Origin of the sequence: Pseudomonas sp. W2Jun17, assembly GCF_023127795.1 — a bacterium.
Taxonomy (GTDB): Bacteria; Pseudomonadota; Gammaproteobacteria; order Pseudomonadales; family Pseudomonadaceae; genus Aquipseudomonas; species Aquipseudomonas synxantha_A.
In genome coordinates, this window is sequence record NZ_SPKO01000025.1 from 392,853 (window position 1) to 570,094 (window position 177,242).

Sequence of the window (177,242 nt, forward strand, 5' to 3'; positions counted from 1 at the left end):
AGCCCGACAGCGGCGCCGGCGGCGAGCAACCCCATACCAAGCGTGGAGGTAGTACCGCCAGAGAACAGTCCCGCCACCACCAGCACAACACCAAGCAGCGTTTGAAACATACCGGCCTGTTTGCTGCCCTGCACTATCGGCTGAATGCGAATGACGCTGATGCCCTGCCCAACCATATCCAGTTCCTCCTTGCCCAGGTTGCGCTCGTCGACAAACACAGCAAACACCAGGCCGCGCTCTTCGGCAGTGCGCATGAACTTCTCGAATCCGGGCTTCATCGCGCACAGGGCGGTCATGCCGTCTCGAAAGCCGTTCAGGTCAAGTGTGTATTCTTTGCCAAAGCGTTTACCAACGATGCCGCCCAGCTTGATGGTGATCATGGTCATGGCTTGTAGTCCTTGTGTCGCAGAATCAGTTTCACCCGGTTTGCCATCGACCAACCGTAGATCTCGCGGCTGGCTAGGCGCCCAGGCATGTGGTGATAGATAAAAGGACCGGAGCCGCCCAATACAGGCGCCGACTCGCTGAGTAGCGCAGGCTCATCACCCAGATAAATCACGGCGTGGTTCGGGAAGTAACATTCCCGCCCGGGCGTGGGGATCTGCAGCACCAACATATCGCCGCGCCGCGGCTCACTGACCTGGTAGAAACCGGTGGCCTTGAAGTTCTCCTCATAAAGACTCGGGCCGCTCTTCTGCTCCCACCAAAGATCGGCGCGCTCAAAGTTTGGCAGCTGTAACCCAGCCTCGCGACTGTACCAATCCCGGCAGGCCGACCAGCAGTCGAGTAGGCCATGGGAGAAGTCCCGGCCCAGCAATGGCGCGGAGAACCCCGTGGGAGCAAACCACTCAATATCGCCGCCAGGCCAACCCACGATACCCCAGGGCAATTCGTGCAGTTCACAACTGACGCGATCCGCCATGCTCGGCGTCGGCGCCTTGTCCGGATGGCTGTGAATGATCGCCAGCACCTCGCCCCGGTCTTCTGCCTGAGCCAAGTCCCGGTGATCGATCTGGAAGTGCTCCCGGGGCGTGGTGGCCAGGTTGCTGCACGGGACATACTCGCGGCCCTTGGCGGTCTTGATCAGCACCCCGCAAGCTTCTGCGGGATGATCCCGTTCGGCATGGGCGCGAATCTCGTCCTGCAATTTTTGACTGATGCGCATGATTACCTCGAACTGGCGATAAGGCTTGCACCCATGGAGCCGCCGAACCGGCGCGTGTTGCCCCTGAGCTTGCAACTGCTCCACCAACCAGGACAGCGATCCTCTGCTGGGTTGTCGGTGGGTAGATTCTTCCTGTCGAACATCGCCGCCCCGGTATAGGCGCAGGCCTCTTGCCGGTACCCGCCACGGCAGGCCCACCGGCAGAGCTTGGTAATCTGCTGCGCAGGTAGCATCTGGCCCTCCATGTCCGTGGGGCTGGAAAGCTCAAAGGTCACTGAGTCGAAGCTTTCCTCGGTCTTCTGCTCGATGTACCAGAGATTGATTTTGCTCTGGTTACTTGCATCCGGATTGCCTTCGGGGAAGTTCGCCGCGTCCAGGAAGTGCCGGAAGGTCTCGATAACCTTTACCGGGGCGCCGGCCAGGTCGCGGGTTTGCAAGCAGATCGCACTGATTGCCCCACGAATACCGCCAAGCTCGTTGGCCAGTTGGAGTGATGGCGAACCCGGGCGACCATCGCCACGAATGTCGAAACCCTTGGCTTCGATCTGGATAGGCGAATACAACTGGCCCTGCCAGACAATATCGCCTTCATGGGCGTGTCCGTGGAAGCGCCAGAGCGCTCCCCCCAGGCGTGTTGCGTCAACCTCGTACAGCCGGATCTGGTTGCCCGGTTCCAGCTTTTGAATGTCGGTGTTGTAATTCATAGAACCCCAGAAACAGAAAACCCCGCACTCGGCGGGGCTCCGGTAAGTTGATGGTCAGGGGGTGTAGACCTGCTTGAAGGTGAAAGTCAGGGTGAACAGGTTCGCCCCAAGAGGTCTCGGCTTATACCCATTGCACCGGTACCGACCTTGCACACCACCTGGCGGTGTCCAGAAGAACGACTTGTAACCCTCGTGGCGGTCGAGGAAAGCCCACACAAGTGGGAGTTCCTGACCATCAGCCAGGGCGCCGGTATGCGACAGGTTCCAGGTCTGGCTCTTGGTGTTGATACCGATGCCGCCAGCCTGGGTGTACCCGTCGCCAAAGTCGTTCTCCCACGTTCGCTGGCTGATTTCGCCATCTCCGCCGAGCTGAACGCAGTAGCTGAATGTTTCAACCATCAGGTTCGCCTCCACAGCAGGCCGTTTTGTCCCATTTCACGTTGAAGGAACCTCCTGAACTGAGCCTCCTGGCCCGCCTGCATCAACTCACCCTGGCGACGTACATCCTGATCGCTCATGCCTGGCTGCGCCTGAACTGTTATCTGGGGGCTGTAGGTTATTCCACCACCACCGCCACCACCTGAGTTGGCTCGCAACTGATCGAGCGTCCTATCCAACTTGGCGCTGGTCTCGGCAGTGGTGACTCGCTCACCCTTTTGGAGCAGCCAGGTTCCCGTCTCTGGCACTGCGTCGATACCGTCGTGCGCCATACCGGCGAGCGCAGCACTGGCAACGCCAGCCACCATGGGGGCAGTTGCAGCAGCAGCGGCGGCCGCGGCGGCCGGGGCAGCAGCAGGACCAACGATAGGGATAGCCGCAGTAGAAGCGAACGCGGCCAAGCTGGCCTGAAACGCAGTTGCCTGGGCATTGGCCACCAGGGTTGGGACCGCACTTGCCTGCGTGGTCTTGCCCACCAGCATTTGCACAGCCTGATACACCAACCATTGCGCCGCCATGTCGGAAAGCGCCTGCAGCGTGGACTTCGCAAAGTTGGCCACCAGGTCACCAAGCGCATCATCGGCAGATTCAGCACCACTGATCACATCAGACAAGAAATTGCTGAGTCCGCCCTTGGCACTGTCGAGTATTGATGAAGTGGCATCAGCAGCCATCGCTGAGTAATCGGTCGCGGCGTCCACGTAGTTCTGCCAGGCGTCACTGACCCCGGCCATCCAGTTGTTTTGTGCCTCATCGACCTGGTTGTAATAGTCCTGCTGAATGACCATCCGCTCGGCAAGTGCTTCTTCGAGCAACGCGGTCTCCTTGTCGTACAGCTCTTGGCTGATGTCTCCAGCGTTGCGCTGTTCAAAAAGGTCAGCAACTTGCTTGTCATGATCCTGCTGAATTTGTAGGTCGGCCTTGAGGCGCTCTCTCAACTTGTCGCCAGAGCCCGCGCCAGCAAGCTCCACCTCATAACCTCGCTTGATGGTTTGGTTGCTGTCTTTCAGGTTCGCCCCAAACGCCGCGAGCTTTGCCGCATCCTCATTGGCCTTTTTGAGGCCCTTGAGTGCATCGAGCTCCTCAGCGAGGCTTTTGAGTCGTTCTTTCTGTTGGCCGCTGAGACCGGTCAGCTTTCCAGACTCGAACTCAAACTGAAGTTTCGCAGCTTCCGTGGCCTCATTCCGGGCGTCGGTGGATGTATTGATCAGTTCGATTTGACGCTTGAGGCCAGTCTCAGTTGATTCGAATGAGTCACTTATTTTTTTCGCCGCAGCAACTTGATCGGGCGGGATAACTTTCAGCGTGCCCTTCGGGGGATTCCTGAGTTTCTCCAGGAGATCAGCCAGTTCCTTAACTTGGCTGGTAACCCCAACATCTGCAGGCTTGTCAAAGGATGCTAATAGATCACCGTACCCCAAAGCGGTCTGGTCCATTTGAACGCCAGCCTTGGCCAACGTTTCTTTGACCCCGTCGAAGTTTTGTATCATCCGATAGATTCGGGCTGGCGGTACCCACTTCTCCCAATAGGAACCGTCCTTCATCGAGGCGTCATCGAGATCAGAGAGCGTCTTGATGCTTTGACCGAGAATATGAATCCCAGCGACAGCCCCCAAGGCAAATTTGGCCAAACCTTTAAAGGCGCCGGCCAAGTCGTCGGCTACCTGCTTGCCCAGCAGTCCGTTGGCAGACGTGAGGTTTAACTGAGTCGAAAAGTTGGCCAGCGTTGGCAATAGTGCTGCACTTATTTGGTTTTTCAGCCCTGAAGCTGACTGCTCAACCAGCCATGTGGCGGCGCTCATCTCCTTCGCAGCCCTGATTGTCTTGTCGTCAAGGATTGCGCCTGCAGCCTCGGCGGCATTGCCAAATGCCTTAAATCCTTCCGCATTGTTCTTCAGCAGCGGTAGAAGTAGCGTGGCGTCGTTGGCAATAGACTCCAGATAGAAAGTCATATCCGCCTGGCTGGCGCCGGCTTTTTCCAGGCTGGACACAAATAAACCAAGTGCCGCAGGACCTGACAAATTCCTAAATTGATCAGCCGTCACCCCTACAAGCGGGGCTATGTTGGTAAAAAAATCCTTTAACTCACCACCGCCGGTATTTAAAAAGTCGCCGACCTTATCGTTAACATCCTTGAATATGTCCGATAACTTCTCCTGGCTGATCCCGACCAGCTGTGCGCCGGCAGAGAGTTTTTGGAACTCAGCTGTACTTGTGTTTGAGATCGCAGCGAAACGGGAAATTTCCTCTGCTGCTCTCACAGTGCTGACAGCCAGAGCCGCGAGAGCCCCAACACCTGCCGAAACACCTGCGCCGATTGCAGCGCCAACCAACTTCGCGCTCTTCTCCGTTTCTTGCTGCCACTTCTTGGCGTTTCGGCCTGCTTGGTCAAGCGGCCCAGTAAACCCGCCTATTCTCGCGATTAGGTCGAGGGTTAGCGTGCCCAGGGATTTCGAGGACATTCAATTTCTCCAGGCGAAAAAAAACCCGCACTTGGCGGGTCTCATTAAAAAGTACTTCAGGTTGCTTTCACGCAGGCAAGGTACATCTCATTTTGGAATTTAGAGACCGCCTTGGCTTTATTCACATCAGCGGAAAATGCAGGAGACTCGTAGGCGTCAATAACCATGTCTTTCATGATTTTCTTCATTTCATCGGGAGCTTCTCCACCAGATACCACTCCCATGATTTTCGCCATTGGCACTTCGTTCTGCCTGGATTTCATTATGCGTTCCGCAAGATTAGACACCCATAAGCACGGGTCTCGTTTTTCCTCAGCAAGAGCACTTATTGAGATCATTCCCAGCACAACCCCAGCTATGATTTTTTTGCGCATACCTGCTAACCCTCCCTAAATGAAGGCACTGTAGCAGCAGGTTCGATAATCCAAAACCATGACCATGGCAGTAGGCAACGCGACCAATAGCAATTGCAGCGTTTACTCAACCGCTGCAAATCACCTATTTAAGTCCACGACTCGATAGCCTGCTCAAGGCTTGGCGGCTTCTCAGCGTCGTGCTGCATGAAGTCGTAAATTTGGTAGCCACCGTTTTTCGTTTGAAAGTTTGCATACAGAGTGGCCAGCAATGCCGCCGACCTCTCTACCCTCATGCCAACGTTCAACGATCCGCGCAGCTTCCGATACTTAACCCATTGCCGGAACTCCGACATGCTCAGTCTTTCTTGAGCTTCCGCGACCGTGGCGCCGATTGTGATGGCGAGTTCGTGCCAGAGCTCGTCGGTGTCGCTGAGCTCATCGTCTTTCCCATGTTGTTTACCTCGGCGATGACCATCATCAAAGCCACGGTCAAATTGCCATCCAGGGCGCCGCGCTCCGGGTCAGCATCGCCAGTGATGTCCCCCACAGTGAACACAGGCTGGCCCGACTCGTCACAGATGCTGGCCGCGATGCGCCCTGCGTAGCTTTCCACCTTTCCGGTGGCTGAGAGCACGTCGTTGACTGCCGTACGGTAGCCAAGCGGACGAACGAAGACCGTTGCGGACATATCCTTCCCGCTCTGGCTCCATTTGATTTCTCGCTCAACCGGACGCCCGGTGAAGGCGCCCATTTCTTTCAACCCACTAATGCTCAGTTGCATGATTGATCCTTAAGGGGTAGTGACCTTGCGAATCCAGGCGGAACCGCCAGAACGTTGAATGGTGGCGGCAGTGCTCACCACGGCGTTGGCTGCGAAGTCGAACGGGAAGTCGGAGACGTAGCCTTGGAAAGTGAACCAGGTGCGCGTGTCTGGCAGTTCAAAACCGTTGCCCGCAGTGTTGAGCGTCGGCGCTGCTGTACCGTCAGACCAGCCTACCGCCCACTCAATGGTGGTGTCGCCATCGGCCTCGGAGAGCTGATGCAGGCGAATGTGGCTCGCGTTGTTCGGGTCAGCGTTGACGGTCAGCGAGGCTTGGCCCGGGGTGCGCAGGCCTTTCTTGTAGCTGCGAGTGGTGTCCTCCAGACAGGTATCTTCGATCTGGTCCGCCGGTGCACCGCCAGGGCTGAATGCCGTTGCGCACTCAATGGCGAGCACAGTCTTTGGACCAGTGCCGGACACCGGCGGGACGAGGGCGTAAATCTGGGTTCCTTGGGAAAGGATCGACATGGCGTTCTCCAAATGTCGGGCAAAAAAATACCCGCTCATGGCGGGCCTGGGTTTGGGGTTTCGTTATCGGCGGACAATCCAGTCCACGCTGAAGCTGTAGCGGTACCGCCCTGTTTCGGTGTCGCGGTTCTCGCCGTTGTAGCCAACCACTGAGGCGGACAGCTCGACGGCGTACTCCAAAGCCTGCCCAGCGGCCCGTGCCTCAGCAGCTGTGGCGGCGTAGACATCGATCTGCAGGGTATGACTCTCGACGTCTGGCCGGCCTGCCAGGTAGTTATCGGGCGCCCCGTCAATGATCTGCCAGACGCAGTAAGTGCCCACTGGGTTATCCGGGGCTAGGCCGAACAGATAGAGACGGGTTGGGTTGATGCCCAGCAGTGCAGTAACGGCTGGGTCGGCGGCGGCAACCTGAAAAATTGGCGGATACTTCATTGAGCGGCCTTCTTCGCTGCGCGCTTGATAGCGCGGTCGATTGCTTTCTCGTACTCAGTGACGAATGCGTCAGTTGCAGCGCTGATGTTGTCAGCGAGTGCTTTTCGCATGAATGGCGAGGCCTGCATTTTCTCGGTGCCGAACTCCAGAAGCCTCCAGTGGGGGGTTGGCCCATTTGCTGACAAGTTAGGCGTGGCCCCTTTCTTGGGAAGCACAGCGCCATGCAGTACGCCCACTCGAAAGGCCAGGTCGCCGGTCTGCTTGAACAGCCGGCCATTCCACCTGAGCGCGATGTTTTTGGCGATAGACCGGCCTGTAGCCGAGTCGTCCAACTTCTCGGCGCCCTCCTTTGCCTTGTTGGCCACCAGTTGAGCAGCCTTGCGCAACGCTGAGCGCCCACCTTTGCGCTTGAGGTCGTATGTCACCGCCTCCAGCTTGCCGAGCAATGAATCTAAACCAGTAATGCTGAACTCCACGCCGTCAGCCATCATTAACCCCCTCGCTCACCGGCAGCGTCAGATATTCCAAACCGCTGACCTTGTCGGCCAGAACACCCTCAACGTTGTAGATTTTGTCGCGGTGCAGAATGCGCATTGTCGAGTCGATGCCGGCGCGGTACCGGATGACGATGCGGGCCGATACCTTGGACTGGTTTGTAGCGGCTGCAACGAATTGGTTAACCGAAACTGGCTCAACGTCGGCCCAGAGTTTGGCGACATCAACCCAAGACGGAGTCATCTCACCCGTGACAGGGTCCTGCGTGTGCACGGGGCGCTGGATAGTGATGCGGTGACGCAGATCGCCTGCTCTCATCTAAACCCCCAAACTGACGCGGTATGGCATCAATAGCGACTGGGAGCCTGAAGGAAGCTCGGTGACAGATACGCCCGTGACCGCATCCTCTCGCGAGTTGTAAAGCTTGCCAGCGATGAGCAGGCAGGCGGCCCGGATAGACGGATTGATCAGGATCGGATCAGAACCGGCGTCTCCAGCCAGCACACCGGAAGCAAGTGAATCCGCATCGGCGTAGAAGCGGCGGTTCAAAAACTGAGCCGCGCTGTCTTCGGCAGCCTCCAACACCAGCGCGACATAGCTCTGATCCTCGCTTTCGGCCCGCAGGTGCTGCATAGCCACGTCGATCGGGATAACCGTCATATCAGGCGCCTTTCTTCTTGCCGCCTGGCTTGCCAGCTGCCTTCTCGCTGCTCAGCGGATCGGGTGTGTCATCCTCCTCAGTTAGGTCAACCAAGGGCTCGCCATCGTCATCGCACTCCACGGCGTAGTTTTTTTGCAGAAGCTGACGACCGTGCTGTTCGTCTGTGACAAACATCGAGCCTTCAGACAAGGTTTTACCGCCCAGATAAAGCGGCTTGGTCGTTTTCATCTTCATAGCGCGCTCCGTTGGGCCGCCAGCAGGGCGGCCCTATCAGTGGTTTAAGGGGCTTTAGGCGGGGTGAACGAGCCGTAAATGAATGCTTCCGGGCGTTTCACCGCCAGAGCTGCACGCTCCTCGCAACGGATCGAGATCATGTTCTTCTCGAAGTCGTCAGCGTTCTCGGTGGAGATCACCACGTTGGCGTCTTCGCGATCGAACAGCTGCGCACCGGTCTGGAAAGCGCCGGTCAGGAACTTGCCCTGGAAGGCTGCGATCTCGGTTGCCACCACCGGCAGGCCCCACAGCAAGGGACCAGCCAGGCCCAGAGGGTTGGCCAGGATGTAGCGGCCCAGAGAGTCTTTGGTGAGCTCGATCTTCGCCCAGTCGATGAAGTGCAACACGTGACCGGATGCTGGCAGGCGGGCAAGCTGAGCTTGAAGCATGGCCAGGCGCAGATCATCGATGCCGGACTGATTTTCAACGGTAAATGCAGGGTCGAAGGCCGATGCCTGCGGCACGATGCCATGCAGGTGCACGCCGGTGCCGTCACCGAACAGGATTTCCTGCTCTTCGGCATACTTCAGTCCGTAGCGCATTTCGGTATCGATGGTCGATTGCAGTTGTGCAAAGTCATCCAGAATCTGCTTCGACGACTTGAACATATGCGCGATGGTGCTGACCGGGGTGATCTTGGTCGCGAACTGGATGTCGCTGTAAGGCTTCTGAGTGCCCTCAGCCACTACCCTGGCGGCGTTGGTGAAGCCGGTTTGCTGAACCCAGAAGATCGCGGGCGACGTGGTGCGTCCAGGGGCAATGAGGTCGCGGATAAACAGGCGCTGTTTCGGAGCGGCATCAATGCCCGGCAGGCGTTGCGGCTCAACCACACCAGCAGGTACGTTGCCACTCAACAAGGCGGCATGCACCGGGATGCTGATGCGACGATTGCCCTCGATGTGAGCGGAGAATTGCTTCAGCGCTTCGCTTTTGATCACCACCCCTCCCACGGTGTCACGGGAAGCAGCGGCAGTACTGGCAGGGATGCGTGCAAACTCCTGCTCCAGCTCGCCGAGTTGTGCCTTCAGCTGCTTTTCAGCCTCGGTCAAGCTGTTGAACTTGGTGGCCAGTTCGTCGACTGCGTTTTTGGTTTCCGCCGACAAGGAGCCGGCCTTCTTGGCTTCGGTCAGTGCGTTTTCAGCCTGTTTGCTGAATTCGTCGGTTGCCTTCTTGAGCTCGTTGGAGACGTTCTTCAACAGCTCGGCAGTAGTGTCGCTCATGGTTTTTCTCCGGTTTGAATTGCTGCTGCCGAGAACCGCGAAAGCGCAGCTTGTAGTTCGGCAATGGGGTCGGCCAGGTTGGCCGGGGTTGCGGCAGCGTTCTGCTTGCCGGAGGTGGTAGCGCCAGGCGTACCAGCCTTGAGTTCTTGAATGAGGGCGCGGCGCTCGGAGCGCGGCATGCCCTGTTTTGCCAGGATCAGATCCATACGGCGGGCGGCAACCTGGTGCGGCGCCGATGCGCTGGCATCCTCGACGGCGGCGTCAGATGCCAGAAGGCTGTCTGCAAACCCCGCATCGATTGCAGCGGCGCCGCCCATCCAGGTCTCGACGTCCATTAGCTTTTGCATGGCCTCAATGGGGTCACCGGTGCGTACGGCGTAGATATCAGCGAGTGTTCCGTCGATCTGCTCGAGGAAGTCAGCCACCTCTCGAATGTCGTTGCGGTCACCGGCGGCCATGGTCCAGCTGTTGTGAATCATCAGGAAGCCGGCCCGAGCAATCTGGATTTCATCCGCTGCCATGGCGATGAACGATGCGGCCGAGGCTGCCAGGCCGAGGATTTGCACTGTTACCTTGCCTTTGTGTTCACGCAGCAGGTTGTAGATGGCCAGGCCTTCAAACACGTCGCCGCCTGGGCTGTTGATCTTCACCGTTACATCGCTGTCACCGATAGATCGCAGCGCGGCACTGATCCGCTTTGCAGTCACGCCCTCGCCCGTCCACCAATCAAACCCTATTGGGTCGTAAATGGTGATGGAGTTGTCGTCCGTGCTTGCCGCCTTGATCGATGGATTCCACCGCTCCAAGGCCTTCGGCGTCAGGTCGCAGTGAACCTGCGCGCGCGGCCGAGCCTCCGGCGCCGCCGGAATGGTCTTAAGGGTCATTGGTTACTCCAGGATCAGGCGGCGAGGAGCCGCGGTAGTGATATCAGTGCGTGGGCCATCATTGGCCCGTCCGGGTTTCCGGCATCGAGCGCCTTGTTAGCCAAGTCGAAGGCTTCCTTGATGGCTTCCTTGTCCCCGCTCTGATTTGCCGCAGTGATGCGCAACATGAAGGCGGTAGCCGCCGGCGACATTCCGGCTGACTGTTTGCCGAGCTGGTCAAGCGGCACAAGCGCCGACTGAACAGTGAAGGTATCGCCACCTGGGATTGGAGCCATGTTTTCCAGGCGCCGCACTTCGTTGCGGGACATCCAGCCGTTTTGCAGAGCTGTGTTGTACCAGGCGCCGCGCCCGGCGCTGTCAGCGCGCAGTAGGCCTTCTACCGCAAACTCAGCAAAGAACTCGTCAGCATCAGCCTCACCGATCAAGCACCGGGTGATTTCCTGTTCGATGTTCACCAGTAGCGGGCGCAGACTGTTGGTAAGGAAGTGCAGGTTTTGCGCTTCTACCGAACTGGCCCAGCTGGATTGCTTGTCCATGTGCCCGACCATAAAGGGCGGCACCCGGAACCACCGGCACATCTCTTCAATGCTGAACGATCGCGACTCAAGCATTTGCGAGGCTTCGGGGTTCATTGTGATCCCCTGGTACTTGAGCCCAGCCTCGGCCACCATGATCTTGCCGGCGTTCTTGGAGCCCATGAAGGAACCGAGACTGCTTCGCAACTGCTCGCGCTGCGCCGGGGTTAGCGTCTTGTCGCTGGAGAGTATCCCGGAGGCCTGCATACCCTGGGCAAAGACCTTCGCGGCTGCCTCTTCTACCGCCATTGCAGAACCGAATATCTCCTTGCCTGTGGTCACGGGCAGCATCCCGCACACGCCATCCAGGCCAAAGCCGCGGATATGCATCAGGGATTTTTCGGGGATGTCGCGCTCAACTCCGTTCTCGGTGTACGTGTACTTGAGTCGGCCATTTTCCTCGCGCTTGACCCGCATGCACTGCGGCAACAGCGGTACCAGGGCGATGATCCGGCCCGCAAGCATCTTCTTTTCAACGAACGCGTTCCCGCGTAGGCAGATGCTGGCCACCACCAACAGCATGAAGCGTTGAGGGGTCATTTCTGCGTTCGGCACCCGGCATAGCAGCCGATAAAGCGGATGATCAGTAGCTGGCGCCCTTGAGCCATCAGGCAGGCGCCGGTAAAGCTTCAGCGGCAACGTAGATACCGATTCCGAAAGCAAACGCACGCAGGCCCATACCGTGGACAGCTGCATGGCTTTATCAACCGATACGTGCTGTCCACTGACTGAACTTCCGAACCACTCCTGCCAGAACGAACCATCCTTTAAGCCGATGGGCACACCAAGCCAATTTTGAAGAGTGGCCTTGATTCGCCCGGGTTTCTTTTCGCGCGCCATCAAAGCCCCACCATAATTGGATTGTCGAAAAAGCCCTGTAGATCACCGCAACCCACCGGGTTCAGCGCTATGAGCGTTGTTGCGTCGAAGGTAGCCATGAGCGGGTCAATCTTTGCCGACCCGCTCACCTGTTTGTTGATCGCTATCGCGTTGCCAACCGCAACAGTTCTGGCGTTGCCGACGCACCAGGCCATGAGCCGCGTGCCACCGTGCACAAACTCGCCGCCCGCAACCTTGCGCTCTGTGGTTTTGATTGCGCCGTTGAGTCGCCAGCCCTGGGAGATAGAAACAATCTGCTCCATGGTAATGCCGCGATCTTCAGTGGTGAGCTCGTCAACGATATCGCCGATACCAGCCGCATCGACGCCTATTGCCTGCTTGTCAGGCAGTAATCCAGCGTCCCGGACTTCGCAGATGATATCTGCGACCTGCAGGACATCATCACCTGGCCGCTCGACAATGGTCAGATCGCCATCAGCTTCGAAGTCGCGCAGGTTTGAAACGATATCCTTGCGGCGGTCGAGTGCGATCTGGTGGGCCCAGGCGTGCGCCCAGTGCAACCAGCGCCGAGTTTCACGCTCGCGGCCAATCAAACTCAGGCCCAACAAGTCATCAAGGCCGCCGCCATCGATACCTACCACAATCACCTCGGAGCGCCGCAGCAACTCATCAAAGGTGAGCGACTTGTCGCCGGCGGCTTCCCAGTGATCAGCCCCCGCCCACCGGTCGGTCCTTAAGTTCAGACCAATTTCAATATTCAGATGCTTGGCCAGGAACTTCTGCAGGGATCCATCTGAAGTGCCCAGCCTTTTCTTGAGCTGGTCTTCTAGCCACTCCGCACTCACGGAGCGCCCGATGTTCGGGTTGGTGATGTAGAAGTTTTCTGGATTCAGGTATTGCTTGTTAGCGACCATCCGGACCGGGAACTCGTAAAGAACCCCCAGCGTCTTGCAATCCACAACCTTTCCATCACGAACATCGCGCCAGTAACTCAGGCGCTCCTTGAAAACCCCTGCCGGCGGCTCATCACTTTGAGTGGTGAGATAGATGACCCATCCCTCTTCGCGGGAGATCTGTCCGCCTAGGGCCTCCATGAACATCGACTCGGCATTTGCGCGCTTGCCAAACACCCAAAGCTCATCGACCAGCACCTTGCCCGACTTCTTGCCGGAAACGGTGTCAGTGTCGGCCGCAACGACCTTCAATGAGTTCAGGGTGGTTCGGTCCGTGATGGTCCTGGTGTGTTCCTGGATGTGGAACATCGCTGAAAGCTCTTCATCAGCGCGAACCATCCCGGCAGCTGGCTTGAAAGCGTTGTCCGCAACCTCCTTGGTCGGCGCCAGAATCAGATGCTCCTCTTCCTCGCGCCAGCAGAGAATCAAGGCAGTGAGCATGATGCCGGCTGCGATGGTGCTCTTCGTGTTCTTCTTGCTGATCAGTAAGCCGAACTCGCGGATCATTTGCTTGCCGGTCTCAGCATCGTAAGCGCCGAAGATGCAGCGAACGTAGTCGAGTACCCACTCATCGCAACAGTCGGCCATCCTTGGCTTGCCCGGCAGATCTGGAACGCGCAACTCCTTGAATATTTGAAGTGCACGCTCCGCTTCTTCTACGAAAATCGGAGGAGGGATAATCGATTTATGGTCGATCAGGCGCTGCTCCCATTCAGGACATGCGGTCGACCATTCCATAGTTAAACCTGCTTACCGTTAGCTGCTACTAATTTGGGCGGGGCCTGCCGGTTGAATTTTCCAGCAGCCTCTTCAGCCGCCTTCTGCTTCCCGTCCTTCTTGCCGCCCTCCGCTTTTTTGACGTGGGTGTATTGGACTGCTGCGATGGCTGCCCTAACCTGAATGGGGCTCGCGTCGAGTTGACCGAGCGCGATCTTGGTCAGCAGGGCCAGCATATCCATCTCAGGCGCTGGCACCGGCACCGCCCTCTCGCGCTTCAACGCGCCGCCGTGAGGTTGTGCCTCAAACTCCACAGAGACCGCCGAGGAATTTGCTGATTCCGGCTCGACCTTCTTTTTCCTTCCAGCACCAGGCCGCGCGCCGCCAGAGTTGGGGCGAGCGCCCCCGCTCTTGCCTTTAACGCCTGCCATTTGCTGAATTCCTTTTTCAAAAGTGGGAGAAAATCTGCGCGTGAGAGGGGGAGCGGTGTCCGAGACAAAAGGGCGTGAACTCTTACCCCTCCCCCCCATGTGTGGCACGCCCGTGACGTGCAGACCTATCGATGTGCCGACGACTCACGCGCCGTCTTGGCCTTGTGGCATGGGATGCAGATCGCCTGGAGGTTGTCGTCGTCATCGGTGCCACCCTGAGCAACGTTGACGATATGGTCTACCTCAAGGTCTTTGGTAATCAGTCCGCAGACGCGACAGGTGTAGTTGTCACGCACCAGTATCGCGGCGCGTTTTCGGCGCCATGGACGGCCACCGCGACCAGAGCCCCATGAGTCAGTGCTTGCAGCGTCTGCCAGTTTCGAAACCTTGCGACTGTCAACAGGTGTGAACCTGGACTTTAGGCTGGATATCTTCGCCATCAGGTCACCTTGCTGCCATCCATGTAGGTGGAATGCGGTGCGTCAGGGTCTTCACCTTGGTCATCCGCCAATGCCTGGAGCAATGAAGCCAGCATCTCATTGGTCTTCGCCTGCTCCCTCAACTGCTGATTGAATATCTGGAGGAACTGCTCCCAGTTCTCCTGAACCATCTGCATCTGCTCGGGTGTCAGCTTCAGCTGGCCCACGACTAAAGAGCTGTGATGCTCGCTCATATGCCAACTCCTTCATCTTGTTGAACCATTCGCGCCTGGCGGCGCATCCACTGCAGGCCATCAGCTACACCACTTCCAGTACCGCAGCATGTCGCCAAGCTGGAGTAGCTCGCTCATTGCCTTGACCCGCTCCGGGCAGGTTCGGCTTCTGCGCCTGGCGTGGTGGTAGTCAGCCTTGGCCATCGAAGCCTTGGCATACCCAACCAGCCACTCAGGGGCTCCGGCCTTGATGCTGGTATTCAAGTCAGCCACTGTCTTTCTCAACAGATCTCGGTATCGCATCACCAACCTCCTGCCATCTTGGCGCCTACCGCTACACCAGCGAGAAATACCAGCGCCGTAGGTGACGTTCAGCTCTAACAGGCCCAAAGCAAGGCGAGCAACGTCACTATCGGGAAATTGAACTTTTTTTAATATCCAGCGATCAATCAGCTTCAAACCACCATCACGGAGTCAGGAAATGGCACGTAAAGCTGAAATAGAAAAAGTCGCATCAAAAGCAAAAGATATTGGCGACGATGAATTGAAGAAACTTATAAACGAAGCTAGCGATCTGTTGGCGGACGGCGAATCATTTGTAGGCGACAAAGCTGAAGCCGCACGCAAAAAACTTGAAGCTATTCTAAAAAACGCAAACGACTTCTTCCCTAAAGATGCTGAAGAGGCTGTTGATAAAGGCCAAGAGGCCCTGAATAACGCCAAGAAGTATGCGCAAGAGAAACCTTGGCATGTAGCAGCAATTATAGGTGGCGTCGGCCTGGCGGCATGGCTGCTTTCTCGTCGTAGCTGAGAAATGAGTCTCGCGCCACGATTTGCCGCATTCGAAAACGTGGCGCGGATTACTTGCTCTGGCTGCGAACGATCTGGGCATCCACCTGGTCAGCGCAAGTATCCAGCAACTTGATGGCCTTGTCCTTTAACTCCCACACATCACCATTGAAGCGAAGGTCTGCTTCATCGTGGTCTACCCGCTCGCATGGGATCAGCTCAGGGGCTTCGATTCTTAAGGCCTGAGTCTTTGTTACCACCGCCGGCTTTGCCGCGCAGGCCGTCAGGAAGAGGCTGAGCAGCCCAGTCACGAACAGGCTTGCTGTTGCGCTTGAGTTCTTCAAAGTCTTTCCTCGCCTTCTCGGCTTTCTTCTCGCTGGCCTTGATGCGCTGTGCCAGGTCTGCGGTGTACGCCGCGTTGCGAAGTGCTTCGGCGCGCAGCGTGGTGATGGTGGCCTGGCTTTCGTTGTTGGCCTTGACCGCTTCATCCTTGGCCTGAGATTCAATGCGCTTCTCTGCGCGCAGATCCTCGACACGCATCTGCTGGATGCCGACGAGCAGCAGGCCAACCAGGGCGACGATGATTGCCACTGCTATCGCCTTCATGCTGAGTCCGCCTTTCTGCCCAGGAACCGAATGATCAGGTCACGGATCGCCGTCACGCCGATGAAGCCGATGGCACCGCCGGCAGCCACTGACAGGCTCGGCGGCCATTCCATCCACTCAATAATGCTGCTGGCTGACAGGCTCAAGGCCCCACACAACAGCGCTTCAAACAAGGTGCGCCAGTAGTTCGGCTCTTTTGCGTCGTACAGCACGCGCAACAGCGTGATCGTGAAGGCCATGATTGCGCCCTGCCACAGTGGGTTCGAGAGGACCAGCCACACCTGGGCCCAGAAGTCGGGGTTTTTCTCAGGCATCGGGTTCATCTCGGTATCCTCCCAGTGAGGGAGTGAAGGAATGGATTTTATTTAACGGTGAAGCAGGCCGCCCGGTCGAAGCTCTGACCGAATCACTTCTTTGACTTTTTCATTGACCGTCTCATAGATCTTATCAATCCGATCTCTGAGCGCCTCACCGAGATTGTCCACCTCGATCTGACCTTTCAGAAGGTCGAGAATATTGCTGGCATCACCAGCTATGAATGCCCCTCCCAATTCGGGATGCTGGCTGGCAATTTCAAATCGCGAAGGGTCAATAATCGAACCAAGCCCTGTGCCGGCGTAAAGTTTGCCGCCCGGGACGATCTTGGCGTTGGTGATAGAGGCTTCGTGGAGGAAAGTTTCGTTGATGAAGACCTGATCACCATCAACCTTGAATGGCTGAGGTTTCTCAGGCTCCGGCTGATTGAGGTTACCGATCTTGAACCGCACAACGCCGTCTTTCGTGAAGGTCATCAGACCGCTCTTGAAGCTGATGTGCGTACCGGCGAACTTCGCCTTTTCCAGGCGATCAGCCAGCTCTTCCTCGGTTTCGAGGCGGGAGTAGCTCAGGAACAGGCGAGCATTGAAGGATTCATCGCCGTAGCTCGCGTCGAACTCTTCGAACTCGGCGGCGTGGCGATACTGCTCTGGCACCTTTTGCAGCTCGGCCTGCATGAACTGGAGCAGGTTGGCCGCATTCTTGGGTAAGTCGTACTTGCTCCAGCTGGCCACCTCGACTGACACCATCTGGCGCTCAGGCGCTTTGGCAGCGCTACCGAGGGTGCAAGAGTTGATTTCGAACGTACCGTCCTTCTCCAGCTTCCAGCCGGAAACGCCCGGCACGTAGTTTTCGCTCTGGATATCTCCGCCGCGCGCTGCTTCAATTGAGCCGATCCGCGCTGCCAATGCCGCGTACGCCGCCACTCGCGCAACCGATTCGGTCTGGATCTGGACCCTGAGTGAAGACAACTGAGCGCCAACAGCTTGAAATTTAGGATCGGACATTTGCTGTGCTCCAGGAATAAAAAAGGCCCGCCGAAATGGCGAGCCTCCAAATAGGTGCAGGTGGCAGGAGCTGATCTCCTGCTTTCAGTCATGGCCAAAGGCCTGACTACAGCGCTTCATTCGCCGCGCATCCAATGCGCATTCATCTGCATAACGTGCGTGTCTTCCCACGCTGCCCGCTTGAGCCAGCACCAATAGCACACAGGTTTGAGCTGCTCATGCTGCCGGTGTTCTTTCGTAACGCGTGACTACCGGCGATACCGCGTCCCGGCCCTGCCCGAAGGCCCACCCTGGCTATGGCTCACGCAACAAACTTGTGTTTCGTCAACGCCTATATGGCCCCGTGCTATCGTTCAATTTCCACACCGAACAATCCATGGAGCATCAGCGATGAAGGTAAGCGTTAAGTGCAAGAAGTGCGGCAGTGACAAGTTCGAGATTCCGGCCAGGCCGACAAACTCCTCGAAGATCACCTGCGGCAAGTGCGGCGCCGTCGAAACTTACGGCAACGTCATGAAGGCTGTTGGCGACAAGGTCACGGAAGACTTGAAGCGGCAACTCGGGAAAATATTCAAGTGACTGCATAGCCTCGACCAGTGGGCGCACCAGGTCTTCAATACCTTCTACGCTCACTTCCATCTCAAGCTTTCCCATGCAGCCTCCTGAATGATTGGCAGCGGGTGAAGGATTCGAACCCTTACCGTTTCCAGTAGCACGGCTTTCAAGGCCGCTTGCCGTCCTGTTGGCGCCACCCGCTAAAAAACGAAAAAGCCCAACGGGTTAGGCTGGGCTTTTTGTCTGGTGTCGCGTTTGAAAAGCTGAACACGGTGCCATGAAAACAGGGCTATTCCGCGTGTGCAAGTTTTTTTACGCAGCGTCGATGAATCGTTCCAATGAACAGTCTATCCATCCCACACCAGTCTTAATGATCTCCCTGGCCTTGGCCTCGCTAATGTCGTACTTATTGCCAATCCGCTTGGCTGGCCACTTGGCTCCATAGTATAGCCAAATGAAGTCGCCCATCTCTGGCGCACGCTTGCAAAGCCGGGCGACGGCTCCGTCAACGACGCTGGCCAGTTCGTCCGTGATGACGTAGGACTTGCTCGTCGACGGAACCATGTCCCGCATGATCGCCCAGGACGGTGACACATAGCTCGGGACGCCCATGCCATCCATGCGCCAGAAGCCCCATTGCTCAAGCATGTACTCAGTGTCGCCCAGCGGCAAACGTGAAGGTTTTCTTGTATTCATGCCACTTTCCTCGGTGTCGGTTCGTTCAAGCCAAACAGCTCACGGAGCATCTTGTCGGCGATTTTGTTCTTGGCGTGCCCTTCGGTTATCCACCGGCGGGCGTAGTCTTGGAAGGCAAGGCTGCCACGGTGGTTTCCCCAGTCGGCGACAAGGTCCATCAGTGCGGCCGCGGCGATGCGCCCATTGGGTTTGTCGAGCAGCAGTCGGTTGCCCTGCTTCAGAAAATCCCGCTCGTCAGAGGTCAGGACTTTGCGCGGCAATGCCGCCGTTACGTTATTCATTTGCGGCACTCCCGAGGCTTTTACAAACCTCCACAATCACAATTTGTGGATGCAGGGCGCAGGCCCCGCGATCCGTGGGCTGTAGCTGAAAACGTGAATATTGAAATCTAACGCCTGTCTGCTCGGCTTCAGCACCGCTGACGATCCGGTCTAACGTTTTGGAGCGAGTCATAGCTTCACACTCCGCAGTTGAAGGTATTCCCCTGGGCTTATGTCGACGCGCGCTTCCACCGAGATAGCGAACTTCCAGATTCGATAAGCCTCCGCGGGCGAGCTTCCTACGCCAGCCCACGGATGCTCTTGAGCAAAGCACCAGTAAGTCCCGCTGCGCCCGGTGATGGTCGCCTTCGGAAGTCTCCCGGTGAACCCGACCTTTCGGTGTCCAAGCCAGTCGGCTACGGCAGGCCAGATGATTGCCTGCTCAGGCTTCGTGAAGTCCGTCTTCCCGTTATTCGGGTGGACCTCGGCCAAGCCATAGTCTTCATTGGCCACCCACAGCCTGAACCCGCTGGGGATGTGGACCAGGTCGAACCCCTTGCGCTCCCAACCCCAGTCTTCGGGGAAATCCCTGATTGACGCAGCGATTCGCTCGGCTTCGGGGTACTTTGGCTCTGCAGGTGACGGGACAACGACGGCACCCTCCGGGACGATCCAGACCTGGCCTGTCTTCATCGAAGCATTCAGCGCACTCAAGCATTCGCCGGGTACGAATTGTTCGTTTCGCCGGCCTAACAGGCGATCCAGCAGCCTAAAACTTCTCATTGCTCTTCCTCCCCTTGTACTGGCTGGCGAAGGGGCGGCTGATCTCGACCTCTTCCTGGGTGGGCTCCCGCCCAGCGAAGTTCACGAACCTGGCGAACTTGCCCTGCTGCTGAACGATGCATGAGCCCACCGGTGCGTGCCTGCACTTGGGCATAAGCAGCTCTGTCGCTCCGTTCTGGCCCTCCTCGCTGTCCATGTCGCGGTGGACAAGGATGATGCAGTGGGCATCGGCCTCGATTTGGCCTGAGTCACGCAAGTCCGAGGCGATCGGCTTCTTGCCCGGGCGCTTGGTCGAATCACGGTTGAGTTGAGCCAGCAGGATCACCGGTACATCCAATTCCTTGGCGATGTTTACGATGCCGGTGGAAATTTTGCCGAGCTCGGAGGTGCGGTTGAACGCATTGCCGTCAGATCCGATCAGGCCGATGTAGTCAATCATCACCACATCGAGGCCGTGCTTGCGCTTGACTTGCCGACAGATGCTCCGGATGCGCGGCACGGTGAGGCCCGACTTGTCACTGAGGTAAAGAGGCTTGTCCATGATCTTGTTGACCGCGGAAGTCAGCCGAGGCCAGTCGTCGTCCTCCAGCTTCCCGTTGTCGAGCAGCTGTAGATCGATACTGCCGAGTGACGCCAGAGCTCGGTTGGCCAGTTCCTCCTCTGGCATTTCCAGCGAGAACACCATGCCGACGCCTAGACCATTGCAGGCGATGTGCTGGGCGATCTGCAGGCCCAGTGTCGTCTTGCCGCTCCCGGGCAGGCCCGCAACGATAGTCACGGTCTTTTTGCGCAACCCACGGACCAGCTTGTCCAGTTCCACCAGGCCAGTAGATAACCCCGACTGCACACTCCCGTTGTACTTGGCGTCAATGATGTCGATGTTTCTGGCTACCACCTCATCCATGCGCTTGTAGTCCGGCTCGCCGGTGTCGAGGTCGCGCAGGTCGGCCATGGCTTGCTGGGCACTTGCGATGATCTCTGCCACCGGCCGGTTCTCGCTGGCGGAGTCACGCACAGCATCGGCGGCGTCAACCAGGCGCCGGAGTACTGCCCGCTCGTTCACTGTTCGGGCATATGCCTTCCAGTTGGCTGTACTGGGTGTGTTCTTCGCCAATTCCGCAGCGTAAGCGATGGTTGTGCCACCACTCGGCAGTACCGGCTTGAAGTTATGGAGGGTGACGGGGTCTACCGGCTCGCCGGTGGCGTGCAGCTCAGTCATCACCTGGAACAGTGCCGCGTTCTCCGGATCGTGGAAGTCCGCCGCGGTAACGCTGGCAGTGATCGAGTCGAACAGTTCGCCATCCAGCATCAGCGCGCCGAGCAGTGCGTGTTCGGCTTCGTCGCTATACAACTCGCGATAGTCGTTCATGCACGCCCCCTTGCCGATCCCCATGTGAAACCGACCAGAAGCGCTTTGTTCTCGCGCAGACGGTCAAGGGCTCGCTCGCCAATGTACTGGCTCAGACCTTGGGCGTTGAGGTTGGACACCACCACCGTCGGGCGAACCAGGTTGTAACGGCGATCCAGCACCTCATGCAGAACCGACAGTTCGTAGTGAGTGCCGGCCTGGGCGCCAATCTCGTCGATCACCAACAAGTCGAAACTCGCCAACTCATTGATCACGTCGCCCTCGGTGTAGCCGGCGGTTCGATCCATCGAGCGCTTGAACACGCGGATGATCTCGGCGGCGGTGGTGATCACTGCCACGGCCCGGTGCTGACGAATGACGTGCTGGACGATGCCGCTGGCCAGGTGCGTCTTGCCGTTACCGACGTTCCCGCACAGCAGCAGGTTGCGCCCCGCCTGGAAGTGTTCGCCGAAGTTGTCGGCATAGCCCTGGCACGTTTCTAGCGCCAGAGTCATAGCTGGTGTCGCGGCGCGGTAGGTCGCGAGAGTGCTATCGGCAAACCGCGGCGTGATGCCGGAGCCTACAAGCGCGCTGTTGACGCTTTCGGCTTTCAGGTTGGCCAACGCCTGCGAATGTTCGTCACTTCCACGTGGCGCTACGCGCAGGCCGTGGAACTGGCATTGTTTGCATGGGCGGACCGCCATAGAGCCGTCGAACTGCTCAACCTCGGAGCGATCAACCGCTCCGTGGACCCGGCAATCGCCGGCGAAGGTGCGCTGCTCAGGCTGGCGGCGGAAATTAGAACGCTGGGCCATCTTCGCCTCCTTGGTACATATCGGCGGTGTGCTGGGGCAAGTTGTTGAAAGCGTTCGCCTTTGCAACCGATGCCGGTACCAGCTCGTCAGTCCAGCGCTCCCCGTTCAGCCAAGTAGACGCCATCGGCACGTATTGCCCGTCGTCCTTGGCCCAGTCGCGGGAAATGCGGTGATTGCCAAGAGCGGTCATCAGGGTCAGGCGAAGTTCAGCGCTTGGCTTGAGCTTCTCCCATGCCTTGCGTGCGTCCTTCTTCGATTTCTTGTTCGGGTACAGCTTCCAGAACACTTCGAAGGCTTCAACCATGTCCTTGTCAGCCATAGGTTTTTCAATCCTTGCTGCTTTATTCAATCCTTGCTTACCTTCAATACTTACTAGGGGGGGATTTACCGGCGACGGTTCCACCGGGCCCGGATAATCCGTCGCCGGTGATTCCGACACGGTGTAGGAGCGTCCACCGAACTCTCCACCATCCGCTCGTTCAAGCACGATTCGCAGGTATCCAGCCTGCTCCAGCTCACGGATCAGACCCCGAACTGCGTCACGACCAGATGCCTTGCCCAGGCAATCCTTGGTCTGGCCGATCAGATGGTGGGTGGACACTTCCCAGTGGTCAGGCTTGCCCAGCAGGAAAACCAACAGCCCCCTGGAAGCCCAGCTCAGGCGCTGGTCCTCGCTGATCGACTTGTTGAGCAGATAGAAATTTCCCTCAGGCCGAGGGGCGCGAATGATGCTCATACGTTGAGCTCCCACGTCACGCGGCGGATGAAGTCGTCGTAAGGCTCAGACATGGCGAACCCCTGGCTTTCCAAGGCTTCGCGGTATGCCTTCGCAGACCCGTACAGCATCCAGCGCTCGCGCTCGGGTAGATGGGCGAACGAGCCATAGCTTGGCCAAGGACCGACGATTACCGGCGCTGTAGGGGCGTCCTGGGGGGGGGCATGAGGATTGATGATGTTCATTGCAGCGTCTCCCCAGGCTTGCGGCATATCGCGGCTCCCATGGCTTCCACTGAGCCGCCAGACAGGCGTAACACCAGCAGGCGCAGGGCGGTGGTGGAGTCAATGGAGAACGTGCGAGCCTCGTCGAGTGCCAGGCCAGTTGGAGAATGATCGTTGAGTAGTTGCCGGACACGATCGCTGTAGTTGAACGCCGCACAAGCCAGCGCTTGATTGGTTAGCCCGTCGAACGCTTCGTCCGGCAGGCACTCTGCTGGATACACAAGGACGGGGATTTTGTTTTCGGGGCGCGGCTCTCCCGCCAGCAGGTGACGGCCCATTGCCTCGAAGTGATCCTTCGCAACTTGCGCGGCGTCGTGCCCGGTGCGCCGCCGAAATAGGACCTTAAGCGCATAGAAGGCCCGGTAGAGGTCAATGTGGGTGTCATCGCCGTCTTCAATTGAATACTCAGGCTCGGCGATCACGTCCAATACGTCCTTCACTACCTCGAAGCACTTCAACAGCAGTGCGGCGTCGTTGTTTTTTTCATACAGGTTCTCGTCGATGCATTCCATGGGCAGCACCTGCGGAGGAATATCCAATACTTTGCTCATGAATGGGCCTTCTGGACCAGGCGGAACCGGCCCTCAAAATATGGGTGAGTCGCCTGGGTGGCGGTGACCATCGTGGATTCGGAAACAAAGCGGTGGAAGGCAGCCGTGACGTGGTGCTTCGACCAAACGAGATACTGCGAACCGAGCGCTTCTTCGTGGCCGTTGCGGACCATGCCGGCAGGGTTCGGCTGACTTGGCCAGACCCTCAGCACGTAGTCGACTACAGCACCCGAAAGCCCGTGGCGCTTGAGCATCGTTTCCTTCACGCGAGTGAGCGACTGACAGTTCTGTGGGCAGTGATCCCACACAGTGGTCTGACTCAAGTCCTCGACTCGCCGCTCGATCCGCTCCAGCGCCACCCGCTGCTCCCGCTGCTGGCGCTCGACGGCCACCAGATGATTTGCGTTGGCGGCGGTGATCTCGGCCTGGGTCATTGGGCGGGCGGCCTGTTCTTCCAGCTCGCGCCAACGTCTGATTACCACCATCCGCATTGCAGCGCTGTAGCCAGTCAACAAGCAGTCGGTGTGTTCGCGGTCGAGCAGGTACTCGGTTTGCTCGCGGTTCATGCTGTCCAAATAGATGGCACGAAAACCCGTGGCATCTTCTTTGAGCTCGGCCAGCATCTTCTCGATGTCGGTCGTCACATGAAAATGGCGCTTCCCTGTCAGCTCAGCGATTTCGCGGGACGACATGGTGACGGCACCGCCGTCTTGGAATTTGGCGATGGTCATGATCAGTGCACCTTGTTGACTTTGGTGGTGCCGGGCTCGATACCCAACTCTTTGACAGCGCGCTGAGCCTCCTCGGCGCTGACTCCCAGGCGGTTAGCCAACCCTTCCAATGAGTAAACGGGCTCTCCGTCATCGGTATACCCGTCAGGAAGAGAGGGCATCAGCCCCATGTGCACGGCCATGTCGTGCATCTCCTGGCGGAACGACTCGGGGGCAGCGTCGTACATGCGTTGGAACGCTTCTGCGGCTTCGGGTGATTTCTCTAAGCCAGCGGCGTGTAGCTGTGAATAGAGGCGCCCGGCAGACAGGAACTCAGGGGTTACCTGCTCTTTCGCGTTGCGCTTGCTCTTCAGGCTGGTCATTGATCACCCCCAGTTTCCCGCGCCACGTTTTCGGATTGCGAGTTTTGTGGCGCGGATTCGCCGAGAACCCTGAACTCGTCGATAGCGCTATAAACTCCGCCGAATCCGGTGTCGCTGAAGTATTTCGCCACCTGGAACAAGTCACCAATCCCTTTCCCGCCGTCGTGAAGGTGATCCAGGTGCATGGCCTTGATAAGTGCGTGCTGCCACTCGAGAACATCCTTTGCTGCGCACAGCTGAAACTCCGCTTCTTGCGAAGCCTCTTGCATGGTTGGCACTGGCTCGTTCATTTGGCGGCTCCCTGGTGCGGGATGTTTTGCAGCTTGTAAGCCGCCGATGCGCCGGCCTCGGCCATTGTCATCGACAAATAAGCTAACGAATTGATAAGCCAGCCGGCACTCATGGCGAGCTCATCAGAGAGTTCGCCGTGATTTGCTGCATGCGCGATGAGCTCACCGATAGCGGCAACTCCGCTCAGTGTGCTGATCTGGAATTCGTCGTTGGCGTTCTCTACGCACTGAAGCTGTTCGACCTGGGCAGGCGTGAGCTTTGCCCCCTTCGCGAAGTTAGATGGAAACTCGCGTTCAACGTCGACCAGCAACTGGTTCCACATTGGAGGCTTCATTGTGCGTCCTCCGCTTCGTATGCTGCCTTGAGCCCGCGCTCAGCTGAGCGGGTGAGCGCAGATACAACATCACCTATGAAGACCAGGGTGCGAACTTCAGATAGGTACGCGAGCTCACCATCATTGATTGCATAGGCGAGTCGGCCACATAGCTGGCTGATGCCGTCGGCCAGATCCGAAGCCACGGACAAAGCCTCGATAAGGTTGGCATCCGCTTTAACGCTAAAAAGGTCGGTGTATTCCACGCCAAACTCACAGGGTTTAAGTTTCGGCAGTTGCACTGTTTGTTGGGTGGTGCTATTTTTCGTTTGCATGTTTTGTCCCTTCGAAGACAAAGAAGTACCAAAGCCACCAGCTCCACACTGGTAGCGACTAAGAACCCGCCTCCACAGCGGGTTTTTTATTGCCTGGAGTTCGGGCTAGCCAGAAAACAAAAGGCGGATCGATGCTGCCATTGTGAAACTCCAATACTGGATGCCTAAACAGGCCATTTGTAGGCTGTTAGCAAAATGCTTGTTTTCAGGTGATAATCACATCGTGGTTCAGGGTGAGGCGAAGTAGCCGAGGAAAGAAGCTGATAGCAGCAACCTCACCTTTGGTAGCTAGGTGGATTGCTTCCGCCAACGCCTCAGAAGGCCGTCGCGTGCCGCAGGAAATCTGTTTGAGGTAAGCAATGCTGGTGTCGCAGGCCTTGGCCAGTTCAGCTTGCTCGCCTGCGCTACGGCCTTTCATCCAGGCCGCCAATGTGTGGTTGTCCATGGGAAACCTCTTTTGAGCGATGCTGGGAAGATTAGCAAAACGCTTAATTTTGGCAACCATTATTTAAGCAAGCGAGGAACTGATGCTCGATTCAAAGCAGATACGCCGCCAAAATCTTGAGCACATCCAAAAGCATTTCGTGTCCCGAAAGATGCTGGCGGTCGCGCTTGAGGTAAGTCCGGCAATGCTCAGCCAGTTATTGTCGGCGACCCCCAAGCGGGAAATCGGCGACAAATTGGCCCGTAAAATTGAGGAGATGCTCTACCTGCGAAGAGGATGGATGGATACGCCTCATACCGAGGAAGAGGTCCGCAATCTCCGAGAGCTGAGCCCTGGCTTCCCCGCCAAAGGGGAAACACCAGAGCAGTACGCTGAGGGGATGATTTCTACCAAGGCAATGCGGGCGAAACTCGAGAGAATTGGCCGGGTTCTGGGTGAAGCTCTTACTGATACCCAAGAGGCCGATCACGCTGAACTGGTACAGATATCGACGTGGGACGACGAAACCCCGTTGGACTACGACGAGGTATACATCCCCTTCCTGAAGGAAGTAGAGCTTTCTGCAGGGAGCGGTCGCACGGTGATTGAAGAAAGTAGTCATGCAAAGCTGCGGTTTGGAAAACATAGCCTTAAGCGACACAACGTTGACCCAGCAAATGCTGTCTGCGTGCCAATCAAGGGCAACAGCATGGAACCCATCCTAAAAAATGGAGCAACCGTTGGGGTTGACCGTGGAAATCGGACCATCACAGACGGTGATCTCTACGCGATAAGTCATTCCGGACAGCTCAGGGTCAAGCAGCTCTACAGAACCCCTTCCGGCATCAGAGTTCGCAGCTTCAACCGGGATGAGTTCCCGGATGAGGAATACACATGGGAACAGATTGAAACCCAGGAACTGATGATAATCGGCCGAGTTTTCTGGTGGGCGATGTTCGCGTAGAAAAAATTAAGCAAAAAGCTATTTACATAATTAAGCATTATGCTAAAGTCCATTCCACGAACTTTTGGAGATGGACAGCATGAACGCACTCACCTATGGCAACTGGAAGGCCTTTACCGACAAGGGCCTCGCAGTCATGGAGCTTATGTCCTTAATGGGCAAGGCTTCCGGCAAGACTGCCAAACAGGTTGCTCGCGACCTTGATCGCTCCCATCACACTATCGTCCAGCGCATGAAGTCCGTCCGTTTCAAGCTGAAAGCTGTTTCGGAGTCGGCCGCAGTTGCTGAGGCTATGCGATTAGGAATAATCGCGTTCTGCATCACCTCTTCACCTAATCCAGAGCACGCCCCTGAAGATCATCAGGCCGAGCAAGCCGTGTTCGTCGCTTAAAGCAGCGGCGAGCGCCTTCATTGAGGGCGTTGTCCGGTGCGGAAGCATCACGCGGCAGGACTTGGCGGTGCTGGGTAGGGCCAGGCGTGGTCCGGTGAGGCAAGGGCTGTAATCAGCGGCCTGCCCTTCTTCGGGGAGTGTAGGTCGGTGGCGATAGTCATCACGGGGTATGGCATGGCTGGGTTTGGCAAGCCGTGGCGGGGTGAGGCAAGGCAAGGGCTGCAAGCAGCGTTGAGCCGCTTCGATGAGGCGGTTCAGCGGTGACGGTAGTCATCAAGGGCATGGCTTGGCGGGTCGTGGTTAGGCTTGGTATGGCAAGGCGGAGCTCGGCAAGGGCTAATCAGCGTACTGGGTTTTCAACCGAGAACCCAGTGCGGTGCGAAAGCATCGCTTGGTTGGGCTAGGCATGGCTCGGCTGGGTGTGGCTGGATGTGGTGGGGCAGGGTTTGGGCGGTAATCCGCACGGCGTCATCAGCGTTTCTGGTGACAACTTGAAAGCAACTTCCATCGAGGCTGCTTTCAAGTTGAAAACGCAAAGCAACGTGCATCGCATCGGGCGAACAGGCACACGCAGCGAAACTAAGAGGCATCACCATGCAGACTTTGAAAGTTAAGATCATCGGCACCCGTCCGCTTCTGGTTCACGCTGACGTCTTCGCCGACCCGCTGAACAAGTTGACCAAGGCTCATAAAGTATTGACTTCGAAACGTAAAAAGTCCGACGAAGATCATGAGCTTATTGCGCGTAGCGAGTGGCGTGGTGGTCTTTACTTTGCCGATGATATCGGTCCCTTCCTACCTGGTATCAACATCGAGTCTTCACTGGTCGCAGGCGGCAAACTTTCGAAAATGGGCACTCAACTAAAGCGCTCGGTTGAAATCATGGATTCCCGCTGCCCAATTATCTACACAGGCCCGCGCACAGTTGAGGGCCTTTGGGATCAAGCGTTCTACGATGCGCGCTCAGTTAAAGTTGGAACTGCCCGCATCACGCGATATCGCCCACTGTTTCGCGAGTGGTCGACCATCTGCGAGATCGCCTATGACCAAGAGTCGATCGACCGCGCCCAGGTGTTGAAGTGCCTGGAAGACGCCGGGCAATACTGCGGCGTCGGCGACTACCGCCCGAAGTTCGGCCGCTTCACTGTCGAGGTGTTGTGATGAGCATCGTTCCTTTGAAGCCGAACACCTGGAGCCTTGATAAGGCGCTGGAGCTGTTCTTCGCCGACAAGTTCACCGACGGCCAGCTGATAAGCCACGCCTGGCTTGAATGGGCGCTCAACTTACCGAAGCCAAAGACTGCGCAGGAAATTGTTAATTGCCAGTTCGTGATTCTGGATCGTGTCGAACAGTTCAAAGAAGCTCTGCTGACCAAGCATCAAATTTATATTGTCTCTGTCCGGGGCCAAGGCTATCGGATTGTACCGCCATCTGATCAAGCTTTTATCGCCGTTGATAATGCTATGCGTGGCGTGCGGCGCGAGTTCAACAAGTGCCAAGAGGTAATGAAGAACACTCGCTTCGCCGAACTTGATACTGATCAGGCAAAGCGACACACAGACGCGCAAGTAAAAGTCTCGGCGCTTACCGGGATGGTTGGCAAGGCAAAGCGCGAAGTGTTCAGCCTTTTCAAGGCGTAACTTCCGCCAAGTAACAAGGAAACTTTAAGCGAAAGCCATATATCGCGGCGGGCTACCGGCTTGCCAGGAGAAAGTGAAATGAGGCTGTTCAAGTACCTGCTGTCGTTCGTGCTCTACCTGTTCGCAACGCTGATTTGGTTCTCCGAGGCCGTGCCGGTGATTTTTGATAACCCCAGCGACTTCGAGCTGATCGGCGGCGTGTTCGGCATCTGCGTCTGGATGATCGTCACCGCCTCTCTCGTGATTTACGTAATTCAAAACCCGCGCAAAAGCGCACCCACTGAAAGGAAGTAATCATGCTCGGTAAATTGTTCGGCAAGAAATCTGGTCAGGCCCGCGCTGCGGTAGCCAAGCTGGCCAACCGTGACCTGATGGAGGCCGTGGTCTACGGCTCCATTTATGTCGCCGCGGCTGATGGCGAGCTGGAAGAAAGCGAGCTCTCCAAGATCGAGACCATCCTCAGCAACAACCCGGCGCTGCAAGGCTTCGGCGCGGAGCTCTCCAACACCATCGACCGCGCCAAGACCGACTTCAAATCGGGCGCCCGCATCCTTCGCCAGAACGCGGAGAAAGAGCTGGGTGACTTGGCGCACTCGCCAGCCGAGGCGCTGACCGTGCTCAACGTGATGCTGACTGTGGCCGAGGCTGACGGTGAGATCGAACCCCAGGAAATGACCGCTTTGGAGCGTAGCGCCAAGCTGCTGGGCCTCAACCTGAAAGACCACCTGTAACCATGCTGGCCAGGTTCGGCACCCGGGCACGTTCGCTGGCGGCCTACGGGCTCGCCGGTGGCGTTGTCTTCGTCGACTCGGCCAGTCGCATCCTCTCAATGGTGGGCGACCTGGTCTTGGTTGTGCTGCTGTTGGTGGTGCTGATGGCTGGTAAGTCAAAGCCCATTTGATCGGTCCACAGTGCCGATGGAGCAGATTTGCGCCATCGGCCGGGAGAACACCATGAATTCACCGAATTACGATTCCCGCACCGCCGACAAGTTTGTGGTGCGCCTGCCCGACGGCCTGCGCGCCGATATTGAAGCTGCAGCGAATACCGGCGACCGCAGCATGAACAGTGTTTTCATCCAGGCCGTGCGCCAGTACCTGGATGGGCAGAAGCGCCAGCAGATCCTGCTCGACGCGCTGGCCAACACCGTCACCACTCCCATGTCAGTCGACCCGATGCACATTGACGATCGCGTGAGGATGGCCGCTGATGCGCGGCGCTACGTATGGCTTCGCGATACGGCATACAACACGCCGCGCCAGGATCTGGTGCCTCGCGATAAACAAGGAACCATGCTGGTTGGTGACGAGCTCGACGCTGATATTGAGCGGGCTATGACAGCATACCCAGGCTGGGCGGAGGTTGAGCAATGAAGCGCCGCCAGATCTCCCCCGCCGCCTTGCCCACCATCGGTCAACCTTTCGCCGGCGGCTTCTACGCTGGCCGTATCTATTTCGACGGTGCCGAGTACGCGCTGATCGACGCTGGCCGCGACTTCGAAACATACGCCCACTGGTGGGACCACGACGGCCCGCGCCCACGCATCCGTGAGGCAACCCACCGCTTTGACGGTATGGCCAACACCCTGGCCATGAGCGCGGAAGGCTGCACCATTGCCACCAAGGTGCTGGGCATGAACATCCGCGGCACCTGGGGCTGGCATATCCCGAGCATTGAAGAGCTGAACGTGATGCGGGGTAATCTGCTCCAGCTGCCAGATTGGAATCACCGCATGTGTGAGGCTGCGCCACAGGCGTTCCGTGGCTCCCATCAGTATTGGTCCAGCACTCAGAAAGAAAATGCGGCCACGGCCTGGCTGATGGGTATGTATCCGTGGGCGGTGCCGGATACCAACTGGGTCAGCGGCTGCAACGGCATCCGCCCGGTGAAGGTGCTGCAGATCAAGGCCGACGCCTTTGTGCACGACGCGGCGAGTGATGCGCGGACCATCGAGAAGATCGCCGCCCAGGTCGACCTGCAAGGCTTGACCGCCTGCCCGGAGGTGGCCGAGGTCCTAGGCCAGTTCATCAACGAGGACACCGGGCGATTCTACGGGCGCACGGATGACTTGCTCGCGCAACTGGCGATGATCGCCGGGGAGGCTCGACCATGAAAACCATCATCACCATGATCCTGCTGCTGATCGCTGGCCAGGCCGCGGCCGGTGAACAGGTGATCGACGTGCAGCACGACAGCGTGCGTGGCGTCACCTGCTGGATCTTGAACAACACCGGGATCAGTTGCTTGCCTGACAGTTCGCTCCTACAGGTGCCCACCAGCACCACCACGGGCGAAGACCAGGCAGCGCGAACTTCTCTGGCAACTTCAATGTGTCAAACCGAGCAATTGACCACCACCCCGCTCCCTCAGGAAAAGGGGCTCAAGCTATGAGCCGCCTCAACGGAATAAAGGGCCAGCGCCTGATCGAACTGTTCAACGCCCTGCAGCGCCGGGAAACCACGTTCGGCCAGATATACGCCATGTCGACATCTTGCGGTATCGACGCGCGGCGGGTATTGGCTGACCACTTTCAAGGAGGGCTTGGCCGTGGCTAAAACTACATTAAGGCCAAGCCAAAGAGTTGGTGTTCGCCCGACGCGCTTGCACCGGATCTTCCATAAGCCGTTTTTGAGCGACTACGCGTCAGGCGAACATGACGGGCGCCGATCCTTGGCCGAAGCTCACGCCCACGTCAATGGTGAGGCCTCGCTTTCCCTGGGGTTCAAATCTACTAACGAAATTTACGCGACACAATTTAAAGAAATAGGAAGCGTGTTGCGACACGAAGGCGGGCAGGCATGAGCGCAGCTAGGGTTATAGAGTTCGAAGAGTTGCAGCGAATCACCGGCTATACGCGGCGTGCTGACGTTGAGAAGGCGTTACGCGGGGAAGGAATACGGATATTCCTCGGCAGAAAGGGGCCTTGGACCACAGTCGACCTGGTCAACCAGGCGGGCGGCCTCAAGCCAATCGATCAAGAAAAGTATGACGCGGACATTGTATGAAGCGAGGAAGGAAGCGCCAGCACAACCCGAACATCCCTGGCCATATTGACCAGGCCGCCCTGCCACGATCGGTGTATTTTGACCACCGCGGGGCGGGGTGCTGGTACATCCTGTACTTCAACGAGGCCGGCCGTCGCCAGCGGCAGAATCTATGCGCGGGTAACGTGACGCTTTCGGAGCTTCACCGGCTGATCGAGGAGCGCAACGGCGTGGACCGAGACAGCCTGCAGTATCTCTGCGACGAGTTCCACAAAAGCGATCAGTACAAGGCTCTCAGCGAGAAAACCCACGACGACTACGTCTATTCCCGCGACGTGCTTCTGGCATTCCCGACAAAGCTCGGCAAGCCGCTGGGCGAGCTGGCGGTGCTCAAGTTCACGCCGGCGCTGATTCAGCGGATCATCGACAAGATCGCCCAGGAGGGCAAGCCATCGAAGGCCGCTCACGCTCTGCGCTACCTGCGCCGTGTGATGCAGTGGGGCCGCAACCGTGGGTTCGTGAAGGACAACCCGGCAAAGGGCATCGAGTCGCCCAAAGAGCGCAAGCAACGCCGGCTGCCCGACGATACGGTCATGGTCAACTTGATCAGGTTCGCGAAGCAGCAGGGCCAGCTCAAGAGCGGCCAGCCTGGCGCCTGTTCGCCTTATCTGTGGTACGTGATGGAGATCGGCTACCTCTGCCGCCTACGCGGTATCGAGACGATCACACTCACCGACGAGAACGAACTCGCCGAAGGCGTGCTGACCAACCGCCGCAAGGGAAGTCGGGACAATATCGTTCGGTGGACGCCTCGGCTGCGCGCCGCCTGGGATGCAGCCAAAGCCGTCAGGTCTGAGACTTGGGAGCGGAAGCGTGTGCCTGTACCGATCCGTGCAGATCAGCGCTTCCTGATCATCGCCGCCACCGGCAGACAGTTGTCGAAGTCTGGTCTTGATACAGCCTTCCAGAGGCTGATAGTGCAGGCGATCGATAAAGGCGTCCTCACCGAGGAGCAACGCTTCGGGATGCACGACTTCAAGCGCAAGGGCATCACTGACACGGTAGGCACTCGGGCAGACAAGCAACAGGCCTCAGGACACAAGGATGAAGCGATGATGGATGTTTACGATTTCAGCTTGCCATTGGTAGATCCATCCGGAGACTAAACGTCTGCAGGGATCTTTGTGAATGCGTCTGCGAGATCCTTGCGAGCTTGCTTCCTTTCCGCGTTAGAGCGTCCGGCAACCTCGAAAACGTCGACATGAACCACGTTGTCCTCGAGAGCAGTGTCATAAACCGCCAAAAGCCTTTTGTCATGCATCATCAGACTCCGAATCACCATGCAGGTCGCTGTAACCGCTCCGAGATAAGTTCTTTCGGGCTTGTCGTCTGGCTTAGCCTGGTTGTAGGCCTCTGCTTGCTGGCGGCCACGCTCATGACTTCGGGGATCGATCGCTGACGTATCAGCTCTTTCGCAAGACAAACCTTTATCTTTCGCGTCAGAGAACAGCGCCGGAAGCACTTCGCCGTCGTGCAAATGCAGCGGTGAGAAAACGAATCTGTGCAAATGCTCCCCGTCGCCTACTGCGCAGGGAGAGAACTTGCTAACGGTTTCGCACTCGCAGTACGCGTCCGGATAGCTAGCGTCGATCAGCTTGGCGCGGTTAGAGACCTCGCCTCTCCCACTCGGTAGCCCTTCGAATAATGCCCTACACGACATATCTAAGTCAGACCAAACCCAGATGGGTCAAGAAACCGGAATGAAGGACCGCTTCGTTAAGTGCCAAATCAGCACTCGCGAATCTCAGGCCGGCGGCGTTGTAGATATAGTGGAATGTCCCGTCCCCAGGGAAGGATATCTCGATGTAGCTGTCGGCTTCCTTCCAGAATAGGGAAATCTCTCCGTCACCAGCTAGCATGGGGATAGGCGCTCCAAATCTAATCGGAAGGACGTGCAGAAACTCAATGGCATTGCTCCACGAGGCGTAGGTGGCCGGCTCTCCGCCGTATCCATCCCAGTCGTGACCCGCCCTTAGATATGAATGTAGCTTTGCATAAAGCCTGCTCATACCCACATCCCTGCTATTAGCGTGAGTGGGGGGTAGCTGAACGAAAAACCCTGTAAACCCTTGAGGGATCAGGGTCTTCGGCGCATTTTTGGTCGTCGTGACCTGCACCACATACGGCGGAGGCTGATCCACTAACGTGGACTGTGTTTCCATAGAAACTGCCATAGCAACTCTCCTTAGTTGGGATGGACTGTGTTGAATGAGATCATAGCTTTAACCTCATCCGTCAGCATATCCCCCACCACCAATTTATTCTGGTTATGCAGGAATTGGAATACATCATTCATCTGATCGTTCAACAAACCACCAACGACCGGGTTGAACATTTCAAAGAGCTGATACTTGTGGACGGTCGTAATCTGAACGTCGAACACGGAGGCGGTTTCGGTAACATTCACGTTCACGTTGGTCAGCAGTTTTCCACCAAGGCCGAATTCAGGCCGGCTGAAAAATCCATGATGAGAATGAAAAGCATCTGTCAGTGATGTGAAGGTAGGCGGCAAAAACTTGGTCCCCGGTCTAAAAAGCTCTGTGAGGGGCTGCGCCTCACCTCTGGGAAAGGTCACCTTGAAGGCGTCCGTATACTGCAAAGACAGTGCAGAAAACTCAATTTCTCCCATCCAGGGGGTAAGGATTGAAAGATATTTCTCAACCTCTGCCCACAATTCAGCCCATCGTACATATTCGCCGCAAGCGATGATCAATGCATTCGTCTGAATATTGACTGAAAGCGCAGGCTCGCCGTTTGGCTTAACCCTGTCGAAGGCAATCCCTGAGATGGGCCCAGCAGGTCCAAAGGCTCCAGCAAAGGGGTGAGAGAATGGTGTTCCGATAAACTGTTCAATCCCTTGGCCTTGAGGGATGTTCAACATCATCTGCTGCTGCTTAGACACCCGAGGTAGCTTCTCCACCAATTGGTCGTGGAGCTGTGTGCCCTCGAGCAAGCTGGCGAAAGCATGCGGAGGCAATGGCGCTGAAAACTCGAACAGAAACAAGACGTTACTGATCGCGTGCTTTCCGCCGTGCGGCTTGATATTGGCTGCCATGGAACCTCAAAGGATCTTGTAAAGAGCTTTAGCACTATATATAGCAGCTGTAAAAGGCATGTGCATGATTAGGCTGCATCATTCACCCTAGCGCTGCGGCGAGCGATAGTACCACAACGAATTCTTCCGTCTAAATCCAAAAACCGGAGCAGGATGACCGTAGATATGCGCGAATTTCGTGAAGTTATCCACAACCGCGCCTAATTTCACAACGAAAAAGCACGTCATCGGCGCGTACATTGAATCAGTAGACCCAAGCAAAACGTGCGGTGCAGCTCAGGCTTCGCGTACAAAAGAATCTATCCAGCCTAGATCGTTACTGACTAACAGGCCTGACTTGTAATCAGTAGGTCCCGGGTTCGACTCCTGGTGCCGGCACCATACAAGGTTCCAGAGAAGGCTTTCAAAATCTCTGGAACCCCCGAAAAACCCGCCTTCTGGCGGGTTTTTTCGTTCTGGAGATCCCAGATCTCCCTCACATGAAGTTCGCGATTTCTTGAAACGAATCCGCGCTCCAGCCTGCCGCCCATGCCAATCCAGCTACGGTATAGTCCGGCCCCTCCTTGGCGAAAACGCCGAGACCAGTTTTCAGGATTAAGGGAACCTTGGATGGGCGGCAAACCGAGGCCTGATCCTTCTATTGTCAGCGGTTTCAGAGTCGCGTATGGAGAGGGTGGCCGTAAGTATTACTTTGATGCCGTAGAGCAACGATACTACTCATGGGATTCGCTTCATGGCGAGTTTGAAGTCTTCGACCGACGTGGCTTTCACCTGGGTTCGGTCTGCCCTGAAACCGGGCTTGCGTTGAAACCTGCCGTCCGCGGACGAAGGATCAAACCGAACTGAGAGGTTCATATGAATTTTGTAGAGCTTTGCCTTAAAGGCGATGTGCTGGAAGAAGAGATCGACCAGTTCGTCGAGGACTGGCACGAGGGTCGTCAAGGCGCCGACATGCAATTGCATGAATACCTGGGCATGAACTGGGAAGAGTACCAACTGTGGTCAACCACCCCGTCTGTCTTACCTTTTGTATTGACTGCCCACAAGTACGGCACCTCTCTTAAGGACCAACTCGATCAAGACAAATTTGCGATTGCTGCGCGCGCGCGATCGGTCGCTGAAGCGACCAAAGTCGAAGCCTGGCTACGCAGCGTGGGCAAGATCTAGTGACCCCAGAAGAAAAAATGGCCAGTCGCGTCCTGGCCATCCGCAAGCTGACACCGCCTTACGATCTAGAACAGCTAGCCTCTGCCTATGGGGAGCTTGAATACCTTGAACTGCCGTTCGGCGTGGACGGAATCACCATTGGTATTGGTGCTGCTACCAAGCCCCGCATCCTGATCAACTCAAACGCACCTGCAACCCGTCGAAAATTTACGCTGGCCCATGAAATCGGGCACGTAGTTATCCCATGGCACACCGGCACAATCGTCTCCCACCTGGAGAACCGGGAAGTGGATGCTGCCTACAGCCAAATGGAGACCGAAGCCAATCGCTTCGCCGCAGAGCTGTTGATGCCATCTGACTGGTTGCGTGAAGCATTCAAAGCCGCATCCAGTGTGGAGCACTATTTCCGCTCGGTCCTTACCCAGGCTGGGGCATCCAAAGAAGCAACATTCAATAAGATATTACGCCCGCTCCCGCAGCCTGTGATTTGCGTACAAGTGGACAGCGCATCCAGAGTTCTCAACACGCGAAGATCCCAAACGGCGCCGTACCCTCCAGAACCAAACGCCGAAGTCAGCAGCGAAACCTTTCAGACAGACTGTCGTTTCGAGAGCTTTGAAATAGACGGCCAGTTTTACATGAGCTGGACCTTCATCGGCCGCGACATACGCGAAGTAGACAAAAGGCCGTGGCGGGAAGTCTTCAACCAAATCCTGAATGACACTGGCATGCAGGGTTATTTGCAAAACATGAACGGCATTCTTGCTGCTGCTTACGGCAAAAACAAAGCGCTCGATGAGGCAGAAATCTGCGGAGCCGTTATCCGGGCATTCACAAAATATGAAATGTACGATGTGGTGACTGCGCACCCTCTGTTTGAACAGTTTGTGATCAAACGGGTGAGGGAGCTGAAACTGCGGGGTTGAGTGATCAGACAGGCGTAGAAAAGAGAGGGCAAAGCGCTGCCGCTGACGGCACCAGGTAGCCAGAACCTTTAAGGCTACGCCACACCGTGGTGGTTCTCCCAAAGTGCGATTAGCGTCCGGCGGCTAGTACGGTCACAGCGATGTGATGGATGCCTACTTTTACCAGTGTGCCCACTGCGGCAACTTCCCCCTTTCATAGCTGCCTAGCAGCAACCTATCTGCTTAGCCATTTCCTTGCGCCAACCTGCGCCCGTCTCTTTCTCCCGGAAAGAGACGGGCGCTCCTACCGCTGCTGCAGCCCAACTCGTACAAGGCTTTGCGGCATTCCCCCTCGTGACAATCGGCGTGACAAACACCGAAGTCACCAGCAACAGCGATGCAGATGATGGTGCCGCAGCCCAAGGAATGGACTGCACGATTGATGTGGTTGCAGCCTACATCGGGGGGCAGACATGAGTAAGCCCTTCGATATGGAACTGTTCTTGGGTGCCGTGCTGACGGGGTCGTATGCAACACGGCAACGCCATTTGCGTCAAGCGAAGCTTATTCAAATGGAAATTGCAGAGCGTTGGCGGCGAAAGACGCCGTGGGCTTGGCAGAGAAAACATGTCGCATGGTTCTTAGATCATCGCCTGACCCGGAGCAGTAAGGCGACGAAGTATTATTACTTTTTGACAGTACGGCTGCTCATCCGTCGTTTAGAACGATCATGGGTATTCAATCACTTAGCGGGCACCTGAATTGATACCCACACTAACCGCATATTTAGATTACGTGTTTGGATATGTATATCTTTGGCTTCAATCCGAATCCTTTAACAAGCTTGTGCCATGATTCCACAGCCAGAAGGAACTGAATGGAGTTGTAATCTGTAATCTCCCTTATGTCCCCCTCAAACACAAACCACAAGGAAGCTGTTTTGATGGACTTATCGAATTTTATTGTTTTTCTTTTTATCAACTCTACAGAGTCCTTGGATTGCTCAATATTATAAATGAGCTCAGACTTTGTCTCAGAAATTTTCACGGAAATAATCTCACCTGACTTGAATATGTCAGCAATCTCGACCCGGTATTGATTTTTCTTTTTCTTTAGCGACTGAATTAGAGTCAACTGTCGATCAAGCAATACAAATCCACGCTCATTACATATTTTCTGGTTAAAATATGCTTCTCGGTAAGTAAGCTTATCATCGACCGGCTCATTGGCGGCAATTTTTCGCTCTTTCTCGGCTTTCCAAATCTGAAAATCCGCTTCTACTAAATCCTCCTCAATAACTACATCAATACTTTCCAAGGAACGCTTTAGATAATCCATAAAAGTCTGATTGAAAACAAACCACTCCCCACTTTTCAGAAAGTAATCTGCACCATCGAAGGATATCGGGAAATCCAGCAGTTCTTTAAGTGGCTTGGTAAAAGCCCCAGAATCCTCATTCTTAAACTGAACGGAGAGCTCATCAATATTTGTAATCCCTGCATGATCCCGAATGAACTCCGAGACATTAACAATATCAAGCGTATTCCCTAAATCCTTGCGATAAATGTCATCTGTAGTTCTTGCTGAAATTCGATAATCGTAGTCATGAAAACTAAAGCATATTGCAACTCCGTGCACTTGGAATTCTTGAATGGCAACGTCTCCCTCCCCACGCTTCAAGCTCTCAAACGCAACAGCATCCAGTTCAGCGCCCAACTCATCTGTCACAGCCTCTAATTTAGGCAAGTGGATAATTTTGTCGTCCTGGTAGCTTCTTTCGATTTGCTCGAAGATTTCTGACAACTCGAGTGGTGCCTTATCCATGTCCATTTGGATGGAGTCTGCAAATATAATATTACGTTTCCCCCAGACATCTTTGTCTGCTGCTTTTAGCTTGAGATGATCAACTGATTCGCCCGGCTCGTAGCTATCAATCTGAAATTGTTGGTACGACGAAACATCCTGTCTTTTAGTACCCGTAAAATAGCGGCTTTTCTTCAGGAGAATTGAGTTTTCGTCCGCCATGCGGATAGCCAACTCAATGCCAAAATCAAGCTGAATAAACTTAGAGAGATAAAAATGCGACTTCCCCAAACTGACCGCATAGATCGTTTCAGGCTGGGCTGTATGTTGACAAAGCAACATTCCAAAATTGAAAATATTTTTAGGCGCTGGCAAACCATCTTTAAAGAAGGTTCGATACGTATCCCACCACCAAACGTCGTTCCCCGGATTAACTTCAGAATAGTAAAATGTTTTCGAGTAAGCTTGTGCAACATGAGTTTTCTGCTCAGCCAGACCTACTGCCCGGAGCTTTTCTTTGAGTTGTTCCAGCTTATGGGGTTTTACTTTGTAAATATTATAAGTATTAGCCATGCCCGCCTCCGTTGGAGTACCTTCCCTAGCGAGCACCAAAGGTGCCATTTCTGAATTTCCAACGCAATATGTGCGGGAGATATAAGTTGGCCAATTCTCTTGCTTTCTCCGTATAGTTGCGTTTACTTGCGATACAACTCCAGCCGTATACAAGCAACCACTTGCAAAAATGCTCCCGGTTAAGATGCAAATTCGCTTGCCATTTTGGAGGGGGCGCTTTGGGGTAGTTCTAGAGGTAGAAAGCAGAGCGACTATCTGAAATTTTGTTAATAATCATAGAATTAAGATCCAGTACGACTCCTGGTTCCGCACCATACAAAACGAAGCCCTCGCAGAAATGTGAGGGCCTTGTAGTTTCCGCGCGTCCTCTTTTTGTCCACACACTGCAATCCGGGAGCCTCGTGTGCCATCCAATCCACCGACGATCTGCGTGGCATGCTCTCGAGCGCCTTCTCACCTCAGCCAGTGCCTTTCGCTAGCAACCGAGCTTTTATACAAAATTATGGAGAGCCAATAATTATGCCGCTCCCATAAAACCAATAATTGGTCAGTCGATCCCTGCTCTTAACCCAGCAGACGCCTAATCGATCTAGTTTCCCGATTGCTCCCCACGTCCCACCACGCTACCCTCCTCCCCGTCGCTGCCAATTCAGCGACCGGGCCTGAGAACCCGACTTGATGCAGGCGCCTTAGCGCCACGCATTCGTTCAAACGACGAACGTGGTAGCTCTCACTAGATACGGGAGTTATACCAATGACCGCTCCAAATCCATCTGCGTTAACCACCCTCGGCGTCACCCCCTTTTCCTTTCACTCCGACCAACCTCTGTTCCGCGTCAACAGCGGTGTTTCCCTGCATGAAGCCTTGCATCACGTTTCCGACTTGCTCCACCTCGCCAAGCTGCTCGCGGAAGATGCGGCGATGACGCAGGACACGGACCGTTATGCCTGGGCGTCACATTATTTGCAGGAGATGAGCAAGGCGGTGATTGATGATGTGGTGAAGGTGTTGGAGTCGCCAGGGAATGTTGAGCAATAAAGAAGTCGTGTGGTTCGCGGGCTGACGTCATCGCGGGCAAGCCCGGCTCCCACAGAGGAAAGCCCTGGCCTGAATAGGTCGGGGCTTTTTGCGAAAGACGAGCCAAAGGCAATATGGCACTTAGCCACTTATTCGATTGACACCCCCTCACCACTCCTTTAAAAACCCCGCCTTGCTTGCGCTTTTATCGAGACATGGATGTTGTCCAACCCCCCGCTGTTCAAATACCGCCGCTATTGGCTGGCGGTCATCATCGTGTTGCTGGCGATTCTTGATCCTTTCGGCCTGGCCAGTTCCAGCGACAAGGCGTCGGCGCAGTGGCTCAATCGTATGTTCGCCAGCCACTACCCGAGCCTTGGGCAGCAGCGGGTGGCGGTGGTGTTGATTGATGATGCCTACCTGATGCGCAATGACAGCTCATGGCCCATGCCCTATGGCGAGCAGAGCAAATTGTTCAAGCGTTTGCTGGCGTACAAGCCTGGGGCGGTGTTTGTGGATTTGCTCTACAGCCATGACCACTCGTTGGGCGACCCGGCGCGGGGCAGTCAGTTGCTGGCGAATGTGTTTGAGCGTTATCAACGCCAGGGCATCCCGCTGTGGTTGGCCAATACCGGGTTGACGCGTGCGGAGGCGGGCCAGGCCAACACGCTGGCGCCTTTTATGCAGGTCAGCCGCCCAGCCCTGGTGGTGTGGGAAGGGGTGGACGACAAGTACCCGCTGGCCATGCACACACAGGCAGGGCTTTTGGAAACCCCAGCGATGGCGCTGTACCGCGAGTTTTGTGCCACGCAACATTGCAAACAGCCGCCGGTGGATGCGCAAACCGCTGCGCAGCGCCAGCCCATTGCTGTGCAATGGGGGCTGAAGCTGGCGGCGGAACAGGCGCGGATTGCCGATATCAGCCACTGCGCGCCCGCGCGGCATTTTTTGCTGGATGGGGTGGCGCAGTTCTTTCAGGCCGTGTTCTGGAAGCTCGATGACTCGGCCCAGGCACGGTGCCCTTATACGCTGACGTTGTCGGCCAGTGACCTGGAGGTCAGCGACCCCGACGATCAGGCACTGATCGCAGAGTTGCTGCGCGACCGCCTGGTGCTGGTGGGCGCCAATATCGCGTCCACGGGGGATCTGGTTGAGTCGCCGGTACATGGCCAACTCCCCGGCGTGTACTTGCACGCCATGGCCCTGGATAACCTGATCAATTCTGGCATGGACTACGACCATGAACCGGCCGACTTTCCCCGCTTGCCCTTCAATTGGCTGGACCTGCTCGAGCTCGGGCTGCTGGCGTTGATTGCCGTGCTCAAAGCGCTGCACGCACGGCGCCTGGCGGGCCATCGCACCTGGAGCCGCTGGCGGCGCCAGGAAATCTGGTTTTTTACCTCGCCGTGCCCATCGTGGCTGTTGGTGATGTCGATGTTGGCGGCGGTCAGTGTGTTGCTGAGCCTCAATGACATCACTCCGGTCAACGTGCTGGGCATTGTATTGCTGTCGTTGGTGTTGTTCAGCGAGCGGATCGAAGCCTTCTTCGACCGCGACCGCTGAGTGTGCCGTTTTGTCATTTGACTCAAGGAATTCAAGGATGAACAGAAGTCTCATCGTTTTGCTCACCGCCCTCTTCACCCAGGGTGCCTGGGCGGAAACTCACAGTATCAAAGCGTTCCTGGCCGACCCAGTGACCGTACTGGACGAGCAAGGCAAGCAACAACGTGAGTTGGCGAAAAAGGATGCGCCCACCCAGCCCGTACCGGTGTTGCAGTACAACCAGGCGCTGGACCTGGTGCAAGTCGAGCTGGCGGGCCAGAAGGTCTGGCTGGACACCATGGACCTGCGCATCGAGCCGCCGCTGAACGTCGTCGACCTGCCCTGCCAGGGCCTGACCAAAAGCCAGGCCAAAGACAGCCGCAATAACTCCACCATTGGTTTTGGTGCCGGTTGCAATCAATAAAAGGAGCGGTGCGGTGAAGGGATATCTAGTTGCGGCCAGCCTATTGGCCAGTTCGGTGCTCAGCGGTTGCGCCACCTTGAAGGGCGCGGACCAGGCGTTCCAGAACCTGGTGGGGCCTTCGACCCAATCCCGGGTTCAGGGCCACTACGTGGACAACACTGACGTACGCCAGTACTACAAGCTCGACCCACAGCGCCAGAGCCAACAGCGCCTGAGCTACGACGGGCGGGCGGTGCCGGCTGCCGAAGCGCGTCAGCAGAACCTGGTGGATATCCCGATGCTGCAAGCCTACTTGCAGGGCATTGTCACGCGCTTGTCCAAGGGCTGGCCGGGGGAGTTGCCGCCGCTGCAGGTGAAGATCACCGACAGCTATGGGTTCGGGCCGTCGGCAGACCCTTACGGCAACCTGTTCGTGCCGCTGGGTATGCTGGACAACGTCGCCAGCGAAGACGAAATCGCGGCGATGCTTGGCCATGAAATGAGCCACGTGTTGCTGCATCACCATGACCGCATGGCTGCCTTCCAGCAGCAGAAAGACATGTTCACCACCGTCGCCTCCACGGTCGCCTTGGCCACCATGGCTGCCGATACGGGCGTCGACCGCAGCTCCGGGACGATGAAGCTGTTCAGTAAAGACCCGGCCGGCACGCAAAAGACCATCGGTAACACCGTGCTGTACACCGCACTGGCCAATACCTTTTCCGATCAGGTATGGAGCACCGCCTGGGGCCGCAGCCAGGAAGACCAGGCCGACCTGCTGGGCACCGACTTGATGATCCGCGCCGGTTACGCCCCGCGTGCCGCCACCCATAGCCTGGAGCGCCTCAATGACTTTCAAGGCAAGCAGAAACCCTTGCTCACGGGCTTCCTCACGGCGCGCAAGAATGCCATGCAGGATTCGCTGCAGCAGTTCAATCTCAACCAGTTCACCAAAGAGCTGGACGTGCTGGTCAAGGACGGCTTGACCACCGGCATCACCGCAACCACGCAATACTTCAACCGCTCGCACATGTCGGCGATGGACCGTGACACCGAGCTGCGCCAGTACTTGCAACGCGAATATCGCCAGGAACGCCGCGCTCGGGTCAACCCACAAAGCTGGTCGAAGATGAAGACTACGCCGCAAGTGGCGAAGGCCTTACAGGGTTATAAAGACGCGTACTTCGCCATCGATGCCCTGGAGAAAAACAAAGTGCCGGATGCTGAAGGGTTTATCCGCAAGGCCCTGGCATCACCGGTCAAGGACCAGCCGAGCATTCGGCGCACGGCCTATACCGTGCGCCTGGCCCAGGGCAAAAACAGCGAAGCGGTGAAAGAGTTGCAGGCGATCAAGGACTGGTCCCTGGCCGGCCCCTCCACCTATGACTTGATGATCAGCTACCACCTCAAGCGGGGTGATGGGCAATCGGCCCTGGCGATGATCGACAAGGCTGAACGCAATCTGGGCTCGGAGGAGCTGTTCATCACCGAAAAGCTGTTGGCCAACCAGCAACTGCAGAATGTGCAGCAGGTGCAAACGGTGTTGCGCAAGTGCGAGCAGTACCCGACACGCAAGGAAAACTGCAAGAAGCTCGCACCGGCCAAGGCCTAGGCGGCAACATTCGCACCTGGCATAAAAAAACCCCGAACCAGTCGGGGTTTTTTATTGCCTGGCATCAGGCACGACGCTCGATCAATTAGAAAACGTTGATCGGGTAGTCGGCGAACAGACGGATTTCGTTACCGCCTACGTTGTAGTTGCTGGCGTTGTTGGAAACGCGCAGCCACGAGGCGCGAGCACGCAGGCTCAGGTCTTTGGCTGGGCCGCTCTGTACGACGTACTTGAACTGGTTCCAGATTTCACGCTCGGTGCCATCGCCACGGCCTGTGCCGTCGTCGATGTTGGTGCCACGCACGTAGGCAATGTTGTAGGTCAGGCCCGGTACGCCGAAGGTGGCGAAATCGATGCCGTAACCTGCTTGCCAGGAACGCTCGTCCTTGCCGTTGAAGTCAGACCAGTAGGAGTTGGCCAGCAAGATGGTATTGCCGCCGTCGCCGATGCCGCCAGCGTTGCGGTAGCCGCCGTACAGGTAGCCAGTGTCGCCGGTGCTGCGCTGGTGAGCGAGGGTGAAGCTGTGCGCACCAACGGCCCAGGTCGCGCCCAGGCTCCAGATCTTGTTGTCGCGCGCGTCCGCATCACCTTGGTTTTCCAGGGCGAAACTGCGATCAAGCTTGGTTTTGTAGCCGTTGAAGTCAAACGTCAGCGATTGCTTCTCTGGCAGGGCCAGCACGTAGTTGACGTTGACGTATTGCTTTTTCAGCACGTCTTGCATGTCGGAGGCATACAGGGCAGCCGACAGGCTTTCGGTGAATTTGTAGCTACCGCCGATGTAGTTGATGCTCTTCAAGCGGCCGCTGTCGCTGCCCTCGGCGCTCTTGCGAGCTTCCTTGGTGAAGTGACCGGCGTCCAGTTGCAGGCCGGCGATCTCTTTGGAAACAATCGAGGTGCCCTCATAGGTTTCCGAGAGCAAGCGCGAGTTATCGTACTGCAGGACCGGTACGGCCGGCATTTGCTGACCGTATTTGATCACGGTGTTGGAGATACGCGCCTTCACGGCCGCGCCGCCTTTGGCCAGGTCGTTGGCGGCTTCACCGCTGTCACCTTGCTTGAAGAAGTCGATACCGCCAGCGCCGCTGCGGCCTTTACCACCGTCCAGGCGGATAGCGTATTGGCCAATCACGTCCACACCCACACCCACGGTGCCTTGGGTGAAGCCGGACTCGAACTTGCCGATGAAGCCTTGGCCCCATTCAGCTTTGTCCTGCTTGCCGTTTTTGTAGTCACGGCTGATGTAGGCGTTACGTGCGGCGATGTTCAGGTGGCTATCTTCAACAAACCCCTTGGATTGCTCCTGGTCGTTTGCCATTGCTGTCGATGCGCTCAAAATCCCCAGAGCGATCAGACTCATCCGTTGCTTCAACATATTCTTATATTCCTTATTACGGGTTGAGTACGCGCTGTGACACCAGGCTCCATGTTGCTATTTCTGGTGTCGACCTTTGCCGCAAAAAGAAAGCCCGCGGACGACTGAACTGCCGCGGGCCTTTTTTTATTGGAGTAAGTCATGGCGGTGAGCCACAGGCGTTGGGCGCAATCCTATGCGGGCGTTGAACTATGTGTCAATTTCGTGAATCGTCTGTATTTAGGCGATATTCGTCTAAGGGGCGAGCTAAAGCACTACGCTGAAAACGATTGAATGACCTACGGCACCGATAAAAAACACATCAAGTAACAAATCTGCCAGCGACACGACAGGGAATAGATAACACGCGCAAATGCAAAGCATTACCATTCGCGCAAATTTCCTGCCCAACTTGTTGGATACACCCCCATGCCCACCCCTTGCCTGACGCCCATCGCCCTTGGGCTCTCCATGCTGCTGTCTGCCGGTTTTGCCTGCGCGACTACGGTATTGCCCGAGACCTCGATCAATGCCGAAGCGGATGAAGACGACCCACGGGTCAAAGAGACCAACACCGCCACGCGCACCGCGACCTCCGTACGCTATGTGCCCCAGGCGATCGACTCGGTAAAAACCGACAATCTGCGGTCCTACGGCACCAACGACCTGGGCCAGGCGTTAAGCGGTATTCCCAACGTCAGCAGCGGCGCCGACACACGCTTCGACAGCCTGCGCATACGCGGTTTCGACGCCAGCAATGACTTCTATCTGGACGGCATTCGCGACGACAGCCAGTACGTGCGCGACCTGCACAACATCGAGCGTATCGAAGTGCTCAAGGGCCCGGCCGCCGTGCTGTACGGGCGAGGTGGCCAGGGCGGTATCGTCAACCGCGTAAGCAAATTGCCCACGCCGGGCCATAAGTCGAGTATCGAAGCCCAAGGTGGCAGCAACGATTTGCGCAGCCTGTATGCCGACCTGAGCGCTGACCCGAGCGACACCATCAGCCTGCGTCTGAACATGGGCAACCAGGACAACAACAGCTTTCGCGATGGCGTCAGCGGCAACCGCCAGTTGTTTGCGCCGTCGATGAGCTGGCAGCTCACGCCCGACCTGAACTGGCTGGTGCAATACGAATACAGCCGCTACAACCGCACGCCGGACCGTGGCATTCCCGGAGTCAACGGGCGCCCGGCGGATGTGAGCCGCAGCACCACTTATTTCGATCACGGCGACTACATCGACGATAAATCCCAGTCACTGCGCTCCAAGCTCGCCTACGAGCTCAACGCCAACTGGCAACTGCGCCACACCCTCGGTGTGTTCAAGCTCGACAGCGATTTCGACAACACCTACCAGACCGGCTACGACGCGAAAACCAACAGCGTCAGCCGCCAACACTGGCAGCAAGACCTGACCACCCGCAATGTTTTCAACAACCTTGAGCTGGAGGGTGGTTTCGACACATTTGGCCTGGAGCATCGCCTGCTCACCGGTATCGAGCTGGGCAGCCAGCGCCGCGATCCGAAGCTGTACTCGGCTCGGGATGCCAAGACGGTCCCCAGCCTGGACCTCAACCAACCCAATCGCCGCCTGAGCCACACAGGGAGCATGCGACTGTCGAGTTACAACCACACAGAAGTCGAAAGCAGCGCGCTGTACGTGCAGGATCAACTGCGCCTGAACGACCAGTGGCAACTTTTGGGCGGGCTGCGTTACGACCGCTTTGAAGTGGACACCACCAGCAAGGTGCTCAACACCCAGGAGAACGTGAAGAGCCACAGCACCAGCCCGCGCGTCGGCCTGGTGTGGACGCCGCTGGAGCATCATTCGTTCTATGCCTCGTGGAGCAAGACCTTCTCGCCAGCGGGCGGCGGCCTGATCGGTATCACGCCGAACGCCGCCGGGAACGTCAACGACCTTAGCCCGGAGCTGACCAAGCAGAAGGAAATCGGCGTGAAGAGCGACTGGTTCGACGACCGCCTGAGCACCACGCTCGCCGTGTACGAGCTGGAACTCTACAACCGCCGCACCAGCGACCCGCTGGACCGCACCATTACCCTGCTCACCGGCGAGCAACGCTCACGCGGCGTGGAGCTGACGGCTACCGGCAAGATCATCGACAACTGGTACGTACGCGGTGGTGTAGGCCTGCAGGACGCCAAGGTGGAGAAGGACAACAACGGCTTTGAAGGCAAACGTATCAGCGACGTGGCCAAGCGCAATGCCAGCGTGTTCATCACCTGGAAACCGGAAATGGGCTGGTACGCCGAAACCGGTTTGACCCTGGTGGGTGATCGCTACGCCGACAGCCTCAACACCGTGGTACTGCCGGGATACGGGCGCTGGGACGCACTGGCCGGGTTCCGTCAGAAAGAGTGGGACGTGAGAGCGGCGCTGAACAATATTGCCGACAAAAATTACTACGCCTCGGCGACCAGTGCGGCGCAGATTCAACCAGGGGAGCCGCGTAGCCTGGTGGTCACCGGTACCTACAGTTTCTAATATTTCATCTGGCACACTGACTGCAGTGTGCCTTCACTTACTCATCAACTCGCATAACGCCTGCACTTCATCCTCCGTGAACAACCCCACCGGGTAGCGTTCTCTCATCACCCTGCGCAAGTCAGGCACCTGCCTGACCTGGCGCGAGCGGTTTGCCTTCAACCACAGCGCCAACGCATGGATCGCATCGCCGTTGACTCGCAAGGGGTGAAACGTGCGCGTGTTCATCAGGTCGATATCGGCATTCATTTCAGCGCTCTCTCCTGCTGCGTGAGCGGCTAACTTACTCAAGGTTTGTGACAGAACTGCGCAGTCATCGCACAGATTCACTGTGCCGACAGCGATACAAGAGCTATGCCAATGTGCCGTCCGCCTTGGCATTCAGATACAAAAAAGCCCGCGGTTGCGCAGCGCACACGCGCCCTCAAAGCACCGTTACAACTGCACTCAATTTCTGTGCGGTGCGGGCTGCTGTTGGGTCAGGCAATGAATATTGCCTCCCCCCAGTAACAGTTCGCGGCCCGGCACCATCACCACTTCGTGCTGCGGGAACAGGCTCTGCAGGATTTGTTTGGCCTGGTGGTCCAGCGGGTCATCGAAACTCGGCGCGATGATGCCGCCGTTGACGATCAGGAAGTTGACGTAGGACCCGGCCAACCGCACGCTTGGGTTACGTTCCTGGCTGCCGTCCACCGGGTCGACACCGGCGCATTCTTCCTCGGTGGCATACAGCGGTCCCGGGATCGGCATTTTATGCACGATGAACGCACGCCCCTTGGCGTCGGTGCTGTTTTGCAGCACATCCATGGCTGCGTGGCAGCGCGAGTAGTTCGGATCTTGCGGGTCATCGGTCCAGGCCAGCAACACTTCGCCTGGGCGCACATAGCAGCAGAAGTTATCCACATGGCCATCGGTTTCGTCGTTGAACAGGCCATCCGGCAACCAGATGATCTTATCCACCGCGAGGTGATCAGCCAGTACAGCTTCAATGGCCGCACGATCCAGGTGCGGGTTGCGATTACGGTTCAACAGGCACTCTTCGGTGGTGATCAGGGTGCCTTCGCCATCCACATGGATCGAACCCCCTTCAAGCACGAAGCCTTGGGTGCGATAGCGCGGCGCGCGCTCGATCTCGAGGATCTTGCCGCCTACCTGGGAGTCACGGTTCCACGGTGCATACAGGCCGCCGTCAAAACCACCCCAGGCATTGAAATCCCAATTCACGCCCCGCACCTCGCCGTTGTCGTTGATCACGAACGTGGGGCCCGTATCGCGGACCCAGGCATCGTCGGAAGACATTTCCACCAAGCGAATATTGGGTACATCCAGGCGCGCACGGGCGTTCTCGTACTGGCCGGCGGAAACCGCAACGGTCACGGGCTCAAAGCGGGCGATGGCCTTGGCCACAGCCACGTGGGCGGCCTGCGCAGGCTTGCCGCCCAGACGCCAGTTGTCGGGGCGCACGGGCCAGATCATCCAGGTTTGGGTCTGTGGCGCCCATTCGGCAGGCATATGGAAGCCATCGGCGCGAGGTGTACTGTGCAGGGTGGTCATGGCGTTCAAAACTCCGAATGGGGTGACGACCGACTTGATATGGATAAAAATCGGCTTTGGAAGCGCTTAACGATTATAGATCCCGAATATTACACAAAATAGCCGATAACAATCGATCTATCACAGCTGCTCATCCAGTACTTTCGACAACATGTCGACAAAGAAGTCCACGCTTTGCCGGGTGGTCACCATCGGCGGTTTGATCTTGAGAATATTCAGGTAGTCGCCGGTAGGCTGCATGAAAATCCCTAATTCCCGAAGACGATCACATAACAGCGCCGTCTCTTGCGTCGCTGGTTCCAGGGTGTGTCGGTCACGCACCAGTTCCAGGCCCAGATAGAAGCCCGAACCGTGTACCGCTCCGACCAGCGGATGGCGGTCGATCAGCGCTTGCAGCCGAGCCTTGAAATGCCCGCCAACCACCTGGGCGTTTTCCCAGAGTTTCTCTTCTTCCATCACGTCCAGCACCGCCATGCCGATTTGACAACTGACCGGGCTGCCCCCCGATGACGAGAAGAAATACCCTTCGGCCTCCAGCGCCTCGGCAATTTCTCGACGGGTGATCACCGCCCCCAAAGGCTGGCCGTTGCCCATGCCTTTGGCCATGGTGATGATGTCGGGCACCACACCCTGCTCTTCAAAGCCCCAGAAGAAGTGGCCCATGCGGCCGTAACCTACCTGCACCTCATCGGCGATGCACACGCCCCCCTGGGCACGGACCAAGCCATACACCTGCTGTAAATAACCCGGCGGTAGAGAGATGCCCCCGGCATTGCCGTATACCGGCTCACAGATAAATCCGGCCAATTGGCGCTGGCTTGCGGCAATTTTCGCCAGGTTGTGTTCCACGCTTCGCACGTAGTCCGGTGCGCTGTCCGGCCCGCGGAATTCGCCGCGGTAGGTATTGGGTGCTGTCACCGGGTGCACCCAGTCCGGGCGGCTGCTCAATGCCTGGGGGTTATCGGCAATTGATGTGGACACGGCGTCTGCCGCCACTGACCAACCGTGGTACGCCTCCAGCACGCTGAGCATGTCGCGCCCACCGCTGTAGGCCCAGGCCAGGCGAATCGCCAGGTCATTGGCTTCGGTGCCGCTGTTGACCAGGAACACGCGGTCCATGCCCTTGGGCGCCAGCGCCAGCAACCGTTCGGAAAACTCGGCAATCGCAGCATAGTGAAACCGCGAGTTGGTGTTGAGCAGCGACCACTGCCGCGCTGCCACCGCGGCCATGCGCGGGTGACCATGGCCCAGCACGGCTACGTTGTTGAGCATGTCCAGGTAGGATCGGCCCTGCATGTCGATCAGGTGGTTGCGCCAGCCCCGCTCGATACGTGGCGGGTCCACGTAGTAATGCTTCTGGGAGCGGGCGAAGCTGGCATCACGCCGGGCCAGCAGAGCCTGCGGGTCCAGTTCCGGCTCGGCATCGCAGGCCAGCCCCAACAGCGCCGCCGGTGACGGGCACAACGCCTGCCAGGCCGAGGCTCGGGAGGGCGTGCAGAACAGTGGCGGTTCAAGGTCGGCGCTGCATAACTGCACAGTCAACGGCGCGTGAACCTCCCCCATTACTTGCCCTTTCACCACCAACGCTCCAGGCGTGAGTGACGTTTTTAAGCCCCACACACGCAGGCTCAGCCTAGGGTCGTGCAAGCACAGCAAGCCATCGGCGCCTTCACGCAGCGTGCCTGCAAAGGGGGCTTGCAGCACGCTGCCGTGGGGCAGGTGCAGTTCGACATGGAGGGGGAAGGTCTGCGGCTCTACCGCGCTGTCGGCACAGGTACGCGACAAGCGGTATTGCCCATACCGGCTGGCCGCCAGCCCATGTACTGCCGCTGCTTCAGCCAGCAACCGCCGATCTATTCCCGGGGTTTCCCAATTACCGGCCTCCCAATGCGGGCTGAGTACGCCCAGGTCGATCAGCGCGAACTCGCGGCCCACCAGGCCGGGCAACAAGGGTGCAAAGTCATGGCTGGCAACCGGTGGCAACGTCTCGCCAACGCCAGTGAGAATCGCCGCTTGCATCAGCGCAAACGGCACCGCCGTCGCAACATGGAAAATTTCCCACTCGTGCTCAGCGTTTTTCTTTAAATACGTGTTATCCGGGTCCAGGCGTTGCTGCTGTTCACTGCTGAGCACCAGCACCGCCGCGCGTGCGACGATCAGCGGCCACAACACCTCCAACTCTTCGCGCTGTAACGGCATCACCGCGTGACAGGCCTGGATTGCCGGCAGAATCGCAAACGGGTCACCGTGGGCGTGGTGCAACAGGGACGCGCAGGTTACCGACAGGTCAGCAATCCGCCAGGTGTGCACCAGATCGCCGAAATCAATCACGCCGTGGATACGCCAGCGCCGCTGGGCATCACGCTGGCACACCACATTGTCATCGGTGATGTCCAGATGTACCGCTTGCCACGGCAGGCGTGGTGCCAACGGTTGGACATACGCCTCGACCTGCGTGGCTACGTGCTCCAATACGGCGCGTTGCGGCAGGTCAGGCAAGGTTGCCAGCAGATGATTGATCAACGCCTGCGCATGGCGCGGATCCCATTGCAGGGTGCGCGCAAGGCCCGGATGCTCGAAACCTTGCAGCGCGAGGCTCATCTGTGCGCACAGCTCACCGAAGCCTGCGATCACATCGCGGCCCAGGTGCGGTAAATGCGTGAGGGGCTGGCCGTCGATGTACTCCAGTAGCCGCAGGTGCAGGGTGTGCCCGTCCACGTCTACCGTCAGCAGCTCATTACCATCCAACGCTTGAATCACCTTGGGCACGCGCAGATGGTCATGTGCTTGCAGACTATTGAGGGCCGCGTGTTGGGCCTCGAGTTCAACGGCGGCGTAGTCACCGCGGCAGATTTTGAGAACAAAACGGCCCTGGGCGTTGTCAATCTTGTAGTTGAGGTCTTGTTGACTGCCCAACGCTTGCAGCACACCGCTCATCCCATAATGCCGCTCGAGCAGGCTTGCCGCCTGGTCGGGGCTTACTTGTGGGCAAGGTAAACTGGCGCGGTGGGTCAATGTGGCTAACGACATTGTGACGACCTTTGTTTTTTCAGACGTCTATATCGCCATTGTTCCGGGTCACAAGGCAACCCCCAGTAAACGCCGGACTTGCACCACCCGGCCCACACAACTCAAGCTATGCTTCATTCGCTTAATGTCCATCTAAGGAAAGGGCCCTCCGATATGCGCATTCTCGTTACTGGCGGCGCTGGCTTTATCGGCTCAGCCCTGATCCGCTATTTGATTCAAGATACCGAACATGAAGTGCTCAATCTGGACAAGCTCACCTATGCCGGCAACCTTGAATCGCTGACCAGCATCGCGTCCAACAGCCGCTATGAGTTTGTCCAGGCCGATATCATCGACCAGGCCGCCGTCAGCGCCGTACTCGCACGCTTTGAACCTGATGCGATCATGCACTTGGCGGCCGAGTCCCACGTTGACCGCTCCATTGACGGTCCGTCGGATTTTATCCAGACCAACATCGTTGGCACCTACAGCCTGCTGGAAGCCACACGGGCTTACTGGCAGAAGCTGGCAGAACCGGCCAAAAGCGCGTTCCGCTTCCACCACATTTCCACTGACGAAGTGTATGGCGACCTGCACGGCGTAGACGACCTCTTCACCGAAACCACGCCTTACGCGCCCAGCTCTCCCTACTCCGCGAGCAAGGCGGCATCCGACCACCTGGTACGCGCCTGGCAGCGTACATACGGCCTGCCGATACTGCTGACCAATTGCTCGAACAACTACGGGCCATTCCACTTCCCCGAAAAATTGATCCCGCTGGTTATTCTCAACGCCTTGGCGGGCAAGCCACTGCCTGTCTACGGCGACGGTTTGCAGGTACGTGACTGGCTGTTCGTCGAGGATCATGCCCGTGCACTGCTCAAAGTGGTCACCACTGGGGTGGTGGGCGAGACCTACAACATCGGTGGTCATAACGAGCAGAAGAACATCGACGTGGTACGTGGCATTTGCGGCCTGCTGGAAGAGCTGGCGCCGCAGCGCCCTGCCGGCGTGGCAAAATTCACTGACCTGATCACCTTCGTCAAGGATCGCCCTGGCCACGACCAGCGCTACGCCATCGACGCCAGCAAGATCGAACGCGAACTGGGCTGGGTCCCGGAAGAAACCTTTGAGACAGGACTGCGCAAAACCGTGCAGTGGTACCTCGATAACCTGGAATGGTGCCGCAGGGTCCAGGACGGTAGTTATCAGGGCGAACGATTGGGCAACACCGACTTGAAGGATCTAATCGCATGATGAAGGGCATCGTATTGGCTGGCGGCTCCGGCACCCGCTTGCACCCCATTACTCTGGGAGTGTCCAAACAGCTGTTGCCGGTGTACGACAAACCCATGATCTACTACCCGATATCCGTGCTGATGCTTGCCGGGATCAAGGACATCCTGGTGATCTCCACGCCGGTAGACTTGCCACAGTACCGAAACCTGCTGGGAGATGGCAGCCAGTTTGGCGTGCATTTCACCTATGCCGAACAGCCGTCTCCAGACGGGTTGGCTCAAGCATTTATCATTGGCGAAGAGTTCATCGGTGATGACGCCGTGTGCCTGATTCTGGGGGACAACATCTTCCACGGCCAACATTTTAGTGATCAATTACGCACTGCAGCCGAGCGTTCATCGGGCGCTACGGTATTCGGCTACTGGGTAAAAGACCCGGAGCGCTTCGGTGTGATTGATTTCGATAAAGAGGGCCGCGCCCTGTCCATCGAAGAAAAACCGGCGAAGCCCAAGTCACCCTATGCCGTCACCGGCCTGTATTTCTACGATAACGACGTGATCAAGATCGCCAAGGCCGTCAAGCCTTCGCCGCGCGGCGAGTTGGAAATCACCGACGTCAACAACGCCTATCTTCAGCGCGGCGACCTGCATGTAGAACGCTTCGGTCGCGGCTTTGCCTGGCTCGACACCGGCACCCATGACAGCCTGCTGGAGGCCTCGACTTACGTGCAGACCATCGAGCACCGCCAGGGCTTGAAAGTGGCTTGCCTGGAAGAGATCGCCTACGAAAACGGCTGGATCGACCGCGACTATCTGCTGGAACGCGCCAAATACTTCGGCAAGACCGGCTATGGCCAGTACCTGTATTCCCTCGCCGGAGAGACCCAGTGAACGTAGTTGAAACCACACTACCCGGCGTGCTGATCCTTGAGCCAAAGGTATTCGGTGACGAGCGCGGTTTCTTCTACGAAAGCTTCAACGCCCGCGCTTTTGAAGCAGCTACCGGGCTCAAGCGTGATTTTGTGCAGGATAACCACTCGCGCTCGCAAAAAGGCGTACTGCGGGGCTTGCACTATCAGCTTGAGCACACTCAAGGCAAGCTGGTGCGTGTCACTCACGGCGAAGTGCTGGATGTAGCCGTCGACATCCGTCGCAGCTCCCCAAACTTCGGACACTGGGTAGGTGTACGCCTGTCGGCACAGAACCATCGTCAATTGTGGGTGCCGGAAGGTTTTGCGCATGGTTTCGTGGTGTTGAGCGACCACGCAGAGTTCCTGTACAAAACCACCGATTACTACCAGCCAAGCGCCGAGCGCAGCATTCTCTGGAATGACCCAACGCTGGCTATCGACTGGGAGCTGGTCGAGCCGCCGCAATTGTCTGCCAAAGACCAGGTCGGAAAACTGCTGATGGAAGCCGACCTGTTCCCATGAAAATATTAATCACCGGCCAACACGGCCAAGTCTCCTTGGAGCTGCAACAGCGGCTCCAGGGTCTTGGCGAACTCGTCATCCTGGGCCGCGACCAGCTTGACCTGGCCGACGCTGACCTCATCCGCCAACAGGTACGCGCCCACCGCCCTGGCCTGATCATCAACGCGGCAGCTCACACGGCCGTGGATCTGGCCGAGAGCGAACCGGACGCAGCCTTTGCGATCAACGCCATCGCCCCCGGCATCCTCGCCGAGGAAGCCAAGGCACTGGGCATCCCGCTGATTCATTACTCGACCGACTACGTGTTCGATGGCAGCAAACCTGCCCCTTACATCGAAAGCGACACACCCAACCCTTTGGGTGTCTATGGTCAGAGCAAACTGGCGGGTGAACAGGCGATTGCTGCCGTGGGTGGCGAACACCTGATCTTGCGCACCAGTTGGGTGTATTCGAGCCATGGCAAGAATTTCCTGCTGACCATGCAGCGCCTGCTGCAGGAAAAACCGCAGATGCGCATCGTCGCCGACCAGATCGGTGCGCCGACCTGGGCCGGGACCATCGCCAGCAGCACCCGCGCGCTGATTCAGCAGTGGCAGGCTGGCAAGGCCGGGGACTGGGGGGTTTACCACCTCACCGCACAAGGTGAGACCTCGTGGTTCGGCTTTGCCCAAGCCATTGGCGAGCAATTGCGGATCGAAGGCAAAGCCTGCGCCGAACTGGAGCCGATCCCTTCCAGTGCCTACCCCACCCCCGCCAAGCGCCCGCTGAACTCGCGCCTGGATTGCTCGCGTCTGCAACAGCAATGGCACGTCAGCCAGCCCCATTGGCAAGATGCATTGCACGAGTGTCTTGCCAAGCAGCACTAGGCATAATGCGCCTGTACCCACAGGCGCACACTCCCCATGACTCCACCCCTTCCGCGAAGACCCCGCTGGCGCAGCCTCGCCCTGCTGGCATTGTGCTTGGCACCGCTGCTGTGGCCGCTGGAGCATTTGGCCGAGCGCTACTACCGCAGCGAATTGGCCGGGCAAAACCGCCAGACTCTCGACCTGTATGTCGCCAACCTGTTGGGCACCCTGCACCGCTATGAAGTGTTGCCGCAAATCCTCGGCGATTTGCCGGCCCTGCGCATCGCCCTGGACGCACCTCACGTCAGTACCAACCTGGCCAATGCCAACCTGCTGCTCAAGGATGTCGCCGCCCAGGCGGGCGTGGAAGTGATGTACCTGATGGACACCACCGGCAAGACCCTTGCCGCTTCCAACTGGGACAAGCAAGACAGCTTCGTCGGGCGCAATTTCGCCTTTCGCCCCTATTTCAGCGAAGCCATGGCCGGGCGCCTGGGTCGGTTTTTCGGCCTGGGCACCACCTCAGCCAAGCGCGGCTACTTCTTCGCCGCCGCGGTGCGTGACGGCGACACCATCATCGGCGTGCTGGTGGTCAAGGTCGACCTTGATCACACCGAAAGCCTGTGGGGCAATACCCCGGAACAACTGCTGGTCACCGACCATAACGGCGTGGTGATCCTCACCTCGCGCCCGCAATGGCGTTTCCGCGCCACGCGGCCACTGACCGCCGAAGAGCGCCAGGCCATCATCGCCATACAGCCCTACCCCACCCGTGACCCACAGCCGCTGAGCCTGAGCAGCAGCGCCTGGCTGCGCCAATCCACGGCCATCGCCGAAACCGGCTGGAATGTGGAAATCCTGGCGCCACGCTCGCTGATCAACCGTCCGGTGCGCACGGTTGTCGCCGTGGGCGGTGCCACGTTGTTGGTGCTGATGCTGTTGCTGGGATTGTTGATGCAGCGCCGTCGGCACTACCTGGAACGCATCGCCTTCGAAGCCAAGGCCCGCCGTGAGCTGGAAATGCGCGTGGCCGAGCGTACCAGCGACCTGGAGGGCCTGAACCGGCGCCTGAAACAGGAAGTGTTGGAGCGCGAACACGCCCAGCAGGAACTGGTGCGCGCCCAGGACGACCTGGTCCAGGCCGGTAAACTCTCCGCCTTGGGCACCATGTCGGCGAGTATCAGCCATGAGCTGAACCAACCGTTGGCGGCGATTCGCAGCTATGCAGAAAACGCCGAAATCCTCCTCGACCATGAGCGCACCAGCGATGCCCGCGGCAACCTCAAACTGATCAGCGAGCTGACCGGGCGCATGGCCTCGATCATCGCCCATTTGCGTGCATTCGCTCGCCGTGATCGTCACGCACCGGAGAGCGTAGCCTTGCAACCGGCCCTGGATGACGCCCTGGCGTTGCTGGCCAAGCGGCGGCGCTCGATGGAAGTGGAATTGATCCGCGACCTGCCGGAAGCAACCCTATGGGTGCAGGCCGGCGAAACCCGTCTGCGCCAGGTACTGGGTAACTTGCTGGCCAACGCCCTGGACGCCCTCACTGAAAAAGGCCCGCCGCGCAAACTCTGGCTGAGTGCCGAAACCACGCCCCAGGGCGTCAACCTGTACATTCGCGACAACGGCCCAGGCTTTTGCATGGAAGCCCTGGGCCGCGCCAGCGAGCCGTTCTACACCACCAAGACGCGCACCCAGGGCCTGGGCTTGGGCCTGGCAATCTGCGACACCCTGATGCGCGCCTTTGGTGGCGAACTGCTGTTCGCCAACCACAAGGAAGGCGGCGCGCTGTTAACCTTGAAATTGCGTGCCGGCTCGCCGGGCGTCAGTCTGCAACCGTCCGAGGACCGCAGTGTATGAGCATCGACAACCAGATTCAGGTGGTGTTGATCGACGACGATCCACACCTGCGTCAAGCCCTGTGCCAAACCCTGGACCTGGCCGGACTCAAAGTCCTGCCCCTGGGCGAAGCCACCGGCCTCACCGCACGCCTGTCCCGCGACTGGCCTGGCGTGGTGGTCAGCGACATCCGTATGCCCGGGATGGACGGCCTGGAGCTGCTGGCCGAACTGCATGGCCAGGACCCGGACCTGCCGGTGCTGCTGATCACCGGCCACGGCGACGTACCGTTGGCGGTGCAGGCGATGCGTGCCGGCGCGTATGACTTCCTCGAAAAACCCTTCGCCAGCGACGCACTGCTCGACAGCGTGCGCCGCGCCCTGGCCTTGCGTCGCCTGGTGCTGGACAACCGCAGCCTGCGCCTGGCCCTCAGCGATCGTCAGCAACTGAGCACGCGCCTGGTGGGGCACTCCCCGCAAATGTTGCGCCTGCGCGAGCAGATTGGCGCCTTGGCCGCGACCAAGGCCGATGTGCTGATCCTGGGCGAAACCGGTGCTGGCAAAGAAGTCGTCGCCCGCGCCCTGCATGATCTTTCAAGCCGCCGCAGTGGCCCATTTGTGGCGATCAACGCCGGGGCGCTGGCCGAATCGGTGGTAGAAAGCGAACTGTTCGGCCATGAGCCGGGGGCGTTCACCGGCGCGCAGAAACGCCGCATCGGCAAGTTCGAGTTCGCCAATGGCGGCACGCTGTTTCTCGATGAAATCGAAAGCATGAGCCTGGATGTGCAGGTCAAGTTGCTGCGCCTGTTGCAGGAGCGCGTGGTGGAGCGCTTGGGCGGCAATCAGCTGATTCCGCTGGATATCCGCATTATCGCCGCCACCAAGGAAGACCTGCGCCAAGCCGCTGACCAGGGCCGTTTCCGTGCCGACTTGTATTACCGCCTCAACGTCGCACCGCTACGCATCCCGCCTCTGCGCGAGCGCGGTGAAGATGCATTGATGCTGTTCCAGCACTTCGCCGACGAGGCCAGCAGCCGCCACGGCCTGCCCCTGCATGAGCTGCAACCGGGCCAACGCGCGCTGTTATTGCGCCATAGCTGGCCGGGCAATGTGCGGGAACTGCAAAACGCCGCTGAGCGTTTCGCCCTGGGCCTGGAGTTGGCGCTCGATAGCGCCCAGGACAATCCCGCCGCCGGCGTGCTGACGTCCACGCCCGGTGGCTTGAGCGAGCAAGTCGAGCAGTTCGAAAAAAGCTTGATCGCCGCCGAACTCACCCGCCCTCACAGCTCCGTGCGCAGCCTCGCCGAAGCGTTGGGCGTGCCGCGCAAGACCTTGCACGACAAGTTGCGCAAACACGGTCTGAACTTCGCCGACAGCACCAGCCAAAGCGCCGACGACGAATGAATCCGCCTACCACCAAGAGACCGCTATGAGCCGCAACAGCCGTTACCTGGAAGCCGTCCTTCACCACGACATTCCCCTCACCCGGGAGATGGGTCTCAAGGTGCTCGACTGGCGACACGACCAACTGCAGCTGCACCTGCCCTTGCAAGCCAATATCAACCACAAAAGCACCATGTTCGGTGGCAGCCTCTACTGTGGCGCCGTACTGGCAGGCTGGGGTTGGCTGCACCTGAAGCTGCGCGAAGCGGGGATAGAAGACGGTCATATCGTGATTCAGGAAGGGCAGATCAGCTATCCGCTGCCGGTGACGCAGGATGCAACGGCGATTTGCACGGCGCCGGAAGAAAAAGTGTGGAAGCGTTTCCTGGCGACGTACAAGCGTTATGGACGGGCGCGGTTGGCGCTGCAGACATGGATTGTGAATGAAGGCAGTGAGGAGCGTGCAGTGGCCTTTACCGGCCAGTACGTCCTGCACCGCTAGCAGCCATTACATAAAATAAAAGTGGGAGCTGGCTTGCCTGCGATAGCGGTGGATCAGCCAATACCTGTATGACTGACACTCCGTCATCGCGGGCAAGCGATGCTCCCACATTTTGCTCTGCAGTGATCTTAAGATCTGGCCAGGGTCAACAGGCGCTCACGCCATGCGGCCTTGGCTGGCAGCGCCAGAAAGAACGGGTTCAATAGCGATTCCCGCGCCGGGTAGCTGAACGGCTGACCATTCAACTCCAACACTTCACCTCCCGCGCCTTCCAGTACGCCCTGTGCCGCAGCGGTATCCCACTGTGAGGTCGGTGCCAGGCGCGGATAGCAGTCAGCACTGCCTTCGGCCAGCAGGCAAAACTTCAACGAGCTGCCGATATTCGCCAGCTTCAGCGCGCCCAAACCTTCGCTCAAGCCATCCAGCAGGCGTTCCTGCTCAGGGCTGGTATGCCGACGACTAGCGACCACAGTAAAGGCTTCGCCCACGGCCGGGGTCTGGCGTACCTGGATCTGCTTGGGTGCGGCCTTCACATCTGAACGCCATGCCCCAAGGCCCGCGCCTCCGAAGTAGCAACGGCCAGTGGTCGGCATCGACACTACGCCGAACACCACGCGGCCCTGTTCGATCAAGGCAATATTGACAGTGAATTCTTCGCTGCCGGAAATGAATTCCTTGGTGCCATCCAATGGGTCCACCAGCCACCAGCGCTGCCACTGGGCACGCACGCTCAGATCGATATCGGCGTCTTCTTCGGAGAGTACCGGAATACTCGGATCGAGCGCGGTCAGGCCCGCGAGAATCAGATGGTGAGCGGCCAGATCGGCAGCCGTCACCGGCGAATCATCCGCTTTGGAGGTCACGGCTACATTGGCGCGCCAGTAGGGCAGGATAGCTTCGCCGGCCTGGCGGGCCAGCTCAATCACGGGGGCGATAAACGGGTGGCCTAAAAACAGTTCGCTCATGCGTTGAACGCTCCACGCTGGGTCAACAGATCGCGTACCAGGTACAGCGCGGCAAGCGCTCGGCCCTCGCTGAATTGCTCGTTTTGCGCAAGCGCCGAAAGCTCCCGCAGGTTGACCCTGTCCACGCGCATCGGCTCAGGCTCATCGCCCTCCAGGCGCTCTTCGTAAAGGTCGGTGGCCAGTACTACCTGAATTTTCTGGCTCATATAGCCCGGCGATAACGACAGCTCGGTGATGTGCTCCAACTGCCGTGCGCCATAGCCAGCTTCTTCCTTGAGCTCGCGGTCCGCCGCCGCCAGCACGTCCTCGCCGGGCTCGATCAAACCTTTGGGCAAGGACAATTCATATTCGTCAGTGCCACCGCAGTATTCTTCGACCAGCAATGCATGATCCTCGTCGATCATCGCCACAATCATCACCGCGCCGTAGCCCGCGCCGCGCCCCACCAGGCGCTCGTAGGTCCGTTCAACGCCATTGGAAAAGCGCAACTGCACTTCCTCCACGCGGAACAAACGGCTACTGGCGACTATTTCGCGGGCGAGGACGGTGGGTTTCTGGCGCATAAGCGGCTCCTTGGCGTGATCGGGTTACTATACCGTGGCTTTTCCGATTGTCTGTGTCGGATATCTTTACTTACATGAGAACGCACCATGCCCTCTTTGCCCTGGCACGCCATCGACACCGTCCTGCTGGACATGGACGGCACCCTGCTCGACCTGCATTACGACAACCATTTCTGGATGGAACACCTGCCCCACCGCTACGCCGAACTGCACGGCGTGAGCCGGGCCATGGCCGAAATGGAGTTGCAGCCGTTGTTTGAGCGTAACGCCGGACAGTTGCAATGGTATTGCCTGGATTTCTGGAGCACTGAACTGGCGATCCCGGTGCGCGAACTCAAGTTGGAAACCGCCCACCTGATCGCCCTGCGCCCGGATGCCGATACTTTTCTGAAGGCGATCAAACAGGCCGGCAAGCGCGTGATCATGATCACCAACGCTCATCGTGATTCGCTGTCATTGAAGTTGGAACGCATTGAACTGGCGCCGTATTTCGAGCGATTGATCAGCTCCCATGACTACGGTTTTCCCAAGGAAAACCCACAGTTCTGGGAAGCGTTGCAAGCCGATATCCACTTTGACCCGGCCCGTAGTCTGTTTATCGATGACACCTTGCCGATCCTGCGCAGTGCCCGGGATTTCGGCGTGGGGCATTTGCTGGCAGTCAAAGAGCCTGATAGCAAGAAAGGCCCGAAGGACACCGCAGAGTTTGCGGCAGTAGAGGATTACCGCGATCTCATTGTCGGGCTCTGAACCCATGTGGGAGGGGGCTTGCTCCCGATGGCGGTGTATCAGCCAAGTATCAGGTGCTGAACCACCGCCATCGGGAGCAAGCCCCCTCCCACGTTTTGTCCTGCGTATTACTCAGGGATACGCAGTGTCTGGCCTGGATAGATTTTGTCCGGGTGCGACAGCAGCGGCTTGTTAGCCTGGAAAATCTTGTCGTACTTATTCGCGTCGCCATAAACCGTTTTAGAGATTGCGCTGAGAGTGTCACCGCTTTTCACAACAACAAAGCGTGAAGCCACGACTACTGGACCAGTTACAGTGATCTGGTCGTCTACGCTTGCCACGCCAGCAATGTTACCCAGCGCCAAAAGGATCTTTTCTTTCTCTTCCTGGCTCGCCACTTCACCAGTCACAGTGACCTTGTCGCCATCCACCGTGGTCTGCACGTTTGGATTACCCAGGCCCACCTTGCTCACATGCTCCTTCAGCTGCTCACTCGCATTCGCATTACCCGGCGTCAACAGGTCAACAATCTTTTCGCCGGCTTCTTTGATAAAGCTAAAAATACTCATGGTGCGCTCTCCTTGGGATTTAATTTCCAGATGCCCAAGACTAGACCAGTCCAGCAGACTTGGGTTCCAAACCGGCTAAAGACTCAAAAGTATCCAGATCCGCCGTCCCTGGAATAAGCCCCCGGCGAAATGGGCGGGAACCTTGATCGACGCCATCTATCAATACATCAATACTGGCAATTAGACGCGACCCTTTGTCGCGCCTAGTCTGAACACTGATCAATCCGTCGGTGGTACTGCCCCATGAACGCCAAGCGCCCAACCTGCGCGGCGCCCGCCCTTGAAACGCCCGCGCCCGCCGCCAGCCAGAGCTACCAATACTGCAATCTTGAACACACTGAAGTCGGCAGCACTGCGTTGGCCGAAGAGGTGGCGTTGGCCATTGCCTATAACGATATCAGTCAGGCTGTCATGTTGGTCACACCGACTGATCTTGAGGATTTTATCGTCGGCTTCAGCCTCGGCAGCGGCATTATTGCCGACGTTAGCGATATTTATGATCTCAAAATCAGCGGCGCGGGCTCCGCTCAGTATGCTCAGGTACAGATTTCCAGCCGGGCCTTCTGGAACCTCAAGCAGCAGCGCCGCCAATTGGCGGGCACCAGCGGCTGCGGCCTGTGCGGTGTAGAAGCGGTTGAGCAGGCCCTGCCCGACCTTCAAGTGCTGCCCGGCGCGCCCTTGCCGCCAGCGCAATGGCTCGACGGCCTGCGCCAGCGCATCAGTGCGTTCCAACCGTTGGGCCAGTACAGCGGAGCAGTGCACGCGGCGGTGTTTATGAACGATCAAGGCGAATTGCTGTTGGGCCGTGAAGACATCGGCCGGCATAACGCCTTGGATAAATTGATCGGCGCGTTGATCCGCCAAAAGATTCCGACCGACGGAGGCCTGGCGATTGTTACCAGCCGCTGCAGCCTTGAATTGATCCAGAAAGTCTTGCGTGCAGGCATCCAGACCCTGGTCAGCCTGTCGTCGCCCACCGGCCTGGCCTTGCAATGGGCACGCCGGCACAACCTCAATCTCATCCACCTGCCGCAGAAAAGCGCGCCACGGGTCTACAGCCCAGCGATGGAGCACCAGCCATGAGCCTTCACCACCAAGCCGACCAAACCCCAACTCCGCGCTACAAGCCTTATAAAGGCCCGGCCGGCGGCTGGGGCGCCCTGATCAGCGTGGCACAAGCCTGGCTGACCAGCGATAACGCGCTTAAAAACCTGCGCATGATGCTCAAGACCAACCAGAACGGCGGCTTCGACTGCCCGGGCTGCGCCTGGGGCGACTCGCCGGAAAGCGGCATGGTCAAGTTCTGCGAAAACGGCGCCAAGGCGGTCAACTGGGAAGCCACCAAGCGCCGCGTCGATGCAGCCTTCTTCGCCAAGCACAGCGTCACGGCATTGCTGGAGCAAAGCGACTATTGGCTGGAATACCAGGGCCGCCTGACCGAGCCGATGCGCTATGACGCACAAACCGACCGCTACACCCCCATCAGCTGGGATGCGGCATTTGACCTGGTCGGCAAGCACCTCAACGCCTTGCCCAGCCCGAACATGGCAGAGTTCTACACCTCGGGTCGCGCCAGCAACGAAGCCGCCTACCTGTATCAGTTGTTTGTGCGCGCCTACGGCACCAACAATTTCCCGGACTGCTCGAACATGTGCCACGAAGCCAGCGGCGTAGCCCTGGCGCAGAGTGTGGGCGTGGGCAAAGGCACCGTGACCTTTGACGACTTCGAACATGCCGACGCTATTTTCGTCTGGGGCCAGAACCCCGGCACCAACCACCCGCGCATGCTTGAACCGTTGCGCGAAGCGGTGAAACGCGGCGCCCAGGTGGTGTGCATCAACCCCCTGAAAGAGCGCGGCCTGGAGCGCTTCCAGCACCCGCAACATCCGCTCGAAATGCTCACTAACGGCGACAAGCCGACCAACACTGCCTACTTCCGCCCGGCCCTGGGCGGTGACATGGCGATCCTGCGCGGCATGGCCAAGTTCCTGCTGCTGTGGGAACGCCAAGCGCTGGCCGAAGGCAAGGAAGCGGTATTCGACCATGACTTTCTCAATGAACACACCGCCAACGTACTGGAGTATCTGGGCCAGATCGACGACACCTCATGGGAAGAAATCGTCGAGCAATCCGGCCTGACCCTGGTCGAGATCGAGCAAGCGGCGCGCATGTACGCCAAAGGCAAGAACGTGATCATGTGCTGGGCAATGGGGATTACCCAGCACCGTCACTCGGTGCCGACCATCCAGGAAATCGCCAACCTGATGCTACTGCGTGGCAATATCGGCCGCCCTGGTGCCGGCCTGTGCCCCGTGCGCGGTCACAGCAACGTGCAGGGCGATCGAACCATGGGCATCAACGAGCGCCCACCGGTGGCGTTCCTTGACGCGCTGGAGCGTCGTTTCCAGTTTCAGGTGCCGCGAGATAACGGTCACAACGTGGTGGAAGCGATTCACGCCATGCTCGAAGGCCGCTCCAAGGTGTTTATCGGCCTGGGCGGCAACTTCGCCCAAGCCACACCAGACAGCCCGCGTACCTTCGAAGCCCTGCGCAATTGCGACCTCACCGTGCAAATCAGCACCAAGCTCAACCGCAGCCACCTGATGCACGGTAAAGACGCACTGATCCTGCCGTGCCTGGGCCGTACTGATATCGACATCCAGGCCGACGGCCCGCAAGCGGTGACGGTGGAAGACTCGTTCAGCATGGTCCATGGCTCCAATGGCCAGCTGCAGCCGCTGTCGGCGCTGATGAAATCCGAGCCCGCGATCCTGGCCGGAATTGCCGCCGCCACCCTGGGCAGCACACCGGTGGACTGGAACTGGCTGGTAGCCGACTACGGGCGCATCCGCGACCTGATCGCCGACACCATCCCGGGCTTCAAGGATTTCAACGAACGCATCAAGCACCCAGGTGGTTTTTACCTTGGCAACTCGGCCGGTGCACGTCGCTGGAACACGCCGTCGGGCCGCGCCAATTTCCGCCCTAACATCCTGCCCAAAGACCTGATCCACGAACGCACCCACGCCACGGGCCGGGTACCAGACCTGATCATGCAGTCGATGCGCTCCCACGATCAGTACAACACCACTATTTACGGCCTGGACGACCGTTACCGTGGCGTCAAGGGCCAGCGTGACGTGCTGTTCGTCAACGAAGCCGACATCATCCGCCTGGGCTTCAAGCCAGGGCAGAAGGCCGACATTGTGTCGCTGTGGGAGGACGGCCGTGAGCGCCGGGTGAAGGGCTTTACCTTACTGGCGTTTGATATACCGGCCGGACAGGCGGCGGCGTACTACCCGGAAGTGAACCCACTGGTGCCGTTGGAAAGCACTGGCGACGGCAGCCATACGCCAACGTCGAAGTTCGTCGCGATTCGTCTGGAGGCGGCGAGTGATACTGGGTTGATCATGGCGCGCTCGGCCTGACCCGGGATCTTTGTTGTTTGAACGACCGCTTTCGAGGCCCGCACAATCTCTACATATTCTACGGGCACAAAAAAGGCCGCTTTTGCATAAAAGCGGCCGTTCCGAAGTAACTAAAGACCTGTAAAAACAACTTAAGTTCCCCATACAAAACAGCAACTTAGCAAATTGTATACAACCTCTGCCGCCGGTCGGATTTCGATTGTCAGCGGCTCGATACAACCTCAGGATCGCGCCGTCATCCCCTTGAGGTTTCCCTGAATGAAGTTCTCCTCGATTCTCTTGTTGTCCCTTGGCCTGGTCAGTGGCGCAGCCATGGCCGGTGGCACCACCGAAGCCGGTGTAGGCGGCGCATTGGGCGGGGTTCTAGGTTCTGTTGTCGGCCAGCAGCTGGGCGGCAATACCGGTTCGACCATCGGCGCGGCCCTGGGCGGCGCGGGTGGTAGTGCGGTCGGCGCCGACAAGCGCAGCCGTGGCGAAGCCGCCATTGGCGGCGCACTGGGCGCAGCTGGCGGCAACGTCGTGGGCCGCAGTGTCGGCGGCAGTACCGGCGCACTGATCGGCTCGGCGGCCGGCGGTGGCGCGGGCGGTGCACTGGGCAACTACATGGGTAACGAAAGTGACCGCGACGACCGCCGTTATCGCGACCGCGACCGTGACGACCGTCGCTACTACCGCGATGGCCATCCAGGCCGTGGTCATGCCTATGGGCATCGCAAGAACAAGCACCACTACCGTCATCGGTAAGCTCTGAAGAGCACCTCAGTACTAATGTGGGAGGAGCAAGCCCCCTCCCACATGGGGTGCCGCAAGGTCAGACCACCAGTCGCTGCAACGCCTCGCGCAACATCCCCGGTATCGGCACAGGCTGGTTCGAGGCCCGATCCACAAACACATGCACAAAGCGCCCCGCCGCACAGGCTTCTTCTTCGCCTGCCTTGAACACCGCCAGCTCATACTGCACCGAACTGTTGCCCAACTTGCCCACTCGCAGGCCGATTTCAATGCGCTCGGGAAAGGCAATCGACGCAAAATAATCGCACGCCGAACTCACCACGAATCCCACCACCTCACCGTCGTGAATATCCAGCCCGCCCTGTTCGATCAGGTAGGTATTCACCGCCGTATCGAAAAAGCTGTAGTAGGTGACGTTGTTCACATGGCCGTAGGCATCGTTGTCGTGCCAACGCGTGGTGATCGGCTGGAAGTAGCGGTAATCGGCGCGCAGGGGCGTTGAGTCAGGCATCGGCAAGTCTCTTCAGAGTAGGTCTAATTGAGCGCGGGCCCATTCGCGCACTTCGGCGTAGGGGTAGTCCTCCAGCGCGGCGAAACCGGGAATGCCCCGCGCCTTCAACTTGGTAAACAACGGCACGCTGATACCGCCAAGAAACCGCGTCAGCCGCTCGGCACTGGGTAGCTCGCCAGTGTGCTCATGATGCCTGTGGATAAAATCGCCGCACAGCCCCATGAAGCTTTTATCCACAAGCGGCGGCAGGCTTGGCGGAGGCGGCAGATACGCGACATGGCCGTGGCACACCGAACAATGTCCACAACGCTGGGGAGCGTTTTCATCACCAAAGTACTGCGCCAAGCGCTGCCCCAGGCAGTGCTCGGTGGCGAACAGGTCGAGCATGGCGTGAATCCGCGCCACCTCCGTCACCTCGTGTTGCTTGAAGCCTGTGTATAACTCAGCGCTCAAGGTTTGTGGTTCGAAATCGGTGTCGAGCAAACTGTAGACCTCGGTCATCTGTTTGCTTTCCAGCTCGATCAGGCCCTGCTCCTGGAAGTAATCCAGCGCCTTTACCACCCGGCTGCGCTCGGCATTGTGCTGTTGATACAGCGCGTCGAAATCCACCGTTGCCCAGGTTTTCGCACGCTTGCACACCTGGATGATCACCGCGACGAACTGCTGCCGCTCGCCGGAAAAACGTGCGAGCAAAGCGTCGGGCTCGACCAGGTACTTGAAACGGTATTCGGCATAAAACGCGTAGCGCGGCGCGATCACACCCTTGAGTTCCAACTGCACCAGCAGCGTCTTGAGTGGCAGCTCGCGAATATTGCTGTGATCGGACAACGACCTGAGCAGGAACTCCCACTGCCCTTCACTGCGTGCGGCCTGCAACTCCTCGAGGACACGGCCAATGCCCTCTTGCTCCGGCGTGTCGCCGTAGACGAAATTTTCCAGCACATTGAGGCTGTCGCGATTGGCCAACACCAGGCAATCCGACGGCTGCCCGTCACGCCCTGCACGGCCGATTTCCTGGCTGTAGTTCTCGATAGACTTTGGCAGGTCGAAGTGCACCACATTGCGGATATCGCTTTTATCGATGCCCATGCCGAACGCGATCGTCGCGACAATGCAATTGGAGCGCCCACCCATGAACCGCTGCTGGATGCCCTCGCGTTTATCGTGGGGCAGCCCCGCGTGGTAAGCCTCGGCCTGAATGCCGTGGCGGTTCAGATGCTCGGCAATCTGCTCGGCGGTTTTTTGCAAAGTGACATAGACGATGCTCGGTTGGTTGGCCCGCTCCTGCATCCATTCAACCAACCTGCGGCGCTTGTGCTGACCGCAGACCGGTTCCACCAGCAGGTTGAGGTTGGGCCGATAGAAGCCGGTGGTCACCACATCCCCGGGGGCAATCGCGAACTTGGCCTGCATGTCGGCGATTACCTTGGGCGTCGCCGTGGCCGTCAGCAGCAACGCTTGTGGGATATTGAACTGGCGCTGGTAGTCCGGCAGCTTCAAGTAATCCGGGCGGAAGTTATGGCCCCATTCGGAGATACAGTGCGCTTCATCCACCACCAGCAGCGAAATCTGCACGCTGTGCAGGAAGTTACGAAAGCGCTCGTTCTTCAAGCGCTCCACCGAAATCATAAGGATTTTCAACTCGCCCGAACGCGCACGGGCCATCACATCGTTGGCCTCATCACGGCTCTGGGCCGAATCGATACTGCCCGCCGAAATGCCATGGCGCTGCAGGAACCCCAATTGATCCTGCATCAACGCCAACAAGGGTGAGACCACCAACGTCAGGTGCGGCAGCAACACAGCCGACAGCTGGTAGCACAAAGATTTACCCGACCCCGTAGGGAAAATTGCTGCTGCCGAACGCCCGGCCAGGACGGCGCTGACCGTCTCTTCCTGGCCCAGGCGAAACTGTGGATAACCAAAGACCTGCTGGAGGGTGTCGTGCATAAGGCTGTCACTCCATTGACCGCTGAACGTGGCTTAAAAACGTAGCCCAGTAAGTTCGGCGAATCGAGAAAGGTCGCAAGGAAATAAGAGACAGGATGATACACAGGCAGGGGATGGCCCAGGGCCGACGGGGAATATTGCGAAAACTCACATTGAATTAAGATCTTCGGCGGGATTTTGATACAGGTTACGACTTGGTTTTTATACTGCCTTCCCCCTGAAGCATTGCGCTACAATCACAGCCTTGCTACCCAGGAGTACGCTGCAATGAGCGAACTGACGTTTGAGCAAAAGCAGGATCACTATCACAAGATCCGCCGTTCCAATTACCTGGCCAGCCTGCGCCTGGAAGGGTTCGATACCCAACCGACCGATGTCGACAAGCCCCTGCCGACCCGCGAAGCCGTCCTGGCCAAATACCGCAATACCTCACGCTGATGCTCGACAAATACGGGGTGGGCCAGGACCCGTACTGCTACCCCGGTAGCAGCGTCCTGCGCAACCGCCTCGATTTGCTCGATGAACACCGCCTGCACGAGGCAGAGCGGGAGTTATCCGAGATTGCAGTAGGCAACCTTCCGCTCTTTCCGCCGCCCTACGACCTTGATCGTCTGCAACACATCCACCGCGTCCTGTTCGGTGACATCTACGATTGGGCCGGTGAACTGCGCAGCGTCAACATCCAGAAAGGTGAGACGCTATTCTGCACCCCGGAGCGCATCCCGCCGGAAGCGGCGAAGATCAGTCGGCATATGCAGGAAGCCAATTGGTATACCGGCGCGTCCCAGGCCGATCTCGTTCACCACATCGCTGAAGCTTATGGCGATCTGAATGTCATCCATCCCTTCCGTGAAGGCAATGGACGGGCTCAGCGGATCCTGTTTGAACAGATCATCGTGAATGCGGGATTTTCGGTGAATTGGTGGCTGGTGAAACACGCGGCATGGATACCCGCGAATATTGATGCGGTGGCGTGTGACTATCGAGGACTGGAGGCGATTTTTGAGCGGTGTATCAGTAAGCCTCCCAGAGCCTGATCGAACCGCGAACGACTAAACCATATGTTTATTGCTCGAGAACAACCTCACTTCTAAGGTTCAGCTCGTCGCTGCCAATTCAGCGACCGGGTTTGGTCACCCGAAAAACAGCAGAGACAAACGTGCCAGCTCCTCTGGCGTATTTCTTTGAATCTGTATTGGAACACTGTGATGACATCCAATCCGCCGCCCACCAGCGTATCCGCGCCGCCAGCGATTTAGTGGAAACCTTCTCTTGCCTGACCTTCGAACACGCCGACCTCAAAGACATTTCTCACATCATCAATGCGCTGTACCTGCTCGTTCAGGACGGCTGTGATTTGCTCGAAGCTACTCAACACGTGCAAATGCGACCAGCGGCCGACCAACCAACACAAAGCGATCCGCTACACAGCTAAACGTGTGGGAGCTGGCTTGCCTGCGATGGCGGCGTATCGGGCTATATTTTTTAAACCTGACGCACCGCCATCGCGGGCAAGCCCGGCTCCCACTTTTTGCCAGTTCAGCCTGCCAAATCGGTATCAAGCCGTAAACCCAGGAAACCACTGTAAGAAACCACCAAATGGCGCGACGTCCGCTTCCCAAACTGCTTCAAACAATCGCTCGCCCTCTACGGAAATACCTTTCGCCTGAGCGAAACTAGCGCCCTCTCCAAGCTCTGTCGGCATAAATTTGTGAACATCGAAAGGACTCAATATGTCGGTCACTATGGCATCACTTTCACGGTAATTCGACTCACCGTGATGCCAAACAATCGACAAGAGCTAAAAGGCCCCCTCACCCACTCCTACGCACCCCCACCATGAACCTGGCCCCCCACTTCCCCGAAGACCCCGTCATGCAGCAGCTCCTGCAATTGCTGCATGAAGAAATCGGCTTGCCGAAACACAAGACCATTAGCCTGCAAACCTCGCTCAACTTCGACCTTGCTTGCGATGGCGTTGAGGCCAAGCAATTCATGGAGGCGCTGGAACAGGATTTTGGGGTCGACCTAAGCGACTACGACGCTTATCGTTACTTTCAGCCGCCGATGTTCGACGTATTCTTGAAGCGGCGCGCCAAAGGCCGTGGCGACAAAATACCGCTGACCATCGGTATGCTCTACCTGGCGATCAAGACCCAAAGGTGGGACACGCAGACCTTGGAAAACCTGAGCTGATCCCAAGAGCACTGAGATCCAAATGTGGGAGGGGGCTTGCCCCCGATTGCGGTGGGTCAGCTATAGATAAGCTGACTGATTCACCGCCATCGGGAGCAAGCCCCCTCCCACATTGGTTCTGCGTTAATCTGGCGAGCGGTATGCATAACAAGGACCTTACATGGACGTACTAATGGGCCTGCTGGCCGCCCTGCTCTGGGGTGGCACGGACTTTCTCGTGGGCCTCAATGCCCGCGCCGTTGGCGTTAAACGCGCGGTGTATTTTGGCCAAGCCCTTGGCTTTCTGATCATGACTCTGCTGCTGGTCATTTTCCCGGCCTTCCTGTTCAAATCCCTCGATGCGCCGTTGAGCGTCTGGCTCCTGGGCATCGCAGCGGCCCTGCTGACCGTCTCTGGAGCCCTCGCGCTGTCCAAGGCTTTCGCCCTGGGCAAAGCCGCCATCGTCGCGCCATTGGTCACGTCCTATGGCGTGGTGACCACCCTGCTGTCCTGGGCCAGCGGTGAGCACATCAGCCTGATACAACTGGGCTGCATCGCCCTGTGCGTGATCGGCGTGGTCCTGTCCAGCATCCACAAGGACAACGGCACGCCCCACAACAACCCACGCCTGTCCATCGCCTACGCCATGCTCGCAGCAACGCTGTACGGCACCAGTTTCTGGCTGCAAGGTCGCTACACACTACCGGCACTGGGGCCGATCACCATGTTGTGGTTGGGGTACCTGGTGGGCCTGTGCGTGCTGGTGGTGATGGTGCTTAAGATCAAGGACGGTCTGAAGATCCCACCACTGAAAAATTGCGCGACGTTGACCGGTGCGAGCCTGATGAACCTCGGCGGGTTCTCGGCGTTTTCGTGGGGGGCGATGGCCGGCTCGGTTTCGGTGGTGACCGTGATCAGTACGCTGTCAGGCGGTATCGCGGCGATCCTGGGGTTTGTGTTTTTCAAGGAGCGCTTGTCGGCAGTACAGGTGCTCGGGGTTGTGCTGGTGCTGGTCGGCGCGGTGCTGCTGCACATCGCCCACTAACCCTGCGCGCACAAAAAAGCCGCCTGCAAAAGGCGGCTTTTTCACAACAGCTGAGTCTTACAACTTAGGACCCGCAGCCTTGATCGCATCGCTCACTTCAAACTTCTTGAAGTTCTCGATAAACAGACCAGCCAGCGCCTTCGCGGCTTCGTCGTAGGCAGCTTTGTCAGCCCAGGTGTTACGTGGGTTCAACAGGCCGGTTTCAACGCCCGGTACGGCCAATGGCACGTCGAGGTTGATGGTGTCCAGGTGTTCAGTTTGCGCACCGATCAACGCGCCGCTCTGGATCGCTGCAATCACGCCGCGAGTGGTCGGGATGTTGAAGCGTTTGCCGACGCCGTAGCCGCCGCCGGTCCAACCGGTGTTGACCAGGTAGACCTTGGAGCCGAAACCACGGATGCGCTTGATCAGAAGCTCTGCGTATTCGCCAGCCGGGCGTGGGAAGAACGGCGCGCCGAAGCAGGTGGAGAAGGTCGACTTGATACCGCTGCCGGAACCCATTTCAGTCGAGCCCACCAACGCGGTGTAGCCGGACAGGAAGTGGTAGGCCGCTTGTTCTTCGCTGAGGATCGACACTGGCGGCAGTACGCCGGTCAGGTCGCAGGTCAGGAAGATCACTGCGTTTGGCTCGCCGCCCAGGTTCTTCTCGGAACGCTTGGCAACGTGCTCCAGCGGGTAGGCGGCACGGCTGTTCTGGGTCAGGCTGACATCAGCGTAGTCGGCGTGCTTGGCCTCGTCGATCACGACGTTTTCCAGCACGGCGCCGTGCTTGATGGCTTTCCAGATAACCGGCTCGTTCTTCTCGGACAGGTCGATGCACTTGGCATAGCAACCGCCTTCGATGTTGAACACTACGCCTTCGCCCCAGCCGTGTTCGTCGTCACCGATCAGGTAACGGCTTTCGTCGGCGGACAGGGTGGTCTTGCCGGTGCCGGACAGGCCGAAGAACAGGGTCACGTCGCCTGCTTCGCCAATGTTGGCGGCGCAGTGCATCGGCAGTACGTCGGCGGCCGGCAGCAGGAAGTTCTGCACCGAGAACATGGCTTTTTTCATTTCACCGGCGTAACGCATACCGGCGATCAGCACTTTTTTCTGTGCGAAGTTGAGGATCACGCAACCGTCGGAGTTGGTGCCGTCACGCTCTGGCACGCACTCGAAGTTGGCCACGTTGAGCACTTGCCACTCTTCACGACCGGCCGGGTTGTACTGGGCCGGGTTGATGAACAGGCAACGACCGAACAGGTTCTGCCAGGCAGTCTGGGTGGTCATTTTCACGGCCAGGTAGTGGTCTTCTGCGGCCCCTACGTGAACATGGGAAACGAAATGCTCTTGCGCGTTGTTGAACGCCTCGACGCGAGCCCACAGGGCATCGAACTTGTCGGCCGGGAACTTGCGGTTGATCGGGCCCCAGGCAATGGCGTCCTGGGTGGAAGGCTCTTCAACGATAAAACGGTCGACCGGCGAACGACCGGTGCGGTGACCGGTTTCGACAACCAGCGCACCAGTATCGGCAAGCACGCCTTCACCGCGCTGCAGGGCTTCTTTGACCAGATCGTCAACACTCAGATCGGTGTATACGGCGTTATTGGCTTGCGTCATGAGGTTCCCCGTCGGCCTATGGCCGAGTGCTCCAAACGTTTTGTAGTAGAAAGTTGCGCACTACTACCGCGAAAAAAGTGGGCCGGATTATGCCAGAAAAGCCCAAAAAGAGTAGGGCCCTCCCGTCAGAACACCTCTAATCCGGCGTTTGTCAGGTGATTTACCTGTGCTTAAACGTTTTAGTGGCGGGTGTCGGAAGGGGTGTCGATGCCCGCTCCGGCGAACAATTGGGCTACATCAGCGGCATCGAACAGGTAGCGCTGGTTGCAGAACTGGCAATCAATCTCGATATGGCCGCCGTGTTCCACCACCAGATTTTGCGCATCTTCCAGGCCCAGGCTGACCAAGGCGTTGCCTGAACGCTCGCGCGAACAGCTGCAATGAAAGTGCAAGGCTTGCGAGTCAAACAACCGCACAGCCTCTTCATGGTAAAGGCGGTGCAGGATGGTTTCGTTGTCCAGGCCCAGCAGTTCTTCGGCCTTCAACGTATCAGCCAAGGCGATGATATGCCGCCAGCTTTCGGCACGATCATCCTCATCCTTGATGCGGTCGGCCGGCAATTGTTGCACCAGCAAACCACGGGCACGTTTGCCGTCGGCGTTAAGCCAGAACTTGGTGCCCACCTGCTGGGACATTACGAAGTAGTTGGTGAAGCACTCCGACAGGGTTTGGCCATCGAGGTCGACAATGCCCTGGTAGCGTTGGCCTTCGGTCGGGTCGACGGTGAGTGCCAGGACGCCATTGGGCATCAGGTCGGCCAGGGTGGCGTCCGCGGCGATCTGGTCGGCTTCATAACGGGCCAGGCCACGGATTTCGCGCTCGCTGGAGCACTCGATCATCAACATGGGCACCGGCCCTTCGGAACGGGCCTGCAAGATCAGCAACCCGTCGAACTTCATGGTGCCAACCAGCAGCGCCGCGGCGGCCATCAGCTCGCCGAGCAATTGCGCGACCGGCTCCGGATAGGCGTGCTTGGCAAGGACTTCGGCATAGCTGAGCTCCAACGACACCATCTCGCCGCGGGCATCGCTCTCATCGAAGATGAAGCGTTGGGTGAAGTCGGTATCCGGTAGATCAGTCATAGGTCTGGGTATCTGAAGTGATGACAAAATGATTACAAGGTTTATAAAATTAAACGCTTTAGCACCATCTTGGTGCGACTTCTCCTGAATTCAAGGAGCTGAATAGAGCGATGAGGGACAGTTTATGAACAATCCGGGTTTGTTCCAAGCCAACTGGAACCTCCGGCGATGGGCTCTTTGCAATCTACTCGCTATCGGACTGCTGTGTTTTTGGCTGTGGCCCACGGGCCAGATGCTGTGTGTGATTTTCGACGAGTGGCTGTTTCATCTGCTCAATGGCCCGCTAGCCACCAATTCGACCTGGCTGCATGTGTGGGCCGTGGCCAGTCTGCGGCCGTTTGATGCAGTGGTCGGCGTTATTTTGCTGACGCTGCTGATCCGCGGCGACTGGGTGTTCAAGGCCGTGCAGGTGCGCCAGGCGTTTTTTGGTTTTCTCGGCATTCTGCTGCTGTTGCTGTTTATTCGCATGTTGTTCTCCAAACTCGCGGCGCATATGGGCTGGCAGCACAGCAGCCCATCCATGGTGATCAGCGGCGCGATTCAGATGAGTGATTTTTTCCCGGGACTGGAGAAAACCTGGGAGTTGAAGGACCGTTCCAGCCAGAGCTTCCCGGGCGACCATGCCTCGGTGCTGTTGATCTGGGGGATGTTCATGACCGTATTTGCCAAGCGTATCGGCCAGGTGCTGGTGATCTGGGGCCTGGCGCTGCTGTTCATGATGCCGCGCCTGGTTGCGGGCGCGCACTGGGGTCAGGACGATTACATAGGTGGCGTACTGCTGGCGCTGTTGGCGCTGGGGTGGGGGTATTACACGCCGTTTGCGGCGAAGGTGTCGGGGTTCCTGTTGCGGGTAACCGCGCCGGTGTTCGGGTTGCTTGGAAAACTGCCGGTGATCGGGCGATTGAGCGTCATACGCACCGCTCCTTAAATACGCGGGTTAAATGTGGGAGGGGGCTTGCTCCCGATTTGCAGTGGCTCAGTCACAAGTGTATTGGCTGACACTCTGCTATCGAGAGCAAGCCCCCTCCCACATTTTGATCTGCTGCCGGCAGGAGATTCGTAATCAATCGTCGTTGCCGCTGCCGCGGAACTTGAATAGATCGCGGCGCTGCTTCTTGCTTGGCTTGCCATCGGTGGTCATTCCAGTCGCTCCCGCCTTGCGCATGGCCGCTGCGTTTTCGCGCTTGGCGATACTCGCTTCGGTCTCGGTGTACAGCGCCTGCGCTTCGGGTGCCCCACGGCGCACGACAGAAAGCGCCTGCACCACGACGGTCTTTTCATCAAACCCTGTACGAATCTGAAACTCATCGCCGATACGTGGCTCTTTGCCCGGCTTGCAGCGCTCGCCGCGATGATGAACCTTCCCGCTTTCGATTGCGGCCTTGGCCAGGGCACGGGTTTTGTAGAACCGCGCGGCCCACAACCACTTGTCCAGTCGGACCTTTTCTTCCTCTTCCTGTTTTTGACCCACTTGAATTCCTCGCTCTGAAAAATGTCGCAACCTTACCGTTGAAACCCTTCGACGCATAAACCCCAAGGCTCACCTAAGATACGCCAGGTAGCACCCTGTTTTCGCGAGGATACGCTGTGACCGACTTCCCCCTTTCACTCACCTCGCCCAACCAGCGGTGCGTGGGTTGCCAGCAAAGCGAGCCTCTGGGGTTCGACTTTGCGTTCGCCTACCAACCTATCGTAGACCTGCGTGACCACTCGATATTCGCCAACGAAGCCTTGGTGCGCGGTACCCAGGGAGAAGGCGCGCTCTCGGTGCTGGCCCAGGTCAACGAAACCAATCGCTACCGCTTCGACCAGCGCTGCCGAACCAAGGCCATTGCCGGTGCCGCAGCGCTGGGCATGCAGACTCACCTTTCCATCAATTTCATGCCCAATGCCGTATACCGTCCGGAACTGTGTATTCGCAGCACCCTGGAGGCCGCCCGGGCGCACAATTTCCCGCTGGACCGGCTGATTTTCGAGACACTGGAAAGCGAGCATGTAGATAACTATCGCCATTTGACGAATATTCTGCGTGAATATCGCGAATTCGGCTTCAAGACCGCCATCGACGACTTCGGTGCGGGCTATTCGGGGCTGAACCTGCTGGCCGATTTCCAACCCGACCTGATCAAACTCGACATGGCGTTGATTCGCGATGTCGATCAAGACCGTGTCCGTCAGGTGATCGTCCGGGGGATTGTCACAATCTGTGAGCAGTTGGGAGTTACTGTCATCGCCGAAGGCATCGAAAGTGCTGGCGAGCGGGATTTCCTCTCCGACTGTGGAATATTTCTGATGCAGGGTTTTTGGTTCGCCAAACCTGCATTCAATGCCCTGGCCAAGGTTTCTCCTCAAGCCTGGGCAAATTGACCGGTACCCATATTGAAGACATTTGACCATTTGACCGTTGTGGGTCTGCGTGAATGGGTGGCACTTCCCGACCTGGGAGTGGCGGGCCTGCGCGCGAAGATCGACACCGGCGCCAGCACCTCAAGCCTGCATGCCACCGATATCGAGCCGTTTGAGCGCGACGGTGAAAAGTGGGTGCGCTTTACCGCGCACCTGGGCAGCGTGGTGCAACTGCGCCACCGTCGCTGCGAAGCGCCCCTGGTGACGATGAAAACCATCAAGAGCTCCAACGGCCATGCGCAGGTGCGCTACGTGATCAGCACCACCCTGGCGCTGGGTGACCGGGTATGGCGGGTGGAATTCACCCTCGCCTGTCGCAAAGCCATGCGTTATCGCCTGTTACTGGGCTCCAAGGCGTTGATTGACGGCCAGTTGGTCGTCAATCCAGGCGTCAAGTACGTTCAAGACAAGCCGGTGTTCCCGGTCTCCACTATTTCTGCCCCAGGTGCTGCATGAAGATTGCTGTGCTGTCGCGAAACCCGCGTCTGTATTCCACCCGCCGCCTGGTCGAGGCCGGCACTGAACGTGGCCATGAAATGGTGGTGATCGACACGTTGCGTGCCTACATGAACATTGCCAGCCACAAGCCGCAGATCCACTACCGGGGCAAACCCCTGGAAGGCTTTGATGCGGTGATCCCGCGTATCGGCGCTTCGGTGACGTTTTATGGCTGCGCGGTGTTGCGTCAGTTTGAAATGATGGGGGTGTTTCCTCTCAACGAGTCCGTGGCCATTGCCCGCTCGCGGGACAAACTGCGTTCGCTGCAGTTGCTGTCACGCCGGGGTATCGGCTTGCCGGTCACCGGCTTTGCCCACTCCCCGGATGACATCCCTGACCTGATCGAGATGGTCAATGGTGCACCGCTGGTGATCAAGGTACTGGAAGGCACCCAAGGCATCGGTGTGGTGCTGTGTGAAACGGCGACGGCAGCTGAATCGGTGATCGAGGCGTTCATGGGCCTCAAGCAGAACATCATGGTGCAGGAGTACATCAAGGAAGCCGGCGGCGCGGATATTCGCTGCTTCGTGGTGGGCGACAAAGTGATCGCGGCGATGAAGCGCCAGGCCAAGCCCGGTGAGTTCCGCTCCAATCTGCACCGTGGCGGCAGCGCCAGCCTGATCAAGATCACACCGGAAGAACGCATGACCGCACTGCGGGCAGCCAAGGTGATGGGCTTGAGCGTGGCAGGCGTGGATATCCTGCGCTCCAATCATGGGCCGCTGGTGATGGAAGTGAACTCATCGCCGGGCCTGGAAGGGATCGAGACCACCACCGGCAAGGACGTGGCGGGGATCATCATTCAGCACTTGGAGAAGAATGGTGGGCCGAATATGACTCGGACCAAGGGCAAAGGCTAAAAGCCTATTTTAATCCCGACATGAAACCAATGTGGGAGGGGGCTTGCTCCCGATAGCGGTGTCACAGTCACTGAACTTCTTGACTGAAAGACCGCCATCGGGAGCAAACCCCCTCCCACATTTTTGATATTTGTTGTTTGTCAGACCGCATCTCTAGGCAGCATCAGCCCAAGCGGCAAGCGCACCCGCGCCTCCAACCCACCTTCTTCCCGGTTACGCAACTCGACATTGCCGCCATGCATCGAGGCGATTCGTCGCACGATCGCCAACCCCAACCCGGTGCCCTTGCCACCTCGGGCTCGGTCGCCACGGGTGAACGGGTTGAAGATACCCTCAAGCTCGGCAGGGTCGATCCCCGTGCCACGGTCCATCACGCTCAGCACCACGTAAGGCGCGGCACTGTCACCGGAGACATACGCCGCCACCTCCACATCGGAACCGGCATGATGCAAGGCGTTGCCGATCAGGTTGTTCAGCAGGCGCTTCATCGAGACCCGGCGCAATGCAAACGGCTGGATCGGCTCCAGGCGCATGCGCACCTGCTCACCGTTCTGGTTATAGGGCGCAACCACCTCACGCACGAGGTCCGTGAGGTCCACCTCCTCAACCACTTCATCACGCCCGTCGCGGATGAAGGCCAGGAACTGGTCCAGGATAGCGTCCATGTCCTCGATATCGCGCACCATGTCATCGGTGAGGTCGGTATGGTCCCCCATCAGCTCCAGGGACAGGCGCAATCGTGTCAAGGGTGTACGCAAGTCATGGGACACGCCTGCCAGCATCAGCTCGCGCTCGCGCCCGGCCTGCTCGACGTCTTCCGCCATCTGGTTGAACGCGCCGTACACCTCGGTCATCTCACTGGGCGTGTCGCTGACCGGCAGGCGCACACTGCGCCCCTGGCCCAATTGGCGAGCGGCAAATACCAGGCGCTTGAGTGGTTGGTTGAGCTGACGGACGAAGATCCACGCGGAGGCCGTTGAAAGCAAGCCGATGGCCAGGAACCAGCCCAGCACGTTCCAGATTTTCTGCCCGCGCAGCGGGTGCGGATAAAGCGGCACCTTGATCCAGGCATCGCCCAGGCTAGGTGCCCGCACCCATAACGCCGGTGAAACATGCATGCGCAGCCTCACCTCGGTGTCGGCGCCCAGTTCGGCCTGCATCTGGCGCTGATAGATCTCGCTGTAAGGCCAATGCTGCTCGCCTTCAGGCACGCCGGCCCCATCAACCCGAGTCAAGGTCGACGCCTTGGCCACCTTTTCTCGGTTCTCAGGGTCTACGGCCCAATAGCCCCGCAACGTCAGGGCCACACCGTGGCTGTACTGCCGATCCACCAGCACGTCTTCGTTCATCAACAGATAAACCAGCGTGAGCGCCTTGGAAAACAGAACGACAATAAGCACCAGCCAAAGGGTGCGAGAGAAGAAACTTTGTGGGAACCACAGCGGGGTTTTCATAGATGAAAGCTGCACACCTTGCAGGAACGAGCGGTGCTCGCAGAATTGCAGACGCCGGGCATCCCGTCGACTCTTATGGAGTCAAACGCCGGATACCCGCCCCTGCAAATCATCGGTCACTTGGTTGCGGTGCCATCCGGCACAAACACATAACCCACGCCCCACACCGTCTGGATATACCGCGGCTTGGAGGGGTCCGGCTCAATCATCCGGCGCAGTCGGGAAATCTGCACGTCGATGGAGCGCTCCAGGGCGTCCCATTCACGGCCACGGGCCAGGTTCATCAGCTTGTCACGGGTCAGCGGCTGACGGGCGTTCATCACCAGAGCCTTGAGCACCGCAAATTCGCCGGTGGTAAGCATGTGCACTTCTTCGCCACGCTTGAGCTCACGGGTGGCCAACGACAGTTCGTAGTCGCCAAAGGTGACGCTTTCGTCTTCGCTGCCCGGTGCGCCCGGCACGGCCGGTGCCTGGCGACGCAATACGGCCTTGACCCGCGCCATCAGCTCATCAGGGTTGAACGGCTTGGCCAGGTAGTCATCAGCGCCCAGTTCAAGGCCCTTGATGCGGCTCAACTCATCGCCCTTGGCGGTGAGCATGATGATTGGAATCTGGTTGTTGGCACCACGCAGGCGCTTGCAGGCGGTAAGGCCGTCTTCGCCGGGCAGCATCAGATCGAGCACGACCAGGTTGAACACTTCACGCCCCAACAGGCGGTCCATTTGCTCGGTGTTCGGCACCGCGCGGGCACGGTAGCCCTTGGAGTTGAAAAAACGCTCCAGCAGGCTGCTCAGCCCCGGATCGTCATCAACGATGAGAATTTTTTCGCCTTCAGCAGTTTGTGCGGTGCTGCTCATTGGATGCTCCTCTTATCTCGGCGCGCATTATGGCGTAGCTGCCGTTATACGCACCGTGTGCATTGTTAGCAGATTTTTCATCTACTGCCAGCGAACCCACGCCCTACAACCTCCGGCGCAGTACCCCCCAATAGCAGAACGCTGGTTATAATGCGGCGCCTCCGTGCAGGGCAACGTCAGATCGTTACCGTTTGCTGCCGGGCTTTTTTTACCCGCTTGTCGTGAATTTTTCGATTTCGAGGGTCAATAGGCAGCCTCTTGACCCAGGCAGCGGCGCCAGTCGGGCCGCTCAACCAGCCTCGCCGGGCCTTGTTTTTACGGGCCGGCGCGCTGATTTTAAGAATTTCAGGTGGTTTTATGGACAGCATCAACAGCCGCATCGCCGAGGAACTCGGTGTACGCCCACAACAGGTCGAAGCGGCCGTCGCTCTACTGGATGAAGGCTCCACGGTGCCTTTCATCGCCCGTTACCGAAAAGAAGTGACCGGCAGCCTCGACGACACTCAACTGCGTCACCTGGAAGAGCGCCTGCGCTACCTGCGAGAACTCGACGAACGGCGTATCAGCATCCTCGCCAGCATCGAGGAACAGGGCAAGTTGACCCCTCAACTGGAGCGCGACATCAAACTCGCGGACACCAAGACCCGCCTCGAAGACCTTTACCTGCCATACAAACAGAAACGTCGTACAAAGGGCCAGATCGCCCTGGAAGCCGGCCTGGGCGATTTGGCCGATGGCCTGTTCAACGACCCATCGTTGACGCCGGAAACCGAAGCCGCTCGCTTCATCGACGCGGAAAAAGGCGTCGCCGACGTCAAGGCTGCCCTCGAAGGCGCCAAGTACATCCTGATGGAGCGCTTCGCCGAAAACGCCAGCCTCCTGGAAAAACTGCGTACCTACTTGAAGCAGGAAGCCATCCTCAGCGCCCGCGTCATCGCCGGCAAAGAGGAGGAAGGCGCCAAATTCCGCGACTACTTCGAACACGACGAGCCGCTCAAAAGCATGCCGTCCCACCGCGCCCTGGCGATTTTCCGCGGCCGCAACGAAGGCATTCTCAGCTCCGCGCTGAAAGTCGGTGACGAACTGCCAGGCACCATGCACCCGTGCGAAGGCATGATCGGTCAACAATTCGGCATCCAGAACCAGAATCGCCCTGCGGACAAGTGGCTCGGTGAAGTCGTGCGCTGGACCTGGAAGGTCAAGCTCTACACCCACCTGGAAACCGACCTGCTGGGCGAGTTGCGCGACGGCGCCGAAACCGAAGCGATCAACGTGTTCGCCCACAACCTGCACGACCTGCTGCTGGCCGCACCGGCCGGCCCGCGTGCCACCCTGGGCCTCGACCCGGGCCTGCGCACCGGTTGCAAGGTCGCTGTGGTCGATGCCACCGGCAAGCTGCTGGACCACGCCACCGTGTACCCACACGTACCGCACAACAAGTGGGACCAGACCCTGGCGATCCTTGCCGCCCTGTGCGCCAAGCACGCGGTAGACCTGATCGCCATCGGCAACGGCACTGCCAGCCGCGAAACCGATAAGCTGGCCGCCGAGCTGATCAAAAAATACCCGGCCATGAAGATGACCAAGGTCATGGTCTCCGAGGCGGGTGCTTCGGTGTACTCGGCTTCGGAGCTGGCGTCCAAGGAGTTCCCGGACCTCGACGTGTCGATCCGTGGCGCCGTCTCCATCGCCCGTCGCCTGCAAGACCCGCTGGCCGAGTTGGTGAAGATCGACCCCAAATCCATCGGCGTCGGCCAGTACCAGCACGACGTGTCGCAGCTTAAACTGGCACGCGGCCTGGATGCGGTGGTGGAAGACTGCGTAAACGCCGTGGGCGTAGACGTGAACACCGCTTCAGTAGCGCTGCTGGCGCGAATCTCGGGCCTCAACGCGACCCTGGCGCAGAACATCGTCAGCCATCGCGACGAAAATGGTGCGTTCAAAACCCGTGCTGCGCTGAAAAAAGTCGCACGCCTGGGTGAAAAAACCTTTGAACAAGCGGCCGGCTTCCTACGCGTGATGAATGGCGATAACCCGCTCGACGCCTCGGCGGTTCACCCGGAAGCCTACCCGCTGGTGCAACGCATTGCCGCCGAGACCGACCGTGATATCCGCTCGCTGATCGGCGACGCCGCCTTCCTCAAGCGTCTGGATCCAAAGAAGTACACCGACGAAACCTTCGGTGTGCCGACCATCACCGACATCCTGCAAGAGCTGGAAAAACCTGGCCGCGACCCACGTCCCGAGTTCAAGACCGCCGAGTTCCAGGACGGCGTCGAAGACCTCAAGGACCTGCAACCGGGCATGATCCTCGAAGGTGTAGTGACCAACGTGACCAACTTTGGCGCCTTCGTGGATATTGGCGTGCATCAGGACGGTTTGGTGCATATCTCCGCGCTTTCGGAGAAGTTCATCAAGGACCCGCGTGAAGCGGTCAAAGCCGGTGACGTGGTCAAGGTCAAGGTCATGGAAGTCGATATCCCGCGTAAACGCGTGGGCCTGTCGATGCGCATGAGCGATACCCCGGGCGAGAAGATCGACGGTGCTCGTGGCGCTCGCCCAGGTTCGGCACCGCGCCAGTCGCAGAACAACGCGCCGCGCAAGGACGCTACGACTGCCGCGCCGAGCAACAACGCCATGGCATCGCTGTTCGCCAATGCCAAACAGTTGAAGAAGCGTTGATGGAAATCCCGGCGGGTTTGACCCAGAGCGCGTTCAGCGAGCTGATCGGCTGCCGCCTGCAACGCCTGGATGAAGGCGTTGCCGAGGTGGCCCTGACCCTGGAGCCGCACCTGCGCAACCGTGCAGGCAAGCTCCATGGCGGGGCGATTTTCAGCCTGGTGGACATCACGATGGGCCTGGCCTGTTCCAGCGCCCATGGTTTCGACCAGCAGAGCGCCACCATCGAATGCAAGATCAACTATATTCGCGCCGTCGAAGACGGTGACGTGCTGTGCACCAGCCGGGTAGTCCACGCCGGCCGGCGCACGTTGGTGGTCGAAGCCGACGTGTACCAGGGCGAAAGACTTGTCGCAAAAGCGCAGGGCACGTTCGCTGTCCTATAGCTCCCCACCCTCGATTTGAGTTAATTTCGGCGCTGCGATAACAGCGTCGGAATTTTCTCGCTGCGCTGTAGCCCAATTCATGGAGTGAAGTCGGCATTTTCAGAGCGGGTCAAATCGACTCAGAACCAGGCGATCACGCCAGTTTCCACTTCACCCTTGTAGACCGTCCTGCCCACCCCCATATTGGGGCGACTGACGCGTGAAGGAATCCAACTTGAGCGAACTTCTCAACCGCCGCCTGGCCCTGCTCGGCAAGCGCGAACACCTCTCCCTGCTAGAGCAGTGCTTGCACGGCATCGAGCGCGAATGCCTGCGCGTCACCAGCGAGGGTCGCCTGGCGCAAACGCCGCACCCTGAAGCCCTGGGCGCTGCGTTGACCAACGAACAGATCACCACTGACTATTCGGAATCGCTGCTGGAGTTCATCACCCCAGCCCTGCCCAACCCGGCCGAGACCCTGGGCAGCCTGGACAAGATCCATCGCTTTGCCTACTCCAAGCTGGGCAGCGAATACCTGTGGAGCCCCTCGATGCCGTGCCCGTTACCGGCCGAGGAAGATATTCCGATCGCCTACTACGGCACCTCCAATATCGGCCAGCTCAAGTATGTGTACCGCAAGGGCCTGGCCCTGCGCTACGGCAAGACCATGCAGTGCATTGCCGGCATCCACTACAACTTCTCGCTGCCGGAACAGCTGTGGCCGTTGCTCAAGGAAGCCGAAGGCTTTGTCGGTACCGACCGTGACTATCAGTCCACGGCCTATATCGCGCTGATCCGTAATTTCCGTCGCTACAGCTGGCTGTTGATGTACCTCTTTGGTGCCTCGCCAGCCCTGGACGCCGGTTTCCTGCGCGGCCGCTCGCACCAGCTTGAAGTCCTGGATGCCGACACCCTGTACCTGCCCTACGCCACGAGCCTGCGCATGAGCGACCTGGGTTACCAGAGCAACGCCCAGGCTGGCCTGACGCCTTGCTACAACGACCTGGCCAGCTACACCGACAGCCTGCGCGAAGCGGTGGCAACGCCCTACGCGCCGTATGTTGAAGTCGGCACGCACAAGGATGGCGAGTGGGTGCAGCTCAACACCAACATCCTGCAGATCGAAAACGAGTACTACTCCAATATCCGCCCCAAGCGTGTGACCTACACCGGCGAGCGGCCGATCCAGGCGCTGATGGCCCGCGGTATCCAGTACATCGAAGTACGCTGCCTGGATATCAACCCGTTCCTGCCGATGGGGATCGACTTGCCGGAGTCGCGATTCCTCGACGCATTCCTGCTGTATTGCACGCTGAACGACAGCCCGCTGTTCGCCAACAACGAGTGCGGCAACGCCACCTCCAACTTCCTCAGCGTGGTCAAGGAAGGTCGGCGTCCGGGCCTGCAATTGCAACGTGACGGCCAGCCGGTGGACATGAAGGAATGGGCTGCGCAGTTGCTGGAGAAGATTGCACCGTTGGCTGCCTTGCTCGACGAGAGCCAGGGCATGACCGAACACAGCGAAGCGCTGGATGCCCAACTGGCCAAGGTCAAGGACCCGTCCCTGACGCCGTCGGCCCAGGTGTTGGCGGCCATGGCTGAACGCAAGGAGAGCTTTGCGCAGTTCTCTCTGCATCAGAGCGAGGTCCATGCCGAGTACTTCCGCCGTGAGCCGTTGGCTGCCCAAGAGCAGGCGCGCTTCGAAGAGCTGGCCCGCACATCACTGGCACAGCAGGCGGAACTGGAGCAGAACGAAGTGGGCGATTTTGACGTGTTTGTCGGGTCGTACCAGGCCAGCATTCTGGCCATCAGCAACTAGCTGGAGCTGTACTCAGTTCAAATGTGGGAGGGGGCTTGCTCCCGATAGCAGTGGGTCCGTCAACAGATGCAGTGACTGATACTCAGCAATCGGGAGCAAGCCCCCTCCCACATTTGGTCATCACCGGTACAAACATTTGCTTCAACCTTTCTACTCATAAGCTAATTCGAAAAGGTTATTTATTTTCGAGTTCTTAGATCATTTAGTCTCCTCACACGCCGACTCTCGGCCGCCTGATTGAGGAGCTTCCCCTTGAAACTGCTGACCCCTCTGCGCTTGCTGGCCGCGTTGTCCCTGGCCGGTGCCAGTCTGTTTGCCCAGGCGGCGGACGTGACTATCGCTTACCAGACCACCGTCGACCCGGCCAAAGTCGCCCAGGCTGACGGGGCCTATGAAAAAGCTACCAACGCCAAAATCGACTGGCGCAAATTCGACAATGGCGCCGACATCATCGCCGCCATTGCCTCCGGCGACGTGCAGATCGGCTACCTCGGTTCCAGCCCGCTGACTGCCGCGGTAACCCGCAAAGTCCCAGTAGAAACCTTCCTCGTCGCCACCCAGATCGGCGGGGCCGAAGCCCTGGTGGCGCGCAACGGATCGGGGATCAACAGCCCGCAGGACCTGATCGGCAAAAAGATCGCCGTGCCCTTCGTCTCCACCGGCCACTACAGCCTGCTTGCCGCGCTGAAACACTGGAACATCGACCCGGCCAAAGTCACCATTCTCAACCTGGCGCCTCCGGCCATCATCGCCGCGTGGAAGCGCGGTGATATCGATGCCACCTACGTGTGGGACCCGGCTCTGGGCGTAGCCAAGGAAAACGGCAAGGTGCTGATCACCTCCGGCGAACTGGCCAAGTTCGGCGCGCCAACATTCGATGCCTGGATCGTGCGCAAGGATTTTGCCGAGAAGCACCCGGACATCGTCACCGCCTTCGCCAAGGTCACCCTGGATGCCTACGCAGCCTACCGCAAAGACCCACAAGCCTGGCTCGCCGACACCGGCAACGTCGATAAGCTGGTGAAACTCTCCGGCGCCAAGGCCAGCGATATTCCCTTGCTGCTGCAAGGCAACGTCTACCCGCTGGCCGCTGACCAGGTGACCCTGCTGGGCGCGCCGACCACCAAGGCAGTCACCGACACTGCTGTGTTCCTCAAGGAACAAGGCAAGGTCGATGCCGTACTGCCCGACTACGCCCCTTACGTCAGCGCCAAGTTCATTTCTAACTGATCCAAGGAGTTCATCGCGATGGCCTTGCTACAGCTGGAGCGCATCAGCGCACAGTACCCAGGCGCCCCGGAACCGGTACTGTCCGATATTTCCCTGGACCTTGGGCCCCAGCAATTGCTGGTCGCCCTGGGCCCCTCCGGCAGTGGCAAGACATCGCTGTTGAACCTGATTGCCGGTTTCGTCGAGCCTTCTGCCGGGCGGATTACCCTCGACGGTGTGCCGGTCAAAGGGCCCAGCGCCGAACGCGGTGTGGTGTTCCAGGACGACGCCCTGCTGCCCTGGCAGGACGTGCTGGCCAACGTCGCCTTCGGCCTGGAACTGGCCGGCGTGCCCAAGGCGCAGCGTGAAGTACGCGCCCGCGAAATGCTCGCTCTGGTGGACCTGGCCGGTTTCGACAGCCGGCGCATCTGGCAACTCTCCGGCGGCCAGAAGCAACGCGTTGGCCTCGCCCGCGCCCTGGCGGCCGACCCTCGCGTATTACTGATGGACGAGCCCTTCGGTGCGCTGGACGCCTTCACCCGCGAACAAATGCAGGAGTTGCTGCTGCAAGTGTGGCGGCGCACGGCCAAGCCGGTGTTCCTGATTACCCATGACATTGAAGAAGCGGTGTTCCTGGCCACGGACCTGATCCTGCTGGCGCCCAACCCCGGCCAGATCGTCGAACGCCTGCAGCTGGATTTCGGCCAACGTTACGCTGCCGGTGAATCAGCCCGCGCAATCAAGTCCGACCCGCGCTTTATCGAAACCCGCGAGCACGTGCTGGGCAAAGTGTTCTCCCAACGGCAGGTGTACGCATGAGCAGCTACGAACTTCCCGCCACCGCCAGCAAGCCGGTGGCACCCGCCGTTATCCCGTTACGCCGCAGCCTGAGCACACGCTGGATCAGCGCACTGACCCTGGTCGCTTTGCTTGCCCTGTGGTGGGGGGTGACCGCCACCGGTTTGATCGAACCTTTGTTCCTGCCGCCCCCGTCCGCCGTGTTGCAAAAAGGCTGGCTGCTGGCGACCACCGGCTACATGGATTCCACCTTGTGGCAGCACCTGGGCGCGAGCCTGAGCCGCATCGGCCTGGGCCTGGGTTTTGCAGTGCTGACTGCCGTGCCGGTGGGGATTGCCATCGGTGCCAACCGCATTGCCCGAGGCATTTTCGATCCGTTGATCGAGTTCTACCGGCCGATTCCGCCGCTGGCCTACCTGCCGCTGATCGTGATCTGGTGCGGCATTGGCGAGCTGTCCAAGGTGCTGCTGATTTACTTGGCGATTTTCGCCCCGATCGCCATCGCCACCGCAACCGGGGTGCGCACCGTCGACCCGGCCAAGCTGCGGGCCGCGCAGTCGTTGGGCGCCACCCGTGCGCAACTGATTCGCCATGTGATCCTGCCCAGCGCCCTGCCCGATATCCTCACCGGTGTGCGTATCGGCCTGGGCGTGGGCTGGTCGACCCTGGTGGCCGCCGAGTTGATTGCCGCCACCAGCGGCCTGGGTTTCATGGTGCAGTCGGCGGCGCAATTTCTGGTCACCGATGTGGTGGTGCTGGGGATCCTGGTGATCGCCCTGATCGCCTTCGCCATGGAAATGGGCCTGCGCGCCTTGCAGCGTAAATTAGTGCCCTGGCATGGCCAGGCACACTGAGTGAAGAATCTACAATGAGCAGCCTGACCGTTACCCCATTAAGTACCGCCCTGGGCGCCCAGATCAGTGGCGTCGACATCACTCAGCCGCTGGCCCCTGAACAGCGCGACGCCATTGAACAGGCGTTGCTCGACTATTCGGTGCTGTTCTTCCGTGATCAGCCAATCACCCCGCAACAACAGGCACGGTTCGCGGCCAATTTTGGCGACCTGCACATCCACCCGATCTACCCCAACGTGCCGGAACAGCCCGAAGTGCTGATCCTCGACACCGCGGTCACCGACGTGCGTGACAACGCCGTTTGGCACACCGACGTGACCTTTCTGCCCACGCCTGCCCTGGGCGCTGTGCTCAGCGCCAAGCTGCTGCCGGCGTTTGGCGGCGATACCTTGTGGGCCAGTGGGATTGCGGCTTATGAAGCACTGTCTGAACCGCTAAAGCGCTTGCTCGATGGCCTCACCGCCACACACGACTTCACCAAGTCGTTCCCGCTTGAGCGTTTTGGCAACACCGCCGAGGACCTGGTGCGCTGGGAGGCAACTCGCAAGAAAAACCCGCCGCTATCGCACCCAGTCGTGCGCACGCATCCGGTAAGTGGGCGTAAATCGCTGTTCGTCAGCGACGGTTTCACCACCCGAATCAATGAACTGGAAGCGGCCGAAAGCGAGGCCATTCTCAAGCTGCTGTTCGCCCACGCCACCCGCCCGGAATTCACCATCCGCTGGCGCTGGCAAGAGAATGACGTGGCGTTCTGGGATAACCGCGTGACCCAGCATTACGCCGTGGATGACTACCGGCCACAGCGGCGGGTGATGCACCGGGCTACGATTCTTGGGGATGTGCCGTTCTAGTCGCCACACCGAAAACCAAATGTGGGAGGGGCGGTGCGACGATTCGACTTGCTCCCGATGGCGGTGGTTCAGTCAGCTCATCCGTAGCTGACCCACTGCTATCGGGAGCAAGTCGAATCGTCGCACCGCCCCTCCCACATTTTTGACCCAGTTGTGTCAGTTATTCAGCAGTGGATGGCTTTTCCCACAAGTTGATCCCGCCTTCCTGCGCAAACCGATCAATCTGCGCCAGTTCCTCAGCACTGAAGCTCAAGTTCTGCAACGCCCCGACGTTCTCGATGATCTGCTCCGGCCGGCTCGCGCCGATCAGCGCGCTGGTCACCCGTGGATCACGCAGGGTCCAGGCCAGCGCCAATTGCGCGAGGCTCTGGCCGCGACGCTGGGCGATTTCATTCAAGCCGCGCACATGAGCGATGTTGGCTTCGGACAGGTGTTGGGCCTGCAACGAACCACCACCCGGACGATTGACCCGTGCATCGGCCGGTATGCCATTGAGGTACTTGTCGGTGAGCAAACCCTGGGCCAGCGGCGTGAAGGCGATCACCCCAGCGCCAAGTTCTTCGGTGGTGTCGAGCAGGTCCTTTTCCACCCAGCGGTTGAGCAGGTTGTAAGCCGGTTGGTGAATCAACAGCGGCACTTTCCACTCTTTGAGCAAGGCTGCGATTTCGCGGGTTTTCACCCCGGAATAGGACGATATACCGATGTACAACGCCTTGCCTTGTTGCACAGCGGTGGCGAGGGCGCTGGCGGTTTCTTCCAGGGGCGTGTCGGGGTCAAAACGGTGGGAGTAGAAAATATCCACGTAGTCGACGCCCAGGCGTTGCAGGCTCTGGTCCAGGCTCGCCAGGATGTATTTGCGCGAGCCACCGCCCTGGCCGTAGGGGCCGGGCCACATGTCCCAACCGGCTTTGCTGGAGATGATCAATTCGTCGCGGTAGTGCTTGAAGTCTTCACGCAGCAACCGACCGAAGTTGATCTCGGCGCTGCCATAGGGCGGGCCGTAGTTGTTGGCCAGGTCGAAGTGGTTGATACCCAGGTCGAACGCCGTGCGCAGCAAAGCGCGCTGGGTGTCGATCGGGGTGCTGTCGCCAAAGTTGTGCCACAGCCCCAGGGACAGTGCCGGCAGCACCAATCCACTGCGGCCTACGCGGCGATAGGGAATAGATTCATAGCGGTTTTCGGCAGCAATGTACGTCATCGAATCCTCTCTGGACTGAGGGTTGAAAGGCCCGGGAATAAGGTTATTCCCAAGCCTTTTAACCCGCTGAATCGCTTAAGTCTGCCTCTTCCTTTTACAGCAAAGACCTACTTGAGAGGAACGGTATCAGCGCACCAAATGCAGGAACTGCAGATGGCGCTCGTACTGGTCGAGGATGTCGTTGATGATCTGCTCCTTGGTATAGCCCACCAGGTCATAGTCCTGGCTGCCCTCACTCAAGTGCACCTCCGCACGATAGTAACGGCGGTTGTTGATCTCTTTGGAACCCATGCCACCGCGGGCAAACGACGGCGTGAAGTAGCCGCGCATCTGCACCTGGTAGATGAATGGGTGCTCCTCGCCATGGCCGATTTCCAGGCTGACGCTGTCGTTGGACGGGTCCGGCTGAGTGACTACATTCAGGCCCTTCTCGACAAACACCGCCGTCACTTCTTCGATCGCCGGGCGCACCGTCGATTCAAGGAAGCGATACACCTCATCACGTGACGGGAAATGCACGGCCTGGCTCAAGCGCTGGCGCCAGCCGCCACGGCCTTTGCGTGAAGCCGATATTGGCGCCAGGGAATGCAACTGCGCGATCTGCTTTTGCGACTCCAGGTAAAACGCCTTGTGCAGCCCCCACATCATCAGCAGCAGAATCAGCGAGAACGGCAGCGAGGTCAGCACCACCGCCGATTTGAGCGAGTCGATACTGCCGGCGAACAGCAGGGCACTGGTCACCAGCGCTGTCATCGCACCCCAGAACACCCGCAGCCACTTCGGCCCGTCTTCATCAGCGTTGCCGCCTTTGGACGACAGGGTGGACAGCACCACCGTGCCTGAGTCCGCCGAGGTCACAAAGAACACAAAGCTGATAAACACCGTGACCGCAATCACCGTCTTGCTCCACGGGTAGGTTTCCAGCAGCAGGTAGAGGCTCATCGACGGGTCATCGATGGCCGACTGGCCCAGCGCGGCCATACCATGGTTGAGCACTTGGTCGATGGCGCTGTTACCGAAGATCGACATCCACGCCAGGGTAAAGCCCAGCGGAATCAGCAGCACGCCAAACACGAATTCGCGGATGGTGCGGCCACGGGAGATACGCGCAATAAACAGACCTACGAACGGCGACCATGCGATCCACCAGGCCCAGTAGAACACTGTCCAGCCGCCCAGCCAGTCGCTTGGCTTATCGTAGGCGTACACATCGAAACTCTTGGTCGGCAGCGCGCCCAGGTAGTCCCCGATGTTCTGGATCAAGGTGTTGAGCAGGTGCTGGGTAGGCCCGGCGAATAACACAAACAGCAACAGCGCACAGGCCAGCAGCATGTTGATGTCGGACATCACCCGTACGCCCTTGTCGACGCCGGCTACCGCAACAATGATCGCCGCGCCCATCATCAACGTGATCAGGCCCACCTGGATCCACTGGGTGTGAGCAATGCCAAACAGGTAGTCCAGGCCGGAATTGAGGTGCAACACGCCAAAACCCATGTCAGCGCCCAGGCCGAACACCGTCGCGATGATACCGAAGCCATCCACCGCATAACCGATAGGGCCATTGATGCGCTTGCCGATCAGCGGGTACAGCGCCGAACGCAATGCCAGCGGCAGGTTATGCCGGTAGGCGAAATACGCCAGGGCCATGCCCACGAACGCGAACACACCCCAGCCATGCAGGCCCCAGTGCAGGAACAGCACCTGCATGGCCTGGCGCGCTGCATCAGCGTTCATCGCTTCGCCCTGGGGCGGCTGCACCAGGTGTGTCAACGGCTCCGAGACGCAGAAGAAGAACAGCGTGATGCTGATCCCGGCGGCGAACAACATGCCGGCCCAGGACAGGTAACTGAATTCGGGCTCGTCGTGGTCGGCACCGAGTTTTATCTTGCCGTAGCCCGATAGCGCGGTGACCACCACGAAGACCAGATACAGGGTCATCGCCAGCATGTAGTACCAGCCGACCGTATTGGCCGCCCAGTTTTGCGCCGCCAGCAGCCAGGCTCCGGCCTGTTGCGGGATAGCGATAACCGTGATGCCAAACAGCAGGATGAAGGTGGCGGCAAAGTAGAAAACGGGCGCATTCATGCGCACCATGCCGCTGGAAGGGGTGGACGATGCACTCATGAACGATGCACCTCAAGGTTGCGGGATATGGCTGTAAATAACGGACTCAGCAAAGGTAAGCCTCCTGTTGTGAGCGGGCAGCGAACCACCGGGTTTAACTTGAACGAACGTTCAAGTTAAACATGAATAGGCGGTCTGGGACTAATCGCAGGGCTGAGTGGTAGATGATTCCTACACTAGCTCAAGGATTGGTATGACGGATGAAGAAGGCAAATCGTTCAGCGACCCCACGTTGAAATACATACGAAATGTGGGAGCTGGCTTGCCTGCTCCCACACGGGTCGGCGGTTGGCTCAGGTATTACTTCTGCGCCCCATCGTCATGCTGCAAGTTCGCCTGAGTGATATTCGCCCCCGCCGGCACGCTGCGGGTCAGCCACACATTGCCGCCAATGGTCGAGCCCTGGCCGATGGTGATCCGCCCCAAAATCGTCGCCCCGGCGTAGATCACCACATCATTCTCGACAATGGGGTGCCGCGGATGGCCTTTTTGCAGCTGCCCATCCTCATCGGCTGGGAAGCGCTTGGCGCCCAGTGTCACCGCTTGGTAGATACGCACGCGCTCGCCGATGATCGCCGTTTCGCCAATCACTACGCCAGTCCCGTGATCGATGAAGAAACTCGGGCCAATCTGCGCGCCGGGGTGGATATCAATGCCAGTGGCCGAGTGGGCGATTTCTGCACTGATGCGCGCCAGCAGCGGCAAACCTGCGCGGTACAGGTGGTGGGCCAGGCGATGGTGAATCACCGCCAGGATGCCCGGGTAGCACAGCAGCACTTCATCCACACTGCGTGCAGCCGGGTCGCCGTGGTAGGCGGCCAGTACGTCGGTATCCAACAGGCTGCGCAGAGCCGGCAATGCCAGGGCAAAATCCTGGATCAGCCGAATGGCATGGGCATCCACACCGCTGTCGTCTCCGCCGCCCTGGCGTGCGGCGTAGCGCAACTCCAGGCGCGCCTGGGCGAGCAAGGCGTTGAGCGCCACGTCGAGGGTATGCCCCACGTAGAAGTCTTCGCTTTCTTCACGCAGGTCCACCGGGCCCAGGCGCATGGGAAATAGTGCGCCGCACAAGGCTTCGAGGATTTGCGCCACCGCCTCGCGGGACGGCAATTCACGGCCACCGTGCTCGCCGCTCAAGCGACCGTTGCGCGTTCGCCACTGGTCCCGCGCGCCGCGCAGCTGGCTGACGATGGTCTGCAATTGCCAATGACTGGAACGCTCACTCACGGTATTCACTCCTGACGAAATGGCCATCACTTTACGGTATGCACCCTGGCAGCTCTTAAGAACCAATGGTGTGATCGTAAGAACTATTGTTCATAAGCGATTGACGGTTGCCCGATGAAAAGTGCCTGCCTATAGTCCTCCCCATCATTCAGTCACCGTGCGTAGCCATGATCAAACAACAGCTCGAGCGCTTTAACCGTCTGGAACTACTGGGCGGTGCCACCGCTCTGGAAAAACTTGAACGGCTGTCGGCCTGGCTGGGCAGGGACATTTACGTCAAGCGCGATGACACCACGCCCCTGGCCATGGGTGGCAACAAGCTGCGCAAACTCGAATACCTGGCGGCCGACGCCATTGCCCAGGGCGCCGACACCTTGGTCACCGCCGGCGCGATCCAGTCCAACCACGTCCGCCAGACCGCCGCACTGGCCGCCAAACTCGGCCTGGGCTGCGTTGCTCTGCTGGAAAACCCTACTGGCACCGAAGACGCCAACTACCTGGCCAATGGCAACCGCCTGCTGCTGGAGCTGTTTGACGCCAAAGTGGAACTGGTGGAAAACCTCGACAACGCCGACGCCCAACTCGCCGCCCTCGCCGACCGCCTGCGCAGCAATGGCAAGAAGCCCTACCTGGTGCCTATCGGTGGCTCCAATGCACTTGGCGCTTTGGGTTACGTGCGCGCAGGGCTGGAACTGGCCGCGCAGATTGAAGACAGCGGGATTGAGTTCGCCGCCGTGGTGCTCGCCTCAGGCAGTGCCGGCACGCACAGCGGCCTGGCCCTGGCCTTGAGCGAAGCACTACCGCAGTTGCCGGTGATCGGCATCACCGTGTCGCGCACCGAGCAAGCGCAGTTGCCCAAAGTGCAAAGCCTGGCAGAACGCACTGCCGAGTTGCTCGGAGTGGCTATTCCCGACGCCTTCAAAGTGATCCTGTGGGACGAGTATTTCGGCCCCCGTTATGGCGAACCGAATGCCGGCACCCTTTCCGCGATCAAACTTTTGGCCAGCCAGGAAGGTCTGCTGCTGGACCCGGTCTATACCGGCAAGGCCATGGCCGGTTTGCTGGACGGCATCGGGCGCCAGCGGTTTGAAGAGGGGCCGATCATTTTCCTGCATACCGGTGGGGCGCCGGCATTGTTTGCCTATGACTCAGTATTCAATTGATTGAATACGCACATATTCTCAAAAGAAATATGAAATTGTTTTTTTATTATTTTCAAGTCTTAAAAACCCGCTTTATCATCGCGCCGAAGGCGAAGACGCGCTTCGCGCTTTAAGGCAGGATACGACTACTGCGTCACCTGCTTCGCTCACCATAAAAACACAGGGGCTCTTCATGACTATTTCTGTATTGCGTCGCACGCTGCTGGTCAGCACTTTGGGCCTGGCGCTTGGCGCCGGTTGGTTGGGCCAGGCGGTTGCCGGCGAGCAGTTGAACACCATCAAGAAGGCCGGCGAGATCAAGATCGGTCTGGAAGGCACCTACCCACCGTTCAGCTTCGTCGACGAAAGCGGCAAGCTCAGCGGTTTCGAAGTGGAACTGTCCGAAGCACTGGCCAAGGAGCTGGGCGTCAAGGTCAAGCTGCAAGCTACACCGTGGGACGGCATTCTCGCCGCGCTGGAATCCAAGCGCCTGGACGCCGTGGTCAACCAGGTGACCATCTCTGAAGAGCGTAAGAAAAAGTACGATTTCTCCAAGCCATACACCGTGTCCGGCATCCAGGCACTGGTCCTGAAAAAGAACGTCGACTCGATCAAGAAAGCCGACGACCTGGCCGGTAAAAAGGTCGGCGTGGGCCTGGGCACCAACTACGAACAATGGCTCAAGGACAATCAACCCAAAGCCATTATCAAGACCTACAACGACGACCCAACCAAGTTCCAGGACCTGCGCATCGGCCGTATCGACGCGATCCTGATCGACCGCCTGGCCGCCCTCGAATACGCCAAGAAAGCCCCCGACACTGCCGCTGCCGGCGACGCCTTCTCCCGTCAGGAGTCCGGTATCGCCCTGCGCAAAGGCGAGCCTGAATTGCTCGATGCGGTCAACACGGCCCTCGACAAACTGCGCGCCGACGGCACCTTGAAGAAGCTGTCCGAGAAGTACTTCAACGCTGACGTCACTCAATAATGGAAGCAGGTCTTCAACTCGCGCTGGACTCCGCGCCCTTTCTGCTCAAGGGCGCGTACTACACGGTAATCCTCAGCCTGGGCGGGATGTTTTTCGGCTTGCTGCTGGGCTTCGGCCTGGCCTTGATGCGCCTGTCGCGCTTCAAGTTGCTGAGCTGGACGGCCCGAGTCTACGTGTCGTTCTTTCGCGGTACGCCGTTGCTGGTGCAGCTGTTCCTGATCTACTACGGCTTGCCGCAAGTGGGCATCGAGCTGGATCCGATCCCGGCGGCCATGATCGGCTTTTCGCTGAACATGGCCGCTTATGCGTGTGAAATCCTGCGGGCCGCCATCGCCTCCATCGAGCGTGGCCAGTGGGAAGCCGCCGCCAGTATTGGCATGACCCGTGCGCAAACCCTGCGCCGGGCCATTCTGCCGCAAGCGATGCGCACGGCATTGCCGCCCCTGGGCAACAGCTTCATTTCGCTGGTCAAGGACACTGCGCTGGCCGCCACCATCCAGGTACCCGAGCTGTTCCGTCAGGCCCAACTGGTATCGGCGCGGACCTTCGAAATTTTCACCATGTATCTGTCCGCAGCCCTGATCTACTGGATCCTGGCGAGCATCCTGGCGCATCTGCAAAATCGTCTGGAAGACCGGGTCAACCGGCATGACCTGGAGTCCTGAAGCATGATCGTGGTTGAAAAACTGACCAAACAATTCAACGGTCAAGTGGTGCTTGACGGCATCGACCTTGAGGTCAAGGAAGGCGAAGTGGTCGCCATCATCGGCCCCAGCGGTTCCGGCAAGACCACCTTCCTGCGCTGCCTGAATTTCCTCGAAGAACCCACCAGCGGCCGCATCAAGGTGGGGGATATCCAGATCGACGGCAGCAAGCCGCTCAACCAGCAACAGGGGCTGGTGCGTCGTCTGCGCCAGCACGTGGGCTTTGTGTTCCAGAACTTCAACCTGTTCCCCCACCGCACTGCGCTGGAAAACGTCATCGAAGGCCCGATTGTGGTCAAGAAGATGCCACGGGAAGCGGCCACCGAACTGGGGCGCAAGCTGTTGGCCAGGGTCGGCCTGGCGGGCAAGGAGGCGTCCTACCCAAGGCGGCTGTCCGGCGGCCAGCAACAGCGTGTGGCGATTGCCCGTGCGTTGGCCATGGAGCCGGAGGTGATTCTGTTCGACGAACCCACCTCGGCTCTCGACCCGGAACTGGTGGGCGAAGTGCTGGCAACCATTCGCAGCCTGGCCGAAGAAAACCGCACCATGGTCATCGTGACCCACGAAATGAGCTTTGCGCGGGACGTGGCCAACCGCGTGATCTTTTTCGACAAGGGCGTGATCGTTGAACAGGGTGAAGCCAAAGCGTTGTTCGCCAACCCCAGGGAAGAACGCACCCGGCAGTTTCTGAGCAAATTCCTCGCCCACTGACCCACCCTCTGTAGGAGCGAGCTTGCTCGCGAAAAACGCCCAGGCAACTCGGTCGATCTGAATCACCGCGTTACCGTTTACGTTCTTCGCGAGCAAGCTCACTCCTACAACGGGTTACCATTTCAGCGCATAAAATACCCCCGCCGTCCCCCCCTTAAAATCCCCCTCCCCGTCAGACCCTTCTGAATATCCTCAAACCCGCCGTTTAGCCTTTTGCCTCCATTGACGCTCCCCGGCCAACCCTCTTATCTAGCGCCTTGAGGATTGGATCCCATCCCGGCTACTGACTGAATCGTTCCTTTCGAATCGCCCTGTGCCTATGCGCCGAAGGTTCGGAACGATGACTGCTGGCTGCAACAAGGAGATTACTTATGACACATACCCAAACCCTGGCCATGCTGCCTGCCCCGAAGCTGCCCCAGGCGGTAGGAAACGGCATCAGCGCCCTGGCCTCCACCCATCTGCAGGTCGACATATCCCCCTACTCGGGCATGGAGGAAGGCGACCTGATCGAACTGTTCTGGAACAACTGCTTTGCCGCCTCGCGCAAGGTGACGGCGTGCAAGATCGGCACGTTCACTCATCTGTGGGTACCGGAAAGCTTCGTGCAGGACGGGCCGGCACGCGTCCACTACCAGGTCCTGCAAATCGGCCATGGCCCGATGCGCTCGGCCGTCGCCCTGGTGCGGGTCAAGACCAACTACCCCGGAGGCCAGCCTGCGCCATGCCTCAACCACGAAAGTGATGAAAACCAGAATCTCGCCCCCGTGGGTTTGCCCGAGACGATCCGCCGCCATGGCGTCAATCGCAACCAGGTTCGGCGCGGCATTCCGCTGACCATCGAACCTTACTTGAACATGAGTGCCGGCGATGCCATCACACTGCGCTGGGGTGATGTGCGCCTGGACCTGCCGAAAATCCAGGACAAAAACGTTGGCCTGGCAGTGCAGGTGTGGGTACCGTCCCAGATCATTGTCGAAGCGGGCGACGACTGCCGATTGGAAGTCACGTACTGCATTCTCGATCGCGTGGGCAATAATTCACGCTGGGCACCGGCCCGCACGCTACGTATCGCCGCTTGCACGCCAGTCGTGCCAACCCCACCTGCCTCGCCCGCGCCGGGCTATCAACCGCGTCGCTTCGGCTCACCCTGTGAACCGGGGTGACAGCCCTTCTATGCATATTCCTAAAAGTTAGTTTATTTAAAGAATTAACACGCTTAGGGTATATGCACCGGACCACCGGACATTCCTGATTTTTCTGTTTTTATTTCATTGAATGCGAGGTCGGTATGGTCAGAATTACCCCGGTGCATAACGCCAGGGCATTGCGTGCAGCCAAGGAGCGGCGCTGATGTCTAACTTGGCTCTAACACCCCCCCAGAGTGATCTGGACGTAGCCCCCCTGTTGTTGCCCGCCACGGTGCTGCGCAACGACGCCCAGGCACTGAGTGCGGCTCATGAGCTGGCCCAGGCTGCGCGCCTGCAGGCCGCTACGCGCGACCAGCAGCGCAAACTGCCGTGGGCGCAACTCGAACAATTCACCCGCAGCGGCCTGGGCAGTATTTCCATTCCCCGTGAATACGGCGGCCCACAGGTGTCGTTTGTGACCCTGGCCGAAGTCTTTGCGATCATCAGCGCAGCCGACCCGGCCCTCGGGCAGATCCCGCAGAACCATTTCGGCATCCTGCACGTGTTGCAGGGCACCGCGACCGAGCGCCAGAAAAAGCAGCTGTTCCAGAGCGTGCTCGACGGTTGGCGCATCGGCAACGGCGGCCCGGAACGCGGTACCAAAAACACGCTGGAGCTCAAGGCCCGCCTCACGGCCGAAGGCGATGGGTTCGTGGTCAGCGGCCAGAAGTTCTACTCCACCGGCGCACTATTTGCCCACTGGGTCGCGATAAAGGCATTGAACGATGACGGCAAGCAAGTCATGGCCTTCGTGCGGCGCGGCAGCGAGGGGTTGCGCATCGTCGATGACTGGTCGGGCTTTGGCCAACGCACCACCGCCAGCGGCACCGTGCTGCTCGACCGGGTGGCGGTAGACCCGGAGTTGGTCATCGACAACTGGCGCCTGGGCGAAAGCCCGAATATCCAGGGTGCCGTGTCGCAACTGATCCAGGCAGCCATTGACGCCGGCATCGCCCGTGGTGCCCTCGACGACACTATCGCCTTTGTACGCGAGCGTTCACGCCCCTGGATCGACGCCAAGGTCGAGCGGGCCAGCGATGACCTGTATGTGATCGCCGATATCGGCAAGATGAAGATCGAACTGCACGCTGCCGAAGCACTGTTGCGCAAGGCCGGCCAGGTGCTGGACCAGGTCAGCGCGGCGCCGATCACCGCGCAGTCCGCCGCGCGCGCCTCGATTGCCGTAGCCGAGGCCAAGGTGCTCACCACCGAAGTGGCATTGCAGGTTACCGAAAAGCTCTTCGAACTGGCCGGCAGCCGCGCCACCCTCGCCGAATTCAACCTTGACCGTCACTGGCGCAACGCGCGGGTGCATACCCTGCACGATCCGGTGCGCTGGAAGTATCACGCCATCGGCGCGTATCGACTGAACGGCACCTTACCTGCTCGTCATTCCTGGATTTAACCGACCAGAACACTTTTTCCACGAGCTTCTGGAGAAACTCATGACCCTTTCTCACCACGTCGCGGTTATCACCAGCGATGAGCAAGCCCTTATCGTCGCCAGCGACCTCGCTGAAGATTTGCGCCGCGACAGCGCCCAGCGCGACCGCGAACGCCGCCTGCCGTGGCCCGAGCTGGACGTGTTTTCGCGCTCCGGCCTGTGGGGTATCACGGTGCCCAAGGCATTCGGCGGCGCGGGCGTATCCAATGTCACCCTGGCCAAGGTGATTGCACTGATTTCCCAGGCCGATGGTTCCTTGGGCCAGATCCCGCAAAATCATTTTTATGCCCTTGAAGTGCTGCGCGTAAACGGCAACCCCGAGCAGCAAAAGCGCCTGTACGCCGAGGTGCTGGCCGGTCAGCGCTTTGGTAACGCCTTGGCGGAACTGGGCACCAAGACCGCCCATGACCGCGTGACCAGCCTCACCCGCGACGGCGACGGTTTTCGCATCAACGGGCGCAAGTTCTACGCCACCGGCGCGATCTATGCCCAACGCATTCCCACCTCGGTGGTGGATGAAAACGGCATCCAGCAACTGGCGTTCGTACCCCGTGACAGCGAGGGCCTGACGGTCATCGACGACTGGAGCGGCTTCGGCCAGCGCACCACTGGCAGCGGCTCAGTGGTATTCGATAACGTGTGGGTCGCAGCGCAGGACGTGATCCCATTTCAGAGCGCCTTCGAACGCCCGACCACCGTGGGCCCCTTGGCGCAGATCCTTCACGCCGCCATCGACACCGGCATCGCCCGCGCAGCGTTTGAAGATGCGTTGCATTTTGTGCGCACCAAGACCCGCCCGTGGATCGATTCCGGCAACGACAAGGCCACCGAAGACCCGCTGACTCTAAAGAGCTTCGGCCACCTGAGCATTCGCTTGCACGCCGCCGAGGCGTTGCTGGAGCGCTCCGGCGAATTCCTCGACCGCGCCCAGGCCGACAGCAATGCCCAGACCGTCGCCGCCGCGTCCATCGCCGTGGCCGAAGTGCGCGCCCTGAGCACCGAGATTTCCCTCGCAGCGGGCAGCACCTTGTTCGAACTGGCCGGCAGCCAGGCGACTTTGGCCGAGCATGGCCTGGACCGCCATTGGCGCAACGCCCGGGTGCACACCCTGCATGATCCGGTGCGCTGGAAATATCATGCGGTAGGCAACTATTACCTCAACGATGAAAACCCGCCGCTGCGGGGGACCATCTGATGAGCAAGAAAAAGATCCTGCTCAATGCCTTCAACATGAACTGCATCGGGCATATCAACCACGGTTTGTGGACTCACCCACGGGACAACTCGACCGAGTACAAGAGCCTCGAATACTGGACCGAATTGGCGCAGATTCTTGAGCGCGGGTTGTTCGATGGTTTGTTTATCGCCGATATCGTCGGCGTCTATGACGTGTACCAGAACTCGATTGACGTGCCGCTCAAGGAGTCCATCCAACTACCGGTCAACGACCCGTTGCTGCTGGTCTCGGCCATGGCCGCCGTCACCCGGCACCTTGGCTTCGGCCTTACCGCCAACCTGACCTACGAGCCGCCCTATCTGTTCGCCCGGCGCATGTCCACGCTCGATCACCTGAGCCGTGGCCGCGTCGGCTGGAACATCGTCACCGGCTATCTCGATAGCGCCGCCAAAGCCATGGGCCTCACCGAACAGGTCGAACATGACCGGCGCTACGACCAGGCCGATGAATACCTGGAGGTGTTGTACAAACTCTGGGAAGGCAGCTGGGAAGACGACGCGGTCCTCAACGACCCGCAAACGCGGGTGTATGCGCAACCGGGCAAGGTGCACAAGGTGGAGCACCACGGTGAGTTTTATCAGGTAGAGGGTTATCACCTGTGCGAGCCATCGCCGCAGCGTACGCCAGTGTTGTTCCAGGCCGGCAGTTCCGAGCGCGGGCTGCTGTTCGCCGGGCGCCACGCCGAGTGCGTGTTCATCAGCGGGCAGAACAAGGCCGCGACCAGGCTACAGGTGGACAAGGTGCGCGCCAGCGCAGTGGAGGCTGGGCGCAACCCGGATGACATCAAGGTGTTCATGGGCCTCAACGTGATCGTGGGCGCCACCGAGGAGCTTGCATGGGCCAAGCACGCCGAGTACCTGAGCTATGCCAGTGCGGAAGCCGGTGTGGCGCACTTTTCGGCGTCCACGGCGATTGATTTTTCTGCCTACGAACTGGACGAACCCATCCAGTACGTGAAGAGCAACGCGATCCAGTCGGCCACCAAGAACCTGCAAAACAACGACTGGACCCGGCGCAAATTGCTCGAATAGCACGCCCTGGGTGGGCGCTATATCACCTTGGTGGGCTCGCCTGAGCAGGTTGCTGATGAGTTGGAATCCTGGATCAGTGAAACCGGGCTGGATGGTTTCAACCTGACGCGCATTGTGACGCCGGAGAGCTATGTGGATTTCATTGACCTAGTGATACCGGAACTACAACGACGTGGGTCGTACAAGACCGCCTATGAGCAGGGCACCCTGCGGGAAAAAGTTTTCCACGGCACCGCTCGGCTACCCGAACAACACACCGGCGCCACCTACCGTCACTGATCAAAAAATGTGGGAGGGGGCTTGCTCCCTCCCACATTGGATCTCCATTGTTTGTGCCTATACCTTATGACTGGAAATTGATTATGAAAAAAACACTGCTCACCCACCCAGTCAAAGCACTGGCCCTGGCCTTCGGCTTATTCAGCACAGCGGTCTTCGCCGCCGACCCACCACTGAAAATCGGCACCACCGCCGCCTTCGCCATTCCGCTGGAGGCGGCCGTTGAAGAGGCCGGCAAACAGGGCCTGAAAGTCGAACTGGTCGAGTTCAGCGACTGGATCGCCCCCAACGTCAGCCTCGCCGCCGGCGATATCGACGTGAACTACTTCCAGCACATTCCCTTCCTGGAAAACGCCAAGGCCGCCGCCGGGTTTGACCTGGTGTCTTACGCACCGGGCATCATCAACAACGTCGGCCTGTATTCGAAGCAATACAAAAGCTTCAACGACCTGCCCGAAGGCGCCAGCGTGGCCATTGCCAACGACCCGATCAACAGCGGGCGCGGCCTGCAACTGCTGGCCAAGGCCGGGTTGATTACCCTCAAGCCGGGCGTGGGCTACAAGGCCACCGAAGAAGACATCGTCAGCAACCCCAAAAAGCTCAAGATCCTGCAGGTGGAAGCCGTGCAACTGGTACGCGCCTACGACGACGCCGACCTGGTGCAGGGCTACCCGGCGTATATCCGCCTGTCCAAGACCTTCGATGCGCAATCGGCGCTGCTGTTCGATGGCCTCGACCACCCGGAGTACGTGATTCAGTTCGTGATTCAGCCCAAGAGCAAGACCGACCCACGAGTGATCAAGTTCGTCGACATCTACCAGCACTCGCCGGTGGTACGTGCCGCATTGGATAAATCCCTGGGCAAGCTCTACCAAGTCGGCTGGGAAGATAAAAAATGACCGCCGCCAACGCCCAACTGCGCGACCTGGGCCATGCGCCCAGGGACGCCGAGCAGACTGAACTGCACCCGGACCTCAATCGCGCCCACGTGCGTTTTATCAACCTGGGCAAAACCTATGGCGGCACCGTACACGCCCTGCAAGGCATCGACCTGGCGATCCAGCGTGGCGAAGTGTTCGGCATCATCGGCCGCAGCGGTGCCGGCAAGTCATCGCTGATCCGCACCATCAACCGCCTGGAACAACCCAGCAGCGGGCGCGTGCTGATCGATCAGGTGGACATCGGCGGCTTCGATGAAGACCACCTGGTAGCACTGCGCCGGCGCATCGGCATGATCTTCCAGCACTTCAACCTGATGTCGGCCAAGACCGTGTGGCAGAACGTCGAACTGCCTCTCAAGGTCGCCGGCGTGAACCAGGCACAACGCGTGCGTAAGGTGCATGAACTGCTGGAGCTGGTAGGTCTGCAAGACAAGCACAAGGCGTATCCGGCGCAGCTTTCCGGAGGGCAGAAACAGCGCGTCGGCATCGCCCGCGCGCTGGTGCACGACCCCGAGATTCTGCTGTGCGACGAGGCCACCTCGGCCCTCGATCCGGAGACCACCCAGTCGATCCTCGGCCTGCTGCGTGAGATCAACCAACGCCTGGGCCTGACCATCGTATTGATCACCCATGAGATGGCGGTGATCCGCGAAATCTGCGACCGCGTGGTGGTGCTGGAACACGGGCGCATCGTCGAGCAAGGCCCGGTGTGGCAAGTGTTCGGCAACCCGCAGCATGAGGTCAGCAAGACCCTGCTCGCACCGCTGCAACACGGCCTGCCGCCCGAATTGCAAAATCGCCTGCAACCGACACAAACCTCGGCTGATGCGGCGCTGGTGCTGCGCTTGCAGTTCACCGGCAGCGATACCGATGAGCCGGACCTGGCCGCACTGTTCAGCGCCCTCGGCGGCCGCGTGCGCTTGCTGCAAGGCGGTGTGGAGCGGATCCAGGGGCACGCTCTGGGGCAATTACTGCTGGCGGTGAATGGGTCGCCGCACAATGCCGAAGAGCTGCGTAACCGCGCCGGCAATTGGGCACAACGGGTAGAGGTGCTGGGCTATGTGGTTTGATCGTTTAGTACAGGGCGCTATCGACACGTTGTTGATGGTCGGTGTGTCGTCGCTGATTGCCTTGCTGGTCGGTATCCCGCTGGCGGTATTGCTGGTTACCAGCGACAAGGGCGGTATCTACCAGGCGCCGGCGCTTAACCGCGTGCTGGGGGCGTTCGTCAATCTGTTCCGCTCCATTCCGTTCCTGATCCTGATGGTGGCGCTGATCCCGTTCACTCGGCTGATCGTCGGAACCACCTACGGTGTATGGGCCGCCGTGGTACCGCTGACCATCGCCGCCACACCGTTCTTTGCGCGCATTGCCGAAGTCAGCCTGCGCGAGGTCGACCACGGCCTGATCGAAGCGGCTCAGGCCATGGGTTGCCGGCGCTGGCACATCATCTGGCATGTGCTGCTGCCGGAAGCCCTGCCGGGGATCGTCGGCGGGTTCACCATCACGCTGGTCACCATGATCAACTCATCGGCCATGGCCGGCGCGATTGGCGCCGGTGGCTTGGGCGACATTGCCTACCGCTATGGCTACCAGCGGTTTGATTCGCAGATCATGCTCACGGTGATTGTGTTGTTGGTGGTGCTGGTGGCGGTAATTCAACTGAGTGGGGATCGCTTGGCGCGGGTATTGAACAAGCGCTGAACTCACGGGCATTCGTCCAACTGCGCGACGCTGGCATGGGGTACGAAGCTGACGGTTTTTTCCTTGGCCTGCCAGGGGCGCACGATGTAGCTGCCGTCCGAGTCTGCCATTACCCGCAGTTTTACACTGCGCTGCGGGTTGTCGGCGTCTACCAGCACGCGAAGAACCTTGGCGTCGTCCGACCAGGTCATCAGCGTACACACGCGCCCTCCGGAGGCGGAGCCTTGCAATGGCAACCCACCCAGCTTCGACCCGCTTGCCGGGATCAGCCCGAGGAAGACGATGAGTGCAAAGGCTGCCATTGAGGCGAATGCCACCGGGTTTTTATGATCCCTCATGCACACCACAAGGCAAGCGGCACATCCCTGGACCAGGAACAGCACCACCAGTTCGGCAAACATGAACGGCGCAAAAAGCACCGCACTGTCGGAATACTCGCGAAAGGCCCGGGAGACCGGCACCGTCACCATGAGGATTACCAGCATTTGAACGGCACCTGCACCGACACTGGCCAGCCAGAATTCTCCGGACAGGTCACGCAGTGCAATATGGGTGGGACGGGCGCGAAGGATGATGCCAACGTAGACCACAACCGCCAGCACGACCGCCACTATCCAGCTGATGGTCAGTAGAGGCCCGCTCTGGGCATTCACGGACAGGTAAACAGCGGACATCCAAAAGATACCCATGACGACCAGACTGGCGGCCCAGTGCAGCAACAAACGGCGATGTTGCGCCGTCACCTGCGGCGATGCCGGGCTGAGATTGAGCTGATCACTCAGGCGCACACCCGTGCCGTTCAGCCGCGTGAACAAGATGAACGTGGGCACCAGGATCGACGCGCCCATCATGCCGATCACAAACACCAGCATGGCGAACATCGCTGGCAGCGCAGTGAATGCGGCGGCCGACAGAATGCTCAGGGGTACTTTTTCCACCTGGATGTACTGGTACAAATACAAGCCTGCCACCGACAGGATCCCCACCGTCAGCGGCCAGGCGCGTTCATTGAGCCAGAGCAGGCCGCTGCTGAGTTTCGTGGCGTATTGGTCCACCTTGTTTGCAGTGAATTTCTGACCCTCACGTGAACGTTTTTCTTCTTCCATGAATGTACAACCCTCTTTGAATGAGGGCCGAATCTTACCCAGAATCCTGCGGGGCGGTCTGTCGGATTCTCCCAACACGCACACAATGAACCGCCCTACACCAGATACACGTCTTTCAACTCAAGGGTGAGCCTGAGGTATAGTCCAACGACCTCAACCGCAGCGGTGCGCCACACCATGAAACTCGCCCCCGACGACCTCAACCAGATCACCGCCACCACCCTCGGCCATTACAACAAGGTGGCCGAAGACTTCCGTGAAGGCACCCGCGATCACGATGTGAGCCAGAACATCGACGCGCTGTTGCGACATATCCAGGGCTCGGCGCCGTTTACCGTGCTGGATTTCGGCTGCGGGCCGGGGCGGGATTTGCAGACTTTTACGCGCATGGGGCATATCGCCGTGGGGCTGGATGGCTCCGAGCGGTTTGCGCAGATGGCGCGGGACGACAGCGGCTGTGAGGTATTGCAACAGGATTTTCTCAAGCTGGACCTGCCACCCGAGCGCTTCGATGGCGTGTTTGCCAATGCGGTGCTGTTTCATATTCCCAAGCAGGAATTGCCCCGGATTCTCAAGCAGTTGCATGGCACATTGAAGCCTGGGGGCGTGCTGTTCAGCTCCAACCCTCGAGGTGAAAACCAGGAAGGCTGGAATGGGCCGCGGTATGGCTCTTATCACGACCTGGAAGCGTGGCGGGGCTTGCTGACCGAGGCCGGATTTGAAGAGCTGGAGCACTACTACCGGCCGGCCGGGTTGCCGCGGGAACAGCAGCCTTGGTTGGCGAGTGTGTGGCGTAAAATTTAGTGCCGCATCGCCTGTACCGGCCTCATCGCAGGCAAGCCAGCTCCCACATTCGGAATGCATTTCACTGTGGGAGCCGGGCTTGCCCGCGATGGCGCCGTAACGGGCAGCGTTATTTCACCTGATACACCACCGGCTCCTCCCCCTCCACCAGCGCCGTCACACTGCGCCCGGCATACCCATCTTTCTGCGCGTCCGAAAAATTCGCCACCAACCGCGTCCCATCGGCGAAGGTGGTTTGCTGCAACAGTTTGTCCGCTGTCAGCCAGCGAAACTCAGTCATTGCCTGAGTCCCCAACCGTTGATGCAGCGGCCGAAAGAACCGGTCCTGGCGCTGAATCACCGGCAGCCTGTCCTTGAGTGTCGTCGCGCTCAGGTGATACAGCGGCGGTACGTTGTAGAGCAGTTGGGCCAGTTCATTTTCAGCCCGTACATTGCTCAGCTTGAGGTTGTCGAACAGCCAGTGATGAGTGGTGATCACCGAGCCATGGAACACCGCCTGATACAACGGCAGCCGCATCGTCGGGTCGAAATACACCGTGCGCAGCGACGCTTTCAACGGCACAGGCTTGAAGAACACCGCCGGCTGTTCCGCCGGGTACCAGTTGCCGACGTAATAGGGCGACTGCCGGTCGCGGGTCATGTCCCGGTCACCCCAGCCGATCACCGGAGTTTGCATACCATGGGCAAACATAATGCCCTGAGCGGTGACGGCGTTGCCGTCTTCGGAACCTGCGGGCAGTTTTAGCGAAGTGTTGATCCAGCGCGAGGCGTCGATATTGCCCTGGGCATTCTGCACCTGACTCATGGAGGCGCCGTCGCGGTAGCTGTCAAAGATCATGCTGGTGGCGTACGCATCGAGGAACCAGGCATTGAATCCGGCTGCGGCCTGCACCGCCTTTACCCGTGCTTCCAGCAACGGTCGCACACAGCGCGGGTCCGTGTAGTGGCCGGATTGTTGGAAACCGGCTTTCGGCTGGCCGTTCTTCAATATGATTGCGCAGTCACGGTACGCCTTGCCGCCCAGGTGGGCAGTGGCCCAGTCCGGATTTTCGCTGGCCGACAGCGCCGTTTCATACGAATCGTAAGGCGCCATCAGGTACCCGGCATCCACGCCTGCGCGAATCGCTTCGGGATGCCAGAGCCCGCCTTCCCAGCCATCACCCAGGGTCAACAGCAGACGCGAGAGCCCCGCGTCACGCAAGGCTTGGATAGTCGAATGCCCCCAGGTTTCGGGGCGATCACTCAAAGCTGAGACGAAATCCACGGCCAGCTCGCTACGCAACTCGCCGTAGCGAGTGGCAAGGCGACTCATGTCGGGCTCTTCCACTTGCCAGGCTTGCCGGGCCTTCTGGTTGATGGCCGCATTGAGGCCGCGCAGCAACACGGTTTGCTCATAACGATTCAATGCGGTTGTCTGTGCAAGCACCTTCGCAGACTCTTTGTCCAGCAGCCTGCCAAGCTCATGGGTGCGCAGCCGTTTGATCAACGTTGGCCAATCACGGACATCATCCAGCGTCAGCAAGCCGTTGCCCCAGAGGTAAACGTGACTGGCGCCGAGCAATTTCACCGCCTCGGGGGTTTGCCGCAGCTTGTCCGCCAGCGGCTCGTAACGGCCCTGCTCCACCAACCATTGGCGATAATGCTTGGCCCCGGCCAATGGGTCTGCATCGCCCAGGTACAGGCGCAGCGTCATCGGTGCGTCGGGGGCAAGGGTGGTGAATTCATGGGCCGCTGACAACGCCAGGCCCTGGCCGTCCGCTTGCCATTCAAGGCGATTGTTGTAGGGGTTGGTCAGCAGCCAGTTAAGCGTGAAGCGCCCGTGATCCAGGCCCCACAAGGGCAAGCTCAGGTCCTGGGTGGTATTGACTTCGCCGTGCTCAAGCAGGAACGCCTTCCACACGGGGTTATCAAAGGGCACATAATGCCCTTCAGCCAACGGCCAGATCAGCGCCTGGCCCATGGCCGTGGCCGGCTGGCGCAGCAGGGCCAATTCACCCGGCTCGCGAGCACTGATAGACAGGGACAGTTCGCGCTGCTCAAGCCGGGCCGTCAGGCGGTAGGCGCCGCTATCCCATTGCCAGGAGACCTGTGCGGCATCAGCTTGCAACGCACTGACAGCGTGCGCGGCGACACCGCTGGAGGCTTGTACCGGGGCCTCCCCCGCTGGCGTGACACGCAGCGCCAGGGTTGCAGGGTCGAGGTCAACGCGCCACAGGGCGTTTTCCAGCACGGTGGAGGCAAAGACTGAGGGCGCAAGAACAAGCGCACAGAGCACAAAGATGAGGCGCAGGCACTGCATGGGAATCGACCTGGACGGAGAAGTTAGGTCGAGAGGGTAAAACATGCAGACAGTGGCCGGGGCAACAAGTGGATCTTTCGGAAGCTTCCCACAGCCTCAAGCGAGATGAAGATCCAAATGTGGGAGGGGGCTTGCTCCCGATGGCGATGGGCCAGATACAGATGCACTGACTGAACCATCGCCATCGGGAGCAAGCCCCCTCCCACATTTTTAACCGCGCTGTTCCTGATGCTCTTGTTTGGGTTCGCGGATTTTGTACCAGGCCACATACAGCGCCGGCAAAAACAGCAGCGTCAGCAACGTGGCGATGATAATCCCGCCAATCATCGCGTAGGCCATCGGCCCCCAGAACACTTCCCGGGCAATCGGGATCATGCCCAGGCTCGCCGCTGCCGCCGTAAGCAGAATCGGCCGACGCCGGTGTTCGGTCGCTTCCACCACCGCATCCCACGGCGTATAGCCCGCCACTTCATACTCATGAATCTGTGTGACCAGGATCACCGAGTTGCGGATGATGATACCGATCAGCGCCAGGATCCCCAGGATCGCCACAAACCCCATCGGCGTACCGGTGGGGATCAACGCCAGCACCACGCCGATCAGCCCCAGCGGTGCAACGCTGGCCACCAGGAACATTTTCTGCACGCTGTGCAACTGGATCATCAGGAACGTGGCCATCAGGAACAGCATCAACGGCACCACACTGGCAATCGGGCCCTGGGCCTTGCCGCTTTCTTCCACGGTGCCGCCGGTGGCGACTTTGTAGCCCACCGGCAGGCCGTCACTGAATTTCTGGATGGTCGGCGCCAGTTGCTTGACCAGGTCGGTCGGCTGCATCTCATCGCGCACCGCGGCCTTGATGGTAATCGTCGGCTTGCGGTCACGACGCCACACCAGCGGCTGCTCCAACTCGTAACGCACCGTGGCAAACGCGAGCAACGGGATCGAGGTACCGTTGGGCGTAACGATCTGAAGGTTCTGCAAGGTTTCCGGCGTGCCGCGCTCGGCATCTTCGGCGCGACCGACCACGTTGATCAGGTAGATATCGTCGTGCACCTGGGTCACCGCCGCGCCGCTGACCACGCTGTTCATCAACTGCGCCACGTCTTCCGACGACAGCCCCAGTTGCCGCGCCTTGTCCTGGGCGATGTCGACGCGTAGCACTTTGCCCGGCTCGTTCCAGTCGTAGATGATCTCGCCCAAGTGGGTGTTCTGGTCCAGCAAGGTCGCCAGTTCGATGGCGTGCTTGCGCACCTGGTCGGTGTCTTTACCGGAGACGCGGTACTGAATCGGCCGCCCGACCGGCGGGCCCATTTCCAGCGGCTGCACATAGCTGCCGATACCGACAAAATCATCGCGCAGGCGTTTCTGCAATCGCGCAATCAAGGCGCTGCGCTCTTCCAGGCCCTTGCTGACGATCACCAACTGCGCGTAGTACGGGTTCTCCAGTTGTTGGTCCAGCGGCAGGTAAAAACGGATCGCGCCCTGGCCGATGTAGGTGCTCCAGCGAGAAATGTCCGGGTCGTCCTTGATGATCGCTTCGAGGCGGTCAACCGCCTTGCGCGTCTCGTTGATCGAGGCGTTTTGCGGCAGGTTCAGATCAACCAGGATTTCCGGGCGATCCGATGACGGGAAAAACTGGTTCTGCACAAACTGCATGGAAAACACCGAGGCCGCAAACAGCGCCACGGTGATACCGATGGCCCACCAGCGGTTGCGCATGGCCCAGAGCATACCGCCATTGAACGCGCGGCCGATGCGCCCAGGCTCGGCGTTATGCGGCTTCACATTGGCGCTGAGAATATGCACGCCGATCACCGGCGCAAACAGTACCGCCACCACCCACGACACCAACATCGCCACGGCAATCACCGCGAACAGAGTAAAGGTGTACTCGCCCGCCGAACTGGCATTGAGGCCAATCGGCACGAAACCGGCCACGGTCACCAGCGTACCGGTGAGCATCGGGAACGCTGTTGAGGTGTAGGCGTAGGTGGCGGCCTGCTCCTTGGTTTCGCCTTTTTCCAGGCGCGTGATCATCATCTCCACGGTGATCATCGCATCGTCCACCAACAAGCCGAGTGCAATGATCAACGCACCCAACGATACCCGCTGCATGGTGATGCCGCTGTATTCCATAAACACGAACACCAGCGCCAGCACCAACGGAATCGAGCACGCCACCACCAGCCCAGCGCGCATACCGAGGCTGATAAAGCTCACCACCAGCACGATAATCACGGCTTCGAACAACGCGCTGGTAAAGCCGCCGACGGCCTCTTCCACCACTTCGGCCTGGTCAGACACCTTGTGCACACCGACGCCCACCGGCAGGTCGGCAGTCAGCTCATCCATGCGCCCGTGCAGCGCCTTGCCGAACGACTGGATATTGCCGCCCTTTTGCATGGCGATCGCCAAGCCAATCGCCGGCTTGCCATTGAAACGGAACATCGGCCTTGCCGGGTCGACGTAACCGCGACTGATGTCAGCGATATCCGCCAGCCGATAGAAGCGGTCATTGAGGCGCAGGTTGACGTTGGCCAGGTCTTTCTCCGAAGCGAACTGCCCAGAGGTGCGCACCGATATGCGCTCCGGCCCGGCCTCGATCACCCCGGCAGGCGTTACCGCATTCTGCGATTGCAGGCTTTGCACGACCTGGCGTTGATCAATGCCCAATGCCGCCAGTTTGCGCGTGGAGAAGTTCAGGTAGATCACTTCATCCTGCTGGCCGATCATCTCGACCTTGCCCAGCCCCGGCACCGAGCGGATTTCGGCGCGCACCTGCTCCACGTAGTCGCGCAACTGGCGCATCGACAAGCCGTCGCCAGTAAAGGCGTACACCGAGCCGAACACATCACCGAACTCATCGTTGAACGACGGCCCCTGCAGGCCCTGGGGGAAGGTGCCGCGAATATCATCGATCTTCTTGCGAACCTGGTACCAGATCTCCGGAATGGCCTTGGCGCTGGTGGTGTCCTTGAGGAACACGAACACCGTGGACTCACCCGGTCGCGTATAACTTTTCACGTAGTCTAGGGAGTCGAGCTCTTCGAGTTTTTTCTCGATGCGATCGGTGACCTGCTTGAGGGTTTCCTCCTGGGTAGCGCCCGGCCAGCGGGTCTGGATCACCATGGTCTTGATGGTGAATGAGGGGTCTTCCTCGCGGCCCAGGTTCATATACGAGAACACGCCCATCAGCAGCGCGACGAACATCAGGTACCAGACGAAGGACTGATGCTTGAGTGCCCAGTCGGATAAGTTGAAGCTCCCTTTCATCGCGGGCTGTCCTCGTCGATTTTGACTTTTTGCCCGGGTTTCAGGCTGTTCACGCCGGCGGTGACGATGCGTTCACCGGCTTTGATGCCGCCATTGACCAAGGCGCTGTCAGCATCCCGGCTGACCACACTGACGTCGCGTGGCTGCACGGTCTGGCTCTGGGTATCAAGCAGCCAGATGCGCGTCTTGCCGTCGACGTCCTGCAACGCGCTCAAGGGCAATTCGATACGCGGCGTAATGGCGCTGCTCAAGGTCACGCTGATGGCGGTGCCCAGGCGGAACGCGGCGGGAGTGTCGGTCAGGCTCAGACGTGCGCGGCGGGTGCGCGTGGCACTTTGGGCCTGGGGTTCGATCTCGCGCACGATGGCGGTGGTATGCACGCTGGGGTCCAGTTGCCCGGCGACCAGAAACACCACATCCGTCGGCAGGCGCTCGGCCAGGCCGGCAGGCAGGTCGATCACCGCCTCCTTGATGTCCGGGCGAGCCAGGGTCACCACCTGCTGCCCCGCGCTGACTACCTGGCCAGCCTCGGCATTCCAGGCAGTGACGATACCGGCGTGGTCAGTGTGCAGTTCGGCATAATTGAGCTGGTCCTTGGCTTGATTGACCGAGGCGCGGGCCTGATCAAGGGTGGCCTGGGTGGTTTTCAGGTCAGTCTGCGCCACATCCAACTGAGCCTGGGCGCCGACGCCCCGGTTGAACAGCTCCTGCTGGCGACGGGCATTGGCCTGGGCATTGATGAACTGTGCCTGCACGCGGGCGAGGTCGCCCTGGGCGGCACGCAGTTGGTTCTGCTGGTCGGTGGGGTCGAGCACGGCAAGCAAGGCCCCCTTCTCCACCTCGGCGCCCACGTCGACGGCGCGACGGGCGATGCGGCCCGACACCCGGAAACCCAGGTTGCTTTCGTAGCGGGCCTGGATAGTGCCGGCGAAGCGGCCGAGGTTTTCCTGATCTTCAGCCTTCACTTGCATGGACAACACCGGGCGCACAGGTTCAGGCGGCGCCTCTTCCTTGGAGCAAGCCATCAGCAACAGGCTGGCGGCGACGATAACCGTCAGTTGCTTCATGGCTGGGCTCCTTGCTGGGCGATCTCGACCACCATGCCGGGGTGCAGCAATTGCCCACCGGCCACTACGACTTTTTCGCCGCCTTTAAGGCCCTCGCCAATAATCACCTTGCCGGTGAGGTAACGGGCCACCTTGACCTTGTGCAGCTGCGCCTTGCCGTCGGCATCCACCAGCCATACGGCAGGCTCGCTGAGGTCTTTGGTCAAGGCCGCCCAGGGTAATTCGATACTGGCCTTGGCCGGGCCGTTGGCGGTGGCGCTCACCACCGAACCCAGCTCCATGCCTTTAGGCAGGTTTTGCAGGGCGATCTTCACTTGTATGGTGCCGGTATTGGCCGCCACTGCCGGGGTCACTTCCCGCACCTTGCCCACGGCTTTGATGCTCGGGTTGTCCAGCAGGCTGACGGTAATCGGCGCATCCGGCGGCGGCTCCACCAGCAGGGATTCATACACGTTGAACACCGCGTCACGTTCGCCATCACGGGCCAGGCTGAAGATCGGTACGGTGGCTTGTACCACTTGGCCGACTTCGGCCTGGCGCGCCGTGATGATCCCCGGTGCATCGGCGACCAGCGCCGTGTAGCCAAGTTGCTCACGGGCGTTGGCCAATTGCGCCTGCGCGGCGGCCAGGGCACTTTGGCTGCTGCGCAACGCGGCCTGGGCGGCATCGTATTCGCTGCGACTGGTGTAGCCCTTGGGCAAGAGTTTTTCCTGGCGCACGAAGGCGGCGGCGGTCTGCTTGACCCGCGCCTGTTCGGCCACAACCTGGGCCTGGGCGGAATCGACGTTGGTTTGCAGGTCCTTGGGGTCAAGCTTGGCCAGTACTTGCTTGGCCGTTACTCGGTCGCCCACGTCCACCATGCGCTGAATGATCTTGCCACCCACGCGAAAGGACAAATCGGTCTGCACCCGCGCCTGGATATCGCCCGTCAGCGTGACCGCCGCGGCAAAATCCGCCGGCTGCACGGTTTGCACAAATACCCGTGAATGCTGCTTGGGCTCGGCTTTGTCTTGGCCACAGCCGCTCAGCAGCGCCAGGAGGCCAAGGCTGAAAATTAATGTCGAAGCGCGACCGCCCATGCAGGCTCCTTTTGCGTGATGCTCACGTACAAGTGTGTATGCGACTGTGAGCTTAGAACAGGGTTCCTTATCTGCATGGAGGATCCCATACTCCAATGGTTCCCCAGCCGATTAAATGCATATGCTGAAAACCCTCGCGGTGGCCAATTACCGCTCGATCAATAAATTGGTAGTCCCGTTGGACCGCTTGAACCTGATCACCGGGCCCAATGGCAGCGGCAAGTCCAACCTGTACCGGGCCCTGCGCCTGCTGGCAGAAACCGCCCAGGGCGGAGTGATCAATGCCCTGGCCCGTGAAGGCGGGCTGGATTCGACCTTCTGGGCCGGGCCGGAAACCATCAGCCGGCGTATGCGCACTGGTGAAGTACCGATCGAATCCAATGTGCGCCAGGGCGTCAAACGCCTGCGCTTAGGGTTTGCCGCCGAAGATTTCAGCTACGCAATCTCTCTGGGATTGCCGGAAAAAACCTCGTCGTTCTTCAGCCTCGACCCCGAAGTGAAGAAGGAATGCATCTGGGCCGGCCACATCTACCGCCCGGCCAGCCTGTTGGTGCAGCGCTCAGGTGCCATGGTGCGTGCCCGCGAAGGCCGTGCCTGGGATGTACTGGCGCAGCACACACCCAACTACCACAGCCTGTTCGATCAGGTCGGCAGCCTGCGCGGCTCGCCGGAAGTGCTGCTGTTGCGTGAAAGCATTCGTGGCTGGCGCTTTTATGATCACTTTCGCAGCGACGTGGACGCGCCAGTGCGCCAGCCCCAGTTGGGCACGCGTACGCCGGTGTTGCATCACGATGGCCGCGATTTGGCGGCCGCGTTGCAGACTATCCGCGAGATCGGCGACCCCGAGGCGCTGCAACGTGCCGTAAGCGATGCATTCCCGGGGGCGCGCCTGAACATTGAACCGTTGCAAGGCGGACGCTTTGCCATTGAGTTCTATCAGGAAGGCTTGCTGCGGCCGTTGTCGGCGGCGGAGCTGTCGGACGGCACCTTGCGCTACCTGCTGCTGATCGCAGCGCTGCTGACGCCACGCCCACCGACCATGATGGTACTGAACGAACCTGAGACCAGCTTGCATCCGGACCTGCTGCCCGCCTTGGCGCGCCTGATTATCGAAGCGTCGAAGCAGTGCCAGGTGTGGGTGGTGTCCCATGCCAGCCGCTTGATTGCGGCGTTGCAGCAGGATGAGGGGTGCAATTCGATTGTGCTGGAGAAGGTGTTGGGGGAAACGCGGATCGTGGGGCAAGGGATTCTGGATGGGCCGGCCTGGCATTGGCCGGAGTAGGTGGTGACTGTACCGGCCTCATCGGGAGCAAGCCCCCTCCCACATTTTGACCTGTATTCACACATCGGAATGTGTGAACCCGATCCAGTGTGGGAGGGGGCTTGCTCCCGATGAGGCCGGTGCAGCCAACACAAAAAGTCAGGTTTCAGCCCTGCCACTTCCCGCCTTCAACAATCACACTTTCAGGCTTGGTGTCATCGCTCAGTTCTTTGCGCACATATTGGTCATAGAGCTTGAGCAGGAACTTCTCCTCGCCCAGCTTTGCCAGCTCGGCATTCACCCAGTCGCGCAGTTCGGTATTGCCCTTCTTCACCGCCGGAGCAATCGGTGCTTCATCACCCAGCTTTTCTTCCAGCACACGGTAGCCCGGGTTCTGCTTGGCCCAGCTGAACAGCACCAGGTTGTCCTGGGCATAGGCATCGCCACGCCCGGCCGACAGCGCTTGCAGCGACTCGGAGTTTTTCTCGAACTTGAGCAGCTTCCAGTCCGGGTGGTTTTTGGTCAGCCAGATGTCGGCGGTGGTGCCGGTGGTGACAATGGTGGTGCGAGTGGCCAGGTCATCCAGGCTTTTTACCGTGCTGTCATTCGGTACAAGGGCCTGCACCGCGACTTTCAGGTTGGGGTTGGTAAAGTCCACCGCTTCCTTGCGCTCGGGCGTCACCGTCATGTTGGCGAGAATCAGGTCGACCTTGTCGCTTTGCAGGAACGGAATGCGGCTGGCGGGCTCAACGGCGACAAACTCCACCTTGTTTTCGTCGCCCAACAGGTCCTTGGCGAATTGACGGCCAATGTCAGTATCGAAGCCGACGTAGCGGCCAGCCTCGTCGACAAAGCCAAACGGTGGCTTGTCCGTGAAGACGCCAACGATCAGCTTGTCCCGCGCTTTTATTTTGTCGATGTAGCTGACAGCCGCGGGTTTTACCGGCTCTTCGGCCTTTTTATCGCAACCGGCCAGCACGGCGACGGCAAACAGTGGCAGCAGTAACTTTTTCATATCAGCTCCAGTTCCTTGATCTTTTTGGGCAGTGTTGAAACGAAGGAGAACTTCTCCAGGAACTGCTGCGCGCGTGCGGTCTGCGGGTTCGTAAAGAATGCCTCGGGGGTGTTGTGTTCGAGGATGCGACCGGCCTCCATGAACACCACGCGGTCGGCGACGGCGCGGGCGAAGGCCATTTCGTGTGTGACGATCAGCAGGGTCATGCCATCGCGGGCCAGGCCCTGGATCACTTCCAGCACTTCCTTGACCATCTCCGGGTCAAGAGCCGCCGTGACCTCATCAAAGAGCATGACCTGGGGGTTCATGCACAATGAACGCACGATGGCGATGCGTTGCTGCTGGCCGCCGGAGAGCTGGCGCGGGAACGCGTCGCGCTTGTCGGCCAGGCCCACGCGCTCCAGCAGTTTTTGCGCCTGCTCACGGGCCTCGCGGGGGACACGCTTTTGCACTTTCAGCGGGCCGAGCAGGATGTTGTCGAGCACGCTCATGTGCGGGAACAGGTGGTAGCTCTGGAACACCATGCCGATGTCCTGGCGCACCTGGCGCCAGTCGGTGTTTTTATCCAGCAGCTCAACGCCTGCAAACCGCAGGCTGCCGCTGTGCGCGACTTCCAGCCCATTGAGGCAGCGCAGCAAGGTGCTTTTGCCACAGCCGCTGGGGCCGAGGATCACCACCACCTCGCCGCTTTGCACGCTCAAGTCGATGCCCTTGAGCACCTGTGCCTGGCCAAAGAATTTGTTGAAACCCTGGAACTCGATCAATGCGCTCATGCGTGGGCCCAGCGCCGTTCCAGCACCTTGGAGGCGGCCGACAACGGGTAGCAGATAAAGAAGAAAAACAGGAACAGCGCGCCGTAGATCAATACCGACTCGTAGGTACGCTCGATGATTTGCTGGCCGACCTTGATCACATCCACCACGCCAATCAGCACCGCAAGGGAACTGGTCTTGATGATGCGCGTGTAGACGTTGATGGTCGGCGGCGTCATGCGTTTAAGGGCCTGGGGCAGCAGCACGTAGCCGTACAACTGCGGGTCGGACAGGCCAATCGACAAGCCCGCTTCACGCTGGCCACGCGGCAGCGAATGCAATGCACCGCGCACCACCTCGCCGACTTCGCTGGCGCCCCATAGCGACAACACCAGCACCGCGCACCAGAAGCTCGGCAGGCTCACACCAAAGAAAATCGGCAGGCCGAAAAACAGCAGGTACAACCACACCAGCACCGGAATCGCCCGGAACAGCTCCAGGTAGATGCGCAGCACACCGTTGATCACCTTGTTATTCAAGGTGCGCAGCACGCCATACAGCACGCCGCCGACCGTACTGAAAGCGATGCTCAAAAACGAAATCGACAGGGTTTGCGCAGCGCCTTTGCCCAGTTGTGGCAACGACACCCACAGCAACTCAAGACCCGAACTGGCCATGCTGGAGCCTCCTTTCCAAACGGCTGAGCAGCAACGACAACGGCAAAAACAGCAGCACGCAAATCAGCGTCAGCACGGTGAGCATCTCGTAGGTCTTGTAGTAGAGGGCGATGTAGCTCTTGGTGGTGTAGAGAATCTCCGGCACCGCCACCGCGGAAACCACCGTGGTTTCCTTGAGCAGAAAGATGAAATTGGCGAACAGCGCCGGCAGGCTGAGGATGCCGGCCTGGGGCAGAATCACATGGCGCAACAGCTGCCAGTCGGACAGGCCAATGGACTTGCCCGACTCGATCTGCGCCAGCGGCACCGCTTCCACACCGGCGCGCAACACTTCAGTGAGGTAGGCGCCGCCGAGAAAGGTCATGGTGATGATTGCCGCCCAGAACCCGGAGATATTCAAACCCAGGGCCGGCAGTGCGAAGTAGACGAAAAACAGTTGGATCAACAGCGGCGTGTTCCGCGCCAGCTCCACATACAGCGCTACCAGCCGTGACAGGTACGGCGTGCGAAACACCAACAAGGCTGCATTGATCAGCGCCACCAGCAAGGAGGTGCCGATGGCGATCAGGCCCACTTGCAGGGTTACGCCCACCGCTTGCAGGAACGCCGGCAAGGTGCTGAGGATAAAAGCGAAATCGAAGGTCATGTGCAGTCCATATCGCCGCATGGGTAATGCTGCGAGCGCAATCCGTTCCGGCGTGGATAACGTCGGGTAGCGCGAACTTTAAAGGTATAAAAAGCAAAATTTAAATACCGAAATAGCATATTGATATCACCCAAAAAACTAACCTTCGCCAGGGCGATCAATGTGGGAGGGGCAAGCCCCCTCCCACAAAAAAAACGCCGACGCTGTAGTAGCCGTCGGCGTTGAAACCTTGAAGGGGGTTTTGAGTTACATCAGAACGCCGGCACGACTGCGCCGTTGTACTTCTTCTCGATGAAAGCTTTGACTTCCGGGCTGGTCAGGGCCTTGGACAGTTTCTGGATAGCGTCGCTGTCCTTGTTGTCCGGGCGCGCTACCAGGAAGTTCACGTAAGGGGATTTGGCATCTTCGATGATCAACGCGTCCTTGGCCGGGTTCAGGCCGGCTTCCAGGGCGTAGTTGGTGTTGATCACATCCAGATCAACCTGATCCAGCACGCGTGGCAGCAGGGCCGATTCCAGCTCTTTGAATTTGAGGTTTTTCGGGTTGTCCTTGATGTCTTTTGGCGTGGACAACGCGTTGGTCGGGTCTTTCAGGGTGATCAGCCCGTTCTTCTGCAGTAGCAACAGGGCGCGTCCACTGTTGGAGCCTTCGTTCGGGATGGCCACGGTCGCGCCGTCTTTCAGATCTTCAATTTTCTTGATCTTTTTCGAGTAGCCGCCGATGGGTTCAACATGCACACCGACTACCGTGACCAGGTTGGTGCCCTTGCCCTTGTTGAAGTTTTCCAGGTACGGCAGGGTCTGGAAGTAGTTGGCGTCCAAGCGCTTCTCAGCGACTTGCACGTTTGGCTGCACGTAATCGGTGAAGACTTTGATCTGCAGGTCCACGCCTTCCTTGGCCAGGGTCGGCTTGATCAACTCCAGGATCTCAGCGTGCGGAATCGGCGTGGCCGCTACCACCAGCTTTTCGTTGGCCTGGGCGAAGCCGGCAGTCAGGGCAGCCGCCAGGGCGGTAAACAACAGAACCTTTTTCATGCAGTGTCCTTTTCTAACGACCATTTTTTATGTGAGGTGCCAGCGAAATGCTATCGCGGCGTAGGAAGGACAATACCTAGATTTTTTATTCCCGAACAATATCTTTTATTCACGTTGATATTCCATTTTGTTCATACAGGAAGGTACGCAGCGATTCGCGCTCGGTCGCACTGGCGCTGGCAAAAATTCGTCGCACTTGCTCCAGCGGCGAACCTGCCACCGGCAGGTTCAAATGCTCGGGCAAGATTTCATCGCCACTGCTCACCAGCAAGGCAAAGTGAATGACGTTTTCCAGTTCGCGGGTATTGCCCGGCCAGGTGTGACGCTCCAGTACCTGCTGAGCGGCGTCGCTGATAAGCGGCACCGGCAGGTCCAGGCGCTGGCTGTAGATGCCGAGGAAATACTCGGCCAGGGACAAAATATCCCCCACCCGCTCGCGCAACGCCGGCAGGTCCAGCCGGCCTTCGCTCAAGTAATGAAACAGGCGCTCGTGAAACTTGCCAACGGCCACAGCCTGGGCCAGGTCGATGCTGGTAGCGGCCACCAGACGTACGTCTACCGGGCTGGGTTGATGGGCACCGACGCGGGTGACCTCATGATTTTCCAGGGCCGCGAGCAATTTCACCTGGATCGGCAACGGCAAGTCACCAATCTCATCCAGGTACAAGGTGCCGCCGTTGGCAGAGCCAAACCAGCCAGCCCGACTGCTCGCTGCGCCGCTGTGGCTGCCGGCAGCATAGCCAAACAACTCGGCATCCGCATAGGTAGGACTGATGGCGCCACAGTTGACCGAGACAAACAGGCCAGTACGGTCACTGCCACGGTGGATGTGTCGCGCCAGCAGTTCTTTACCACTGCCGGTTTCACCGCGGATCAATACGGGTAAGGCGCGCGGCGCAAGGCTTTCCAATTCTTCACGCAGTTGGCGTGAGCGTGGGTCGACGAACACCAACGCCTTGGCGCGGATGCTCAGTGGGCTCTTTTCGGCATCGGGAAAGGTCAGCAAAGGCTGGCCGTAGGTTTCATGCAAACTCATGGCAGGCTCCCGCCCCAATCCACTCAGGGACGGGGCGTTGAAAAAATATCAGGCACTACGCCGAGCATGGTGCTCGAGGCGGCTCTGCAGGCGATAGAGATAGGCGAAACCCTGCTCCCAGCGGCGGTGGCCGGACTTCACATTGATATGCCCGGCGCCGGACAAAATGCCGGCTTCGGCCCCCCATTGACGCGCCAACTCCAGAGCCCGGGGCGCGCTGACGGCGCTATCGTTGTCGGAGCTGACCACCTGGCTGGGAAACGGCAGCAGGTCGGTGGGAATTGGTGCGAAGTTACGCAGGGCGGGGGCACAGGCTGCGCGCTCGACATCGGCTGGGGCTACCAGCAAGGCGCCGCGAACCTGACGCAAGAAATGCACGGGGGCAGTGGCCGCCCAATGAGCCACGGTGATGCATCCCAGGCTATGGGCAATCAGGATTACCGGTGTGCTGTCGGCGGCAATCGCCTCAGCCAGTGCAGCTACCCAATCCTCTCGACGCGGCGTCAGCCAATCGGCCTGCTCCACGCGAGCGCTGTTGGGCAGGCTGTGCTGCCAATGGGTTTGCCAATGATCTTCTGGCGATCCTTGCCAGCCCGGCACGATCAGATAACGAATCGACTCGCTGTGCATGGGTGTGCCCTCCTGCAGCTTTTAACGTTGCTGACCAGTATAGGGGCGCCCCAACAATCAAATAAGGAATAAAAAGGAATTTATTAATAACCAAAAACTCATCACATCATTTATTCGAATCCCACTCCCTTCCACATTCCTGGAAACCCAACCATTGTGCCCCCCGACGCCATGGCATCGGGGGCCGGTAATGTTGAGTTGGATAACCCAATGCTCAACGACCGCTACCGCTATACCGACTCAACGAGAATGATGCATAGAGTGCTCCGAGCCGATATCGACCCCAAATTTACGATTCATGGGCATATAGAAATCGCGTACTTCCATGTACTTTTTTCCGAAATCTTCGGGCAAAAGAAGACGCGCATTCAAAAGTTCAGTCATGTCATCAACAAACGGGAAAAAACCATATTCCTCTTGCGCCACTACATCACCAAACATTCTCGGCCCGGTAACCTCGAAGATTTTTGTTTCGTACTCTTTATAGGCTTGCCGTTCTATGTCTGTCGAACCTTCTCTTAAAAACGGACGATTATTGTTAAACCACGACTCGTTGGCTTTGAACCGCTGATATGACTCCTCCAGAATCTTGTCAAATAATGGATTGTCCGCATGGCTTGCGAAATTACTTGTATTGAAACCATTGAAATCCGCTCCCTCATAAGTAATGGGCGAGTTCATCAATAGATCACTTGGTGTGGCTTTCAGCGTGACATCCCCCACGTTGAAGGTCAGCGTGTCATCCGTATCCAGGTATATTCCACCGTGCTTCTTTATCAGTGCAACGCGCATCACATCCGATGAAGCCGCTAAATTTTGCCCTTGACCTGATCTAAAATACTGATACATCTCTCCATATTTACTTGACGTTAGCTCTCGAAAAGCTTCATCCTCTTTCAGATCATGCACCTCCAGCCCACCCACTTTGTGATCCAGAGCAGATTTTATTTTCTGAAACGCGCTCCCGCTGTTTGCATCCACGTGAACAACAGACTTGTAACCCGGGCTTTTCCTGGCGTTCTCAATAATGTTCTGGATTAAATGCTCCGGCATTTCATTGCCAGCCCAAAAATAATGAATGACTTTGGGCACTTCTGTCGTACCGGACGGCAGCGACGGCAACCGTGGTAACTTAAGCGTTTTATTTATAATTGATGGAGGTACGCTCTTATTCCCTTCGATCGCTTCGGTTTTAGTACCACCTAACCATCTTCCTCGGCCATTACGCCAATAGAATATATCATTCACTTGACCATCTTCGTTGAGCCCACGCCAGAGGCGTGCCTCAACGTCATAAGTGACTTTAGTACCGTACTGCCCGACAAAAACCATGTAGTCCTGAGAAAACATTCGCTGCACGTCGTCCATGGGGACCGTGAACTCATCGAGGATAACGGGAGGCGTAGTAGGCCCCATTGGGTAGCCGATATGCCCATTGACCCGTCGTGGGGGATTGAAGAATGGACGCTCCTGTTCAGCAACTTGAGTGGGCGCCTGCGCTGCTGCATCAACCCCTGCTGTAACGCCCCCGTTGGCCATTCTCTCTGTCATCGCTTTCGCCAGCGGCGCCCCCGCATGGGTGACCAAGGGCGGTATCGCGTTCAGTACTCCAAATACAATCCGGTCAGAACCAGTGGCCTTTCCTTTGACGGCATCATCAATACCGATACCTGTTTGAGTGGCTCCGGCTGCCATGAAAAAAACATCCAAGCCTATCGCTACTTCCGGCATGACCAATGCCAGAGGCGTCATGAACATGGCAACCTTCGTGGCCTCTTCCACACCTTGCAAGACTTTGTTCTTGGTGTAGTCACCATCGCTGACGATCGCGTTTTCTGCATCCGAATAAGACCGCGCCTTTTGCCGGACCTTGACCGCTTCAAAAGGGTCGCTGCGCAAAGGCTCAACCGAGATAAAGCGATCGGGCACCCAGCCGTTGATCCTTGCAAGGAAGCCGTTGCCAGATACTTGCGCATTGGACCAATGTGCCATCCCGTCCAAGGATTGACGCACACCGTCTGCCAACAGCTTTTGGGCCTGGTCCTTGAGGGAAAAATGCGTCAGCAGTGATTCAAGTTTCACAGGATCAGTGGCTTGCTTAGCCAGCCAGATATTCATTTGCTGTGGGTTATCGAAACGATGTATCGGCGAGGAGTTACCAGGGATGTAAAGCAAGGTCAGCTGGGTTTTGCGATCGGTCACACACATCAAGTCGGTTGACTGCAGGCCATTGATGCTCAGCAACCCGATATCCAGGTTCGGATCCTTGACGGCAGGTGCTGAAAAGTCCTGAACCGTCAGCTCGGACCATTGCTTTTGCGCAACAGGCCCCAACGCCCTCTGGGCGAGTGCCGCCTCGACTGGGCCAAGCGTGCCTTCCAAGCGCTGTAGGTTGATCGCTTTAACAAAGGATATTTTACTCAATGAAGCATAGGAACTACTGTGCTTGTCCCAAAACCCGTCAAGGGTGTTCTTGTAAAGTTTGGTTCGGTCTGTATCCCAGACCAAGGCTTTGAAGTCTTCAACAGGAATGGACACTTGAGTGTCTGCACTATACAGCGCAGAACCTGGGGAACTCGGCTCTCGGTAAATAGCTTGTCGACTGTGTGCTTCCTGCACCCAACCGTCAACTTTATTGTAAATATAAACTGCCGGCGAAAAATACTTGGCAATCTTTACAAACCAGCCCTCATTATCCTCAATCGTTACATCTTGTCTGTTTTTCAACGCCGCTTGTGTCAGCGTTATTTTTTCCACAACATCTTTATCATCTTTACCATTATCTTTAAACGTAACCAGATACGTTTTATCAGGATCAACGTCGACGCCCCAATGTTGTTTTATTTTCGCCGAGAGTATCGTCGAAATTTCTTTCTCGGGAGAAATGTAGTCAAAAGAGTGTGTGCTGATATAAGCATCTATTTCAGGGTTTGGTTTCAACACCGGCGCCCCGGCCTTTGGCGCTTTACTCTCTCGATAATCAGCGCGACTTAATGATTTTTTGGGAAGCGGATGCTGCACACCCGGCCTATCAGGCCGCGAATAAATCCTTGCAGTGGGGGTTTCTTCGAGCTGAGGGGGAGTTGATTGTGGGTTAACAAATGCACTTACCGAATGAATAGGAAAGCGTACGTTCATGCAACTTCTCCATTAGTTAAATTTCTCCATGCGCCGACTAGAGTAATCATACTGTTGTGAATTGCACGCCCAGAAATATTCAAATACGTGAAAATTCTTTTCCTCTATAAACACTGTAACCACAAAATAAAAAAAGGCCGCACCCTGCCAAGGAAACGGCCTAAAAAACGTGTCGCGGCGGATGAAACTAACGTGCGGTAATCACCGACAATTTGGTAATCCCCGCACGTTCAATCGACGCCATGGCGCGTGCCACTTCGCCGTAGTTCACTCCATCGTCAGCCTGCAATTGCACCCGCACATCGGGGTCCTTGGCCTTGGCCGCCTGCAGGTTGAATTCCAGCAGGTCCGGCTGGATTTCGTCCTTGTTGATAAACAGTTTGCCGGCGCCGTCGATGCTCACCACCAGCGGGTCTTTCTGCTCGACAGGCGCCACGGCCTGGGTCTTGGGCAGGTTGATCGGGATCGAGTTGGTCAACAACGGCGCGGTGACGATAAACACCACCAGCAGCACCAGCATCACGTCCACCAGCGGCGTGACGTTGATCTCGCTCAGCACCTCATCACTGTCTTGCGTGGAGAAGGCCATGTCAGGACGCCTCCTTCACTTTTTGCGGGCTGGCGGCGCTGGCTTTGGTCAGTGTCGGGTGCAACAGCACGCGGAATGAGTTCTTCTGCGCCAGGCTGTAGAAGTCGTGGGCAAAGTCATCCAGGTCTGCCGCTGTCAGCTTCAGGCGGCGCAGGAAATAGTTGTAGACAAGCACCGCAGGCACCGCGACGGCGATCCCCACACCGGTCGCGACCAACGCCGCACCAATCGGCCCCGCCACGGTTTCCAGGCTGGCGGACCCGGCGGCGCTGATCCCCTTCAGCGCTTCCATGATGCCCCACACGGTGCCAAACAGGCCGATGAACGGCGAGGTGCTGCCGATACTGGCGACCACAGCCAGGCCGGTCTCCAGGGAGCGGCGCTCGCGCACGATTTGCTGGCGCAGGGCGCGTTCGAGGCGGTCCTGATGATTGATCGCCTGGCTTAGATCCGCAGCGTGAGGGGTATCGCCCACCTGGATTGCGCCATAGCCGGCCTGGGCCACGCGCGCGGCGGCGCCGGGCTGGGTTTCGGCGAGTTCGGCGGCTGAATCGAGGCTCGATGCCGCCCAGAACTGTTTGTGAAACTTGCGATCCTGAGCCTTGAGGCGACCGAACTGCACGCCCTTGAGCAACGCCAGTCCCCAGGTGGCGACCGAAAAGATCACCAGCAGCCAGATCACCGCGCTTTCGATGGATTCAAGTGGAGACGCTAATGCCATGATGTTTTCCCTCTTGTGCAGGTCGCGGCGTGTGCACACCGCGGCCGAATAATTAATGAATCTTGAAGTCGATCGGTACGCTGACCCAGCCGTCCTGGGCCACATCCCCCTGCTTGGCCGGTACGAAGCTCCAGCGCTTTACGGCGGCCAGTGCGGCGTCATCGAGCTGCTGGCGCCCGCTGCTTTTCTGCACCTGAATCTCACCCGGTTTACCGCTGGCCAGCACATGCACCCTTAACAACACCGTGCCTTCCCAACCGCGTCGCTGAGCCAGTGACGGGTACTCCGGTGCCGGGTTTTTCAGGTACGCGGCGTTGGCCGAAGCCGGCGTCACCGGCGCTGGCGCTCGCGCCGCAGGTGCGGGCGGAGCAGGTGGGGCTGGCGTCGGTGGCGCAGGCGGCTGCTCGACGGCTTTGGGGGCCGGCTTGGGCTCAGGTTTCGGCGCGGGCTTGGGCTTGGGTTTCACAATAGGTTTGGGCGGCGCCGGCTTGGCCGCCAACTCATCCACCACCGGCGGTGGCTCGACCACAGGCGACGGCGGTGGTGGCGGTACAGGCGGTGGCGGTTCAACCACCGGCGGCGCCGGCTGGGAAAATTCGATGGTCATCGGCGGAATTTCCGGCGGCACAATCGGCAGCACCGGCGTGGGTTTCTGGCTCACCCAATAGATCACAGCGCCGTGCAGCGCCAACACCAGCAACCCGAGCAAAATCCCTTCGCGGCGGCTGGAAAAACGCTTCGGGGTCTTCTGCAGGCGCAATTGCCCCAACGGCGCGCGATGCGGCCGGCCAAGGTCGACCAACTCACCACTCGGTGCCTGGCGCCATTGCGCCTCGGGTGCACTGGCGGCGGTCTGGACATTGCCCATTGATTCACTCCCTACGGTTTTGAAAAACCGACGGGCCAGCGTGCAGCCCCGTCGAGGGCTGAATCATCGGGGCCAGACACTTATCTCTTAAAGTAATCTTTAAAGTTATATATAGAACAAAAACGCATAAATGAAACAACCGCTGACGTCAAAGCCACGTGACTCGGGGCCTGGCGCCAGACCCTTGTTTTTCAATGCTTTAAAGGCATACAAAATATTCAGCAAAGGTATGGCTCAGTGCGGGTTTCCACTGCACAACGCCAGCAATTCTCCCAACAAACTCTGGCCCGCTGCGCCCAAACCACTGCGGCCATACAGGGCCAATCGCACACCATGAACAGGCGGCAGGCCACTCTCTGGGCCGAGTATGCAATGGCCCGGTTGCAACACCCGCTCCGGCAACAGGCTGATGCCCAAGCCTGCCGCCACCGCTGAACACACGCTGGCCAGGCTGGCGCTGGAGTAGCCGATGCGCCAACGCCAGCCGGCCCGCTCAAGATGGTGAAGCATGTCGTTGCGGTACAAGCCGCCCACCGGGAAAGCCACCAGCGGCAGCGGATCGCGGCCCAGCGCTGGGGTGCTCAGGCTGTCGACCCAATACAAGGGCTCCGGCCACGACGCCACACAGTCGTCGCTGTCGCCCATCTGCTTGACCAGCAACACATCGAACTCACCGCCCCGGTACTGGCGCTGCAATTCAGGGCCCAGACCGCTGGTGACTTCCAGCCGCACCCGTGGATACGCCACGACAAACGCTGAAAGCAGCGGCATCAGGCGCTCGGCGGCAAAGTCCTCCGGCACGCCAAGGCGTAACACACCGTCGCTCTGCTGGTTGATCAGCACGTCAGCGGCTTCTTCGTGCAGTGCGAGAATGCGGCGCGCATACGCGAGCAGACGCTCACCCTCGGCGGTAGCCACCACGCGGCGCTGGTCGCGGTCCAGTAACTGACAAGCCACTGCGTCTTCCAGCCGGCGGATCTGCTGGCTGACAGTGGACTGGGTCAAATGCAGGCGCTCGGCGGCGCGGGTGAAATTGCCGCAGTCCACCACGGCGACAAAACTGCGCAACAACACGGGATCGAACAACGTCATCACCATTGCGTTTGCCACTGATTGGCATGTTTATATTTAATTTCAGCATACCCCGGTGGCTGACCATACTTCACCTTTCATCGCGCCCGGGGGGGCTTGTATGACCAACGATCAACCACACCTGCAACGCGCTATCGCCTTGGCCCGCGCCAACGTTGCCCAAGGCGGCCGACCCTTCGGCGCGGTGCTGACGCGCAACGGTGAAGTGCTGGTGGAAGCCGTGAATGAGATCCACCTGACCCAGGACCCCACCGCCCACGCCGAGCTGCTGGCGATCCGCGCAGCGAGCCGGCTGCTGGGTGCACGCCTGGACGGCTGCGTGATCTACGCCAGCGGCCAGCCTTGCCCGATGTGCCTGAGCGCCATGTACCTGTGCGGTGTAGAACGGGTGGTGTTTGCCGCCAGCAACGAAATGGCCGAGCCGTTCGGCCTGTCGACCGCAGCCATTAGCCAACAGGTCGGCTTGCCCATCGGTGCGCAACGCCTGCCCATCCAGCACCTGCCCGACCCAGCAATGACTGCGCTGTATCACCAGTGGAAAACCCTGCATGACCCTGAATAAATCCCTTGCCGGCTGGGGCCTGCTGCTGGTGCTCGGCCTGAACCTGCGCCCCATCCTCAGCTCCATCAGCCCGTTGCTCGGCGAGATTCGCCAGGCCACCGGGCTGAGCTTCCAGAGCAGCGCCTTGCTCACCAGCCTGCCGGTGATCTGCATGGGGTTGGTGGCACTGGTCGGCGTGCGCGTGGAGGCTCGCTTGGGCGAACGTCGCGGCATCGCCCTGGGCTTGTTGATGATTTTGCTGGCGTGCCTGGCGCGTTGGTTGATGGGCCAGGCTTCGGCGCTGTTGGTTACCGCACTGCTCGGCGGCGCGGGCGTGGCGCTGATCCAGGCGCTGGTGCCCGCGATGATCAAGCGCGAATTTCATCACCGCGTGCCTGTGGCGATGGGCGTGTATTCGGCCTCGCTGATGGCCGGGGGTGGGCTGGCGGCGCTGCTTAGCCCTGTGGCGGCCCTGCATTTCCAGCAATGGCAGGCAGGCCTGGGGGTGTGGTTATTGCCGGCGCTGGGGGCATTGCTGCTATGGGCCTGGCTGCCGCTGGGTGCCGCGCGAAATCCACAACAGGCACCTGCGTTCAAAGGGTTGCGCAACCGGCGTGCCTGGCTGCTGGCGCTGTATTTCGGCCTGGTCAATTGTGGCTACATGAGCATGGTCGCGTGGCTGCCCGCCTACTATCAGCAACTGGGTTGGGGCGTGCTGCCCAGCGGCTCGTTGCTGGCGTTCATGACCATCTTCCAGGTGATCGCCGCATTGCTGATGCCAGTGCTGGCACAACGTGGGATTGATCGGCGCCCGTTGCTGAGCATCAGCCTGCTGGCGCAAACCATCGGCTACCTCGGCCTGCTGATGGCGCCACAGCAATTCCCGCACCTGTGGGTGGCGCTGATCGGCTTCGGCCTGGGCGCGTGTTTCGCCCTGAGCCTGCTGCTGACCCTCGACCACCACCGCGACCCACGCCAAGCCGGGCAACTGGCAGCATTCGTGCAAGGCGTAGGCTTTCTGATCAATGCACTTTCGCCGTGGCTGACCGGCGCGCTGCGCGAGCTCACCGGCAACTTTGTCAGCGCCTGGGTGGTGCTGACAGTGACGGTGATGGCGATGCTGCTGGTGACGCGGGTGTTCAGTCCGGCCACCTATCGCACCGACCTAGAAGTCGTAGCGCCCAGTCACGCCTAGGGTGCGCGGCGTGCCCAACAGGCCCTCGTAACCGCCGTTACCGCCGGTCCACAGGGTGGTGTAGTAGGTTTTGTCGAAGGCGTTTTTCAGCCACAGCGACACGTCCCACTGCCCCTGCTCATAGTCACCGCGCAGGCCGGTGGACAGGTTGACCACCGCATACGCCGGGATCTGCCCGTAGTCGGAATCTTCCACCGTGCCCACCGCCTTGGAACGGAACGCGTAGCTGGCGGTTACGTAGGGTTCCAAACCGTTAGCCAGGTTCCATTTGTATTCGCCGTTGGCATTGGCGATCCACTTGGACGCGCCCACCACTTGATGGCCCGTGAGGTCGCAGGACGCCGGAGCACCAGGGCGCAGGCTGGTTTCCGGCGGGCACGGTGCATCCTTGTACGACAGGTAGCTCACGTCGTTGAACGAGCCGTTGATATTCAGGGTCAGGCCCTTGATCGGCACCAGGGTGCTTTCCACTTCCACGCCTCGCGAGCGCATGGAACCGGCGTTGGTCAGGTATTGCACGCGGTTGTCCTGGTCGTAGGCGTTGGTCTGGTAGCCGTTGACCTGGGTCCAGAACAGGTTGGCGTTGAGTTGCAGGCGGCGGTCCCACAACGTGCTCTTGAAACCCAGCTCGGCGTTGTTGGCGCGCTCGGTGCCGATCAGTAACGAGTCGGCCCCGGCCGTGGGCGCAGACCCTACCGCCAGGTTGACCCCACCAGACTTCTCGCCATGGGACAGCGTCGCGTAGCCCAGCAGGTTGTCATTGAAGTGATAACTGAGGTTGAGCAGCCCCGAAGGGGTGGCGCTGTACTGCGTCAGGTCGCCCGAGTCATACGCCCCGGTGCGCCCCCGCCGTGCAGTGGCCCCCGCACCGCTCACCGCAGCACCGCCCAGCGGCGCATTGCGCGTGACCCAGGCGCTTTTTTCTTCGTAGGTGCCGCGCAGGCCGGCGGTGAAATCCAGGCGCTCGGTGAGGTGCCAGGTGCCTTGGGCGAACAGGGCAAAACTGTCGGTGCGGATATGCCCGTTGCCGACGCTGCTCACATTGCTCAAAGCGCCGTTCGGCGTGCCGTTCCAGATATCGGCCTTGGGGCCGTAATAAGCGAAGGATTTGTTGTCCAGGTCGGAGCCGAAGTAATAGGCGCCGAGCACGTAATCGAAGAAGCCGCCGGTAGGCGATGCCAGGCGAAACTCCTGGGACCACTGCTTATCTTCCACTGAGACCCCGGCGTTATACGACGCCGGTACGTTGAGGCCGTCATCATTGCGTGGGGTGAAATTCCACCAGCGATAGGAGCTCACCGACGTCAGGGTGAAGTCACTAGGCAGCGTCCAGTTGGCCTCCAGCGAGGTACCACCCTGGAACACGGTGACATGCTGGTCGTTGTCCAGGTTGACCTTGCGATGGGTGCCATCCACCAGGGTCGCCCCCGCTGCGTTGGCCCGGGATTGATACAGGTTGGTGCCATTGATGGTCGGCCCGGTGCTGTACAGCACGCGGGTGCCGGCGCTGGAATCCTCTTCGTTGTAATCACCGATCCAGCGCAGGTTGAACGCCTCGTTGGGCTTGTACAACAGTTGCCCGCGAAAGCCCTGGCGCGAACCGCCGTTAAGCTCATGGCCGTCGTGCTCGTTCTTGATGTCGCCGTCGCTGCGGGTGCGATAGGCCGAGAAACGCCCCGCCAGGTCCTCGGTGAGTGGGCCGGAGATCGTGCCCTTGGTCTGGAAATAACCGTCCTCGCCCAGAGAGGTTTCGATGCTGCGCTCCGGGGTAAAGCTCGGTGCGCGGGTGCTGATGTTGATGACCCCGGCGGTGGTGTTCTTGCCGAACAACGTCCCTTGCGGGCCACGCAGTACTTCAAGCTGCTCGATGTCCATCAGGTCGAACACCGCCATGCCCGGGCGCCCGAGATAGACGTTGTCGATGTACAACCCCACGCTGCCTTCCAGGCCATCGCTGGCCGGGTTGTTGCCCAGGCCGCGAATCGACACGCTGGACTGGCGCGCGTGCATGTAGGCGACGTTGACGCTGGGCACCAGTTGCTGCAAATCCTGGATGCGGTACACCCGCTGGGTTTCCAGCGCCTGGCCGCCGACCACGCTCATGGGCGTTGGCACGGCCTGGGCACTTTCGGTACGCCGCCGGGCCGTCACGGTGACGGTTTCCAGTTGGCCACTGGCGCTTTCGCCCTTGCCGGCAGGCGCGGGTGTTTCAGCGGCCTGGGAAGGCGACCAACTGCTGCTACCGGCCACCAGCATCGCCAGCGGCAAGGACTTGAACAGACTCATAAGCGGCTCCAGAACCCGGAGATATCCGTCGCCAGATATTCCTAAAGGTTATTTATTTATGTTTTTACGAACATTTACTGCATAAGAGATAGCATTTATAAGGAGTCGACCTAATGCATAGCCAATGCATTTCCCGGATATTTTTGATGTGAAAAATGCATATCGATTTGCGCCAGCTTCGCCACTTCATCGCCCTCGCCGAGCAACGCAGTTTTGTCGCGGCAGCCTTGGCCGTGAACCTGTCGCAGTCGGCGTTCAGTCGCAGCATCCAGGCCCTTGAACACAGCGCCGGCTGCCAGCTGGTAGACCGTGGCCGCAAGGACCTGGCGCCCACCAAGCAAGGTCAGGTACTGCTCGAACATGCCCGGCGCCTGGTCAGCGGCGCCCAGCAATTGGCCAACGAAATCAGCCAGTTCAACGGCCTGGAAGCCGGCGAGCTGCGCTTCGGCTGCGGCCCGGCCCCGGCAGGTGGGTTGATCCCGCGCGCCATCGGCAGTTTTATCGGGCGCTACCCCAAGGCCCGCGTGCAGTTCCAGGTGGATGACTGGCAAAGCCTGGGCAAACGCCTGCTCAGCGAAGAGTTCGAATTCTTCGTCGCCGACACTCGCCACTTCGAAGCCAACCCCGACTACCACACCCACCGCCTGCGCGCCCGTCGCTGGTATTTCTGCTGCCGCGCCGGCCACCCCCTGGCCGGCCGCGAAAGCATCCGCGCCGATGAACTGATGAGTTATCCGCTGGCGGTCACCATTCGCCCGCCGAACCTGCGCAAGGTCATCGCCGACCTCAGCGGCCGGCCCGATTACCAACCCAATGTGGAGTGCGAAAACGGCTATAGCCTGATGGGCGTGGTGCTGCGCTCGGATGCCATCGGCATCGTCAGCGCCAACAGCGATGTGCTGCACATGGCGCGGGGCGAGCTGGTGTGTTTGAAGATCGATGGCCTGGATGAAAACCTGGAGGAGCGTTACACCCGCTACGGGATTGTCAGCCGTGCGGGGTATCGATTGTCGCCGTTGGCGGAGGCGATGATTGAGCAGATCAAGGAGATTGATGAGAGGGACGAGGATGCTTATGCGTTGGAAAATATTGCGGTCTGAGTCAGTGGTGAACGGAGGCCCGCCACCTCCTATGGGAAGACCAGACTCACATAGCCTTTCTCTCCATATTTCCCAACACGCCGGGGTTCAGTGTCGTTATCCCCAAAACCCATCACGGCAGCTACGCGTTTGCCGAACCGGACACCGCGCTGTGTGACTTGGTCATCGCAGCCAAGAAGACGGCGCAGCTTTTGGACGAAGCGCTAAAAGGTGTGGCTAGAACGGGCATGATTCTGGAGGGTTACGGCGTCGATCATCTGCACGCCAAATTATTCCCGATGCACGGGACCGGGGAAGACGATAAAGAGCTGGCAGAGCTGGCTGCTCACATCAGGTCCTTCGCCGAGTAAGCCCGCTCCCACAGGCTGATCGTGGGGCGTCAGGTAGATGAGTGTCGGCTGGCTAGCCGCCATCGCAGGCAAGCCAGCTCCCACAATTTGATCGCGGAGTGTCAGGTAGATGGGCGTCGGCTGGCGGGCCGGCTTCCCCATTTGAAATGCATTCCCCTGTGGGAGCTGGCTTGCCTGCGATGGCGCCAGCAGCCACACCCATGCATTCCCTGCATAAAATCCAGACCTCAAATGCACTTGCCAGCACACCCTGCGAACGGCGAAAAAACGCTCCTGTCCTTCGTCCGGTAAACCTCCATGTCCAAACCCCAACCCGTGCGCAACGTGCTCTACATCATGTGCGACCAACTGCGTCGCGACTATCTGTCGTGCTACGGCCATGCTCATCTGCAGACGCCGAATATCGACCGCCTGGCCGCTGCCGGTGTGCGTTTCAGTCGGGCCTATACACAAGGCACCATCTGCGGGCCGTCGCGCATGTCGGCCTATACCGGGCGTTACGTCAGCAGCCATCAGGTGGCGTGGAACGCCGTACCGCTGCCGCTGGAAGAGCTGACGATTGGCGACTACCTGCGCCCCCACGGCATCCGCACCGCGCTGGTGGGCAAGACCCACGCCACGCCGAACGTGGAGGCGTTACAACGCCTGCATATCGACCCCGACAGCGCCCAGGCCGAGCCGCTCAATGAGGTGGGCTTTGATGCGTACCTGCGCCACGACGGCATCTACCCCGACAGCCCGCTGTTCGACGACAAACGCGAGTCCGCGCCTTACACCCATTACCTGCGCGAGCAGGGCTACGGTGGTCGCAACCCCTGGCATGACTGGGCCAATGCGGCCCAAGGTGAAGACGGTGAAGTGCTCAGCGGCTGGCACATGCGCAATGCCGGCAAACCTGCGCGGGTGGCCGAACAACATTCGGAGACCGTCTACACCACCGACCGCGCCATCGACTTTATCGGCGAGCAGGGGCAGCAGCCATGGTGCCTGCACCTGTCGTACATCAAGCCGCACTGGCCCTACATTGCCCCGGCGCCGTACCACGCGCTGTATGGCGCCGAGCATATCCAGGCGCCGATTCAACCTGAACACACCAGCGATCACCCGGTGTACCAGGCGTTTCGCCAACACCAGGAGAGCCTGAATTTTTCCAGGGATGAAGTGCGCCTGACGGTGATTCCCACGTACATGGGCCTGATCAAACAGATCGACGATCAACTCGGGCGGCTGTTTGATTTCATGCAAAGCACTGGCCGCTGGGACGACACGCTGATCGTGTTTACCAGCGACCATGGTGACTTCCTCGGCGATCATTACCTCGGTGAAAAAGAGTTTTTGCTGGAGCCTGCGGTGGGTGTTCCCTTGATCGTGCGCGACCCACGGGCCAGTGCCGATGTCAGCCGTGACAGCGTGGACGCACGCCTGGTGGAAACCATCGACGCCCTGCCCACTTTCCTCGACGCTCTGGGCCTGCCCGCAGCCGACCATCGCCTCGAAGGCCGCTCGCTGATCCCGCTGTTGCACGGCGAGCAACCCACCTGGCGCCACTACGCCATTGCCGAATACGACTACGCCTTCCAGGCCCCGGCTCGGGAACGCCTGGCGCAGCCCATCGACCGTTGCCGCATGACCATGGTGCGCAGCGAACGCTGGAAGTACCTGGCCTATGACGGCTTTCGCCCGCAGCTGTTCGACCTGGAAAACGACCCGCAGGAAATCCACGACCTGGGCAGCGATCCCGCCTATGCCCAGGTGCGCGAGACTCACTTGGGTTATCTGTTCGAATGGCTGCGTGGGTTGAAGCGGCGTACCACCATCAGCCACACCGAGATCGAAGTGCGCGGGCAATGGTTTCGCTATGGTGAGCCGGAGGCGGAAAAAGTGGTGCAAATTGGGGTCTGGTAAACGCCACAAATCCAATGTGGGAGGGGGCTTGCTCCCGATAGCGGAGTGTCAGTCACAGCATTTTTGACTGGCCCACTGCTATCGGGAGCAAGCCCCCTCCCACATTTTGATCTCCAACTGGTTTAGAGACCTTTGGTGGTCTGGCTGCGCTGCCCCTGCACACCCACCGGCACATCACCCTTGAGCGTGACCCGGCGCACGATGCGCTCTTGGGTGCCATAGTCGTCCACCGCGTAATGCTGGGTGGCACGGTTATCCCAGATCGCCACGTCACCGGTATTCCAGCGCCAGCGCACGGTGTTTTCCAGGCGGGTGACGTGGCCTTGCAGCAGGTTGAACAGTTGCGCCGACTCCGCCTGGGAATAGCCTTTCAGGCGCTTGACGAAGTGCCCCAGCAGCAGGGTTTTCTCACCGCTGACCGGGTGCACACGCACCACCGGGTGTTCGGTTTCGTACACCGTGGAAGTGAAGACCTTGCGGTATTCCTCGAGCTTCTCCACCGCCACATCCGGCTTGCGTGCGGCGTAGTCGTATTCGTTGCTGTGCACCGCCCATAGGTGGTCAGCCAACGCACGCAGCTCGACGCTGAGGTCGTTGTAAGCGGCGGCGGTATTGGCCCAGACGGTGTCGCCGCCGGACGCTGGCGCCAGCACCGAACGCAGGATCGAAGCTTTCGGGTAGGCATCGACGAAAGTCACGTCGGTGTGCCAGGAGTTGGCGCGCTGACCACGGGTGCCATCCAATTCCATCAGAAAGCGCGTGCCGTCGCGCACCGGCACCGTAGGGTGTGCAATCGGCTCACCAAGCAGGTGGGCGAAGGCTTCCTGGCTCTGGTCATCGAGATGGGTTTGTTCGCGGAAGAAGATGACCTTGTACTGCACCAGTGCCTGCTGGATGGCCTCAACGGTGGCGGCATCCAGGTCACCAGACAGTTTGATGCCACGGATCTCGGCGCCGATACGACCGGCCACCGGGTGGATGTCGAGCGCGTGGGCGATGGGTTGAACAGCTAATGCGGCGTTGCTCATTGTGATGACCCTCATGTGCCTGCTGATGGTGGAGATGCTTTCCAGCAACGCTCTATCCATATGCATTTTAGATCTAGCAAATGAATCAATGCTTCGTTGACGGAATAAGAGCTTGCATTTAAAACCTCAGCTTGCTCGGTCGCAAATGCCTTCGACCTATTTTTAAAATGCCGGGAAAGCATATGGATCTTCGCCAACTGCGCTACTTCATCGCCCTCAACGAACACCGCAGTTTCGTGCGTGCGGCGGACGCCATGGGCATCACCCAACCAGCGTTCAGCCGCAGCATCCAAGGGCTGGAACAGGAGTTTGGTTGCGTGCTGGTAGACCGCGGCCACAAGGACCTGCGCCCTACGCCGGAAGGCCAGGTGGTGTTGCAGCACGCCCTGAGCCTGGTGCACGGCGCAGCGCTGCTGAGCAGTGAAGTGACGCGCATGACCAAGCTCGACGCCGGCGACCTGCGCTTCGGCTGCGGCCCCGCGCCAGCGGTGAAGTTGGTGCCGGATGCGGTGGCGCGATTTATCAACGCCCACCCGAAAATCCGCACGAGTTTCCAGGTGGACAACTGGGAAACCCTCAGCCGCAGCCTGAGCCGTGAAGAGATCGAATTCTTTATCGCCGACATCCGTCAGTTCGAGGCCGACCCGAATTTCCAGACCCGCGCACTGACACCCAAGCGCGGCGTCTTTTTCTGCCGCCCCGGGCACCCGTTGCTGGCCAAGGACAGCCTGTCGACCAACGATATGTTCGACTATCCGCTGGCCGCGCCGCTGATCTCCCAGGGTATTCGCAAACTGCTGGCGAACCTGAGTGGGCGCATGGATTTTTCCCCGAGCATCCACACCGAGCACTTCCCGGCGCTGGTGAAGATTGTGCTGCAATCCAACGCCATCGGCGTCGGCACCGAGGAAGCGTTCGCCGAGGATGTGGCCAGCGGTTCGCTGGTGCTGCTGCACTGGCGCAACCTGCCGCAGCACATGGATACCCTGAGCGCACGCTGCGGGATCGTCAGCCGCACGGGGTCGCGGTTGTCGCCAGCGGCGAAGGCGATGATCGAGACGTTGGTGGAGGTGGATAGCCAGCAGGTAAGTGTGGCGGTTTGAAGGGCCTCATCGCGGGCAAGCCAGCTCCCACATTGAGCGGTGAACACATTCAAGTGTGGGAGCTGGCTTGCCTGCGATAGCGATAGCCCAGGCACCGACAAGCTCAGAGCCCCGCCGCCACCAAACCCGGCGCCACCCAATCGCTCACCTGAAACGACTTGCGAATCAGCTTCTCCTTCGAGGCCAAATCCACCGCATCCTGCAATTTGCCCAGGAACACCGGGTCCAGGGTCGAGGGGAAAATCTCACTGAGTTTCTGGTCTTTCAAATCATTGGTCAGGATCACCGGCGGGTAACTGGCCAACCCCGACACCAGCGCGATGTAAGCCTGCTTATTGTTGTCATCGGTCAACCACTGCACTGCTTGCTGCTGGGCCTTGAGCAGCTTGGCCACAGCATCTGGGTGTTCGTCGACAAACTTGGCGCTGCCCACCAGCACGGCCTGGATGCTGCCGGCATCGCCCAGGTCCTTCGTGGTCAGCGGTATTTCTGCCAAGCCTTTGGCCTGCAACGCCGTGAGAGTGGAACCGCCCCAGGTTGCGTCAATCTGCTTGGCGGCCAGCGCAGCGCTGGCGGCATTGAAGTCCAGGTTGATGACCTTCAGGTCCTTCTCACTCAAGCCCTGGCTGGCCAATGCGCTGTCGAACGACAACTGGCTGGCCGTGCCGCGAAACACCGCCACGCGCCTACCCTTGAGGTCTTGCAGGGTCTTGATGCCTGAACCCGGCACCACACCGAGGTAGTGCTTGACCCCACGTGCGGTGGCGCTGAGCAGCCGCGTATCCAGGCCATTGGAACGGCCGATGATTGCCGCCAGGTCGCCCAGATAGGCGAGGTCCACCTGGCCGTTGGCGAAGGCTTCATTGATCACAGGGCCCGCGCCTTTGAAGTAATTCCACTGGATCTTGATGCCTTGGTCGGCAAAGGCTTTTTCATAGATTTGCTGTTCACGCAAAACGTCGGTGATGCCGCCGCCACTGTGCTGGCTGCCGGCACTGAGGTCGGGCACGGCGATGCGAATTTCCTTGAGGTCCGCGGCATGCACCAGCCCGGCCAGGGCGGTACCGGCGAACAGGCTGATCAGACGTTTGAAGGGCAGTTTCATAAGCGCAGCTCCTGGTGGGCGACGGTCGCCTGGGGAGCAAAAAATAGGCACAGCACGAACAAAACTTTAAATACTATAAATGCACAATTTAATAGCTTTTTGGACTATGCGAGCGAATACACAGGCTCCAGAGCGGTATGCATGAACAGCATCGAAAATATTCTTCGAATGCATTGGATGCGTGGAGAGCTGAGGCTTTAAATGATTTCTCTTATCTCGCAATCATCTTGATTACGTTTTTATAAGATCGAAATCACATAATGCATTTGGCGACACGGAGGTCTTCCATGGCCCGGATTTCACTTTTGAGCCTACCTCTGGTGGCCCCGTCCAACGGTAGAGTGCCGCGTTGGCCGCAGCTGTGTCAGCGCCTGTTGGCGTGGCTGCTGCCGTTCACGTTGTTTGCCCTATGGTGGTTGGCCAGTCGCAATCACTGGATGAGCGAACAGATTCTGCCCGCCCCCACCCTGGTGTGGAGCAGCGCAGTGGAGTTGGCCGGTGGCGAGTTATGGAGCCATCTTGCGATCAGCTTGCAGCGCCTGTTCTGGGGCCTGCTGGCCGGTATCGGCGTGGGCGCGATACTCGGCGCAGTCCTGGGTTTCAGCGCCCGCGCCGAGCGTTTGGTATTCCCCACGTTCAGCGCGCTGTCGCAGGTACCGACCTTGGCGTGGATTCCGCTGTTCATGGTGTTTTTCGGCATTGGCGAAACCTTGAAACTGGTGGTGCTGGTCAAGGCCATTGTGGTGCCCGTAACTCTGCACACCCTGGTGGGCGTGCGCGACGCCCAACCCAACCTGCGCGAAGCCGCCCGCGTGTTGCGCCTGCCCACCCACTTGCTGATCCGCCGCCTGATCCTGCCCGCTGCGCTACCGGCGTTCATGGCCGGGGTACGCCTGGCCCTGGCGGCGGGCTGGACGTCGTTGCTGGCCGTGGAGTTGCTGGCCTCCAGCGAAGGCATTGGCTACCTGATGGTGTGGGCGCGCCAGTTGTTCATGCTCGATATTGTCTTTGTGTGCATCGTGGTCATCGGCGTGCTGGGTGTGGTGATGGACCGCGGCATCGGTTGGCTGGATCGCAAGTGGGTGCACTGGCCCCATCCGGCTACAGCGCAGATCCGCCGCGGGCCACGCTATGAAGGCTGGCAACGCTTGCAACCGTGGCTGTTGCCGCTGCTATTGCTGGCGTTGTGGCAAGTGGCAACGCAACAGGGTTGGGTCGACCCGAACATTCTGGTCAGCCCCCAAGCGGTGCTGCAAACCACCGTGGCGGGTGTGCTGGATGGCAGCCTGACCACGGCGCTGGGCAAAAGCCTCGGCCGGGCCGTGGGTGGCTTGCTGCTCGGCGGCAGCCTGGGCTTTGCCGTGGGCTTGTGGCTGGGGCTGTCGCGGCGCAGTGAGCGGGTACTTGGCCCGACCCTGGCCGCGCTGCGCCAGATCGCGATTTTCGCCTGGGTGCCGCTGCTCACTGCCTGGTTCGGCCTGGGTGAACTGGCCAAGTGGGTGTTTATCGCCCTCGCCGCGTTCTTCCCGTTATTCATCGCCACTCAGCGCAGCGTGCTCAACCTGTCGCCGCAACTGCGCGAAGCCGCGCAAGTGCTGCGCCTGAGCCTGTGGCAACGTCTGCGTCGCCTGGTACTGCCGGGGGCCGCGGCGGGGATTTTCGCCGGCCTGCGCCTGAGCCTGATCTACGCCTGGATGGGCACCATCGGCGCGGAATATTTCATGCCCTCGGACGGCGGCATCGGCAGCCTGATGATCGGCGCCCAACAGCTGCTGCGCATGGACCTGATCATGAGCGGCATGCTCCTGGTCGGCCTCACCGGCGCCGCCCTCAACCTGATCGGCCAACGCATCGAAACCCGTGCCACCCGCTGGAGACACGCATGAACGCACCGATTGTCAGCTTCAACCATGTGGGCAAAAGCTTCGATGTCGACGGCTTCGAACTGGAAGCCATCCGCGAATTCAACCTGCAGATTGCCGAAGGGGAATTTGTCGCGATTGTCGGCGCCAGCGGTTGCGGCAAGTCCACCCTGCTGCGTCTGCTGGTGGGGCTCGACACGCAATATCGCGGCGAGATCCAGGTTGATGGCAAGGCCGTCAGCGGTATCGGTGGCGAGCGCGGTATCGTGTTCCAGGAGCACCGCCTGTTTCCCTGGCTGACCGTGGCGCAGAACATCGGCCTGGGCCTGGTCAACGAGCCGCTGAACGAGGCCGAGCGCAACCGGCGCATCCGTGACTTTATCGAGCTGGTGGGCCTCACCGATTTCACGCGTGCCTACCCGCATCAACTCTCCGGCGGCATGGCGCAACGGGTGGCGATCGCTCGTGGCCTGGTAGCCAGCCCACGCATCCTGTTGCTGGACGAACCCTTCGGCGCCCTCGACGCACTGACCCGCCAGCAGATGCAGGACGAACTCCTGGCAATTCGCGCCCGCGCCAGGATCACCACGGTACTGGTCACCCATGATGTGGAAGAGGCGATTTTCCTCGCCGACCGCGTGGTGGTGATGGAACCCCGGCCGGGGCGCATCAAGCAGGTGGTGGACATCACCCTGCCCCATCCGCGCCAGCGCAGCAGCTTTGAATTCCACCAACTGCGCGAACAATTGCTGCATGAACTGATCAGTGACGACCACTACCAGCCGCCGGTGCGCGAACAGATCCGCGATTTGCCCCTGGCGTTCATTGCTTGCTGAAGGCGAGTTTGACGCCCGGCTGCTCCTGGCGCTCAAACCGATTGGCCCGGGCGAAGGTGCCGAAATCATTGAAGCGCACGCCCATCTGGGCCATGACCTTATGCGCCACCTTGACGGTCATCTGGCGAATGTAGAACGGCTCCTTCACCACAAAGTGATGGATGCCATGGGTGCTGCCGAAGTTGAAGCAGAACGCCTGCAACGGCCACAGCCACCAGGGGTTCAATACCTGGGTCTGCTGGATCACGTTGCCCAGTTCCACATCGCCGTAGTAGTGCATGTTGGAGCTGACAAAGTGCAGGCAGAACGTACGCAATACGTTGGGGCCGATGATCACCACTGCAGCGATGTCGATCACCTGCATCATCTGCAAGGTGCCGGCCGACCACATGATCGGCGCGCCCAACAGGCTGGCGATGCCGTTGGCGGCATGAAAGCCCAGGAAGACGTACCAGGCGCCCCAATGCAGCAGTGCCAGCGGGGCATACACCAGCACCACGCGCTTGAGGATGCTGAACTTGTGTGCCCAGGTCTTGGCCCGCAGCATTCGGATCAAGGCTGACATCATGTTGTCCCCCACCATCAGCAGCCGCGCAACCCCCCAGGGCTCGCCGTTGGTAATGGCGCGCTCTTCCATATCGGCCTCCGTGCCGGAGACCTTGTGATGGTTGAGGTGCAAATGCCGGCGTATCCACGGGTTGATCGTGCTTGGCCGTGCCAGCCATACCAGGCCCATCATCAGGTTGTGGGGCAGGCGCTGCTTGCGAAAGTACATGCTGTGGATCAGGTCGTGCTCCAACTCGTGGGTCAGTGAAGCAAAGAACGCATTGAGCAGCAGGCACGCCCACCAGGCCAGGTGACCGCTGATATAGAGCGCCGCCGAGCCGAGCATGCCCAACAAGGCAAACGCCAGGATGCCCACGCCCAGGGCGTCCTGATGCAGCAGCCAGGGATGGCGCTGGCGCAATCGGGCGCCCTCGGCCAGCACCACCTCACGGATATGCGCTGAACGTTGTTGTGCGTTCATCTGTTGGGGACTTGCAGAAGTACCGTCCATGCTTCCATCCTCTTGTACATTGATGTGTCCATCCTGCCCTAAGCGATCGGGCAGGACGCTAGCCCCGGACGCCAACCTGTTGACCGCAAGCGCCAATCGCCATGACCGAACCCACTTCCCTCGCCAGTTGGACCCGCGCCCTGCGCAAGCAGCTCGACGCCCTGGGCCTGAACAGCGCCACGCTGTGCGCCGAGGCCGGGCTCGACCCGCAGCAGATGGACGACCCCAACGCACGCTATCCGTTGTCGGCCACCACGCGCCTCTGGCAACTGGCGGTGCAGGCCAGCGGTGATCCGGCGATTGGCTTGCGGGTGTCGCGGTTCGTCAGCCCCACCACCTTTCACGCCCTCGGTTATGCCCTGGTGGCCAGCGGCAGCTTGCGCGAGGTGTTCGAGCGCATCGTGCGCTATCACCAGGTGGTCAGTGACGCCCTGAGCCTGGAGCTGACCCGCCATGGCGACGCGTACCACTTTCGCCTGCTCCAACCCCAAGGCAGCCCCGCGCCAGCGCCGGAGGCCATCGACGCCTTCGTGGCGATCTATGTGCGCACTTGCCGCAACCGCCTGGGGCGTGACTACGCGCCGTTGGCCGTTTATCTAATGCGCCCGGAACCCGCCGACCCCACGCCGTGGCATACCGTATTGCGCTCGCCGGTGTTTTTTGCCGCCAGCGAAGACCGCCTGGAGTTCGCTGCCCACGACTTCGACAGCCATCTTGACGACGCCAACCCGGAATTGGCCGAACACAATGAAACCGTGCTCAAGCGCACCCTCGCCCACCTGCAACCGCTGACCTGGGAGCGCAAGGTGCGCGCCGTGATCGAGGCGCAATTGCCCGATGGCGAGCCGAGTGCCGAACGCGTTGCCCAGGCCTTGCACCTGAGCTTGCGCAGCTTGCAGCGCCACCTGGCGGATGAAGGCTGTCGGTTTGATGCGCTGCTCAATGAGTGCAGGCAGAACCTGGCGTTGCTGCACCTGAGGGATCCGCAGTGTTCGTTGGCCGAGATCAGCCATTTGCTGGGGTTTGCCGATACCAGCAGTTTCAACCGGGCGTTCAAGCGTTGGACGGGGATGACGCCCGGGCAATTTCGGGAGGGATTGCGGTAGGAGGATTTTCAGTGGCTGTGATGGCCTCATCGGGGGCAAGCCCCCTCCCACATTCTGATTTGTGAACACGTTCAAAGTGTGGGAGGGGGCTTGCTCCCGATAGCGGTCGCCCAGGCAATCAACGCCCACGATCCCGGCGCAATACTTTCCTCACCCGCGCCACTAACACCTTGGCGTCAAACGGCTTGAGCAAGTAATCATCCTCATGCAGCTCCAACCCCCGCAACCGGTCTTCAATCCCGCCAGGCGTGGTCAAAAACAAAATCGGCGTTTTGCCGCGTTGGCGAATCGCCTGCTGCAATTTCCAGGCGTTCAAGCCCGGCAGCATCACATCCAGAATCACCAGCTCGTACACAGTGCTTTCCACAAACCGCTGCGCCGCCATGCCGTTGGCCGCAACTTCCACAGAGAAGCCGGCCTCGCTCAGGCCCTGGGCCATAAGCTGCGCCAGTTGCGGCTGGTCTTCCACTAACAACACCTGCATGTCTTACCTCTGGGTTTGATTACAAACCTGTCATCCAATTGTGCGGCTTTTGTCCGCGTCCACTGGCTACCGTGAGCACCTGCCTCCTGGAGCCACAAACATGTATCGCACCGCTTTGTTCTTGAGCCTCGCTGTGACCACCGCTGCACAGGCAACGCCACCACTGCCACGCCATGCCGAGCTGGATTTGCACACTGCGCGCCAACTGGCCGACGCCAGCCTGGCCCACTGCACGGCCGCGCTGACGGTATTGGACCGCGGTGGCAATTTGCTGGTGGCCCTGCGGGCGGACGGTGTCGGCCCGCACAACAGCTTCGCCAGCCAACGCAAGGCATACACGGCGCTGTCGACCAAAACCCCAACCCGGCTGTTTGCCGAGCGTGCGCGTAACAACCCTGAAGCCGCCAACCTTAACAGCTTGCCCGAGTTGCTGTTGCTCGGCGGCGGCGTGCCGCTGTTCGCTGATGCTGAACTGGTCGGCGCGCTGGGCATCGCCGGTGCCGGCGGCGCTGCGCAGGACGAAGCCTGCGCCGTACAGGCTGCCGAGCAACTGGGCTTGAAAATCACCCCCTGACTTGACCCCTTCCAAAAGGACTTCCCCATGAAAACCCTAAGCATGACCCTTGCCGCCCTCAGCCTGAGCGGCCTGTGCAACCTGGCCCTGGCCGCCGGCAACCCGCTGAGCGTACACGTGCTCAACCTGGAAAACGGCCTGCCATCGGCCGGTGTCAGCGTCACCCTGGAACAGCATGTGGGCGATCAGTGGCAATCACTGTCCCAGGGCGTGACCAATCAACAGGGACGCATCGCCGAACTGTTCCCCGCCGACCAGAGCATGAAGCCGGGCGAGTACCGTGTAGTGTTCAAGACCGGCGATTACTACAAGAAGGCCAACCGCGAGACGTTCTTCCCCGAGGTGCCGGTGATTTTCCAGGTCAAGCAGGTCGACCAGCACTACCACATCCCGCTGTTGCTCAGCCCTTACGGCTTCTCCACCTATCGCGGTTCATAGGCCCGCGGCCAGGCGCAGCCCGGCGAGGTCCAGTATCTCGATGGCGCCGTAGCTCAAACCAATGATGCCCTGTTGCTCCAGCGCCTTGAGCAGACTGTTGATGGTCTGGCGCGACAGGCCCAGCATCGCCGCCAGATCCTCCTGAGGCAGTTGCAGCACGCGGCGCGCCTGCTCTATTTCGCCGTAACCCTGGGCGATCATCAGCAACCGATGGGCCAGACGCTTTGAGGCGGGCATCAGGCTTATCTGCTCAATGTTGATCAAAGACAGGCGCAGTTTATGGCTCATCAACAGCGCCATATCGCGCCAGAACACCGGTTGTTGTTCAAGAATCTTGAGTATCGCCACCTGCGGTATCTGCAACAGCGTGCAGGCTCCCGTGGCGAGGGCATCGTGGGTGCGTGGCAGGTTGTCGAACAGGCAGATCTCGCCGAACCAGTGAGGGGTTTCCACCAGGCTCAATACCGCTTCCTTGCCTTGGGCGCTGACGGCACTGATGCGCACCGCCCCTTCCAGCACCGCATACAGGCCACACGGCGGGTCGCCGCGTTTGAACAGGAACTGCCCCGTTGCAAGTACGCGCAACCGCGCCGCCCCCAGCAGGCTACGCTGAAAGTCTGGCGGCAAGTGGCTGAACCACTGACCGCGAACCAATTGCGCGTGCCATTTGCCTGTGTCCATGGGAACTCCGAAGATTGTCGCCCAATTGACAGTTAGGCACCGACTGACAGGGCATGATCAAACATCCTACAGGAGGAACAACAATGAAAAGCCTCGTCGACCACCTCAGTCAATACGCTGCCTACCACCGCGACCCGCGCAATATTGTCAGTCACTTTATCGGTATCCCATTGATAGTGGTTGCCGTGGCCGTGCTGCTGTCACGCCCCGAGTGGACGGTGGGTGGCCTTTGGGTCTCGCCAGCGGTGCTCCTGGCGTTGTTCTCGGCGTGGTTCTACCTGCGCCTGGAACTGGCCCTGGGCGCGCTGATGACGGTGTTGATGGGTCTGTCGGTATGGGCTGGGCATGTATTGGCGGCACAGAGCACGATGGTATGGCTGAGCAGTGGCGTGGGTATGTTTGTGGTGGGCTGGGTGATTCAGTTTGTCGGGCATTACTACGAAGGCAAGAAACCCGCGTTTGTGGACGATGTGTCGGGGCTGATCGTGGGGCCGTTGTTTGTGGTGGCGGAGTTGGCGTTTTTGCTGGGGTTGCGGCAGGACCTGCAAAAGCAGATTGAACAACGTTCAGGCCCGGTGGGACGCCGCGATCTCAAGCCAAGTGAAGTCTAAATGTGGGAGGGGGCTTGCTGCCTCCCACATTGGGTTCTGTATTGAGTTTAGGCTTTTTGCCAGACCTTGGGTTTGAAGAACAGGGTCTCGCCACGGGCCAGCCCGGTGAGGCTGTCGTGGTCTTTCACCACCTCAGCCTCGATCAGCTCGCTTTGCCCTTCCACCTTCAAGGTCACGCGAGTCGTTGCGCCCAGCGGACGAATATCGCGTACCTCGGCCGCATGGTGATCTTCCAGTTCATGCCGCGACAACGACACTTCGTGGGGGCGGAACAGCAGGTGCTTGTCTTCGCCCAAATGCAGGCGGTTCGAATCACCCAGGAAGTGATAAACAAAATCGCTTGCCGGGTTTTCGTAGACATCCCCCGGTGAGCCGATCTGCTCGATCACGCCCTTGTTCATCACCACGATGCGGTCGGCGACTTCCATGGCCTCTTCCTGGTCGTGGGTCACAAACACTGAGGTCAGGTTGATGTCTTCGTGCAGGCGCGCCAGCCAGCGGCGCAGCTCTTTACGCACCTTGGCATCAAGGGCGCCGAAGGGCTCGTCCAGCAGCAGCACTTTAGGCTCCACCGCCAGCGCGCGGGCCAGGGCGATACGCTGGCGCTGGCCACCGGAGAGTTGTTCCGGGTAGCGGTCGGACAACCAATCGAGTTGCACCATGTTGAGCAGCTCATGGACCTTGGCCGCGATCTGGCTTTCATTCGGGCGCTGGTTTTTCGGCTTCATGCGCAGGCCGAAGGCGACGTTGTCGAACACGGTCATATGGCGGAACAAGGCGTAGTGCTGGAACACGAAGCCAACATTGCGATCCCGCACATCGTGGCCGGACACGTCTTCGCCGTGGAACACGATGCTGCCGGCATCCGGGGTTTCCAGGCCGGCGATGATGCGCAGCAAGGTGGTCTTGCCGCAGCCGGACGGGCCCAGCAACGCCACCAGCTCGCCACTCTGGATATCCAGGTTGATGCTGTCCAGGGCCTTGAAGGCGTTGAAGTTCTTGCTGACATTACGGACTTCGATCGACATGACTTATTCCTCACCGGCGCTGTTGCGCAGGCGGTTGATTCGGTTCTCGCTCCACTGCTTGAGCAGCAGGATGAAGAGCGCCAGGATCAGCAACAGGCTGGCCACCGCAAACGCGGCAACATGGTTGTATTCGTTGTAGAGGATCTCGACGTGCAGCGGCAGGGTGTTGGTGACGCCGCGAATGTGCCCGGACACCACCGACACCGCGCCGAACTCGCCCATGGCCCGCGCCGTGCACAGCACCACGCCGTAGATCAGGCCCCATTTGATGTTCGGCACGGTGACATGCCAGAACATCTGCCAGCCATTGGCGCCCAGCAGGCGCGCGGCCTCTTCTTCCTGAGTGCCTTGCTCCTGCATCAGCGGGATCAGCTCACGGGCCACGAACGGCACAGTAACGAAGATGGTCGCCAGCACGATGCCGGGCAAGGCGAACACGATCTGGATGTCATGGTCCTGCAACCATGGGCCGAAGAAGCCCTGGGCGCCGAACATCAGCACGTAGACCAGGCCCGCAATCACCGGTGAAACCGAGAACGGCAGGTCGATCAACGTGACCAGGATGCTTTTGCCACGGAACGAATACTTGCTTACGCACCAGGCCGCGCTGACCCCGAACACCAGGTTGAGCGGCACCGAAATCAACACGGCGATCACCGTGAGTTTCAGCGCCGACAGCGCGTCCGGCTCAAGGATCGCGGTGAAGAACGAACCCAGGCCATTCTTCAGGCCCTGGGACACCACGATCACCAGCGGCAACAGCAGGAACAGGGCGAACACCAGCCAGCCAAGGCCGATCAGGATACGTCGCGACGTCGCGCTGCCACGGCGGGCAGCGTTGGCCGAGGACGCGGCGGAAATAGACGATTGGGACATGTTCCGCGCCTCCTTATGGACGTTCGATGCGCCGCTGCAACAAGTTGATCAGCAGCAGCAAAACAAAGGAAACCACCAGCATCAGCACACCAATGGAGGTGGCGCCGCGGTAGTCGTATTGGTCCAGCTTGACCATGATCAGCAACGGCAGGATTTCGGTTTTCATCGGCATGTTGCCGGCGATGAAGATCACCGAACCGTACTCACCCACGCCACGGGCGAAGGCCAACGCGAACCCGGTCAGCCAGGCAGGCAACAATGCCGGCACGAGGATATGGCGGAACACCTGCAGTGGCTTGGCACCCAGGCAAGCGGCGGCCTCTTCGACTTCCCGGGGGATATCGGCCAGTACCGGCTGCACCGTGCGCACCACGAAGGGCAAGGTCACGAAGGTCAGCGCCAGGGTGATGCCCAAGGGGGTATAGGCGATCTTGAAGCCCAGGTCGGTTGCGAACTGGCCGACCAGGCCGTTAGGCGCATACAGCGCGGTCAAGGCAATACCGGCGACGGCGGTGGGCAAGGCGAACGGCAGGTCGATCATCGCATCGATGATCTTGCGGCCGGGGAAGGTGTAACGCACCAACACCCAGGCCAGCAGCGTGCCGATCACGCCATTGATCAGCGCGGCGTACAGCGCGGTGCTGAAGCTCAGCTTTAACGCCGCCAGCACGCGAGGTGCGGAGATGATGTTCCAGAACTGATCCCAGGTGAGTTGGGCGGCGTGTACAAACATCGCCGCCAGCGGGATGAGCACGATCAGGCTGAGGTACACGACGGTGTAGCCCAGCGTCAGCCCGAAGCCGGGTATGACGGGGGAAATACGACGCGACATAAGAGTCCTTGGTTAAAGGGTAGAAACCACTGTAGGAGCGCGCTTTTTGTGGCAGCTGGCTTTTCTGTGGGAGCCGGGCTTGCCCGCGATGCAGGCACCTCGGTGTATCAGCCACACCACGGTGATGCTATCGCAGGCAAGCCAGCTCCCACACAAGCCCAGTTCCTACAGAAAGTCAGGCCCCTACAGTTACTTTGGCTTACTGCGCCGTGTAGATCTGGTCGAACACGCCACCGTCGTTAAAGAATTTCGGTTGGGCAGTTTTCCAGCCGCCGAAATCTTTGTCGATAGTCACCAGGTCCAGTTTCGGGAACTGCTGGGCGTATTTGGCGGCTACTTTTGCATCGCGTGGGCGGTAGAAGTTTTTCGCCGCAATCTCCTGGCCGGCCGGGCTGTACAGGTGTTTGAGGTATTCGGTGGCGATCTCGGTATTGCCTTTTTTCTCGGCGTTCTTGTCGACCACAGCCACCGGCGGCTCCGCCAGGATCGACAGGGACGGCACGACAATGTCGAACTTGTCGGCGCCGCCGTCTTCTTTCAAGGCCAGGAACGCCTCGTTTTCCCAGGCCAGCAATACGTCACCCTGACCGTTGTTGACGAAGGTAATGGTAGAACCCCGGGCGCCGGTGTCCAGTACCGGGACGTGCTTGAACAGCTCTTTCACGTACTCCTGAGCCTTGGCTTCGCTGCCTCCGGCCTTGAGGCCATAGGCCCAGGCAGCAAGGAAGTTCCAGCGCGCCCCGCCGGAGGTTTTCGGGTTGGGCGTGATCACCGACACGTCTTTCTTGATCAGGTCGCCCCAATCCTTGATGCCTTTAGGGTTGCCCTTGCGCACCAGGAACACGATGGTCGAGGTGTACGGGGTGCTGGCGTCCGGCAGACGCGTCTGCCAGTTTTCCGGCAGGGTCTTGCCCAGCTTGGCGACTTCATCGATGTCACCGGCCAGGGCCAGGGTCACCACGTCGGCGCGCAGGCCGTCGATCACTGCTCGTGCCTGCTTGCCCGAGCCGCCGTGGGACTGCTGGATCTTGACGTTGTCGCCGGGGTGAGACTGCTTCCAGAAGTTGGTGAACTCTGCGTTGTAGTCCTGGTACAGCTCACGGGTCGGATCGTACGAGACATTGAGCAACTCGTAGTCCTTGGCAACAGCGGAACCGGCAAACACGGCACTGGCCAGCGCGGCCAAGGCATAACGGCGAATCGACGACATAGAAGCTCCTGAAATTCTTGAGTGTTGGCTTTTCTTATTAGTTGCGGGTCTATCGCCGTTCTTGCTCAGCTCGGTTTGTTACCCGGGTTCTGCAGGCGGAATTTTTCCTTGCGCTCGATCTGTACCACTTGGGCGTTGTGCACAGTGATTTCCACCGCGCCAAAGCGCAGATCACGCAAGGCGCTCTGGATCTCACGCAAAATGGCTGCTTCGTCCTGGCCGTCGACGCTACGTAGAGATGCGCTCATGGTCTCGCTCCTGAAATGAATAGTGCCTGGCAGTGACGACACTGCTTGCGGCGTGAGGGCGATAGTAGATAAGCGTGGATATTCTTAAAAATACTATTTAAGAATGTTTATATAACCAGAAAGAATTTTCTGATAGGGCGCGGGGTTGCGTGTGGATTTTCTGCTCAGATGCTGAAGTTAAGGCCTGATGTGATCCAAATGTGGGAGGGGCGGTCGCACCGCCCCTCCCACAGTTTGACCGTGTTTCAAGGTCGGATGGCGGGGGCTCGTGACCAATCAATCTCCTGGGCCGGCATCGGTCGTCCAAACCAATACCCCTGGCCCATATCGCACTCCTGACCCAACAGGAACCGCGCCTGTTCCACCTGCTCGATTCCTTCGGCATGTACCTGCATCCCCATGCTTTTGGCCAGGGCGATGACCACGCGCACGATCGCAGCGTCGTCTTCGTCCCACGGCAGACCGGCGACGAAGCCTTGGTCGATCTTCAGCTTCTGCACCGGCAGGCGCTTGAGGCGCAACAGCGAAGAGTAGCCGGTGCCGAAATCGTCGATGGCCAGGCGCAAGCCCAGTTCGCGCAGACGGTGCAGTTGCTCCAGAGCCACTTCGGGGTCGTCCATCACTGCGCTTTCGGTGACTTCCAGCTCAAGAAACGCCGGGTCCAGGCCCGTGTCGTGCAGCACCTGAGCCACTTGTTCATAGAGTTCACGCCGGGCAAACAGGCGGCTGGAGACGTTGACGGCGATAAAGCCCAACGGCGCGCCGTCCGCCAGCCATTGGCACATCTGCCGGCACGCCTGGTCCATCACCCACGCGTCGATATCGGCAATCAACCCGGTGCGTTCGGCGATGGGGATGAATTCGCCAGGGGGCACCAGGCCGCGCTCCGGATGCTGCCAGCGCACCAGCGCTTCAACGCCCACCAAACGGCTGTCGGGCAGGTTATGCACCGGCTGGTAGTAGACGCGCAGTTCCTGCTGGTCGAGGGCACGGCGCAGTTCGCTGGCGATCTCCACGCGATTTTGCGCGTGAGCGGTCAGCTCTTCGGTGTACAGGGCATAGCCCTCGCGGCCGACGCTTTTGGCCTTGAACAACGCGGAGTCGGCGTTGCGCAGTAATTGCTCGGCGCTCAAGGCATCGCTGGGGAACAGGCTGATGCCAATACTGGCGCTGATAAACAATTGATTACCGTCAAAAACAAACGGGTCTTTCATGGCATTGAGCATGCGCTGCGCCAAGGCAGCGGCCTGGATCACCTGTGGACAACTTTCCGCCAGCACAGCGAACTCGTCGCCGCCCAGCCGCGCGAGTGTGACCCCAGGCCCGAACAGGCCCTTGAGACGGTCAGCCACCAGCTTGAGCAACTGGTCTCCAACATTGTGGCCAAGGCTGTCATTGATGATCTTGAAGTGGTCCAGGTCCATTAACAGCAGGGCACAGCCACGCTTGTGCACTTGCGCCGAGGCCAGGGCCTGCTCGGTACGATCGGTGAATAAAAGGCGGTTGGGCAGGTCGGTGAGCGGGTCGTGATGGGCCAGGTGCGCCAGTTCGTGTTCGGAGTCCTTGATGGCGCTGATGTCCGAGAACACCGCGACGTAATGGCTGATATGGCCCCGCTCATCGCGAATCACACGGATGGTTTGCCACTGTGGATACACCTCGCCACTTTTGCGGCGGTTCCAGATTTCGCCGCTCCATTCGCCTTCACGTTCCAGGGTCTGAAACATCTGTTGATAGAAAGCCGACGAATGGCGCCCGGACTTGAACAGGCTGGGCGGCTGGCCCATGACGTCTTCGCGGCGGTAGCCGGTAATCTCCATGAATGCGCGATTGACGTGCACGATCAGGCCCTGGGCATCGGTGACCAATACACCTTCGCGGGTGCAATCAAACACGGCGGCCGCCTGTTGCAGGCGTACGCGGTTTTCTTGCAGGGGCAGCTGTAGTTGGTGGGCGCGGGCGAAACGTACGCCCATCAGGTATATAGCCAGCGCACTCAGGGCTACCCAGACGTAGCCGCGAAGTTGCAGCCAATGCGCCAGCGCCCCCGGTTCATCGATAAAGTTGATCAATAATTGGTGGCTGAGTCTGAGCCATACGACGGAAATCAGCAGGTATACCAGCCCCGCACGTAGGGCTCCTCGGTATGAAAACAGCATATGGTCAGTAATCCTTACCAAAAAAAACAGAATCGCCCTACGAAGGCTGGGGATTATAGAATAAGAAACATCCAGTCACTCCTATCTGAAAGAGCGGCTGGTTTTCTCTGTAGGCTTAGTGATAATGCGTGAGCTGTTCTTTTCTTTATCTGAGGGCCATACAGCCTATGTGGTACAACGGTTTTCTTGACCTGTCAGCCTGGCAACTGGTGGCAGTCACGCTGTTGATGACCCACGTGACCATTATTGGGGTCACTGTCTATCTGCACCGTTATTCGGCCCATCGCTCGCTTGAGCTCAATGCCGGCCTGAAACACTTCTTCCGCTTCTGGCTGTGGCTGACCACGGCGCAGAACACCCGCGAGTGGACCGCCATCCACCGCAAGCACCACGCCAAATGCGAAACTGTCGATGACCCGCACAGCCCGGTGATCAAGGGCCTGTCCACGGTGCTGCGCAAAGGCGCCGAGCTGTACCGTGCCGAGGCGGAAAACCCCGAGACCCTGCGCATCTACGGCAAGAACTGCCCGGACGACTGGATCGAACGCAAGCTCTACACGCGTTACCCGCTGTTGGGCGTGGCGCTCATGGGCGTGATCGACCTGCTGCTGTTCGGCACCATCGGTATCACCATCTGGGCGATCCAGATGATGTGGATTCCGTTCTGGGCCGCCGGCGTCATCAACGGCCTGGGCCATGCCGTGGGCTATCGCAACTTCGAATGCCGTGACGCCGCCACCAACCTGGTGCCGTGGGGCATCATCGTCGGCGGCGAAGAGCTGCATAACAACCACCACACCTACCCCAACTCGGCCAAGCTGTCGGTGAAGAAGTGGGAGTTCGACCTGGGCTGGGCCTGGATCAAGGTGTTCAGCTTCCTGCGCCTGGCCAAGGTGCAGCGTGTTGCCCCCATCGCCCACCGCGTCGAAGGCAAGGGCAGCCTGGACATGGACACCGCCATGGCGATCCTCAACAACCGCTTCCAGATCATGGCCCAATACCGCAAGTTGGTGATCGGCCCGCTGGTCAAGCAGGAGTTGGAGAAGGTCGATCACTCGGTACGTCACCAGTTCCACCGTGCCAAGCGCCTGTTGTCACGGGAAACCAGCTTGCTGGATGACCGTCACCACTTGCGTATCCAAAGCATGTTGGAGCACAGCCATGCGCTGACCGTAATCTATGAGAAGCGTCTGGCGCTCCAGCAGATCTGGCTCAAGACCAGCACCAATGGCCACGATATGCTGGCCGCGATCAAGGAATGGGTGCACGAAGCCGAGGCCAGCGGCATTCAATCCCTGCGCGACTTTGCCCACCAGTTGAAGACCTACTCGCTGCGCCCTGCGGCGGTCTGACGGTACTTTGGGAGGGCTTGCCCTCCCACACACTGGCTTTTTGGCGCCATTTTCCGGGCACCGTCAATCCATGCCGATCACGGAACTTCACTGCAAATCCCCTCTCTCAAAGAACACTTCGCCATCATGGTGACCCCTTGTAGTGACCGCTGCTCCATCCTGCGGCGCGCCCAGAGAGAGTTGTACCGATGGTTCACGAAAAGCCCTGCCTGCCCGATGTGCCCACTGCCGAGCCGCCGCGTCCAGCTGCGGCGGCGACCCTGTTGGCGCTGATGCATGCCCAGGGCGAAGTGGAGCGGCTGAGTGAGCGCGAGCAATTGCTCAGTTCGCTGTTGGTCAGCGTGAACGCCGTGCTCTGGGCCATCGATTGGGCAACCCGTCGCGTGCTGTATGTGAGCCCAGCCTACGAGCGCATATTCGGTCGTTCGGCCGGTTTGCTGTTGGCCGACCACCGCGAATGGCGCAACAGTGTTCACCCCGAAGACCTCGATTACGCCGAACACAGCCTGGCCCGCGTGCTGGAACAAGGCGCCGTGGAAGACCGCGAGTACCGCATCATCACCGCCGACGGGCAAATCCGCTGGCTGAGTGACAAGTGCTACATCAACCAGCAGGTGGTGCCCGGTGAACCGCTGATTGTGGTTGGCATGGCCGAAGACATCACCGAAAAGAAGCTGCTGGAGCTGGAACTGCAACGTCTGGCCACCACCGACGTGCTGACCCAAAGCAGCAACCGCCGGTATTTTTTCGAATGCGCCAACCAGGCGTTCGACAACGCCTGCGTTCAGGGCACACCGCTGGCGTTCCTGTTGCTGGACATCGATGACTTCAAGGACGTCAACGACACCTACGGCCACCTGGAGGGCGATCAGGTGCTGCGGCGCATCGCTGAGAGTGGTCGGGGGGTATTGCGCCGTGGCGACCTGTTCGGGCGCATTGGCGGCGAAGAATTCGCCGCTGTGCTGCCCGGTTGCGCGCCAGAAATGGCCCTGCAAGTAGCCGAACGGCTGGGCAAGGAGATCCAGGCCTTGTTGTTCAGTTATGAAGGGCGCGAGTTCAGCGTGACCGTCAGCCAGGGCCTGGCCAGCTTGCGTGAAGATGACTCCACCCTCGACAGCCTGTTCGCCCGGGCGGATGCAGCGATGTATGAGGCAAAACGCCAAGGCAAGAACCGCGTTATAGCCGGTTGATACCGATCAACTGTGGGAGCTGGCTTGCCTGCGATGGCGTCTTGGCTGACCCACCGCTATCGCAGGCAAGCCAGCTCCCACAATTGATCGGTGTGTGTTTCAGGTTTTGCGTACTCGCGTCAGTTCGGACAAGCCCACCTTGAGCAACCGCGCCGTCTTGCTGCCGGCCAGCTCTTGCAGCCCTTCGTGCTCGGTCAACCGCGCCATCTGCGTCGCCAGGTTCACCACCAAGGCTTCGCGTGAATACACACCGCCTTCCAGTGAATAGGTGGCCGCGATCAATTGGCGCAACTCCAGCGGCAAGCGCCAGCGAGTGCGCAACGCCGAACCGTAGGCGGCGCCGAAGTTGTCGAGGGATTCGCCGATCGCTTCGTCATCCAGGGCGCCGCCACCCTGACGCCAGTCTTCCAGGCAGCGCAACAAGGCCAGGTCGCCCAACCGATGCAGGATGCAGGCGCTGTAGCAGCGCTGGTGATCCAGTTCCAACATGCGTGCCAGGCGCCGGGCGTACTCGGCGCTGTCCTCGGACAACTGCCAGTGCCGCTCGGCGTAGGCCACCAGCCCAGGGTCACCCAGCACCACGTTGTGCTTGAGCGCAAGGCCCAGGATGAGGTTCATGCTTTGCCCGGGGACCAGCTTGTTCAGGGCTGCGTGCAGGGTCTGCACCGGCGTGCCGTGATACCCGGCACTGTTGGCGGCAGCGATCAGCACAGCGGTGATTTGCGGGTCCATGCGCACCTGATCTTCAAGCTGCTGCAGGTCCACGCCCTCGGGGCCCAGGCTGCGATGCACCGCCGCTTTCACGTCCACACGCAACGGTGCGCCATCGCAGACCTCTCGGCGCTGCTCCAGGAATGCTGGCAAGGTCATTCCCGGTGCCAGCGCCGGGATCTCGCAATACACGCTTTCGCCTTCGTTAAGCAGCAGGTCTTGCAGGCGCTGGGTCAGGCTCTCCATGTTCAGCGGGCGGGTCAGGTAGGCCGTGGGCGCCAGGGGCAAGGCTTCGCGTACGCTGGCGCTGTCGTTGCGACTGCTCAGCAGAATAAATGGCAATGCGGGGGAGCGGCGCTGCTGGCGCACACTGCGCAGCAGGCTCAGGCCATCGACGCCTGCAAGCTCCCAATCCGCCAGGATCAGGTCATAGCTTTTCTCACGCAACAGCGCAGCAGCGTGGTCACCATCGGCGCACACATCCAGCCGCGCGTCACAACGCACATTCAACAACACTTGCTTGAGCAGGTCCCGCGACCAGGGGTCCGCCTCGGCAATCAACACTCGGGGTACAGCAGGTAAATCAACAGCAGTCATCCAGCACGCTCCATCGGCAATGCTTGCACCTTAGACAATGCCGCCGCGTGCGTACAATGAAGCAGGCACAAAAAAACCGCCGAAGCGGTTTTTTTGCTTTTCGTAGGAGCGGGGCGTGTCAGAGTTCGGAGAAACATTCTTCGATAATCGCCAGACCCTTGTCCAACTGCTCGTCCGGCGAGGTCAGCGGCACCAGTACGCGCAACACGTTGCCGTAAGTACCACAGGACAGCAGGATCAAGCCCTTGTCACGCGCCTTGGCCACCACGGAGGCAACGGCGGCAGCGTTTGGCTTGTGGGTGTCGCCGTCTTCGAACAGCTCGACCGCGATCATCGCGCCCAGGGCACGCACTTCGCCGATCACCGGGTACTTGGCCTGGATGGCCTTGAGGCCGGTCACCAAGCGCTCGCCGACAGCCTTGCAGCGGTCCAGCAGGTGCTCTTCTTCGAACACTTCCATCACCGCAAGGGCTGCCGCACAGGCGATCGGGCTACCGGCATAGGTACCGCCCAGGCCGCCTGGGGCGATGGCGTCCATGTATTCGGCCTTGCCGCACACACCGGCCAGCGGGAAGCCGCCAGCGATGGATTTGGCGAAGGTGGTCAGGTCGGCGGCAACGCCCATCTGTTCCATGGCGAAGAAGGTACCGGTACGGCCGGCACCGGTTTGCACTTCGTCGGCGATCAGCAGGATGCCGTGCTTGTCGCACAGTTCGCGCAGGCGCTGCATGAAGGCTTTCGGCGCGACGTAGAAACCGCCTTCGCCCTGTACCGGTTCGATGATGATGGCGGCGATATCACGTGGCTCGGCATCGTTCTTGAAGATGCGTTCGATGCTGGCGATCGAGTCATCGACGCTCACACCGTGCAGTTCGTTCGGATACAGCGCACGGAACACGCCACCTGGCATCAGGCCCATGCCGGCCGAGTAAGGCACGACCTTGCCGGTCAGGCCGAGGGTCATCATGGTGCGGCCGTGGTAAGCGCCCGTGAAAGCGATCACACCAGCACGGCCCGTGGCGGCGCGGGCGATCTTCACCGCGTTTTCCACCGCTTCGGAACCGGTGGTGACCAGCAGGGTTTTCTTGGCGAAATTACCCGGCACCTTGGCGGCGACTTTTTCGCACACTTCGACGTAGGGCTCGTAGGCCAATACCTGGAAGCAGGTGTGGGTCAGCTTGTTCAACTGCTCGGTCACGGCCGCGATGATTTTGGGGTGCACGTGGCCGGTGTTCAGCACGGCGATACCGCCGGCGAAGTCGATGAACTCGCGACCTTCAACGTCGGTCACGGTGGCGTTCTTCGCCGAGTCGGCGAAGATCGGGTGAATCTGGCCAACACCGCGCGGTACAGCGGCTTCGCGGCGTTTCATCAGGGAAGCGTTGGTCTTGCTCATAAAGTCCTCATTCGCCACTCATCGGGTGGCGTGGTCCAAGGCATACGTGGCGGGGAGGCAACTACGGCAGCATTCGATGATCGACTGCCCCAGCTTTCCCGGCCACTACGAATTACGATGTGAAACACGCAAAGGGACAGCGCTCTCGTGCCCTCTGCGTTTACTGCAATCCCGCGCCTTAGATACCCAGGCAGAGGTATTTGATTTCCAGGTAATCCTCGATCCCGTACTTGGAGCCTTCACGGCCCAGGCCCGAGGCCTTGATGCCGCCGAACGGTGCCACTTCGTTGGAGATCAACCCGGTGTTGACGCCGACCATACCGTACTCCAGGGCCTCGGCCACACGGAACACACGGCCCAGGTCACGGGCGTAGAAGTAGGAGGCCAGGCCGAACTCGGTGTCGTTGGCCATCGCGATCACGTCGGCTTCATCTTTGAAGCGGAACAGCGGCGCCAGCGGGCCGAAGGTTTCTTCCTTGGCCACGGCGGCGTCTTTGGAGACGTTGGTGAGGATGGTCGGCTCAAAGAAGTTGCCTTCCATCGCCTTGCCACCGGCCAGCAGCGTGGCGCCTTTGCTCAGGGCATCAGCGATATGTTCCTGAACCTTGGCCACGGCTTTTTCGTCGATCAGCGGGCCCGTGGTGGTGCCTTCTTCCAGACCGTTACCGATCTTCAATTTGGTCACCGCCACCTTGAGCTTTTCAGCGAAGGCGTCGTACACCGAATCCTGAATGTACAGGCGGTTGGCGCACACGCAGGTCTGGCCGTTGTTGCGGTACTTGGAGATGATCGCGCCTTCGACGGCCTTATCCAGGTCGGCGTCGTCGAACACGATGAACGGCGCGTTACCGCCCAGCTCCAGGGAGACTTTCTTGATATCCTTGGCGCATTCGGCCATCAGCTGGCGACCGATTTCGGTCGAGCCGGTGAAGGACAGTTTACGCACGATCGGGTTGCTGGTCAGTTCGCCGCCGATGTCGCCGGCGCTGCCGGTGACCACGCTGAGCACGCCTTTGGGGATACCGGCGCGGTGCGCTAGCTCAACCAGGGCCAGGGCCGAGAAGGGGGTTTGCGAGGCCGGCTTGATCACCATGGTGCAACCGGCGGCCAGGGCCGGGCCGGCTTTGCGGGTGATCATCGCTGCAGGGAAGTTCCACGGGGTGATGGCTGCGGTCACGCCGATAGGCTGCTTGATCACGATCAGGCGCTTGTCGGGCTGGTGGCCGGGGATCACGTCACCGTAGATGCGCTTGGCTTCTTCGGCGAACCACTCGATAAAGGAAGCGGCGTAGACGATTTCGCCCTTGGCTTCGGCCAGCGGCTTGCCTTGTTCGAGGGTCATCAGGCGGCCGAGGTCGTCCTGGTTTTCGATCAACAGTTCAAACCAGCGGCGCAGCTTGTTGGCGCGCTCCTTGGCGGTGAGTGCACGCCAGGCCGGCAGGGCCTTGTCGGCGGCTTCGATGGCGCGGCGGGTTTCCGCGGCGCCCATCTTCGGCACGGTGCCGAGAATCTCGCCCGTGGCCGGGTTGTTGACCTTGATGGTCTGACCGTTGTCCGCATCGACCCAAGCGCCATCGATAAAGGCTTGCTGGCGGAACAATTGGGTATCTTTGAGCTGCATGTCGGCTTTCCTTAACAGCACCGCGCGCACGCGGAGCGAATTAGAGTTGTTGAAAGGCGCCTTGTGGGCTGCCGTCAGGGAAATCAGCCCCAGCGCGCGGAAGAAATGAAAGTGCGCACGGGAGACAGAGCGTTTGAAATCTCAAACGAATCCTAGGATCAATGGGGGTACAGGGCAATAGGATGTTCGAAAAAAAGAACGAATATGGCGCATCCGGCTCATCTTTCAGATCAAGCGCACACACGACAACAGCCCCGGAGCCTTGTGGGCGCCGGGGCCGTTGGGGACCTCGCAGCTTAAGGTTGGAACGACTTGAGCACGGCCAGCAGGCTGGTCAAGTTGTCGGCCACGCCGCCCTGGGCGACTTTTTCGGTGGCCGCGGCGCCAGCGGTGGTGTCGACACTGTAGATCTGCATCACGCCCTGGTTGGTGGCCGCCTGGGCCAGGGTGTTTTGTTGCTGTTGGGCCGAGACCGAGTTCTGGAACAGGATCGCCGTGGCCTGGCCCATGGATTGGTAGATGGTGCTCATGGCCATCGCGGGTGATTCGGCAACCACCTTGACGTTGGTCTGGGTGACGGCATCGGTGATTTGCGGGCTGACTGTACTCATGGTTGAAACTCCTGGGTTGAGAAAGAACAACATCCGTTATCGCTCAGTGCTTAAGGCTGGAAAGACTTGAGCACGGTCAACAGGCTGGTGAGGTTATCCGACACGCCGCCCTGGGCGACTTTCTCGGTGGCCGCCGCACCTGCGGTGGTATCGACGCTGTAGATCTGCATCACGCCCTGGTTGGTGGCCGCCTGAGCCAGGGTGTTTTGCTGCTGTTGGGCCGACACGGCGTTCTGGAACAGAATCGCCGTGGCCTGCGCCATGGATTGATAGATGGTGCTCATCGCCATCGCTGGCGATTCGGCCACCACTTTGACGTTGGTCTGGGTGACCGCGTCGGTAATTTGCTCGTTAACAAATGCCATGATCAATTTCCTTATTTAGTACACGGTGCATTCCGTGTTCATCAATGAACGTTGCCAAACAAGGGCTGTGAAACCTGTGGCTTCAGGATTTCGCAGGTCCGGCCCGGGCGGCCTCGATCCGTGCGATCAACTGCTGGATCTCCTTGTTCACTTCACGCTTGAGATCCAACTGCTCGACGCTTTGATCGGGCGCGCCACTCAGCGCTTGGCGTACCGCCGCCTCGCTCTGCTGGGCGGCCTGGCGAATGGCCTGCTCGTTGGTCTTCGATTGTTCAAGCACCTGCACCGCGCGCTTGAGGCTTTCGTCAACGATAGCTCGCGGCGCACCGTCGAACATTTGCGGGCTGCGCAGCATCGCCTCAAGCCGCTGGCGATCAGCGCTGGATAGAACCGGTGGCTGCATGTGAACCTCCTGCGGCACTGGCTGGACGGCAACAGCGCCACTAAAGCCGCACCTCAACGTTGTCCTGCCAGAACCCTGCAAAGTAAAAGTGCGGCGAGGAATCACAGAAGGTCGCCAACTCCGCAGGCGTTATGGCGCTAGGCTGGTTGGGGAAAATGGCAGGCGGAGGCGGCAGCAGATTGGCCTCGTTGTAGAGGTTGCCGACTTCATAACAGTTGGCCGCAAACTGCGAACAAAAGGACCCGCTGCCGATGTCGATGGACTCGTTGATCCGCGTCACCAGGCTGGTATCGGAAGTCCAGCGCCGAAAGGCTGAGATCATCGCGTTCCACACGCTATAGCGGCCCCGGATATCACCGCCGATCTTGTCGAAGTAGAACTGCTTGGCAGCTACCGTCGCCGCCTCGCCCAGTTCGGTATCCACGCAGGAAAACACCATCGCCGAGCGCGGCGGTTTTTCCAGGCTCAGGTCGGTCAGGGCCAGGCCACTGCCGACACTTTCGATCACCATCGTGTCGCTTACCGCAATCGCCGGGTGAACCACATTCAGGTAGGTCGTGTCCTGCGAGAACACCTTGGCCTTGACCAGTTGACCGGCTTTGATAAACGCCCGCGTAGCGCTGTCGTCATCTTGTTTGACAGAAAAAATAATATCTCCAGGCTGCATGATGTCGCTCCTCACTCAAGAAAAGTTGCTTTCAAGTTGCTGTTGCACCGCTCCAGCCGAACGCTGGAGCGCTGTGCTGGGTTCAGGCCGCTGGCGCGGCCCGGTTGGCCAGGGTGCTCGCGTACTTGGCGATGCTCTGGTCGATCTTGTCGATGGCCACGCTGGCGGCTTCGGCTTCCATGGCTCCGGCGGCGGCGGCCACGGCGGCAGCGGCGCCCACCAGCAGGTCGGTGGCCAAGGCGCCCAAGGCGTCTTCGGCAGCGCCTGGCAGGTTGTCGTTGACGATGTTCTCGGTCATTTGCTGGAGCAGCACGGCCTGGGCCGCCAGGGCGATCTTGCTGACCCCGTCGAAGTACCCCGCCGCCGCCTGCGCCACCAGCCCGGCCGCCTGGCTGATCATCATGTCGGCCGGCACCGCGATCTGCGCCGGGGCATAGGCAAAGTTCTGCGCGTTGGTGAACTGCACCGCCTGCACGATCTGGCTATTGAGCGCCGCCGTGCTATCGGGCGACGGCGTGCTTACCTGGTTGAGCAGGTGCTCGTTCATGCGCGCCATGATCGAGCGCGAGGCCGGTGCAGCGGGCGCTGGCGCAGGTGGATCGGCGGCGGGCGTTGCTTGGGAGGCGGCGGGTTTCTTTCTGCTGAACCACGACATAATCAATCTCCCGAGGCCTCAGCCCTTCTCGCCAATCTGCATGATCAGCGCCACGGCCTTGGAGATCACCGCGTTGGAAATCTGATTCATCGCCTGCTGGCTGTTGACCGCGTTCTGCAACGACAGGCCCGCCGCGCTGCTGGCCACCTGGTACAGCGACGCGATGGCCTGGGCCGGCGCCTCGGCCACCACCTTGACGTTGGTTTGAGTGACCGCGTCGGTGATCTGGCTGTTGACCTCTGTCATACATCTCTCCTTGATGGCATTCACCCAGGTTTGGGTGTGGATAGCGGCGGCGTGCTGCGCTCATATCACTAGAACGCCCCACGCCAACGTCTGTGAATCACCTTCAGCGCAAAGCACTGCGCAGCAGTTGCACACGCTTGCGCACCAGCGGCAGCTTCACGTGTAACTCGGCGGCGATTTGCGGGTAAGGCAGGTCGTCGACAAAACGCATCTCGAACAAACGCTGCTGCAACAGCGGTAACCGTGCGACGTGCGCCTCGATCTGCTCCAGGCGCTCATAACATTCCACCCGCTCCAGCACCGACGCGCAGGGCGCGGCGAGCGCGGCCAGATGATCGTGTTCAAGATCCACCGAATCATCGAACAGCCGCCCCTCGCGCTTGCTGCGCCGCAAGCTGTCGAGAAACACATGGTCGAGTACCAGAAACAGAAACCCCTCAGGGTCACGAATGCGCTCCGGCGAACGCCGAAAAAACAACAGGGCCTTGATCGCCGTGGCCGACAACCACTCCTGGCCCTGATCCAGATTGCCCTTGGCCCGCCGCAACGCCCGGCGCTTCAGCTCGCCCTGCACGGCACGCCAACTCGCTTCGAACAAACGGTCATCGGCGGCCCATTGATCCTTGAACTCAACAGTCATCCCCATCGCCAGCACTCCTGTGCATCCTTGATGAAGGGCCAGTCTGCGAGGGCTCGACGGGGGTACGCTGTTACCTGGGGAACACTGCGGCAACTAATTCAAGGCAAACGCCTTGCGCCGCAAATGCTCAAGATCGTTGATCACCATGCGCTCCAGATTGCCGCTGATCACGCCATTGCGGCGCCACACTTGCAGTTGCACATTCAGCTTGGGGCGGCTGGTATTCAGCATCGACGCCAACACCCCTTGGCTTGCGGGCAGCGACACACTGGGCAAAGCCAACGCCAGGTCGATCTCGCCCAGGTTGGCCAACAGAAACCGCGCCAACCGCGACTCCAGCCGATGCAGGCACACCAACTCCAGCAACTCGATGGCCTGCAGCAAACGCAGCATCATCAGCATCAACAAACGCCGCAGAAACGCCGGCTCCTCAAACAACACAGCAAAATGCCGACTGCCCAACTGCAACAAGCGCGTAGGGCCACTGGCGAAGGTGGAAGACTCGCGCCCATGATCCTTGATCAACGCCGTCTCCCCCACCACCTGCCCGGCCCCGGTGCTGCCGATGATCTGCTCGCGCCCATCCGGCCCATGCACCACCGAATAAATCCGGCCCTCGACTACCAGCGCAATAAACTCGAGGGTGTCGTCCTTGAAATACAACAGCTCACGATCATCCAGCGTGCGCTCCACCATATGGGTGGCAACGTAGCGCAAGAGGTGCTCCGGCATACCTCGAAACAAATCGGAGCGAGCCAGCAGGGTTTGTCTGAGCGGGAGATCGAGCATCACGGTTCCTTTGGAATGCATGCGTTCACCTGAGGAATTGCGGCGTGGAAGCGGGTTAAAGCCACAAGAGCAAAGCAAACAAAGGGACGCGCGGCGCGGGGAGTTGTGAATGAGGGTGGCGATTAGCCATTTTTTGTCGGAAATGGACGACAGGCAGCGGGGGAAATGCCGGAATGGACGCATCAGGTCGACATGGGTATGATGTCGCCCGCACAAGCATCCGTAGCTCAGCTGGATAGAGTACTGCCCTCCGAAGGCAGGGGTCGTGGGTTCGAATCCCGCCGGGTGCACCAGATATGAATGAAAAAGCCTCAGGTCGGGAGATCTGGGGCTTTTTTGTTTTTAAGTTTTATTTACCGGCTGGATGCATTAAGCCGCCTTGAGGTTGTAGGGGTCGGCGTTATGAGTAATTTACAGAGTGCCTTCTGTAGCTTAAATCGCATGTTTAGCTGTACAGCTAAACATGCATTAATGGCTAATAATCGGTCACTTTTCGATCAATTTAGACTCGGCGTGCCAATGTCGCTGATTTTGAATTGAGAAAGCCCAGTCCGGAGACTTATGGCTTTTTGCGAACGATGCCCTGTACCTACGCCGCGCCTTAATCATTAACCCCCCTATACCACCACTTCACCATCCCCCCTCAACGCCTCCCGCAACACCCCCTCCAACACCCCAAAAAAACCCTGAATATGCCCCTGCTTCAACGCCTGTGGCCGTGTAACCAGATAAACCTCCATCGCCGGCAGTTCTATCTCCTGAAAAACCTCACTCAACCCCGTAGCCAAAATACGCGGCAGCACCGCCACCCCCATCCCACGCTTCACCGATTCAAGCTGCACCGCAAACGAACTCACCCTAATCGGCGCATGATCCAGCCCCGCAGCTTTCGCGGCGCGCATTTGCGGTAGCAGGTCCAGCGGTGGCAGCAAGGCGATACTTGCGGCAGTGGCGGGAGTTAGCGCAGGAAACCGTTGCAGGTATTCGGCAGTGGCGAACACGCCGTAAGCGAGTTTGCCGAGCCCTCGGTAGATCAGGGAGGGTTCGCCCAGGTGTGCAGTGCGTATGGCGATGTCGGCCACGCCTCGTACGATTTTGTGGAAGTCGGTGGTGACCTGTAGTTCTACGGAGCAGCCTGGGTGCTGCGCTGTGAGGCGGCTGGCGGCTTCGAGCACGCTGGCAGAAAAGCCTTCGCCAGCGCTCACCAACACGGTGCCGCTGAGGGTTGCTGGCGTGCCGTCGACGGGGGTCTGGCGTCGCAGGCCGGATTCGGCCGCTAGGGCGACGTCTACCAGGGCTTGGCCTCGGGAGGTGAGCCGGCAGCCTTCCACGCCGCGTTCCACCAGTGGTTCACCCAGGGCGGTTTCCAGTTGGGTGAGGCGGCGGGAGACGGTAGACGCCGCGATACCGAGCAACTGGCCCGCCTGTAAAAAGCTGCCGCGCCGTGAGACTGCCAACAGCAGTCGAAGATCATCCCAATTTGCCTGCAATGCCATATCTCCGCGCTTCCCTGGTGTGCAGATGTGCAAAGCCATTATGCCGCAGGCGCTGTTTTTACGGCGCAGGCTGACCGGTATATCTACTGGCCTTCTCAACAAATGGAATGGCCTGTATGAACAAGAACCCCAATCGCTTGCGCAGCACCTTTGTGACCGGTGCCACCGGCTTGCTGGGCAACAACCTGGTACGGGAGCTGGTCGCACGGGGTTATGCGGTGAAGGCGCTGGTGCGCTCGGCGGCCAAGGGTGCGCAGCAGTTCGGCGATGTGCCGGGCGTGGAGCAGGTGGTGGGGGATATGGCTGATGTGGATGCCTTCGCGGCGGCGTTGCAAGGCTGCGATACGGTGTTTCACTGCGCGGCGTTTTTTCGGGATAACTATAAGGGCGGCAGCCATTGGGAGGAGCTGGAAAAGATCAATGTCGTCGGTACGCGAGCCCTGCTGCAACAGGCGTATGACGCCGGTGTGCGACGGTTTGTGCATACCTCGTCGATTGCCGTGCTCGACGGTGCCCCCGGTACGCCGATCGACGAGACGTGCCTGCGGGCCGAAGCCGATGCGGATGACTACTACCGCAGCAAGATCCTCGCTGAGCGGGAGGTGTTGAGGTTTCTTGAAAGCCATCCGCAGATGCACGCCTGCATGGTCTTGCCCGGTTGGATGTGGGGGCCGGGTGACCGTGGGCCGACGTCTTCGGGGCAGTTGGTCAGGGACGTTATCAACGGCAAGTTGCCGGGGCTGATTCCTGGCACCTTTTCTCTGGTCGATGCCCGCGATGTGGCCTGGGCGCACATTGCCGCCGCCCAAAACGGGCGACGGGGCGAGCGTTATCTCGCGGCCGGTCGCAACTTGACCATGCGCCAGCTGATTCCGGCGCTGGGGAGTATTGCCGGGGTCAAGGTGCCCTCGCGCCAACTGCCGCTGCCTGTGCTCTACCTGTTAGCCGCGGTGCAAGAGGCCTACGCCTACCTGACCGGCAAACCCATTTTGCTGAGCATGGCGACGTTGCGGCTGTTGATACGTGAGGAGCACCGTACCCGCTTTGACCACCGCAAAAGTGAAGAGGAACTGGGGCTGAGCTTTCGCGTGCTGGAGCAGACCCTCACTGACACGGTGGCCTGGTCCCGAGCCTACGGCGGGTTGTAATAAAAAGCCCCAGGTCGACAGGCCTGGGGCGGGTTCGTGGCGTCAGGTTCAATGCTTTTGCAACGCCTCTAGCCGTGCCGGCAAGTCCTGCTCAGGAAAGCGTTGATACAGCGCCAGCAGTTTTTCATCCGCTGCCCTGGTTTCACCCGCTCGACGCAGGTTCACAATTTCCTGCAGACCTTCTTCCAACGTAGGCAGCGCCCGCTTGCTGAGTTTCGCCGCTGGCTGATCCGCCACTGCGCTTTCGGCTTGAACCGGCGCACTTTCAACCCGTGGCGCCATCGCCATGCGGGCCATTGGCGCGGGGGCGGAAAACGCTTGCGGCGCTGGGTGGGCGGCTTCTTCGTGGCGCAGGGCGGAGAATGTCGCGGTTGAGATTTCGGGCTGCGGCACGGGGGAGCGCATGACCACGCCGATCATCAGCGCCAACCCGGCGACGGTGGCGAATGCCATTTGCCAGCGCGGGCGTTGGCAGGCTTGCAGCCAGCGTTGCCACAGGTTTGGTTGCGGCACCGGGGCTTCGCGGCGGGCGGCGTTGAGGATGAAGGCGTCGAGGGACGCGGGCGGCTCGCCCGTGCTGTGTTGACGGTAGTGCTGGAGCAGCGCGTCGTCCGGGGTGTGTCGGGGGTCAGTCATACAGGTACCTCCTCGGCCAGCAGGCGCCGCAATTTTTGTAGGGCGTAGCGCAAGCGGCTTTTTACGGTTTCCAGCGGGGCGCCGGTGAGGGCGGCGATTTGCGGCACTTCGAGGTCGCCATGCAGGCGTAACAAAAACACCTCGCGCTGGTCTTCGGGCAGTTCTTGCAGGGCGGCGTCGAGGCGCGTCTGGTCGCGGCTCAGGCTCAGTTGTTGCTCGGGGCCGGCGCTGTCGTCGGGTTGGGCGTGCAGCTGTTCGTCGTAGCTGTCGTGCAGGGGGTTGTGGATGCCGTGCTTGCGCCAGTGGTCGATCAGGCGGTTGCGGGCGATCTGGAACAGCCAGGTACGAAAACTCGCCCGGCCTTGTGGCTGGGTGGTGCTGCGGATCAAGCTGAGCCAGGTGTCTTGATAGATTTCTTCAGCCAGGTCGGCTTTGTTGCACAGGGACACGAGGAAGCGGTACAGGCCCTGACGGTGGCGCGTGTAGAGGGCTTCAAATGCGCCAGCGTCGCCGGTTCGGTAGCGGGCCAGCAGCGATTCGTCGCTGGGTGGATCGTCTGGGACGGCCATGTAATGGGCGAACTCCTTTTTGTCAGCCGAAGCAGGATTAGTGTGGGAGGGGGCTTGCTCCCGATAGCAGTGGGTCATACAGCACATCGGATACTGACACACCGCCATCGGGAGCAAGCCCCCTCCCACATTTGAACATCGTTGTAGGCCAGATCAGGGTTTGAGGCTTTGGGCCAGTTCCACCAGTTGCACGAATTCGTTGCGCAGGCCGAACGGGTCATCGCCGCGGGCCGAGCGGGCAAGTTTGGCGGTGTCTTGCAAACTCATGTTGCCAGTGTAGCGGCCATCCCCCTTGAGCTGTTGGGCGAACGCGGCAACGGCAGAGGAGAAGCGCAGGTCGTCGCTGGCCGGGGTGGCCTGGTTGGCGATAGGGCGCTCGATCAATTGGCTGTTGCCGCCCGCAGCGGGCTTGTAGCGCACCCGTAGCATCGCCAGCTCGGCGGATTTGCCTTCGGCCGTTGGTGCATTGGCATATCGCAATGGCTCCAGCCAACCCTTCTCGCCCTTGGGCACGATTTCGTACAGCGCGGTCACTGTATGGCCTGCGCCGATTTCGCCGGCATCGACTTTGTCGTTGTTGAAATCCTCACGCTTCAAGGCGCGGTTTTCATAGCCCAGCAGGCGGTATTCGCTGACCTGGGCGGGGTTGAATTCCACCTGCAACTTCACATCCCGTGCGACCACGGCCAGGGTCGAGCTGAGTTGCTCCACCAGCACCTTGCGCGCTTCACGCAGGTTGTCGATGTAGGCGTAGTTACCGTCGCCCGCATCGGCCAGTTGTTCCATCAGGTGTTCGTTGTAGTTATCCACACCGAAGCCGAGGGTGGTCAGGGACACGCCGCTTTTGCGCTGGGTCACCGCCATTTGCTTGAGGCTGTCAAAGTCGCTGATGCCCACGTTGAAGTCACCGTCGGTGGCCAGCAGGATGCGGTTGATGCCCTTGTCGATAAAACCTTCGCGAGCCATCTGGTAGGCCAGTTCGATGCCGGACGCGCCTGCGGTGGAGCCACCGGCGGTGAGTTGGTCGATGGCGTTGCGGATCTTGGCTTTTTCAGCGCCCGAGGTGGGCTTGAGCACCACGCGGGATTCACCGGCGTACACCACCAGTGACACGCGGTCCTGATCACGCAGTTGATCGACCAGTAACTTCAACGTGCTTTTGACCAACGGTAAGCCTTCGCGGCGGTCCATGGAGCCGGACACGTCCACCAGGAAGACCAGGTTGGCGGGCGCCAATTCTGCCACGGCTTTATCGCAGGCCTTGATACCGATGCGCAGCAGTTTTGTACGCGGGTTCCAGGGCGTGGCGGCGAGCTCGGTGGTGACGCCAAATGGGGAGCCATCGGTGGGCAGTGCGTAGTTGTACGGGAAGTAGTTGACCATTTCCTCCAGTCGTACCGCACCTTCGGGTGGCAGGCGACCTTGGTTGAGGAAGCGTCTTACGTTGGCGTAGCTGCCGGTATCGACGTCGATACTGAAGGTGGAAACCGGGGTTTCGGAAACGCGATGCACCGGGTTATCCGGCAGGTTGGCGTATTGCTCGCGGGGTTCGCTGCGGTAGTCCATCGTCGCCATTTCTCGCACCGCCATCGGTGCCGGCATCGCCATTCGCTTGACCACTGCATTCTGGACCGGCGCGCTGTGAAGTTCGGCGAGAGGCGCCGCTTCAATCGGTTTGGCGACTTCGGGGGACGATGACAGCCCACACCCAGCCAGCGCCACCAGCAGGGTGACGGCAAAGCCTTGGGCAGCAGGACGCAGCAAGAGCATAGAGCGGGACATGGGCTGAACCTCGTGAATGAATGATCCGTTCAACAGCTCAGACGTAACGCAGCACCGGTACGGGTTAACCACGGTTATTTCTTCGCCCAATTGCTGCGTCACACTTCGAGACACAACCGGGTGAACCTGCCATTACCACCAACCACATATCGAGAGTTCGCCTCCCTGTCAGAACAGCCTGTTTCTTGACGTCTTTGGAGCCTTTTTACATCAGAGAAATCGCGATGAACTCCGTAAAAAATAACCTAACACACCGCTATGAGCCGCCCTCATTCGCCGAACGCCCGAGCTATGCGGGGGCCGCTTCAGACAAGCTGTCCTACGCCACCGAGCAAGCGGCAGAGCAAATCACTCGAACGGGCTATCGTTGGAAAGTGCAGAACCCAGACGGCACCACACCTATCGGCTATCGTTTTTTCACACCTTCACAAGCCACCTACAGCACACCCACCGGCGCTAACGAGTTCTCACCGTCGCAAAAAGAGCAGGCCAGGCGCGCCATGCAGTCTTGGGCGGATGTCGCCAATATCTCCTTCACTGAGAATGCACCCGAGGCCAATGGGCAGCTGTTACTGGGTAATGACCCGAACCAGACCGGCCTGTCGGGCCATGCGTCTTATCCGGGCATCTACAGCGATGGCACCCAAGCCTGGTTCGCGTCAGACGGCATGAATCGACCCTTCACTCACGGTAGTTTCAGCCGGTACCTGCTGGCCCATGAGATCGGCCACACCCTGGGCCTCATGCATCCCGGCAAATACAACAATGGCGGCAGTTACGCTGAAAACGCCCGCTACGCCGAGGACAACCGCGCCTACAGCCTGATGAGTTACTGGTGGGCAGGTCATCTGGGCCATGATCACAACAAAAACCGCCAAACTCACTATGCCAGCGCGCCGCTGATGGACGACATCACCGCCATCCAAAAGCTCTACGGTGCCAATTACAAAACCCGCGACACCGACACGGTCTACGGCTTCAACTCCAATACCGGGCGTGACTTTCTCAGCCTCAACTCAGCGGACGACGCACCCGTGTTCAGCGTGTGGGATGGGGGCGGCAACGACACTCTGGATTTCTCGCGGTTTCATCAGGACCAGACCATCAACCTGAAGGCTGAACACTTCTCCGATGTCGGCGGCATGAAAGGCAACGTCTCCATTGCCAAAGGGGTGACACTGGAAAATGCCATCGGCGGCACGGGTGCTGATCGACTCATCGGCAACCATGCCGATAACCGCCTGACCGGTGGCCTGGGCCAGGACACCCTTACCGGCGGGCCGGGCAAGGATACCTTTGTGTATAACAACGCCAGCGAGTCGACCGCGCAACGCCCCGACCTGATCACCGATTTCACCAGCGGGCAGGACAAGATCGATGTGGCTGCCGCGCTGCAGGCCGCGGGTATCAAGGACCTGCAGTTTGTGCGCCGCTTCAGTGGCCGGCCGGGCGAGGCGTTGCTTGGTTATGAGCCGAACACGCGCCAGCACAGCCTGGCGATTGACCTGGACGGCTCGGGCCAAGCCGACCTGTATATCAAGAGCCAAGGGCCAATCAAGCCAAACGACGTGATCAGCCGAGCTTCCCAGCCGAACCGTGTGCCAACCCCACCCGCCCGAGTTACGCCGCAACCGCCAACAACTCCGCAACCGCCGACGCCAGCGCAGACAGCACCGTACAAGCCCCGCCCCGAGCCAATGCTCGCCCCACAACAAGCGCCGTTCTCCTTGCAGAACTACGCCAACGCATCCCTTAAGGGCACGCCGATGCATACCGCGGCCAGGGCCGTGGGCACGATTCGCGAAGTGAGCGTCACGCGGGACTCATGGGGCTACGAACGCGTGCATACCCGTTCGTTGGGTACCGGCTCGCTGATCAACGATGGCAACGGCGTGCTGACCAACCAACATGTGCGCCACGCGCTGGCCAAAGGCAGCAAGCTCGAACTGTGGCTGGGGTATGAACAAGACAGCACCGGCCGAATGAAGGTAGAGCGCAAAGTGCCGCTGGACCCCAACCCGCTCAGTGGCGACGCCCGGTTGGACTATGCCGAGCTGCGTGTCGACTTGCCCGTCGGCGAGAAAAAAGCCTTGGCCGAGCAGTTCCGGCCGCTCAAGTTGGCCTCCGGCCCCCAAGCATCGCCTGGGCAGAAAGTCTTTATGCCCAACCATGGGCAAGAGGCCCTCGGCATTTCATTTCTAAATACCAAGGGCCAACCCACCACACTCAAGGGATACGACCAGCACAGCCGTAATCAGGGCACGGTCTACCATGATGCCTTCAAGAAGCCCGGCACCTCCGGCTCACCGCTGATCAGCGTTGATACGGGCGAGATCGTTGCCTTACACAACGGTTCCATCGGCGCCAGCGTAAACGGGCAGCGCGACTCCATGGGCACGGCCACCCGCATCGACTTGATCCAACAGCACCGTCGTCAGAGGTGACGCGGTTCAGTCCGTGCCGTACTTCGGGTTACGCGGCCCGTACAGAAGCCCGGTGCGTTGCCCGGCCGACAGCAGGCGCGCACTGGTGATACCGGCAATCGGATGCGCCGCATCGGTAGAGCTGTTGATCACCTGCTTGACCGCGGCCGTAATCAACATGCCCACCAGGCCGCCACCGTTGTTGTTGCCCTCTTCGCTCGACGCCCGCGCCGAACCGGTCCACAACGTGGTGCCGGTGCGCAGGTCCACCAGTTTGGCCGAGGCCGTCACCGAGGTGTCGCTGGAGATCAGCATGTACTGGGTGCCGTACTCGCTGATGGTGATGTACAGCGCCGCGTCCGCACCAAAGATGTCATGCAGCTTGGCCGGCTGTACGGCCTGGATATCGTTGGCGGTGGTCAGGCCGTTCTGGCGGAAGGTTTCGTCCACCAGCGCAATTGGCAACACGTAGTAGCCGGCTTCGGCCAGCGGGTAGGTGACTTGCGACACCAGGCTGTAGGACGCCTGCACTTCCGGCGATTCATTGATCGGCGGCAGTACCAGGATCGACTTGGGCCGCGCCTGTTTGTACGCCGAATAATCGACCGTCTTGGGCGCGGCGCAACCGCCGAGCAACGCCAGGGCCAGCAAGGCGCCGGTGAGTTTTAACAGGCTCATTTGGTGGCGACTCCGGCTTTGGCGTTTTTCAACAGAAAGTCCATGTACGCAGCGGACTCAGGGAACAGCGCCTTCTCGGTGCGAAACTCCTGCACCATCTGGTCATCCTTGCCCATGTTCATGTACAGCATGCCCAGGTGCGCGTGGTAACCCGGCGGTGCCTTGCGGCCACTGGCGTTGATCTTCTGCAGATCGCGCTCCAGTGCTTCCACCTGCGCTTCCTTGGGCTCGCCCTTGAAGTACTCGTAAACCTGCGGCTGGTAGCTCTCCCATTGATACAGGGGCTGGGGCGCCGTCTGGCACCCGGCTACCGTTGCGATTGCTGCCAGCGTCAGCGCCAACTTCACTGCCTTGCTCATCCGTGTACTGCTCCTTGTGGTGTGGCTGATCAGTTACGCGGGTTCCAGGCGCCGGCGTTGATGCCGTCGACCAGGCGGTTGATCGCTTCGCGCATGGCCAGGTCCAGCACCTTGCCATTGAGGGTGGAGTCATAGCTGGCGGTGCCGCCGAAGCCGATCACTTCACGGTTGGACAGCGCGTACTCACCGGCGCCCTGGGTGGAATACACCACTTCGGAGGTATTGATGTTGACGATATTCAACGCAACTTTGGCGTAGGCCACTTGGGTCTTGCCACGGCCGAGGATGCCGAACAGCTGGCGGTCGCCGGTTTCTTTGCGGCCGAACTCGGTCACATCGCCGGTCACCACGTAGTCAGCGCCCTTGAGCTTCTGCACGGTGCCTTTGATTTTGGCTTCCTGGGAGATCTCGCCCATGTTGTCGCGGTCCAGCACGCTGAAGCGGTTGGTCTGCTGCAAATGGGTGATGAGGATGGTCTTGGCCTGGCCGCCGAGACGGTCGACACCATCGGAGAAGATGCCGCGCATGTAGCTGGAGCGGTTGTCGAACTTGCCCACGGCAATCGGCACACGCACGCCGGAATAGGCTACGTGGGCGCTGGCGACTTGCTCCACCGGCATCGCGCGGTTGCTCTCGGTGGCGCAACCGGCCACGGTCAACAACGCCGCGGCGGTGAGGCCCGACAGCAGGATTTTGGACAGTGTCTTCACAGGGTGCTCCTTGGGTGAGGAAAACAGCGTTGCCGGGTTTTCCAAGGAGATAGGCAGCCTGAAAGCGCGCTGGCCTGGATTCTTCCCTGAAAGACGGTGATGCAACGGCTGCGGCATTTTACGGGGTTGAGAGCGGTTCTCAAGTTGTTTCGGCCATAGGTGGGGGGCTTACCCTACTGCCGACCGCAATACTCAAAGCAACGAAGATCAAATGTGGGAGCTGGCTTGCCTGCGAAAGCGGTAGTGCAGCAACAGATGCAGCGACTAACCCACCGCCTTCGCGGGCAAGCCCAATGCCGATCAATTAAACGAACGCAATGCCCAAAGCAACGAAGATCAAATGTGGGAGCTGGCTTGCCTGCGAAAGCGGTAGTGCAGCAACAGATGCAGCGACTGACACACCGCCTTCGCGGGCAAGCCCGCTCCCACAGGGGAACTGCGCTTAACCCTGACTGGCATTAGTCCAAGCCCGCCCACCAACAGCCGCCAGCCTTCGCACAGACCTACTTGAGCTCCTTCACCAGATACTGCGCAGAAATCTGCGTAATCCCGGTCAACGCCCGGCGCAAGGCTTCAGGGTCAGTGCGGTAAGTGAGCGGCGTGTAGCCATAGACGTTCTGGCCATTAAACGGCGTGACCGCCTCAAAGGTGCGCCAGATCATCTCATCGCCGCGATCCATCTGCGCCATCACGTTAAGGGTCGGATAAATCACACTGCTGAAACCCTGGGTCAGGCGAAAGCCCCACTCGGACACGGTCAGCTGAATCTGCGCATCGGCGGGCTCATCGTCGCCGACCACCTTGAGCGTCGAAGTCTTACCCAACTCATCGACAAAGCCCTGCTTGAGCAACACGCCTACATCGAGTTTTTCCGCCTCCATCACCGTCAGAATAGCCACCGGCGTCGGCATCTCGGCCAACTGCCCAAGCTTCATGCCGCCGGCAAACCCGGCACCGCTCAACGCCGCAGTACCCAGCTTGGACGCCCCGCTGGCCATGCCAACACCGGCGCCAACCCCGGCACCCAGGGCCGCGCCCCAGGCCTGTTCGCGGCCGAAGTACACCATGTTCTTTTCCCACTTCACGGGCAGGACTTTGACGGTCTTGATCTGAGCGCGGTTTTCGGGGGTGAGGGGGTGGCTGACGCAACCGCCGAGGATGAGGGTGGCGAAGAGAATGAGGAGGAGGTTTTTCACATTGGTCCTTTAATGTTTGGGGTGAAGCTTTCAGATTTGCATAGTCGTAGTGCGTTTGTTCGTGAGCAGTATGTCGGCAATGGGTGGCAAGACGTTAGTAGCTGCGTACACGCTCCGAAGCGGCGGCATTTTGATGCCTTGCGCGGGCTTGGTGGTGCGGCTTATAGTCCGGCCGTCACTCAAAAGGTGACCGGGTTTGGCGACCCGAAGAACGAGCCCTCAATAATCCAGAGAGCTTAATGATGAATCGATACATTCCCCTAACCGGCCACGACTGCACCGTCCCAGCCCTGATCATCGACACCCAGGTACCTCTCGACGTCCTTCACGACGCCGCCGTGCACCGCATTCGGGCCGTCACCCAACTGCTGGAAAACCTGGCCTTTCGCGAACAACTCAGCAGCGATGCCGTAGTACTTTCAGACTTCGCCCATTTGCTGGCCATTCCGCTGCGCGATGGGTGTGATTTGCTGGATGTCATCAGTCGCAGGCTTAATGCCGATCCGTCTTGAGTGAAAATCGGGCGGCCTTCGTGTCGCTCGCTTTGGCCTCGTGCGGGGAGGGTAAAGGCTAAATAAACCCGCCCTTTCGCACTGCTCCGCCTCGATGACCAAGCGTTTACAAAGAACCTTCACAATTCTTTTTGTTAAATTCAAATCGGCCAATTTCTTTTACATTTTTGCTACCAAAAACATAAACGTAAGTCCCGCCCAGCGAAAAAATGGATTGTTTTTCAAAATTTTGGGGATCACAAAAAATATTTACAACTGCTGACTTAGTAGCTTCCAAGTTAAAACTAGAAACATCAGAATCATAATTCAATAAAGAATAATAAACCGTTATAGTATGACTATTAGTCGCATCCATACGAACAAGCTCTGTATTTTCGTCAACCTTCCGATTACGCGCGTGCGTTCGCGCGGTGACGATTATCAAGTCACTAAGGAAGGTTGGTTTGCTAGGCTCAGGCGTTTCTTCTGTTGCTTGTTTTATCAAGACCGCTGCTATACCAACAAGCAACAGCACAAAACCCCAGCGCCAAAATCCTTTTTTTTTGTTTCATCAGTCATTATGTATGGCTCCCTTCAACCATTAATTGGTTTTTCTGCGATCTCGAATCAAAATAAATCTATGCCCTTTTCTTCTCTTTGCACCAGCTCAACTTTTTCCTTTGATATGATTTCGCCACGGGACGAGCAGTCCCCTTTTCTCGCGGCAAGGGCCGAGATCAGGAGAAATGGACACCCGAAGAAGGTTAAGTAAGTGCCATTCAAATCCGCCCCCTTTTCTCTTCCTTTTTCTCTCTCGTCCCCTTTTCTCTCTTTTTTCCCTTAAAACAGCAGTTAAAAGACATAACATCCTTTTACGTTAGAAGTTTCGTATCTCCATGACTTTATTAGCCGATCCGCAGCGACAAAAACCGAATATCGGCAATCTCTAATCCAAGTTATGTAATACCGCCTGCCTCCGTTTTCATCAACAACCTTATCAAAGGTCTTATTTTTATTTACAGGCGACCAATATGAGTCGCCACATCCTCGAGTGCAGTCTTTGTAAAGGTGGGAATCGAAATGAGTACCTACCCATAGATTCATTCCATTTTCCCAATTGGAATGGGAAGGTGCGCAGCCAGCCAAGGCCGACAATAATACTACCAAAAGCCATTTATTAATTTTCACGCTTTTTCTCCGACTCAATTGCTGGGCGGTACTTATCGTACAGTGCTCCATAATTTGCAAGCAGAGCAGGCGGCACGAACAAAAGGGGACAGATTTGTTTAATAGATTTTTCAACCCTAATTCAAATAAATCTGCTCCGAATGGCACTTCCTTAACAGCTAACCAGCTGATATGACTACAGAAAAATGAA

188 protein-coding genes, 2 tRNA genes and 2 pseudogenes (1 of these 192 only partly in view) are annotated in these 177,242 nt (G+C 59.3%); 81 read left to right on the forward strand and 111 right to left on the reverse strand.

The genetic code is table 11. From position 1 onward, the window contains the following. The 21 genes from E4O98_RS15330 to E4O98_RS15430 all read right to left on the reverse strand — a co-directional run. Positions 1-386, reverse strand: partial view of a tail assembly protein gene (locus E4O98_RS15330; protein WP_248135651.1) — the 5' portion only. Its footprint begins 202 nt before the window's first position; 386 of the gene's 588 nt are visible here — the first part of the coding sequence; it begins with the start codon at positions 384-386; the stop codon falls past the left edge of the window. Next, positions 383-1,165 carry a C40 family peptidase gene (locus E4O98_RS15335; RefSeq protein WP_248135652.1) on the reverse strand — a complete coding sequence of 261 codons (783 nt, stop codon included), beginning with the start codon at positions 1,163-1,165 and terminating at the stop codon, positions 383-385. The genes E4O98_RS15330 and E4O98_RS15335 overlap by 4 nt, the downstream gene beginning before the upstream one ends. Before the next feature lie 2 nt (positions 1,166-1,167). Next, positions 1,168-1,869 (reverse strand): phage minor tail protein L, encoded by a 702-nt coding sequence (locus tag E4O98_RS15340; protein ID WP_248135653.1) that lies wholly within the window; start codon positions 1,867-1,869, stop codon positions 1,168-1,170. A gap of 54 nt (positions 1,870-1,923) precedes the next feature. Continuing rightward, a complete protein-coding gene (locus tag E4O98_RS15345; RefSeq protein WP_198798644.1) occupies positions 1,924-2,268 on the reverse strand; it encodes a phage tail protein in 345 nt (114 codons plus the stop codon). Then, positions 2,268-4,769 (reverse strand): phage tail tape measure protein, encoded by a 2,502-nt coding sequence (locus E4O98_RS15350; RefSeq protein WP_248135654.1) that lies wholly within the window; start codon positions 4,767-4,769, stop codon positions 2,268-2,270. Before E4O98_RS15350 ends, E4O98_RS15345 begins: the two co-directional genes overlap by 1 nt. A 56-nt stretch (positions 4,770-4,825) precedes the next feature. Beyond that, on the reverse strand, positions 4,826-5,143 hold the full coding sequence (locus tag E4O98_RS15355) for a hypothetical protein (RefSeq protein ID WP_248135655.1): 318 nt from the start codon (positions 5,141-5,143) through the stop codon (positions 4,826-4,828). Between the two features lie 337 nt (positions 5,144-5,480). Beyond that, positions 5,481-5,906, reverse strand: a complete 426-nt coding sequence (locus tag E4O98_RS15360) for a phage tail assembly chaperone family protein, TAC (RefSeq protein ID WP_248135656.1) — start codon at positions 5,904-5,906, stop codon at positions 5,481-5,483. A gap of 9 nt (positions 5,907-5,915) precedes the next feature. Next, positions 5,916-6,413 carry a phage tail tube protein gene (locus E4O98_RS15365; protein WP_248135657.1) on the reverse strand — a complete coding sequence of 166 codons (498 nt, stop codon included), beginning with the start codon at positions 6,411-6,413 and terminating at the stop codon, positions 5,916-5,918. Positions 6,414-6,476: 63 nt separating this feature from the next. Beyond that, positions 6,477-6,845: a DUF3168 domain-containing protein gene (locus E4O98_RS15370; protein ID WP_248135658.1), complete on the reverse strand. Its 369-nt coding sequence runs from the start codon at positions 6,843-6,845 to the stop codon at positions 6,477-6,479. Continuing rightward, positions 6,842-7,333, reverse strand: coding sequence for an HK97-gp10 family putative phage morphogenesis protein (locus E4O98_RS15375; RefSeq protein ID WP_248135659.1), 492 nt, complete (start codon positions 7,331-7,333; stop codon positions 6,842-6,844). Before E4O98_RS15375 ends, E4O98_RS15370 begins: the two co-directional genes overlap by 4 nt. After that, the gene (locus tag E4O98_RS15380) at positions 7,326-7,658 is read right to left on the reverse strand and encodes a phage head closure protein (RefSeq protein WP_248135660.1); all 333 of its coding nucleotides are present in this window, start codon (positions 7,656-7,658) and stop codon (positions 7,326-7,328) included. Before E4O98_RS15380 ends, E4O98_RS15375 begins: the two co-directional genes overlap by 8 nt. After that, positions 7,659-8,000 carry a head-tail connector protein gene (locus E4O98_RS15385; protein ID WP_248135661.1) on the reverse strand — a complete coding sequence of 114 codons (342 nt, stop codon included), beginning with the start codon at positions 7,998-8,000 and terminating at the stop codon, positions 7,659-7,661. Position 8,001: 1 nt separating this feature from the next. After that, entirely contained in the window at positions 8,002-8,229 is a 228-nt protein-coding gene (locus E4O98_RS15390; protein WP_248135662.1) for a hypothetical protein, read from the reverse strand. A 50-nt stretch (positions 8,230-8,279) separates the two neighbouring features. Further along, positions 8,280-9,494: a phage major capsid protein gene (locus tag E4O98_RS15395; protein WP_248135663.1), complete on the reverse strand. Its 1,215-nt coding sequence runs from the start codon at positions 9,492-9,494 to the stop codon at positions 8,280-8,282. After that, complete coding sequence (locus tag E4O98_RS15400) at positions 9,491-10,378, reverse strand: head maturation protease, ClpP-related (RefSeq protein WP_248135664.1); 888 nt, start codon at positions 10,376-10,378, stop codon at positions 9,491-9,493. Before E4O98_RS15400 ends, E4O98_RS15395 begins: the two co-directional genes overlap by 4 nt. 14 nt (positions 10,379-10,392) lie before the next feature. Continuing rightward, positions 10,393-11,793, reverse strand: a complete 1,401-nt coding sequence (locus E4O98_RS15405; protein ID WP_248135665.1) for a phage portal protein — start codon at positions 11,791-11,793, stop codon at positions 10,393-10,395. Then, the gene (locus E4O98_RS15410) at positions 11,793-13,484 is read right to left on the reverse strand and encodes a terminase large subunit (protein ID WP_248135666.1); all 1,692 of its coding nucleotides are present in this window, start codon (positions 13,482-13,484) and stop codon (positions 11,793-11,795) included. Before E4O98_RS15410 ends, E4O98_RS15405 begins: the two co-directional genes overlap by 1 nt. Before the next feature lie 2 nt (positions 13,485-13,486). Continuing rightward, the gene (locus E4O98_RS15415; protein ID WP_122489761.1) at positions 13,487-13,894 is read right to left on the reverse strand and encodes a hypothetical protein; all 408 of its coding nucleotides are present in this window, start codon (positions 13,892-13,894) and stop codon (positions 13,487-13,489) included. A 125-nt stretch (positions 13,895-14,019) separates the two neighbouring features. Continuing rightward, on the reverse strand, positions 14,020-14,334 hold the full coding sequence (locus E4O98_RS15420) for an HNH endonuclease signature motif containing protein (RefSeq protein WP_069556762.1): 315 nt from the start codon (positions 14,332-14,334) through the stop codon (positions 14,020-14,022). Next, a complete protein-coding gene (locus tag E4O98_RS15425) occupies positions 14,334-14,567 on the reverse strand; it encodes a hypothetical protein (RefSeq protein ID WP_248135667.1) in 234 nt (77 codons plus the stop codon). Before E4O98_RS15425 ends, E4O98_RS15420 begins: the two co-directional genes overlap by 1 nt. A 60-nt stretch (positions 14,568-14,627) precedes the next feature. Further along, entirely contained in the window at positions 14,628-15,005 is a 378-nt protein-coding gene (locus tag E4O98_RS15430) for a hypothetical protein (protein ID WP_248135668.1), read from the reverse strand. A 22-nt stretch (positions 15,006-15,027) separates the two neighbouring features. On the opposite strand from E4O98_RS15430, the gene E4O98_RS15435 reads away from it, so the two are divergent. Continuing rightward, positions 15,028-15,357, forward strand: coding sequence for a hypothetical protein (locus tag E4O98_RS15435; protein ID WP_248135669.1), 330 nt, complete (start codon positions 15,028-15,030; stop codon positions 15,355-15,357). A 197-nt stretch (positions 15,358-15,554) separates the two neighbouring features. Here E4O98_RS15435 and E4O98_RS15440 read toward each other — a convergent pair whose 3' ends face one another. From E4O98_RS15440 to E4O98_RS15530, 19 genes are all read right to left on the reverse strand, one after another. Beyond that, the gene (locus tag E4O98_RS15440; protein ID WP_248135670.1) at positions 15,555-15,941 is read right to left on the reverse strand and encodes a hypothetical protein; all 387 of its coding nucleotides are present in this window, start codon (positions 15,939-15,941) and stop codon (positions 15,555-15,557) included. Then, a complete protein-coding gene (locus E4O98_RS15445) occupies positions 15,938-16,264 on the reverse strand; it encodes a phage holin, lambda family (RefSeq protein WP_198834065.1) in 327 nt (108 codons plus the stop codon). The genes E4O98_RS15440 and E4O98_RS15445 overlap by 4 nt, the downstream gene beginning before the upstream one ends. A gap of 42 nt (positions 16,265-16,306) precedes the next feature. Then, positions 16,307-17,263, reverse strand: a complete 957-nt coding sequence (locus E4O98_RS15450; RefSeq protein ID WP_248135671.1) for a hypothetical protein — start codon at positions 17,261-17,263, stop codon at positions 16,307-16,309. A gap of 384 nt (positions 17,264-17,647) precedes the next feature. Continuing rightward, complete coding sequence (locus E4O98_RS15455) at positions 17,648-17,917, reverse strand: hypothetical protein (protein ID WP_248135672.1); 270 nt, start codon at positions 17,915-17,917, stop codon at positions 17,648-17,650. Positions 17,918-17,934: 17 nt separating this feature from the next. Next, positions 17,935-18,020 (reverse strand) — tRNA-Ser (locus E4O98_RS15460). Between the two features lie 110 nt (positions 18,021-18,130). Beyond that, positions 18,131-18,514, reverse strand: coding sequence for an antiterminator Q family protein (locus E4O98_RS15465; protein WP_248135673.1), 384 nt, complete (start codon positions 18,512-18,514; stop codon positions 18,131-18,133). Next, positions 18,511-18,795 carry a hypothetical protein gene (locus tag E4O98_RS15470; protein WP_248135674.1) on the reverse strand — a complete coding sequence of 95 codons (285 nt, stop codon included), beginning with the start codon at positions 18,793-18,795 and terminating at the stop codon, positions 18,511-18,513. Before E4O98_RS15470 ends, E4O98_RS15465 begins: the two co-directional genes overlap by 4 nt. Positions 18,796-18,963: 168 nt before the next feature. After that, on the reverse strand, positions 18,964-19,467 hold the full coding sequence (locus E4O98_RS15475) for a hypothetical protein (RefSeq protein WP_248135675.1): 504 nt from the start codon (positions 19,465-19,467) through the stop codon (positions 18,964-18,966). A 76-nt stretch (positions 19,468-19,543) separates the two neighbouring features. Next, positions 19,544-20,926: a replicative DNA helicase gene (locus E4O98_RS15480; protein ID WP_248135676.1), complete on the reverse strand. Its 1,383-nt coding sequence runs from the start codon at positions 20,924-20,926 to the stop codon at positions 19,544-19,546. Next, entirely contained in the window at positions 20,923-21,720 is a 798-nt protein-coding gene (locus tag E4O98_RS15485; protein ID WP_248135677.1) for an ATP-binding protein, read from the reverse strand. Before E4O98_RS15485 ends, E4O98_RS15480 begins: the two co-directional genes overlap by 4 nt. Further along, the gene (locus tag E4O98_RS15490) at positions 21,704-22,456 is read right to left on the reverse strand and encodes a hypothetical protein (RefSeq protein WP_054898061.1); all 753 of its coding nucleotides are present in this window, start codon (positions 22,454-22,456) and stop codon (positions 21,704-21,706) included. Before E4O98_RS15490 ends, E4O98_RS15485 begins: the two co-directional genes overlap by 17 nt. Next, positions 22,453-22,680 (reverse strand): hypothetical protein, encoded by a 228-nt coding sequence (locus E4O98_RS15495; RefSeq protein ID WP_248135678.1) that lies wholly within the window; start codon positions 22,678-22,680, stop codon positions 22,453-22,455. The genes E4O98_RS15490 and E4O98_RS15495 overlap by 4 nt, the downstream gene beginning before the upstream one ends. Continuing rightward, positions 22,677-23,270 (reverse strand): hypothetical protein, encoded by a 594-nt coding sequence (locus E4O98_RS15500; protein WP_054898059.1) that lies wholly within the window; start codon positions 23,268-23,270, stop codon positions 22,677-22,679. The genes E4O98_RS15495 and E4O98_RS15500 overlap by 4 nt, the downstream gene beginning before the upstream one ends. After that, positions 23,267-24,001, reverse strand: a complete 735-nt coding sequence (locus E4O98_RS15505; RefSeq protein WP_054898058.1) for a Rha family transcriptional regulator — start codon at positions 23,999-24,001, stop codon at positions 23,267-23,269. The genes E4O98_RS15500 and E4O98_RS15505 overlap by 4 nt, the downstream gene beginning before the upstream one ends. A 2-nt stretch (positions 24,002-24,003) precedes the next feature. Beyond that, a complete protein-coding gene (locus tag E4O98_RS15510; RefSeq protein ID WP_054898057.1) occupies positions 24,004-24,363 on the reverse strand; it encodes a hypothetical protein in 360 nt (119 codons plus the stop codon). Continuing rightward, a complete protein-coding gene (locus E4O98_RS15515; protein ID WP_054898056.1) occupies positions 24,360-24,653 on the reverse strand; it encodes a hypothetical protein in 294 nt (97 codons plus the stop codon). Before E4O98_RS15515 ends, E4O98_RS15510 begins: the two co-directional genes overlap by 4 nt. Next, on the reverse strand, positions 24,650-24,988 hold the full coding sequence (locus tag E4O98_RS15520; protein WP_156358937.1) for a hypothetical protein: 339 nt from the start codon (positions 24,986-24,988) through the stop codon (positions 24,650-24,652). The genes E4O98_RS15515 and E4O98_RS15520 overlap by 4 nt, the downstream gene beginning before the upstream one ends. Further along, positions 24,985-25,302 (reverse strand): hypothetical protein, encoded by a 318-nt coding sequence (locus E4O98_RS15525; protein WP_248135679.1) that lies wholly within the window; start codon positions 25,300-25,302, stop codon positions 24,985-24,987. The genes E4O98_RS15520 and E4O98_RS15525 overlap by 4 nt, the downstream gene beginning before the upstream one ends. Positions 25,303-25,507: 205 nt before the next feature. Further along, positions 25,508-25,807 carry a helix-turn-helix domain-containing protein gene (locus tag E4O98_RS15530; RefSeq protein ID WP_248135680.1) on the reverse strand — a complete coding sequence of 100 codons (300 nt, stop codon included), beginning with the start codon at positions 25,805-25,807 and terminating at the stop codon, positions 25,508-25,510. Positions 25,808-25,829: 22 nt separating this feature from the next. Between E4O98_RS15530 and E4O98_RS15535 the strand changes: the two genes are divergently transcribed. From E4O98_RS15535 to E4O98_RS15595, 13 genes are all read left to right on the forward strand, one after another. After that, positions 25,830-26,690 (forward strand): helix-turn-helix transcriptional regulator, encoded by an 861-nt coding sequence (locus tag E4O98_RS15535; RefSeq protein ID WP_051422067.1) that lies wholly within the window; start codon positions 25,830-25,832, stop codon positions 26,688-26,690. Between the two features lie 79 nt (positions 26,691-26,769). Then, entirely contained in the window at positions 26,770-27,081 is a 312-nt protein-coding gene (locus tag E4O98_RS15540; protein WP_054898053.1) for a helix-turn-helix transcriptional regulator, read from the forward strand. Between the two features lie 594 nt (positions 27,082-27,675). Then, positions 27,676-28,242, forward strand: a complete 567-nt coding sequence (locus tag E4O98_RS15545; RefSeq protein ID WP_054898052.1) for a hypothetical protein — start codon at positions 27,676-27,678, stop codon at positions 28,240-28,242. Next, on the forward strand, positions 28,242-28,721 hold the full coding sequence (locus E4O98_RS15550; RefSeq protein WP_054898051.1) for a hypothetical protein: 480 nt from the start codon (positions 28,242-28,244) through the stop codon (positions 28,719-28,721). Before E4O98_RS15545 ends, E4O98_RS15550 begins: the two co-directional genes overlap by 1 nt. A 78-nt stretch (positions 28,722-28,799) precedes the next feature. Continuing rightward, complete coding sequence (locus E4O98_RS15555; RefSeq protein ID WP_054898050.1) at positions 28,800-29,015, forward strand: hypothetical protein; 216 nt, start codon at positions 28,800-28,802, stop codon at positions 29,013-29,015. 2 nt (positions 29,016-29,017) lie between these two features. Then, positions 29,018-29,452 (forward strand): TerB family tellurite resistance protein, encoded by a 435-nt coding sequence (locus E4O98_RS15560; RefSeq protein WP_054898049.1) that lies wholly within the window; start codon positions 29,018-29,020, stop codon positions 29,450-29,452. Positions 29,453-29,454: 2 nt separating this feature from the next. Beyond that, entirely contained in the window at positions 29,455-29,622 is a 168-nt protein-coding gene (locus E4O98_RS15565; RefSeq protein WP_220381818.1) for a hypothetical protein, read from the forward strand. A gap of 52 nt (positions 29,623-29,674) precedes the next feature. Beyond that, a complete protein-coding gene (locus E4O98_RS27660) occupies positions 29,675-30,094 on the forward strand; it encodes an Arc family DNA-binding protein (protein ID WP_282445124.1) in 420 nt (139 codons plus the stop codon). After that, complete coding sequence (locus E4O98_RS15575; RefSeq protein ID WP_248135681.1) at positions 30,091-30,834, forward strand: hypothetical protein; 744 nt, start codon at positions 30,091-30,093, stop codon at positions 30,832-30,834. Before E4O98_RS27660 ends, E4O98_RS15575 begins: the two co-directional genes overlap by 4 nt. After that, positions 30,831-31,112 (forward strand): hypothetical protein, encoded by a 282-nt coding sequence (locus E4O98_RS15580; RefSeq protein ID WP_060772805.1) that lies wholly within the window; start codon positions 30,831-30,833, stop codon positions 31,110-31,112. Before E4O98_RS15575 ends, E4O98_RS15580 begins: the two co-directional genes overlap by 4 nt. Then, positions 31,109-31,276 (forward strand): hypothetical protein, encoded by a 168-nt coding sequence (locus E4O98_RS15585; RefSeq protein ID WP_169918817.1) that lies wholly within the window; start codon positions 31,109-31,111, stop codon positions 31,274-31,276. The genes E4O98_RS15580 and E4O98_RS15585 overlap by 4 nt, the downstream gene beginning before the upstream one ends. Positions 31,277-31,519: 243 nt before the next feature. Continuing rightward, positions 31,520-31,726 carry a hypothetical protein gene (locus E4O98_RS15590; RefSeq protein ID WP_025858917.1) on the forward strand — a complete coding sequence of 69 codons (207 nt, stop codon included), beginning with the start codon at positions 31,520-31,522 and terminating at the stop codon, positions 31,724-31,726. After that, positions 31,723-32,871 (forward strand): integrase, encoded by a 1,149-nt coding sequence (locus tag E4O98_RS15595; protein WP_248135682.1) that lies wholly within the window; start codon positions 31,723-31,725, stop codon positions 32,869-32,871. The genes E4O98_RS15590 and E4O98_RS15595 overlap by 4 nt, the downstream gene beginning before the upstream one ends. Here the strand turns inward: E4O98_RS15595 and E4O98_RS15600 are convergent. From E4O98_RS15600 to E4O98_RS15610, 3 genes are all read right to left on the reverse strand, one after another. Continuing rightward, a complete protein-coding gene (locus tag E4O98_RS15600) occupies positions 32,868-33,272 on the reverse strand; it encodes a hypothetical protein (RefSeq protein WP_248135683.1) in 405 nt (134 codons plus the stop codon). The genes E4O98_RS15595 and E4O98_RS15600 overlap by 4 nt on opposite strands. A 160-nt stretch (positions 33,273-33,432) precedes the next feature. Beyond that, positions 33,433-33,939 (reverse strand): hypothetical protein, encoded by a 507-nt coding sequence (locus tag E4O98_RS15605; protein WP_248135684.1) that lies wholly within the window; start codon positions 33,937-33,939, stop codon positions 33,433-33,435. An 11-nt stretch (positions 33,940-33,950) separates the two neighbouring features. Beyond that, positions 33,951-34,820: a TIGR04255 family protein gene (locus tag E4O98_RS15610; RefSeq protein ID WP_169918820.1), complete on the reverse strand. Its 870-nt coding sequence runs from the start codon at positions 34,818-34,820 to the stop codon at positions 33,951-33,953. A gap of 609 nt (positions 34,821-35,429) precedes the next feature. Between E4O98_RS15610 and E4O98_RS15615 the strand changes: the two genes are divergently transcribed. The 4 genes from E4O98_RS15615 (at position 35,430) to E4O98_RS15630 (ending at position 37,653) form a co-directional block, all read left to right on the forward strand. Beyond that, positions 35,430-35,666: a colicin E3/pyocin S6 family cytotoxin gene (locus E4O98_RS15615; RefSeq protein ID WP_248135685.1), complete on the forward strand. Its 237-nt coding sequence runs from the start codon at positions 35,430-35,432 to the stop codon at positions 35,664-35,666. 9 nt (positions 35,667-35,675) lie between these two features. After that, positions 35,676-35,987 carry a hypothetical protein gene (locus tag E4O98_RS15620; protein ID WP_248135686.1) on the forward strand — a complete coding sequence of 104 codons (312 nt, stop codon included), beginning with the start codon at positions 35,676-35,678 and terminating at the stop codon, positions 35,985-35,987. A 17-nt stretch (positions 35,988-36,004) separates the two neighbouring features. Beyond that, entirely contained in the window at positions 36,005-36,913 is a 909-nt protein-coding gene (locus E4O98_RS15625) for an ImmA/IrrE family metallo-endopeptidase (protein ID WP_248135687.1), read from the forward strand. Between the two features lie 452 nt (positions 36,914-37,365). Further along, positions 37,366-37,653, forward strand: a complete 288-nt coding sequence (locus E4O98_RS15630) for a hypothetical protein (RefSeq protein ID WP_248135688.1) — start codon at positions 37,366-37,368, stop codon at positions 37,651-37,653. Between the two features lie 25 nt (positions 37,654-37,678). Here E4O98_RS15630 and E4O98_RS15635 read toward each other — a convergent pair whose 3' ends face one another. After that, on the reverse strand, positions 37,679-39,268 hold the full coding sequence (locus E4O98_RS15635; RefSeq protein WP_248135689.1) for a DUF6119 family protein: 1,590 nt from the start codon (positions 39,266-39,268) through the stop codon (positions 37,679-37,681). A 754-nt stretch (positions 39,269-40,022) separates the two neighbouring features. Here E4O98_RS15635 and E4O98_RS15640 point away from each other — a divergent pair. The 4 genes from E4O98_RS15640 to E4O98_RS15655 all read left to right on the forward strand — a co-directional run bounded on the left by E4O98_RS15640 (position 40,023) and on the right by E4O98_RS15655 (position 43,843). Continuing rightward, the gene (locus E4O98_RS15640) at positions 40,023-40,307 is read left to right on the forward strand and encodes a DUF3077 domain-containing protein (protein WP_103733968.1); all 285 of its coding nucleotides are present in this window, start codon (positions 40,023-40,025) and stop codon (positions 40,305-40,307) included. Between the two features lie 198 nt (positions 40,308-40,505). Further along, positions 40,506-41,849 carry a CHASE2 domain-containing protein gene (locus E4O98_RS15645; RefSeq protein WP_248135690.1) on the forward strand — a complete coding sequence of 448 codons (1,344 nt, stop codon included), beginning with the start codon at positions 40,506-40,508 and terminating at the stop codon, positions 41,847-41,849. 37 nt (positions 41,850-41,886) lie between these two features. Next, entirely contained in the window at positions 41,887-42,252 is a 366-nt protein-coding gene (locus tag E4O98_RS15650; RefSeq protein ID WP_032878382.1) for a hypothetical protein, read from the forward strand. A gap of 13 nt (positions 42,253-42,265) precedes the next feature. Next, positions 42,266-43,843, forward strand: coding sequence for a M48 family metallopeptidase (locus tag E4O98_RS15655; protein ID WP_248135691.1), 1,578 nt, complete (start codon positions 42,266-42,268; stop codon positions 43,841-43,843). A gap of 85 nt (positions 43,844-43,928) precedes the next feature. Here E4O98_RS15655 and E4O98_RS15660 read toward each other — a convergent pair whose 3' ends face one another. Further along, positions 43,929-45,215 carry an OprD family porin gene (locus E4O98_RS15660; RefSeq protein WP_032878384.1) on the reverse strand — a complete coding sequence of 429 codons (1,287 nt, stop codon included), beginning with the start codon at positions 45,213-45,215 and terminating at the stop codon, positions 43,929-43,931. 408 nt (positions 45,216-45,623) lie between these two features. Between E4O98_RS15660 and E4O98_RS15665 the strand changes: the two genes are divergently transcribed. Beyond that, positions 45,624-47,699, forward strand: a complete 2,076-nt coding sequence (locus tag E4O98_RS15665) for a TonB-dependent siderophore receptor (protein ID WP_248135692.1) — start codon at positions 45,624-45,626, stop codon at positions 47,697-47,699. Between the two features lie 33 nt (positions 47,700-47,732). On the opposite strand, the gene E4O98_RS15670 is transcribed toward E4O98_RS15665, so the two are convergent. The 3 genes from E4O98_RS15670 to E4O98_RS15680 all read right to left on the reverse strand — a co-directional run bounded on the left by E4O98_RS15670 (position 47,733) and on the right by E4O98_RS15680 (position 52,283). Continuing rightward, positions 47,733-47,948: a hypothetical protein gene (locus tag E4O98_RS15670; protein ID WP_248135693.1), complete on the reverse strand. Its 216-nt coding sequence runs from the start codon at positions 47,946-47,948 to the stop codon at positions 47,733-47,735. A 198-nt stretch (positions 47,949-48,146) separates the two neighbouring features. Continuing rightward, positions 48,147-49,253: an agmatine deiminase gene (aguA, locus tag E4O98_RS15675; protein WP_248135694.1), complete on the reverse strand. Its 1,107-nt coding sequence runs from the start codon at positions 49,251-49,253 to the stop codon at positions 48,147-48,149. A 120-nt stretch (positions 49,254-49,373) separates the two neighbouring features. Then, complete coding sequence (locus tag E4O98_RS15680; protein ID WP_248135695.1) at positions 49,374-52,283, reverse strand: aminotransferase; 2,910 nt, start codon at positions 52,281-52,283, stop codon at positions 49,374-49,376. Between the two features lie 153 nt (positions 52,284-52,436). Here E4O98_RS15680 and rfbB point away from each other — a divergent pair, with 153 nt between their 5' ends. The 7 genes from rfbB to E4O98_RS15715 are packed head-to-tail and all read left to right on the forward strand — an operon-like array spanning position 52,437 to position 59,507. Continuing rightward, positions 52,437-53,519, forward strand: a complete 1,083-nt coding sequence (gene rfbB, locus E4O98_RS15685) for a dTDP-glucose 4,6-dehydratase (protein WP_078820047.1) — start codon at positions 52,437-52,439, stop codon at positions 53,517-53,519. Next, positions 53,516-54,391: a glucose-1-phosphate thymidylyltransferase RfbA gene (gene rfbA, locus E4O98_RS15690; RefSeq protein WP_005783860.1), complete on the forward strand. Its 876-nt coding sequence runs from the start codon at positions 53,516-53,518 to the stop codon at positions 54,389-54,391. Before rfbB ends, rfbA begins: the two co-directional genes overlap by 4 nt. Further along, positions 54,388-54,933, forward strand: coding sequence for a dTDP-4-dehydrorhamnose 3,5-epimerase (gene rfbC / locus E4O98_RS15695; RefSeq protein ID WP_032878390.1), 546 nt, complete (start codon positions 54,388-54,390; stop codon positions 54,931-54,933). Before rfbA ends, rfbC begins: the two co-directional genes overlap by 4 nt. Next, positions 54,930-55,799 carry a dTDP-4-dehydrorhamnose reductase gene (rfbD, locus tag E4O98_RS15700; protein WP_148853126.1) on the forward strand — a complete coding sequence of 290 codons (870 nt, stop codon included), beginning with the start codon at positions 54,930-54,932 and terminating at the stop codon, positions 55,797-55,799. The genes rfbC and rfbD overlap by 4 nt, the downstream gene beginning before the upstream one ends. A 36-nt stretch (positions 55,800-55,835) precedes the next feature. Further along, entirely contained in the window at positions 55,836-57,644 is a 1,809-nt protein-coding gene (locus tag E4O98_RS15705) for an ATP-binding protein (protein WP_078820045.1), read from the forward strand. After that, entirely contained in the window at positions 57,641-59,026 is a 1,386-nt protein-coding gene (locus tag E4O98_RS15710; protein WP_148853129.1) for a sigma-54 dependent transcriptional regulator, read from the forward strand. The genes E4O98_RS15705 and E4O98_RS15710 overlap by 4 nt, the downstream gene beginning before the upstream one ends. 25 nt (positions 59,027-59,051) lie before the next feature. Beyond that, positions 59,052-59,507 (forward strand): thioesterase domain-containing protein, encoded by a 456-nt coding sequence (locus tag E4O98_RS15715; RefSeq protein WP_248135696.1) that lies wholly within the window; start codon positions 59,052-59,054, stop codon positions 59,505-59,507. A gap of 128 nt (positions 59,508-59,635) precedes the next feature. Here E4O98_RS15715 and cysQ read toward each other — a convergent pair whose 3' ends face one another. Together cysQ and nudE are read right to left on the reverse strand one after the other, a co-directional pair. Beyond that, positions 59,636-60,472, reverse strand: a complete 837-nt coding sequence (gene cysQ, locus E4O98_RS15720; protein ID WP_005783847.1) for a 3'(2'),5'-bisphosphate nucleotidase CysQ — start codon at positions 60,470-60,472, stop codon at positions 59,636-59,638. Then, positions 60,469-61,035, reverse strand: coding sequence for an ADP compounds hydrolase NudE (gene nudE, locus E4O98_RS15725; protein WP_005783845.1), 567 nt, complete (start codon positions 61,033-61,035; stop codon positions 60,469-60,471). The genes cysQ and nudE overlap by 4 nt, the downstream gene beginning before the upstream one ends. Positions 61,036-61,122: 87 nt before the next feature. Between nudE and yrfG the strand changes: the two genes are divergently transcribed. Continuing rightward, positions 61,123-61,785 (forward strand): GMP/IMP nucleotidase, encoded by a 663-nt coding sequence (gene yrfG, locus E4O98_RS15730; RefSeq protein WP_032878397.1) that lies wholly within the window; start codon positions 61,123-61,125, stop codon positions 61,783-61,785. A gap of 107 nt (positions 61,786-61,892) precedes the next feature. Here the strand turns inward: yrfG and lysM are convergent, their stop codons facing one another. Beyond that, on the reverse strand, positions 61,893-62,333 hold the full coding sequence (gene lysM, locus E4O98_RS15735) for a peptidoglycan-binding protein LysM (protein ID WP_032878398.1): 441 nt from the start codon (positions 62,331-62,333) through the stop codon (positions 61,893-61,895). Positions 62,334-62,576: 243 nt separating this feature from the next. Here lysM and fdhD point away from each other — a divergent pair, with 243 nt between their 5' ends. The 3 genes from fdhD to E4O98_RS15750 all read left to right on the forward strand — a co-directional run bounded on the left by fdhD (position 62,577) and on the right by E4O98_RS15750 (position 66,505). After that, complete coding sequence (fdhD, locus tag E4O98_RS15740; protein ID WP_005783839.1) at positions 62,577-63,416, forward strand: formate dehydrogenase accessory sulfurtransferase FdhD; 840 nt, start codon at positions 62,577-62,579, stop codon at positions 63,414-63,416. Further along, entirely contained in the window at positions 63,413-65,761 is a 2,349-nt protein-coding gene (locus E4O98_RS15745) for an FdhF/YdeP family oxidoreductase (RefSeq protein WP_032878400.1), read from the forward strand. The genes fdhD and E4O98_RS15745 overlap by 4 nt, the downstream gene beginning before the upstream one ends. Positions 65,762-66,019: 258 nt before the next feature. Then, on the forward strand, positions 66,020-66,505 hold the full coding sequence (locus E4O98_RS15750; RefSeq protein WP_005783837.1) for a glycine zipper domain-containing protein: 486 nt from the start codon (positions 66,020-66,022) through the stop codon (positions 66,503-66,505). 67 nt (positions 66,506-66,572) lie between these two features. On the opposite strand, the gene E4O98_RS15755 is transcribed toward E4O98_RS15750, so the two are convergent. Both E4O98_RS15755 and E4O98_RS15760 read right to left on the reverse strand, forming a co-directional pair. Further along, positions 66,573-67,004 carry a thioesterase family protein gene (locus E4O98_RS15755; RefSeq protein WP_032878401.1) on the reverse strand — a complete coding sequence of 144 codons (432 nt, stop codon included), beginning with the start codon at positions 67,002-67,004 and terminating at the stop codon, positions 66,573-66,575. Between the two features lie 12 nt (positions 67,005-67,016). Continuing rightward, positions 67,017-68,954 carry a RecQ family ATP-dependent DNA helicase gene (locus E4O98_RS15760; RefSeq protein WP_248135697.1) on the reverse strand — a complete coding sequence of 646 codons (1,938 nt, stop codon included), beginning with the start codon at positions 68,952-68,954 and terminating at the stop codon, positions 67,017-67,019. Positions 68,955-69,221: 267 nt separating this feature from the next. Between E4O98_RS15760 and E4O98_RS15765 the strand changes: the two genes are divergently transcribed. The 5 genes from E4O98_RS15765 (at position 69,222) to E4O98_RS15785 (ending at position 72,174) form a co-directional block, all read left to right on the forward strand. After that, complete coding sequence (locus E4O98_RS15765) at positions 69,222-69,392, forward strand: YhfG family protein (RefSeq protein WP_003187692.1); 171 nt, start codon at positions 69,222-69,224, stop codon at positions 69,390-69,392. Then, the gene (locus tag E4O98_RS15770; protein ID WP_078820040.1) at positions 69,392-69,991 is read left to right on the forward strand and encodes a putative adenosine monophosphate-protein transferase Fic; all 600 of its coding nucleotides are present in this window, start codon (positions 69,392-69,394) and stop codon (positions 69,989-69,991) included. Before E4O98_RS15765 ends, E4O98_RS15770 begins: the two co-directional genes overlap by 1 nt. 122 nt (positions 69,992-70,113) lie before the next feature. Then, positions 70,114-70,389 carry a hypothetical protein gene (locus tag E4O98_RS15775; protein ID WP_032878404.1) on the forward strand — a complete coding sequence of 92 codons (276 nt, stop codon included), beginning with the start codon at positions 70,114-70,116 and terminating at the stop codon, positions 70,387-70,389. A gap of 404 nt (positions 70,390-70,793) precedes the next feature. Next, positions 70,794-71,150 carry a DUF1493 family protein gene (locus E4O98_RS15780; RefSeq protein WP_228309229.1) on the forward strand — a complete coding sequence of 119 codons (357 nt, stop codon included), beginning with the start codon at positions 70,794-70,796 and terminating at the stop codon, positions 71,148-71,150. Positions 71,151-71,310: 160 nt separating this feature from the next. After that, a complete protein-coding gene (locus E4O98_RS15785) occupies positions 71,311-72,174 on the forward strand; it encodes a DMT family transporter (RefSeq protein WP_248128496.1) in 864 nt (287 codons plus the stop codon). 57 nt (positions 72,175-72,231) lie between these two features. Here the strand turns inward: E4O98_RS15785 and E4O98_RS15790 are convergent, their stop codons facing one another. Then, positions 72,232-73,773, reverse strand: coding sequence for a phosphoenolpyruvate carboxykinase (locus E4O98_RS15790; RefSeq protein ID WP_005783824.1), 1,542 nt, complete (start codon positions 73,771-73,773; stop codon positions 72,232-72,234). 179 nt (positions 73,774-73,952) lie between these two features. Further along, positions 73,953-74,855, reverse strand: a complete 903-nt coding sequence (gene hslO / locus E4O98_RS15795) for an Hsp33 family molecular chaperone HslO (protein ID WP_005783822.1) — start codon at positions 74,853-74,855, stop codon at positions 73,953-73,955. Positions 74,856-74,979: 124 nt separating this feature from the next. Between hslO and E4O98_RS15800 the strand changes: the two genes are divergently transcribed. Then, positions 74,980-75,783, forward strand: coding sequence for a phosphatase PAP2 family protein (locus tag E4O98_RS15800; protein WP_032878407.1), 804 nt, complete (start codon positions 74,980-74,982; stop codon positions 75,781-75,783). Between the two features lie 135 nt (positions 75,784-75,918). Here E4O98_RS15800 and E4O98_RS15805 read toward each other — a convergent pair whose 3' ends face one another. Next, complete coding sequence (locus E4O98_RS15805) at positions 75,919-76,326, reverse strand: S4 domain-containing protein (protein WP_005783819.1); 408 nt, start codon at positions 76,324-76,326, stop codon at positions 75,919-75,921. Positions 76,327-76,442: 116 nt separating this feature from the next. Between E4O98_RS15805 and E4O98_RS15810 the strand changes: the two genes are divergently transcribed. Genes E4O98_RS15810 through rimK form a run of 3 tightly spaced genes read left to right on the forward strand, consistent with a single transcriptional unit; the run spans position 76,443 to position 78,619 of the window. Further along, positions 76,443-77,222: an EAL domain-containing protein gene (locus tag E4O98_RS15810; RefSeq protein ID WP_078820035.1), complete on the forward strand. Its 780-nt coding sequence runs from the start codon at positions 76,443-76,445 to the stop codon at positions 77,220-77,222. A 30-nt stretch (positions 77,223-77,252) separates the two neighbouring features. Beyond that, on the forward strand, positions 77,253-77,717 hold the full coding sequence (locus E4O98_RS15815; protein ID WP_169986753.1) for an ATP-dependent zinc protease: 465 nt from the start codon (positions 77,253-77,255) through the stop codon (positions 77,715-77,717). Next, the gene (rimK, locus tag E4O98_RS15820) at positions 77,714-78,619 is read left to right on the forward strand and encodes a 30S ribosomal protein S6--L-glutamate ligase (RefSeq protein ID WP_003187674.1); all 906 of its coding nucleotides are present in this window, start codon (positions 77,714-77,716) and stop codon (positions 78,617-78,619) included. Before E4O98_RS15815 ends, rimK begins: the two co-directional genes overlap by 4 nt. Before the next feature lie 140 nt (positions 78,620-78,759). On the opposite strand, the gene E4O98_RS15825 is transcribed toward rimK, so the two are convergent. Together E4O98_RS15825 and ompR are read right to left on the reverse strand one after the other, a co-directional pair. Further along, entirely contained in the window at positions 78,760-80,073 is a 1,314-nt protein-coding gene (locus E4O98_RS15825; protein ID WP_005783812.1) for an ATP-binding protein, read from the reverse strand. Positions 80,074-80,189: 116 nt separating this feature from the next. Next, positions 80,190-80,930, reverse strand: coding sequence for a two-component system response regulator OmpR (gene ompR / locus E4O98_RS15830; protein ID WP_003187669.1), 741 nt, complete (start codon positions 80,928-80,930; stop codon positions 80,190-80,192). Positions 80,931-81,287: 357 nt separating this feature from the next. Between ompR and E4O98_RS15835 the strand changes: the two genes are divergently transcribed. The 7 genes from E4O98_RS15835 to tauD all read left to right on the forward strand — a co-directional run bounded on the left by E4O98_RS15835 (position 81,288) and on the right by tauD (position 89,505). Further along, entirely contained in the window at positions 81,288-83,612 is a 2,325-nt protein-coding gene (locus E4O98_RS15835; RefSeq protein ID WP_032878409.1) for a Tex family protein, read from the forward strand. Further along, positions 83,612-83,995 (forward strand): PaaI family thioesterase, encoded by a 384-nt coding sequence (locus E4O98_RS15840; protein WP_046070419.1) that lies wholly within the window; start codon positions 83,612-83,614, stop codon positions 83,993-83,995. Before E4O98_RS15835 ends, E4O98_RS15840 begins: the two co-directional genes overlap by 1 nt. Positions 83,996-84,209: 214 nt before the next feature. Further along, the gene (gshA, locus tag E4O98_RS15845) at positions 84,210-85,793 is read left to right on the forward strand and encodes a glutamate--cysteine ligase (RefSeq protein WP_248135698.1); all 1,584 of its coding nucleotides are present in this window, start codon (positions 84,210-84,212) and stop codon (positions 85,791-85,793) included. 252 nt (positions 85,794-86,045) lie between these two features. Then, positions 86,046-87,023 (forward strand): taurine ABC transporter substrate-binding protein, encoded by a 978-nt coding sequence (gene tauA / locus E4O98_RS15850; protein WP_032878411.1) that lies wholly within the window; start codon positions 86,046-86,048, stop codon positions 87,021-87,023. Positions 87,024-87,041: 18 nt separating this feature from the next. Further along, positions 87,042-87,821, forward strand: coding sequence for a taurine ABC transporter ATP-binding subunit (gene tauB, locus E4O98_RS15855; RefSeq protein ID WP_032878412.1), 780 nt, complete (start codon positions 87,042-87,044; stop codon positions 87,819-87,821). After that, positions 87,818-88,654, forward strand: a complete 837-nt coding sequence (gene tauC, locus E4O98_RS15860; RefSeq protein WP_032878413.1) for a taurine ABC transporter permease TauC — start codon at positions 87,818-87,820, stop codon at positions 88,652-88,654. Before tauB ends, tauC begins: the two co-directional genes overlap by 4 nt. Positions 88,655-88,668: 14 nt before the next feature. After that, complete coding sequence (gene tauD / locus E4O98_RS15865) at positions 88,669-89,505, forward strand: taurine dioxygenase (RefSeq protein WP_103733989.1); 837 nt, start codon at positions 88,669-88,671, stop codon at positions 89,503-89,505. 160 nt (positions 89,506-89,665) lie between these two features. Here the strand turns inward: tauD and mgrA are convergent, their stop codons facing one another. From mgrA to epsC, 3 genes are all read right to left on the reverse strand, one after another. After that, complete coding sequence (mgrA, locus tag E4O98_RS15870) at positions 89,666-90,703, reverse strand: L-glyceraldehyde 3-phosphate reductase (RefSeq protein ID WP_103733990.1); 1,038 nt, start codon at positions 90,701-90,703, stop codon at positions 89,666-89,668. A 126-nt stretch (positions 90,704-90,829) separates the two neighbouring features. After that, the gene (betT, locus tag E4O98_RS15875; RefSeq protein WP_164366000.1) at positions 90,830-92,791 is read right to left on the reverse strand and encodes a choline transporter BetT; all 1,962 of its coding nucleotides are present in this window, start codon (positions 92,789-92,791) and stop codon (positions 90,830-90,832) included. A 339-nt stretch (positions 92,792-93,130) separates the two neighbouring features. Continuing rightward, positions 93,131-94,057, reverse strand: coding sequence for a serine O-acetyltransferase EpsC (epsC, locus tag E4O98_RS15880; RefSeq protein WP_032878417.1), 927 nt, complete (start codon positions 94,055-94,057; stop codon positions 93,131-93,133). Positions 94,058-94,224: 167 nt separating this feature from the next. On the opposite strand from epsC, the gene E4O98_RS15885 reads away from it, so the two are divergent. The 11 genes and pseudogenes from E4O98_RS15885 to E4O98_RS15935 all read left to right on the forward strand — a co-directional run bounded on the left by E4O98_RS15885 (position 94,225) and on the right by E4O98_RS15935 (position 105,428). Continuing rightward, positions 94,225-95,220 carry a D-cysteine desulfhydrase gene (locus E4O98_RS15885; protein ID WP_032878418.1) on the forward strand — a complete coding sequence of 332 codons (996 nt, stop codon included), beginning with the start codon at positions 94,225-94,227 and terminating at the stop codon, positions 95,218-95,220. A 172-nt stretch (positions 95,221-95,392) separates the two neighbouring features. Beyond that, positions 95,393-96,187: a cystine ABC transporter substrate-binding protein gene (gene tcyJ / locus E4O98_RS15890; protein WP_032878419.1), complete on the forward strand. Its 795-nt coding sequence runs from the start codon at positions 95,393-95,395 to the stop codon at positions 96,185-96,187. Continuing rightward, positions 96,187-96,852 (forward strand): cystine ABC transporter permease, encoded by a 666-nt coding sequence (gene tcyL, locus E4O98_RS15895; protein WP_032878420.1) that lies wholly within the window; start codon positions 96,187-96,189, stop codon positions 96,850-96,852. Before tcyJ ends, tcyL begins: the two co-directional genes overlap by 1 nt. 3 nt (positions 96,853-96,855) lie before the next feature. Beyond that, the gene (tcyN, locus tag E4O98_RS15900) at positions 96,856-97,602 is read left to right on the forward strand and encodes an L-cystine ABC transporter ATP-binding protein TcyN (protein WP_005783788.1); all 747 of its coding nucleotides are present in this window, start codon (positions 96,856-96,858) and stop codon (positions 97,600-97,602) included. Between the two features lie 371 nt (positions 97,603-97,973). Beyond that, positions 97,974-98,768 carry a hypothetical protein gene (locus tag E4O98_RS15905; RefSeq protein WP_103733993.1) on the forward strand — a complete coding sequence of 265 codons (795 nt, stop codon included), beginning with the start codon at positions 97,974-97,976 and terminating at the stop codon, positions 98,766-98,768. Positions 98,769-98,955: 187 nt separating this feature from the next. Beyond that, entirely contained in the window at positions 98,956-100,197 is a 1,242-nt protein-coding gene (locus tag E4O98_RS15910; protein WP_032878422.1) for an SfnB family sulfur acquisition oxidoreductase, read from the forward strand. Positions 100,198-100,237: 40 nt separating this feature from the next. After that, positions 100,238-101,431 carry an SfnB family sulfur acquisition oxidoreductase gene (locus E4O98_RS15915; RefSeq protein WP_005783783.1) on the forward strand — a complete coding sequence of 398 codons (1,194 nt, stop codon included), beginning with the start codon at positions 100,238-100,240 and terminating at the stop codon, positions 101,429-101,431. After that, positions 101,431-102,783 (forward strand): annotated as a pseudogene (locus tag E4O98_RS15920) (LLM class flavin-dependent oxidoreductase). The gene E4O98_RS15915 and the pseudogene E4O98_RS15920 overlap by 1 nt, the downstream one beginning before the upstream one ends. A gap of 83 nt (positions 102,784-102,866) precedes the next feature. Then, on the forward strand, positions 102,867-103,682 hold the full coding sequence (locus E4O98_RS15925; RefSeq protein ID WP_103733995.1) for a MetQ/NlpA family ABC transporter substrate-binding protein: 816 nt from the start codon (positions 102,867-102,869) through the stop codon (positions 103,680-103,682). Continuing rightward, positions 103,679-104,794: an ATP-binding cassette domain-containing protein gene (locus E4O98_RS15930; protein WP_148854259.1), complete on the forward strand. Its 1,116-nt coding sequence runs from the start codon at positions 103,679-103,681 to the stop codon at positions 104,792-104,794. Before E4O98_RS15925 ends, E4O98_RS15930 begins: the two co-directional genes overlap by 4 nt. Next, positions 104,784-105,428: a methionine ABC transporter permease gene (locus E4O98_RS15935; RefSeq protein WP_078820022.1), complete on the forward strand. Its 645-nt coding sequence runs from the start codon at positions 104,784-104,786 to the stop codon at positions 105,426-105,428. Before E4O98_RS15930 ends, E4O98_RS15935 begins: the two co-directional genes overlap by 11 nt. Before the next feature lie 2 nt (positions 105,429-105,430). On the opposite strand, the gene E4O98_RS15940 is transcribed toward E4O98_RS15935, so the two are convergent. Beyond that, complete coding sequence (locus E4O98_RS15940; protein ID WP_103733998.1) at positions 105,431-106,534, reverse strand: hypothetical protein; 1,104 nt, start codon at positions 106,532-106,534, stop codon at positions 105,431-105,433. Between the two features lie 177 nt (positions 106,535-106,711). Between E4O98_RS15940 and E4O98_RS15945 the strand changes: the two genes are divergently transcribed. After that, positions 106,712-107,338: a class I SAM-dependent methyltransferase gene (locus tag E4O98_RS15945; RefSeq protein WP_248135699.1), complete on the forward strand. Its 627-nt coding sequence runs from the start codon at positions 106,712-106,714 to the stop codon at positions 107,336-107,338. Between the two features lie 109 nt (positions 107,339-107,447). On the opposite strand, the gene E4O98_RS15950 is transcribed toward E4O98_RS15945, so the two are convergent. The 4 genes from E4O98_RS15950 to E4O98_RS15965 form a co-directional block, all read right to left on the reverse strand. Further along, a complete protein-coding gene (locus tag E4O98_RS15950; protein WP_248135700.1) occupies positions 107,448-109,637 on the reverse strand; it encodes a glycoside hydrolase in 2,190 nt (729 codons plus the stop codon). A gap of 210 nt (positions 109,638-109,847) precedes the next feature. After that, a complete protein-coding gene (locus E4O98_RS15955; RefSeq protein ID WP_032878431.1) occupies positions 109,848-112,913 on the reverse strand; it encodes an efflux RND transporter permease subunit in 3,066 nt (1,021 codons plus the stop codon). After that, positions 112,910-113,980: an efflux RND transporter periplasmic adaptor subunit gene (locus E4O98_RS15960; RefSeq protein WP_032878432.1), complete on the reverse strand. Its 1,071-nt coding sequence runs from the start codon at positions 113,978-113,980 to the stop codon at positions 112,910-112,912. Before E4O98_RS15960 ends, E4O98_RS15955 begins: the two co-directional genes overlap by 4 nt. Continuing rightward, complete coding sequence (locus E4O98_RS15965; protein ID WP_248135701.1) at positions 113,977-115,059, reverse strand: efflux RND transporter periplasmic adaptor subunit; 1,083 nt, start codon at positions 115,057-115,059, stop codon at positions 113,977-113,979. Before E4O98_RS15965 ends, E4O98_RS15960 begins: the two co-directional genes overlap by 4 nt. A gap of 121 nt (positions 115,060-115,180) precedes the next feature. Here E4O98_RS15965 and E4O98_RS15970 point away from each other — a divergent pair, with 121 nt between their 5' ends. After that, on the forward strand, positions 115,181-116,341 hold the full coding sequence (locus E4O98_RS15970) for an AAA family ATPase (RefSeq protein WP_032881152.1): 1,161 nt from the start codon (positions 115,181-115,183) through the stop codon (positions 116,339-116,341). A gap of 145 nt (positions 116,342-116,486) precedes the next feature. Here the strand turns inward: E4O98_RS15970 and E4O98_RS15975 are convergent, their stop codons facing one another. The 12 genes from E4O98_RS15975 to E4O98_RS16030 form a co-directional block, all read right to left on the reverse strand. Continuing rightward, positions 116,487-117,335, reverse strand: coding sequence for a transporter substrate-binding domain-containing protein (locus tag E4O98_RS15975; RefSeq protein ID WP_078820017.1), 849 nt, complete (start codon positions 117,333-117,335; stop codon positions 116,487-116,489). Next, positions 117,332-118,108 carry an amino acid ABC transporter ATP-binding protein gene (locus E4O98_RS15980; RefSeq protein ID WP_103734003.1) on the reverse strand — a complete coding sequence of 259 codons (777 nt, stop codon included), beginning with the start codon at positions 118,106-118,108 and terminating at the stop codon, positions 117,332-117,334. The genes E4O98_RS15975 and E4O98_RS15980 overlap by 4 nt, the downstream gene beginning before the upstream one ends. Next, a complete protein-coding gene (locus tag E4O98_RS15985; RefSeq protein WP_078820016.1) occupies positions 118,105-118,764 on the reverse strand; it encodes an amino acid ABC transporter permease in 660 nt (219 codons plus the stop codon). The genes E4O98_RS15980 and E4O98_RS15985 overlap by 4 nt, the downstream gene beginning before the upstream one ends. Further along, positions 118,745-119,410: an amino acid ABC transporter permease gene (locus E4O98_RS15990; protein WP_103734005.1), complete on the reverse strand. Its 666-nt coding sequence runs from the start codon at positions 119,408-119,410 to the stop codon at positions 118,745-118,747. Before E4O98_RS15990 ends, E4O98_RS15985 begins: the two co-directional genes overlap by 20 nt. A 251-nt stretch (positions 119,411-119,661) precedes the next feature. Next, entirely contained in the window at positions 119,662-120,444 is a 783-nt protein-coding gene (locus E4O98_RS15995) for a MetQ/NlpA family ABC transporter substrate-binding protein (RefSeq protein WP_032878438.1), read from the reverse strand. 109 nt (positions 120,445-120,553) lie between these two features. Then, the gene (locus E4O98_RS16000; protein WP_032878439.1) at positions 120,554-121,480 is read right to left on the reverse strand and encodes a sigma 54-interacting transcriptional regulator; all 927 of its coding nucleotides are present in this window, start codon (positions 121,478-121,480) and stop codon (positions 120,554-120,556) included. A gap of 48 nt (positions 121,481-121,528) precedes the next feature. Then, positions 121,529-122,110 (reverse strand): alpha/beta hydrolase, encoded by a 582-nt coding sequence (locus tag E4O98_RS16005; protein WP_032878440.1) that lies wholly within the window; start codon positions 122,108-122,110, stop codon positions 121,529-121,531. Positions 122,111-122,350: 240 nt separating this feature from the next. Further along, positions 122,351-125,248: a DUF6543 domain-containing protein gene (locus tag E4O98_RS16010; protein WP_248135702.1), complete on the reverse strand. Its 2,898-nt coding sequence runs from the start codon at positions 125,246-125,248 to the stop codon at positions 122,351-122,353. Between the two features lie 187 nt (positions 125,249-125,435). Continuing rightward, positions 125,436-125,837, reverse strand: coding sequence for a biopolymer transporter ExbD (locus tag E4O98_RS16015; RefSeq protein WP_034125467.1), 402 nt, complete (start codon positions 125,835-125,837; stop codon positions 125,436-125,438). Position 125,838: 1 nt separating this feature from the next. Further along, complete coding sequence (locus tag E4O98_RS16020; protein WP_248090774.1) at positions 125,839-126,561, reverse strand: MotA/TolQ/ExbB proton channel family protein; 723 nt, start codon at positions 126,559-126,561, stop codon at positions 125,839-125,841. Positions 126,562-126,610: 49 nt separating this feature from the next. Beyond that, the gene (locus E4O98_RS16025) at positions 126,611-127,426 is read right to left on the reverse strand and encodes an energy transducer TonB (protein WP_032878443.1); all 816 of its coding nucleotides are present in this window, start codon (positions 127,424-127,426) and stop codon (positions 126,611-126,613) included. A gap of 234 nt (positions 127,427-127,660) precedes the next feature. Continuing rightward, positions 127,661-128,512 carry a LysR substrate-binding domain-containing protein gene (locus E4O98_RS16030; RefSeq protein ID WP_032881155.1) on the reverse strand — a complete coding sequence of 284 codons (852 nt, stop codon included), beginning with the start codon at positions 128,510-128,512 and terminating at the stop codon, positions 127,661-127,663. 106 nt (positions 128,513-128,618) lie between these two features. Between E4O98_RS16030 and E4O98_RS16035 the strand changes: the two genes are divergently transcribed. Then, positions 128,619-129,080 carry a nucleoside deaminase gene (locus E4O98_RS16035; protein ID WP_248135703.1) on the forward strand — a complete coding sequence of 154 codons (462 nt, stop codon included), beginning with the start codon at positions 128,619-128,621 and terminating at the stop codon, positions 129,078-129,080. After that, entirely contained in the window at positions 129,067-130,254 is a 1,188-nt protein-coding gene (locus tag E4O98_RS16040) for a CynX/NimT family MFS transporter (protein WP_248135704.1), read from the forward strand. Before E4O98_RS16035 ends, E4O98_RS16040 begins: the two co-directional genes overlap by 14 nt. On the opposite strand, the gene E4O98_RS16045 is transcribed toward E4O98_RS16040, so the two are convergent. Beyond that, positions 130,225-132,540 (reverse strand): TonB-dependent receptor, encoded by a 2,316-nt coding sequence (locus E4O98_RS16045; protein WP_248135705.1) that lies wholly within the window; start codon positions 132,538-132,540, stop codon positions 130,225-130,227. The two genes, E4O98_RS16040 and E4O98_RS16045, sit on opposite strands and share 30 nt — an antisense overlap. Before the next feature lie 155 nt (positions 132,541-132,695). Between E4O98_RS16045 and E4O98_RS16050 the strand changes: the two genes are divergently transcribed. From E4O98_RS16050 to E4O98_RS16060, 3 genes and pseudogenes are all read left to right on the forward strand, one after another. Then, a complete protein-coding gene (locus E4O98_RS16050) occupies positions 132,696-133,640 on the forward strand; it encodes a LysR family transcriptional regulator (RefSeq protein WP_032878447.1) in 945 nt (314 codons plus the stop codon). Between the two features lie 23 nt (positions 133,641-133,663). Continuing rightward, positions 133,664-133,990, forward strand: a pseudogene (locus E4O98_RS16055) (HIT domain-containing protein); the annotation flags it as partial. Positions 133,991-134,287: 297 nt separating this feature from the next. Then, entirely contained in the window at positions 134,288-135,895 is a 1,608-nt protein-coding gene (locus E4O98_RS16060; RefSeq protein ID WP_148854247.1) for an alkaline phosphatase family protein, read from the forward strand. A 122-nt stretch (positions 135,896-136,017) separates the two neighbouring features. Here E4O98_RS16060 and E4O98_RS16065 read toward each other — a convergent pair whose 3' ends face one another. Then, complete coding sequence (locus E4O98_RS16065; RefSeq protein ID WP_057010511.1) at positions 136,018-136,923, reverse strand: TauD/TfdA family dioxygenase; 906 nt, start codon at positions 136,921-136,923, stop codon at positions 136,018-136,020. A 182-nt stretch (positions 136,924-137,105) separates the two neighbouring features. Between E4O98_RS16065 and E4O98_RS16070 the strand changes: the two genes are divergently transcribed. Continuing rightward, the gene (locus tag E4O98_RS16070; RefSeq protein ID WP_248135706.1) at positions 137,106-138,026 is read left to right on the forward strand and encodes a LysR family transcriptional regulator; all 921 of its coding nucleotides are present in this window, start codon (positions 137,106-137,108) and stop codon (positions 138,024-138,026) included. 103 nt (positions 138,027-138,129) lie between these two features. On the opposite strand, the gene E4O98_RS16075 is transcribed toward E4O98_RS16070, so the two are convergent. Then, positions 138,130-139,131, reverse strand: coding sequence for an ABC transporter substrate-binding protein (locus E4O98_RS16075; RefSeq protein ID WP_032878452.1), 1,002 nt, complete (start codon positions 139,129-139,131; stop codon positions 138,130-138,132). Positions 139,132-139,418: 287 nt separating this feature from the next. Between E4O98_RS16075 and E4O98_RS16080 the strand changes: the two genes are divergently transcribed. Both E4O98_RS16080 and E4O98_RS16085 read left to right on the forward strand, forming a co-directional pair. Next, positions 139,419-141,017, forward strand: coding sequence for an ABC transporter permease (locus E4O98_RS16080; RefSeq protein WP_248135707.1), 1,599 nt, complete (start codon positions 139,419-139,421; stop codon positions 141,015-141,017). Continuing rightward, entirely contained in the window at positions 141,014-141,829 is an 816-nt protein-coding gene (locus E4O98_RS16085; RefSeq protein WP_103734017.1) for an ABC transporter ATP-binding protein, read from the forward strand. The genes E4O98_RS16080 and E4O98_RS16085 overlap by 4 nt, the downstream gene beginning before the upstream one ends. On the opposite strand, the gene E4O98_RS16090 is transcribed toward E4O98_RS16085, so the two are convergent. Further along, complete coding sequence (locus tag E4O98_RS16090) at positions 141,816-142,886, reverse strand: fatty acid desaturase (protein ID WP_248135708.1); 1,071 nt, start codon at positions 142,884-142,886, stop codon at positions 141,816-141,818. The two genes, E4O98_RS16085 and E4O98_RS16090, sit on opposite strands and share 14 nt — an antisense overlap. Before the next feature lie 101 nt (positions 142,887-142,987). Here E4O98_RS16090 and E4O98_RS16095 point away from each other — a divergent pair, with 101 nt between their 5' ends. Then, on the forward strand, positions 142,988-143,992 hold the full coding sequence (locus E4O98_RS16095; protein WP_078820003.1) for an AraC family transcriptional regulator: 1,005 nt from the start codon (positions 142,988-142,990) through the stop codon (positions 143,990-143,992). A gap of 118 nt (positions 143,993-144,110) precedes the next feature. Here E4O98_RS16095 and E4O98_RS16100 read toward each other — a convergent pair whose 3' ends face one another. Then, positions 144,111-144,476, reverse strand: coding sequence for a response regulator (locus E4O98_RS16100; RefSeq protein ID WP_032878457.1), 366 nt, complete (start codon positions 144,474-144,476; stop codon positions 144,111-144,113). A 100-nt stretch (positions 144,477-144,576) separates the two neighbouring features. Between E4O98_RS16100 and E4O98_RS16105 the strand changes: the two genes are divergently transcribed. Together E4O98_RS16105 and uraH are read left to right on the forward strand one after the other, a co-directional pair. Then, positions 144,577-145,050: a heme-binding protein gene (locus E4O98_RS16105; protein ID WP_248135709.1), complete on the forward strand. Its 474-nt coding sequence runs from the start codon at positions 144,577-144,579 to the stop codon at positions 145,048-145,050. 27 nt (positions 145,051-145,077) lie between these two features. Further along, complete coding sequence (uraH, locus tag E4O98_RS16110) at positions 145,078-145,488, forward strand: hydroxyisourate hydrolase (RefSeq protein ID WP_122734821.1); 411 nt, start codon at positions 145,078-145,080, stop codon at positions 145,486-145,488. Here uraH and E4O98_RS16115 read toward each other — a convergent pair. After that, complete coding sequence (locus E4O98_RS16115) at positions 145,483-146,169, reverse strand: Crp/Fnr family transcriptional regulator (protein ID WP_248135710.1); 687 nt, start codon at positions 146,167-146,169, stop codon at positions 145,483-145,485. The genes uraH and E4O98_RS16115 overlap by 6 nt on opposite strands. 83 nt (positions 146,170-146,252) lie before the next feature. On the opposite strand from E4O98_RS16115, the gene E4O98_RS16120 reads away from it, so the two are divergent. Next, positions 146,253-146,780 carry an Mpo1-like protein gene (locus E4O98_RS16120; RefSeq protein ID WP_032878461.1) on the forward strand — a complete coding sequence of 176 codons (528 nt, stop codon included), beginning with the start codon at positions 146,253-146,255 and terminating at the stop codon, positions 146,778-146,780. A 47-nt stretch (positions 146,781-146,827) separates the two neighbouring features. Here E4O98_RS16120 and E4O98_RS16125 read toward each other — a convergent pair whose 3' ends face one another. The 6 genes from E4O98_RS16125 to dibA all read right to left on the reverse strand — a co-directional run bounded on the left by E4O98_RS16125 (position 146,828) and on the right by dibA (position 153,133). Further along, the gene (locus tag E4O98_RS16125) at positions 146,828-147,808 is read right to left on the reverse strand and encodes a sulfate ABC transporter ATP-binding protein (protein WP_005783710.1); all 981 of its coding nucleotides are present in this window, start codon (positions 147,806-147,808) and stop codon (positions 146,828-146,830) included. A gap of 3 nt (positions 147,809-147,811) precedes the next feature. Further along, positions 147,812-148,684, reverse strand: a complete 873-nt coding sequence (gene cysW / locus E4O98_RS16130) for a sulfate ABC transporter permease subunit CysW (RefSeq protein ID WP_032878463.1) — start codon at positions 148,682-148,684, stop codon at positions 147,812-147,814. 13 nt (positions 148,685-148,697) lie between these two features. After that, a complete protein-coding gene (gene cysT / locus E4O98_RS16135; RefSeq protein ID WP_005783708.1) occupies positions 148,698-149,516 on the reverse strand; it encodes a sulfate ABC transporter permease subunit CysT in 819 nt (272 codons plus the stop codon). Between the two features lie 199 nt (positions 149,517-149,715). Next, the gene (locus E4O98_RS16140; RefSeq protein ID WP_005783707.1) at positions 149,716-150,726 is read right to left on the reverse strand and encodes a sulfate ABC transporter substrate-binding protein; all 1,011 of its coding nucleotides are present in this window, start codon (positions 150,724-150,726) and stop codon (positions 149,716-149,718) included. 65 nt (positions 150,727-150,791) lie between these two features. Next, the gene (oscA, locus tag E4O98_RS16145; RefSeq protein WP_003170956.1) at positions 150,792-150,974 is read right to left on the reverse strand and encodes a sulfur starvation response protein OscA; all 183 of its coding nucleotides are present in this window, start codon (positions 150,972-150,974) and stop codon (positions 150,792-150,794) included. A gap of 245 nt (positions 150,975-151,219) precedes the next feature. After that, positions 151,220-153,133, reverse strand: a complete 1,914-nt coding sequence (gene dibA / locus E4O98_RS16150) for a phosphodiesterase DibA (protein WP_103734022.1) — start codon at positions 153,131-153,133, stop codon at positions 151,220-151,222. 167 nt (positions 153,134-153,300) lie between these two features. Between dibA and desA the strand changes: the two genes are divergently transcribed. Continuing rightward, the gene (gene desA, locus E4O98_RS16155; protein ID WP_005783697.1) at positions 153,301-154,485 is read left to right on the forward strand and encodes a delta-9 fatty acid desaturase DesA; all 1,185 of its coding nucleotides are present in this window, start codon (positions 153,301-153,303) and stop codon (positions 154,483-154,485) included. 188 nt (positions 154,486-154,673) lie between these two features. Next, complete coding sequence (locus E4O98_RS16160; RefSeq protein ID WP_032878465.1) at positions 154,674-155,675, forward strand: sensor domain-containing diguanylate cyclase; 1,002 nt, start codon at positions 154,674-154,676, stop codon at positions 155,673-155,675. A gap of 99 nt (positions 155,676-155,774) precedes the next feature. Here E4O98_RS16160 and E4O98_RS16165 read toward each other — a convergent pair whose 3' ends face one another. The 11 genes from E4O98_RS16165 to E4O98_RS16215 form a co-directional block, all read right to left on the reverse strand. Beyond that, positions 155,775-156,983: an HDOD domain-containing protein gene (locus tag E4O98_RS16165; RefSeq protein ID WP_248133302.1), complete on the reverse strand. Its 1,209-nt coding sequence runs from the start codon at positions 156,981-156,983 to the stop codon at positions 155,775-155,777. 118 nt (positions 156,984-157,101) lie between these two features. After that, entirely contained in the window at positions 157,102-158,379 is a 1,278-nt protein-coding gene (gabT, locus tag E4O98_RS16170; protein ID WP_078819994.1) for a 4-aminobutyrate--2-oxoglutarate transaminase, read from the reverse strand. A gap of 178 nt (positions 158,380-158,557) precedes the next feature. Next, the gene (gabD, locus tag E4O98_RS16175; protein ID WP_032878469.1) at positions 158,558-160,000 is read right to left on the reverse strand and encodes an NADP-dependent succinate-semialdehyde dehydrogenase; all 1,443 of its coding nucleotides are present in this window, start codon (positions 159,998-160,000) and stop codon (positions 158,558-158,560) included. A 296-nt stretch (positions 160,001-160,296) separates the two neighbouring features. Then, positions 160,297-160,611, reverse strand: coding sequence for a RebB family R body protein (locus tag E4O98_RS16180; RefSeq protein WP_003187551.1), 315 nt, complete (start codon positions 160,609-160,611; stop codon positions 160,297-160,299). Positions 160,612-160,661: 50 nt separating this feature from the next. Then, positions 160,662-160,976: a RebB family R body protein gene (locus tag E4O98_RS16185; RefSeq protein WP_005783676.1), complete on the reverse strand. Its 315-nt coding sequence runs from the start codon at positions 160,974-160,976 to the stop codon at positions 160,662-160,664. Positions 160,977-161,058: 82 nt separating this feature from the next. Next, positions 161,059-161,379, reverse strand: coding sequence for a hypothetical protein (locus tag E4O98_RS16190; RefSeq protein WP_248135711.1), 321 nt, complete (start codon positions 161,377-161,379; stop codon positions 161,059-161,061). A gap of 40 nt (positions 161,380-161,419) precedes the next feature. Then, entirely contained in the window at positions 161,420-162,046 is a 627-nt protein-coding gene (locus E4O98_RS16195; RefSeq protein ID WP_003187547.1) for a hypothetical protein, read from the reverse strand. Positions 162,047-162,128: 82 nt separating this feature from the next. After that, positions 162,129-162,701 (reverse strand): hypothetical protein, encoded by a 573-nt coding sequence (locus E4O98_RS16200; RefSeq protein WP_223018025.1) that lies wholly within the window; start codon positions 162,699-162,701, stop codon positions 162,129-162,131. A gap of 18 nt (positions 162,702-162,719) precedes the next feature. Next, a complete protein-coding gene (locus E4O98_RS16205) occupies positions 162,720-162,947 on the reverse strand; it encodes a RebB family R body protein (RefSeq protein ID WP_003187543.1) in 228 nt (75 codons plus the stop codon). Positions 162,948-163,050: 103 nt separating this feature from the next. Beyond that, positions 163,051-163,593, reverse strand: coding sequence for a sigma factor-like helix-turn-helix DNA-binding protein (locus E4O98_RS16210; RefSeq protein WP_050989018.1), 543 nt, complete (start codon positions 163,591-163,593; stop codon positions 163,051-163,053). A gap of 87 nt (positions 163,594-163,680) precedes the next feature. Beyond that, positions 163,681-164,397 (reverse strand): Crp/Fnr family transcriptional regulator, encoded by a 717-nt coding sequence (locus E4O98_RS16215; RefSeq protein ID WP_248135712.1) that lies wholly within the window; start codon positions 164,395-164,397, stop codon positions 163,681-163,683. A 195-nt stretch (positions 164,398-164,592) separates the two neighbouring features. On the opposite strand from E4O98_RS16215, the gene E4O98_RS16220 reads away from it, so the two are divergent. Then, positions 164,593-164,669: transfer RNA gene (locus tag E4O98_RS16220), tRNA-Arg, on the forward strand. A gap of 324 nt (positions 164,670-164,993) precedes the next feature. Here E4O98_RS16220 and E4O98_RS16225 read toward each other — a convergent pair. Further along, positions 164,994-165,872, reverse strand: coding sequence for a LysR family transcriptional regulator (locus E4O98_RS16225; protein ID WP_032878475.1), 879 nt, complete (start codon positions 165,870-165,872; stop codon positions 164,994-164,996). A 116-nt stretch (positions 165,873-165,988) separates the two neighbouring features. On the opposite strand from E4O98_RS16225, the gene E4O98_RS16230 reads away from it, so the two are divergent. After that, complete coding sequence (locus E4O98_RS16230; RefSeq protein ID WP_032878476.1) at positions 165,989-167,020, forward strand: SDR family oxidoreductase; 1,032 nt, start codon at positions 165,989-165,991, stop codon at positions 167,018-167,020. A gap of 48 nt (positions 167,021-167,068) precedes the next feature. Here E4O98_RS16230 and E4O98_RS16235 read toward each other — a convergent pair whose 3' ends face one another. The 3 genes from E4O98_RS16235 to E4O98_RS16245 form a co-directional block, all read right to left on the reverse strand. After that, entirely contained in the window at positions 167,069-167,656 is a 588-nt protein-coding gene (locus E4O98_RS16235) for a hypothetical protein (RefSeq protein ID WP_248135713.1), read from the reverse strand. Beyond that, entirely contained in the window at positions 167,653-168,225 is a 573-nt protein-coding gene (locus E4O98_RS16240) for an RNA polymerase sigma factor (RefSeq protein ID WP_248090720.1), read from the reverse strand. The genes E4O98_RS16235 and E4O98_RS16240 overlap by 4 nt, the downstream gene beginning before the upstream one ends. Before the next feature lie 153 nt (positions 168,226-168,378). Further along, complete coding sequence (locus E4O98_RS16245) at positions 168,379-170,007, reverse strand: VWA domain-containing protein (RefSeq protein WP_248135714.1); 1,629 nt, start codon at positions 170,005-170,007, stop codon at positions 168,379-168,381. Positions 170,008-170,231: 224 nt separating this feature from the next. Between E4O98_RS16245 and E4O98_RS16250 the strand changes: the two genes are divergently transcribed. Next, positions 170,232-172,451, forward strand: a complete 2,220-nt coding sequence (locus tag E4O98_RS16250) for a M10 family metallopeptidase C-terminal domain-containing protein (protein WP_248135715.1) — start codon at positions 170,232-170,234, stop codon at positions 172,449-172,451. A gap of 6 nt (positions 172,452-172,457) precedes the next feature. On the opposite strand, the gene E4O98_RS16255 is transcribed toward E4O98_RS16250, so the two are convergent. The 4 genes from E4O98_RS16255 to E4O98_RS16270 form a co-directional block, all read right to left on the reverse strand. Continuing rightward, entirely contained in the window at positions 172,458-173,108 is a 651-nt protein-coding gene (locus E4O98_RS16255; RefSeq protein ID WP_043049149.1) for a DUF799 domain-containing protein, read from the reverse strand. Beyond that, on the reverse strand, positions 173,105-173,467 hold the full coding sequence (locus E4O98_RS16260) for a DUF4810 domain-containing protein (RefSeq protein WP_005783622.1): 363 nt from the start codon (positions 173,465-173,467) through the stop codon (positions 173,105-173,107). The genes E4O98_RS16255 and E4O98_RS16260 overlap by 4 nt, the downstream gene beginning before the upstream one ends. Before the next feature lie 29 nt (positions 173,468-173,496). Then, complete coding sequence (locus E4O98_RS16265; RefSeq protein ID WP_005783620.1) at positions 173,497-174,177, reverse strand: CsgG/HfaB family protein; 681 nt, start codon at positions 174,175-174,177, stop codon at positions 173,497-173,499. A 503-nt stretch (positions 174,178-174,680) separates the two neighbouring features. Beyond that, positions 174,681-175,373: a hypothetical protein gene (locus E4O98_RS16270; RefSeq protein ID WP_248090729.1), complete on the reverse strand. Its 693-nt coding sequence runs from the start codon at positions 175,371-175,373 to the stop codon at positions 174,681-174,683. A gap of 254 nt (positions 175,374-175,627) precedes the next feature. Between E4O98_RS16270 and E4O98_RS16275 the strand changes: the two genes are divergently transcribed. After that, on the forward strand, positions 175,628-175,885 hold the full coding sequence (locus E4O98_RS16275; protein ID WP_248135718.1) for a hypothetical protein: 258 nt from the start codon (positions 175,628-175,630) through the stop codon (positions 175,883-175,885). A gap of 106 nt (positions 175,886-175,991) precedes the next feature. On the opposite strand, the gene E4O98_RS16280 is transcribed toward E4O98_RS16275, so the two are convergent. Beyond that, positions 175,992-176,399 (reverse strand): hypothetical protein, encoded by a 408-nt coding sequence (locus E4O98_RS16280; RefSeq protein WP_103734042.1) that lies wholly within the window; start codon positions 176,397-176,399, stop codon positions 175,992-175,994. Positions 176,400-176,716: 317 nt separating this feature from the next. Continuing rightward, positions 176,717-177,242 (reverse strand): hypothetical protein (locus tag E4O98_RS16285; protein ID WP_248135716.1); only part of this gene is annotated, 526 nt, incomplete at its 5' end.

What these genes read in the sequence shown, in the direction of transcription:
- E4O98_RS15985 (WP_078820016.1), bottom strand. Translation starts at nt 118,764, where the DNA reads ATGGCCAGTTCGGGTCTTGAGTTGCTGTGGGTGTCGTTGCCACAACTG.
- E4O98_RS27660 (WP_282445124.1), top strand. Translation starts at nt 29,675, where the DNA reads ATGAATTCACCGAATTACGATTCCCGCACCGCCGACAAGTTTGTGGTG.
- E4O98_RS15495 (WP_248135678.1), bottom strand. Translation starts at nt 22,680, where the DNA reads ATGAACATCATCAATCCTCATGCCCCCCCCCAGGACGCCCCTACAGCG.
- cysW (WP_032878463.1), bottom strand. Translation starts at nt 148,684, where the DNA reads ATGTCCCAATCGTCTATTTCCGCCGCGTCCTCGGCCAACGCTGCCCGC.
- E4O98_RS15370 (WP_248135658.1), bottom strand. Translation starts at nt 6,845, where the DNA reads ATGAAGTATCCGCCAATTTTTCAGGTTGCCGCCGCCGACCCAGCCGTT.
- E4O98_RS15745 (WP_032878400.1), top strand. Translation starts at nt 63,413, where the DNA reads ATGAGCCTTCACCACCAAGCCGACCAAACCCCAACTCCGCGCTACAAG.
- yrfG (WP_032878397.1), top strand. Translation starts at nt 61,123, where the DNA reads ATGCCCTCTTTGCCCTGGCACGCCATCGACACCGTCCTGCTGGACATG.
- dibA (WP_103734022.1), bottom strand. Translation starts at nt 153,133, where the DNA reads ATGCTGTTTTCATACCGAGGAGCCCTACGTGCGGGGCTGGTATACCTG.
- E4O98_RS15545 (WP_054898052.1), top strand. Translation starts at nt 27,676, where the DNA reads ATGCAGACTTTGAAAGTTAAGATCATCGGCACCCGTCCGCTTCTGGTT.
- E4O98_RS16100 (WP_032878457.1), bottom strand. Translation starts at nt 144,476, where the DNA reads ATGCAGGTGTTGTTAGTGGAAGACCAGCCGCAACTGGCGCAGCTTATG.
- E4O98_RS16050 (WP_032878447.1), top strand. Translation starts at nt 132,696, where the DNA reads ATGCATATCGATTTGCGCCAGCTTCGCCACTTCATCGCCCTCGCCGAG.
- E4O98_RS16215 (WP_248135712.1), bottom strand. Translation starts at nt 164,397, where the DNA reads ATGCATTCCAAAGGAACCGTGATGCTCGATCTCCCGCTCAGACAAACC.
- E4O98_RS15835 (WP_032878409.1), top strand. Translation starts at nt 81,288, where the DNA reads ATGGACAGCATCAACAGCCGCATCGCCGAGGAACTCGGTGTACGCCCA.
- E4O98_RS15790 (WP_005783824.1), bottom strand. Translation starts at nt 73,773, where the DNA reads ATGACGCAAGCCAATAACGCCGTATACACCGATCTGAGTGTTGACGAT.
- E4O98_RS16185 (WP_005783676.1), bottom strand. Translation starts at nt 160,976, where the DNA reads ATGGCATTTGTTAACGAGCAAATTACCGACGCGGTCACCCAGACCAAC.
- E4O98_RS16045 (WP_248135705.1), bottom strand. Translation starts at nt 132,540, where the DNA reads ATGAGTCTGTTCAAGTCCTTGCCGCTGGCGATGCTGGTGGCCGGTAGC.
- E4O98_RS15470 (WP_248135674.1), bottom strand. Translation starts at nt 18,795, where the DNA reads ATGAATAACGTAACGGCGGCATTGCCGCGCAAAGTCCTGACCTCTGAC.
- E4O98_RS15620 (WP_248135686.1), top strand. Translation starts at nt 35,676, where the DNA reads ATGAATTTTGTAGAGCTTTGCCTTAAAGGCGATGTGCTGGAAGAAGAG.
- E4O98_RS16015 (WP_034125467.1), bottom strand. Translation starts at nt 125,837, where the DNA reads ATGGCCTTCTCCACGCAAGACAGTGATGAGGTGCTGAGCGAGATCAAC.
- E4O98_RS16160 (WP_032878465.1), top strand. Translation starts at nt 154,674, where the DNA reads ATGGTTCACGAAAAGCCCTGCCTGCCCGATGTGCCCACTGCCGAGCCG.
- E4O98_RS15980 (WP_103734003.1), bottom strand. Translation starts at nt 118,108, where the DNA reads ATGAGCGCATTGATCGAGTTCCAGGGTTTCAACAAATTCTTTGGCCAG.
- E4O98_RS15605 (WP_248135684.1), bottom strand. Translation starts at nt 33,939, where the DNA reads ATGGCAGTTTCTATGGAAACACAGTCCACGTTAGTGGATCAGCCTCCG.
- E4O98_RS15505 (WP_054898058.1), bottom strand. Translation starts at nt 24,001, where the DNA reads ATGACCATCGCCAAATTCCAAGACGGCGGTGCCGTCACCATGTCGTCC.
- desA (WP_005783697.1), top strand. Translation starts at nt 153,301, where the DNA reads ATGTGGTACAACGGTTTTCTTGACCTGTCAGCCTGGCAACTGGTGGCA.
- E4O98_RS15510 (WP_054898057.1), bottom strand. Translation starts at nt 24,363, where the DNA reads ATGACCAGCCTGAAGAGCAAGCGCAACGCGAAAGAGCAGGTAACCCCT.
- E4O98_RS15680 (WP_248135695.1), bottom strand. Translation starts at nt 52,283, where the DNA reads ATGTCGTTAGCCACATTGACCCACCGCGCCAGTTTACCTTGCCCACAA.
- E4O98_RS16060 (WP_148854247.1), top strand. Translation starts at nt 134,288, where the DNA reads ATGTCCAAACCCCAACCCGTGCGCAACGTGCTCTACATCATGTGCGAC.
- E4O98_RS15525 (WP_248135679.1), bottom strand. Translation starts at nt 25,302, where the DNA reads ATGCAAACGAAAAATAGCACCACCCAACAAACAGTGCAACTGCCGAAA.
- E4O98_RS15800 (WP_032878407.1), top strand. Translation starts at nt 74,980, where the DNA reads ATGAACAATCCGGGTTTGTTCCAAGCCAACTGGAACCTCCGGCGATGG.
- E4O98_RS15500 (WP_054898059.1), bottom strand. Translation starts at nt 23,270, where the DNA reads ATGAGCAAAGTATTGGATATTCCTCCGCAGGTGCTGCCCATGGAATGC.
- E4O98_RS16195 (WP_003187547.1), bottom strand. Translation starts at nt 162,046, where the DNA reads ATGCAGCCTGGAGATATTATTTTTTCTGTCAAACAAGATGACGACAGC.
- E4O98_RS15535 (WP_051422067.1), top strand. Translation starts at nt 25,830, where the DNA reads ATGCTCGATTCAAAGCAGATACGCCGCCAAAATCTTGAGCACATCCAA.
- E4O98_RS16205 (WP_003187543.1), bottom strand. Translation starts at nt 162,947, where the DNA reads ATGACAGAGGTCAACAGCCAGATCACCGACGCGGTCACTCAAACCAAC.
- E4O98_RS15360 (WP_248135656.1), bottom strand. Translation starts at nt 5,906, where the DNA reads ATGCAACTGAGCATTAGTGGGTTGAAAGAAATGGGCGCCTTCACCGGG.
- E4O98_RS16065 (WP_057010511.1), bottom strand. Translation starts at nt 136,923, where the DNA reads ATGAGCAACGCCGCATTAGCTGTTCAACCCATCGCCCACGCGCTCGAC.
- E4O98_RS15380 (WP_248135660.1), bottom strand. Translation starts at nt 7,658, where the DNA reads ATGAGAGCAGGCGATCTGCGTCACCGCATCACTATCCAGCGCCCCGTG.
- tcyJ (WP_032878419.1), top strand. Translation starts at nt 95,393, where the DNA reads ATGACTATTTCTGTATTGCGTCGCACGCTGCTGGTCAGCACTTTGGGC.
- E4O98_RS16200 (WP_223018025.1), bottom strand. Translation starts at nt 162,701, where the DNA reads ATGTCGTGGTTCAGCAGAAAGAAACCCGCCGCCTCCCAAGCAACGCCC.
- E4O98_RS15770 (WP_078820040.1), top strand. Translation starts at nt 69,392, where the DNA reads ATGCTCGACAAATACGGGGTGGGCCAGGACCCGTACTGCTACCCCGGT.
- rfbD (WP_148853126.1), top strand. Translation starts at nt 54,930, where the DNA reads ATGAAAATATTAATCACCGGCCAACACGGCCAAGTCTCCTTGGAGCTG.
- E4O98_RS16005 (WP_032878440.1), bottom strand. Translation starts at nt 122,110, where the DNA reads ATGCACAGCGAGTCGATTCGTTATCTGATCGTGCCGGGCTGGCAAGGA.
- E4O98_RS15590 (WP_025858917.1), top strand. Translation starts at nt 31,520, where the DNA reads ATGAGCGCAGCTAGGGTTATAGAGTTCGAAGAGTTGCAGCGAATCACC.
- E4O98_RS15840 (WP_046070419.1), top strand. Translation starts at nt 83,612, where the DNA reads ATGGAAATCCCGGCGGGTTTGACCCAGAGCGCGTTCAGCGAGCTGATC.
- tauC (WP_032878413.1), top strand. Translation starts at nt 87,818, where the DNA reads ATGAGCAGCTACGAACTTCCCGCCACCGCCAGCAAGCCGGTGGCACCC.
- E4O98_RS16090 (WP_248135708.1), bottom strand. Translation starts at nt 142,886, where the DNA reads ATGGACGGTACTTCTGCAAGTCCCCAACAGATGAACGCACAACAACGT.
- E4O98_RS15885 (WP_032878418.1), top strand. Translation starts at nt 94,225, where the DNA reads ATGATCAAACAACAGCTCGAGCGCTTTAACCGTCTGGAACTACTGGGC.
- E4O98_RS16140 (WP_005783707.1), bottom strand. Translation starts at nt 150,726, where the DNA reads ATGTCGTCGATTCGCCGTTATGCCTTGGCCGCGCTGGCCAGTGCCGTG.
- E4O98_RS16125 (WP_005783710.1), bottom strand. Translation starts at nt 147,808, where the DNA reads ATGTCGATCGAAGTCCGTAATGTCAGCAAGAACTTCAACGCCTTCAAG.
- E4O98_RS15970 (WP_032881152.1), top strand. Translation starts at nt 115,181, where the DNA reads ATGCTGAAAACCCTCGCGGTGGCCAATTACCGCTCGATCAATAAATTG.
- E4O98_RS15935 (WP_078820022.1), top strand. Translation starts at nt 104,784, where the DNA reads ATGTGGTTTGATCGTTTAGTACAGGGCGCTATCGACACGTTGTTGATG.
- E4O98_RS15425 (WP_248135667.1), bottom strand. Translation starts at nt 14,567, where the DNA reads ATGAGCGAGCATCACAGCTCTTTAGTCGTGGGCCAGCTGAAGCTGACA.
- E4O98_RS15645 (WP_248135690.1), top strand. Translation starts at nt 40,506, where the DNA reads ATGTTGTCCAACCCCCCGCTGTTCAAATACCGCCGCTATTGGCTGGCG.
- tcyN (WP_005783788.1), top strand. Translation starts at nt 96,856, where the DNA reads ATGATCGTGGTTGAAAAACTGACCAAACAATTCAACGGTCAAGTGGTG.
- E4O98_RS15660 (WP_032878384.1), bottom strand. Translation starts at nt 45,215, where the DNA reads ATGTTGAAGCAACGGATGAGTCTGATCGCTCTGGGGATTTTGAGCGCA.
- E4O98_RS15365 (WP_248135657.1), bottom strand. Translation starts at nt 6,413, where the DNA reads ATGTCGATCCTTTCCCAAGGAACCCAGATTTACGCCCTCGTCCCGCCG.
- E4O98_RS16240 (WP_248090720.1), bottom strand. Translation starts at nt 168,225, where the DNA reads ATGGCCGTCCCAGACGATCCACCCAGCGACGAATCGCTGCTGGCCCGC.
- E4O98_RS16035 (WP_248135703.1), top strand. Translation starts at nt 128,619, where the DNA reads ATGACCAACGATCAACCACACCTGCAACGCGCTATCGCCTTGGCCCGC.
- E4O98_RS15905 (WP_103733993.1), top strand. Translation starts at nt 97,974, where the DNA reads ATGACACATACCCAAACCCTGGCCATGCTGCCTGCCCCGAAGCTGCCC.
- E4O98_RS15455 (WP_248135672.1), bottom strand. Translation starts at nt 17,917, where the DNA reads ATGGGAAAGCTTGAGATGGAAGTGAGCGTAGAAGGTATTGAAGACCTG.
- rfbA (WP_005783860.1), top strand. Translation starts at nt 53,516, where the DNA reads ATGATGAAGGGCATCGTATTGGCTGGCGGCTCCGGCACCCGCTTGCAC.
- oscA (WP_003170956.1), bottom strand. Translation starts at nt 150,974, where the DNA reads ATGAGCGCATCTCTACGTAGCGTCGACGGCCAGGACGAAGCAGCCATT.
- E4O98_RS16210 (WP_050989018.1), bottom strand. Translation starts at nt 163,593, where the DNA reads ATGGGGATGACTGTTGAGTTCAAGGATCAATGGGCCGCCGATGACCGT.
- E4O98_RS15780 (WP_228309229.1), top strand. Translation starts at nt 70,794, where the DNA reads ATGAACCTGGCCCCCCACTTCCCCGAAGACCCCGTCATGCAGCAGCTC.
- E4O98_RS15565 (WP_220381818.1), top strand. Translation starts at nt 29,455, where the DNA reads ATGCTGGCCAGGTTCGGCACCCGGGCACGTTCGCTGGCGGCCTACGGG.
- E4O98_RS15515 (WP_054898056.1), bottom strand. Translation starts at nt 24,653, where the DNA reads ATGAACGAGCCAGTGCCAACCATGCAAGAGGCTTCGCAAGAAGCGGAG.
- E4O98_RS15475 (WP_248135675.1), bottom strand. Translation starts at nt 19,467, where the DNA reads ATGAAGACAGGCCAGGTCTGGATCGTCCCGGAGGGTGCCGTCGTTGTC.
- betT (WP_164366000.1), bottom strand. Translation starts at nt 92,791, where the DNA reads ATGAATGCGCCCGTTTTCTACTTTGCCGCCACCTTCATCCTGCTGTTT.
- E4O98_RS15550 (WP_054898051.1), top strand. Translation starts at nt 28,242, where the DNA reads ATGAGCATCGTTCCTTTGAAGCCGAACACCTGGAGCCTTGATAAGGCG.
- gabD (WP_032878469.1), bottom strand. Translation starts at nt 160,000, where the DNA reads ATGCAGCTCAAAGATACCCAATTGTTCCGCCAGCAAGCCTTTATCGAT.
- E4O98_RS15670 (WP_248135693.1), bottom strand. Translation starts at nt 47,948, where the DNA reads ATGAATGCCGATATCGACCTGATGAACACGCGCACGTTTCACCCCTTG.
- E4O98_RS15825 (WP_005783812.1), bottom strand. Translation starts at nt 80,073, where the DNA reads ATGAAAACCCCGCTGTGGTTCCCACAAAGTTTCTTCTCTCGCACCCTT.
- E4O98_RS16255 (WP_043049149.1), bottom strand. Translation starts at nt 173,108, where the DNA reads ATGAGCCTGTTAAAACTCACCGGCGCCTTGCTGGCCCTGGCGTTGCTC.
- mgrA (WP_103733990.1), bottom strand. Translation starts at nt 90,703, where the DNA reads ATGACGTACATTGCTGCCGAAAACCGCTATGAATCTATTCCCTATCGC.
- E4O98_RS15350 (WP_248135654.1), bottom strand. Translation starts at nt 4,769, where the DNA reads ATGTCCTCGAAATCCCTGGGCACGCTAACCCTCGACCTAATCGCGAGA.
- E4O98_RS16230 (WP_032878476.1), top strand. Translation starts at nt 165,989, where the DNA reads ATGAACAAGAACCCCAATCGCTTGCGCAGCACCTTTGTGACCGGTGCC.
- E4O98_RS16245 (WP_248135714.1), bottom strand. Translation starts at nt 170,007, where the DNA reads ATGTCCCGCTCTATGCTCTTGCTGCGTCCTGCTGCCCAAGGCTTTGCC.
- E4O98_RS15420 (WP_069556762.1), bottom strand. Translation starts at nt 14,334, where the DNA reads ATGGCGAAGATATCCAGCCTAAAGTCCAGGTTCACACCTGTTGACAGT.
- E4O98_RS16025 (WP_032878443.1), bottom strand. Translation starts at nt 127,426, where the DNA reads ATGGGCAATGTCCAGACCGCCGCCAGTGCACCCGAGGCGCAATGGCGC.
- rimK (WP_003187674.1), top strand. Translation starts at nt 77,714, where the DNA reads ATGAAGATTGCTGTGCTGTCGCGAAACCCGCGTCTGTATTCCACCCGC.
- E4O98_RS15705 (WP_078820045.1), top strand. Translation starts at nt 55,836, where the DNA reads ATGACTCCACCCCTTCCGCGAAGACCCCGCTGGCGCAGCCTCGCCCTG.
- E4O98_RS15575 (WP_248135681.1), top strand. Translation starts at nt 30,091, where the DNA reads ATGAAGCGCCGCCAGATCTCCCCCGCCGCCTTGCCCACCATCGGTCAA.
- E4O98_RS15945 (WP_248135699.1), top strand. Translation starts at nt 106,712, where the DNA reads ATGAAACTCGCCCCCGACGACCTCAACCAGATCACCGCCACCACCCTC.
- E4O98_RS15755 (WP_032878401.1), bottom strand. Translation starts at nt 67,004, where the DNA reads ATGCCTGACTCAACGCCCCTGCGCGCCGATTACCGCTACTTCCAGCCG.
- E4O98_RS15635 (WP_248135689.1), bottom strand. Translation starts at nt 39,268, where the DNA reads ATGGCTAATACTTATAATATTTACAAAGTAAAACCCCATAAGCTGGAA.
- E4O98_RS16000 (WP_032878439.1), bottom strand. Translation starts at nt 121,480, where the DNA reads ATGAGTTTGCATGAAACCTACGGCCAGCCTTTGCTGACCTTTCCCGAT.
- E4O98_RS15410 (WP_248135666.1), bottom strand. Translation starts at nt 13,484, where the DNA reads ATGGAATGGTCGACCGCATGTCCTGAATGGGAGCAGCGCCTGATCGAC.
- E4O98_RS15540 (WP_054898053.1), top strand. Translation starts at nt 26,770, where the DNA reads ATGAACGCACTCACCTATGGCAACTGGAAGGCCTTTACCGACAAGGGC.
- E4O98_RS15665 (WP_248135692.1), top strand. Translation starts at nt 45,624, where the DNA reads ATGCCCACCCCTTGCCTGACGCCCATCGCCCTTGGGCTCTCCATGCTG.
- E4O98_RS15345 (WP_198798644.1), bottom strand. Translation starts at nt 2,268, where the DNA reads ATGGTTGAAACATTCAGCTACTGCGTTCAGCTCGGCGGAGATGGCGAA.
- E4O98_RS16250 (WP_248135715.1), top strand. Translation starts at nt 170,232, where the DNA reads ATGAACTCCGTAAAAAATAACCTAACACACCGCTATGAGCCGCCCTCA.
- E4O98_RS15405 (WP_248135665.1), bottom strand. Translation starts at nt 11,793, where the DNA reads ATGGCGCGCGAAAAGAAACCCGGGCGAATCAAGGCCACTCTTCAAAAT.
- E4O98_RS15975 (WP_078820017.1), bottom strand. Translation starts at nt 117,335, where the DNA reads ATGAAAAAGTTACTGCTGCCACTGTTTGCCGTCGCCGTGCTGGCCGGT.
- E4O98_RS15520 (WP_156358937.1), bottom strand. Translation starts at nt 24,988, where the DNA reads ATGAAGCCTCCAATGTGGAACCAGTTGCTGGTCGACGTTGAACGCGAG.
- E4O98_RS15710 (WP_148853129.1), top strand. Translation starts at nt 57,641, where the DNA reads ATGAGCATCGACAACCAGATTCAGGTGGTGTTGATCGACGACGATCCA.
- E4O98_RS15415 (WP_122489761.1), bottom strand. Translation starts at nt 13,894, where the DNA reads ATGGCAGGCGTTAAAGGCAAGAGCGGGGGCGCTCGCCCCAACTCTGGC.
- E4O98_RS15940 (WP_103733998.1), bottom strand. Translation starts at nt 106,534, where the DNA reads ATGGAAGAAGAAAAACGTTCACGTGAGGGTCAGAAATTCACTGCAAAC.
- tauD (WP_103733989.1), top strand. Translation starts at nt 88,669, where the DNA reads ATGAGCAGCCTGACCGTTACCCCATTAAGTACCGCCCTGGGCGCCCAG.
- E4O98_RS15650 (WP_032878382.1), top strand. Translation starts at nt 41,887, where the DNA reads ATGAACAGAAGTCTCATCGTTTTGCTCACCGCCCTCTTCACCCAGGGT.
- E4O98_RS16105 (WP_248135709.1), top strand. Translation starts at nt 144,577, where the DNA reads ATGTATCGCACCGCTTTGTTCTTGAGCCTCGCTGTGACCACCGCTGCA.
- E4O98_RS15785 (WP_248128496.1), top strand. Translation starts at nt 71,311, where the DNA reads ATGGACGTACTAATGGGCCTGCTGGCCGCCCTGCTCTGGGGTGGCACG.
- E4O98_RS15925 (WP_103733995.1), top strand. Translation starts at nt 102,867, where the DNA reads ATGAAAAAAACACTGCTCACCCACCCAGTCAAAGCACTGGCCCTGGCC.
- nudE (WP_005783845.1), bottom strand. Translation starts at nt 61,035, where the DNA reads ATGCGCCAGAAACCCACCGTCCTCGCCCGCGAAATAGTCGCCAGTAGC.
- E4O98_RS15630 (WP_248135688.1), top strand. Translation starts at nt 37,366, where the DNA reads ATGAGTAAGCCCTTCGATATGGAACTGTTCTTGGGTGCCGTGCTGACG.
- E4O98_RS16235 (WP_248135713.1), bottom strand. Translation starts at nt 167,656, where the DNA reads ATGACTGACCCCCGACACACCCCGGACGACGCGCTGCTCCAGCACTAC.
- E4O98_RS16085 (WP_103734017.1), top strand. Translation starts at nt 141,014, where the DNA reads ATGAACGCACCGATTGTCAGCTTCAACCATGTGGGCAAAAGCTTCGAT.
- tauB (WP_032878412.1), top strand. Translation starts at nt 87,042, where the DNA reads ATGGCCTTGCTACAGCTGGAGCGCATCAGCGCACAGTACCCAGGCGCC.
- E4O98_RS16120 (WP_032878461.1), top strand. Translation starts at nt 146,253, where the DNA reads ATGAAAAGCCTCGTCGACCACCTCAGTCAATACGCTGCCTACCACCGC.
- E4O98_RS16225 (WP_032878475.1), bottom strand. Translation starts at nt 165,872, where the DNA reads ATGGCATTGCAGGCAAATTGGGATGATCTTCGACTGCTGTTGGCAGTC.
- E4O98_RS16095 (WP_078820003.1), top strand. Translation starts at nt 142,988, where the DNA reads ATGACCGAACCCACTTCCCTCGCCAGTTGGACCCGCGCCCTGCGCAAG.
- E4O98_RS15915 (WP_005783783.1), top strand. Translation starts at nt 100,238, where the DNA reads ATGACCCTTTCTCACCACGTCGCGGTTATCACCAGCGATGAGCAAGCC.
- E4O98_RS16080 (WP_248135707.1), top strand. Translation starts at nt 139,419, where the DNA reads ATGGCCCGGATTTCACTTTTGAGCCTACCTCTGGTGGCCCCGTCCAAC.
- E4O98_RS15990 (WP_103734005.1), bottom strand. Translation starts at nt 119,410, where the DNA reads ATGACCTTCGATTTCGCTTTTATCCTCAGCACCTTGCCGGCGTTCCTG.
- E4O98_RS15355 (WP_248135655.1), bottom strand. Translation starts at nt 5,143, where the DNA reads ATGCGCAAAAAAATCATAGCTGGGGTTGTGCTGGGAATGATCTCAATA.
- E4O98_RS16180 (WP_003187551.1), bottom strand. Translation starts at nt 160,611, where the DNA reads ATGAGTACAGTCAGCCCGCAAATCACCGATGCCGTCACCCAGACCAAC.
- uraH (WP_122734821.1), top strand. Translation starts at nt 145,078, where the DNA reads ATGAAAACCCTAAGCATGACCCTTGCCGCCCTCAGCCTGAGCGGCCTG.
- E4O98_RS15480 (WP_248135676.1), bottom strand. Translation starts at nt 20,926, where the DNA reads ATGAACGACTATCGCGAGTTGTATAGCGACGAAGCCGAACACGCACTG.
- E4O98_RS15595 (WP_248135682.1), top strand. Translation starts at nt 31,723, where the DNA reads ATGAAGCGAGGAAGGAAGCGCCAGCACAACCCGAACATCCCTGGCCAT.
- E4O98_RS15585 (WP_169918817.1), top strand. Translation starts at nt 31,109, where the DNA reads ATGAGCCGCCTCAACGGAATAAAGGGCCAGCGCCTGATCGAACTGTTC.
- aguA (WP_248135694.1), bottom strand. Translation starts at nt 49,253, where the DNA reads ATGACCACCCTGCACAGTACACCTCGCGCCGATGGCTTCCATATGCCT.
- E4O98_RS15435 (WP_248135669.1), top strand. Translation starts at nt 15,028, where the DNA reads ATGGCACGTAAAGCTGAAATAGAAAAAGTCGCATCAAAAGCAAAAGAT.
- E4O98_RS15960 (WP_032878432.1), bottom strand. Translation starts at nt 113,980, where the DNA reads ATGAAGCAACTGACGGTTATCGTCGCCGCCAGCCTGTTGCTGATGGCT.
- ompR (WP_003187669.1), bottom strand. Translation starts at nt 80,930, where the DNA reads ATGAGCAGCACCGCACAAACTGCTGAAGGCGAAAAAATTCTCATCGTT.
- E4O98_RS16165 (WP_248133302.1), bottom strand. Translation starts at nt 156,983, where the DNA reads ATGACTGCTGTTGATTTACCTGCTGTACCCCGAGTGTTGATTGCCGAG.
- E4O98_RS15760 (WP_248135697.1), bottom strand. Translation starts at nt 68,954, where the DNA reads ATGCACGACACCCTCCAGCAGGTCTTTGGTTATCCACAGTTTCGCCTG.
- E4O98_RS15910 (WP_032878422.1), top strand. Translation starts at nt 98,956, where the DNA reads ATGTCTAACTTGGCTCTAACACCCCCCCAGAGTGATCTGGACGTAGCC.
- E4O98_RS15640 (WP_103733968.1), top strand. Translation starts at nt 40,023, where the DNA reads ATGACCGCTCCAAATCCATCTGCGTTAACCACCCTCGGCGTCACCCCC.
- E4O98_RS16260 (WP_005783622.1), bottom strand. Translation starts at nt 173,467, where the DNA reads ATGAGCAAGGCAGTGAAGTTGGCGCTGACGCTGGCAGCAATCGCAACG.
- hslO (WP_005783822.1), bottom strand. Translation starts at nt 74,855, where the DNA reads ATGACTGATCTACCGGATACCGACTTCACCCAACGCTTCATCTTCGAT.
- E4O98_RS15395 (WP_248135663.1), bottom strand. Translation starts at nt 9,494, where the DNA reads ATGAGCGACACTACTGCCGAGCTGTTGAAGAACGTCTCCAACGAGCTC.
- tcyL (WP_032878420.1), top strand. Translation starts at nt 96,187, where the DNA reads ATGGAAGCAGGTCTTCAACTCGCGCTGGACTCCGCGCCCTTTCTGCTC.
- E4O98_RS16190 (WP_248135711.1), bottom strand. Translation starts at nt 161,379, where the DNA reads ATGCAGCCACCGGTTCTATCCAGCGCTGATCGCCAGCGGCTTGAGGCG.
- E4O98_RS16040 (WP_248135704.1), top strand. Translation starts at nt 129,067, where the DNA reads ATGACCCTGAATAAATCCCTTGCCGGCTGGGGCCTGCTGCTGGTGCTC.
- E4O98_RS15560 (WP_054898049.1), top strand. Translation starts at nt 29,018, where the DNA reads ATGCTCGGTAAATTGTTCGGCAAGAAATCTGGTCAGGCCCGCGCTGCG.
- E4O98_RS16070 (WP_248135706.1), top strand. Translation starts at nt 137,106, where the DNA reads ATGGATCTTCGCCAACTGCGCTACTTCATCGCCCTCAACGAACACCGC.
- E4O98_RS15580 (WP_060772805.1), top strand. Translation starts at nt 30,831, where the DNA reads ATGAAAACCATCATCACCATGATCCTGCTGCTGATCGCTGGCCAGGCC.
- E4O98_RS15625 (WP_248135687.1), top strand. Translation starts at nt 36,005, where the DNA reads ATGGCCAGTCGCGTCCTGGCCATCCGCAAGCTGACACCGCCTTACGAT.
- lysM (WP_032878398.1), bottom strand. Translation starts at nt 62,333, where the DNA reads ATGAGTATTTTTAGCTTTATCAAAGAAGCCGGCGAAAAGATTGTTGAC.
- E4O98_RS16075 (WP_032878452.1), bottom strand. Translation starts at nt 139,131, where the DNA reads ATGAAACTGCCCTTCAAACGTCTGATCAGCCTGTTCGCCGGTACCGCC.
- E4O98_RS15465 (WP_248135673.1), bottom strand. Translation starts at nt 18,514, where the DNA reads ATGAATACAAGAAAACCTTCACGTTTGCCGCTGGGCGACACTGAGTAC.
- E4O98_RS15530 (WP_248135680.1), bottom strand. Translation starts at nt 25,807, where the DNA reads ATGGTTGCCAAAATTAAGCGTTTTGCTAATCTTCCCAGCATCGCTCAA.
- E4O98_RS15390 (WP_248135662.1), bottom strand. Translation starts at nt 8,229, where the DNA reads ATGAAAACGACCAAGCCGCTTTATCTGGGCGGTAAAACCTTGTCTGAA.
- E4O98_RS15440 (WP_248135670.1), bottom strand. Translation starts at nt 15,941, where the DNA reads ATGAAGGCGATAGCAGTGGCAATCATCGTCGCCCTGGTTGGCCTGCTG.
- E4O98_RS15385 (WP_248135661.1), bottom strand. Translation starts at nt 8,000, where the DNA reads ATGACGGTTATCCCGATCGACGTGGCTATGCAGCACCTGCGGGCCGAA.
- E4O98_RS15445 (WP_198834065.1), bottom strand. Translation starts at nt 16,264, where the DNA reads ATGAACCCGATGCCTGAGAAAAACCCCGACTTCTGGGCCCAGGTGTGG.
- E4O98_RS15485 (WP_248135677.1), bottom strand. Translation starts at nt 21,720, where the DNA reads ATGGCCCAGCGTTCTAATTTCCGCCGCCAGCCTGAGCAGCGCACCTTC.
- E4O98_RS15950 (WP_248135700.1), bottom strand. Translation starts at nt 109,637, where the DNA reads ATGCAGTGCCTGCGCCTCATCTTTGTGCTCTGTGCGCTTGTTCTTGCG.
- E4O98_RS15965 (WP_248135701.1), bottom strand. Translation starts at nt 115,059, where the DNA reads ATGGGCGGTCGCGCTTCGACATTAATTTTCAGCCTTGGCCTCCTGGCG.
- E4O98_RS15615 (WP_248135685.1), top strand. Translation starts at nt 35,430, where the DNA reads ATGGGCGGCAAACCGAGGCCTGATCCTTCTATTGTCAGCGGTTTCAGA.
- E4O98_RS16010 (WP_248135702.1), bottom strand. Translation starts at nt 125,248, where the DNA reads ATGAACGTACGCTTTCCTATTCATTCGGTAAGTGCATTTGTTAACCCA.
- E4O98_RS15955 (WP_032878431.1), bottom strand. Translation starts at nt 112,913, where the DNA reads ATGAAAGGGAGCTTCAACTTATCCGACTGGGCACTCAAGCATCAGTCC.
- E4O98_RS15375 (WP_248135659.1), bottom strand. Translation starts at nt 7,333, where the DNA reads ATGGCTGACGGCGTGGAGTTCAGCATTACTGGTTTAGATTCATTGCTC.
- E4O98_RS15400 (WP_248135664.1), bottom strand. Translation starts at nt 10,378, where the DNA reads ATGACCCTTAAGACCATTCCGGCGGCGCCGGAGGCTCGGCCGCGCGCG.
- E4O98_RS15490 (WP_054898061.1), bottom strand. Translation starts at nt 22,456, where the DNA reads ATGAGCATCATTCGCGCCCCTCGGCCTGAGGGAAATTTCTATCTGCTC.
- fdhD (WP_005783839.1), top strand. Translation starts at nt 62,577, where the DNA reads ATGAACGCCAAGCGCCCAACCTGCGCGGCGCCCGCCCTTGAAACGCCC.
- E4O98_RS15765 (WP_003187692.1), top strand. Translation starts at nt 69,222, where the DNA reads ATGAGCGAACTGACGTTTGAGCAAAAGCAGGATCACTATCACAAGATC.
- E4O98_RS15335 (WP_248135652.1), bottom strand. Translation starts at nt 1,165, where the DNA reads ATGCGCATCAGTCAAAAATTGCAGGACGAGATTCGCGCCCATGCCGAA.
- E4O98_RS16115 (WP_248135710.1), bottom strand. Translation starts at nt 146,169, where the DNA reads ATGGACACAGGCAAATGGCACGCGCAATTGGTTCGCGGTCAGTGGTTC.
- cysQ (WP_005783847.1), bottom strand. Translation starts at nt 60,472, where the DNA reads ATGAGCGAACTGTTTTTAGGCCACCCGTTTATCGCCCCCGTGATTGAG.
- E4O98_RS15450 (WP_248135671.1), bottom strand. Translation starts at nt 17,263, where the DNA reads ATGTCCGATCCTAAATTTCAAGCTGTTGGCGCTCAGTTGTCTTCACTC.
- E4O98_RS15610 (WP_169918820.1), bottom strand. Translation starts at nt 34,820, where the DNA reads ATGGCAGCCAATATCAAGCCGCACGGCGGAAAGCACGCGATCAGTAAC.
- E4O98_RS15715 (WP_248135696.1), top strand. Translation starts at nt 59,052, where the DNA reads ATGAGCCGCAACAGCCGTTACCTGGAAGCCGTCCTTCACCACGACATT.
- E4O98_RS15995 (WP_032878438.1), bottom strand. Translation starts at nt 120,444, where the DNA reads ATGAAAAAGGTTCTGTTGTTTACCGCCCTGGCGGCTGCCCTGACTGCC.
- rfbB (WP_078820047.1), top strand. Translation starts at nt 52,437, where the DNA reads ATGCGCATTCTCGTTACTGGCGGCGCTGGCTTTATCGGCTCAGCCCTG.
- cysT (WP_005783708.1), bottom strand. Translation starts at nt 149,516, where the DNA reads ATGTCGCGTCGTATTTCCCCCGTCATACCCGGCTTCGGGCTGACGCTG.
- E4O98_RS15750 (WP_005783837.1), top strand. Translation starts at nt 66,020, where the DNA reads ATGAAGTTCTCCTCGATTCTCTTGTTGTCCCTTGGCCTGGTCAGTGGC.
- E4O98_RS15930 (WP_148854259.1), top strand. Translation starts at nt 103,679, where the DNA reads ATGACCGCCGCCAACGCCCAACTGCGCGACCTGGGCCATGCGCCCAGG.
- E4O98_RS15340 (WP_248135653.1), bottom strand. Translation starts at nt 1,869, where the DNA reads ATGAATTACAACACCGACATTCAAAAGCTGGAACCGGGCAACCAGATC.
- gabT (WP_078819994.1), bottom strand. Translation starts at nt 158,379, where the DNA reads ATGAGCAAGACCAACGCTTCCCTGATGAAACGCCGCGAAGCCGCTGTA.
- E4O98_RS15555 (WP_054898050.1), top strand. Translation starts at nt 28,800, where the DNA reads ATGAGGCTGTTCAAGTACCTGCTGTCGTTCGTGCTCTACCTGTTCGCA.